Origin of the sequence: Silanimonas sp., from assembly GCF_027530345.1 — a bacterium.
Taxonomy (GTDB): Bacteria; Pseudomonadota; Gammaproteobacteria; order Xanthomonadales; family Xanthomonadaceae; genus Silanimonas.
Genome location: NZ_JAPZQK010000018.1, coordinates 55409 through 282639, shown reverse-complemented (window position 1 = coordinate 282639; position 227231 = coordinate 55409). Strand labels below are relative to the sequence as shown.

At 69.1% G+C, this 227231-nt stretch carries 210 protein-coding genes, 4 tRNA genes, 5 pseudogenes and 1 riboswitch (2 of these 220 running past the window's edge); of the genes and pseudogenes, 123 read left to right on the top strand and 96 right to left on the bottom strand.

All coding sequences use genetic code 11. The features are described 5' to 3' along the window. A protein-coding gene (locus O9255_RS10480; RefSeq protein ID WP_297866793.1) for a Na+/H+ antiporter subunit G crosses the window boundary here: on the top strand, positions 1-295 show its 3' portion. 35 nt of this gene lie to the left of the window's left edge; the window shows 295 of its 330 coding nt (coding positions 36-330); its start codon lies beyond the left edge, outside the window; its stop codon occupies positions 293-295. Positions 296-488: 193 nt separating this feature from the next. Here O9255_RS10480 and O9255_RS10475 read toward each other — a convergent pair. Beyond that, positions 489-1685, bottom strand: a pseudogene (locus tag O9255_RS10475) (ectonucleotide pyrophosphatase/phosphodiesterase); the annotation flags it as partial. Between O9255_RS10475 and hutU the strand changes: the two are divergent. Next, on the top strand, positions 1658-3328 hold the full coding sequence (hutU, locus tag O9255_RS10470; protein WP_297866792.1) for a urocanate hydratase: 1671 nt from the start codon (positions 1658-1660) through the stop codon (positions 3326-3328). The pseudogene O9255_RS10475 and the gene hutU overlap by 28 nt on opposite strands. Before the next feature lie 40 nt (positions 3329-3368). Here hutU and O9255_RS10465 read toward each other — a convergent pair whose 3' ends face one another. The 5 genes and pseudogenes from O9255_RS10465 to O9255_RS10445 form a co-directional block, all read right to left on the bottom strand. Beyond that, positions 3369-3914 carry a response regulator gene (locus O9255_RS10465; RefSeq protein WP_297866791.1) on the bottom strand — a complete coding sequence of 182 codons (546 nt, stop codon included), beginning with the start codon at positions 3912-3914 and terminating at the stop codon, positions 3369-3371. An 89-nt stretch (positions 3915-4003) separates the two neighbouring features. Beyond that, a complete protein-coding gene (locus O9255_RS10460) occupies positions 4004-4660 on the bottom strand; it encodes a peroxiredoxin (protein WP_297866790.1) in 657 nt (218 codons plus the stop codon). A gap of 89 nt (positions 4661-4749) precedes the next feature. Next, positions 4750-5577: pseudogene (locus O9255_RS10455) on the bottom strand (peptidylprolyl isomerase); the annotation flags it as partial. Between the two features lie 124 nt (positions 5578-5701). Then, positions 5702-6670, bottom strand: a complete 969-nt coding sequence (locus O9255_RS10450; RefSeq protein ID WP_297866789.1) for a serine/threonine protein kinase — start codon at positions 6668-6670, stop codon at positions 5702-5704. Further along, the gene (locus O9255_RS10445; RefSeq protein WP_297866788.1) at positions 6667-7272 is read right to left on the bottom strand and encodes a class I SAM-dependent methyltransferase; all 606 of its coding nucleotides are present in this window, start codon (positions 7270-7272) and stop codon (positions 6667-6669) included. Before O9255_RS10445 ends, O9255_RS10450 begins: the two co-directional genes overlap by 4 nt. Before the next feature lie 109 nt (positions 7273-7381). Here O9255_RS10445 and O9255_RS10440 point away from each other — a divergent pair, with 109 nt between their 5' ends. Both O9255_RS10440 and O9255_RS10435 read left to right on the top strand, forming a co-directional pair. Then, the gene (locus O9255_RS10440; RefSeq protein ID WP_297866787.1) at positions 7382-7747 is read left to right on the top strand and encodes a PadR family transcriptional regulator; all 366 of its coding nucleotides are present in this window, start codon (positions 7382-7384) and stop codon (positions 7745-7747) included. Beyond that, a complete protein-coding gene (locus tag O9255_RS10435) occupies positions 7744-8652 on the top strand; it encodes a sensor domain-containing protein (protein WP_297866786.1) in 909 nt (302 codons plus the stop codon). The genes O9255_RS10440 and O9255_RS10435 overlap by 4 nt, the downstream gene beginning before the upstream one ends. Positions 8653-8676: 24 nt before the next feature. Here O9255_RS10435 and O9255_RS10430 read toward each other — a convergent pair whose 3' ends face one another. Continuing rightward, entirely contained in the window at positions 8677-9069 is a 393-nt protein-coding gene (locus O9255_RS10430; protein WP_297866785.1) for an MAPEG family protein, read from the bottom strand. Positions 9070-9138: 69 nt separating this feature from the next. On the opposite strand from O9255_RS10430, the gene O9255_RS10425 reads away from it, so the two are divergent. Both O9255_RS10425 and O9255_RS10420 read left to right on the top strand, forming a co-directional pair. Then, entirely contained in the window at positions 9139-10470 is a 1332-nt protein-coding gene (locus O9255_RS10425; protein WP_297866784.1) for an MFS transporter, read from the top strand. 90 nt (positions 10471-10560) lie between these two features. Further along, positions 10561-10794: a hypothetical protein gene (locus O9255_RS10420; protein ID WP_297866783.1), complete on the top strand. Its 234-nt coding sequence runs from the start codon at positions 10561-10563 to the stop codon at positions 10792-10794. On the opposite strand, the gene O9255_RS10415 is transcribed toward O9255_RS10420, so the two are convergent. After that, complete coding sequence (locus O9255_RS10415) at positions 10784-12616, bottom strand: ABC transporter ATP-binding protein/permease (protein WP_297866782.1); 1833 nt, start codon at positions 12614-12616, stop codon at positions 10784-10786. The genes O9255_RS10420 and O9255_RS10415 overlap by 11 nt on opposite strands. Before the next feature lie 58 nt (positions 12617-12674). On the opposite strand from O9255_RS10415, the gene O9255_RS10410 reads away from it, so the two are divergent. Then, complete coding sequence (locus tag O9255_RS10410) at positions 12675-13892, top strand: multidrug effflux MFS transporter (protein WP_297866781.1); 1218 nt, start codon at positions 12675-12677, stop codon at positions 13890-13892. Positions 13893-14030: 138 nt separating this feature from the next. Beyond that, entirely contained in the window at positions 14031-14267 is a 237-nt protein-coding gene (locus O9255_RS10405; RefSeq protein ID WP_297866780.1) for a DUF465 domain-containing protein, read from the top strand. Positions 14268-14304: 37 nt separating this feature from the next. On the opposite strand, the gene O9255_RS10400 is transcribed toward O9255_RS10405, so the two are convergent. The 8 genes from O9255_RS10400 to O9255_RS10365 form a co-directional block, all read right to left on the bottom strand. After that, a complete protein-coding gene (locus O9255_RS10400) occupies positions 14305-15231 on the bottom strand; it encodes a DMT family transporter (RefSeq protein WP_297866779.1) in 927 nt (308 codons plus the stop codon). Positions 15232-15307: 76 nt separating this feature from the next. Beyond that, positions 15308-15940 (bottom strand): DUF3011 domain-containing protein, encoded by a 633-nt coding sequence (locus O9255_RS10395; RefSeq protein WP_297866778.1) that lies wholly within the window; start codon positions 15938-15940, stop codon positions 15308-15310. Then, entirely contained in the window at positions 15937-16326 is a 390-nt protein-coding gene (locus tag O9255_RS10390) for a hypothetical protein (protein WP_297866777.1), read from the bottom strand. The genes O9255_RS10395 and O9255_RS10390 overlap by 4 nt, the downstream gene beginning before the upstream one ends. Positions 16327-16388: 62 nt before the next feature. Continuing rightward, on the bottom strand, positions 16389-16898 hold the full coding sequence (locus O9255_RS10385) for a hypothetical protein (RefSeq protein ID WP_297866776.1): 510 nt from the start codon (positions 16896-16898) through the stop codon (positions 16389-16391). Between the two features lie 49 nt (positions 16899-16947). Beyond that, positions 16948-17205 carry a cell division topological specificity factor MinE gene (gene minE, locus O9255_RS10380; RefSeq protein WP_297866775.1) on the bottom strand — a complete coding sequence of 86 codons (258 nt, stop codon included), beginning with the start codon at positions 17203-17205 and terminating at the stop codon, positions 16948-16950. Between the two features lies 1 nt (position 17206). Then, positions 17207-18016, bottom strand: a complete 810-nt coding sequence (gene minD, locus O9255_RS10375) for a septum site-determining protein MinD (RefSeq protein WP_297866774.1) — start codon at positions 18014-18016, stop codon at positions 17207-17209. A 27-nt stretch (positions 18017-18043) separates the two neighbouring features. After that, complete coding sequence (gene minC / locus O9255_RS10370; RefSeq protein ID WP_297866773.1) at positions 18044-18841, bottom strand: septum site-determining protein MinC; 798 nt, start codon at positions 18839-18841, stop codon at positions 18044-18046. Between the two features lie 3 nt (positions 18842-18844). Further along, positions 18845-19444: a GNAT family N-acetyltransferase gene (locus O9255_RS10365; protein WP_297866772.1), complete on the bottom strand. Its 600-nt coding sequence runs from the start codon at positions 19442-19444 to the stop codon at positions 18845-18847. 127 nt (positions 19445-19571) lie between these two features. Here O9255_RS10365 and O9255_RS10360 point away from each other — a divergent pair, with 127 nt between their 5' ends. The 8 genes from O9255_RS10360 (at position 19572) to O9255_RS10325 (ending at position 27832) form a co-directional block, all read left to right on the top strand. Continuing rightward, on the top strand, positions 19572-20735 hold the full coding sequence (locus tag O9255_RS10360; RefSeq protein WP_297866771.1) for a sensor histidine kinase: 1164 nt from the start codon (positions 19572-19574) through the stop codon (positions 20733-20735). Beyond that, the gene (locus O9255_RS10355) at positions 20732-21373 is read left to right on the top strand and encodes a response regulator transcription factor (RefSeq protein ID WP_297866770.1); all 642 of its coding nucleotides are present in this window, start codon (positions 20732-20734) and stop codon (positions 21371-21373) included. The genes O9255_RS10360 and O9255_RS10355 overlap by 4 nt, the downstream gene beginning before the upstream one ends. 120 nt (positions 21374-21493) lie before the next feature. After that, positions 21494-22609 carry a hypothetical protein gene (locus O9255_RS10350; RefSeq protein WP_297866769.1) on the top strand — a complete coding sequence of 372 codons (1116 nt, stop codon included), beginning with the start codon at positions 21494-21496 and terminating at the stop codon, positions 22607-22609. 110 nt (positions 22610-22719) lie between these two features. Continuing rightward, the gene (locus O9255_RS10345) at positions 22720-23652 is read left to right on the top strand and encodes an ABC transporter ATP-binding protein (RefSeq protein ID WP_297866768.1); all 933 of its coding nucleotides are present in this window, start codon (positions 22720-22722) and stop codon (positions 23650-23652) included. Continuing rightward, complete coding sequence (locus O9255_RS10340; RefSeq protein WP_297866767.1) at positions 23649-24383, top strand: ABC transporter permease subunit; 735 nt, start codon at positions 23649-23651, stop codon at positions 24381-24383. The genes O9255_RS10345 and O9255_RS10340 overlap by 4 nt, the downstream gene beginning before the upstream one ends. 3 nt (positions 24384-24386) lie before the next feature. Then, on the top strand, positions 24387-26231 hold the full coding sequence (locus O9255_RS10335; RefSeq protein ID WP_297866766.1) for a Gldg family protein: 1845 nt from the start codon (positions 24387-24389) through the stop codon (positions 26229-26231). After that, a complete protein-coding gene (locus O9255_RS10330; RefSeq protein ID WP_297866765.1) occupies positions 26231-27151 on the top strand; it encodes a hypothetical protein in 921 nt (306 codons plus the stop codon). The genes O9255_RS10335 and O9255_RS10330 overlap by 1 nt, the downstream gene beginning before the upstream one ends. A gap of 12 nt (positions 27152-27163) precedes the next feature. Next, complete coding sequence (locus tag O9255_RS10325; RefSeq protein ID WP_297866764.1) at positions 27164-27832, top strand: DNA-3-methyladenine glycosylase 2 family protein; 669 nt, start codon at positions 27164-27166, stop codon at positions 27830-27832. Here O9255_RS10325 and O9255_RS10320 read toward each other — a convergent pair. The 5 genes from O9255_RS10320 to O9255_RS10300 are packed head-to-tail and all read right to left on the bottom strand — an operon-like array spanning position 27813 to position 30996. Continuing rightward, positions 27813-28625, bottom strand: coding sequence for a M15 family metallopeptidase (locus O9255_RS10320; protein ID WP_297866763.1), 813 nt, complete (start codon positions 28623-28625; stop codon positions 27813-27815). The genes O9255_RS10325 and O9255_RS10320 overlap by 20 nt on opposite strands. Positions 28626-28634: 9 nt before the next feature. After that, complete coding sequence (locus tag O9255_RS10315) at positions 28635-28820, bottom strand: Arc family DNA-binding protein (protein ID WP_297866762.1); 186 nt, start codon at positions 28818-28820, stop codon at positions 28635-28637. After that, positions 28817-29137 carry a DUF3784 domain-containing protein gene (locus O9255_RS10310; RefSeq protein WP_297866761.1) on the bottom strand — a complete coding sequence of 107 codons (321 nt, stop codon included), beginning with the start codon at positions 29135-29137 and terminating at the stop codon, positions 28817-28819. The genes O9255_RS10315 and O9255_RS10310 overlap by 4 nt, the downstream gene beginning before the upstream one ends. A gap of 8 nt (positions 29138-29145) precedes the next feature. Next, positions 29146-30027, bottom strand: coding sequence for an SPFH domain-containing protein (locus O9255_RS10305; protein ID WP_297866760.1), 882 nt, complete (start codon positions 30025-30027; stop codon positions 29146-29148). A gap of 51 nt (positions 30028-30078) precedes the next feature. After that, positions 30079-30996 carry a hypothetical protein gene (locus tag O9255_RS10300; protein WP_297866759.1) on the bottom strand — a complete coding sequence of 306 codons (918 nt, stop codon included), beginning with the start codon at positions 30994-30996 and terminating at the stop codon, positions 30079-30081. 94 nt (positions 30997-31090) lie between these two features. Between O9255_RS10300 and purT the strand changes: the two genes are divergently transcribed. Next, on the top strand, positions 31091-32299 hold the full coding sequence (gene purT / locus O9255_RS10295; protein ID WP_297866758.1) for a formate-dependent phosphoribosylglycinamide formyltransferase: 1209 nt from the start codon (positions 31091-31093) through the stop codon (positions 32297-32299). A 1-nt stretch (position 32300) separates the two neighbouring features. Here the strand turns inward: purT and O9255_RS10290 are convergent, their stop codons facing one another. Genes O9255_RS10290 through O9255_RS10280 form a run of 3 tightly spaced genes read right to left on the bottom strand, consistent with a single transcriptional unit; the run spans position 32301 to position 34956 of the window. After that, positions 32301-32999: a hypothetical protein gene (locus O9255_RS10290; protein ID WP_297866757.1), complete on the bottom strand. Its 699-nt coding sequence runs from the start codon at positions 32997-32999 to the stop codon at positions 32301-32303. Further along, the gene (locus O9255_RS10285; protein ID WP_297866820.1) at positions 32996-34189 is read right to left on the bottom strand and encodes an endonuclease/exonuclease/phosphatase family protein; all 1194 of its coding nucleotides are present in this window, start codon (positions 34187-34189) and stop codon (positions 32996-32998) included. The genes O9255_RS10290 and O9255_RS10285 overlap by 4 nt, the downstream gene beginning before the upstream one ends. Positions 34190-34236: 47 nt before the next feature. Then, the gene (locus tag O9255_RS10280; RefSeq protein ID WP_297866756.1) at positions 34237-34956 is read right to left on the bottom strand and encodes an arginyltransferase; all 720 of its coding nucleotides are present in this window, start codon (positions 34954-34956) and stop codon (positions 34237-34239) included. 93 nt (positions 34957-35049) lie between these two features. Here O9255_RS10280 and O9255_RS10275 point away from each other — a divergent pair, with 93 nt between their 5' ends. Further along, positions 35050-36219: an NAD-dependent epimerase/dehydratase family protein gene (locus tag O9255_RS10275; RefSeq protein ID WP_297866755.1), complete on the top strand. Its 1170-nt coding sequence runs from the start codon at positions 35050-35052 to the stop codon at positions 36217-36219. Positions 36220-36260: 41 nt separating this feature from the next. Next, positions 36261-37577, top strand: a complete 1317-nt coding sequence (locus O9255_RS10270) for a metallophosphoesterase (protein WP_297866754.1) — start codon at positions 36261-36263, stop codon at positions 37575-37577. A gap of 18 nt (positions 37578-37595) precedes the next feature. Here O9255_RS10270 and asd read toward each other — a convergent pair whose 3' ends face one another. Next, positions 37596-38438, bottom strand: a complete 843-nt coding sequence (gene asd / locus O9255_RS10265; RefSeq protein ID WP_297866753.1) for an archaetidylserine decarboxylase — start codon at positions 38436-38438, stop codon at positions 37596-37598. Next, on the bottom strand, positions 38435-39106 hold the full coding sequence (locus O9255_RS10260; RefSeq protein ID WP_297866752.1) for an SCO family protein: 672 nt from the start codon (positions 39104-39106) through the stop codon (positions 38435-38437). Before O9255_RS10260 ends, asd begins: the two co-directional genes overlap by 4 nt. Before the next feature lie 102 nt (positions 39107-39208). On the opposite strand from O9255_RS10260, the gene prmB reads away from it, so the two are divergent. The 11 genes from prmB (at position 39209) to O9255_RS10205 (ending at position 51802) form a co-directional block, all read left to right on the top strand. Then, complete coding sequence (gene prmB, locus O9255_RS10255) at positions 39209-40126, top strand: 50S ribosomal protein L3 N(5)-glutamine methyltransferase (protein ID WP_297866751.1); 918 nt, start codon at positions 39209-39211, stop codon at positions 40124-40126. Between the two features lie 19 nt (positions 40127-40145). Beyond that, complete coding sequence (gene aroC / locus O9255_RS10250) at positions 40146-41267, top strand: chorismate synthase (protein WP_297866750.1); 1122 nt, start codon at positions 40146-40148, stop codon at positions 41265-41267. A gap of 133 nt (positions 41268-41400) precedes the next feature. Continuing rightward, complete coding sequence (locus O9255_RS10245; RefSeq protein ID WP_297866749.1) at positions 41401-42420, top strand: aspartate-semialdehyde dehydrogenase; 1020 nt, start codon at positions 41401-41403, stop codon at positions 42418-42420. Between the two features lie 115 nt (positions 42421-42535). Continuing rightward, positions 42536-44971, top strand: coding sequence for a FimV/HubP family polar landmark protein (locus tag O9255_RS10240; protein WP_297866748.1), 2436 nt, complete (start codon positions 42536-42538; stop codon positions 44969-44971). Positions 44972-45008: 37 nt separating this feature from the next. Further along, positions 45009-45839 carry a tRNA pseudouridine(38-40) synthase TruA gene (truA, locus tag O9255_RS10235; protein WP_297866747.1) on the top strand — a complete coding sequence of 277 codons (831 nt, stop codon included), beginning with the start codon at positions 45009-45011 and terminating at the stop codon, positions 45837-45839. 4 nt (positions 45840-45843) lie between these two features. Further along, positions 45844-46497, top strand: coding sequence for a phosphoribosylanthranilate isomerase (locus O9255_RS10230; protein ID WP_297866746.1), 654 nt, complete (start codon positions 45844-45846; stop codon positions 46495-46497). Continuing rightward, on the top strand, positions 46466-47695 hold the full coding sequence (gene trpB / locus O9255_RS10225) for a tryptophan synthase subunit beta (RefSeq protein ID WP_297866745.1): 1230 nt from the start codon (positions 46466-46468) through the stop codon (positions 47693-47695). Before O9255_RS10230 ends, trpB begins: the two co-directional genes overlap by 32 nt. Positions 47696-47700: 5 nt before the next feature. Continuing rightward, on the top strand, positions 47701-48492 hold the full coding sequence (gene trpA, locus O9255_RS10220; protein WP_297866819.1) for a tryptophan synthase subunit alpha: 792 nt from the start codon (positions 47701-47703) through the stop codon (positions 48490-48492). 79 nt (positions 48493-48571) lie between these two features. Continuing rightward, positions 48572-49444 carry an acetyl-CoA carboxylase, carboxyltransferase subunit beta gene (gene accD, locus O9255_RS10215; protein ID WP_297866744.1) on the top strand — a complete coding sequence of 291 codons (873 nt, stop codon included), beginning with the start codon at positions 48572-48574 and terminating at the stop codon, positions 49442-49444. Then, positions 49444-50799: a phosphoglucosamine mutase gene (gene glmM, locus O9255_RS10210; RefSeq protein ID WP_297866743.1), complete on the top strand. Its 1356-nt coding sequence runs from the start codon at positions 49444-49446 to the stop codon at positions 50797-50799. The genes accD and glmM overlap by 1 nt, the downstream gene beginning before the upstream one ends. Positions 50800-50869: 70 nt before the next feature. Further along, positions 50870-51802, top strand: coding sequence for a 2-oxoglutarate and iron-dependent oxygenase domain-containing protein (locus tag O9255_RS10205; RefSeq protein WP_297866742.1), 933 nt, complete (start codon positions 50870-50872; stop codon positions 51800-51802). Positions 51803-51864: 62 nt separating this feature from the next. On the opposite strand, the pseudogene O9255_RS10200 reads toward O9255_RS10205, so the two are convergent. Further along, positions 51865-52675 (bottom strand): annotated as a pseudogene (locus tag O9255_RS10200) (SDR family oxidoreductase). A gap of 73 nt (positions 52676-52748) precedes the next feature. Between O9255_RS10200 and tpiA the strand changes: the two are divergent. From tpiA to pnp, 25 genes are all read left to right on the top strand, one after another. After that, the gene (gene tpiA, locus O9255_RS10195) at positions 52749-53501 is read left to right on the top strand and encodes a triose-phosphate isomerase (RefSeq protein WP_297866741.1); all 753 of its coding nucleotides are present in this window, start codon (positions 52749-52751) and stop codon (positions 53499-53501) included. Between the two features lie 11 nt (positions 53502-53512). Continuing rightward, complete coding sequence (gene secG / locus O9255_RS10190; protein ID WP_297866740.1) at positions 53513-53983, top strand: preprotein translocase subunit SecG; 471 nt, start codon at positions 53513-53515, stop codon at positions 53981-53983. Between the two features lie 52 nt (positions 53984-54035). Continuing rightward, a tRNA-Leu gene (locus tag O9255_RS10185) sits at positions 54036-54120 on the top strand. Between the two features lie 78 nt (positions 54121-54198). Further along, positions 54199-54555 carry an NADH-quinone oxidoreductase subunit A gene (locus tag O9255_RS10180; RefSeq protein WP_297866739.1) on the top strand — a complete coding sequence of 119 codons (357 nt, stop codon included), beginning with the start codon at positions 54199-54201 and terminating at the stop codon, positions 54553-54555. Further along, complete coding sequence (locus O9255_RS10175) at positions 54546-55100, top strand: NADH-quinone oxidoreductase subunit B (protein WP_297866738.1); 555 nt, start codon at positions 54546-54548, stop codon at positions 55098-55100. Before O9255_RS10180 ends, O9255_RS10175 begins: the two co-directional genes overlap by 10 nt. A 42-nt stretch (positions 55101-55142) precedes the next feature. After that, positions 55143-55868: an NADH-quinone oxidoreductase subunit C gene (locus O9255_RS10170; protein ID WP_297866737.1), complete on the top strand. Its 726-nt coding sequence runs from the start codon at positions 55143-55145 to the stop codon at positions 55866-55868. A gap of 3 nt (positions 55869-55871) precedes the next feature. Continuing rightward, positions 55872-57128, top strand: a complete 1257-nt coding sequence (locus O9255_RS10165) for an NADH-quinone oxidoreductase subunit D (RefSeq protein WP_297866736.1) — start codon at positions 55872-55874, stop codon at positions 57126-57128. After that, a complete protein-coding gene (nuoE, locus tag O9255_RS10160) occupies positions 57125-57652 on the top strand; it encodes an NADH-quinone oxidoreductase subunit NuoE (protein WP_297866735.1) in 528 nt (175 codons plus the stop codon). Before O9255_RS10165 ends, nuoE begins: the two co-directional genes overlap by 4 nt. Positions 57653-57660: 8 nt before the next feature. Continuing rightward, positions 57661-59025: an NADH-quinone oxidoreductase subunit NuoF gene (gene nuoF, locus O9255_RS10155; protein ID WP_297866734.1), complete on the top strand. Its 1365-nt coding sequence runs from the start codon at positions 57661-57663 to the stop codon at positions 59023-59025. Then, a complete protein-coding gene (gene nuoG, locus O9255_RS10150; RefSeq protein WP_297866733.1) occupies positions 59022-61328 on the top strand; it encodes an NADH-quinone oxidoreductase subunit NuoG in 2307 nt (768 codons plus the stop codon). Before nuoF ends, nuoG begins: the two co-directional genes overlap by 4 nt. Next, positions 61328-62395: an NADH-quinone oxidoreductase subunit NuoH gene (nuoH, locus tag O9255_RS10145; RefSeq protein WP_297866732.1), complete on the top strand. Its 1068-nt coding sequence runs from the start codon at positions 61328-61330 to the stop codon at positions 62393-62395. Before nuoG ends, nuoH begins: the two co-directional genes overlap by 1 nt. A gap of 21 nt (positions 62396-62416) precedes the next feature. Then, complete coding sequence (gene nuoI / locus O9255_RS10140; RefSeq protein WP_297866731.1) at positions 62417-62905, top strand: NADH-quinone oxidoreductase subunit NuoI; 489 nt, start codon at positions 62417-62419, stop codon at positions 62903-62905. Positions 62906-62914: 9 nt separating this feature from the next. Beyond that, on the top strand, positions 62915-63568 hold the full coding sequence (locus O9255_RS10135) for an NADH-quinone oxidoreductase subunit J (RefSeq protein ID WP_297866730.1): 654 nt from the start codon (positions 62915-62917) through the stop codon (positions 63566-63568). Beyond that, positions 63565-63870, top strand: a complete 306-nt coding sequence (gene nuoK / locus O9255_RS10130) for an NADH-quinone oxidoreductase subunit NuoK (RefSeq protein ID WP_297866729.1) — start codon at positions 63565-63567, stop codon at positions 63868-63870. Before O9255_RS10135 ends, nuoK begins: the two co-directional genes overlap by 4 nt. 1 nt (position 63871) lies before the next feature. After that, the gene (gene nuoL / locus O9255_RS10125) at positions 63872-66127 is read left to right on the top strand and encodes an NADH-quinone oxidoreductase subunit L (RefSeq protein ID WP_297866728.1); all 2256 of its coding nucleotides are present in this window, start codon (positions 63872-63874) and stop codon (positions 66125-66127) included. A 19-nt stretch (positions 66128-66146) separates the two neighbouring features. Continuing rightward, complete coding sequence (locus O9255_RS10120; protein ID WP_297866727.1) at positions 66147-67691, top strand: NADH-quinone oxidoreductase subunit M; 1545 nt, start codon at positions 66147-66149, stop codon at positions 67689-67691. A gap of 16 nt (positions 67692-67707) precedes the next feature. Beyond that, positions 67708-69150 carry an NADH-quinone oxidoreductase subunit NuoN gene (gene nuoN / locus O9255_RS10115; RefSeq protein ID WP_297866726.1) on the top strand — a complete coding sequence of 481 codons (1443 nt, stop codon included), beginning with the start codon at positions 67708-67710 and terminating at the stop codon, positions 69148-69150. Between the two features lie 55 nt (positions 69151-69205). Beyond that, positions 69206-69282: transfer RNA gene (locus tag O9255_RS10110), tRNA-Met, on the top strand. 140 nt (positions 69283-69422) lie between these two features. Beyond that, complete coding sequence (gene rimP, locus O9255_RS10105) at positions 69423-69989, top strand: ribosome maturation factor RimP (RefSeq protein ID WP_297866725.1); 567 nt, start codon at positions 69423-69425, stop codon at positions 69987-69989. Positions 69990-70024: 35 nt separating this feature from the next. Continuing rightward, positions 70025-71512, top strand: a complete 1488-nt coding sequence (nusA, locus tag O9255_RS10100; protein ID WP_297866724.1) for a transcription termination factor NusA — start codon at positions 70025-70027, stop codon at positions 71510-71512. Between the two features lie 70 nt (positions 71513-71582). Further along, positions 71583-74219 (top strand): translation initiation factor IF-2, encoded by a 2637-nt coding sequence (gene infB, locus O9255_RS10095; protein WP_297866723.1) that lies wholly within the window; start codon positions 71583-71585, stop codon positions 74217-74219. Further along, positions 74219-74650 (top strand): 30S ribosome-binding factor RbfA, encoded by a 432-nt coding sequence (gene rbfA, locus O9255_RS10090; protein WP_297866722.1) that lies wholly within the window; start codon positions 74219-74221, stop codon positions 74648-74650. The genes infB and rbfA overlap by 1 nt, the downstream gene beginning before the upstream one ends. A gap of 53 nt (positions 74651-74703) precedes the next feature. After that, entirely contained in the window at positions 74704-75627 is a 924-nt protein-coding gene (truB, locus tag O9255_RS10085; RefSeq protein ID WP_297866721.1) for a tRNA pseudouridine(55) synthase TruB, read from the top strand. A gap of 197 nt (positions 75628-75824) precedes the next feature. Continuing rightward, entirely contained in the window at positions 75825-76085 is a 261-nt protein-coding gene (gene rpsO / locus O9255_RS10080) for a 30S ribosomal protein S15 (protein ID WP_297866720.1), read from the top strand. A gap of 139 nt (positions 76086-76224) precedes the next feature. After that, positions 76225-78327 carry a polyribonucleotide nucleotidyltransferase gene (pnp, locus tag O9255_RS10075; RefSeq protein ID WP_297866719.1) on the top strand — a complete coding sequence of 701 codons (2103 nt, stop codon included), beginning with the start codon at positions 76225-76227 and terminating at the stop codon, positions 78325-78327. A 58-nt stretch (positions 78328-78385) separates the two neighbouring features. Here pnp and O9255_RS10070 read toward each other — a convergent pair whose 3' ends face one another. The 3 genes from O9255_RS10070 to rlmJ all read right to left on the bottom strand — a co-directional run bounded on the left by O9255_RS10070 (position 78386) and on the right by rlmJ (position 81273). Further along, positions 78386-79015, bottom strand: a complete 630-nt coding sequence (locus O9255_RS10070; protein ID WP_297866718.1) for a hypothetical protein — start codon at positions 79013-79015, stop codon at positions 78386-78388. Positions 79016-79077: 62 nt separating this feature from the next. Then, positions 79078-80364 (bottom strand): diguanylate cyclase, encoded by a 1287-nt coding sequence (locus O9255_RS10065; protein ID WP_297866717.1) that lies wholly within the window; start codon positions 80362-80364, stop codon positions 79078-79080. A 66-nt stretch (positions 80365-80430) separates the two neighbouring features. After that, entirely contained in the window at positions 80431-81273 is an 843-nt protein-coding gene (rlmJ, locus tag O9255_RS10060) for a 23S rRNA (adenine(2030)-N(6))-methyltransferase RlmJ (RefSeq protein WP_297866716.1), read from the bottom strand. A gap of 69 nt (positions 81274-81342) precedes the next feature. On the opposite strand from rlmJ, the gene O9255_RS10055 reads away from it, so the two are divergent. Together O9255_RS10055 and O9255_RS10050 are read left to right on the top strand one after the other, a co-directional pair. Next, positions 81343-83184, top strand: a complete 1842-nt coding sequence (locus O9255_RS10055) for a DUF885 domain-containing protein (protein ID WP_297866715.1) — start codon at positions 81343-81345, stop codon at positions 83182-83184. Beyond that, positions 83184-83780 carry a GNAT family N-acetyltransferase gene (locus tag O9255_RS10050; protein WP_297866714.1) on the top strand — a complete coding sequence of 199 codons (597 nt, stop codon included), beginning with the start codon at positions 83184-83186 and terminating at the stop codon, positions 83778-83780. The genes O9255_RS10055 and O9255_RS10050 overlap by 1 nt, the downstream gene beginning before the upstream one ends. Here O9255_RS10050 and O9255_RS10045 read toward each other — a convergent pair. Next, the gene (locus tag O9255_RS10045; protein WP_297866818.1) at positions 83764-84309 is read right to left on the bottom strand and encodes a phosphatase PAP2 family protein; all 546 of its coding nucleotides are present in this window, start codon (positions 84307-84309) and stop codon (positions 83764-83766) included. The genes O9255_RS10050 and O9255_RS10045 overlap by 17 nt on opposite strands. Continuing rightward, on the bottom strand, positions 84306-85463 hold the full coding sequence (locus O9255_RS10040) for a glycosyltransferase family 1 protein (protein ID WP_297866713.1): 1158 nt from the start codon (positions 85461-85463) through the stop codon (positions 84306-84308). The genes O9255_RS10045 and O9255_RS10040 overlap by 4 nt, the downstream gene beginning before the upstream one ends. A 169-nt stretch (positions 85464-85632) precedes the next feature. Here O9255_RS10040 and O9255_RS10035 point away from each other — a divergent pair, with 169 nt between their 5' ends. Together O9255_RS10035 and O9255_RS10030 are read left to right on the top strand one after the other, a co-directional pair. After that, positions 85633-87867: a TonB-dependent receptor gene (locus O9255_RS10035; RefSeq protein ID WP_297866712.1), complete on the top strand. Its 2235-nt coding sequence runs from the start codon at positions 85633-85635 to the stop codon at positions 87865-87867. Beyond that, entirely contained in the window at positions 87867-88979 is a 1113-nt protein-coding gene (locus O9255_RS10030) for an alkaline phosphatase D family protein (RefSeq protein ID WP_297866711.1), read from the top strand. The genes O9255_RS10035 and O9255_RS10030 overlap by 1 nt, the downstream gene beginning before the upstream one ends. A 6-nt stretch (positions 88980-88985) precedes the next feature. Here the strand turns inward: O9255_RS10030 and ppx are convergent, their stop codons facing one another. The 5 genes from ppx to O9255_RS10005 form a co-directional block, all read right to left on the bottom strand. Next, positions 88986-90506 (bottom strand): exopolyphosphatase, encoded by a 1521-nt coding sequence (gene ppx / locus O9255_RS10025; protein ID WP_297866710.1) that lies wholly within the window; start codon positions 90504-90506, stop codon positions 88986-88988. Position 90507: 1 nt separating this feature from the next. Next, entirely contained in the window at positions 90508-92616 is a 2109-nt protein-coding gene (ppk1, locus tag O9255_RS10020) for a polyphosphate kinase 1 (RefSeq protein ID WP_297866709.1), read from the bottom strand. A 77-nt stretch (positions 92617-92693) separates the two neighbouring features. Continuing rightward, positions 92694-94016, bottom strand: coding sequence for a phosphate regulon sensor histidine kinase PhoR (gene phoR, locus O9255_RS10015; RefSeq protein ID WP_297866817.1), 1323 nt, complete (start codon positions 94014-94016; stop codon positions 92694-92696). Positions 94017-94038: 22 nt separating this feature from the next. Further along, positions 94039-94728: a phosphate regulon transcriptional regulator PhoB gene (gene phoB / locus O9255_RS10010; protein WP_297866708.1), complete on the bottom strand. Its 690-nt coding sequence runs from the start codon at positions 94726-94728 to the stop codon at positions 94039-94041. A 140-nt stretch (positions 94729-94868) separates the two neighbouring features. Continuing rightward, positions 94869-96461, bottom strand: coding sequence for a M48 family metalloprotease (locus O9255_RS10005; protein WP_297866707.1), 1593 nt, complete (start codon positions 96459-96461; stop codon positions 94869-94871). Between the two features lie 129 nt (positions 96462-96590). On the opposite strand from O9255_RS10005, the gene grxC reads away from it, so the two are divergent. The 3 genes from grxC (at position 96591) to O9255_RS09990 (ending at position 98400) form a co-directional block, all read left to right on the top strand. Beyond that, the gene (gene grxC, locus O9255_RS10000; protein WP_297866706.1) at positions 96591-96857 is read left to right on the top strand and encodes a glutaredoxin 3; all 267 of its coding nucleotides are present in this window, start codon (positions 96591-96593) and stop codon (positions 96855-96857) included. Positions 96858-96895: 38 nt separating this feature from the next. Next, a complete protein-coding gene (locus O9255_RS09995; protein ID WP_297866816.1) occupies positions 96896-97237 on the top strand; it encodes a carboxymuconolactone decarboxylase family protein in 342 nt (113 codons plus the stop codon). A gap of 152 nt (positions 97238-97389) precedes the next feature. After that, a complete protein-coding gene (locus tag O9255_RS09990) occupies positions 97390-98400 on the top strand; it encodes an isocitrate dehydrogenase (protein WP_297866705.1) in 1011 nt (336 codons plus the stop codon). 97 nt (positions 98401-98497) lie between these two features. On the opposite strand, the gene O9255_RS09985 is transcribed toward O9255_RS09990, so the two are convergent. The 5 genes from O9255_RS09985 to O9255_RS09965 form a co-directional block, all read right to left on the bottom strand. Continuing rightward, complete coding sequence (locus tag O9255_RS09985; RefSeq protein WP_297866704.1) at positions 98498-99256, bottom strand: Bax inhibitor-1/YccA family protein; 759 nt, start codon at positions 99254-99256, stop codon at positions 98498-98500. A gap of 29 nt (positions 99257-99285) precedes the next feature. After that, on the bottom strand, positions 99286-99954 hold the full coding sequence (locus tag O9255_RS09980) for a YoaK family protein (RefSeq protein ID WP_297866703.1): 669 nt from the start codon (positions 99952-99954) through the stop codon (positions 99286-99288). Further along, the gene (gene thiD / locus O9255_RS09975; RefSeq protein ID WP_297866702.1) at positions 99951-100754 is read right to left on the bottom strand and encodes a bifunctional hydroxymethylpyrimidine kinase/phosphomethylpyrimidine kinase; all 804 of its coding nucleotides are present in this window, start codon (positions 100752-100754) and stop codon (positions 99951-99953) included. Before thiD ends, O9255_RS09980 begins: the two co-directional genes overlap by 4 nt. After that, positions 100755-102152, bottom strand: a complete 1398-nt coding sequence (locus tag O9255_RS09970; RefSeq protein ID WP_297866701.1) for a PhoH family protein — start codon at positions 102150-102152, stop codon at positions 100755-100757. Positions 102153-102289: 137 nt separating this feature from the next. After that, positions 102290-102850: a glycine cleavage system protein R gene (locus O9255_RS09965; RefSeq protein ID WP_297866700.1), complete on the bottom strand. Its 561-nt coding sequence runs from the start codon at positions 102848-102850 to the stop codon at positions 102290-102292. Between the two features lie 80 nt (positions 102851-102930). Here O9255_RS09965 and dapA point away from each other — a divergent pair, with 80 nt between their 5' ends. Both dapA and O9255_RS09955 read left to right on the top strand, forming a co-directional pair. Beyond that, positions 102931-103839, top strand: coding sequence for a 4-hydroxy-tetrahydrodipicolinate synthase (gene dapA, locus O9255_RS09960; protein ID WP_297866699.1), 909 nt, complete (start codon positions 102931-102933; stop codon positions 103837-103839). Between the two features lie 16 nt (positions 103840-103855). After that, positions 103856-104365, top strand: coding sequence for a hypothetical protein (locus O9255_RS09955; RefSeq protein ID WP_297866698.1), 510 nt, complete (start codon positions 103856-103858; stop codon positions 104363-104365). Positions 104366-104404: 39 nt separating this feature from the next. Here the strand turns inward: O9255_RS09955 and fdxA are convergent, their stop codons facing one another. Both fdxA and O9255_RS09945 read right to left on the bottom strand, forming a co-directional pair. Then, positions 104405-104728: a ferredoxin FdxA gene (fdxA, locus tag O9255_RS09950; protein WP_297866697.1), complete on the bottom strand. Its 324-nt coding sequence runs from the start codon at positions 104726-104728 to the stop codon at positions 104405-104407. Between the two features lie 102 nt (positions 104729-104830). Beyond that, positions 104831-104906: transfer RNA gene (locus tag O9255_RS09945), tRNA-Glu, on the bottom strand. A gap of 117 nt (positions 104907-105023) precedes the next feature. Here O9255_RS09945 and pcnB point away from each other — a divergent pair. The 6 genes and pseudogenes from pcnB to pgi form a co-directional block, all read left to right on the top strand. Beyond that, positions 105024-106367: pseudogene (gene pcnB / locus O9255_RS09940) on the top strand (polynucleotide adenylyltransferase PcnB); the annotation flags it as partial. Positions 106368-106369: 2 nt separating this feature from the next. Further along, positions 106370-106855: a 2-amino-4-hydroxy-6-hydroxymethyldihydropteridine diphosphokinase gene (gene folK, locus O9255_RS09935; protein WP_297866815.1), complete on the top strand. Its 486-nt coding sequence runs from the start codon at positions 106370-106372 to the stop codon at positions 106853-106855. 31 nt (positions 106856-106886) lie between these two features. Continuing rightward, positions 106887-107711 (top strand): 3-methyl-2-oxobutanoate hydroxymethyltransferase, encoded by an 825-nt coding sequence (panB, locus tag O9255_RS09930; protein WP_297866696.1) that lies wholly within the window; start codon positions 106887-106889, stop codon positions 107709-107711. Continuing rightward, complete coding sequence (panC, locus tag O9255_RS09925; RefSeq protein WP_297866695.1) at positions 107708-108574, top strand: pantoate--beta-alanine ligase; 867 nt, start codon at positions 107708-107710, stop codon at positions 108572-108574. The genes panB and panC overlap by 4 nt, the downstream gene beginning before the upstream one ends. Before the next feature lie 97 nt (positions 108575-108671). Beyond that, positions 108672-109052, top strand: a complete 381-nt coding sequence (gene panD / locus O9255_RS09920) for an aspartate 1-decarboxylase (protein WP_297866694.1) — start codon at positions 108672-108674, stop codon at positions 109050-109052. 14 nt (positions 109053-109066) lie between these two features. Beyond that, entirely contained in the window at positions 109067-110581 is a 1515-nt protein-coding gene (pgi, locus tag O9255_RS09915) for a glucose-6-phosphate isomerase (RefSeq protein ID WP_297866693.1), read from the top strand. On the opposite strand, the gene queG is transcribed toward pgi, so the two are convergent. After that, on the bottom strand, positions 110578-111639 hold the full coding sequence (gene queG, locus O9255_RS09910; RefSeq protein WP_297866692.1) for a tRNA epoxyqueuosine(34) reductase QueG: 1062 nt from the start codon (positions 111637-111639) through the stop codon (positions 110578-110580). The two genes, pgi and queG, sit on opposite strands and share 4 nt — an antisense overlap. A 24-nt stretch (positions 111640-111663) precedes the next feature. Between queG and O9255_RS09905 the strand changes: the two genes are divergently transcribed. From O9255_RS09905 to O9255_RS09880, 6 genes are all read left to right on the top strand, one after another. Beyond that, positions 111664-113139 (top strand): NAD(P)H-hydrate dehydratase, encoded by a 1476-nt coding sequence (locus O9255_RS09905; RefSeq protein ID WP_297866691.1) that lies wholly within the window; start codon positions 111664-111666, stop codon positions 113137-113139. Then, positions 113136-113630 (top strand): tRNA (adenosine(37)-N6)-threonylcarbamoyltransferase complex ATPase subunit type 1 TsaE, encoded by a 495-nt coding sequence (tsaE, locus tag O9255_RS09900; protein ID WP_297866690.1) that lies wholly within the window; start codon positions 113136-113138, stop codon positions 113628-113630. The genes O9255_RS09905 and tsaE overlap by 4 nt, the downstream gene beginning before the upstream one ends. A gap of 101 nt (positions 113631-113731) precedes the next feature. Beyond that, positions 113732-115114 carry an N-acetylmuramoyl-L-alanine amidase gene (locus O9255_RS09895; protein WP_297866689.1) on the top strand — a complete coding sequence of 461 codons (1383 nt, stop codon included), beginning with the start codon at positions 113732-113734 and terminating at the stop codon, positions 115112-115114. A gap of 64 nt (positions 115115-115178) precedes the next feature. Then, positions 115179-117029, top strand: coding sequence for a DNA mismatch repair endonuclease MutL (gene mutL / locus O9255_RS09890; protein WP_297866688.1), 1851 nt, complete (start codon positions 115179-115181; stop codon positions 117027-117029). A gap of 11 nt (positions 117030-117040) precedes the next feature. After that, positions 117041-118048 (top strand): DUF1684 domain-containing protein, encoded by a 1008-nt coding sequence (locus tag O9255_RS09885; RefSeq protein ID WP_297866687.1) that lies wholly within the window; start codon positions 117041-117043, stop codon positions 118046-118048. Between the two features lie 2 nt (positions 118049-118050). Then, a complete protein-coding gene (locus tag O9255_RS09880; protein ID WP_297866686.1) occupies positions 118051-118953 on the top strand; it encodes a TraB/GumN family protein in 903 nt (300 codons plus the stop codon). On the opposite strand, the gene rsxB is transcribed toward O9255_RS09880, so the two are convergent. The 5 genes from rsxB to O9255_RS09855 form a co-directional block, all read right to left on the bottom strand. Then, on the bottom strand, positions 118932-119465 hold the full coding sequence (rsxB, locus tag O9255_RS09875) for an electron transport complex subunit RsxB (RefSeq protein ID WP_297866685.1): 534 nt from the start codon (positions 119463-119465) through the stop codon (positions 118932-118934). The genes O9255_RS09880 and rsxB overlap by 22 nt on opposite strands. A gap of 8 nt (positions 119466-119473) precedes the next feature. Next, positions 119474-120052: an electron transport complex subunit RsxA gene (gene rsxA / locus O9255_RS09870; RefSeq protein ID WP_297866684.1), complete on the bottom strand. Its 579-nt coding sequence runs from the start codon at positions 120050-120052 to the stop codon at positions 119474-119476. Positions 120053-120068: 16 nt separating this feature from the next. Continuing rightward, on the bottom strand, positions 120069-122198 hold the full coding sequence (metG, locus tag O9255_RS09865) for a methionine--tRNA ligase (RefSeq protein WP_297866683.1): 2130 nt from the start codon (positions 122196-122198) through the stop codon (positions 120069-120071). Positions 122199-122306: 108 nt separating this feature from the next. Continuing rightward, entirely contained in the window at positions 122307-124307 is a 2001-nt protein-coding gene (locus O9255_RS09860; protein ID WP_345781374.1) for a prolyl oligopeptidase family serine peptidase, read from the bottom strand. A 211-nt stretch (positions 124308-124518) separates the two neighbouring features. Continuing rightward, the gene (locus tag O9255_RS09855) at positions 124519-127422 is read right to left on the bottom strand and encodes a TonB-dependent receptor (RefSeq protein ID WP_297866682.1); all 2904 of its coding nucleotides are present in this window, start codon (positions 127420-127422) and stop codon (positions 124519-124521) included. A 169-nt stretch (positions 127423-127591) separates the two neighbouring features. Between O9255_RS09855 and apbC the strand changes: the two genes are divergently transcribed. Together apbC and dcd are read left to right on the top strand one after the other, a co-directional pair. After that, positions 127592-128674 carry an iron-sulfur cluster carrier protein ApbC gene (gene apbC / locus O9255_RS09850; RefSeq protein ID WP_297866681.1) on the top strand — a complete coding sequence of 361 codons (1083 nt, stop codon included), beginning with the start codon at positions 127592-127594 and terminating at the stop codon, positions 128672-128674. Positions 128675-128742: 68 nt separating this feature from the next. Next, positions 128743-129330: a dCTP deaminase gene (dcd, locus tag O9255_RS09845; protein WP_297866680.1), complete on the top strand. Its 588-nt coding sequence runs from the start codon at positions 128743-128745 to the stop codon at positions 129328-129330. A 10-nt stretch (positions 129331-129340) separates the two neighbouring features. Here dcd and O9255_RS09840 read toward each other — a convergent pair whose 3' ends face one another. After that, positions 129341-129778 carry an HIT family protein gene (locus O9255_RS09840; RefSeq protein WP_297866679.1) on the bottom strand — a complete coding sequence of 146 codons (438 nt, stop codon included), beginning with the start codon at positions 129776-129778 and terminating at the stop codon, positions 129341-129343. After that, entirely contained in the window at positions 129775-130446 is a 672-nt protein-coding gene (locus tag O9255_RS09835; protein WP_297866678.1) for a dienelactone hydrolase family protein, read from the bottom strand. Before O9255_RS09835 ends, O9255_RS09840 begins: the two co-directional genes overlap by 4 nt. Positions 130447-130538: 92 nt before the next feature. Between O9255_RS09835 and rimO the strand changes: the two genes are divergently transcribed. From rimO to O9255_RS09815, 4 genes are all read left to right on the top strand, one after another. Continuing rightward, positions 130539-131912, top strand: coding sequence for a 30S ribosomal protein S12 methylthiotransferase RimO (gene rimO, locus O9255_RS09830; RefSeq protein WP_297866677.1), 1374 nt, complete (start codon positions 130539-130541; stop codon positions 131910-131912). A gap of 98 nt (positions 131913-132010) precedes the next feature. Beyond that, positions 132011-132535: a hypothetical protein gene (locus tag O9255_RS09825; protein WP_297866676.1), complete on the top strand. Its 525-nt coding sequence runs from the start codon at positions 132011-132013 to the stop codon at positions 132533-132535. A 21-nt stretch (positions 132536-132556) separates the two neighbouring features. Beyond that, entirely contained in the window at positions 132557-133405 is an 849-nt protein-coding gene (locus O9255_RS09820; RefSeq protein ID WP_297866813.1) for a pirin family protein, read from the top strand. Between the two features lie 4 nt (positions 133406-133409). Then, on the top strand, positions 133410-133676 hold the full coding sequence (locus O9255_RS09815) for a hypothetical protein (RefSeq protein ID WP_297866675.1): 267 nt from the start codon (positions 133410-133412) through the stop codon (positions 133674-133676). On the opposite strand, the gene O9255_RS09810 is transcribed toward O9255_RS09815, so the two are convergent. Continuing rightward, on the bottom strand, positions 133669-133800 hold the full coding sequence (locus O9255_RS09810) for a hypothetical protein (RefSeq protein WP_297866674.1): 132 nt from the start codon (positions 133798-133800) through the stop codon (positions 133669-133671). The two genes, O9255_RS09815 and O9255_RS09810, sit on opposite strands and share 8 nt — an antisense overlap. A gap of 46 nt (positions 133801-133846) precedes the next feature. Between O9255_RS09810 and O9255_RS09805 the strand changes: the two genes are divergently transcribed. From O9255_RS09805 to O9255_RS09725, 17 genes are all read left to right on the top strand, one after another. Beyond that, entirely contained in the window at positions 133847-134743 is an 897-nt protein-coding gene (locus tag O9255_RS09805) for a hypothetical protein (protein ID WP_297866673.1), read from the top strand. Further along, positions 134740-135384, top strand: coding sequence for a PilN domain-containing protein (locus O9255_RS09800; protein ID WP_297866672.1), 645 nt, complete (start codon positions 134740-134742; stop codon positions 135382-135384). The genes O9255_RS09805 and O9255_RS09800 overlap by 4 nt, the downstream gene beginning before the upstream one ends. Beyond that, complete coding sequence (gspM, locus tag O9255_RS09795) at positions 135381-136094, top strand: type II secretion system protein GspM (RefSeq protein WP_297866671.1); 714 nt, start codon at positions 135381-135383, stop codon at positions 136092-136094. Before O9255_RS09800 ends, gspM begins: the two co-directional genes overlap by 4 nt. Next, the gene (locus O9255_RS09790) at positions 136087-136416 is read left to right on the top strand and encodes a hypothetical protein (protein WP_297866670.1); all 330 of its coding nucleotides are present in this window, start codon (positions 136087-136089) and stop codon (positions 136414-136416) included. Before gspM ends, O9255_RS09790 begins: the two co-directional genes overlap by 8 nt. Then, positions 136416-138074 carry a pilus (MSHA type) biogenesis protein MshL gene (gene mshL, locus O9255_RS09785; protein WP_297866669.1) on the top strand — a complete coding sequence of 553 codons (1659 nt, stop codon included), beginning with the start codon at positions 136416-136418 and terminating at the stop codon, positions 138072-138074. The genes O9255_RS09790 and mshL overlap by 1 nt, the downstream gene beginning before the upstream one ends. Next, positions 138071-139012, top strand: a complete 942-nt coding sequence (locus O9255_RS09780; protein ID WP_297866668.1) for an AAA family ATPase — start codon at positions 138071-138073, stop codon at positions 139010-139012. Before mshL ends, O9255_RS09780 begins: the two co-directional genes overlap by 4 nt. Further along, positions 139009-139869, top strand: a complete 861-nt coding sequence (locus tag O9255_RS09775; RefSeq protein ID WP_297866667.1) for a tetratricopeptide repeat protein — start codon at positions 139009-139011, stop codon at positions 139867-139869. Before O9255_RS09780 ends, O9255_RS09775 begins: the two co-directional genes overlap by 4 nt. 2 nt (positions 139870-139871) lie before the next feature. Beyond that, positions 139872-141605 (top strand): GspE/PulE family protein, encoded by a 1734-nt coding sequence (locus O9255_RS09770; protein ID WP_297866666.1) that lies wholly within the window; start codon positions 139872-139874, stop codon positions 141603-141605. A gap of 3 nt (positions 141606-141608) precedes the next feature. Beyond that, positions 141609-142832: a type II secretion system F family protein gene (locus O9255_RS09765; protein WP_297866665.1), complete on the top strand. Its 1224-nt coding sequence runs from the start codon at positions 141609-141611 to the stop codon at positions 142830-142832. 10 nt (positions 142833-142842) lie between these two features. After that, positions 142843-143358 (top strand): hypothetical protein, encoded by a 516-nt coding sequence (locus O9255_RS09760; RefSeq protein WP_297866664.1) that lies wholly within the window; start codon positions 142843-142845, stop codon positions 143356-143358. Between the two features lie 139 nt (positions 143359-143497). After that, entirely contained in the window at positions 143498-143965 is a 468-nt protein-coding gene (locus O9255_RS09755; RefSeq protein WP_297866663.1) for a type II secretion system protein, read from the top strand. Between the two features lie 14 nt (positions 143966-143979). Further along, positions 143980-144378, top strand: a complete 399-nt coding sequence (locus O9255_RS09750; RefSeq protein WP_297866662.1) for a type II secretion system protein — start codon at positions 143980-143982, stop codon at positions 144376-144378. A gap of 90 nt (positions 144379-144468) precedes the next feature. Continuing rightward, a complete protein-coding gene (locus tag O9255_RS09745) occupies positions 144469-144951 on the top strand; it encodes a prepilin-type N-terminal cleavage/methylation domain-containing protein (protein ID WP_297866661.1) in 483 nt (160 codons plus the stop codon). Continuing rightward, the gene (locus O9255_RS09740; RefSeq protein WP_297866660.1) at positions 144941-145399 is read left to right on the top strand and encodes a type II secretion system protein; all 459 of its coding nucleotides are present in this window, start codon (positions 144941-144943) and stop codon (positions 145397-145399) included. Before O9255_RS09745 ends, O9255_RS09740 begins: the two co-directional genes overlap by 11 nt. A 1-nt stretch (position 145400) precedes the next feature. After that, positions 145401-146210, top strand: a complete 810-nt coding sequence (locus O9255_RS09735; protein ID WP_297866659.1) for a prepilin-type N-terminal cleavage/methylation domain-containing protein — start codon at positions 145401-145403, stop codon at positions 146208-146210. Beyond that, positions 146207-146596: a hypothetical protein gene (locus O9255_RS09730; RefSeq protein WP_297866658.1), complete on the top strand. Its 390-nt coding sequence runs from the start codon at positions 146207-146209 to the stop codon at positions 146594-146596. Before O9255_RS09735 ends, O9255_RS09730 begins: the two co-directional genes overlap by 4 nt. Further along, positions 146593-150189: a LamG domain-containing protein gene (locus O9255_RS09725; protein ID WP_297866657.1), complete on the top strand. Its 3597-nt coding sequence runs from the start codon at positions 146593-146595 to the stop codon at positions 150187-150189. The genes O9255_RS09730 and O9255_RS09725 overlap by 4 nt, the downstream gene beginning before the upstream one ends. 1 nt (position 150190) lies before the next feature. On the opposite strand, the gene greB is transcribed toward O9255_RS09725, so the two are convergent. The 4 genes from greB to O9255_RS09705 are packed head-to-tail and all read right to left on the bottom strand — an operon-like array spanning position 150191 to position 154894. Then, positions 150191-150694, bottom strand: a complete 504-nt coding sequence (greB, locus tag O9255_RS09720) for a transcription elongation factor GreB (RefSeq protein ID WP_297866656.1) — start codon at positions 150692-150694, stop codon at positions 150191-150193. Then, positions 150694-152253 carry an AbgT family transporter gene (locus O9255_RS09715; RefSeq protein WP_297866655.1) on the bottom strand — a complete coding sequence of 520 codons (1560 nt, stop codon included), beginning with the start codon at positions 152251-152253 and terminating at the stop codon, positions 150694-150696. Before O9255_RS09715 ends, greB begins: the two co-directional genes overlap by 1 nt. Positions 152254-152264: 11 nt before the next feature. After that, positions 152265-153398 (bottom strand): hypothetical protein, encoded by a 1134-nt coding sequence (locus O9255_RS09710; RefSeq protein WP_297866654.1) that lies wholly within the window; start codon positions 153396-153398, stop codon positions 152265-152267. Then, entirely contained in the window at positions 153395-154894 is a 1500-nt protein-coding gene (locus O9255_RS09705) for a helicase HerA-like domain-containing protein (RefSeq protein ID WP_297866812.1), read from the bottom strand. Before O9255_RS09705 ends, O9255_RS09710 begins: the two co-directional genes overlap by 4 nt. Positions 154895-155047: 153 nt before the next feature. On the opposite strand from O9255_RS09705, the gene O9255_RS09700 reads away from it, so the two are divergent. The 5 genes from O9255_RS09700 to O9255_RS09680 all read left to right on the top strand — a co-directional run bounded on the left by O9255_RS09700 (position 155048) and on the right by O9255_RS09680 (position 158938). Further along, a complete protein-coding gene (locus tag O9255_RS09700; protein ID WP_297866653.1) occupies positions 155048-156538 on the top strand; it encodes a lytic transglycosylase domain-containing protein in 1491 nt (496 codons plus the stop codon). Further along, entirely contained in the window at positions 156538-157119 is a 582-nt protein-coding gene (locus O9255_RS09695; protein ID WP_297866652.1) for a DUF2845 domain-containing protein, read from the top strand. The genes O9255_RS09700 and O9255_RS09695 overlap by 1 nt, the downstream gene beginning before the upstream one ends. Then, on the top strand, positions 157116-157892 hold the full coding sequence (locus O9255_RS09690) for an alpha/beta hydrolase (RefSeq protein ID WP_297866651.1): 777 nt from the start codon (positions 157116-157118) through the stop codon (positions 157890-157892). The genes O9255_RS09695 and O9255_RS09690 overlap by 4 nt, the downstream gene beginning before the upstream one ends. Before the next feature lie 4 nt (positions 157893-157896). Beyond that, a complete protein-coding gene (locus O9255_RS09685) occupies positions 157897-158364 on the top strand; it encodes a hypothetical protein (RefSeq protein WP_297866650.1) in 468 nt (155 codons plus the stop codon). A 67-nt stretch (positions 158365-158431) separates the two neighbouring features. After that, positions 158432-158938: an ATP-binding protein gene (locus O9255_RS09680; protein WP_297866649.1), complete on the top strand. Its 507-nt coding sequence runs from the start codon at positions 158432-158434 to the stop codon at positions 158936-158938. Between the two features lie 412 nt (positions 158939-159350). Here O9255_RS09680 and O9255_RS09675 read toward each other — a convergent pair whose 3' ends face one another. From O9255_RS09675 to ccmA, 18 genes are all read right to left on the bottom strand, one after another. Next, on the bottom strand, positions 159351-159545 hold the full coding sequence (locus O9255_RS09675) for a hypothetical protein (RefSeq protein WP_297866648.1): 195 nt from the start codon (positions 159543-159545) through the stop codon (positions 159351-159353). A gap of 14 nt (positions 159546-159559) precedes the next feature. Further along, the gene (locus tag O9255_RS09670) at positions 159560-159958 is read right to left on the bottom strand and encodes a hypothetical protein (protein ID WP_297866647.1); all 399 of its coding nucleotides are present in this window, start codon (positions 159956-159958) and stop codon (positions 159560-159562) included. Next, complete coding sequence (locus tag O9255_RS09665) at positions 159958-160971, bottom strand: hypothetical protein (protein WP_297866646.1); 1014 nt, start codon at positions 160969-160971, stop codon at positions 159958-159960. Before O9255_RS09665 ends, O9255_RS09670 begins: the two co-directional genes overlap by 1 nt. Next, positions 160968-161306, bottom strand: a complete 339-nt coding sequence (locus O9255_RS09660) for a hypothetical protein (RefSeq protein WP_297866645.1) — start codon at positions 161304-161306, stop codon at positions 160968-160970. Before O9255_RS09660 ends, O9255_RS09665 begins: the two co-directional genes overlap by 4 nt. Then, positions 161303-161863 (bottom strand): hypothetical protein, encoded by a 561-nt coding sequence (locus O9255_RS09655; RefSeq protein WP_297866644.1) that lies wholly within the window; start codon positions 161861-161863, stop codon positions 161303-161305. Before O9255_RS09655 ends, O9255_RS09660 begins: the two co-directional genes overlap by 4 nt. Before the next feature lie 119 nt (positions 161864-161982). Then, entirely contained in the window at positions 161983-165444 is a 3462-nt protein-coding gene (locus O9255_RS09650; RefSeq protein ID WP_297866643.1) for a plasmid replication protein, CyRepA1 family, read from the bottom strand. Between the two features lie 981 nt (positions 165445-166425). Then, complete coding sequence (locus O9255_RS09645) at positions 166426-167607, bottom strand: site-specific integrase (protein ID WP_297866642.1); 1182 nt, start codon at positions 167605-167607, stop codon at positions 166426-166428. A gap of 203 nt (positions 167608-167810) precedes the next feature. Next, a tRNA-Leu gene (locus O9255_RS09640) sits at positions 167811-167897 on the bottom strand. A gap of 22 nt (positions 167898-167919) precedes the next feature. Further along, the gene (locus O9255_RS09635) at positions 167920-169062 is read right to left on the bottom strand and encodes a homoserine O-acetyltransferase (protein WP_297866641.1); all 1143 of its coding nucleotides are present in this window, start codon (positions 169060-169062) and stop codon (positions 167920-167922) included. A gap of 30 nt (positions 169063-169092) precedes the next feature. Beyond that, positions 169093-170256, bottom strand: a complete 1164-nt coding sequence (locus tag O9255_RS09630) for a cytochrome C biogenesis protein (RefSeq protein ID WP_297866640.1) — start codon at positions 170254-170256, stop codon at positions 169093-169095. Positions 170257-170263: 7 nt separating this feature from the next. Next, entirely contained in the window at positions 170264-170698 is a 435-nt protein-coding gene (locus O9255_RS09625) for a cytochrome c-type biogenesis protein (RefSeq protein ID WP_297866639.1), read from the bottom strand. Next, a complete protein-coding gene (locus O9255_RS09620; protein ID WP_297866638.1) occupies positions 170695-171234 on the bottom strand; it encodes a DsbE family thiol:disulfide interchange protein in 540 nt (179 codons plus the stop codon). The genes O9255_RS09625 and O9255_RS09620 overlap by 4 nt, the downstream gene beginning before the upstream one ends. Continuing rightward, entirely contained in the window at positions 171234-173186 is a 1953-nt protein-coding gene (locus O9255_RS09615; protein ID WP_297866637.1) for a heme lyase CcmF/NrfE family subunit, read from the bottom strand. Before O9255_RS09615 ends, O9255_RS09620 begins: the two co-directional genes overlap by 1 nt. Beyond that, positions 173186-173713: a cytochrome c maturation protein CcmE gene (locus O9255_RS09610; protein WP_297866636.1), complete on the bottom strand. Its 528-nt coding sequence runs from the start codon at positions 173711-173713 to the stop codon at positions 173186-173188. Before O9255_RS09610 ends, O9255_RS09615 begins: the two co-directional genes overlap by 1 nt. After that, positions 173710-173871, bottom strand: coding sequence for a heme exporter protein CcmD (locus tag O9255_RS09605; protein ID WP_297866635.1), 162 nt, complete (start codon positions 173869-173871; stop codon positions 173710-173712). The genes O9255_RS09610 and O9255_RS09605 overlap by 4 nt, the downstream gene beginning before the upstream one ends. Beyond that, on the bottom strand, positions 173871-174623 hold the full coding sequence (gene ccmC / locus O9255_RS09600) for a heme ABC transporter permease CcmC (protein ID WP_297866634.1): 753 nt from the start codon (positions 174621-174623) through the stop codon (positions 173871-173873). The genes O9255_RS09605 and ccmC overlap by 1 nt, the downstream gene beginning before the upstream one ends. After that, a complete protein-coding gene (ccmB, locus tag O9255_RS09595; protein ID WP_297866633.1) occupies positions 174620-175324 on the bottom strand; it encodes a heme exporter protein CcmB in 705 nt (234 codons plus the stop codon). The genes ccmC and ccmB overlap by 4 nt, the downstream gene beginning before the upstream one ends. Beyond that, positions 175321-175962, bottom strand: coding sequence for a heme ABC exporter ATP-binding protein CcmA (gene ccmA, locus O9255_RS09590; protein ID WP_297866632.1), 642 nt, complete (start codon positions 175960-175962; stop codon positions 175321-175323). Before ccmA ends, ccmB begins: the two co-directional genes overlap by 4 nt. Positions 175963-176156: 194 nt before the next feature. Here ccmA and O9255_RS09585 point away from each other — a divergent pair, with 194 nt between their 5' ends. From O9255_RS09585 to O9255_RS09575, 4 genes are all read left to right on the top strand, one after another. Beyond that, positions 176157-179864, top strand: coding sequence for a S8 family serine peptidase (locus tag O9255_RS09585; RefSeq protein ID WP_297866631.1), 3708 nt, complete (start codon positions 176157-176159; stop codon positions 179862-179864). Between the two features lie 145 nt (positions 179865-180009). After that, positions 180010-180798: a hypothetical protein gene (locus O9255_RS15270; RefSeq protein ID WP_345781373.1), complete on the top strand. Its 789-nt coding sequence runs from the start codon at positions 180010-180012 to the stop codon at positions 180796-180798. Next, entirely contained in the window at positions 180795-184088 is a 3294-nt protein-coding gene (locus O9255_RS09580) for a S8 family serine peptidase (protein ID WP_345781372.1), read from the top strand. Before O9255_RS15270 ends, O9255_RS09580 begins: the two co-directional genes overlap by 4 nt. A gap of 14 nt (positions 184089-184102) precedes the next feature. After that, entirely contained in the window at positions 184103-188203 is a 4101-nt protein-coding gene (locus O9255_RS09575; protein ID WP_297866629.1) for a M64 family metallopeptidase, read from the top strand. Positions 188204-188228: 25 nt separating this feature from the next. On the opposite strand, the gene O9255_RS09570 is transcribed toward O9255_RS09575, so the two are convergent. Genes O9255_RS09570 through O9255_RS09550 form a run of 5 tightly spaced genes read right to left on the bottom strand, consistent with a single transcriptional unit; the run spans position 188229 to position 192612 of the window. Beyond that, on the bottom strand, positions 188229-188840 hold the full coding sequence (locus O9255_RS09570; RefSeq protein ID WP_297866628.1) for an ABC-type transport auxiliary lipoprotein family protein: 612 nt from the start codon (positions 188838-188840) through the stop codon (positions 188229-188231). After that, a complete protein-coding gene (locus tag O9255_RS09565) occupies positions 188837-189796 on the bottom strand; it encodes an MlaD family protein (protein ID WP_297866627.1) in 960 nt (319 codons plus the stop codon). The genes O9255_RS09570 and O9255_RS09565 overlap by 4 nt, the downstream gene beginning before the upstream one ends. A 3-nt stretch (positions 189797-189799) precedes the next feature. Further along, a complete protein-coding gene (locus tag O9255_RS09560) occupies positions 189800-190606 on the bottom strand; it encodes an ATP-binding cassette domain-containing protein (protein WP_297866626.1) in 807 nt (268 codons plus the stop codon). Further along, positions 190603-191718, bottom strand: coding sequence for an ABC transporter permease (locus O9255_RS09555; protein WP_297866625.1), 1116 nt, complete (start codon positions 191716-191718; stop codon positions 190603-190605). The genes O9255_RS09560 and O9255_RS09555 overlap by 4 nt, the downstream gene beginning before the upstream one ends. A 9-nt stretch (positions 191719-191727) precedes the next feature. Further along, the gene (locus tag O9255_RS09550; protein ID WP_297866624.1) at positions 191728-192612 is read right to left on the bottom strand and encodes a DMT family transporter; all 885 of its coding nucleotides are present in this window, start codon (positions 192610-192612) and stop codon (positions 191728-191730) included. A 49-nt stretch (positions 192613-192661) separates the two neighbouring features. Here O9255_RS09550 and O9255_RS09545 point away from each other — a divergent pair, with 49 nt between their 5' ends. Further along, entirely contained in the window at positions 192662-193909 is a 1248-nt protein-coding gene (locus tag O9255_RS09545) for a threonine/serine exporter family protein (RefSeq protein ID WP_297866623.1), read from the top strand. A gap of 58 nt (positions 193910-193967) precedes the next feature. On the opposite strand, the gene O9255_RS09540 is transcribed toward O9255_RS09545, so the two are convergent. The 3 genes from O9255_RS09540 to O9255_RS09530 form a co-directional block, all read right to left on the bottom strand. Continuing rightward, positions 193968-194348, bottom strand: coding sequence for an H-NS histone family protein (locus O9255_RS09540; RefSeq protein ID WP_297866622.1), 381 nt, complete (start codon positions 194346-194348; stop codon positions 193968-193970). 144 nt (positions 194349-194492) lie between these two features. Next, on the bottom strand, positions 194493-196211 hold the full coding sequence (locus O9255_RS09535) for a proline--tRNA ligase (RefSeq protein WP_297866621.1): 1719 nt from the start codon (positions 196209-196211) through the stop codon (positions 194493-194495). Positions 196212-196277: 66 nt separating this feature from the next. Next, positions 196278-196703, bottom strand: a complete 426-nt coding sequence (locus O9255_RS09530) for a DUF4124 domain-containing protein (protein ID WP_297866620.1) — start codon at positions 196701-196703, stop codon at positions 196278-196280. 87 nt (positions 196704-196790) lie between these two features. Between O9255_RS09530 and pssA the strand changes: the two genes are divergently transcribed. Genes pssA through rimI form a run of 3 tightly spaced genes read left to right on the top strand, consistent with a single transcriptional unit; the run spans position 196791 to position 198310 of the window. After that, positions 196791-197570, top strand: a complete 780-nt coding sequence (gene pssA / locus O9255_RS09525) for a CDP-diacylglycerol--serine O-phosphatidyltransferase (protein WP_297866619.1) — start codon at positions 196791-196793, stop codon at positions 197568-197570. Next, the gene (locus O9255_RS09520; protein WP_297866618.1) at positions 197567-197818 is read left to right on the top strand and encodes a hypothetical protein; all 252 of its coding nucleotides are present in this window, start codon (positions 197567-197569) and stop codon (positions 197816-197818) included. The genes pssA and O9255_RS09520 overlap by 4 nt, the downstream gene beginning before the upstream one ends. A 42-nt stretch (positions 197819-197860) precedes the next feature. Next, a complete protein-coding gene (gene rimI / locus O9255_RS09515) occupies positions 197861-198310 on the top strand; it encodes a ribosomal protein S18-alanine N-acetyltransferase (protein WP_297866811.1) in 450 nt (149 codons plus the stop codon). A gap of 2 nt (positions 198311-198312) precedes the next feature. On the opposite strand, the gene O9255_RS09510 is transcribed toward rimI, so the two are convergent. The 6 genes from O9255_RS09510 to cysG form a co-directional block, all read right to left on the bottom strand. After that, positions 198313-198969: a hemolysin III family protein gene (locus O9255_RS09510; protein WP_297866617.1), complete on the bottom strand. Its 657-nt coding sequence runs from the start codon at positions 198967-198969 to the stop codon at positions 198313-198315. Between the two features lie 55 nt (positions 198970-199024). Then, complete coding sequence (locus tag O9255_RS09505) at positions 199025-201928, bottom strand: valine--tRNA ligase (protein ID WP_297866616.1); 2904 nt, start codon at positions 201926-201928, stop codon at positions 199025-199027. 64 nt (positions 201929-201992) lie between these two features. Further along, positions 201993-203189: a cystathionine gamma-synthase gene (metB, locus tag O9255_RS09500; RefSeq protein ID WP_297866615.1), complete on the bottom strand. Its 1197-nt coding sequence runs from the start codon at positions 203187-203189 to the stop codon at positions 201993-201995. After that, on the bottom strand, positions 203186-204256 hold the full coding sequence (locus O9255_RS09495) for a homoserine O-succinyltransferase (protein WP_297866614.1): 1071 nt from the start codon (positions 204254-204256) through the stop codon (positions 203186-203188). Before O9255_RS09495 ends, metB begins: the two co-directional genes overlap by 4 nt. Positions 204257-204331: 75 nt before the next feature. Then, a riboswitch (SAM riboswitch) is annotated at positions 204332-204453 on the bottom strand. 73 nt (positions 204454-204526) lie between these two features. After that, the gene (gene cysK, locus O9255_RS09490; RefSeq protein WP_297866613.1) at positions 204527-205492 is read right to left on the bottom strand and encodes a cysteine synthase A; all 966 of its coding nucleotides are present in this window, start codon (positions 205490-205492) and stop codon (positions 204527-204529) included. An 18-nt stretch (positions 205493-205510) separates the two neighbouring features. After that, positions 205511-206977 carry a siroheme synthase CysG gene (cysG, locus tag O9255_RS09485; protein ID WP_297866612.1) on the bottom strand — a complete coding sequence of 489 codons (1467 nt, stop codon included), beginning with the start codon at positions 206975-206977 and terminating at the stop codon, positions 205511-205513. Positions 206978-207179: 202 nt separating this feature from the next. Here cysG and O9255_RS09480 point away from each other — a divergent pair, with 202 nt between their 5' ends. From O9255_RS09480 to O9255_RS09465, 4 genes are all read left to right on the top strand, one after another. Next, positions 207180-208166 carry a LysR family transcriptional regulator gene (locus tag O9255_RS09480; RefSeq protein ID WP_297866611.1) on the top strand — a complete coding sequence of 329 codons (987 nt, stop codon included), beginning with the start codon at positions 207180-207182 and terminating at the stop codon, positions 208164-208166. Positions 208167-208232: 66 nt separating this feature from the next. After that, complete coding sequence (locus tag O9255_RS09475; RefSeq protein WP_297866610.1) at positions 208233-209384, top strand: pyridoxal phosphate-dependent aminotransferase; 1152 nt, start codon at positions 208233-208235, stop codon at positions 209382-209384. Positions 209385-209394: 10 nt separating this feature from the next. Then, positions 209395-210240 (top strand): amidohydrolase, encoded by an 846-nt coding sequence (locus tag O9255_RS09470; protein WP_297866609.1) that lies wholly within the window; start codon positions 209395-209397, stop codon positions 210238-210240. Further along, positions 210218-211609 carry an alpha/beta hydrolase-fold protein gene (locus tag O9255_RS09465; RefSeq protein ID WP_297866608.1) on the top strand — a complete coding sequence of 464 codons (1392 nt, stop codon included), beginning with the start codon at positions 210218-210220 and terminating at the stop codon, positions 211607-211609. Before O9255_RS09470 ends, O9255_RS09465 begins: the two co-directional genes overlap by 23 nt. Before the next feature lie 27 nt (positions 211610-211636). Here O9255_RS09465 and O9255_RS09460 read toward each other — a convergent pair whose 3' ends face one another. From O9255_RS09460 to O9255_RS09430, 7 genes and pseudogenes are all read right to left on the bottom strand, one after another. After that, a complete protein-coding gene (locus O9255_RS09460) occupies positions 211637-212407 on the bottom strand; it encodes a class I SAM-dependent methyltransferase (protein WP_297866607.1) in 771 nt (256 codons plus the stop codon). A 3-nt stretch (positions 212408-212410) separates the two neighbouring features. Next, positions 212411-214015, bottom strand: coding sequence for a 23S rRNA pseudouridine(2605) synthase RluB (rluB, locus tag O9255_RS09455; protein ID WP_297866606.1), 1605 nt, complete (start codon positions 214013-214015; stop codon positions 212411-212413). Positions 214016-214194: 179 nt separating this feature from the next. After that, positions 214195-214746 (bottom strand): annotated as a pseudogene (gene scpB, locus O9255_RS09450) (SMC-Scp complex subunit ScpB); the annotation flags it as partial. Between the two features lie 83 nt (positions 214747-214829). Further along, a complete protein-coding gene (locus O9255_RS09445; protein ID WP_297866810.1) occupies positions 214830-215732 on the bottom strand; it encodes a ScpA family protein in 903 nt (300 codons plus the stop codon). Between the two features lie 168 nt (positions 215733-215900). Further along, positions 215901-216560 carry an L-threonylcarbamoyladenylate synthase gene (locus O9255_RS09440; protein WP_297866605.1) on the bottom strand — a complete coding sequence of 220 codons (660 nt, stop codon included), beginning with the start codon at positions 216558-216560 and terminating at the stop codon, positions 215901-215903. After that, positions 216557-217381, bottom strand: a complete 825-nt coding sequence (locus O9255_RS09435; RefSeq protein ID WP_297866604.1) for a transporter substrate-binding domain-containing protein — start codon at positions 217379-217381, stop codon at positions 216557-216559. Before O9255_RS09435 ends, O9255_RS09440 begins: the two co-directional genes overlap by 4 nt. Positions 217382-217400: 19 nt before the next feature. Further along, positions 217401-218576 carry a CsgG/HfaB family protein gene (locus tag O9255_RS09430; RefSeq protein ID WP_297866603.1) on the bottom strand — a complete coding sequence of 392 codons (1176 nt, stop codon included), beginning with the start codon at positions 218574-218576 and terminating at the stop codon, positions 217401-217403. A 105-nt stretch (positions 218577-218681) separates the two neighbouring features. Between O9255_RS09430 and O9255_RS09425 the strand changes: the two genes are divergently transcribed. The 7 genes from O9255_RS09425 to O9255_RS09395 all read left to right on the top strand — a co-directional run. Further along, complete coding sequence (locus tag O9255_RS09425) at positions 218682-219005, top strand: YciI family protein (RefSeq protein WP_297866602.1); 324 nt, start codon at positions 218682-218684, stop codon at positions 219003-219005. Continuing rightward, complete coding sequence (locus tag O9255_RS09420; protein ID WP_297866601.1) at positions 219002-219310, top strand: BolA family protein; 309 nt, start codon at positions 219002-219004, stop codon at positions 219308-219310. Before O9255_RS09425 ends, O9255_RS09420 begins: the two co-directional genes overlap by 4 nt. 132 nt (positions 219311-219442) lie before the next feature. After that, a complete protein-coding gene (gene smc / locus O9255_RS09415) occupies positions 219443-222952 on the top strand; it encodes a chromosome segregation protein SMC (protein WP_297866600.1) in 3510 nt (1169 codons plus the stop codon). Between the two features lie 60 nt (positions 222953-223012). Next, positions 223013-223759 (top strand): cell division protein ZipA, encoded by a 747-nt coding sequence (gene zipA / locus O9255_RS09410; protein WP_297866809.1) that lies wholly within the window; start codon positions 223013-223015, stop codon positions 223757-223759. 55 nt (positions 223760-223814) lie between these two features. Then, on the top strand, positions 223815-225911 hold the full coding sequence (gene ligA / locus O9255_RS09405; protein ID WP_297866599.1) for an NAD-dependent DNA ligase LigA: 2097 nt from the start codon (positions 223815-223817) through the stop codon (positions 225909-225911). Further along, positions 225908-226876, top strand: a complete 969-nt coding sequence (gene epmA, locus O9255_RS09400; protein ID WP_297866598.1) for an EF-P lysine aminoacylase EpmA — start codon at positions 225908-225910, stop codon at positions 226874-226876. The genes ligA and epmA overlap by 4 nt, the downstream gene beginning before the upstream one ends. Positions 226877-226984: 108 nt before the next feature. Next, positions 226985-227231: the beginning of a DUF3011 domain-containing protein gene (locus O9255_RS09395; protein WP_345781371.1), read on the top strand. 476 nt of this gene lie beyond the right edge of the window; the window shows 247 of its 723 coding nt (coding positions 1-247); the start codon lies at positions 226985-226987; the stop codon falls past the right edge of the window.

The window sequence follows — 227231 nt, the reverse complement described above, 5'->3', positions numbered from 1 at the left end:
GGCCGCACTGCTCGTGGCGGGTGCGGTTTTCGCGCTGGTCGGGGCCTGGGGCCTCGCGAAGCTCGGCGATTTCATGAAGCGCCTGCATGGCCCAACCAAGGCCAGCACCCTGGGCATCGGCCTGTCGCTGATCGCCTCGATGGCCTGGTTCGCGTGGCATGGCGGCTTCACCGGCCGCGAGTTTCTGGTGACGCTGTTCGTGTTCCTGACGGCCCCGGTCTCGGCGCACCTGCTGGTGAAGGCGGCGATGCGGACGGACCCGCGTTGCGCCCCGCCGCCGAAGCCGGAGCGCTGACACCGCGGCGAGCCGCGGCGGTGGCGGCCGGGTTGCCATCGCCGGCCATCGGCGGCAGGCCGAGCAGGGCGAGCAGGAAGGGATGGACATCGGTCGCCTCGATCGGCGGCAGCACCACGCCTTCGGCCACGCGCGGCCCGCGCGCGAGGAATACCGCGCGCATGCTGGGGAGTTCGGGCGCGTAGCCATGCGCGCCGGGGCTGAAGGTGCCGCCCCGCGCCTGCCGTGCCGCGTGCGTCAGGTACACCCCTTCATCCGCCTGGCACACGATCGGCGGCACGCGTCGATGTGTGCCATACCGCCAGGCCGGCGGAAGATCGGCTTTCCGCCAGCACTGGTAGCCCTCGTGGCGGCCGAGCAGGGCGGCTTCGACCTCGGCCTCGCGGCCCGGTCGCGGTGCGATCCCCGCCGCCTCGCCGCTGCTCACCACCTCATCGTCGTGCAGTACAACGCGCTCGTCGAGCCGCCGGGGGTTGGCCACATCGACCCGGGCCATGCCGTGGTCGGACACCACGACGACATCCACCGCGTCGAACAGGCCGCGTCGCCGCAGCCCGGCTTCGAGGCGCGCCAGCGCGCGATCGATGTCGGCCAGGGCCGCGATGGCCTCCGGGCTGTCCGGGCCCTCGCGGTGGCCTGCCTCGTCGAGCGCGGAGAAGTACAGCGTCATCAGGTGCGGGCGTCGGGCTTCGGGCCGGTCCAGCCAGCGCAGCACGCGACGGACGCGCTCCTCGTGCGGCATGTCGCCGGCATAGGGCAGCCAGTCGTCGGGGCGGATGCCATGGATCCGTGCCTCGCTACCCGGCCAGAACAGGGTCGCGCTGCGCAAGCCTTGGCGACGAAGGGTGACCCACAGAGGCTCGGCTTCGTCCCACCAGCGGCCGTCCGACACGGCGGCCCGTAGCGAGAGCCGGAACGGGCCCAGCTCCGCGTCGCGCATGCGGTTGTGGACCACGCCATGCCGGTCCGGCACCCGGCCCGTCACCAGCGTGTAGTGGTTGGGGAAGGTCAGGGTGGGGTAGACCGGGGTCATCCATTGGGCTCGCGCGCCTGTGGCCTGCCAGCGCTGCAGGGTGGGCGGCGCGTGGCGGACGAGGTCGTCGGGGTGCAGCCCGTCGATGCTGATGAGGATGACGCGCGGGGCGTTCGGCGTCGGTGCCTCGGGCCGGTCCGGCTCGGCGGCCAGCAGGGTCGATGCGCTCAGGAACAGCGCGGTCAGGGTGGCGTGGAGCCGATGGCGCAGGGACAAGCAGTCGCGTTCCGGTCGATGGGGGAGGAACCTTGCGTCACGGCGTGTCTCGGGCGCGTCGGCTGCGCGTGACGAGTCGCCTACAATTCGGTCACCCCGATCGGATCCGCGACATGACCGCCGCCCGCCACGACCCCTCACGCGTCATCCGCGCTCCGCGCGGCGCCCAGAAACGCTGCAAGAGCTGGCTCACCGAAGCCGCCCTGCGCATGCTGATGAACAACCTCGATCCGGACGTGGCCGAGGACCCGACCTCGCTGGTGGTCTACGGCGGCATCGGCCGCGCGGCCCGAGACTGGGCCAGCTTCGACACCATCGTCGAGGTGCTCGAGCGCCTCGAGGATAACCAGACCCTGCTGGTGCAGAGCGGCAAGCCCGTGGGCGTGTTCCCCACGCACCCCGATGCGCCGCGCGTGCTGCTCGCCAATTCCAATCTGGTGCCGCATTGGGCGACGTGGAAACACTTCAACGAACTCGACGCCAAAGGCCTCGCGATGTACGGCCAGATGACGGCCGGCTCGTGGATCTACATCGGCTCGCAGGGCATCGTGCAGGGCACCTACGAGACCTTTGCCGAGATGGGGCGCCAGCACTTCGGCGGCGACCTTACCGGCAAATGGGTGCTCACCGCGGGCCTCGGCGGCATGGGCGGCGCGCAGCCGCTGGCCGCGACCATGGCCGGCGCCAACATGCTCGCGATCGAGTGCCGCCAGAGCAGCATCGACATGCGCCTGCGCACCCGCTACGTCGATGAGCAGGCCACCGACCTCGACGACGCACTCGCGCGCATCGAGCGTTACTGCGCGGAAGGCAAGGCGCGCTCCATCGCACTGCTTGGCAATGCCGCCGAAATCCTTCCGGAACTCGTGCGACGCGGCGTGCGCCCCGACGCCGTGACCGACCAGACCTCGGCCCACGATCCGCTGCACGGCTACCTGCCGGCCGGCTGGACGGTGGAGCGCTGGCTCGACGAGCAGAAGCACGCGCCGGAGCGCGTCGTCGAAGCGGCCAAGCATTCGATGCGGATGCACGTCGAGGCCATGCTGCACTTCGAAGACCAGGGCATCCCCGTCTTCGACTACGGCAACAACATCCGCCAGATGGCCAAGGAAGCCGGCTGCGTCGACGCCTTCGACTTCCCGGGCTTCGTGCCGGCCTACATCCGCCCGCTGTTCTGCCGCGGCGTCGGTCCCTTCCGTTGGGTGGCGCTCTCCGGTGATCCGGAGGACATCGCCAAGACCGATGCCAAGGTGAAGGAACTCATCCCCAACGACCCGCACCTGCACCGTTGGCTCGACATGGCCAAGGAACGCATCGCCTTCCAGGGCCTGCCGGCACGCATCTGCTGGGTGGGTCTCGGCGACCGCCACCGCTTGGCACTCGCGTTCAACGAGATGGTGCGGAACGGTGAACTGAAGGCGCCGATCGTCATCGGTCGCGACCACCTGGATTCCGGCAGCGTGGCCAGCCCGAACCGGGAGACGGAGGCGATGCTCGACGGCTCGGACGCCGTGTCCGACTGGCCGCTGCTCAACGCGTTGCTCAACGTGGCCGGCGGTGCGACCTGGGTGTCGCTGCACCACGGCGGTGGCGTGGGCATGGGCTTCTCGCAGCACAGCGGCGTGGTGATTGTGGCCGATGGCACGGAAGCTGCCGAAAAGCGCCTCGGTCGCGTGCTTTGGAACGACCCCGGTACGGGTGTCATGCGCCATGCCGACGCCGGCTACGACATCGCCAAGGCCTGCGCGAAGGAAAAGGGCCTCGACCTGCCGATGCTGGGTTGAGGGCCCAGGCCCGCCGCGTTCGCGGCGGGCGGCGCGGGGCTCAGGAGCCGCGCTTCGGTGCGGCTTCGCCGTCGAGCAGTTTCTCGACGCGGGCGAACACCTCGAAGCGCGAGAACGGCTTCTTCATGAAGTCGTCGGCGCCGATGCGTTGGGCGTAGAACTGCTCGGTCGCTTGCTCGTTGCCCGACATCATGATCACCGGGATGTCCTTGCTGACCGGGTCGCGGCGGATGCGGCGCAGGGCCTCGAAGCCGTTGATGCCCGGGAGAACAATGTCGAGGAAGATGACCTCGGGCGGGTTCGCCGCGATCTTGGCGAGGCCGCTCTCGGCGTCGCCGGCCGTCTCGAGCTGGTAGCGGTTCTGCAGCAGCATGCGTGCCAGCGCGGCGGTGACGGTCGCCGAATCGTCGATGATCAGCGCGCGGGTGCCTTCGCGCGCGTTGCGGCGGTCCAGCAGCCGGCGCTCGATCCCGTTGGGGGCGTTGCGCGTTTCGTTCTCGAGCTCGGAGCGATTGACGGCGTCTTCCGGGTTGCCGGTCGGCGTGGACTGGGCGAGGAAGCGCTTGAGGCGGTCGATCAGGCTCACTGGAGGCTCCGCAAGATGACGACAGCAGGCTCGCACATGCCGTCGTCGGGGTGAAGCGGGCCGGGGTAGGAAAACGCCCCGGCGGAGCGTCAGCGCTTGGCCTTCTTCGCGGCCTTCTTGGCCGGAGCTGCCTTCTTGGCCGGAGCTGCCTTCTTGGCCGGAGCTGCCTTCTTGGCCGGAGCCGCCTTCTTGGCCGGAGCCGCCTTCTTGGCCGGAGCCGCCTTCTTGGCCGGAGCCGCCTTCTTGGCCGGAGCCGCCTTCTTGGCCGGAGCCGCCTTCTTCGCGGCGGGAGCCCCGAGATAAGCGAGCACCTCGTCGGAATGGCCGTCCGGGCTCACCTTCGGCCACACCTTCTCGATGCGGCCGCCGGCGTCGACGACGACGGTGGCGCGCGCCACGCCCATGTAGGTCTTGCCGTACATGCTCTTCTGCACCCACACGCCGATCGCCTTGAGCAGCGTCAGCTCGGGATCGGCGAGCAGCGGGAAGGTCAGCTGGTACTTGGCGGCGAACTTCTGGTGCGAGGCATCGTTGTCCGCGGACACGCCGAACACCGGCACCTTGATGCCGGTGAAGCGGGGGAGGTTGTCGCGGAAACCGCAGGCTTCCGTAGTGCAGCCCGGGGTGTCGTCCTTCGGGTAGAAGAAGAGCACGAAGCGCTGGCCGCGCAGGCTTTCGGCGCTGACCAGTCGGCCGTCACTGGCCTTGAGCGAGAAATCCGGGATCGAAGCACCAACGTCCAGCATGGTCACACCCTCGGGAGCGGAAACGACTCCCGATTATGCCTTGTCACCCGCCGTTCAGGCACCCGTCCGGGTCGCCGGTCCGGGGCAGGGCGCACCGGGATGGGCACGTTGCAGAGGTCGATGTGGCCGGCCTTGCGCAGGTACCAGGCATCCGCCCGGTTCCGGCGCGCTTCCACGAGGGCGTCGAAGCTCGCGCTGCCGGTCTCCATCACCTGTAGGCGTGGGCGCTGTGCTTCGGGCAAGGCCGAGGCGAGGGCGATCCGGAGGATCGGGGTGCGAAGCGCGGGTTGGGTGTAGAACCCGCCCGGCGCGAGGCTGCGCGGCATGGCGGACAGCCGATGCATGCCGTCGAGCACGCGGCCCACGCTGGTGATGTTGAGATCGAGCTGGCGCGGCGCCTGCCCGGTGACGACGTAGAGCTCGGTACCGTTGCTGGAATCCGGCGCGTTGCCGCGGCCGGCGCCGACGGTGGCATAGCAGTGCGCCAGCCACTGCGTGCCCGCCTGAGGGTCACGGCCCACCGGGAAGCCAGCGCTGAAGCCCACCTGCGGCGCCCAGCCGTCGACGTCGGGCAGGCGGGTGAAGGCCAGACCCTCGCGGATCGTGGTGCTAAACTCGGCCGGCAGTGCCGCCTTTGCGGCACCCAGCGGCTTCGCCTTGGCCGGGTCCTCGCCGTTGGCATCGCCCCACTGCACCACGAAGTTGTCCTGCGAGCGGTTGATCGTCAGGCCGTCGAAGTAGCCTTCGCGCGCCAGCGTGCGAAGGTTCGCGACGTGCTCGGGCGCGTGTTCGGGCGAGAGCTCGATGACGACCGGGCCGGTCTCGAGCGTCATGACCAGCAGGTCGTCCGGATCCGGCGTGCGCCAGTGTTCTGCTGGGGCCGCGGCGAGGATCTCGTCCATGGTGCGAGGCGGCATCGCGGGCGTGGTGGCGGCCGCTGCCGAGGTGGCGAGGGCGAGCAGAGCGAGGGCAGCGATCGGAAGGCGCATGGCGGGCTCGTCGACGGGGATGACCGGATTGGGCCGCACTCCGCCGCCGGCTTCAAGCCTCGCGAAGCACCGACAGCTGCTCGCGCCATTCGGCGAGCACGCGCTCCCAGTGCGTGCGGTCGGCGAACTGCGGGAAGGCGAGGGGAAAGGCCGGGTCCTCCCAGCGCCTTGCGATCCAGGCGTGGAAATGCACGATGCGCAGCGCGCGCAGTGCCTCGACCAGCGCCAGCTCGCCGCGATCGAACTCGCAGAAGCGCTCGTAGCCCACCATCAGGTCGGTGAGCTGGGTTTCGCGTCGGCGCGGCTCGGCATCGAGCAGCATCCACAGGTCCTGCACCGCGGGCCCGGTGCGGGCGTCGTCGAAATCCACGAGGTGCGGGCGGTCGTCGCGCCAGAGCACGTTGCCCGGGTGCAGGTCGCCATGCAGGCGCCGCTGGACGGCGCCCTCGGATTCGGCGAAGCGCTCCTCGACCGCTTCGAGCAGGGCGCTGCCCACGTCCTCGAAGCTGTCGTGCAGCGCGGGTTCGATCCACGAGCCATCGAGCAGGGTGTCGAGCGACGCCCAGCCGAGGGTGTCGATGGCGAGCGCCTCGCGGTGGCGGAAGGGCGTGCGCGCCCCGACGGCGTGCAGGCGGCCGAGCGTTTCGCCCAAAGCCAGACGCACCTCGGGCCGGTCCATCTCCGGTGCGTGGCCGCCCTGCAACGGGAAGAGCGCGAAGCGCAGCGTGCTGTGGGCGTGCAGCGTCTCGCCGGCAAAGGCCAGCGGTGGCACCACCGACAGGCCCTCGTCGTGCAACTCGCGCACGAAGGCATGCTCCTCGCGGATCTGCGCGTCGCTCCAGCGCGCGGGCCGGTAGAACTTCGCGACCACCGGCGCCGAATCCTCGAGGCCGACGCGCAGCACGCGGTTCTCGTAGCTGTTCAGCGCGAGCACCCGGCCATCGGCCTGCAGGCCCAGCGATTCGACGGCGTCGATCACCGCTTCCGGCGTCAGCGTCCGGAAGTCGGCCGGGCCGGTCACGCGCGCTCCAGTGCCGTGGCTTGGCCGCTCAACGCCGGCGACAGCCAGCAGTGCTGGCCGAGGAAGGTGAATCCCACGCGTTGCAGCGCACGGCGGTAGGCCTTGGCCGGGCGGGCGATGAAGCCCTCAAAGTCGCCCTGCACATCGTCGCCGGCGGTGTCATCGGCGGTGTAGGTCTCGATGAAGGCCACGCCGCCGCAGAGCTCGGCGAGGCCGGGCAAGCCCGCCTTCATTTCGGCCTCGGGAACGTAGTGCAGCACGTCGGCGCAGACCAGCAAATCGACGGGCGGGCACGGACGCAGCGCGGCGAGGTCACCGAAGCGTGCCCAATGCAGGTTGCGCGTGCGACCGAAGCGCCGCACCGCGTATTCGCTGCCGTCGAGGCCGAGGTAGTGCAGCCCCGGGCGCATCGCCAGCAGCGGCGCACGCCAATGGCCTTCGCCGCAGCCCACGTCGAGCACCGTGCGCACGCGCCGTCCGAGGAAAACCTCCGCCGAAGCCACGGCCAGCGCGACGGTGCGCTCGAGCTGCGAGCGCGAGGCCTTGCTGCCATCGGACTGGCGATACCAGCGGTCGAAATAGGCGCGGTCGTAAGTCTTCAAGGGGCGCTCCCTGCGCGGCGGGCCGGCAGTGTAGGGCAGGGTGACTACCGGCACATCCACTAGAGCGGAGTTGGCACTAGTGTGGCCTCAACAGTACTGAGGAGGGGCCATGACCGACCTCGACGCCCAACGCCGCAAGTTCGACAAGGAGCTCGCCACCGGCACGGTGGCCCTCGTGCTGCTGGCCATCCTCGGCCGCGACGGCGAGCCGATGTACGGCTACCAGATCGCCAAGCGCTTCGAGCAGGCCGACGAGGCTGCCTTGGCGGGCAAGCAGAGCACGCTGTACCCGGTGCTCCGCAACCTCGCCGCCGCCGGCCTGCTGGACAGCTGGATCGAACCGTCCGATGCCGGCCCGCCGCGCCGGTACTACCGCATCACCGCCAACGGCCGCCTGGTGCTCGACCAGTGGGTGGCGAGTTGGCGCAGCACCCGCCAGATGGTGGACCGCGTTCTTGAAGGGGAAGAGCAATGAGCCTGCCGACCACGATCAACCAGTACCTCGACCAGCTGCGAAGTGAACTGTCCGCCGCCGACCCGGCGCTGCTGCAGGACGCGCTCTACGACGCCGAGGAGTACCTCCGTTCCGAACTCGCGGCGCACCCGCGCGAAGGCGAGGAAGCGCTCATCGCGCGCATCGCCTCCACCTACGGCCGGCCTGCCGAAGTCGCGGACATCTACCGCGACACCGAAGTCACCGTGAGCCGCGCGCTGCGTCCGCCGCCGCCGAAGCCGCGTGAGTCCTCACTGGGCCGCTTCTTCGGCGTGGTCTCCGACCCCCGCGCCTACGCGGCCCTGCTCTACATGCTGCTGTCGGTGCTCACCGGCGTCTTCTACTTCACCTGGGCGTCCGCGGGACTGGCGCTGTCGCTGGGCCTCTCGCTGACCATCATCGGCGTGGCGTTCTTCATCCTGTTCATGGCGACGGTCCGCGTGCTCTCCCTGGTGGAAGGCCGCATCGTCGAGGTGATGCTGGGTGAGCGCATGCCGCGTCGCCCGGCCTACCCGGCGCCCTCGAACGGCATCCTCGAGCGCATCGGCCAGCTGTTCACCGACCCGCGTACCTGGGGCACGCTGATCTACCAGGTGCTGATGTTGCCGCTAGGCATCATCTACTTCACGGTGGCGGCCTCGCTGCTCGCGGTCGGGGTCACGCTCGCAGCCGTCCCGCTGCTGACGGTCTTCAGCGGCGGCCATATCGTGTTCGGACCCATGAGCGGGGAATTCACCCTCTGGAGCGGGGCGATGGGGATCGTTGTGTCGGCTGTCTCGTCAGCCTTCGGCATCCTGCTGCTCTTCGTCACCCTGCACCTCGCGCGCGGCGTGGCCCATGTGCATGGCGCCATCGCCAAGCACCTGCTGGTGAAGTGGGGCGAGTGAACCGCGCCCCGCGACACCCGGAGCTCAGGCCGCCAGCAACGCCTTCGCGATGCCCCAGCCGCCCTGCACCAGCAGGGCGCTGAGGGCGAGGAGGCCGATGGCGAAGCCGGCGCCACGCTTCTGGGCATCGCGGGCATACATCACGGCGTAAAGCACTCGACCGACCAGCCAGAGCGCACCGAAGCCGGCCGCCCAGGCCGGATCGCCGTAAGCGCCGGCCAGCCACAGCGCCGGCAGGAACATCACGCTGGCCTCCAACGTGTTCATCTGCACGCGGAACACGCGTTCGAAATCGGGGTGGCCGGTCGTGGCCGGCGCCTTCACGCCGTAGCGGCCCCGTGCCGCGCCGACGGCGAACGTGCAAGCGCTCATCAGCAGCACGGTGAGCAGCGAAACGAGGGCGATCCAAGGCGACATGGCGGGCTCCGGTAGGGACGCCACAGCCTACGCGAGCTAGAGTGTCGCGCCCCTTTCGAGTGAATCCCGATGGCTGCACTACGCCCGCTCCGACGTCCGTACGCCGATCCCGGCATCGCGCCCGTGCAGCGCCGCGAACTGTGGGCGTGGGCGGGATTCGACTTCGCCAATTCCGGCTACACGACGGTCGTCATCACGGCCGTCTTCAGCGCCTACTTCGTCGGTGTGGTGGCGGGCGATGCCGGCTGGGCGACGTTCGCGTGGACGGCCGCGCTCTCCGTGTCGTACGTGCTGGTGATGGCGATGGCGCCGCTGTTGGGGCTGTATGCCGATGCGCACGCCTGCAAGAAAAAACTGCTGCTGGCCACGACCGCGGTGTGCAGCCTGGGGACGGCGGCGCTTTGGCTCTGCGGGCCGGGCGATGTCGCGCTCGCTTTGGTGCTCATCGTCATCACCAACACCGCGTTCGGCACCGGCGAGAACCTGATCGCGGCCTTCCTGCCGGAGCTGGCCGACGACGAGGGCATGGGCCGCTTGTCCGGCTACGGCTGGGCCTTCGGTTACTTCGGCGCCGTGCTGCTGCTGGCGGCCTGCCTGTGGTGGGTGCAAGGCGCCGAAGGGCGGGGCAGCGACACCGGCACGGCGGTGCGCGACACGATGCTGCTCACCGGGGCCACGGTATTCCTCGCGGCGCTGCCAACCTTCCTGTTGTTGCGTGAACGCATCATGGCGGCACCGCGGGCCTTCGCCACGTTGTGGCGCGAATCGCTGCAGCGCTGGCGCGGCATCCTCGGAGGCGCGAGCGACCTGCCGCAGCTGGGCCGATTCCTCGCCTGCATCGTTGCGTACCAGGCCGGCGTGGGCACCGTGATCGCCGTCGCCGCCATCTACGCCCAGCAGGCCCTCGGCTTCAGCACCGCGGAAAGCATCACGCTGATCCTGGCGGTGAACATCACCGCCGCCTTGGGGGCGATGGCGTTCGGCCAGCTGCAGGACCGTATCGGACACCGCAACGCCCTTGCGCTGTCATTGGTCGGCTGGCTGGTGGCCATCGGCCTCCTCGCGCTTTCGGAAGCCCGCCCGGTGGTCTGGCTGGCTGCGAACCTCGCCGGCGTCTGCATGGGCGCCAGCCAATCGGCCGGCCGCGCCCTCGTGGGCTACCTCTGCCCGCCGCGACGCGAAGCCGAGGTGTTCGGCCTCTGGGGCCTCGCTGTGAAGGCGTCGATGGTGCTCGGCCCGCTGGCCTATGGCGCCATCAGCTGGGCGGCTGGAGGGCGTCACGCCCTGGCCATGCTGGCCACCTCCGGCTTCTTCCTCGTCGGGCTGGTCCTGCTGTATCGGGTCGACGTGGCCCAGGGGCGGCGCGAAGCCCTCGGGACCGGGCCGGCCGCCCCCCGGTGAAAGCTGGGTGACATCGATTGCGTCCGGGGCTGTCAATTCCCGTCAAACGCGCTACATTCGATTCCGTCCATTCGCGAAAGAGGGTAGGCCATGCAGATCACGCTCCGTGGTAGCGCGCTTTCCCTCACATCGACCGCCATGGACGACCGCGAAAACGTCCGCCTGCCCGCGCTGCCCAGCGCACGCGAACTGCGGCGGGCACGCCTGATCCGCCACCTCTCGCGCCGTCAGCTCGGATTCCTCGCGCTGCACGTGGCGCTCGGCGTGTTGGGCTGGTCGGCGTTGGCACTAGTGGGTTGGGGCGCCTACGCACTCATTCGCTGAGCGCGCTGGCCTCACCCTGCTGCTGCAGGGCCCACATCGCCGCGTAGCGGCCCTTCGACGCCAGCAGTTCGGCATGGGTGCCGCGCTCGATGATCCGTCCGCCATCCATCACCAGGATCTGGTCGGCGTCCATGATCGTCGACAGGCGGTGGGCGATCACCAGCGTGGTGCGCCCCACGGCGATGCGGTCGAGCTCCGACTGGATCGCGCGTTCCGACCGTGAATCCAGCGCGGACGTGGCTTCGTCGAAGATCAGGATGGCCGGGTTCTTCAACAGCGCTCGTGCGATGGCGACGCGCTGCTTTTCGCCGCCGCTGAGCTTGAGCCCGCGCTCGCCCACCTCGCTGTCGTAGCCGTCGGGCAGTGACTTGATGAAGGCATCGATGTGCGCGGCCTGCGCGGCCGCTTCCACTTCCCCGTCGCTCGCCTCCGGGCGCCCGTAGCGGATGTTGTAGCCGATGCTGTCGTTGAACAGCACGGTGTCCTGCGGAACGATGCCGATGCTGCCGCGCACCGAGCCCTGCGTGAGCTCGCGTAGGTCGTGGCCGTCGATCTCGATGCGGCCTTCCTGCACGTCATAGAAGCGGTACAGCAGGCGGGCCAGCGTCGATTTGCCGCTGCCCGAATGGCCGACCACGGCGACCGTCTGGCCCGGGGCGATCTCGAAATCCACGCCGTCCAGGATGGTCCGCCGCGGGTCGTAGCCGAAGCGCACGTCGCGGAAGCGCACGCGGGGTTGCGTGGTCACCAGCGGCTTCGCCTCCGGGCGGTCCTGCACGTCGAGGTTCTCTTCGAGCAGGCCGAAGAGTTTCTCGATGTTCGTCAGCGCTTGCTTCACCTCGCGGTACATCATCCCGAGGTAGTTCAGCGGTGCCGACAGTTGCAGCAGGTAGGCATTCACCAGCACGAGGTCGCCGATGGTGAGCTCGCCGGCCACCACGCCAGACGCCGCACGCCACATCAGCGCGGTGACGCCGATCGAGACGATCGCCGCTTGGCCAAGGTTGAGCACGCCCAGCGTCTTCAGGCTCTGGACGGTGGCTTCCTCGACGCGCTGCAGGCTGCCGTCGTAGCGCCGGGCTTCGTGCTCCTCGTTGTTGAAGTACTTGACGGTCTCGTAGTTGATCAGGGCGTCGACCGCACGCGTGCTGCTCGCCGACTCGGCATCGATCGCCGCGCGGTAGTAGCGCGTGCGCCATTCCGTGACGCGGAAGGTCCAGGCGGAATAGACGACCAGCGTCGCCAAGGTGATGACGGCGAAACCCCAGTCGTACAGGTAGACCAGCACGGCCGTGACCAGGACGACCTCGATGATCGTCGGCAGGATGGTGTAGAGCGTCCAGTCGAGCAGGTCGGAGATCGCCGTGCCGCCGCGCTCGACGTCGCGGGCGACGCCGCCGGTCTTGCGTTCGAGGTGGAAGCGGAGGCTCAGCGCGTGCAGGTGCCGGAACACCTTCAGCTGCACGGTGCGCGCGCTGCGCGCCATCACCCGGGCGAAGACGATCTGCCGCAGTTCGGTGAACAGCGTCGAGGCGAGACGGGCGCCGCCGTAGGCGAGCAGCAGGCCGACGGGCAGGGCGATAAGTGTCGCCGGGACATCGAGGCCATCGACGATGCGCTTCATCAGCATCGGGATGCCGAGCAGCGTGACCTTCGCCGCGATCAGGCAGAGCAGGGCGGCCGTGATGCGGCGCCAGTAGGGCTTGAGGAAGGGCAGCAGGTCGGACAGCACCTGCCGCACGGTGCCGTCGCCGCGGCGCGGGGCATCGACCGGTGCGTGGCCTTCGATCGATGGGGCGTTGTCGGATGTGGGGGCGCTCATCCGGGCATTGTCGCGTGCACCGGGGCGTCGTGGCGACGAAGCGCCGTAGAATTGACCGATGACTTCGACCGCCACCGCGTCCCGCGCACGCCTCGCCTTCGTGCTCGGGGCCCTGGCCATGTTCGGCCCCTTCTCGATCGACACGGTGTTCCCGGCCTTCGGGGCGATGGCGGAGGACCTGGACAGCACGCCGGTGGCCGTGCAGCAGACGATCAGCAGCTACCTGCTGGGCTACGGCCTCATGTCGTTGTTCCATGGCGCCATTTCGGATGCCGTGGGGCGGCGTCCGGTAATCCTCTGGGGCATCGCACTGTTCGGCCTGGCGTCGGTGGGCTGTGCGCTGAGCACCGACCTCACGACCCTGCTGTTGTTCCGCTTCATCCAGGGCCTCTGCGCGGGCGTCGGCATGATCGTCGGCCGCGCCGTGATCCGCGACGTCTTCGACGGCGAGGACGCGCAGCGGTTGATGAGCCAGGTCTCGATGATCTTCAGCATTGCGCCGGCCATCGCGCCGATCGTCGGCGGCTGGATCCTCGGTTTCGGCGACTGGCACGCGATCTTCTGGTTCCTCGCCGCCCTGAGCCTGGTGCTGGGGGCGCTGGTGTGGCGCCTGTTGCCGGAGACGCACCCGCCGGAGCGCCGCCTGCCGCTGGACGCGGGCGTGTTGATGGGGAACTACGTCGCCATGCTCCGTCACCGCCGCTTCGTCTGGCTGGTGGCGGTGACGACGATGAATTTCGCGGCGTTGTTCCTCTACATCGCCTCGGCGCCCGTGGTGGTGATGACCCACCTCGGCATGGGCGAGGCGGACTTCGGCTGGTTCTTCGTCCCGGTGATCAGCGGCATGCTGGCGGGCGCTTGGGCGACCGGGCGCGCCGCGGGTCGATTCACGGCACGTTCCATGGTGCGCGCCGGTTTCGCCTGTTGTCTGGTCGCGGCGCTGGCGAACCTCGCCTATGCGGCCTTCGCGCCCGGCTACGTCTATCCGTGGGCGATCCTTCCGCTGATGCTGCTGAGCTTCGGCGTCGCGCTGGTGTTCCCGCAGCTGATGCTGCAGCTGCTCGACCTCTACCCGACGCAGCGCGGGAGTGCCTCCTCGATGCAGGCCTTCCTCTCGCTGATGTTCCAGGCCGGCGTGGCGGGCCTGCTTTCGCCGATGCTCTCGGCCAGTCCGCTGTTGCTCGCGCTCGCGGCGGCGGTGCTGTCGGTGGTGGCCTTCGGCCTGTGGTGGTGGGGGGACGCGCACCTGATGCGGCGCGCAGTCGCCCTCGCCTGATCAGCCCTGCGGCCAACCGCCGGCCAATGCACGGAACCTCAAAAGCCACGAGCTACCCGACGCGGGATTGACGTCCGTCAATCGTCACGGCGAGCCATGGGAGGAACATCGCTCCGAACCCCAATGCAGGAGCTGCCCATGTCCCATACCCCGCACGAGCTCGCGGTCGAATTCCCCGCCCACGTCGTCCGCATGCACGACCTCAAGGGTACGAATGCCCATTTCGCCCGTCTTTGCGACGAGTACCACGAGGTGAATCGCGCCATCCATCGCGCCGAGTCCCGGGCGGAGGTCGTCACCGAGGAGCACGAGTCGATGCTGCGTCGCCAGCGACTCGCGCTGAAGGACCAGATCGCGACGATGCTCGAGGCCTGAGCGGCGCGTTCGCCTTCGCCGTCGGAGCGAGGGCGGTTCAGCCCCGCGCTTTGCGCGCCGCGAGCAGGCTCGCGGCCGCCGAGCCGGCCAGCACCAGCAGGGCGCCGGCCCAGCCCATCGCGCCGAGCTGTTCGGCCTCGATGAGTGTCGGCCAGAAAGCGTGCACACCCGCCACGGCGCCAACGCAGAGGATCGGCGTCGTGGCGAGGATTGCCGACACCCGCGAGGCCTCCCAGTGCGCCAGCGCTTCGGCGAAGGCGCCGTAGGCGACCAGCGTGTTGAGCGCGCAGTACCCGAGCAGCAAAGCGTGCAAGGCGTCGAGCTCCAGCAGCACCGAAGGTGCGGCGAACGGCCACAGCAGCAGCGCGGCCAGCGCGTAGATGGCGCCGAGGATGGCCGGCGAAGAGAGCTGGACCAGCAGCTGCTTCTGCAGCAGGGCGTACACCGCCCAGACCACCGCCGCGAGCACGACGAGGCTCGCGCCCAAGGCATAGTCGCCGCCATGGCTGGCGTTCTGCTCGCCGAAGAACAGGCCGAGGCCAACGACGATCACCGCGAGCCCGAGCCACTGCGCGGCGGCGAAGCGCTCCTTGAAGACGACGATGCCGCCGAGCGCCATCAGCAGTGGCGCCAACTGGATGATCAGCTGCGCGTTCGCCGGCGTCGTGTACTGAACGCCCAGCAGGTAGAAGACGTAGTTCCCAAGAAGCATCAGCCCGGCGAGCAGCAGCATCGCCCAGTGCTTGCCCGAGAGCGTGCGGAACGCCGGGAATCCTCGGCGCGCCGCCAGCCACGCGCCCATGACGCCGGCCGCCACGAGGAAGCGGAACCACGTCAGGGTGATCGCATCGACCTGTTCGAGCGTGAGCTTGAGGGCGACGGGTAACGTCGCCCAGCAGCCGGCGGTGACGAGGGCCAGCAGCAGCCCGAGGCGCCAGCGCCCGGAGGATTCATGAAGGGCCATGGTGGCGTCCGCATCGAGGACCCCGATGATGGCCCGCCGGAGCGGCGCGCGACCAGCGTCGCGCGCCGCTGTCTCGTCAGTAGATGACGAACTCTGCCCGGCAGCCCTGGTCCACCCAGACTTCGCCGCGATCGACGCCCCAAGTGCGCCCGTACTGGCAGTCACCTCGGCTGAGCTGGCGCGTCAGCTCGATGTGCTCGCGGCGGCTGACCGTCTGGCGGCACCAGGTCATCCGCCCGCCCTGCGATTCGCAGGTGAAGTGGCGCTCCGCCCCGCCGCTCCAGCCGCCGCCACCCCAGCCATCGCCGCAGCCGCGCGGGCCGCAGTCCGGTCGCCGATCATCGTCGCGGTCATGGTCGTTGTGGTTGGCGATCACGGCGCCCGCGATGGCCCCCATGATCAGCGCACCGGCGAGGGCCCCATTGTTGTTGCCGGAGGATGAGGAAGGACGGCTTCCGCCAACGCGGAACTCGGCCCGACAGCCGTTCGTCACCCAGATACGGTTGCGGTCGTAGCCCCAGGTGTCGCCTTGCCAGCAGCCGGCGCGGCTCAGCTGGCGGGCCAGCGTGACACCGCCGTAGGTGTCCACGCTGCAGGCTTTCCAGCGCCCGTCGGTGGATTCGCAGCGGATCGTCGTGCTGGCCTCGGCCGACGTCGATCCGAACAGCGCCGCAGCGGCGAGAAGGAGGGCGGGGAACATGCGATTCATCGGGCACCTCCCGCGGCGGCGGCCGCGCGGCCTTGGGTGATTTCCTCGGCGCTCAGGCAGCCGCTGTTGTCCGCGTCGAACGAGGTGAAGCGCGCCGTATAGGCGTCCTGCCAGGCGTCGATGCCGATCGGCCGCGCCGCGCTCGGTTCGCCCGGCAACGGCGGGGCTTCGTTGGCATCGAGCACGTTGTCGCCGTTGCTATCGAGCAGGTGGAAGCGACGGCTGGTGTAGTTCCGCCCCTCCTCGAGGTCGAGGCAACCATTGGTGTTGCGGTCGAGCTGCTGCACCAAGGTTGCGGGCTCGATGCTGCCGATCGCCGGCGGCGCATCGGCCGCGACGACGACTTGGGCCAGCGCGATCGCGGCCCCTCCGATCCAGAATTTCATTGGAGACTCCCCGGACGCCGCCTCGTCGGGGGGACGAGGTCCCTCGGCGTCCGGCGCCAACCCTACGCCGCTCTCGTGTCCGCTGCCATCACGGTGGGCAGCAGGCCGTGGAGGTGCGGGAGCGACGCCAGGTGCGCGGCGGCATCCTCGGCATCGCCCTCGAACCAGGCCTTCGCCGAACCCAGGCGGAAGGTGTAGCCCCAGGCGTCCATGTCGGCGAAGGCGCGCTCCCGGCCGAAGCCTGGCAGGGCGTCGGCCAGCAACAACTGCAGGTAGCACACGGCGTCTTCGTCGCGCTGGGTGTCACCGGCATCGGTGTGCACGGCGGCGCGGCGCTCGGGCGGCATCACCATCAGGTGCCCGGCCTCATGCAGCAGGGAATGCACCGGTGTGTCGTCGCGCGCATGCACGCGGGAACCGATGATCCCGGCCTCGGCGTCACCCCAGTAGCTGCCGGGGATGGGCTCGCCCGGCTCGACCTCGACCAGTTCAAGGCCGAAGCGGGCGAGCAGGGCGGCGGGGCCCACCCAGCCGATGTCGGCGAGGGTGAGCACGCTCGTCGCCTGTCGCATCGTAGCTTCCGACATCGCGCCACCCCGCGGCTGGGCCGCGGGGACCTCCTCAGCCGTTCTTTTCCGGCAGCGAGACGGAGATGTCGAGCACGTCGTGCTCGCCGTCCTTCACCAGATCGACCTTCACCGCGTCGACGTCGACGTTGACGTACTTGCGGATCACCTCGAGCAGCTCGCGCTGCAGCAGGGGCAGGTAGTCGGGGCCGCCGCGGGTGCTGCGCTCCTGCGCGACGATGATGCGCAGGCGCTCCTTCGCGAGGTTGGCGGTTGCGGGCTTCTTGCCCGTCAGGAAATCGAACAGGCCCATGTCAGCCCCCGAAGATCTTGGCGAAGAAGCCTTTCTTCTCGGCCGTGGTGAAACGCATCGGGCGCTCCTCGCCGAGCAGGCGGGCGATGGCGTCGGTATAGGCGATGCCGGCGTTGCTTTGCTCGTCGAGGATGACCGGGTTGCCGGAGTTCGAGGCCTGCAGCACGTCCGGCGATTCCGGGATGACGCCGATCACCTTGAGGCCGAGGATCTCCTCGACGTCGCCGATCGAAAGCATCTCGCCCTTCTCGACGCGTTCCGGGTTGTAGCGGGTCAGCAGCAGGTGCTCCTGGATGCGCTCGCCGGCCTCGGCCTTCTTCGTCTTGCTCTGCAGCAGGCCGAGGATGCGGTCGGAGTCGCGCACCGAGGACACTTCCGGGTTCACGACGACGAGCGCGCGGTCGGCGAAATACATGGCCAGAAACGCGCCTTTCTCGATGCCGGCCGGGGAATCACAGACGATGAAGTCGAAACCGTCGTCGGCGAGGTCCTTCAGCACCTTCTCGACGCCTTCCTTCGTCAGCGCATCCTTGTCTCGGGTCTGCGAGGCGGCGAGCACGTAGAGGTTGTCGAAGCGCTTGTCCTTGATCAGCGCCTGCTTCAGCGAGGCCTCGCCGTGCACGACGTTGACGAAGTCGTACACCACGCGACGCTCGCAGCCCATGATCAGGTCGAGGTTGCGCAGGCCGACGTCGAAGTCGATGACCGCGGTCTTCTTGCCGGCTCGGGCGAGGCCCATCGCGATGCTGGCCGAGGTGGTCGTCTTGCCGACGCCGCCCTTGCCCGAGGTGACTACGAGGATTTCCGCCAAGGTCGTTTCTCCGTCTTTGTGTGGCCGTCAGGCCAGCGGCTGGATTTGCAGGATGTCGTTGTTGTCGAGCCAGATCTGCACGGCCTTGCCGTGCAGGGCCTTGGGCACGTCGTCGAGCACTTTGTACTGCCCGGCGATGGCCACGAGCTCGGCGTGGAACTCGCGGCAGAAGATGCGGGCGCCGGTGAAGCCCGAGGCGCCGGCCAGCGCGCGGCCGCGTAGCGCGCCGTAGACGTGGATGGAGCCGTCGGCCACCACTTCCGCGCCGGCACCGATCGGCGCGAGCACGGTGAGGTCGCGGTGTGCGGCGAAGACCTGCTGGCCGGAGCGGACGGGCAGGGCGTGGACGAGGCCGGGCTCGGCCTCCGCCACCGGTGCCGGTGCCGGTGGCGCTGCGACTTCGCGAGCCGGCGGCGAGGCGGCGGGGCGTTCGGCCGCGCGGGGTTCCGGGGCAGGCGTTTCTCCCGCGCGCTCGTACTGGGAGCGGAACTTGGCCAGCACCGGCAGGCCGAGGCGCTCGGCGAGTGCGTCGTTCTCGGGCGTGCCGTAGGCCAGTGCGACCGCATGCACCCCGGCGCCCTCGAGCGCGGCGACCAGCGCCTTGGCGGTGGCGTCGTCGGGCAACTGCATCAGGCCGCCGAAATCGAGGATCACCGCGGCGCGGGCGAAGAGCTTCGGAGCGCGTTCGACACGCTCGCGCATTTCCGCCGCGAGCTGCGCGACATCGAGGGTGCGGATGCGCAGGTTGGCGATGCCGACCTGGCCGAACTTCAGTTCGCCAGCCTGTTCGTAGTTGGGGAGGTCGGCGGGGTGCGGTGTCGCCATGCGTCAGGTTCCGGTGTTGCGGGCGATGGCGGGGTGCGCCGGGCCGCGGCGTGGGGCCAGCCAGGGTTCGTCGGGAAGCGTGCCGCCGTAGGTTTCGGCGATCCACGCGTGGCTGCCGAGGTCCTTCATCAGCATGCAGGCGCGGAGGCCCGTGCCTTCCATCGTCTGCTGGCCGACCTCGCGGAAGCCGAAGGCGCCGTGGAAGAGCAGGGCCGGGTCATAGCTCACGCCGAGGAACACCTCGCAACAGAGGTGGGCCCAGCGCGGCTCGGCGAAGCTCATCGCGTCGGCGTAGAAGGCACGGCCGCGGCCACCACCGCGGCGGGCGGCGGCGATGACGATGCGGTCGATGTAGAGGAAATTGCGGTGCCGTTCCCGGAACCAGCGGAAGTTCGGGCTGTCATGCGGGGCCAGGTCGCTGAACCCGACGAGGAAGCCGGTGATGGCGTCGTCCTGCTCGATCACGCGGAAGTAGTCGGCGTGTTCCCAGAAGAAGCGGGCCTTTTCCGCGTCCATCGGCAGGATCGAAGGCCCCGCCGAGTTGTTGAGCGCCACCACGAGGTCCAGCTCGTGTTCGCGCACATCGCGGATCTGGAACGGCATTCCTTTCCTCCGGGGCAGGCCGGGTCTCGGTGAAGCCGCCAGTATCGCATGCCCCCCGGCCGCCTTCGCCCCGCGGGGTGACTTTCGGGGGTGCGGAAGGGGGGGGCTGGGCGTTTAGGATGCCTCGATGCTTCCGCGCCTGACCCACGCCACGCTCCTTCGCTATGCCGGCCTGTTCACTTGGGCGATGGTGGGCAGTGGCCTGGTCATGAACGCTTTGTTCGTGATGGACGCCAGCTCCAGCCCCCTGCCGGCCATGGCCTTCGTCGGACCGGTCGGCGCCTACGTGGCCTTCGGCGTCGCGTTCTGGCTCTCCACCCAGTCGCTGGGCCACCAGCGCGGGCGCGTCTGGCCCATCGTGCTGATGCTCGCCATGGCGGCTTCGGCCATCGCGGTCAGTGCGCTCACGAACAGCGCGTTGGGCGCCATCCTGATGATGGTCATGGCCGCCGTGGTGCCCTGGTTGTTGCCGGGCTGGCCGGGGGTGCTCTGGCTGGTGGTGCAGCACCTGCCGCTGACGGCGGTGTTCGTCCGCACCTTCGAGTTCACCCCGCTCGAGGCCGTCCTGCAGTCGATGCTTTACATGGGCATGTCGGGTTTCGTCTACGTGGCTGGCCTGATCGCCAAGCAGCAGGCCGAGGCCCGCGAGGAGCAGCGACGGCTCAACGCCGAACTGCGGGCCACCCGTTCGCTGCTGGCCGATAGCGCACGCGTCGGCGAGCGCCTGCGCATTTCCCGCGAACTTCACGACCTTCTCGGGCACCACCTCACCGCGTTGAGCCTCAACCTCGAGGTCGCTGGCCACCTGACCGACGGCAAGGCCCAGGAGCATGTGCGGCAGGCGCACACGCTGGCGCGCCTGCTGCTCACCGACGTGCGCGAGGCCGTCAGCGCCATGCGTGGCGAGGAGCGCATCGACCTCGAGGCCGCATTGCGCACCTTGGTGGAAGGCGTGCCGGCCCTCGAAGTCACGCTGGACATCGAATCCCCGCTGCCGGTCGACGACGCCGAGTGCGCGCAGGTCGTCGTGCGCTGCGCGCAGGAAATCATCACCAACGCCATACGGCACGCGCAGGCCCAGCGCCTTTGGCTCAAGCTGGCGCGGCAAGGGCGCGAACTGCACCTCGCCGCCCGAGACGACGGCGTCGGCAGCGACGCCTTCACCCCCGGCAACGGGCTTTCAGGCATGCGCGAGCGCCTGAAGACCGTCGGCGGCCGCGTCGAGGTCTCGACCGCGCCGGGCCAAGGCTTCAGCATCGACATCCACCTTCCCCTCGAGGCTTCCGCATGATCCGAGTGATGCTCGTCGACGACCAGACCCTGGTGCGCCAGGGCGTCCGTTCCCTGCTGGAATTGGCCGATACCATCGACGTGGTCGCGGAAGCGGCCGATGGCAAGCAGGCCGTCGAGCAGGTCCCCGTCGTGAAGCCGGACGTCGTGCTGATGGACATGCGCATGCCGGTGATGTCCGGCCTCGAAGCGCTGCGCGCGCTGGCGGCGCAGAACGCCCTGCCACCCACCATCATCCTGACCACGTTCGACGACGACCAGCTGGTCCTGGCGGGCATCAAGGCCGGGGCCAAGGGCTACCTCCTGAAAGACGTATCCCTTGACCAACTGGTGTCGGCCATCCAGACGGTGGCCGAGGGGGGGTCATTGGTGCAGCCGGCGGTGACGGCGCGCCTGCTCTCCGGGCTGGAGGGGCTGCAGAACGACTTCCACAGCCTCGAGCAGCCCGACCCGCTCACCGAGCGCGAGACCGAGATCCTCCGCCTGATGGCCGGTGGCTTCTCCAACAAGGAGATCGCCAATTCCTTGGGCGTGGCCGAGGGCACGATCAAGAACCACGTGTCCAACATCCTCTCCAAGCTCGGCGTCCGAGACCGCACCCGCGCGGTGCTCAAGGCCTTCGAGTTGAAGCTCGTGTGACGGGGGCGGCCGGGCCCTGGGGCGCCCCCGCGCTTACTCCGGCCCCGACGGTGCTGCTATCCTCTGGCGCTCCCCGGGGCGGCGGTGTGCCGACCGGGGCCGATCCCGGAGATTTGATGCATGGCTCGATTCCTTGAATTCGTCGTCGCGTTCGTTCTGGTGGCCATCCTCGGCGTCGCCGTGGGCTTGGTCCTGCCGAAGGCGCGCAGCGTGTCGCACTCGGTGGAAACCAACCGCCCCGTCAATGTCGCCTTCGACATGCTGAACGGCTTCCAGCGCTTCAACGACTGGAACACGCTGCATCTGCGCGACCCGAACGTGAAGTTCACCCTGAGCGGCCCTGCTTCGGGCGTCGGCGCCAAGCTCGAATACACGTCGAACGACCGGACGGTCGGTTCGGGCAGCTGGGAAATCACCGAGAGCGTGCCGGGCGAGAAGATCGTCTTCAACGTGACCGACAACGCCATGGGTGAGAACAAGACCATGCGCTTCACGTTCGAGCGCTCGGGTCGCAGCCAGCGCAACGTGAAGATCACCCAGCGGTACCGCGTCGAGTACGGCTTCAACCTCGTTGGGCGCTACGCCGGCATGTACATGTCGAGCAGCGCCGGCAAGCGCGTCCAGAACGGCTTGAAGGTCCTCTCGAATGCGCTGGCCAGCGTGCCGCGCGTCGACTACACCATCTACAAGCACCCGCTGCAGCTCGTCGACGTTCCGGCCATGAACGCGCTGCGCGTCGACGTCGAAGCCCCGCTCCGCGACGACGGCGTCGCCGTCTCCATGACCAACCAGCTGGCGTGGATGGACCGCGTCATCGAGGCCAGCGGCTTCGCCAAGGACGGTCCGCTGCGCATCGTCACCGTCGACCGCACGTCGGAGGCCTACTCCTTCATCATGCTGCTGCCGGTCCGTGCGAAGGACGCTCCGGAAGGCTCCTCGCGCGCCGCCACGGTCGCCGAGCTGCCGGTCCTCGAAGCCACCATCGCCGGCGACGGCAACAAGGTCGTGCTGTCGCAGGAAGCCCCGCTGAAGGCGGCGAACACCAAGTGGGTCGGCCCGGCGCCGGGCCTGCAGCGGGTTCGTGACACCCTGCGCGCCTGGGCGATCGTCCGCGGCTACCCGCTCGACAATGCCAGCCAAGGCTTCGACGACTACACCGTCGATATCCCGGAGATCCTCAGCCCGGAAGCCGAGTTCCAGGCCTTCCTGCCATTGAAGGCCCCCGAGGCCCAGTAAGCGTAGCGAGGCGGGCCGAGGCCCGCCTCGTCGTTTGCGGGGGCGTGGAACTTGTCGTCGCCCCCGCGCTCCAAGGCGCGCCGAACTGCGGTGCCGAGCCGGAACCCGACATGATCGAAGTGGAAGGACTGACCAAGCGCTTCGCGGCGCTGACGGCCGTCGAGGACCTGCGGTTCTCCGTGCAGCCGGGTGAGGTCGTGGCCCTGCTGGGGCCGAATGGCGCCGGCAAGTCGACGACGATGAAGATGATCGCTGGCTTCCTCGCGCCCGACGCGGGCCGCGTGCGCGTGGCGGGACATGACGTCGTCGCCGACGGCCTTGCCGCACGCCGCGCCTTGGGCTACCTGCCGGAAGGCGCGCCGGGCTACGGCGAAATGGAAGTGGCCGATTTCCTCGGCTTCATCGCCGACGTGCGTGGCCTAGCCGGAGCACACCGCCAGCAGCGCCTCGCCTTCGCCACCGATCGCCTGCAACTGGGCGCCGTGCGCCGGCAGCCGCTCGACACGCTGTCGAAGGGCTTCCGTCGCCGCGTGGGATTCGCCGCGGCCATCCTCCACGACCCGCCGGTGCTGTTGCTCGACGAGCCCACCGACGGCCTCGATCCGAACCAGAAGCACGAGGTCCGCGGCCTCATCAACGAACTGGCGCGCGAGCGCACGATCATGCTTTCCACGCACCTGCTGGAAGAGGTGGAGGCCATCGCCACGCGCGCCGTGGTGATCGCGGCCGGCCGTTTGCGTGCGGACCACACGCCCGCGGAACTGTTGGCGCTCTCGCGTTGGCACGGTGCGCTGTCCTTCGCTGCGCCGGACAGCGTGGCCGCGGTGGCGGCGCTGGATGGCCTGGTGCCGGCCGCGGCGACGACCGTGGACGCCCGCGAGGGGCGGGTGGTGCTGTTCGTCCGTGGCGGCGGCGTGTCTTCCGACGTTGTGACGCGGCGACTCGACGAACGTCGCGTGGCGTGGTCCGACCTCCGCGTCGAGCGGGGTCGCCTCGACGAGGTGTTCCGCAGCCTGACGGCCGATGCCGGAGCCGCCGTATGAACGGCACGCTCGTCATCGCGCGGCGCGAGTTCGCCGCCTATTTCGCCTCGCCGCTTGCGGCGGTGTTCATCGTGCTGTTCCTGGCCCTGTCGTCGGCGCTGGCCTTCTACCTGGGCGGCTTCTTTGAGCGCGGGCAGGCCGACCTGCAGCCGTTCTTCGCCTTCCACCCGTGGCTGTACCTGTTCCTCGTGCCCGCGGTGGGCATGCGGCTTTGGGCTGAGGAGCGCAAGAGCGGCACGCTCGAACTGCTGCTCACCTTGCCGATCACGCCGTGGCAGGCGGTGCTGGGCAAGTTCCTCGCCGGCTGGGCCCTGCTGGGCATCGCCCTGGTGCTCACCGCGCCGATGTGGTGGACGGTCAGCTGGCTGGGCGATCCGGACCACGGTGTCATTGTCGCGAGCTACCTCGGCAGCTGGCTGCTCTCGGGCGCGATGCTCGCCGTCGGTAGCGCCCTCTCGGCACTGACGCGCAACCAGGTCGTGGCCTTCGTGGTCACGGTGGTGGTGTGCTTCGCGCTGATGCTCGCCGGACACCCGCTGGTGCAGGACGCCGTGCAGGGCTGGGCGCCGCGCGACGTGATCGACGCGGTGGCCGCGCTGAGCTTCCTCACCCACGTGCAGTCCATCCAGCGCGGCGTGCTCGACTTGCGCGATGTGCTGTTCTTCCTGCTGTCGATCGCCGCCTGGCTGTGCGCGACGGTGCTGATCCTCGACGCCAAGAAGGCGGGCTGACGCATGGCCATCGCATCCCTCCGCCGCTCCGCCTGGGCGCTTCCGCTGCTGGCCCTGGCCTTCCTCGCCCTGGTCGGGCTGTCGTCCGTGCTGCTGCGCGGTGCCCGCATCGACCTCACGGCGAACCAGGAGCACACGCTCTCGCCGGCCACCATCGCCCTGCTCGAAGGCATCGAGGAGCCGGTGACGCTCCGCCTGTACTTCTCGGAGCGCTCCGCCGACGACTTTCCGCAGGTGCGCGCGTATGCGCAGCGCGTGCGCGAACTGCTGCAGGAGATGGCCGCGCGCTCGAAGGGCCGCCTCGTCGTCGAGGTCATCGACCCGGAGCCGTACTCCGAGCAGGAAGACCTCGCCGTCGCGCAGGGGCTCACCGCGGTGCCGCTGCCGACCGGAGGCAACTTCTTCTTCGGCATCGTCGGCAGCAACAGTACCGATGGCGAACTGCCGATCCCGTTCCTGCAGGCCGAGCGCGAGGCCTTCCTCGAGTACAACCTCGCGAAGCTGGTGTCGGCGCTGACGGTCGAAGAGCGCCCCGTGGTGGCGCTGTTCAGTGGCCTGCCGATGGCCCCCGAGTTCGATCCGGCCACGGGCTCGCCGTCGCCGGGTTGGGTGGTCGACCAGCAGCTGCGCGAACTCTTCGAACTGCGCCGGCTCCAGCCGGATTTCACCGCGATCGATGCGGACGTCGACCTGCTGATGCTGGTGCATCCGGCCGGGTTGTCCGATGACAGCCTCTACGCCATCGACCAGTTCGCCCTGCGCGGCGGCCGAGTGCTGGCGTTCGTCGATCCGGACGCGGAGAACGCCGCCCCCGACGATCCGCTCGGTGGCAATGTCGGTGGCGCGCGTGCCTCCGACCTCGGGCCGCTGCTCGCCGCATGGGGCGTGGATTTCGATCCGACGCAGGTGGTGGCCGACCCCGGCTCCGCGCTGTCGGTGCAGACGAGCGAAGGCGGGGCCAACGAGCCGCTGATCACGCTGCTTGGCCTGGACGCCGAGGCGCTGTCGAGCACCGACATCGTCACCGCGCAGATGGAGCTGATCAATCTCTCCACCGCGGGCGTGCTGCGGCCGCGCGACGCGGCGACGACCCGCTTCGAGCCGCTGCTCTCGAGTTCCGACCAGAGCGGTGAGCTGCCGACCTCGATGCTCGGCACGGTGAGTGCGACGCCGTCGAACCTGCTGCGCGAGTTCCGCGCCAATGGTGGGGCTCGCACGATTGCCGCGCGCGTCAGCGGCCCGGCCGCGACGGCCTTCCCGCAGCGCGGCGGCGATGGGCACCTCGCGGCCAGCGCCAGCGACCTGCAGCTCATCCTGGTCGCCGACACCGACCTGTTGGCTGACCCGTTCTGGGTGAACGTGGCGCCTGGGCCGGGTGGCTTCAGCGAGCCCTTCGCCAACAACGGGGATCTCGTCTACAACGCGGTCGAGAACCTGAGCGGGCAGGCGGGTCTGATCGGTCTCCGTACCCGCGCCGTCGCCAGCCGTCCCTTCCATCGCGTGCAGGCCCTGCGCCGCAGCGCCGAGCAGCAGTTCCTGCAGACCGAGCGTGCGCTGCAGCAGCGGCTCTCGGAGCTCGAACAGCAGCTCGGCGAACTGCAACGCGGCGAGGACGGCGCACCGGCGCTGGGCGCCGAACAGCAGGCCGAGCTTGAGCGCTTCCAGCAGGAGAAGATCGACGTCCGCCTGCAGCTCCGCGAAGTGCAGCGCCAGCTCAATGCCGACATCGACGCGCTGTCGATGACCCTGCGCGTGGTGAACATCGTGCTGGTGCCGGCCTTCGTGGCCTTCCTGTTCCTGATCGGCGGCCTGTGGCGGTTGCAGCGCCGGCGTCGCCCCGCCGCGTGATGCGCGGCCCGGCGCTGTCCGCGCTGGCGCTGCTGGTGCTGTCGGCGTGTTCGCGCGAAGCGCCTCCTCCGGCGCCCCTCGTGCCCGGATTGGCGGAGGCGCTGCCGGCCCTCGCCGAAGTGCGGCTGCAGCAGGGCGACGCCTCGCTGGTGTTCGAACGCGAAGGCGAGGAATGGCGCATCCGCGACGCCGCATGGCGTGCCGATCGCCGCTGGCTGCAACCGCTGCTGCTGGGTCTGGCCAATGCGCGCTGCGACGAGGCGAGGACGGCCGATCCGGCGCGATTCGAGCGCATCGGCGTGGCTTGGCCCGCGGCCGCGGGCGTATCGCCGGATGGCGCCTTCGCGCGGCCGACCGGCGGATTGAGCTTCATCGTCGACGGTCGCGAGATGGCGGTCGTCGTCGGGTACCCGCAGGCCCGCGGTGGCACCTACGTGCGCGTCGAAGGTGCACCGCACAGTTGCCTGAGTGCGGCCACGCTGCGCCTGCCCGCGCGCGTCTCGGAATGGTTCGACCCGCAGCTCTGGCGGATTCCGATCGAACGCGTGACCGCGGTGGTGGTGGAGGATCCGGGCGCGGACGCGCTGCGGCTCGTGCCCGGCGAGGGCGGCTTCCGCCCTGAAGGCGCGATCATCGCCCTGACCCCGGACGCGGATGCGCTGGCCTCGGCGCTTGCTGCCCCGCGGCAGCTTGATCTGCGCGCGGCAGGCAGCGCCGAGCCAACGCGCCTGCTGCGCCTTGAAGGCGAGGGCAGCCTGACGTACGCCTTGGCCGTCTGGCGCGAAGGCGAGGCGACCTGGGCGCGTGTGATCGCGGCGCCGGACGAAGCGTCCGCGTGGTACCAGGGCCGCGAGTTCCGCCTGCCGGAGGACGTTGCCGCCCCGCTCTGGGCGGACCGTGGCACGCTCGGCGCTCCCTGACGGAGGCGCGCCATGGCCCGTGGTTTCGATCTCGAAGAGGCAACCGCCCATCTCGCCAAGCGTGATCGCGCGCTGGGGAAGTGGATGAAGCGCATCGGCCCGCTAGAGATGGAGGGCTGGCGCAAGCCGTTCGACACCGTCGACGCGCTGTCGCGTTCGATCCTTTACCAACAGCTTTCCGGCAAGGCCGCGGCGACGATCGTTTCGCGCGTGGAAGCGGCCGCGGGCTCGCGCAAACTGGTGCCGGTGGCCTTGGCCCGGCTGGATGACGCGGCGCTGCGCGCCTGCGGGGTGTCGGGAAACAAGGTGCTGGCCCTGCGCGACCTCTGCCGTCGCGCCGAGGCCGGCGAGGTGCCGGCCGCTCGCGCTCTGCCCAAGGTGGACGACGCGACCCTGATCGAGCGGCTCACCGCGGTGCGCGGCATTGGCCGCTGGACTGTCGAGATGCTGCTGATCTTCCGCCTTGGCCGTCCCGACGTGCTGCCGGTGGATGACCTCGGCGTGCGCAAGGGCGCCCAGGTGCTTGATGGCCTCGAGGTTGCGCCGACGCCGAAGGCCTTGTTGGCGCGTGGCGCGGACTGGGGGCCTTACCGGACCTTGGCCAGCCTCTACCTGTGGCGCATCGCCGACGGCGAAGGCGTGGTCGAGCCGGCGAAGAAGGTCAAGCGCTCGCAGGGTTGAGCCAGCACCAGTGCCAGGGCTCGTAAGTGATGCCGTGCGGGTTGCCGCGCGGATAGCTCAAGCCGAAACCGAAGCGTCCGGCATGCTGCTGAAGCCAGGCGAAGGCGGGCGTGTGTTCGAAGCTCTCTTCGGCGGGCGGCTCGCCGGTCGTGCCGATGTCGAGCGCACGGCCGCTGTGGTGCTCGGAATGCCCGGGCGCGGCGTTGACCCGCAGCACCTCGTCGAGCGTCAGCCCGCGGGTGAATTTCCTTTCGAAGATGCCGCGCTGGTAGGCGTGGCTGCGGAAGCCGGAAATCGCCTCGAGGACGATGCCGTCCAGCCGCGCCGCGTCGCGCATCGCGATCCACGCCCGCGAAGCGGGAGGGAGCAGCCACAGGGCGCGCTGCCAGCGATCGCGTCCGGCGAAGGCGAGCAGCCGCGGTTCTTCGTGGAAGGGAAGGCCGCTGCTCTCGGCGTAGTCCACTGCGAGCCCCATCGCCGCGTTGTCCTCGTGCACCGCATCGCCGGGCAGCGTGCCCCGCGCGCCGATCGATGCCGCCGGATCGCGCGCATCGAGCACCGCCGTCGCGGCGATGGCGGCTTCGAGGCCCGGTTCGCGCCAAAGGGCAGGCACCAGTGGGACGAGTCCCTCCGGGCCGAGTGCCGCGAGGAAACGACCGTCGCGCTTGCGCCTAAGCACGATGCCGGAGGCGGCGAGGCAGCGCGCAGCCGCGTTCGCCTTGGCCCGGCACAGCGAGGCCGGCCAGAGCTCGATCTCGGGGGTATTGACGAGGAAGCGGGGCAGGGCGCGCATGGGCGCAGTCTATTCGCCGTCCGCGGTGCCGTCGTCCATCGGGGGCTTCGGCAGCCGTCCTGATTTCCTCAGCGCCTCGCGCAGCACGTACTCGATCTGGGCGTTCACCGAGCGCAGCTCATCGTCGGCCCAGCGCTGGACGGCGTCCAGCACCGGGGCGGAGATGCGCAGCGGGTAGGCCTTCTTCTCGCTCACTTCGAAACGAACCGCGACAGCCCGAACACCAGGCGCACGACCACAAGGCCGACGAGGACGACCAGCCCCAGCGTCGCGAGCAGGATTTGCTCCTCGGGCAGGAAGGCGACCGCCGCGGCGAAGGGCAGGTGCAGCAGACCCAGCAGGAGCAGCGACTGGCCGACGAATCGGCCGAGGCCGGCCGGGTCGCGGACCTTTTTCGGGTCAACGCCGGCCAGCAGGTGCGAGGCGCGTCCGCTGCGGAAGTAGAGGCCGATCGCGACCAGTGGCGCGGCGGCGACGAGCACGACCAGGGCGGCAAGCATCTGTTCGTTCATGGCAGGTCTCAGTGGTGCAGGGTGCCGGTGTTCACGACGGGCTGCGTGCCGCGCTCGCCGCAGAGCACGACGAGCAGGTTCGAGACCATGGCCGCCTTGCGCTCCTCGTCGAGCTGGATCTTGCCGGCGTGGTCGAGCTGCTCCAGCGCCATGTGCACCATGCTGACGGCGCCTTCGACGATGCGGCTGCGCGCGGCGATGATCGCCGCCGCCTGCTGGCGCTGCAGCATGGCCTGGGCGATTTCCGGGGCGTAGGCGAGGTGGCTGATGCGGGCTTCCAGCACGGTCACGCCGGCAGCGCCGAGGCGTTCCTGGATCTCTTCCTTGAGGTGCTGGTTGATTTCGGTGGCGTGGCTGCGCAGGGCGATCTGGTCGTTGGCCCCCGCGCCGTCATGGCCGTCGTAGGGGTAGCTGGTGGCCATCTGGCGCAGCGCGGCTTCCGACTGCACGTGCACGAAATTCTCGTAGTCGTCGACCTGGAACACGGCCTCGGCGGTGTCGTGCACCTGCCAGACCACCACCGAGGCGATCTCGATCGGCGAGCCCTCCAGGTCGTTCACCTTGAGCTTGCTGGACTCGAAGTTGCGCACGCGCAGTGAGATGGGCTTCTTCGAGTAGAACGGGTTGGCCCACTTCAGGCCGGCATCGCGCGCGGTGCCGACGTAGCGACCGAAGAGCTGCAGCACGACGCCGTTGTTCGGCTGGACCATGAAGAAGCCGCACCACAGCAGGATGAGCACCAGCGTGCCGAGCCCGTTGAGGGCGATCAGCCCTCCCGGCGCGTCCATCCCGGCCAGGGTCGGGAAGGCGACGAGGTTGGCGAGGCTCAGGGCCAGCAAGGCCAGAAGCATCGGGACGCCGGGGAGGGGGGTATGGACGCGCTCGTTCATGGTCGGGCTCCGGGAAAGGCCCGATCATCTGATATCAAATTGATATCGTCGTCAAGGGGCGTCCAGCGGGAAGTGGATCAGCGGGCTCGGGCGCTGCTCGCCGGCCACCCACAGCTGCCGCCCGTCCAGCGAATAGCCCATCGCCTCGGCTTGGGGCATCCACGCGAAGTCGAGCCGTTGTGGATTCGAAAGGGCGCCCGACCAGCCCGCCCCCGACCCGCGCCGGTACAGGTAGACCGCCTGGTAGTTGAGGACGGCGAGGGTGCGGCCGTCCGGGCTGAGGTCGGCGGCGGTCACCTGCGATCGGTAGCGCCCGTAGACGGGGTTCTGCGTGAGTTCGGCGGCGCTGGGTTGGGCGATGCCCCTCAGGCGGCCGACGCGTCGGGCGGTCTGCAGGCCCTCCCGCACGGGACGGAGGGCGACACGGAACAGCTCAGGGGGCACGCGCTTCTTCGAGACCAGCAGCACCTCGCCCGCGGCGGCATCGACCGCCACCGCTTCGCAATCGCGAGCGCCGTCCGGCCAGCGGAAACGCAGCGTCCATGACGGCGTGACGCGCATGCCATACGTCACCACGGCCGGCTCCTCGATGACCACCAGCTCGAGGGTGCGGCGCAGCCCGCCGTTGTCGCCGGTGTCGGCCACCAGCAGGTAGCGCTTGCCATCGAGATCGAAGGCGGCGAGGTCTTCCCAATCGACGTTGCGCACGCCTTCGAGGGTGATGCTGGCCAACCGTATGCCCGCCGCCGACATCAGGTGCAGCTCGGGCGCGTGGCCGCTGTCGTTGTTGACCCAGAAGCTGCCCGGGCGGGCGCGCGAAGCGGCAAACCCACTGGTTTCGGACAGGCGCGCATCCGCCATGACGCCACTGATCACCGGGGCGGAGGCGGTCGGTGCCGCGGTCGCGGCCCACAGTGGAGCGACGCTGCCGAGCATCGGCAGCAAGAGGGTCAGGATTCGTCGGGACATCGGGTGGTTTTCCAATCACGCCAGCATGCCCAGTGGTGCCCGGGGCGACAAGCCGTGCCGGTAGACTTCGCGCCTCGCCTCACAGGAATCCACGATGTCCCGCGCCCCCGCCATGCCTGCGTCCGTCACCCTCGGCACGCCGCTGTCGCCCACCGCCACCCGCGTGCTGTTCCTCGGCAGCGGCGAGCTCGGCAAGGAAGTGGCCATCGAGCTGCAGCGGCTGGGCGTTGAAGTGATCGCCGCCGACCGTTACGCCGACGCGCCGGCGATGCAGGTCGCGCACCGTTCGCACGTGTTGAACATGCTCGACCCGGCCGCGCTGAAGGCGCTGATCGAGGCCGAGAAGCCGCATCTGGTGGTCCCGGAGATCGAGGCCATCCACACGCCCACGCTGCTCGAGCTGGAAGCCGCGGGGCAGCGCGTCATTCCCACCGCCCGCGCCGCGCGCCTGACGATGGACCGCGAAGGGATTCGCCGGCTGGCCGCGGAGACGCTCGGCCTGCCGACCTCGCCTTACCGCTTCGTCGACACCGAGGCCGAATACCGCGACGCCGTCACCGCGCTCGGGATGCCCTGCGTGGTGAAGCCGCTGATGTCGAGCTCGGGCAAGGGCCAGAGCGTCGTGCGCAGCGAAGCCGACATCGGCAAGGCCTGGGCCTACGCCCAGACCGGCGGCCGCGCCGGCCAGGGCCGCTGCATCGTCGAAGGTTTCATCGACTTCGACTACGAGATCACCCTGCTCACCGTGCGCCATCGCGACGGAACCACGTTCTGCCCGCCCGTGGGCCACCTGCAGGTCGACGGTGACTACCGCGAGAGCTGGATGCCGCAGCCGATGAGTGCGGCGGCACTGGCCGAAGCCGAACGTATCGCGAAGGCCGTCACCGACGACCTCGGCGGCTGGGGCCTGTTCGGCGTCGAGCTTTTTGTGAAGGGCGACGCGGTGTGGTTCTCGGAAGTGAGCCCGCGCCCGCACGACACCGGTCTCGTCACGCTGATGGGACAGGAACTCTCGGAGTTCGCCCTGCATGCCCGCGCCATCCTCGGCCTGCCCATCCCGAACCTGCGCGCGCTGGGCCCCACAGCCTCCTGCGCGATCGTCGCGGAAGGCCACGGCGTGCCGGTGTTCGAGAACGTCGAAGCGGCTTTGGCCGAGCCGGACACGGGATTGCGCCTGTTCGGCAAGCCGCGCGTCGAGGGCAGCCGCCGCGTGGCGGTGACGCTGGCGCGCGACGTCGACGTCGACGCGGCCCGCGCCAAGGCGCGTCGCGCCGCGGCGGCAATGACGGTGCGGCTCGCCTGACTCAGCGCGCCGCCGGCAGGGCGGTGCGCGGGAAGCCCAGCGCAAAGGTCGGCGGGTCGCCTTCGGGGAAACGCAGGCTGAGCTCCACGTCCAGCGCCTTGCCGCAGCCGATCACGTTCCACATCTCCACGCGGTCGGCGATGGCGGCGGCTGAGCTGGCATCACCGCGCAGCACGGCCGGCGGTGCGGCGCGGACGTCGATGCGCTCGGGCGTTTCGCAGGCCATCAGCTTCGTGGCCACCGGCAGCAACTCGTCGATCACTGCGCGACGGGTGTCTTCGTCCAGCGTCGCGCCGCGCACCGGCAGCACGGGCTCGCCACGCAAGGTGAAGCGAAGTTTTTCGCAGGTGTAGGCGAGCGTTTCCGCATCGGCACCGGCGTGCTGGCGCTCGGCCTGCTCGCGGATCGCAGCATCGATGCTCTCGCGGGACTGCGATTGCGCGGCGGCGACGCGTTCCACCAGCGCGGCGGCTTCGGCGAGCGTCCCGGCGCGCCGCTGTCGCCATTGCGCGAGCTCGGCGTCGAACGGCGCCTCCCGGAACTGGGGCAAGGTGCGGCAGCGGTCGATCAGCGCGGGGAAGGCGAGGGCTTCCGCATGACGCTCCACCAGCCGCTGCTGGGCGCGCTCGCCGGCCTGGGCCATCGTAGGCAGGGCAAGCAGGACGGACGCGATGGCTGCGGCCACGAGGCGAGCCCTCATCGGGCGGGCCCTGCGTTCGCCGCCGTCGCGATGTCGGCCATTTCGAGGTCCAGCCACACCATCCGATGGTCGCTGGCACCGACCCAGTCAGCACCGAGCTGTCCCTTCAGCGGCCAGAACACGCCGCTGCCGGTGATCTGCAAGCCCACCGAGGGCAGCACGAAGTCGAGGTGCAGGTTGCCGCTGGCACCGCCGAACTGGCTGGTGTCCTGCGCCGGGTTGCCGCGATGGCGAAGATTGGCACCGCCGCGTTCGCGGGCGCTCTGAGCGGCGCCTTCGCTGGTTGGAAAAGCGTGCCGGAGCACGCGCGGGTGCTCGATCAGTTCGATGATGGCTTCCTGGTGGCCGTCGCCATCGGTGGGGTCGTTGTTGAGGTCGCCGGCGATGACGAAACGCGCTTCGGCCGGCAAGCCGCCGCAGCGGCCCTGGTCGTCGCACAGCCAACCGGCGTCGCGATCATCGAGGTAGTGGCGCCAGAGCGTGAGTTCGTCGGCGTTGCGCAGGCCGTTGCGGTCCTCGGGGCCGTCGAACACCGGCGGCGTCGGATGCGAGACGAGGAAATGCACGACGCCGCTCGGTGTCTGCACGGGCACGTCCCAATGCGATTTCGACGAGAGCCGGAGCTTCGGCCACACCGTGTCGTCGTGCCACCAGCGGCCGGTGCTTGGATGCTTCGGGCGGCGCGCGCCCGGCATCGCTGACCACAAGAGCGTCTGGAAAGTGCGTGCCGAGGCGACATCGATGGGATGGCGCGACAGCACGAGCATCCCGTATTGGCCCGGGTGCAGGCCGTAGCCGAAGGCATCCTCGCCGTGCAGGCGCCCCGGGCCGCCGATGCGCCCGTCGCCGTTGAGGTCCATGCCACTGGGCTCGCCGGTGTTCACCGGCGCGAAGTAGCGGTACGGGTAGCGGATCGGCGATTCGCCGTGCTGGCCGACCTCGAGGTACTCGCGCTGGAACACGTCGGCCAAGGCGCCCTTCGCGTCGTAGTCGAACTCGTTGAGCAGCAGCAGGTCCGGGCGCTGGCGCTGGATCACCGCCGCGATGTGCCGTGCCTTGGCATCGTGGCCTCCGGCCAGACGCGCGCGAACGCCGTCCGCCACTTCGGCGTAGAGCGAAACGTTGTACGTGGCGACGCGCAGCGGAGCCGATTGATCAACCATGGCGGGGGGTGTCGCGCAACCGGCCATCAGTGTCGCCAAACCCAGCGCCGCCAACGCGGCACGGAAGAAAACCCTCATTCACGATCCTCATCGAAAGCAATCCAGTGGCCGTTCCAAAGCCGTTCGAGCGGCTGGAAGCGGCGTTTGTAGTCCATCTTCGGGTGGCCTTTCAGCCAGAACCCGAGGTAGAGGTGCGGGCGCGCCGTCGCGGCGGCCCATGCGATCTGCCCGAGGATCGCCTGCGTGCCGAGGCTGCGGTGCTCCTGCGCGGGATCGAAGAAGGTGTACACCGCGGAAAGCGCGTTCGCCGTGACATCGGTGACCGCAACCGCGACCAGCCGGCCATCCAGCCGCCATTCGAAGAAGCGCGTCGGGCTCCAGTCACCAATAAGGAACTGGTCGAACTCCTCGTGGGTCGGCTCCGCCATCGGGCTGTCGGGGTGGCGGGCGCCGAGGTAACGCGCGTACAGGTCGAACAGCTCGTCACTGCGCCGGGCCGGGCCGACGGTCATGACAAGGTCGGCGTTGCGCTTGGCGATGCGCCGTTGCGTGCGGTCGGGCTGGAAGCGGGCCACCGGCAGGCGGATCGGCAGGCAGGCGCCGCAGCTGCCGCAATGGGGGCGATAGACGTGGCGGCCGGAGCGGCGGAAGCCGAGCGCCAGCGCGGGCTCGTAGACCGCGGCGAGGGCGGGTTCCTGTGGGTCCAGCACGAGGTCGCGGGCCTGCCGGTCGGGCCAATAGCCGCAGGCGTGTGCCTGCGTCAGGTACACCCGGATGTCGGTCAGCGCGCCCATGGGCCGAGTGTAACTTCCGGCACGGGCTTGCCGTTGGGGGAAGGCGGAGGATCGCGGGGTCCCCAACCTGGCGATCCCAACGCGGAGTGAACCATGTCGATCGAACGTCGTGACGTCCTGAAACTCGGTGCCCTTGCCGCCGCGGTGACGCTGGCTGGTGCGGGCCGCGCCCAATCGTCGGGCGCCGCCCCGGGCGAGACCCGCAACGCCACGCGCAAGCTCTCGATCCTGATCCTCGGCGGCACGGGGCTCACGGGCCCGCACCAGGTGGCCTACGCGCTGTCGCGCGGCCATGAGGTGACGATCTTCAACCGCGGCCGTAAGCAGCGTGAATGGCCCGGCCATGTCGAGCAGTTGCTCGGCGATCGCGACGTCAACGACTACAAGAGCCTCGCCGCTGAAGTCGCCAAGGGTCGCCGCTGGGACCTCTGCATCGACAACCCGAGCAGCGTGCCGCACTGGATCCGCGACGCCGCCGCCGTTCTGAAGGGCCATGTGGGCGGCTACATGATGGTGTCGAGCCTCTCGGCTTACGCCGACGACGCCACGCCGGGCCAGGACGAGACGGCGGCCTTGGCGACCTTTGACGGCGATCCGATGGCCGAGACGATGACCAGCCTGCGCGCCGACATGGGCAAGTTCGCTGGCCTCAAGGCCGCGACGGAAGCGGAGACGCTCAAGCACTTCGGCGACGCCGCCACGATCATTCGCCCGGGCCTGATCGTCGGGCCCGGTGACGAGACCGACCGGTTCACCTACTGGCCGATGCGGTTCGCCAAGGGCGGCGAGGTGCTGTGCCCGGGCGACGGACGCGATCCCATCCGCTACATCGATTCGCGCGATCTCGGCGAGTGGATGGTCCGTGTCGCCGAAGCCGGGGCGACGGGCGCCTTCAACGCCTTCGGTCCGGACGAGGCCCTCGACATGGCCGGCCTGCTGTACGGCATCCGTGCCAGCACCACGGCCGGTGCGCGGCTCCATTGGGTACCGACCGAGTTCTTGATGGCGCAGGAGGTCAGCCCGTGGGGCGATATGCCGGTGTGGGTGCCGGGGCAGGGCGAGAGCGCGGGTTTCCACACGCGCAGCCATGCCAAGGCCGTCGCTGCCGGGCTCACGTTCCGCAGCTTGGCCGACACCGTCGAGGCCACGCAGGCGTGGTTCGCGGCCCAACCCGAGGAGCGGCGGAATGCGCCGCTGCGCGCCGGCATCAGCGCCGAGCGCGAGGCGGAAGTGCTGGCGGCGTGGAGAAACCGCGCGTCGTGAATTGCCGCGGCTGACGAATGGACAATCACAAGGAGGTTCGCATGAAAGGAAAGCGCAGAATCTGGCTCTGGGGGCTGGGCATTACCGTGCTCGTGCCGGCGGTACTGACAGGCGGGATGCTCGCCAGTCTGAACGTCGAGATTACCGAGGGCGGTGCGCATTCGCGCATCAACGTGCCCCTGCCGCTGGCCGATAGCCAGGGCATTGCCATCCATGCCTACGGCGGAACGGCAGAGACGGATGCCCGCTTCACCGGGTGGTTGGATGGCCCGATCGTGCGGCGTGGGCCGGAGGGGCGTTGGCGGGCGCACTGGTTCTGCGAGGGGCGGGTGGAGGAACGCGACGGTGCAGGGGAGAGCCTCGACGTTCCCTGCGCTGGCACGACGCACCGAATTGCGCTTCGCGCGCCGCCGATGCTGCCGGATGTCCTGCCGATGCCGGCCAAGGTGGCGGTGCTCAGCGACCTGGAAGGCAATGCGGCCTTCCTCGACGAGGCGCTGCCGCGCATGGGCATCGTGAACGCCGAGGGCCGCTGGGCGTTCGGTAACGGCCATCTCGTGGTTCTCGGTGACGTGGTGGATCGCGCGCGCGACGTGCATGCGGTGCTGTGGACGCTCTACCGCCTTGCGGGCGAGGCGGCGGACGCCGGCGGTGCCCTGAATCTGGTGTTGGGCAACCACGAGCAGTACGTTCTGGCGGCCAACATCTCGCGCGCCCATCCCGATCATCGCCACGCGCTGCAAGCGTTGGGTGGGTACGCCGAACCGTTCGCGCGCGGCACCGTGCTGGGCGATTGGCTGCGCTCCCGCCCGGTCGCCCTGCAGCTGGGCGAGGTGCTCTTCGTGCACGGGGGAATCAGCCCGGCGGTGCTGGATCGCGGACTCAGTGTGAATGCGCTGAACGCGGCCAGCCGCGCTTACTGGAGCGGCGCGAACACCACGCCGACACCGGCCCTGGACAGTGTCTTTCTGCCCGATGGCGTCACCCAGTACCGCGGTCTGCTCCAGGCGGTCGAAGGTCGCTACGCGCAGGCCGATGCCGCGCATGTCGAGCGGGTGCTCGCCCACTTCGGGGTGCGCCAGCTCGTCATCGCCCATACGCCGGTGCCGCGGGCGCAGGCCCGCTATGACGGGGCCGTGATGGCCGTCAATGTCAACGACAACAGCGCGACGCCGAGTGTCCTGCGCTACGAGGGGGAAACGCCGCGCGTCGAGGACATCGGCGTGCCGCGTCGGCTGGTGGACAACCCGTCCGTACACGCCCGTCCGCTGGACCTCACTTCGGACGCTGATCGCGCGCTGCTGAAGCGCACGATGGTGGCCATGCAGGATCTGGCGGCACTGCCGCAGCCGTACTGAGCGGCTGCAGCGTCCGGCTCAGGCCAGCGTGCCGATGCGCTGGCCGAGCACCACCGGGGCTTCCGCGGGGATGGCTTCCATCGAGGCGAGCATCGCCTTCGGGAACAGCAGTACCACGGTGCTGCCGTAGTTGAAGCGCGCCATCTCGGCGAAGCGCTCCAGCGTGATGCCCTTGCCGCGCCAGTCCTTGCGGATCACGCGGTCGGCATAGGCGGGGATCTCCTCGCCGCTCCAGACCGTCTCCACGCCGGAGACGAGGATCGCGCCGACCATCACCGCCACGAAGGGGCCGTGCTCGCCCTCGAAGTGGCAGACGAGGCGCTCGTTGCGCGCGAACAGCCGCGGAATGGCGCGCGCGGCCCACGGTGCCACGCTGAACAGCCGGCCCGGCACGTGCGCGGTTTCGACCAGCGTGCCTTTCAGGCTCATGTGCACGCGGTGGTAGTCGCGCGGGGAGAGGTAGACGTTGGCGAACCAGCCGTCGCGGTAGGCCTCGGCCTTGGCCTCGTCGGCAAGGAACTCGGCGGCGGTGAAGTGCTGGCCCTTGGCCTGGAAGATGCGGCCCTCTTCGATGCGGCCGATCTGCGCGATCTTGCCGTCGGCCGGGCACAACACCGCCTTCGGGTCGGCATCGGCGACGCGCGCACCGGGCTTCAGCGGCCGGGTGAAGAAGGCATTGAAGCTCGCGTAGCTTTCCGGATCGGGGCTCGCCGCCTCGGCGAGGTTGACGTTGAACTTCCGCACCACGGCGGTGATCAGCCAGCGTTTCAGCGGCGCCCACTCCGAGCGCGCCAGCCGGTAGGCGAGGCTCGACAGGAGGCGATGCGGCAACACGTACTGGAGGAAGACCGCCAGGCTCACGGCGCGGCTCCGGCGAGGCGGGCCAGGTCGCGGGCCACGGCCTGCGGGTCGATGGTGGCGACCACGCCGCTGCCGACCGTCGCACCGGCGGGCATCTGCGGACGGATCACGCCGGCCACGCGCACCTCGGGATCGAGCAGCACCATCGAGCCGCTGTGGTCCATGGTGTAGCTGGCGCCGAGCGGCACCTTTCGGAACACGAGGCTGAGGCTGCTGGTGAAGGCTTCCAGCGCCGCGAGGTCAGGCTGCGTGGCCGCCAGCGTGGCCGGGTGGAAGTGGCGGGCGTAGCCAGCCAGCAGTTCCGGGGTGTCGCGCTCCGGGTCGATCGACACGAACAGCAGGCGGGGGCGCGTCGCTTCGGGCAGGGCCTCCCAGGCCTTCTGCGCCTTGGCCATGTCGGTCAGGGTGGTCGGGCAGACGTCCGGGCAGGACACGAAGCCGATGAACACCACGGTCCAGCGGCCGCGCAGGGTGTCCGCGCTGACCGGGCCGTCGGCCGACAGCAATTCGAACGACGGTATCGCGCGCGGCGTGGGGTAGGGGGTGATCGCCTCGAAGGCGGGCAGGTCAGAACCGCCATCGCGCGACAGCCAGCGCTCGCCGGCCAGCAGGCCGAGGCCGGCGAAGACGGCTGCGACGATCACCAGGAGAAAGGTCCGATTGAACATGGAAATGCCGCCAAAACATCAGGATCAAGGCCGCAAAGTATAGGGGCGCTGGCTATACTCGGGCGCTTGTCCCGTGAAGCCCGATGTCGGGTGCCCAGCCGCATGCCTGCCGAACTCCAGACGATCATCGACCTCATCCGCTACGGCGCGAGCCGCTTCGGGGAGGCCGGCCTGACCTTCGGCCACAGCTACGACAACGCGATGGACGAAAGCACCCAGCTGGTGCTCCACGCCCTGCACCTGCCCCACGACCTCAACCCGATCTACGGCCAGTCGCGCGTCACCGCCGACGAGAAGGCCAAGGTGCTGTGCCTGTTCCAGCGCCGCATCGACGAGCGCGTGCCGGCCTGCTACCTCACGGGCGAGGCCTGGTTCGCCGGTCTCTCGTTCAAGAGCGATTCGCGCGCCCTGGTGCCGCGCAGCCCCATCGCCGAGCTCATCCTCAACGGCTTCCAGCCGTGGATCGGCGACGTCGAGGTTCGCGACGCGCTCGACATCTGCACCGGCGGCGGCTGCATCGCCATCGCCATGGGCCACTACAACCCGGATTGGACCGTCGACGCCGTCGACTTGAGCCCCGAGGCATTGTCGCTGGCCCGTGAGAACGTGGAGCGCCTCGACGCCCGCAACGTCAGCCTGCACCACGGCGACCTCTACGGCCCGCTGACCGGCCGTCACTACGACCTGATCGTCACCAACCCGCCCTACGTCACCAACGTGGAGACCGATGCGCTGCCCGCCGAGTACGCGCACGAGCCCGAGATGGCCCTGCGCGCCGGCGACGACGGCCTCGACCTGGTGTTGAAGATCCTCCGCGACGCCCCGCTGCACCTGCGCAAGCACGGCGTGCTCATCTGCGAGGTCGGCGAGAGCCAGCAGCACCTCGAGCGCCTGCTGCCCGACGTCCCCTTCGCTTGGATCGAGTTCAAGGTGGGGCAGATGGGCATCTTCGCCCTGCACCACGACGACCTCGTCGCCCACCACGCCGACATCGCCCGTCTGGCGAACCAACGCCCCTGAGCACGGACGCCTGACGCGCATGGCCAGCAACACCTTCGGGCAGCTCTTCGCGGTCACCACGTTCGGCGAAAGCCACGGCCCGGCCATCGGTTGCGTCATCGACGGCTGCCCGCCCGGCCTCGCGATCGCGCCGGAGGAATTCCGCGCCGACCTCGAACGCCGCGCCACCGGCCGCTCGCGCCACACCTCGCAGCGCCACGAGGCCGACGAGGTCGAGATCCTCTCCGGCGTGTTCGAGGGCAAGACCACGGGCACGCCGATCGCCCTGCTGATCCGTAACACCGATGCGAAGTCGAAGGACTACGCCAAGATCAGCGAGCAGTTCCGCCCGGGCCACGCCGATTATGCCTATTGGCAGAAGTACGGCATCCGCGACCCGCGCGGTGGCGGCCGCAGTTCGGCCCGCGAGACGACGATGCGCGTGGCCGCCGGCGTCATCGCCAAGAAGTGGCTGCGCGAGCGCTTCGGCGTCACGGTGCGCGCCTGTGTCAGTCAGCTGCACACGATCACGCCGAGGGGCTGGGACTGGTCCGCGGTCGAGGACAGCCCGTTCTTCTGGCCGGATGCCGCCCAGGTGCCTGAGCTCGAAGCGTTCATGGACGCGCTGCGCAAGTCCGGCGATTCGGTCGGCGCCCGCGTCCGCGTCGAAGCCCTGGGCGTGCCGCCAGGCTGGGGCGAGCCGATCTACGGCAAGCTCGACGGCGAACTCGCGGCCGCGATGATGTCGATCAATGCGGTGAAGGGCGTCGAGATCGGCGCCGGCTTCGCCAGCGTCGGCCAGCTCGGCACCGAGCACCGCGACCTGATGCACCCTGACGGCTTCGCCAGCAACCACGCGGGCGGCGTGCTCGGCGGTATCAGCAGCGGCCAGCCGGTCACCTGCGAGGTGGCCTTCAAGCCCACCTCCAGCCTGCGCCTGCCGGGTCCGACCGTGGACGTGCACGGCAACGCCGTCGAGGTCATCACCACCGGACGCCACGACCCCTGCGTGGGCCTGCGTGCGCCGCCGATCTGCGAGGCCATGATGGCCCTCGTGCTGATGGACCAGGCCCTGCGCCATCGCGCCCAGTGCGGTGACGTCGGCGAGATCACCCCGCGCGTGGCGGGCGAGGGCGGCGGCAAACTTGAGCGAAAACCCTAGCCTCGGGCGTCACGCTTCCGAGGCCCGGGGCCACTGATTCCGCGACGCGGGCGCCGTGCCCGCGCGCCATGCGCCGGCGCGTCGCGCCGCGCACCCGCAACGCTCAATGCACACGAATCCAAGAGGAAAATCCATGTCGAACCGCTTCAAGGTCGCCGTCGTCGGCGCCACCGGCGCCGTCGGTGAAACCATGCTCTCCATCCTCGCCGAGCGGAAGTTCCCGGCGAGCGAAGTCATCGCCCTCGCCAGCGAGCGTTCCGCCGGCAACAAGGTCGATTTCGGCAACCACAAGCTCACCATCCAGGACCTCGCCACCTTCGATCCGACGGGTGTCGATTTCGCGCTGTTCTCGGCCGGCGGCGACATCTCGCGCGAGTTCGCGCCGAAGTTCGCCGCCGCGGGCGCCATCGTCATCGACAACAGCTCGGCCTTCCGCATGGACGCCGACGTGCCGCTGGTCGTGAGCGAAGTGAACCCGGAGGCGTTGGATTCAATCCCGCGCGGCATCGTCGCCAACCCGAACTGCTCGACCATGCAGATGGTCGTCGCGCTGAAGCCGATCCATGACGCCGTCGGCATCACCCGCATCAACGTCGCCACCTACCAGTCGACGTCGGGCGCCGGCCGCTCGGGCCCGGAGGAGCTCGGCCGGCAGACCGCCGCCCTGCTGCGCTTCGAGGACCCGAACCCGACGCGCTTCCCGGTGCAGATCGCCTACAACCTGATCCCGCAGATCGATGCGTTCACCGACAACGGCTACACCAAGGAAGAGATGAAGCTGGTCCACGAGACCCGCAAGATCCTCGGCGACGCCAGCATCCAGGTGAACCCGACGGCGGTACGCGTGCCGGTGTTCTTCGGCCATTCCGAGGCCGTGCACCTCGAGACCCGTGACAAGCTCACCGCCGCCGAGGCGCGCGCCCTGCTCGAGAAGGCGCCCGGCATCGAGGTGGTCGACAACCCCGCCAACGGCGAGTGGCCGACGCCGGTGACGCACGCCTCCGGCAGCGATCCGGTCTACGTGGGCCGCATCCGCGAGGACATCTCCCACCCGCGCGGCCTCTCGCTGTGGATCGTGGCCGACAACATCCGCAAGGGCGCCGCGCTGAACGCGGTGCAGGTTGCCGAGCTGCTGGCGGCGAAGCGCGGCTGACCGAAATCCTTGGCGGATCAGGGGCATTCGGCTTACTGTTGCGGCGGTTTTCAAGTGTTGACGTTCGGCCGGGACCCCGTCGGCCGCGTCTTGGGAGAAAGGCATGAAACACCCGGTGAAGGTCCTTCCCCTGGCCATGGCGCTCGCGTTCATCGCGAGCGATGCCCATGCGCTGGGCCTTGGCACGCTCGAAGTGAAGTCGCAGCTCAACCAGCCGCTGGTCGCGGAGATCCCGCTGATCGGCGTCGGACCGGGCGAGCTGGACGCCCTGAGCGTGCGCCTCGCGCCGCCGGAGGCCTTCGATCGCGTCGGACTGCCTCGCCCGGCGGGCGTGACCGCCAACCTGCAGTTCAGCGTGGGCCGCAATGCCCGCGGTGAACCGGTGGTGCGCGTGACGACTTCGAACCGCGTGGACGATCCATTCGTCGCCTTCCTGCTCGAAGCCGACTGGGGTCGAGGCAGCGTGGTGCGCGAATTCACGGCGCTGGTCGATCCGCCGCACATTGCCGCTGCGACCGTCACGCCGATGACCGCGCCGACCGTGGCCGCAGCCCCCACGCCTGCGCCGTCCGCGGCGCCTGCGCCCGAGCCGGAGCCCGCCGCCGAGATGCCGCCGCTGTCGGTGCCCGCGCCGCCGGTGGCCGAGGCCGAGCCCGCGCCGGTCGCCGAACCGCTGCCGCCGGAGCCTGTCGCGCCGCTGCCCGAGCCGACGCCGGCCCCGGTCGCCGCCACGCCGCCTCCGGCGGCGCCGGCGCCACAGCCCGAAGCGGCGGCGCAACCGCCGCCGCCCGAGCCCGCACCCCAGCCCGTCGTCGCGGAGGCCCCGCCTCCGCCTCCTCCCGCGCCCACACCGTCGCCCGTGCCGGCCGCCATTCCCGCGGCCACGCCCGGCAGCCACGCCGTGGCCGAGGGCGAGACCCTGTGGCGGATCGCGTCGTCCAACCAGCAGGGCACCTCCGTCGCCCAGATGATGCTGGCCATCCAGCGCGCGAACCCCGACGCCTTCCTGCGCGACAACATCAACCTGCTCCGCAAAGGCGCCGTCCTGCGTATTCCGACGGCCGACGAGGCCCGTGGTCTCGCTGGCGCCGAGGCCGAGGACCGTGTCCGCGAGCAGATGGCCGCATGGCGCGCCCTGTCGCCGACCCCGGCGCCGATGCCGAGCCCGGGCGAGGCGCCGACGGCGGCGTTGCCGCCGGCCGCCACCGCCCAGGTTCCGGCCCGTCCGTCGGCCGCGCCGTCGACGCCGGCCAGCGGTCGACTCGAGATCGCGCCGCCTGCAGGTGCCGGTGCAGTCGGTGCGCAGTCGGGCGCGTCGTCCGGTGGTTCGGGCAGCGAGCTGCGCGCGCAGCTCGAGCAGGCCCGCGAGGACCTGTCGGTACGCGAGGCCGAGCTGCGTGAGCTTCAGTCGCGTCTCACGGAACAGGAGTCGCTTGCCAACGAACAGAAGCGGCTGATCGAGCTCAAGGACAGCCAGCTCAGTGCGATGGAGCAGGCTCTGCGCGAGCAGCGCACGGGTGAGGCTGCGGCGCCGTCGAACGGGAAGGTGCCGGCCGCGTCCGGGGCTGTCGAGCCCGCCGCTGCCGGTGCGGTCGAAGCGGACCCCGTGGACGCCCCCGTGGTCGTTACGCCAGACGCAGCCCCCGCTGCCGAAGCCACCGATCCGGCCAGTCCGGCGCCGGCCTCGCCGACGGCCGCTGCCCCGGCGGATGCGCCGACCGACGCGGCGGCGCCGTGGTACAGCAACCCGATGGTGCTGGGTGCGGGTGGCCTGGTGCTCGTTGGTGGCCTCGTGGGCCTGTTGCTCCGCCGCCGACGCAGCACGGACGCGAAGCGCCCCCTTCCGAACGTGCCACCCGCCGCGAGCTCGCGCTCGCGCCTCTCGGACGACGAGGATTCCCTGTCGAACCTCCCGGCCTCCACCAGCGAGGAGTCGAACGCCGCTGCCGTCGAGGCCGAGGCTGTGCCTGTGGCCGCACCGGCGCCGGAAGCACCGTCGGTCGACAACGACACGGCGCCCACGGCGAATCCGGTGCTGCGCGAGCTCGAGCGGAATATCGACGGGGCGCCTGCGGATCTCGATACGCATGTCGCCCTGCTGCGGCAGCTCTACAACACCGGCGACACCGACGCTTTCCTCAAGGCGGCCGAGCGGATGCGCGTGCACGTCGAGAAGCCCGGTGACCCGCGCTGGCGCGAAGTGGTGGTGATGGGGATGGGCCTGGTCCCGGGCCACGCGCTCTTCCGCGAGCTGCAGTGGAATCCGATCAGCGGCATCGATTTGCGCACGCGTCCTGCTGCCCTCGAGCCCGAGCCGCCGGCGCCGCCGGTCGTGCACGCGTTCGACGAGCGCGAGACGGCCGAGCGCCCGATCGTCGAGTTGCCCACCTCGGACGAGGCCGGCCTCGACGACACCCGCCTCGAGCTGGCCAAGGCCTACATCGAGATCGGTGACGTCGATGGCGCTCGCGGCATGCTCGAGGAAGTGCTGGCCGAGGGCAGCGCGGCCGCCCGTGCGGAAGCCGAGCGCCTGCTGAAGTCGATCGGTTGAGGTTGCGGCCGCAGGGTTCGACCTGCGGCCTTCCGCCATGCGCTACGCACTCGGCATCGAATACGACGGCAGCGGCTTCCTCGGTTGGCAGCGGCTTTCGCACGGTGATTCGGTGCAGGGTGCGGTCGAGGCTGCACTGGCCTCGATCCTCCAGCACGAGGTCGATGCCGTGTGCGCTGGGCGCACCGATGCCGGCGTGCACGCCACCCAGCAGGTCGTCCATCTGGAGACCACGGTCGAAAGGCCGCTGCGCGCCTTCGTCGAGGGGACCAACACGCGCTTGCCGCCATCGGTGCGCGTGCTCTGGGCCCAGCCGGTCGCCGGGGCCTTCCATGCCCGCCACTCCGCGCGGGCGCGCCGCTACCGCTACCGCCTGTTGAATCGCCGCGTGCGCCCCGCGTTGATGCGCGAGCACTTGAGCTGGGAGCCGCGCCCGCTCGACGCCGAAGCCATGCACCGGGCGGCGCAGGCCCTGCTTGGCGAGAACGACTTCAGCGCCTTCCGAACGGCGCAGTGCCAGGCCCGACACCCGATGCGCGACCTGCACGCGATCACCGTGCGCCGCGAGGACGACCAGGTCATCGTCGAGGTGCAGGCCAATGCGTTCCTGCACCACATGGTGCGCAACATCGTCGGCAGCCTGATGGTGGTGGGGCGCGGCGAGCGGCCCGAAGCCTGGATCGGCGAACTGCTCGTTGGACGCGATCGCACCGTCGCCGGTCCGACGGCGCCGGCGGCCGGCTTGGCCTTCCTCGGGCCGCGCTATCCGCGCGCCTGGGCCTTGCCGGAGGCCGTCAGCCTGCCGGAGGGTTGGATCGATCGCCCGCGGCCCCTCGCCGTCCTGCCTTACGCCGACCTCGACGCCTGACGCCATGGCCCATCGCACCCGCATCAAGTTCTGCGGCCTGACCCGACCCGGCGACGTGCGCCTCGCCGGCGAGCTCGGCGTCGACGCCCTCGGGTTCATCTTCGTGCCCGGCAGCCGGCGCGCGCTCGATCCCGCCCAGGCGGAGTCGATGCGCGCCGCCGTGCCGCCGTTGGCGCAGGTCGTCGCGCTCTTCATGGATCCGGAGGAGGCGCTCGTGCGGGCCGCGATCCGTGCGCTGCGCCCGACGCTGCTGCAGTTCCATGGCCGTGAAGAGGCCGCGTTCTGCGAACGTTTCGGCCTGCCGTATGTGAAGACTTTGGCGATGGGCGAGGGCGTGGCCGCTGCGGAATCGCTCGCCAAGCGCTACCCTTCGGTGGACGCCTTTCTGCTCGATGGCCACAAGGCCGGCGAGCAGGGCGGGCAGGGTGCCCGGTTCGACTGGTCCGACCTGCCTGCGCTGCCGAAGCCTTGGCTTCTGGCCGGCGGGCTCACTCCCGACAACGTCTTCGAGGCGGTCCGCCAGTCGCGGCCGTTCGGCGTCGACGTGTCCAGTGGCATCGAGAGCGCTCCCGGCCTGAAGGACGCTGAGCGCATGGTTCGTTTCGTCGAAGAGGTTCGCCGCGCCGATGGCTTCATCGCAGATCCCCCCGTCCGTTGACGATTTCCACCAGTACCCGGACGCCCGCGGGCATTTCGGTCCGTACGGTGGCAGCTTCGTCGCTGAAACGCTGATGCAGCCCCTGGCCGAGCTGGCCGAGGCCTATCGCGTCGCGCAGTCCGATCCCTCGTTCCAGGCCGAACTGGCGGACGACTACAAGCATTACGTCGGCCGCCCGAGCCCGATCTACCACGCGGCCCGCCTGTCGGCGAAGGTCGGCGGAGCGCAGATCCTGCTCAAGCGCGAGGACCTGAACCACACCGGCGCGCACAAGATCAACAACACCATCGGCCAGGCGATGCTCGCCAAGCGGATGGGCAAGACCCGCATCATCGCGGAGACCGGCGCCGGCCAGCACGGCGTGGCCTCGGCCACCGTGGCTGCGCGCCTCGGCCTCGAGTGCGTCGTCTACATGGGCGCCACCGACGTCGAGCGCCAGGCGCCGAACGTGTTCCGCATGAAGTTGCTCGGCGCCACCGTGGTGCCGGTGGAGAGCGGCAGCAAGACCCTGAAGGACGCGCTGAACGAAGCACTGCGCGATTGGGTCACCAACGTTCACGACACCTTCTACATCATCGGCACGGTCGCCGGCCCGCACCCGTACCCGACGCTCGTGCGCGACTTCAACGCCGTGGTCGGCAAGGAATCGCGCGCGCAGATGCTGGCCGAGTACGGTGCGCTGCCCGACGCCGTCGTCGCCTGCGTCGGCGGCGGCAGCAATGCCATCGGCATGTTCCACGCTTTCCTCAACGATCGCGATGTCGCGCTCATCGGCGCCGAAGCCGCGGGCGACGGTGTCGCTACCGGCCGCCATGCCGCCTCGTTGGTGGCTGGCCGCCCGGGTGTGCTGCACGGCAACCGCACTTACCTGATCTGCGACGACGATGGCCAGATCACCGAGACGCACTCGATCTCGGCCGGCCTCGACTACCCGGGTGTCGGTCCGGAGCACGCTTTCCTCAAGGACACCGGCCGCGCGCAGTACGTCGGCGTCACCGACGACGAGTGCATGGAGGCCTTCCACCTGCTGGCGCGCACCGAAGGCATCCTCGCCGCGCTCGAAAGCAGCCACGCCATCGCCCAGGCCATGAAGCTCGCTCGGACGATGCGCAAGGACCAGCGCGTGCTGGTGAACCTGTCCGGCCGTGGCGACAAGGACATCTTCACCATCGCCAAGCGCGAAGGGATCTCGCTGTGAGCGCCGTGAACCGCATCGACGCGCGCCTCGCCGCGCTCAAAGCCGCCGGCCGCAAGGCGCTGGTTCCCTTCGTCACCGCCGGCGATCCGTCGCGCGAATCGACCGTGCCGGTGATGCACTCCCTTGTTGAAGGCGGCGCCGACCTGATCGAACTCGGCGTGCCGTTCTCCGACCCGATGGCCGACGGCCCCGTCATCCAGAAGAGCTCCGAGCGCGCCATCGAGCGCAAGGTGGGCTTGAGCTTCGTGCTGGAGTGCGTGCGCCAGTTCCGCGCGACGGATACCGCCACGCCGGTCGTCCTGATGGGTTACCTGAACCCGATCGAGATGCGCGGTGTCGAGCGCTTCGCCGACGAGGCCGCGGCCGCCGGCGTCGACGGCGTGCTGCTGGTCGACCTGCCGCTCGAGGAGGCAGACCCGGTGCGCGAGGTGTTCACCGCCCGCGGCCTGCACCTGATCGCCCTCGTTGCGCCGACCACCACCGAAGCCCGCCTGGGGCCGCTTCGCATGCACGCGCAGGGCTATCTGTACTACGTCAGCTTCGCGGGCGTCACTGGCGCCAGCAAACTCGACACTGGCGACGTAGCCGCCAAGGCCGCGATCCTGCGCGCGCACAGCCCGGTGCCGGTGCTGATCGGCTTCGGCATCAAGGATGCAGCCTCCGCCAAGGCGCTTGCGGCGCATGGCGACGGCGTCATCGTCGGCAGCGCGCTGGTGCAGGCGCTGGCGGACGCTGCCGACCCGGTGGCGACGGCACGCGCCTTCCTGCAGCCGATCCGCGCCGGCCTCGACAGCTGATCCGGCGCCGGCGGGGGCGTTCCGGCCCCCTGCCGGCCTTCCGCTACACTTTGCGGCCCTGACCACACCCGGGCCCTCCATGAGCTGGTTGAACAAGCTGAAACTCGGCGGCATCCGTACGCAAGGCGGCAACAAGCGCGGCGTGCCGGAAGGCCTGTGGGAGAAGTGCGACAACTGCGGCGCCGCCCTCTACGCGCCGGAAGTCGACCAGCACCTCCACGTCTGCCCGAAGTGCGACCACCACATGCCGATCGGTGCGCGCGAGCGCATCGCCGCCTTCCTCGACGCCGACAGCTTCGTGGAGATCGGCGCCCATCTCGAGCCGGTCGACGCGCTGAAGTTCCGCGACCAGAAGAAATACGCCGATCGCATCAAGGCCACCCAGAAGGCCACCGGCGAGAAAGACGCGCTGATCGCCGGCGCGGGGCGCCTGGTGGGCATGCCGGTGTGCGTGGCGGCCTTCGAATTCCGCTTCATGGGCGGCTCGATGGGCTCGGTGGTCGGCGAGCGCTTCGCCCTCGCCGCCGAGCGTGCGCTGGCCGACCGCAGCGCCCTCGTGTGCTTCTCCGCCACCGGCGGCGCGCGCATGCAGGAAGGCCTGTTCTCGCTGATGCAGATGGCCAAGACCTCGGCGGCCATCGCCCGCATGCGCAAGGCTGGCGTGCCCTACATCTCCGTGCTGACCCACCCGACCACCGGCGGCGTCTCGGCGTCGCTGGGCATGCTCGGTGACATCAACGTCGCCGAGCCGAAGGCGCTGATCGGCTTCGCCGGCCCGCGCGTGATCGAGCAGACGGTCCGCGAGCGCCTGCCGGAAGGCTTCCAGCGCAGCGAATTCCTCGTCGAGCACGGCGCCGTCGACCTGATCGTCGACCGCCGCGAAATGCGCCAGCGCCTCGCCTCGCTGATCGCCCTGCTGGGCCGTCGCCCGGCGCCAGTCGAGGCGGCCTGATGGGTGCGCGGAAGTACTTCGGCACCGACGGCATCCGCGGCCGGGTGGGCGAGGGCGCCATCTCGGCGGATTTCGTCCTGCGCCTCGGCAACGCCTACGGCCACGCGCTGCGTGCTGCGCGTGGCGAGGGCGACTGGCGCAAGCCGCTGGTCGTCATCGGCAAGGACACCCGCATCTCGAACTACATGTTCGAAGCGGCGCTGGAGGCTGGCCTCGTGGCTGCTGGCGTCGACGTCCAGCTGATGGGGCCCATGCCCACGCCGGCCGTCTCGCACCTGACGCGTTCGCTCGGTGCCGACGGTGGCATCGTCATCAGCGCCTCGCACAACCCGCACTACGACAACGGCATCAAGTTCTTCTCGGCCGAAGGCGAGAAGCTCGACGACGCCACCGAGCTGGCCATCGAGGCCGCGCTGGATCATCCGTTCAGCACGGTGTCCTCGGAGAAGCTCGGCAAGGCCGTGCGCACCCGCGACGCGGTCGCGCGCTACGTCGAAGCCTGCAAGGGCTCGGTGCCGCGCCGCTTCAACCTCGGCGGCATGCGGATCGTGGTGGATTGCGCCCATGGTGCGACGTACCAGCTCGGCCCGCTGGTGTTCCGCGAGCTCGGCGCCCGGGTGGACGCCATCGGCGTCGATCCGAACGGCCTGAACATCAACGACGGCGTGGGCTCCACGCACCCGGAATTCCTCGCCGCCCGCGTGCGCGAGACCGGTGCCGAGCTCGGCATCGCCTTCGACGGCGACGGCGACCGTGTGCTGTTCGTCGACAGCGATGGCGTCGTGCGCGACGGCGACGACCTGCTGTGGATCCTCGCGGACGACTGGCAGCAGAGCGGCCGCCTCCGTGGCCCGGTGGTCGGCACGCTGATGACCAACTACGGCCTCGAACGGGCCTTCGCCGAGCGCAGCATCGCGTTCCTGCGCACCAAGGTGGGCGACCGCTACGTGCACCAGGCCCTGATGGAGAACGACGCCGTCCTCGGCGGCGAAACCTCGGGCCACCTGCTGTGCCTCGACCGCGTGAGCTCGGGCGACGGCATCGTCAGCGCGCTTCAGGTCCTCGAGGTCCTGTGCCGTCGCGGCCTGACGTTGAAGCAGGCGCTGTCGGGCATGGCCAAGGTCCCGCAGAAGACGGTCAACGTGAAGGTCGCGCCGGGCGTGAAGCCGGCCGAGGCCGAGAGCGTCAAGGCTGCGTTGGCCGATGCCCAGGCGGCCGTGCAGGGCCGTGGCCGTGCCTTCCTTCGCCCTTCCGGCACCGAGCCGGTGGTGCGCGTCACCGTCGAGGCCGACGATGCGGGCCTGATGCAGCGCGTGCTCGACGCTCTCTCCGCTGCGGTGAAAGCCGCGGCTTGATCCGCGTCATGCCGGCCCGCGAGGGTCGGCATGATGATCTCCCCCCGAATTCCCAAGACGATCCACGACCATGGCCATCCCCACCCTCGACATCCGCCGCTACGACACCGACCGCGAGGCCTTCGTCGCCGAGCTCGGCGCCGCCTACCGCGAGTGGGGCTTCTGCGGCATCCGCGGCCACGGCATCCCGCAGGCGCAGATCGACCGCGCCTACGACGTGTTCCAGCGCTTCTTCGCGCTTCCCGAAGCCGCCAAGAAGGCGTACCACGTGCCGGGCAGCGGCGGTGCGCGCGGTTACACGCCGTTCGGTATCGAAACGGCGAAGGGCGCGAAGCACTTCGACCTCAAGGAGTTCTGGCACGTCGGCCGCGAGATCCCGCGCGACTCGAAGCACGCCGAGGTGATGCCGGCGAACCTGTGGCCGAGCGAGATCCCGGAGTTCAAGGAAGTGGCTTACGGCCTGTTCACTACGCTCGACCAGCTCGGTTCGCGCGTGCTGTCTGCCCTCGCATTGCACATCGGCCTGCCGGAGCAGTTCTTCGCCGACAAGACCAACTTCGGTAACAGCATCCTTCGCCCGATCCACTACCCGCCGATCACCGCCGACGACATCCCCAACGTCCGCGCCGGGGCGCACGAGGACATCAACCTCATCACCCTGCTGGTCGGCGCCAGCGCCGCGGGCCTTGAAGTGCTCTCCCAGAAGGGCAAATGGGTGCCTTTCACCTCGGAAGCCGACACGATCGTCGTGAACATCGGCGACATGCTGCAGCGCCTGACCAACCACGTTTATCCGTCGACGACGCACCGCGTGGTCAACCCGCCGGGCGATGCCTCCCGCCAGCCGCGCTATTCGACGCCGTTCTTCCTGCATCCGAACCCGGATTTCCTGATCGAGACGCTGCCGGGCTGCATCACGCCGGACAACCCCAATCGCTACCCCGAGCCGATCACCGCCCATGGGTATCTGATGGAGCGGCTGCGCGAGATCAAGCTGGCCTGATCGCCGCTTCCGTCCTGCCCACGAAGCCCCGCCCTGCGGGGCTTCGTCGTTTGCGGCGGGGCTCAGCCCTCGTCGCGGAAGTCCTTGGCCTTCGCGGCGATCAGCGCACCAGCGAGCCGGTCGGGGAGGTACTTCGAGAGCGCGGCGATAAGGCGGTTGGCGCGCCCGGTGATGAGCCGCGTCCGTCCCGACTCGACGGCGTCCACGCCGAGCTTCGCCACGGTCGCGGCGTCGAGCCAGATGCCCTTCGGCAGCTTCGATACCGTGGCCCGCATGCCGTTGACGTCGTGGAACTCGGTGTAGGTCATTCCGGGGCACAGCGCGGTCACGTTCACCCCTTTCGGCCCGACTTCCTTGGCCAGCGTCTCGCTGAAACGGATGACGAAGGCCTTGGTCGGGCCGTACAGCGTGTGCCCGCCCGTCGGCGGCACGAGGCCGGCCAGCGAGGCGACATTGAGGATGCGCCCGCGCCCCTCGGCCTCCATCGCCGGCAGGAAGCGGTGCGAGAGTTCGCAGACCGCCACCAGCAGCACCTGCAGCGAGGCCTGGTGGGTGGCCCAGTCCTTGGCCAGGTAGCGTCCCGGCACGCCGAAGCCGGCGTTGTTCACCAGCGTGTCGACGCGCAGCCCCCGCGCCTCGCAGTCCGCCACGAGCCGGGCCGGCGCGGCCGGATCGGCGAGGTCGGCGGCGATCACCTCCACCCGCACCTGCGGCCGCAGTTCGGGCGGCGAGGGCCTCGAGCCGGTCTGCGCGGCGCGCGACCAGCACCAGCGGTTTGCCGCGCCGCGCGTACTCGCGGGCGATCTCCGCGCCGATGCCGCTGGAGGCGCCGGTGACGAGGGCGAAGCGGTCGGTGCGAAGCGGAGTGGGCATGTCAGGAATCCATCGAGGCCCGGGTGGGCGGCCTGCTATCCTTCCGCGCCTCGGAACCTTGGAGCAAGCCCGCATGCGTCCCCGCATCGTCGCCGGCAACTGGAAGCTCAACGGCACGCGCGCCTCGGCAAAGGCACTGCTGCAGGCCATCGTCGACGCGCCGCGCCCGGAAGGCGTGCAATGCCTCGTGATGCCGCCGATCGCCTATCTCGCCGAGTCCATCGCGGGCTTCGCGGGCCAGGGCATCGGTTTCGGCGCGCAAGACCTCGATGCCCACGAAGCGGGCGCGTTCACCGGGGAGACCTCGGGCGCCATGCTGAGGGACGTCGGTGCCACCCACGTGCTGGTCGGCCATTCCGAGCGCCGCCAGTTCCACGAAGAATCGAGCGACCTCGTCGCCGAAAAAATGCTCGCGGCGCGCCGGGCGGGCCTGGTGCCCGTGCTGTGCGTCGGCGAGAGCCTGCACCAGCGCGAGGCCGGCCAGACCGAGTGGGCGCTTTCGGGGCAGGTGGCTGCCGTGCTGAAGCGAGGTGGCATCGAGGCCTTCCGCGGCGCCGTGCTGGCGTACGAGCCGGTCTGGGCGATCGGTACGGGCCGCACCGCCACGCCGGAGCAGGCGCAGGAGGCGCATGCGTTCCTGCGTAGCGAACTTCGAGCGCACGATGCTACAATCGCCGACTCGCTCCCGATCCTTTACGGCGGCAGCGTGAAGGCCGCCAACGCCGCCGAGCTGTTCTCGCAGCCCGACGTCGATGGGGGACTGATCGGCGGAGCATCGCTGGTCGCCAACGACTTCCTCGCCATCGTCGCAGCCGCGGCGCGGTGAACTGAAAAGACATGAACCTGATCGTTCTCGCCACCGTCATCTACGTCCTCGTCGCCGTCGCGATGGTCGTGCTGATCCTCATGCAGCGCGGTGCCGGCGCCCAAGCGGGTAGCGGCTTCGGTGCCGGTGCCTCGGCGACCGTGTTCGGCGCCTCGGGTTCGGCCAACTTCCTTTCGAGCACGACGAAGTGGCTGGCCGTGGTGTTCTTCGCAATGAGCCTCGGCATGGCGTGGTACGCCAGCAAGCACGGCGGTCGCCTGATGCCGTCGGATACCGATGACGTTGGCCTGATGGCGGAAGCGGCTCCGGCCGCCGACGCGGCAGCGCCGGCCCCGGTCTCGGCGGATGCCCCGGCGGTCGAGGTCCCGGTTGCTCCGGCGCCGGAGGCGGCGGTACCCGCCGCGGCTGATGTTGCGGCACCGGCCGCGGAAACCGCGACGCCGACGGCAGAAAATCCGCCGGAAGGCGAGTCAGGCGGCTGATGGCCTGATATAATCTCGTCGCTCCGCGAGTCGTACGGAGCATGCATTAAAAGCCCAGATGGCGGAATTGGTAGACGCACTACCTTGAGGTGGTAGCGACTTAGGTCGTGGGGGTTCGAGTCCCCCTTTGGGCACCAAACAATCGAAGTCTTGTATCGCGTCCCAGCCCGGGGCGCGGTCGCAATGCGCCACCGGGGCGCTAGCCGAGGGCCTGCATGCTGGGCGAGTACCTGCCGATCCTGCTGTTCCTGATCGTCTCCACCGGCCTAGGCTTGGTGCTTCTCGTCGCCGGCTGGCTGCTCGGCCCCAAGCGTCCCGACGCTGAAAAGCTCTCGCCCTACGAGTGCGGCTTCGAGGCCTTCGAGGACGCGCGCATGCCTTTCGACGTGCGCTATTACCTCGTCGCGATCCTCTTCATCGTCTTCGATCTCGAAATCGCCTTCGTGTTTCCGTGGGCGCTCGTTTACCGCGACATCGGCGAGCCCGCGCTGTGGGCCATGGCCGGCTTCCTCGGCATCCTGGTGTTCGCTTTCATCTACGAATGGAAGAAGGGGGCGCTCGAATGGGAGTGATCCAGACCGTCTCGCGCGTGATGCACAACCCGGAGCCCTTGGGCCGGGTCGATGACCTGCTGCGTCCCGAGTCCGACAATCCGCTGTTCGAGCGCGGCTTCGTCACCACCTCGGTCGACTCGCTTGTCAATTGGGCGCGCACCGGCTCGCTGTGGCCGATGACCTTCGGTCTTGCCTGCTGCGCGGTCGAAATGATGCACGCGGGTGCCTCGCGACTCGACCTCGACCGCTACGGCGTGGTGTTCCGCCCGTCGCCGCGCCAGTCCGACGTGATGATTGTCGCTGGCACGCTGGTCAACAAGATGGCCCCGGCGCTGCGCAAGGTCTACGACCAGATGCCCGAGCCGAAGTGGGTCATCTCGATGGGTAGCTGCGCGAACGGCGGCGGCTACTACCACTACAGCTACTCCGTGGTGCGCGGCTGCGACCGCGTGGTGCCGGTCGACGTCTACGTGCCGGGCTGCCCGCCGACGGCCGAGGCGCTGGTCTACGGCATCCTGCAGTTGATGAAGAAGATCCGCCGCACCAACACGATCGCGCGCTGACGCGCGCGCCGCTGCAGAACGCAACGCACGCAGAATTCGACCATGGCCGAAGCCAAGCCGCGTCTCGCCGAACGTCTCCGCGCCCGCTTCGGTGAGCGCGCCCTCGCCATTGTCGAAGCGCATGGCGAAACCACGCTCGAAGTCGCTCCCTCCTGCTTCGTCGACGTCGCCCGCGCGCTGCGCGACGAGCCGGAATTCCACTTCGAGCAGGCCGTCGACGTCTCGGGCATCGACTTCCTCGGCTACGGCGAAGGCGAGTGGGAAACCACCGACGTCAGCAGCGAGGGCTTCTCGCGCGGCGTCGAGGGCGATGGCCCGGGACGCTTCCGCTGGGAGAATCGTCCGCAGGGCGTCGGCCCCGCGAAGCGCTTCGCCTCGGTCGTGCACCTGCTGTCGATCCGCAACAACGAGCGCCTGCGCCTGCGCACCTTTGCCGCCGACAACGCGCTCCCCGTCATTCCGTCGCTGGTTGATGTCTGGCCGGGCCTGGACTGGTTCGAGCGCGAAGCTTTCGATCTCTACGGCATCGTCTACGAAGGCCACCCGGACTTGCGCCGCATCCTCACCGACTACGGTTTCGTGGGCCACCCGTTCCGCAAGGATTTCCCGCTGATCGGCAACGTCGAAGTCCGCTACGACGCCGAGAAGCAGCGCGTGGTCTACGAGCCCGTCACGTCGGTCGAGCCCCGCGTGGGCGTGCCGAAGGTGGTGCGCGAGGACTCGCGTTGGCACCAGGCGGCGTCGGAAGCCGCGGCGAAGAAGGCCTGAGCCATGACCCAGGAAATCCGCAACTACACGATGAACTTCGGGCCGCAGCATCCGGCGGCCCACGGCGTGCTCCGCCTCGTGCTAGAGATGGACGGCGAGACCGTCCGCCGCGCCGATCCGCACATCGGCCTGCTGCATCGCGGCACCGAGAAGCTCGCCGAATCGAAGCCGTACAACCAGTCGATCGGCTACATGGATCGCCTCGACTACGTCTCGATGATGTGCAACGAGCACGCGTACGTCATGGCTATCGAGCGTTTGGCCGGCATCGAGCCGACGCCGCGCGCCAAGATGATCCGTACGCTGTTCGACGAGATCACCCGCATCCTGAACCACTTGATGTGGGTCGGTACCAACGGCCTCGACCTCGGCGCGATGGCGATGTTCCTCTACGCCTTCCGCGAGCGCGAGGAACTGATGGACTGCTACGAGGCGGTGTCGGGCGCGCGCATGCACGCGGCCTACTACCGTCCGGGCGGCGTGTACCGCGACCTGCCGGACGCGATGCCGAAGTACGCCGAGTCGCCTTGGCGCAAGGGCAAGGAGCTCAAGCGCATCAACGAGTGGCGCGAAGGCTCGATGCTCGATTTCCTCGATGCCTTCGCCGACGACTTCCCGAAGCGCGTCGACGAATACGAGACCCTGCTCACCGACAACCGCATCTGGAAGCAGCGCACCGTCAACATCGGCATCGTGACTCCGGAGCAGGCGCTGGCTTGGGGCATGACCGGCCCGATGCTTCGCGGCTCGGGCATTGCCTGGGACCTGCGCAAGAAGCAGCCCTACGCCTGCTATGCGGACGTCGATTTCGACATCCCGGTGGGCGTCAACGGCGACTGCTACGACCGCTACCTGGTGCGAGTCGAGGAAATGCGCCAGTCGGCTCGGATCATCAAGCAGGCGGTCGCGTGGCTGCGCGCCAACCCCGGTCCGGTGATGGTCGACAACTACAAGGTCGCGCCGCCGAAGCGCGAGCTGATGAAGGGCGACATGGAAGCCCTCATCCACCACTTCAAGCTGTTCACCGAGGGCTATTCGCTGCCCGCGGGCGAGGTGTACGCCGCCGTCGAGGCCCCGAAGGGCGAGTTCGGCGCCTACCTCGTCTCGGACGGCGCCAACAAGCCGTTCCGCCTCAAGCTGCGCGCCCCGGGCTTCGCCCACCTGAGCTCGATGGACGCCATCGTCAAGGGCCACATGCTGTCGGACGTCGTCGCCATGATCGGCACCTACGACGTCGTGTTCGGAGAGATCGACCGATGAAAGCCACGGGCAATTTCGAGGCCTGCCAGCACGTCGACCCGATGGTCGCGCTGTCGGACGCCACCCGCGCCCGCATCGAGGAGTGGCTGGCGCGCTTCCCCGCCGACCGCCGCCGCAGCGCGGTGATCCAGGCGCTCATTGCCGCGCAGGAGCAGAACCAAGGCTACCTGACCGACGAGCTCATCGCCGCCGTCGCCAAGTACATCGGCATCCCGCCGGTCTGGGCCTACGAAGTCGCGAGCTTCTACTCGATGTTCGCGCTCGAGCCGGTCGGCCGCAACGTCGTCGCCGTCTGCACCAACATCAGCTGCTGGCTCAACGGGGGCGAGGACATCGTCCGCCATTGCGAGAAGAAGCTCGGCATCAAGAACGGCGAGTCGACCGCCGACGGTCGCGTCTGGCTGAAGGTGGAAGAGGAATGCCTCGCCGCCTGCGCCGGCGCCCCGATGATGGTCGTCAACGGCCATTACCACGAGAAGCTGACGCCGGCCTCGGTCGACGCCATCCTCGACGAGTTGAAGTGAGGCCACAGATGGCACACCACGGTTCGCACGCTTCGCACGCCACCGGCCCCGTCGGCCCCGCGCCGCAGGAGCACCAGGTCGTCTACACCACGCTGCATTTCGACAAGCCGTGGTCGTACGAGAACTACCTGAAGGTGGGTGGCTACGCCGCCTGGCGCAAGATCCTCGCCGAGAAGATCCCGCCCGAGCAGATCATCGACCAGGTGAAGCAGAGCTCGCTGCGCGGCCGCGGCGGCGCCGGCTTCCCGACCGGCCTCAAGTGGAGCTTCATGCCGCGCAACGCGCCGGGGCAGAAGTACATCCTCTGCAACTCGGATGAATCCGAGCCGGGCACCTGCAAGGATCGCGACATCCTGCGCTACAACCCGCACGCGGTGATCGAAGGCATGGCCATCGCCTGCTACGCCACCGGTTCGACGGCCGCCTACAACTACATGCGCGGCGAGTTCCACCACGAGCCCTTCGAGCACTTCGAGGAAGCGCTCAAGGAGGCCTACGCGAACGGCTGGCTGGGCAAGAACATCCAGGGCAGCGGCGTCGACGTGGACATGTACTCGGCGCTGGGCGCCGGCGCCTACATCTGCGGCGAAGAAACCGCGCTGATGGAGTCGCTCGAAGGCAAGAAGGGCCAGCCGCGCTACAAGCCGCCGTTCCCGGCCAACTTCGGCCTCTACGGCCGTCCGACCACGATCAACAACACCGAGACCTACGCCTCGGTGCCGGCGATCATCCGCAACGGCGCGGAGTGGTTCCTCAACCTCGGCAAGCCGAACAACGGCGGCCCGAAGATCTTCTCGGTCTCCGGCCACGTGGCCAAGCCGGGCAATTTCGAGATCCGCCTCGGCACGCCCTTCAAGGACCTGCTGGAAATGGCCGGCGGTGTGCGTGGTGGCCGCAAGCTCAAGGCCGTGATCCCGGGCGGTTCGTCGATGCCGGTGCTGCCCGGCGACGTCATGCTCGGCCTCACCATGGACTACGACAGCATCCAGAAAGCCGGCTCCGGTCTGGGCTCGGGAGCGGTCGTGGTGATGGACGACACCACCTGCATGGTGCGAGCCTGCCATCGCATCGCGCGCTTCTACTTCAAGGAGAGCTGCGGGCAGTGCACGCCCTGCCGCGAGGGCACGGGCTGGATGTACCGCATGCTCACGCGCATCGTCGAACACAAGGCGACGCTGGACGACCTGCAGATGCTGAAGGCCGCCGCCGGCCAGATCGAAGGCCACACCATCTGCGCTTTCGGCGAGGCCGCCGCGTGGCCGGTGCAGGGCTTCCTGCGCCAGTTCTGGAGCGAGTTCGAGTACGCCATCGTCAACAAGCGTTTCCTGGTCGACGACCAGGCCGCCGGCGTCGTCACGGAGAAGGCCGCATGAGCGCCGCCACCCCCACCGCCCCCGCCATCGACGTGGTGAACATCGAGATCGACGGCGTGCCGATGCAGGCGCCGAAGGGCTCGATGATCATCCAGGCGGCCGACAACGCCGGCATCGCGATCCCGCGCTTCTGCTACCACAAGAAGCTGCCGATCGCTGCCAACTGCCGCATGTGCCTCGTCGACGTCGAAAAGATGCCGAAGCCCGCTCCGGCCTGCGCCACGCCGGTGATGGAAGGCATGAAGGTCACCACCCAGACGAAGCGCGCGCTCGACGCGCAGCGCAACGTCATGGAGTTCCTGCTGGTCAACCACCCGCTGGATTGCCCGATCTGCGACCAGGGCGGCGAGTGCGAGCTGCAGGATGTCTCGATGGGCTACGGCCGATCGGTCAGCCGCTATGCCGAGCGCAAGCGCGTCGTCGCCGACGAGGACCTGGGCCCGCTGGTGGCCACCGAGATGACGCGCTGCATCCACTGCACGCGTTGCGTCCGCTTCACCGCCGACGTCGCCGGCACCTACGAACTCGGCGGCATGTACCGCGGCGAGAACCTGCAGATCGGCACCTACGACGGCAAGCCGCTGATGAGCGAGCTGTCGGGCAACGTCATCGACGTCTGCCCGGTCGGCGCGCTGACCAACAAGGTCTACCGCTTCAAGGCCCGGCCGTGGGAGCTGGTGGCTCGCGAGTCGATCGGCCTGCACGATGCGCTGGGTTCGAACCTCTTCCTGCACGTCCGCCGCAACGAAGTGCTGCGCATCGTCCCGCGCGAGAACGAAGCGGTGAACGAATGCTGGCTCTCGGACCGCGACCGCTATTCGCATGAGGGCCTGTACAGCGACGACCGCGCCACGTCGCCGCTCGCCAAGCAGGCCGACGGCAGCTGGAAGGCGATCGGCTGGGACGAGGCGCTCGGCCTCGCCGCCTCGATGCTCAAGGCCAGCGGCGCCGACACCGGCGTGCTGGTGCATGCCTCCACCTCGAACGAGGAAGGCGCGTCGCTCGCGCGCCTCGCGAAGGGTCTCGGCACGACGCACCTCGATCACCGCCTGACCCTCGTCGATTTCGCCGACGCCCCGGTGGCGGAAGCGTTTGGCCGCAGCGCCGCCGACCTCGAGAAGGCCGACGTGGTGCTGCTGGTCGGCACGAACCTCCGCCACGAAGTGCCCCTGCTGCACCAGCGCTTGCTGAAGGCGACCAAGAAGGGCGCCAAGGTCTTCGCGATCAACCCCGTCGACTTCCCCGTCGCGCACGCGCTCGCCGGCAAGGCGATCGTGGCCCCGTCGAAGCTGCCGGGCGTGCTCGCGGCCCTCGCGGCCAAGCTCGGTGCATCGCTGCCAGGCGGTGTCGCGGCGGCCATCGACGATCCGGCGCTCGCCGGCATTGCCGAAGCCCTGAAGAACGCCAAGGCCGGTGCGATCGTCCTCGGCGAGATCGCCGAGACCCACGCCAACGCCTCGCACCTGCGTGCAGCGGCGCGTGCCATCGCGCAAGCGACGGGCGTCGCGGTGAACCGCGTCCCGCAGGGCGCCAACGCCCTCGGTCTCACGCAGCACGGCGTGCTGCCGGTCGGTGGCCATGACGCCGGTGCACAGCTCGCGAAGGCCAAGGCGGGCTACGTGCTCTACAACGTCGAGCCGGCCTACGACTTCGCCGATGCGACGGCCGCGCTCAAGGCCCTGTCGGCCGCCAAGGTCGTCGCGTTCTCCGTGTATGCCAGCGAATCGCTGAAGCAGGTCGCCGACCTGATCCTGCCGATCGCTGCCGGTGCGGAGACGGAAGGCAGCTACACCAACCTCGACGGTCGCGTGCACTTCACCAGCGCGGGCGGCAAGCCGCGCGGTGAGGCCCGTCCGGGCTGGCGCGTGCTGCGCGCCCTCGGTGATTCGATGGGCATTGCTGGTTTCGGCCACATGGACCTCGGCGCGCTGCGCGAATCGATGGCCCCTCAGGCCATTGGCTCGGGAACCGGGTTGTCGTCGCTTGCGTCCGCCTCCGGTATCGAACGGCTCGCGACCGCGCCGGTCTACCGCATCGATGCCCAGCTCCGTCGTTCGACGTCCCTCAACGATCATCCGCTCACGAAGGGGCAGGGCGTTGAACTGCATCCCGAGGACGCGGCGGCTCTCGGCCTCGCCGAAGGCGCCATCGCCAAGGTCGCCGACGCCAACGGCCATGCCGCCCTGCCGGTCCGCCTGAACGCTCGCATCGCCAAGGGCACGGCGTGGGTCGAGTCGGGCTATCCGGCCACCGCGCCGCTGGCCGCGCATGGTGCGCTGACGATCACCAAGGCGGGTGCCTGATGGAACTCTTCGCTCCGCTTCGCGACTTCCTGCTCGAGTTCGGCGCCGCCGGTTCGGTGGCGTGGATGCTCGTCAAGATCGTCCCGCTGATGATCTCGCTGACCGTCGCCGTGGCGTTCTACACGTTGCTCGAGCGCAAGGTCATCGGCTGGATGCACGTGCGCCACGGGCCGGTGTTCATCGGCCAGCTGGTGCCGGGTTTGGGCGTCATCCAGGCCTTCGCCGACGTCTTCAAGATGCTGTTCAAGGAAAGCATCGTGCCTTCGAGCGCGAACGCCTTCCTGCATCGCCTCGCGCCGCTGATTGCGCTGGCGCCTTCCTTCGCGGCCTGGTCGGTGATGCCCTTCGGCGAGGGCCTCGTCATCGCCGACGTCGACGCCGGCCTGCTGGTGCTGCTCGCGCTCACGTCGATGGGCGTCTACGGCGTGATCATCGGCGGCTGGGCCTCGAACTCGAAGTACGCCTTCCTCGGCGCGCTTCGCTCGGCGGCGCAGGTCGTCAGCTACGAGATTGCGATGGGCTTTGCGCTCGTCGGCGTGCTGGTCGCCGCCGGTACCATGAACCTCACCGAGATCGTGCACGCCCAGAAGGGCGACGCCGGCCTGTTCGAGTGGTTCTGGCTGCCGCTGCTTCCGCTGTTCGTCATCTATTTCATCTCGGGCGTGGCCGAAACCAACCGCGCGCCCTTCGACGTCGCCGAAGGCGAGTCGGAGATCGTGGCCGGTTTCCACGTGGAGTATTCGGGGTCCGCGTTCGCGATCTTCTTCCTCGCCGAATACGCGAACATGATCCTGATCAGCTTCCTCGCGGCGCTGTTCTTCCTCGGCGGCTGGCTTTCGCCGTTCCCGGAATCGGTGCCGGTCCTCGGCGTCGCCGGGCCGTGGTGGCTGTTCATCAAGGCTTTCCTGTTCGCCTTCAGCTTCGTGTGGTTCCGCGCGACGTTCCCGCGCTACCGCTATGACCAGATCATGCGTCTGGGCTGGAAGGTCTTCATTCCCATCACCATCGTCTGGACCTTCGTCGTGGCCGCCATGGCCTACGCCGGCTGGTTCGAGATCGGCCAGTAAGGGCAGGGCAGAGGCCACTCCATGAATCGCGCGATCGCCTACCTGAAGAGCCTGCTGCTCCTGGAACTCCTCCAGGGCCTATGGCTGACCCTCGTGTACATGTTCAAGCCGAAGTACACGATCAACTACCCGTACGAGAAGTTCCCGCAGTCGCCGCGCTTCCGCGGCCTGCACGCGCTTCGCCGCTACCCGAATGGCGAAGAGCGCTGCATCGCCTGCAAGCTCTGCGAGGCGGTCTGCCCGGCGCTGGCCATCACCATCGACTCCGACGTCCGCGCCGACGGCACCCGCCGCACGACGCGCTACGACATCGACCTCTTCAAGTGCATCTTCTGCGGCTTCTGCGAGGAGAGCTGCCCGGTCGATTCGATCGTCGAGACGCATATCCACGAATACCACTTCGAGAAGCGCGGCGAAAACGTGGTGACGAAACCCCAACTGCTGGCGATCGGCGACCGGTTCGAGGCGGAAATCGCCGAGCGCCGTGCCGCCGATTCGGCCTTCCGCTGAGGACAGACGATGGAACTGATCGCGTTCTACCTCTTCGCGGCGATGGCGGTGGCTTCGGCCCTCGGCGTCATCCTGTTCAAGAACCCCGTGCACGCGGTGCTCTGCCTCGTGCTGACGTTCTTCTCAACCGCCTGCCTGTTCCTGCTGCTGCAGGCCGAGTTCCTCGGCGTTGCCCTGGTGCTCGTGTACGTGGGCGCCGTGATGGTGCTGTTCCTGTTCGTGGTGATGATGCTCGACATCAACACGGCGCCGCTCCGCGAGGGCTTCGCGCGCTACCTGCCCGTGGCGGCGACCGTCGCGGGCCTGATGTTCATCCAGATGCTGGTGCTTCTCGGTGTCACGACCGGCAAGCGCAACATCGCGTTCCCCTCCGCTGATCCCGCGGCCGCGGTGAACTGCGCGTCGGCGGGCGTCGCCGCGTTCGAGCCCTGCTCCAACCTGGAGTGGATCGGACGGGCTTTGTTCTCGGGTTACCTCTTCCCGTTCGAAGTCGCCGCCGTCCTGCTCACCGTGGCCATCCTGGCCGCCGTGATGCTGACGTTGCGTCGTCGTCCGGGCGCCCGCCACCAGGACCCGGCCAAGCAGTCGGCGGTCCGCAAGGAGGATCGCGTGCGCGTGATCAAGATGGCGGCGGAAGTCCGCCGCGAGGAGGGCGACGCATGATCACCCTCGGCCACTTCCTGACCCTGGGCGCGATCCTGTTCGCGCTGTCGGTCGCCGGCATCATCATCAATCGCAAGAACGTCATCGTCCTGCTGATGTGCATCGAGTTGATGCTGCTGGCGGTGAACATCAACTTCGTGGCGTTCTCGCGCTTCCTCGGCGACGTTCACGGGCAGGTGTTCGTGTTCTTCATCCTGACGGTTGCCGCGGCCGAAGCCGCCATCGGCCTCGCCATCCTCGTCACGCTGTTCCGCAACACGCGGACGATCAACGTGGCTGAACTCGACGCGATGAAGGGCTGACATGGAACACACCCTTTCCACGAACGTCCTGCTGCTGATCGCCCTCGCGCCGCTGTTCGGTTCGATCGTGGCCGGCCTGTTCGGCCGTCAGGTCGGCCGCGCCGGCGCGCACACCGTCACCATCGCCGGCGTCGCGCTGAGCTGCGCGCTCTCCATCCAGGTGCTGTGGCAGCTCTGGTTCGGCGGTGCCGACCCCTACAACCAGAACCTCTACACCTTCTTCGACATCGGCGGCTATTCGGCGCATATCGGCTTCATGGTCGACCGCCTGACGGCCATGATGATGGTGGTCGTCACCTTCGTGTCGCTGCTGGTGCACATCTACACCATCGGCTACATGGCGGAGGACGAGGGCTACCAGCGCTTCTTCAGCTACATCTCGCTGTTCACCTTCTCGATGTTGATGCTCGTGATGAGCAACAACTTCCTGCAGCTGTTCTTCGGTTGGGAAGCGGTGGGCCTCGTGTCCTACCTGCTGATCGGCTTCTGGTACAAGCGCCCGACCGCCGTCTTCGCCAACATGAAGGCGTTCATCGTCAACCGCGTGGGTGACTTCGGCTTCCTGCTCGGCATCGCGGCGGTCCTGTACTACTACGGCTCGCTCGACTACGCGACGGTGTTCGCTCAGGTCACCAGCGGCCCCGGCCAGGTGCTGACCTTCTGGAACGAGTTCAGCTTGCTCGGCCTGCAGGTGCCGGCGTGGAACATCGACGCCATGACCTTCATCGGCATCTGCCTGTTCATCGGCGCGATGGGCAAGTCGGCGCAGGTGCCGCTGCATGTCTGGCTGCCGGACTCGATGGAAGGCCCGACCCCGATCTCGGCGCTGATCCACGCGGCGACGATGGTGACCGCCGGCATCTTCATGGTGAGCCGCATGTCGCCGGTGTTCGAGCTGTCACCTTCGGCGCTCCAGTTCATCCTGTTCATCGGCGCCACGACGGCGCTGTTCACCGGCCTGATCGGCATGGTGCAGAACGACATCAAGCGCGTGGTCGCGTACTCGACGCTGTCGCAGCTCGGCTACATGACGGTGGCGCTCGGTGTGTCGGCCTACGGCGCGGCGGTGTTCCACCTGATGACGCACGCCTTCTTCAAGGCCCTGCTGTTCCTCGCGGCCGGCAGCGTGATCATCGGCATGCACCACGAGCAGGACATGCGGAAGATGGGCGGCCTGCGCAAGTACATGCCGATCACCTACTGGACCTCGTTGATCGGAACCCTGGCCCTGGTCGGCTTCCCGTTCTTCTCGGGCTTCTACTCGAAGGACAGCATCATCGAAGCGGTCCGCGCGGCGGGCGAGGGCGGCAGCTGGGTCAATCAGTACGCCATCTTCGCTGTGCTGGCGGGCGTCTTCGTCACCAGCTTCTACAGCTTCCGCCTGTTCTACCTGACCTTCCACGGCGAAGAGCGCTTCCGCCACGCCCACGCCGATGAGGGCCATGGCGCGCACCACGACCACCACGACCACCACGACGCGCACGACGACCATGGCCACCACGGTCCGGTCGAGCCGCACGAGTCCCCGTGGGTCGTCACTGTGCCGCTGGTTCTGCTGGCGATTCCGTCGGTGCTGGCGGGCTTCTTCACCGTGGGGCCGATGCTGTTCGGCAAGGACCTCTCAGGCCAAAAGGACGTCACGCCGTTCTTCGAGGGCGCGATCTACCAGTACGTGCCGCGCACGCCGGACCCGCTCGCGGGCATGCCGTCGAGCGTCACCTTCGAGCCCGCCGTCTCGGCGCCGGCCGATTGCGAGGCCATCAACGCCGCGGACGAGGCCGACCACGGTTCGGGCGTCGCGCTCACGCCGGACGTGCTCGGCTACATCGGCTGCAAGTACTTCGGCCACGGCGCCGTCGGCTTCGGCTCGCACGGCTTCGTCGCCTTGCCGTTCTGGCTGATGCTTGGCGGCTTCGCGCTCGCGACCTTCCTTTACCTGCTGCGTCCGGGACTCAGCGGCAAGATCCGCCACGCCCTGTCGCCGCTGGTCAAGGTGCTGGAGGCCAAGTATTGGATGGATCATCTTTGGATCAACGGCTTCGCCGATGGCGGCATCAAGCTCGGCCAGTTCGCTTGGAAGCGCGGTGACCGCGGCCTGATCGATGGTGCGATGGTCAACGGCTCGGCGTGGATCGTCGACCGCGTTGCCGCCGTCAGCCGCCACGTGCAGTCGGGTTACCTCTACCACTACGCCTTCGCGATGATCGTCGGCCTGATCGCCCTGATGTGGCTGGTCGGTCGATGGACCGCCGCCTGAACCGACCAAGGACGCCCTGATGGATGGTTTTCCCCTGCTGAGCGCCCTGATCTGGCTGCCCCTCCTGGGCGGTCTGGCCACGCTCTATTTCGGTGAGTCGCGCGGCACGCAGGCGAAGTGGTTCGCGCTGTTGGTCGCGCTGGCGACGCTTGCGCTGAGCATCCCGCTCTACACCGGCTTCGATGCGTCGTCGGCCTCGATGCAGTTCGTCGAGAAGCGCGAGTGGATCCCGGCCTTCGACATCTTCTACCACCTCGGGGTCGACGGCATCGCGGTGGCGCTGATCCTGCTCACCACGATCACCAGCGTGCTGGTGCTGATGGGGGCTTGGGGTTCGGTCGAGCGCCGCGTGCACCAGTACTACGCGGCGTTCCTGGTGCTCGAAAGCCTGATGATCGGCGTGTTCGCCGCGCAGGACGCCATCTTGTTCTACGTGTTCTTCGAGGCGATGCTGATCCCGATGTTCATCGTGATCGGCGTCTGGGGCGGTGCGAACCGCGTCTACGCCAGCCTCAAGTTCTTCCTGTACACCTTCCTCGGCTCGGTATTCATGCTCGTGGGGCTGGTTTACCTGTACATCGTGAGTGGCGAGCGGTTGGATGGCGGCGCCAGCTTCCAGCTGGCGGACCTCTACACGCTGCAGCTCACGGCCACCGAGCAGACCTGGTTGTTCTTCGCCTTCTTCGCCGCCTTCGCGGTGAAGATCCCGATGTTCCCGGTGCACACCTGGCTGCCGGATGCCCACGTCGAAGCGCCGACCGCCGGCTCCGTGGTGCTGGCGGCGATCATGCTGAAGATCGGCGGCTACGGCTTCATCCGCTTCACGCTGCCAATCGTCCCCGACGCGGGCGCCGAGTGGGCGTGGCTGGTCATCGCCTTCTCGCTGGTCGCCGTGGCCTACATCGGCCTCGTGGCGCTGGTGCAGGAGGACATGAAGAAGCTGATCGCGTATTCGTCGATCGCCCACATGGGTTTCGTGACGCTGGGCATCTTCATCGCCTTCGGCCTGATGCGCGGTGGCGACGTCCGCCAGGACGCCGCGGAGCTCGGCCTGCAGGGCGCGATGGTGCAGATGATTTCGCACGGCTTCGTGTCCGGCGCGATGTTCAGCTGCGTCGGCGTGCTCTACGACCGCATGCACACCCGAATGATCAAGGACTACGGCGGCGTGATGAACGTCATGCCTTGGTTCGGCGGCTTCTTCGTGCTGTTCGCGATGGCCAACGCCGGCCTGCCGGGCACGTCGGGCTTCGTGGGTGAGTTCATGGTCATCCTGGCCGCCTTCCAGGCCAAGCCTTGGATCGGCTTCATCGCCGCCACGACCTTGATTCTCGGTGCCGCCTACACGCTGTGGATGGTGAAGCGCATCCTGTTCGGTGAGGTCGCCAACAGCCATGTGGCCGAGCTCACCGAGATCAATGCCCGGGAAGCCTGGGTGCTGGGCCTGTTCGCCGTCGGCGTGCTGCTGCTTGGCGTCTATCCGAAGCCCTTGACCGACCTGATGGACGCGTCCGTGGTTCAGCTGGTTTCGCAGCTGTCGGCCACCAAACTCGTGACGCCGTGACGGAGACCTGATCGCGATGATGCCCCTGCCCACCGCCGCGGACCTGGTCCCCGTCCTTCCCGAGATTGTGCTCTGCGGCGCCGCGTTCGGCCTGCTGCTTGCCGATCTCTTCGTCGATGCCAAACGACGCGGCCTGATCCACTTTCTCGCGCTGCTGTCGCTGCTGGTGACTGCCCTGCTGGTCGGCCGCGGCCTCGCCGGCGACCCGATCTCGGCCTTCGGCGGCATGTTCGTCCGCGACACCTTGGCCGACGTGCTGAAGATCGCGATGTGCATCACCACCGGTCTCGCGCTGGCCTATGCCCGCCCGTATCTGACCGAGCGAGGCCTGATGGCCGGCGAGTTCTACGCGATCGTGCTGTTCGCGCTGCTCGGCATGATGGTCATGGTGTCGGCCGGCAACATGGTCACGCTGTACCTCGGCCTCGAGATGCTGGCCCTCAGCTCCTACGGCCTCGTCGCCATGGATCGCGACAACAAGGTCTCGTCCGAAGCCGCCATGAAGTACTTCGTGCTCGGTGCGCTGGCCTCCGGCCTGCTCCTGTACGGCATGTCCATGATCTACGGCGCCACCGGAAGCCTCGACCTCGAGGCCGTGCACCAGGCGGCTGCTAGCCTCGGCGACCGCAGCCTGCTGCTGTTCGGCGTCGTGTTCGTGCTGGTTGGTGTGTCGTTCAAGTTCGGCGCCGCGCCGTTCCACATGTGGGTTCCGGACGTCTACCAGGGCGCCCCGACGGCCATCACGCTGTTCATCGGCTCGGTGCCGAAGATCGCGGCCTTCGGCTTCGCCTACCGCTTGCTGGAGTCGGGCCTTGGTGCCACTTCGGCGGAATGGTCGCAGATGGTGGCGTGGCTGGCCCTGCTGTCGCTCGTGATCGGCAACCTGCTGGCGCTGGCGCAGACGAACCTCAAGCGCATGCTCGCGTACTCGACGATTTCGCACGTCGGCTTCCTGTTCATGGCGCTCGCCAACGCCGGTCCCACCGGTTATTCGGCCGCGATGTTCTATGCCATCAGCTATGCGATCTCGGCGGCCGCCGCCTTCGGCGCGATCATCCTGATGTCGCGACAGGGCTTCGAGGCCGAGTCGATCGCGGACTACAAGGGCTTGTGGCAGAAGAGCCCGTTCCACGCCACGCTAATTCTGATCGTCATGGCGTCGCTGGCTGGCCTTCCGCCGCTGCTCGGCTTCTGGGCCAAGCTGGAAGCCATCCGCGCCGCCGTCCAGGCCGACCTGCTGTGGCTCGCCATCGCCGGCGTCGTGATGGCCGTGATCGGTGCGTTCTACTACCTGCGCGTCATCAAGGTCATGTTCTTCGACGAACCGGAGCGCGACCTTGCGGTCGTCCACGGCGACGCGACGCTGCGCTTCGTGTTCGCCACGAACGCGATCGCGTTGCTGGTTCTCGGCGTGTTCGCCAACCTGATCATGGCCTGGACGCGCGCCGCATTCGCATGATCGAACATGGTGCTTGCGTGGGACGCAGGTAACCCCGTATACTCGCGGTCTCTGCTGCGGGGTGGAGCAGTCTGGCAGCTCGTCGGGCTCATAACCCGAAGGTCGCAGGTTCAAATCCTGCCCCCGCTACCAGTTTCGCGTCGTATCCTCTGCTCCGGATCGACGTCAGGCTGGGTTGGAAGTCCCTCTCGAGGGGTTCCGGCCCCCGGAAATTGGATGTACCGGAAAGGGCCTCTCGGCCCTTTTTTGTTTCCGTTTTTTCGCGCAGGCCCATGAGCACCAAGACCGAAGAACTCACCGCCATGCTCGCCCCCGTCGTCGAAGGCCTTGGCCTCGGCCTCGAGCTGCAGGGCATCGAGTTCGCGCCCTCGCGCAGCCACGGCCTGCTGCGCCTGTATATCGACGTCGCCTCGGGAGAGCGCCACGTCACCGTCGAAGATTGCGAAGCGGTCAGCCGCGAGGTGTCGGCGGTGATGGACGTGAACGATCCGATCGCCAGCGCTTACACGCTCGAAGTCTCGTCGCCGGGCCTTGATCGCCTGATCTTCAACGCCGCGCAGGCGACCCGCTTCGCCGGCCAACAGGTCAAGGTGGCGCTGGCGCTGCCGCAGGACGGTCGTCGCCGGGTGCAGGGTGCGATCCTGCGCGCCGAAGGCGAACTCCTGGTCATCGGCCTCGAGAACGGCGGCGAGTTCGCCGTCTCGTTCGACAACATCGACAAGGCGAGGCTGGTGCCGGATTACGCGGCGCTGGGCCTCGAGACGGCGGCGCCGAAAGCACCCCGTCCGCGCCGCAAGCGCGCCGAAACCCCGAATTCGAAATCACCCGGAACCCACTGAAGCCGGCCCCAGGTCGCGCTGTCGCGGAGTCAAGCATGAGCAAGGAACTGTTGCTGGTCATCGAAGCGGTCGCCAATGAAAAGGGCGTGCCGCGCCAGGTCATCCTCGAGGCGATGGAGGCCGCGTTGGCGTCCGCCGCCAAGAAGCGTTACCCGGAGCAGGACGTCGCCTGCCGCGTCGCGATCAACCCGAAGGACGGCAACTACGAGACGTTCCGTCGCTGGGAAGTCGTGGCCGACGACGTGGTGATGGAATCGCCGGACCGGATGATCCGCTTGATGGACGCGGTCGACGAGCGCGAAGGCGCCGAGGTCGGCGAGTTCATCGAAGAGCAGATCGAGAACCCGGAGTTCGGCCGCATCAGCGCGCAGGCCGCCAAGCAGGTCATCGTGCAGCGCGTCCGTGAGGCCGAGCGCCAGCAGGTGGTCGATGCGTGGAGCGACCGCGTGGGCGAGCTCGTCACCGGCGTCGTCAAGCGCGCCGAGCGCGGCAACATCTACGTGGACCTCGGCGGCAACGCCGAAGCCTTCATCCCGAAGGACAAGTCGATCCCGCGCGACGCCCTGCGTCCGGGTGATCGCGTGCGCGGCTTCCTCTACGAGGTGCGCTCGGAATCGCGCGGCCCGCAGCTCTTCATCAGCCGCACGGCGCCGGAATTCATGATCGAGCTGTTCAAGCTCGAAGTGCCGGAAGTGGGCCAGGGCCTGGTCGAAATCAAGGCCGCCGCGCGCGACGCCGGCGACCGCGCCAAGATCGCCGTGCTCGCGCATGACCATCGCACCGATCCGATCGGCGCCTGCATCGGCATGCGCGGTTCGCGCGTGCAGGCCGTCAGCAACGAGTTGAACGGCGAGCGCATCGACATCGTGCTGTGGTCGGACAACTCCGCGCAGTTCGTCATCAACGCGATGGCGCCGGCGGAAGTGCAGTCGATCATCGTCGACGAAGAGCGCCACGCGATGGACCTCGCTGTCGCCGAGGAGAAGCTCGCGCAGGCGATCGGCAAGGGCGGTCAGAACGTCCGCCTCGCCAGCCGCCTCACGGGCTGGCAGCTCAACGTGATGACGCAGGACCAGATCTCGGCGAAGTCGGAGGCCGAGCAGGCCAATTCGCGCAAGCTGTTCATGGACAAGCTCGAAGTCGACGAGGAAATCGCCGGCATCCTGGTGGGCGAGGGCTTCAACACCGTCGAGGAAATCGCCTACGTGCCGGTCGCCGAGCTGCTGGCCGTCGAAGGCTTCGACGAGGACATCGTCGAGGAACTGCGTGCCCGCGCCCGCGACGCGCTGCTCACCGAGGCGCTGGCCGTCGAGGAGAACCTCGAGGAGCACAAGCCGGCGGAAGACCTGCTGTCGCTCGAAGGCATGGACGAAGCCACCGCCTACGCGCTGTCCTCGCGCGGCATCGTCACGCGCGACGACCTCGCCGAGATGGCCGTCGACGAGATCGCCGACATCGAAGGCATGGACGACGCCCGCGCCGCCGCTCTCATCATGGAAGCGCGCAAGCACTGGTTCGCCTGAGCCCGTCCTGCACGCACCGTACGTTTAATCCAGCGCCCCGCGCGCAAAGCATCCAAGGAAGCCCTTCCGAATGTCCGAGGTCACCGTCCGCTCCCTGGCCAAGGTGCTGAACCTGCCCGTCGAGAAGCTGCTTGAGCAGCTCTCCGGCGCAGGCATGCAGTTCACCGGGCCGGACCAGGTGGTCAGCAGCACCGAGAAGATGAAGCTGCTCGGCTTCCTGCGCCGCACCCATGGCAAGGATGAAAAACCCGCCGAGGAAGCCGGCCCCAGCCGCATCACGCTCCAGCGCCGCAAGGTCGAAGAGCTGACGGTCGGTGGCGGCAAGACCAAGGCCACCGTCGCCGTCGAAGTCCGTCAGAAGCGCACCTACGTGAAGCGCGCCGATGTCGCCCCGAGCGGCCCGGACGCCGAGCGCGAGGAAGCCGCCCGCAAGCTGGCCGAGTCGCAGGCCCGCTCGGACGCCGAGCGCAAGGCGCTGGACGAGGCCGATCGTCGCCGCCGTGACCAGGAAGCCGCCGACAAGGCCGCTCGTGCGCCCTCGGCAACGCCGGCCGCCGCGACCGATCCGGTCGCCGACGAGCGCCCGGTCGAGCGAGCTGCGGAGCCGGCAGCGGCCCCCGCCGCCGAGAATCCGGCCGATGCGCGTCCGACGACGCGTCCCGTCATCCAGATGCCGAGCCGCGCCGACGCCGAACTGGCGGCGCGTGCCCGCGAGGCCGCCAACCGCCGCGGCAAGCCCGGCGGCAAGGTCGAGGGTGCTCCGGAAGATGATCGCAGTGGCCGTTTCGTCGGTGGCCAGCTGCACCTTAGCGAAGGCGCGCATGCGCGTCGCAACACGGGCAACAACAAGCGCAAGCCGGGTGGTCGTGGCCGCCAGGAACCTTCGCGCCACAGCAACAGCAGCAACAACAACGCCGGTCCGCACGCGTTCTCGCGCCCGACCGCGCCGGTGATGCGTGAAGTGGCCGTCGGTGAAGCCATCAGCGTCGGCGATCTCGCCAACAAGCTGGCGATGAAGGGCGGCGAGGTGGTGAAGGCGCTGTTCAAGATGGGCGTCATGGCCACCTTGAACCAGACCATCGACCACGACACCGCGGTGCTCGTCGTCGAGGAATTGGGCCACAAGGCCGTCCGTGCCACCGAGGATGACGCCGAGCTGGCGCTGGCCGCGCACATCGAAGCCGACCAGGGCGAGCGCAGCACGCGTCCGCCGGTCGTCACGATCATGGGCCACGTCGACCACGGCAAGACCTCGCTGCTCGACTACATCCGTCGCACCAAGGTGGCTTCCGGCGAAGCCGGCGGCATCACCCAGCACATCGGCGCCTACCACGTCGAAACCGGCAAGGGCGTCGTCACCTTCCTCGACACCCCGGGCCACTCGGCGTTCACCGCCATGCGTGCGCGCGGCGCCAAGCTCACCGACCTGGTGGTGCTGGTGGTCGCGGCGGACGACGGCGTCATGCCGCAGACCATCGAAGCGATCAAGCACGCGCGCGCCGCCCAGGTGCCGCTGGTGGTCGCGATGAACAAGATGGACAAGCCGAACATCAACATCGACAACCTGCGCAACGGCCTCGCCCAGCACGAAGTGACGCCGGAAGAGTGGGGCGGCGACACGCCGTTCATCGGCGTCTCGGCGAAGACGGGCATGGGCATCGACGCGCTGCTCGACGCGATCCTGGTCCAGGCCGAGGTGATGGAACTCTCCGCGCCGGTCGACGGCAAGGCGGCGGGTACCGTCATCGAGTCCTCGCTCGACAAGGGCCGCGGCCCGGTCGCCACGGTGCTGGTGCAGCAGGGCACGCTGTCGAAGGGCGACTACCTGGTCTGCGGCACGCAGTACGGCCGAGTGCGCGCGCTGTTCGACGAAGGCGGCAAGCAGGTCGATTCGGCCGGCCCGTCGATCCCGGTGGTGCTGCTCGGCCTCTCCGGCGTGCCGAACTCGGGTGACGACTTCGTGGTCGTGGCCGACGAGCGCCTCGCCAAGGACGTCGCCCAGCAGCGCGAGGCCAAGGTTCGCGAGGCGAAGCTGGTCAAGCAGGCCGGCCGCATGGAAGACATCATGGCCCAGATGGGCAAGGGCGAAGGCCAGCAGCAGCTCAACCTGCTGATCAAGGCCGACGTGCAGGGTTCGGTGGAAGCGCTGCGTGACTCGCTGGTCGCGCTGTCCAACGACCTGATCAAGATCAATGTGATCCAGTCGGGCGTCGGTGGCATCACCGAGTCCGAGGCCGTCATGGCCGCCGCGGCCAAGGCCGTCGTCATCGGCTTCAACGTCCGTGCCGACGCGGCCGCGCGCAAGGTCATCGAGGGCAATGGCCTCGACCTGCGCTACTTCTCGATCATCTACGACGTCATCGACCAGGTGAAGCAGGTCGCGTCGGGTCTGCTCGGCAAGGAAATCCGCGAAGAGATCATCGGCGTGGCCGAAGTCCGCGACGTGTTCCGCAGCTCGAAGTTCGGCGCCGTCGCCGGTTCGCTGGTCGTCGAGGGCACGGTCAAGAAGTCGAAGCCGATCCGCGTGCTGCGCAACCAGACCGTCATCTTCCAGGGCGAACTGGAGTCGCTGCGCCGCTTCAAGGACAACGTCGAGGAAGTGCGTTCCGGCACCGAGTGCGGCATCGCGGTGAAGGCGTACAACGACGTCAAGCCGGGTGACATGATCGAATGCTTCGAGCGCATCGAAGTGGCGCGGTCGCTCTGATGCCGAAGCGTTCCTTCTCGCGCACCGATCGTCTCTCGGCCCAGTTCCGCCGGGAGCTGGGCGTCATGGTGCACGAGGCCGTGCGCGAGCATTCGCTGCCCTCCGCGAGCGTCTCCGACGTGGAGGTCACGCGTGACCTGTCGCACGCGAAGGTCTGGGTGACCGCACTGAAGCCGGAGCGCTCGCTCGAGGTCGTGAAGGCCCTGAACGAGCTCTCGAAGGGCTTCCGCCAGCAGTTGGGCAAGATGTTGCGCATCCGCCAGGTGCCCGAGCTGCATTTCCATTACGACGAATCCGTCGATCGCGGCGAGAAGATCGAGCTTCTGCTGCGCGAAGCCGCCAAGCAGGATGCCGTGATCCGCGAGGCAAACGGCGAAGCCTCGAGCGACGACGCCCCCGGCGATACGCCGTCGTCCCGCGGCGCCCACTGACGCCGCGCCCCTCGGGGCGCCGCGGCGGCCGATCCTCATCGAGGACTCCCCCCATGCACCGTCTTCCTTTCCGTTCCCTCGATGGCCTGCTGCTGCTGGACAAGCCGGCTGGCCTGAGTTCGAACGCCGCGCTGCAGCGCGTCCGCAAGCATTTCCGTGCGGAGAAGGCCGGCCACACCGGCAGCCTCGATCCGCTCGCGACCGGCCTGCTGCCGATCTGCTTCGGCGAAGCCACCAAGGTGGCGGGACTGATGCTCGGCGCGCGCAAGTCCTACGAAACCGAGGCGCGGCTTGGCGTCGTCACCGACACCGATGATGCGGACGGCCAGGTGCTGCGTGAGCGCCCCGTGCCGCTGCTCGATGCGCATGCGGTCGAACGCGTGTTGAAGCGCTACATCGGCCGCATCGCCCAGCGTCCGCCCATCTATTCCGCCCTGAAGCAGGGTGGCGAGCCGCTCTACGCCAAGGCGCGCCGCGGCGAGATCGTCGAGGTCGCCGAGCGCGAGGTCGACGTCCATGCGCTCGAGCTGCTCTCGATCAACGGCGCGTCGCTGCGCCTGCGCATCACTTGCGGCTCGGGCACCTACGTGCGAAGCCTCGTGCGCGACATCGGCGAGGACCTCGGCTGCGGCGCGCATGTGGTCGCCCTGCGGCGCCTGTGGGCCGAGCCCTTCCGCACCCCGACGATGATCACGCTCGACGAGATCGAGGCCATCGACCGCAACAGCGAGCCGGGCCTTGCCGCCTTGGACAGCCTGCTGATGCCGGTGGAGTCCGCCCTCACGGACTGGCCGCGCCTGAACCTCAGCGACGCCGAAGTGCTGAAACTGGGTCACGGCCAGAGCCTGGCCGGCCTCGACGCCGCGAATGGCCTGATGGCTGCGTTCGCCCCGAGCGGGCGGGCGGTGGGGCTGGTCGAGGGCCGCGACGGCGTAGTGCACCCGCAGCGGCTGTTCCGCTGGGCCGCGGCCTCCTGAGCCTCGCACCGCGGGCGGATCGCCCCGGTGAGGCTTGAGCCTGAACGCGATTCGGGCGCTGCTGTGAAAACCTTGTTCAGAAGCCCGGTCGGGCTTACAATCCGCGCGCCTCATTCGAGGCATCCCCATGAAACCGGCGAAGACCGCGGTGCGTCCACGAGTGACGTTCCTGCGCCTTCCGCATCACGAGAACGTCCATGAGCATCGATTCCAACCAGATCATTTCCCAGTTCGCGCGCGGCGCCAACGACACCGGTTCGCCGGAAGTCCAGGTCGCCCTGCTGTCGGCCCGCATCGAGCAGCTGACGGAACACTTCAAGGCCCACAAGCAGGACCACCACAGCCGTCGCGGCCTGCTCAAGATGGTGAATACCCGCCGTCGCCTGCTGGCCTACCTGAAGGACAAGGACGTTGAGCGCTACAAGACGCTCATCGAGCGCCTCGGCCTCCGTCGTTAAGTGATACCCCGCGCGGCGCAGAAATGCGCCGCGCTGCTTTTCGGGGTTTGAAAACCCCACGCCGCGGCAACGCGGCAACCGAGCCAGGGGGCAGGGGCCCCCGGCCGGACTGAAACGAAAGACAACCAGAGAGCAGAACGTGGCGAAATATTCGAAGACCTTCCAGTACGGCCAGCACGAAGTGACGCTGGAAACGGGCGAGATCGCCCGCCAGGCCGGTGGCGCCGTCCTCGTCAAGATGGCGGACACCGTCGTCCTCGTGACCGTCGTCGGCAACAAGAACCTCCGTGAAGGCATGGACTTCTTCCCGCTGACCGTCGACTACCAGGAGAAGTTCTACGCCGGTGGCCGCATCCCGGGTGGCTTCTTCAAGCGCGAAGGCCGCCAGACCGAGCGTGAGACGCTGACCTCACGCCTGATCGACCGTCCGATCCGCCCCCTGTTCCCGGAAGGCTTCCGCCACGAAGTGCAGGTCATCGCGACCGTCGTCTCGCTGAACCCGGAAGTCGAGGGTGACATCCCGGCGATGATCGGCGCCTCGGCCGCGCTGGCCCTGTCGGGCATCCCGTTCTCGGGCCCGATCGGCGCCGCCAAGGTCGGTTACGCCAACGGCCAGTACATCCTCAACCCGACCACCACCCAGCTGAAGACCTCGGAGCTCGAGCTCGTCGTCGCCGGCACGGCCAACGCCGTGCTGATGGTGGAGTCGGAAGCCAAGCTGCTCTCCGAAGAAGTGATGCTCGGCGCCGTGACCTTCGGCCACAACGCCGGCCGCACGGTCATCAACGCCATCAACGAACTGGTCAAGGAAGCCGGCCAGAAGGATTGGGGCACCTGGGCCGCCCCGGCCCGCAACGAGGCCCTCGTGGCCGCGCTGAAGGCCGCCGTCGGCACGCGCCTTGCCGACGCCTTCAAGGTGACGGACAAGCTGCAGCGCCGCGACGCCATCGGCGCCCTGAAGAAGGACGTGATGGCCGCCCTCGCCCCGCAGATCGAAGCCAACGGCTGGTCGGCCGGTGAAGCCTCGAAGGAGTTCGGCGAGCTCGAGTACCAGACCATGCGCGACTCCGTGCTGACCACCAAGGTCCGCATCGACGGCCGTGCGCTCGACACCGTCCGCCCGATCACCGTCCGCGTCGGCGTGCTGCCGCGCGTCCACGGCTCGGCCCTGTTCACCCGCGGCGAGACGCAGGCCCTCGTGGTCGCCACCCTCGGCACCGCGCGCGACGGCCAGATCATCGACGCCGCCGAAGGCGAGTCGAAGGAACACTTCCTGTTCCACTACAACTTCCCGCCGTACTCGGTCGGTGAAGCCGGCCGCATGATGGGCCCGAAGCGTCGCGAGATCGGCCACGGCCGCCTCGCCAAGCGCGGCGTGCTCGCCGTCATGCCGGACATGGAGAGCTTCCCGTACACGATCCGCGCCGTCTCGGAGATCACCGAGTCGAACGGTTCGTCGTCGATGGCCTCGGTCTGCGGCTCGTCGCTCGCGATGATGGACGCCGGCATCCCGGTGAAGGCGCCGGTCGCGGGCATCGCGATGGGCCTGGTGAAGGAAGGCGACAACTTCGTCGTGCTGTCCGACATCCTCGGTGACGAGGACCACCTCGGCGACATGGACTTCAAGGTGGCCGGTTCGCAGACGGGTATTTCCGCCCTGCAGATGGACATCAAGATCGAAGGCATCACCGAGGAGATCATGAAGATCGCGCTGACGCAGGCCAAGGCCGGTCGTCTGCACATCCTCGGCGAGATGGCGAAGGGCCTCTCGGCCCCGCGCGCCGAGCTCTCGGACTACGCGCCGCGCCTGCTGACGATGAAGGTCCACCCGGACAAGATCCGCGAAGTGATCGGCAAGGGTGGCTCGACCATCCAGGCCATCACCAAGGAAACCGGCACGCAGATCGACATCAAGGACGACGGCACCATCGTCATCGCGTCGGTGAATGCCGCTGCCGCGCAGGCCGCGAAGGCGCGCATCGAGCAGATCACGTCGGACGTCGAGCCGGGCCGCATCTACGAAGGCAAGGTCGCCAAGATCATGGACTTCGGTGCGTTCGTGACGATCGCCCCCGGCAAGGACGGCCTGGTGCACATCTCGCAGATCTCGGACGAGCGCGTCGAGAAGGTCAGCGACAAGCTGAAGGAAGGCGACGTGGTGCAGGTCAAGGTGCTGGAAGTCGACAAGCAGGGCCGCATCCGCCTGTCGATCAAGGCCGTGGCCGAGGGCGAGGGCGTCTAAGCCTTCGCCTCACTGCCGAGCTGGAACGAAAAAACCCGCCGGAAGGCGGGTTTTTTCGTTATCGCGTCAGAAGGCGAGCTTCGCGGGCGACGCGCTTGAGTTCGGCCGCATCGATGGTGTTGTTTGCCTGAGAGGCCGCGAGTAGCAACGACGCCAGCTCGTCCAGCACGGCCACGATGCGGTCGCCGCGTGTGCCGGCGCCGTGCAAATGCAGCTGTGCGCAGCGGCCCATGCGATCACGGACGTGCAGCATCGTGCCATCGAGGTGATGGTACTGGTACGGTTCCAAGGATGCCGTGCGCAGCGCGCTGTCGAAGAGCTTCACGAAAACGTCGTTTTCGTTGGGTGGTAGCGTTGCCGAGCCGTTCCACGTCGGTCGCCCGAGAACGCTTTCCGTGGACGTGCGGTCCTGATGGTCGTACGTGCTGACGGTCCATCGTCGTCCATCGACCCCGAGCACGATCCTGTCGAAAAAGCTCGGGAAGATGAGAATCTCCCAAGTCGACGTGGGCGGCGGCATCAACTCATGCGTGAACTTGGGGAGCCCTGGTTCGGATACGTGGCAACTAAACATGCCCGACGCGTCGGCCTGCTCGCGCGCGATCCGGGCAGCAGCGTTCCTTTCACCAATCTGCCTCGCCCACTCGTTGGAAATCGGGCTGAGCGCGGGTACCGAGGCCAGCAGCATAGCCCCGAGTGCAATGCGCCGCGCATTGCCCCACGCGAATGGCAGAGGCTTCGCCACCCGAATCAGGCCGACGTCGACGCCGTCATCTCCACGCGATTCCGCCCACCCGCCTTGGCGATGTACAGCATGCGGTCCGACTCGTTGAGCGCGGCATGCATCGGCACCTTGGCGCTGCTGGCAGGCAGGCGGCAGACGCCGATGCTGGTGGTCAGCGAGAAGGTGCGGCCGTCGGGCAGCTCCACCGAGAGGGCGGCGATGCGCTCGCGAAGCGCCTCGAAGTAAGCGCGGCTGGAATCGGCATCGAGATCGCCCGCCAGCACCACGAACTCCTCGCCGCCGAAGCGGGCGACGACGTCCTCGGCACGCATGTGCGCCTGCAGTGCGCGAGCGACGGACTTGAGGGCGAGGTCGCCGCCGTCGTGGCCCCAGGTGTCATTGATCTTCTTGAAGTGATCGATGTCGAGCGTGGCCACGGCGCACTCGCGGCCCGCGGCATGCAGCGCATCGATGCGGCGCTCGGCGAGCTCGAAGAAATGGCGGCGGTTGGACAGGCCGGTGAGGAAATCCTTCGTCGCGAGATCTTGCAGCGTGCCGATGAGGTCGAGGTTGTCGACGTTCTGCGAGACGCGGCAGAAGAATTCCTCGCGCGAGAACGGCTTGTGCAGGAAGTCGTTGGCGCCGTTCTTCAGGAAGCGCGCCACGAGCTCCGGCTTGTTGGCGCCCGACACGCCGATGATCGCCATGCGGTCGCGCGCGTAACGTTCGCGCAGCTTGGCGCTGAGGTCGACGCCGGTGAGGCCGGGCATTTCGTGGTCGGTGATGACGAGGCGGATGCCCGGGTCCTGATCCACCGCAAGCAGGCCGTCCTCGCCACTGCTGGCCAGCAGCACGCGGAAGCCGTAGGACGACAGCAGCTCGGCGACCATCAATCGTGCCGACGGTGAGTCGTCGACGACGAGTGCGGCGATGCGGCGGTTGCGGTCCAGGCGCTGGGCCAGCCAAGCCAGGTACTCGAGGTGTCCGGGTGCGCTCTTGATGACGTAATCGACGACGCTGCGGCCGAGGATACGGTCACGCAATGCCTCGTCGTACTTGCTCGACACGACGACGATCGGCAGGCCGGTCTCGGCGAAGCGGTCGATGATGGCGTCCTGCGCGGCGTCGGGAAGGACCAGCCCGCTCAGCACGAGGAAGATGTCCGGGTTCGCGGCGAGTGCCGTTTCGGCTTCGGCCATCGTGCGCGCGAGGACGACCGGCAGCCCGGCGCGTTCCTCCATCGCTTCAGCCAGCATGCCGGCGTAACTGCGGGAGTTCTCGACGATGAGGACGCGTTGGGGCAGGGCGGCCATGGCGGGGGCTCCGTGATGTTGGGCCGAGCATCGCCCTTGGCCGGGCCTGCGGCAAGCCAAACGGTGTCAAGGCGCCGGGCGCAGCCACTCCAGCCGGTGCGAGGCGTGGTGCTCCCCAAGCATCCGGGCCAGCACCGGCAGGGCCGGGGCGAGCGCGGCGTCGAGCTTCCACGGCGGGTGGAACATCAGCATGCCGCTGCCGTTGAGCCGCAGCGGCGAATCGTCGGGGCGGACGAGGACCTCCGCGCACAGCAGGCCGCGCGGGGCGAGCAGGGTGGCCTGGCGGAAGAAGCCGTGCAGCGCCCGCCGCTGCTTGATCGGATACCAGACCGCCACGCCGCCGGTGGGCCAGCGTTCGAGCGCCGTGCCAACGGCCTCGAGGACGCGCGGGTACTCCGCTTCCTGGGCTTCGTAAGGCGGGTCGATGAGCACCAGGCCGCGCTTCTCCTTCGGCGGCAGCAGGGGCCGGGTGGCTTCGTAGCCGTCGCGCGCATGGGCGGCGGCGCGCGGATCGCCGGCGAGGTTCGCCTTCAGGGTCGCGGCTTCTTCCGGCTGGAGTTCGCAGGCGGCGAGGCGATCCTGTGGGCGCAGGGCGGCGAGGGCGATCCGCGGCGAACCGGGGTAGGCGCGGAGCCGTCCGTCGGGGTTCGAGCGGCCGACGACCTCGCACAGGCGCTGCACCGCCGCGGGCAGACCATGCCGGCCCCAGAGCCGACCGATGCCCGCCTGGCCTTCGCCCGTGCGTTCCGCCGCTTCGGCATCCAGGGCGTAGTGCCCGCGGCCGCCGTGGGTGTCGAGTACGAACACCGGGCTGTCCTTGGCGGTGAGCGCGTCGAGCCAGGCGAGCAGGGTGACGTGCTTCAGGACATCGGCGTGGTTGCCGGCGTGGAAGGCGTGGCGGTAGTTCATGGCGCGCAGTCTAGCGCTGTGCACCCGTGGCCCGCGCTAGCATGCGGACTTCCACACGGAGGGGGTTCCATGGCCAAGTTGTTCCGCTGGACGTTCCGCGGCGCGCTCCTGCTGCTGCTCGCAGTGACGTTGTTCGTTCTGCACAGCCTCTATTTCAAGCCGGTCAGCATCCGCATCTTCTACGAGCGGGTGTTCGCGGAATTCGCGCTCGAGAGCCCGCAGATCATCTCGAGCCTCGGCATGCTGCCGCCGTCCATCGACTGGACCGCCGACGAGCTGGACGACTATTCCCTCGCGAAGGGCGAGGAACAGATGGCCAAGCTGAAGGCCGACCTCGCCACTTTGCGCAGCTACGACCGCGCGGCGCTGGACGACGCCCTCAGCTACGACGTCCTCGAGGTGTTCCTGCAGACGCAGGCCGACGGCGAGCGCTTCCGCTTCCATGACTACCCGCTCAACCAGTTGTTCGGCATCCAGAGCAGCCTGCCGAGCTTCATGGCCTCGCAGCACCGCGTGGCCGGGCTCGCCGGCGCCGAGGCCTACGTGGCCCGCCTGCGCGAGATCCCGCGGGTGGCGGCGCAGGTGCGTGAGGGCATGGCCCAGCGCGAGCAGCTCGGCATCATTCCGCCCACCTTCGTGGTGGAGAAAGTGACGGCGGAAATGCAGGCCTTCGTCGCCACCGAGCCGAAGCAGAACATCCTCTATACCGCGCTGGCCGACAAGATGGCCAAGGCCGACGAGGCCATCGCCGAGGCCGAACAGCAGCGCCTGCTGGCGGACGCGGAAGCGGTGATCCGCGAGCAGGTTTACCCGGCCTACCAGGGCTGGATCGACGACTACGTGGCCCTGTTGCCGAAGACCACCGGCAACCACGGCGTCTGGGCCCTGCCGGACGGCGAGGCGTTCTACCAGCACCAGATCCGCGTGCACACCACCATCGACATGACGCCGGAACAGGTCCACGAACTCGGCCTGCGCGAGGTGGCGCGCATCGAAGGCGAGATGGACGCCATCCTCCAGGGCGAAGGCCTCGCCGTGGGCACGATCGGTGAGCGTGTGCGCACGATCGCTGCGCGCCCGGACCAGCTCTATCCCGACACCGACGAGGGACGCGCGCAGATCCTCGCTGACTACCAAGCGATGATCGACACCATCGACGCTGGTCTCGGCCCGCACTTCAACGTGCGCCCGACGCAGCCGGTGAAGGTGGAGCGCATCCCCGAGTTCAAGGAGAAAACCTCGCCGGGCGCCTACTACCAGCCGCCGGCGCTGGACGGTTCGCGTCCTGGCGTGTTCTACGCCAACTTGCGCAGCGTGCAGGAGATCCCGCGCTTCAGCATGCGCACGCTGGCCTATCACGAGGGTATTCCCGGGCATCACTTCCAGCTCGCGATCCAGCAGAAAATCCAGGGCGTGCCGACCTTCCGCAAGCTGCTGCCGTTCACCGCCTACTCGGAAGGCTGGGCGCTGTATTCCGAGAAGCTCGCTTCGGAGATCGGCTTCCAACCGACGCCGCTGGACGACCTCGGCCGCCTGCAGGCCGAGATGTTCCGCGCCGTCCGCCTCGTGGTCGATTCCGGCCTGCACCACAAGCGCTGGACGCGCGAGCAGGCGATCGACTACATGGTCGAGAAGACCGGTATGCCGCAGACGGATGTCGTCGCCGAGATCGAGCGCTACCTCGTGATGCCGGGGCAGGCGCTGGCCTACAAGGTCGGCATGAACACCATCGTCGAACTGCGCGACGAAGCGAAGCGCGAACTCGGCGAGGGCTTCGACCTCGCGGCCTTCCACGACGTGGTGCTGACGAACGGGTCGCTGCCGATGACCCTGCTGCAGCAGCAGGTTCGGGCCTGGATCGCGGCGGAGAAGGCGAAGGCCGGTGGCGTCGAGGCCGTGGCAGCGGGCTGATGGCGGTTCGCATCGTCCGCGGTGCGGAGGTCGGGCCGTTCCTCCCCGACCTCGCGCGCCTGCGCATCGGCGTGTTCCGCGAATGGCCCTACCTGTACGCGGGCAACGAGGCGTACGAGCGGGCCTACCTCGAGGTGTACGTCCGTTCGCCCGACAGCCTGTTCGTGCTGGCCATGGATGGCGGACGCATCGTTGGCGCGTCGAGCGGCCTGCCGCTGGCCGACGATGCCGAGGCCTTCCGCGCGCCGTTCGAGGCGGCAGGGATCGACATCGCGCGGGTGTTCTACTTCGGGGAATCGGTGTTGCTGCCCGAGTATCGCGGCCGCGGGCTCGGACACGCCTTCTTCGACGCGCGCGAAGCCCACGCGGCGGCGCTGGGGCGTTTCGACTGGACGGCGTTCTGCGCGGTGGACCGCGATACCTCCGATCCACGACGTACGCCGGACTATCGCGGCAACGAGGCGCTGTGGGGCAAGCGCGGCTACGTGCGTCGCGACGACCTGCGCTGCACGCTGGGCTGGCCGGAAGCCGAGGGTGGCCTCGACGTGGCGCACACGCTGACGTTCCGCTTGCGGCCGATCAGCCGAGCAAGCTGACGCCCGGCACCACCCACAGCGCGATCCCGGCGAGGGTGGCGCCGATGCTGGTGGCGGCGAGCACATCGCTCGGGTAATGCACGCCGAGGAACACGCGCGACACCGCGATGCTGGCGGTGAACGGAATCAGCCAAACGGCGAAGCCAGGATAGTGGGCCAGCGCGACGAGCGTGAAGCTGACGGCATGCAGCGTGTGCCCCGACGGGAAACTGAATTCGTCCAGCGGCGCCACCCAGGCCCGCACCGCCGGGTCGCGGTGGCAGGGGCGGGCGCGACGGAAGAAGCCCTTCATGCGCCGATAGAGGATGGCCGCGATGCCGCCGACCACGGCCATGTGCGCGGCGGCGTGCAGGCCTTCCTCGCCGCCGAAGACCGCCAGCACCGCCATCATCGCGTACCAGAACACGCCGTCGCCCAAGCGGCTGACGGCCTTGAAGTAGAGGCGCACGGCGCGGTACGTGCACCAGCCATTCAACTGCAGGCACCAGTGGTGTTCGCGTTGGACCAGGGCGGAGCGCGTCATCATCAGGCAGCCCTCTCGAGTGGGTTGGCGAGTTGGATGAGCAGATCGGCGAAGTCGCGCGAGACGCGGTCCGGCGACAGGCCCTCGACGGCCTCGCGGGCGGCTTGGCCCATCCCGATCCGCTGCGGGGAGAGGGCGACATCGAGGAAGCGCGCGAGGAAGGCCGTCTCGTCACCGAAGGCAAGCGCCGCGCCGTGCACACCGTTGCGGAGGTGCTCGCGCGCTGCACCGTAATCGAACGCGACCGTCGGCAGGCCCGAGGCCATGGCTTCAATCGTGACGTTGCCGAAGGTTTCCGAGAGGCTCGGGAAGCAGAACAGGTCGGCGGAGGCGAAGTGCGCGGCCAAGGCGTCGCCGCGCAAGGTGCCGGCGAAGATCACCTCGGGATGCTGTGCGGCGAGCGCCGGCCGTTCCGGACCGTCGCCGACCAGCACGAGCTTTGTCGTTGGCTTCTCGACCTTGAGGGCCTCGTAGCAGCGCATCAGCAGCGGCAGGTTCTTCTCCGGCGCGAGACGGCCGACGTGCACGATGGCGAGGTCATCCGGGCCGACGCCCCACTGTTCGCGGAGCGCGTCGGCGCGGAAGGCCGGGTGGAATCGCACGGTATCCACCGCCCGGCCGAGGCGGCGGGCGTGGCGGAAACCCTGCGCCGTCAGCTGTTCCACCAGCTCGCCCGTCGGCACGAGGGTGGCGTCGGCGCGGTTGTGGAAGCGGCGCAGCCAAGCGAACACCCAAGGCGCGAGGAATCCGGCGCCGTAGCGGCCCACGTAGTCGTCGAAGCGCGTGTGGAAGCCGGTGGCCACGGGGATGCGCAGCCGCTTCGCCGCGCGCAACGCCGACCAGCCCAACGGCCCTTCGGTGGCGATGTAGATCGCGTCCGGCCGTTGGCGCATCCAGCGCGCCGCCAGCTTCCGGCCGGCCGGCAGGCCGAAGCGCATGCCGGGATAGCGCGGGATCGGTGCGCCGTCCACGCGGAGCAATTCAGGGGAGCCATCGCAGAGCTCGCCCGGGCGGGCGGGGCGCACGAGGCCCACGTCGTGCCCGAGCGCCTTCAGCCCATCGTGCAGGGCCTGCACGGTGAGCGCCACGCCGTTGATCTCCGGCGGGTAGGTCTCGGTGACGAGTTCGAAGCGGCGGGCGGGGGCGGCAGTCGTGTCCATGCCGCGAGCCTGAAGGCGATGCGCGGCACGGCGGTGACATCGCGATGACGCTGGCGTGACGCGGCACCGGCAATCGGGTGTCACGTGAATTCAACGATGCGGTCACGCTTTTCCGCCAGTGTGCGCGCCCACTGCTCCGATCGGAGGTTGGCCCCCAATGGAGTTCCAGATGTCGTCGATCACCCCCTGCCGTCGCCCTCGCCACCTGCTCGCGCTCGCGGTCGCCGCTGCGCTCGCCCCGATGGCCGCTTCCGCCAATCCCGAGGTGCGCGATGACGCCGCCGTCCTCGACGCAGTGAACGTGGTCGGCACCGGCGAAACCCGCCAGGTGCAGGCGCTGGGTCGCGAGGAAATCGCCCGCCAGCCCGCCGGCAGCAGCGCGCTCAAGCTGCTCGGCAAGCTTCCCGGCGTGCACTTCACCTCGGCTGACCCGTGGGGCAACTACGAGTGGTCGACGCGCCTGAACATCCGCGGCTTCAACCAGAACCAGCTGGGCTTCACGTTGGATGGCATCCCGCTCGGCGACATGAGCTACGGCAACCACAACGGTCTGCACATCAGCCGCGCGCTGATCGCCGAGAACCTCGGTTTCGCCGAAGTCTCGCAGGGCAGCGGCGCGCTCGACACCGCGTCCTCGTCGAACCTCGGCGGCACGGTGCGCTTCGCGTCGCGTGGTCCGCAGGCCGAGCGCGGTGCGACGCTCGCGCAGACCGTCGGCAGCGACGACACGCTGCGCACCTTCGCGCGCTACGACACCGGTGACCTCGACGGCTTCTCGGCCTTCCTCTCGGGCGCCAAGCACGATGCCGAGAAATGGAAGGGCTACGGCGCGCAGGATTCGCGCCAGGTCAACGCGCAGGCCCGCTACGCCGACGAGGCCTGGAGCCTCGGCGCGCTCATCAACACCTCGCGTCGCAACGAGACCGACTACGCGGATCTGTCGCTGGAGTCGGCGCGCCGCCTCGGCATGGATTGGGACAACTACGCGCGTGACTGGACGCGCGCCATCCGCGCCGGCTTCGGCCAGTTCTCGGGCGGTGTGAACAGCCTGGACGACGCCTACTACCTGGGCCGTGGCCTCCGCGACGACAACCTCTATGCGCTGAACACCGACATCGCCATCGGCGACGGCGGCAGCTTCAAGGCGCAGGTCTATCGCCACACGAACGAAGGCCAGGGCCACTGGGTGACCCCGTACTCGCCGAGCTCGTCCACCCTGCCGCTGAGCCTTCGCACCACCGAGTACACCATCGATCGCGGCGGCCTCACGGCCGGCTTCGAGCTGCCGTTCGGCGTGCACACGCTGAGCTTCGGCCTGTGGCACGAGGACAGCGACCACAACCTGCAGCGCAACTTCTACTTCCTCAACGCCGACACCCCGCCGAACCGCGGCTACTTCTACCGCAGCCCGGACGTGCGGGTGTTCGAGCAGGATTTCGACAGCCGCACGCAGGTCTGGTACCTCAACGACCGCATCGCGCTGATGGATGGCCGCTTTACGATCGACGCCGGCTTCAAGGCGCTGGACGCCGAGATCGAAGCCGTGAGCCGTCGCGGCACGCGCGCGCAGGGTCGCATCGAAGCCAAGGACAGCTTCCTGCCGCAGCTGGGCCTGCGTTTCGAAGTGGCGCCGGGCTTCGAGCTGTTCGGCTCGTACGCGGAGAACATGGCGGCCTTCCGCGCTGGCGTGAATGGTCCGTTCTCGGCCAGCCAGACGGGCTTCAACGCCATCCGCGGCACGCTGCGCCCGGAGACCTCGACCACGTTCGAAGGCGGCCTGCGCTACGGCAATGAGGGCTTCCAGAGCTCGCTCACGCTGTATCGCGTGGACTTCGAAGACCGCCTGCTGACCATCTCGCAATGCGCCGGCATCGTCGGTTGCCCAAGCGTGCTGGCCAACGTCGGCGACGTCGAGACCTCGGGCGCCGAGGCGGCGATGGACTGGCGCCTCGGCGGTGGCTTCTCGCTGTTTGGTTCGCTGTCGTGGAATTCGTCGGAGTACGCCTCGAACTACCTCGACGGCACGACCCTGGTGCCGACCGACGGCAAGACCGTGGTCGACACGCCGGAGATGCTCGCCAACGTCGAACTGCGCTACGCCGCGGACGCCGTCGAGGCCCGCATCGGCATGAAGTACACCGACGAGCGCTTCATCACCTTCGTCAATGACTCGCGCGTGCCGGACTACTGGGTCACCGACGCGTCGGTGTCGTACCGCTTCGGCGACCTCGGCCTCGCCAAGGACCTGAAGGCCACGCTCAACGTCACCAACCTGTTCGACGAGGACTACTTCGCCAGCGTCGGCACCAACGGTTTCGTCGCTCGTGACCCGCAGGGCCTGAACTACACGCTGGTCACCGGCGCGCCGCGCCAGGTGTTCCTGACGCTCGAGGCCTCGTTCTGATGCGGCGCCTGCCGTCGGTGGCCCTGCGCCACCTCGGCTTGGCGCTCGCGCTCTGCCTTCCTCCGGTGGCCCTCGCGGCCCCGGAGGCAGGCAGCGCCAGCGCGCCCGCCCTGACCCGCATCGCCTTTGGTTCCTGCGCCGAGCAGCACAAACCGCAGCCGATCTGGACGGCGGTGCAGGCCGCCGACCCCGACCTCTTCCTGTTCCTCGGCGACAACGTCTACGGCGACACGCGGGATCGTGGCGAACTCGAGCAGGCTTACGCGGCGCTGGCCGCGCAGCCGGGCTTCCAGCGCCTGCGCGCGTCGACGCCGTTGATGGCGACGTGGGACGACCACGACTACGGCGAGAACGACGCGGGGGCCGAGTACCCGATGAAGGACGCCTCGCGCGAGGTCTTCTTCGACTTCTGGGGCGAACCGGCCGATTCACCCCGTCGAACGCACGAGGGCGTGTACACCAGTGCGATGTTCGGCCCACCGGGGCAGCGCGTGCAGGTGATCCTGCTCGACCTGCGCTGGAACCGCACGCCGATCGCACGCAACACGGCGTTCCCGGACGACGGAGCGCACGAACGCTGGGGCCGGCGCGAGGCGAGGGCAGGGCGTCCGGTACCGGGGCCTTACGCACGCGACCCGTCGCCGGAAGCGACCATGCTCGGCGAGGCGCAGTGGGCGTGGCTGGAGCGCCAGCTTCGCGAGCCGGCTGAGGTCCGACTGATCGGCTCCAGCCTTCAGGTGCTGGCGGACTTCCCGGGCTGGGAGGCGTGGGTGAACTACCCGCGCGACCAGGCGCGGCTGTTCCAGCTCATTCGCGACACCCGTGCCGAGGGCGTGGTGTTCCTCTCAGGGGACACGCACTACGGCGAACTCACGCGCCTCGATGCGAACGTGCCTTACCCGATGGTCGACCTGACCTCGAGCGGGCTCACCGAGGAATGGCACGTGCCGGTGCCCAACGCGCTCCGCGTCGGCGAGGCCTACCACCGGGCGAACTTCGGCCTCGTGGAGATCGAATGGGCCCGCCGCGAACTGCGACTGGGCCTTCGGGATGCCGACGGTGCGGTGCTGATCGACCAGCGCGTGCCGCTCTCGTCCTTGCGGGTTCGCTGAGGAGGCTCAGCCGCCGTCCAGCTCAAGACGCAGGCCGATGTCGCGCAGGTGCTCGCGCTCGGTGTCGAGGTCGGCGCGCGTCAACGGATGGGCGTCGAGCCAGCGCTTCGAGAGCTTCAACTGCAGTTCGCCGCTGCCCACCCGCAGGCGCAGGCCGGGGATCTTCCCGGCCTCGTGGGCGCGGTGCAGCAGCACCGCGAGCCGCAGCAGCATCGCGCAGCGCTGGGCCGCCGGTGCCAAGCGGTCGGGCAAGCCCTCGAAACTGGTGAGCCGCAGGGCGCGGCGCTGGTTGCGCACCAGCGTGGCCAGGAATTGCTGCTCGGTACGCGAGAAACCGGCGATGTCGGAGTTCTCGAGGATGTAGGCGCCGTGCACGTGGTACTGGCTGTGCGCGATGGCGAGGCCGAGCTCATGCAGGCGCGCGGCCCAGGCCAGCATCTGGCGGTCCGGCGCCTCGAGGCCCCAGTCCATCTCGACCTCGTCGAACAGCGCCAGCGCCGTCGCTTCCACGCGTTCCGCCTGCGCGGTATCGATCGCGTAGCGGGTCATCAGTGCCGCGACCGACTCTTCGCGCGGGTCGGCCTTTCCGCCACGGCCGACCATGTCGTGCAGCACGCCTTCGCGCATCGCCGCTTCGCTGACGTGCAGCTTGCGGATGTCGAGCGCTTCGAAGGCGGTGGCCAACACCAGCACGCCACCCGCGATCACCGGCTGGCGCTCCGCGCTGAGGCCGGGAAGCTTCAGGGTTTCGAGGGTGTCGAAGGCGAGCACGCGGTCGGTCAGGCCGGCCAGCGCGGTGTCGGTGATCAGGCCACCCTTCGAGAGCTTGAGCGCTTCGCAGATCTCGCCGATGGCCTTGATCGTGCCCGACGAGCCGAACGTTTCCTTCCAGCCCAATTGGCGATACAGCGCCGCGAACTGCTGGAACTCCGCGGCCATTTCGATCTGGGCGTCCTTCCAACGCTTGCGGCTCAGCTTGCCGTTGGCGAAGAAGCGCTTGGTGGTGGCCACGCAGCCCATCTGCAGGCTTTCGCGCTCGATCGGGGCCATGCCGTCGCCGATGATGAACTCGGTGGAGCCGCCGCCGATGTCGATGACGAGGCGTCGCGACTTGCCCGGCGGGTGGCCGTGCGCCACGCCGAGGTAGACGAGGCGTGCTTCCTCGCGGCCGGCCACCACTTCGATGCCGTGCCCGAGCGCGGTTTCGGCCGGCAGCAGGAAGCTCTGCGGATTGCGCATCTGCCGCACGGTGTTGGTGGCGATGGCGCGCACCTGCGCCGGCGGCACGCTGCGCAGCTTCTGGCCGAAGCGGGCGAGGCAATCCAACGCGCGGGCCACGACGTCCGGACGCAGGCCGCCGTTGACGTCGAGGCCTTCCGCGAGGCGCACCGTCTCCTTGATGCGGTCGACGATGCGCAGTTGGCCCAGCGTGTAGCGGGCGACGACGAGGTGGAAGCTGTTGGAGCCGAGGTCGACCGCTGCGAGGAGGTCGCCGTCCTGCAGGCTGCGGCGCGAGCTGTTCGGCATGTCAGTGGCAGAGCTTGGCGAGGAGGGACTGCTGGGCCGAGTGCGGCATGTCGTCGCCTTCCACCGCCACGCGCACGTAGCGGCCATCAGCCTGCAGCTGCCAGCTCTGCGTGTTGTCGGCCAGGTAGTTGGCGAGTTCCTCGTCGAACACGCGCTTCGAGAGCTTCGGATCGAGGATGGGGAAGCAGGTCTCGACGCGACGCAGCAGGTTGCGCTCCATCCAGTCGGCGCTCGAGCAGTAGAGCTGCGGCGATTCGTCGTTCTGGAACCAGTAGACGCGGCTGTGCTCGAGGAAGCGGCCGACCACCGAGCGCACGCGGATGTTCTCGGAGAGCCCCTTGACCCCGGGGCGCAGCGCGCAGGCGCCGCGGACGATGAGATCGATCTGCACCCCGGCCTGCGAGGCGGCGTAGAGCGCGCGGATGACGCCGGCCTCGTTGAGCGCGTTCATCTTGGCGATGATGCGCGCCGGCTTGCCCTCGCGGGCGTGCTGGGCTTCTCGCGCGATCTTCGCCAGCAGGCCACCGTGCAGGGTGAAGGGCGAGGTGAGCAGCTGCTTCAGCTTGAACGAGGGCGCAAGGCCGGAGAGTTGCTGGAACAGCGCGTGGACGTCGGCGCCGATCTCCTCGTTGGCCGTCATCAGGCCGATGTCGGTGTACGTGCGCGCGGTGCCGGCGTGGTAGTTGCCGGTGCCGAGGTGCACGTAGCGGCGCAGGCGCTGCCCTTCGCGACGGACGATCAGCATCATCTTGGCGTGCGTCTTGTAGCCGACCACGCCGTACAGCACCTGCACGCCGGCTTCCTGCAGCCGGTCGGCGAGGCGGAGGTTGGCCTCCTCGTCGAAGCGGGCGCGAAGCTCGACGACCACCGTCACGTCCTTGCCGTTGCGCGCGGCGGTGATCAGATGCTCGATCAGCGGGGAATCCTTGCCCACGCGGTACAGCGTCTGCTTGATGGCGAGTACGTCGGGGTCGTGCGCCGCGTGCGCCACCAGGTCGAGCACCGCGTTGAAGGTCTCGTACGGGTGGTGCATCAGGATGTCGCGTTCGCGCAGCTGGTCGAAGGGCGCATCGACGTCGAGCCGGGTGGGCCGCGGCGTGAACGGCGGCCACTTCAACTCCGGTCGGTCGACGAGGTCGATGACCTGGATGACGCGGTTGAGGTTCACCGGCCCGTTGATCCGGTAGACCGCATTCTCCGGCAGGGAGAAGTTCTGCAGCAGCACCTGCACGATCGTGGTCGGGCAGTTTTCGGCGATCTCCAGCCGCACCGCCGGCCGGAAGCCGCGTCCCACGAGTTCCTCGCGAACGGCATGCGCGATGTTCTCGACTTCCTCCTCGTCCACCACCAGTTCGGAGTTTCGCGTCACGCGGAACTGCCAGGCGCCCTTGACCTTCATGCCGGGGAAGATCTCGTCGACGAAGGCGGTCAGCACCGCGGAGAGCAGCACGAAGTCGTGGGGCGCGCCGGAGATCTCCGTCGGGATGTGGATGATGCGCGGCAGCGAGCGCGGCGCACGGACGATGGCCATGCCGCCGGCGCGGCCGAACGCGTCCTTGCCCTCGAGCACCACGACCACGTTGAGCGACTTGTTGAGGATGCGCGGGAAGGGATGTGCCGGATCGAGCCCCAGCGGCGACAGCACCGGCATGATCTCGTGCTCGAAGTATTCCTTCAGCCAGCGCTTCTGCTTCGCGCTCCAGGCGTCGCGCGGCAGGATGCGCACGCCTGCCTCGTTCAGGGCGGGGCGCAGCGTGTCGTTCCAGAACTCGTATTGCGCGTTGACCAGCGCGCTGGCCTCGTCGTGGATCTGGTTCAGCAGGGCGATGGGCGCCACGCCGTCAACGGTGGCCGTTGAACCGAACTGCACCGTCGTGCGCAGCGACGCGACGCGGATCTCGAAGAACTCGTCGAGGTTGGTACAGCTGATGCACAGGTAACGCAGGCGCTCCAGCAGCGGAATCGACGGATCTTCCGCTTGGGCGAGCACGCGACGGTTGAAGGCCAGCTGCGACAGCTCGCGGCTCAGGAACAGCTCTTGGTCGGGGAGGCCCGAGGTGCCGGTGGCGGCAACCGCGGCGGCGGGCTTTCGGGGCGACTTGGTGGGCACGGGGCGGCCTTGCGTGAACCAGACTCTGGATTGGAAACGACGCAGCCGCGGCTGGCAAGCCGTGGTGCGCGGCGGGCTCAGGCCTCGTCGGTGCCGCGCGCGCGCTCGACCACGGCTTCCGGCCCGAACACGCAGGCGAAGACGCTGCCTTTACCGACCTCGCTGCGGATGTCGAGCCGCCCCTGGTGCAGGTTCAGCACGTGCTTGACGATGGACAGGCCGAGGCCGGTGCCGCCGGTTTCGCGCGCCCGGCTGGTGGAAACGCGGTAGAAGCGTTCGGTCAGGCGCGGCAGGTGCTGCGCGGGGATGCCGTAGCCGCTGTCCTGCACGGCCAACATGACGCCGCCGTCGGCACTGCGTTCGAAGCGGACGTCGATGCGGCCGTCGACCGGGGTGTAGCGGACGGCGTTCGACACGAGGTTCGAAAAGGCGCTGTGCAGCTCGCGCGTCGATCCGAGCAGGTCGACGTTCGCGCTGTCCTCGACGTGGATGTGGTGCCGGCCCGCGGAGATCGCCTGGGCTTCGCGCTTCAGTGTCAGCAGCAGCGGCGCCATGGCGACCACCTCGCGGTGGGCCAGGGCCTCCTGGGCCTCCAGCCTCGAGAGCGTCAGGAGGTCTTCGACCAGCTGCGACATGCGCGCGGACTGCTTGCGCATCTCGTCGAGCATCGGGCCCAGCTCGGGGTAGTCGTCGGCGTCGAGGATGTCGAGGTAGCCGTGCACCACCGTCAGCGGCGTGCGCAACTCGTGCGAGACGTTGGCGACGAAGTCGCGGCGCAACTGCTCCAGCCGCAGCAGCTTGGTGACATCACGCACCACCAGCAGCCACTGCGAGGGGGAGTAGGGCAGCAGGCGCAGGCTCAGCCGCACGTTGGCGTCGAGCGGCGAGGCCTGGTCGAGCAAAGGCTCATCGGTCTGCCCGACATCAAGCCATGCCCGCACGGTCGCATCGGGGAACACTGCGCCCACGGTGCCCTCGCTGCCCTGCGGGCCGAGGCCCAGAAGCTCCCGAGCCTGCCGGTTGCACCAGTCGATGCGGCCGCTGTCGCGGTCGACGAGCAGCACCGCATCGGGCATGAGCGTGGCGGCGCGCCGGTAGCCGCGCACCAGCCCCAGCAGTCGCTTGGTGCGGGCGCGGCCTTCGTTCTGGCGGCGGTGGAGGAGCATTTCGAGGTCGTCCCAGAGGCCGCGGCCGTCGATGTCGCGCAGGCGGCGGCGTTGGTAGAGGCGGGCGAGCAGGCGGTGCAGGCGCCAGTAATGCCAGCCGAGGATGGCGAAGGCGGACAGCGCGACCGGGGGCCAGAAGGCGTCCAGCCACCAGCCCAGCAGGGCCGCGGCCGCGACGATCGCTACGAGGCGGGCGACCGACGCGCGCCAAGCGCGGCGCAGCAGGGCCCCGATGGTCATGCTGCGCGCGCGTCCGTCACGTCGTTTCCGAGAACCGGTAGCCGCTGCCACGGACGGTCTGGACCATGCCGTCCAGCTGGTTCGGCTCCAGCGCCTTGCGGAGCCGGCGGATGTGCACGTCCACGGTGCGCTCTTCGACGTACACGTTCCCGCCCCACACATGGTCCAGGAGCTGCGCACGGGTGTACACGCGGTCGGCGTGGGTCATGAAGAAGTGCAGAAGCCGGTATTCCGTCGGGCCAACGTGGATGGATTCGTCGCCGGCGTAGACGCGGTGCGCCGCGCCGTCGATGCGCAGGCGGCCGATCTGCACGCTGCCGTCGGCCTCGTCCTCGCGCGAACGGCGCATCACGGCCTTGATGCGAGCCAGGAGTTCGCGGGCCGAGAAGGGCTTCACCACGTAGTCGTCGACACCCGACTCGAGGCCGGAGACGCGGTCGTTCTCTTCGCCGCGGGCGGTGAGCATGATGATCGGCACGTCGCGGGTGAGCTCGTCCTTGCGCCAGCGGCGGGCGAGGTCGAGTCCCGAGGTGCCCGGCAGCATCCAGTCCAGCAGGATCAGGTCGGGCACGCGCTCGACGATGGCGGTCTGCGCCTCGCGGGCGTCACCGGCGTGCACCGGTTCGTATTCGCCCTTGCGGAGGGCGAAGGCCACCATGTCACGGATGGCGGGCTCGTCGTCGACGATGAGGATGCGCTTCTGCACGGGATGTCCAGGCCATGGGGTCAGGGCGCCAGTAGATAAAACTTTTGTGACGCGACCATGACGACTGAAAGGGAATCGTCACAGCGCCGGCGCGGCTTGTCGAGCCCTCGCGGCCCGGGCGGGCGGGCCTCGGCGTCCGGTCAGGACCGCTCGCGGGCCTGGTCTTCGGGCCGCAGCCCCGCGCGGCGCATCTCCAGCACCACCGGCATGATCTCGGCCATGCGGGCTTCGACGCGGGCGCGCTGCACGTAGTCGACGTCGTCGCGTTGCTTGAGGCTGTCGAACTGCTTGAGGGCGTCCTCTGCGCGGCCGGCGAGGAATGCGGCCTCGGCGTGCGCCTCGACGGCCCGGTTGGCGTCGCCGGCGAGCTCGCTGGCCCGGGCGAAGCTGCGTTGCAGCAGCAGGTCGCCGCTGGCGGCGGCCAGCAGCGGGCGAAGCAGGGCCTGGGCGCGTCGGGCGGAGCCGGCATCCCCGCGCTCATTCAGGGTCTCGGCATAGCTCAGGGTGATCGCCCGGTGCTGCGGGTTATCCGCCAGCAGTCCCTCGTAGTGGCGGGTGGCCTCGACCGGCCGGCCCGCCTTGTGCAGGGCCTCCGCGCTGGCGAGCCGCAACCAGAGGTTGGTCGGGTCGACGGCCAACAGCCGCTCAAGGCGGGTGACGGCGTCGCTCGCGTGGCCTGCGCGAAGCATCGCCAAGGCGTGGCCGTAGGCAACCTCGGGGCGGGGCGCGGTGACGGGATTCTTCTCGTACTCGGCGACGGCGTCGCGCGCGGTGGGGGCCGTCAGCACGCGCAGGCGCTCACGGGCCCAATGGAACTCGCTGGGCCGCGCGTTCGCGGCACTCGGCAAGGGGCGCAGGGCGGCCGGCAGCAGCAGGTGGCCTTCGTCACGGACGGCGGCGTCCCGCCAGGGGGCCTGTTTGGCCATGGCCGCCGCGCGGTCGCGCGCCTCGGCGATACGCGTGGTCGTCACGGGGTGGGTGCGCAGGTATTCCGGGGCCTGCCAGCCCCCCGTGTTGCCTCGCGAGGCGCGTTCCATCCGGCCGAAGAAATCGGCGATGCCCAGCGGATCGAAGCCGGCACGCGACAGCGTCTCGATGCCGATGCGGTCGGCTTCCGATTCGTTGCTGCGGGTGTAGTTGATCTGCATCTGCGCCATCAGCGCCTGTGCGCCGACCACGGCGGCTTGCATGGCGTCGTCGGAAGAGCGCGAGTTGCTCTGCGACGCCGCCGCCAGCGCGCCGATCATCGCCAGCATGGTCGGCAGCTGCATCTGCTGCGACTTTTCGGCGGACCGCAGCACGTGCCGCTGGGTGACGTGCGCCACTTCGTGGGCGAGCACGCCGGCCACCTCGTCCTCGCGCTCGGCCGTGAGCACGAGGCCGGCATTCATGCCAATCAGGCCGCCGAGGGTGGCGAAGGCGTTGATGCGGCGGTCGCGCATCATGAAGAAGGTGTAGCCATGGTCTGGCTCGCCGCTCGATGCCGCCACGCGGAAGCCCAAGCCCTGCAGCCAGCCTTCGATCAGGGGATCGGCGACGAGCAGGTCCTGCCGGCGCAACTCGCGCATCAGCATCGCGCCGTAGCGCGCCTCGTCGGCCGGCGTGATCAGGCTGGCGGCGGAGGAGCCCATCTGCGGGAGTGCCTCCGGCCGCGACTGCGCGTCGGCGGCAGGGCCGGGGAACAGCGCGAGGGCGAGGGCGGCGGGGAGGGCGAGCAGGGGCGTGATGCGCATCGTCGGAGCATGCCGAAAGGGGGGCGGCGGCTGGTGAACCCGTCGTTAAGTGGGGCACTGTCGCGCTGGAAAAGACCGCGGGTCGCCCGCATAGTTCCATGCTTCCTGCGCCGAATTGGAGCCGCCGAGATGTCCCGCGCCGAGGTCGTGATGTATTCGTCCGCGATCTGCCCCTATTGCGTCGCCGCCAAGAATTTCCTGAAACAGCGCGGCGTCGAGTGGCGCGAGGTGCGCGTCGACCTCGACCCGGTGGCGCGCACCGAGATGCTCGAGCGGGCCAGGCGCACTTCGGTGCCGCAGATCTTCATCAATGGCACCCACGTCGGCGGTTTCGACGACATGGTGGCCCTCGACCGCGCCGGTGGCCTGGCGCCCCTTCTGGAGTCCGCCCCGTGAGTGACCGCGTCGCCGAATTCACCGCCTTCCGCAAGCGCATGAACGAGCGCATCCTCGCCGAGGACAATCAGGTCGTGCGCCGCTTCTTCGCCCTCGACACGCAGACCTACAAGGCCGGCGCGCTCGACCTCAAGACCAAGGAAATGCTCGGCCTCGTGGCCTCGATGGTGTTGCGCTGCGACGACTGCATCGCCTACCACGTCGCCCAGTGCCAGCAGGCCGGCGTCACCCGCGAGGAGTTCTTCGAGGTGTTCTCGGTCGGCCTGGTCGTCGGTGGCTCGATCGTCATCCCGCACCTGCGTCGCGCGGTGGATTTCCTCGACCAATTGGAAGCCGGCGCCGCCGAGGCCCCCGGCGCCCACGACGCGGCCCACGGCTGAGCCCGGCCCGGGCTTTGCCTCCCGGCGCCCGTCGCGATGGACCCGCCTGAACCAAGCCCCGGTTCCTTGACCGCCGTCAGAGGCCGGTCCGGCGCCGCTGCGGCATAATCCGCGCGCTGCCCGCGCTGGATCGGGCGAGAAAAGGAAAAGACATGTCTCAGACGATTGCGGTGATCCGCGGGGACGGCATCGGTCCCGAAATCATGGATGCCTCGCTGGGCGTGCTGGATGCGATGAGGCTCGGGCTGCAGTACGAGTTCGTCGAAGCCGGCATGTCGGCGATGGAGAAGACCGGCGAACTGCTGCCCGCCGCCACCTTGGACGCGATCCGCAAGCACCGCATCGCCTTCAAGAGTCCGCTGACCACGCCGGTCGGCGAGGGCTTCACCTCGATCAACGTCGCGTTGCGAAAGACCTTCGACCTGTACGCCAACGTGCGTCCGGCGATCAGCTTCCCGGGCACCAAGGCGCGCTACGAGAACATCGACATCATCACGGTGCGCGAGAACACCGAGGGCGCCTACATCGGCGAGGGCCAGTCGGTGTCGCCGGACGGCGAGACCGCCCTGCTGACGCAGAAGGTGACCCGCAAGGGCTCGGAGCGCATCGTCCGCTACGCCTTCGACCTGGCACGCCGCGTCGGCCGCAAGAAGGTCACGGTGGTGCACAAGGCGAACATCCTGAAGTCCACCTCGGGCCTGTTCCTCAAGGTCGCCCGCGAAGTGGCGCAGCAGTACCCCGACATCCAGTGCAACGAGATGATCGTGGACAACACCTGCATGCAGCTGGTGATGCGCCCGGAGCAGTTCGACGTCATCGTGACGACGAACCTGTTCGGCGACATCGTCTCCGACCTTTGCGCCGGCCTGGTGGGTGGCCTCGGCCTCGCCCCGGGTGCGAACATCGGCGAGCACGCGGCCATCTTCGAGGCCGTGCACGGTTCGGCCCCGGACATCGCCGGCAAGAACATCGCCAATCCCTGCGCGTTGCTGTTGGCCGCTGGCCAGATGCTCGACCACCTCGGTCACGTCGACCATGCCAACCGCCTGCGCCAGGCCATCCGCGACACGCTCACCGCGAAGGACGGCGTTACCCCGGACGTCGGCGGCACGGGCACGACGCAGAGCTTCGCCAAGGCCGTCGCCGCGCGCGTCACCGGCTGATCGCAGGTTCGAAGCAGCAAAAGGAAAGGGCGCCGCAAGGCGCCCTTTTCCGTTGTTGGGACGATGGCCGGTCCCGCGGGGGACGGGCCCGGTGCGATCAATCGTCGCCGCGCAGTTTCGAGAGCAGGCGCAGGATCTCGAGGTACAGCCAGATCAGCGTCACCATCAGGCCGAAGGCGCCGTACCACTCCATTGACTTCGGGGCGCCGGCTTCGACGCCGCTTTCGATGAAATCGAAGTCGAGCACGAGGTTCAGCGCGGCGATCACGACCACGAAGGCCGAGAAACCGATGCCCAGCCAGCCGCTGTCGTGGATGAAGCCCATCCCTTCGAAGCCCATCAGGCGTATGCCGATGTTGACGAGGTAGAGCAGGGCGATGCCGCCGGTGGCGGCGACCACGCCGAGCTTGAAGTTCTCGGTGGCGCGGATCAGGCCGGACTTGTAGGCCAGCAGCAGCGACGCGAGGGTGCCGAAGGTGAGGCCGACGGCCTGCATCACGATGCCCGGGAACTGCGCTTCGAACATCGCCGAGACCGCACCGAGGAACAGGCCTTCGACCAGCGCATACAGCGGTGCCGTGACGGGCGCCCATTCCTTCTTGAAGACGGTGACCAAGGCCAGCACGAGACCGCCGATGGCGCCGCCCCAGACGTAGGGCATCAGGCCGGGGACGCTCTCCGGGCCGCTGTAGAGGTTCCAGGTGTAGGTCGCGGTGATCAGCACCATCGCGAGCAGCAGGGCGGTCTTGTTGACCGTGCCGCCGATCGTCATCGTCTGGCCATCGCGGGTGACGACGCGGCCCGAGCCGACGTCGAGGAAGGTGTTCTCGCCGAGAACGGGGTTGCCGCTGCGCATGTGTTGCTCCTTGCCGGGGGAAATCCCGGTCAAACCTTGCCCGCGTGCGGTGCCGGGCGCAAGGCGTGGGCGATGGCGAGGCCCGCAGCGATGGTCGCTGCCACGAGCAGCACGCCCGGACCGATCGAGCGCATGCCCCAGGCGCCCACGAGCGCCCCGCTGGAGAATCCGCCGATCACCAGCAGGCAGACGGCGATGCGCTTCTTCGCGACGGGCAGGCCACGCAGCGCGTGGCCGAGGTAGATGGCGAGGTCGGTGAACATGCCGCTCAGGTGCGAGGTGCGCATCACCGCGCCGCTGAAGGTGGTGGCCATCGCGTTCTGCAGGCCGACGGCGCTGGCCAGCAGGTAATAGGCCGCGGGTTCGCGCCAGAAAAAGGCCTGCGTGGCGGCGAGCACGAGTAGCGCTTCGATCCCCAGCGCCACGGTGTAGCGGCGTCCCAGCCGGAGATGCTCGTCGCGGATCAGCCAGCCGCTGAACACCGCGCCGAGGCAGAAGGCGCCGAGGATGCCCAACAGGTGGAGCGCGCTGTCCCAACGGCCGAAGCCAAGATGGCCGGCGATCAGCGTCGTCGTGCCGGTGAGATGGGTCACGGCCTCCGCACCGAAGGCCAGCAGACCGACCGCGTTCATCAGCCCGGCCGCGAAGCTCAGGGCGCCACCGGCCACCCAGACCCAGCGCGGCAGCTGGTCGATCATCGTTCGCGGAAGCGCCAAAAGTGGTCGAGCACGACGATCTCGCCGAGACCGGGGCGGTACCCGGCCGCCAGAGCGCCGGCGATGTACTCCGTACCGAGGCGGCAGGCCTGCGGCGCCGTCTCGCCGAGGGCGAGGTTCGCCGCGATCGCCGAGGCCAACGTGCAGCCCGTCCCATGGCCCTCCAGCGGCAGACGACGGCTGCGGAAGCTCGCGCGCAGCACGCCGCTGCCGAAGCGGTCGATCACCTCGGTTTCGGCGAGGTGGCCACCCTTCAGCAAGACGCCGTCGGCGCCGAGGTCGAGCAGTTCGACGAGTGCGGCATCGGCGTCTGCGCCCGGGGCGATCCGGCGCCCGAGCAGCAGCTCGGCCTCCGGCAGGTTCGGTGTCAGCACGGTCGCCATCGGGAGCAGGCGCGTGCGCAGGGCATCGAGTGCGTCGTCGGCCAGCAGCTTGGCGCCGCTGGTCGCCACCATTACCGGGTCCACCACGAGCGCCGTTGGCTTCCAATGCAAGAGCGCATCGGCCACGGCGTGGATGATGTCAGCCGTGGCGAGCATGCCGAGTTTCACCGCGCGCACGTCGAAGTCCTCGATGCAGGCGTCGATCTGCGCCCGTAGGAAGCCCACGTCCGGTGCGTGCACGGCGGTGACGCCGCGCGTGTGCTGGGCGGTCAGCGCGGCGAGGGCGGAAAGCCCGTGCACGCCGTGGGCGGCGAAAGCCTTGAGGTCGGCTTGGATGCCCGCGCCACCGCCGCTGTCCGAGCCGGCGATGGTCAGGGCCGAGATGACGCGCTCTTGCACTCAGAGCACCTCGGAGGCGTAGTCGGCCAGGCGCGAGCGCTCGCCGCGACGCAGGGTGACGTGCGCGCTGTGCGCCCAGCTCTTGAAGCGATCCACCGCGTAGGTGAGGCCGGACGTCGTCTCGGTGAGGTAGGGCGTATCGATCTGCTCGACGTTGCCCATGCAGATGATCTTGGTGCCCGGGCCGGCGCGGGTGATCAGGGTCTTGATCTGCTTCGGCGTCAGGTTCTGCGCCTCGTCGACGATCACCCAGCGGTTGAGGAAGGTGCGGCCACGCATGAAGTTCATCGAGCGGATCTTGATGCGCGAAGCGAGCAGGTCGTTGGTGGCGCCGCGGCCCCAGCTGCCGTGGTCCTCGGCGTGCGTGAGCACTTCGAGGTTATCGGTGAGCGCGCCCATCCACGGCGTCATCTTCTCTTCCTCGGTGCCGGGCAGGAAGCCGATGTCCTCGCCCACGCTCACCGTGGCGCGGGTCATGATGATCTCGCGGTAGCGCTGCACGTCCATGGTCTGCGCGAGGCCCGCGGCCAGCGCCAGCAGGGTCTTGCCCGTGCCCGCGGTGCCCAGCAGGGTGACGAAGTCGATCTCCGGGTCCATCAGGGCATTCAGCGCGAAGTTCTGCTCGCGGTTGCGGGCGTTGATGCCCCAGACTTGCCGGTTGGGCGAGCGGAAGTCCTCGACGATCTGCAGCACGGCGCGGTCGCCGTCGAGCTTCGCCACCTTCAGTTCGACGTCGTCTTCGCCCGGCAGGTAGAGGTACTGGTTGGCGTACCAGCCGTCCTCGGGAGCGGCCTTGATCTCGTAGAAGGTGCGGCCGCGCTCGGTCCAGCTGCGCAGGCTGTCGCCATGACGCTTCCAGAAGTCTTCGGGCAGCTGGGTCGCGCCGGTGTAGAGCAGGTTGAAATCGTCGAGCGCGCGGTCGTTCTCGTAGTCTTCGGCCTGCACGCCGACGATGCTGGCCTTGATGCGCAGGTTGATGTCCTTCGACACCAGCACCACCGGCGTGCTCGGGTTCTCCATCCGCAGTTGCAGGATCGAGCCGAGGATCTGGTTGTCCGGCAGCACGGTGCCGAAGCCCTTGCTGATGTCGACCGGCTTGGTCTGGAACAGCAGCCGACCGAGCATGTCCGCCGCCCGCAACTGCAGCTCCTTCGGACGCAGCAGGCTGATGCCGCCTTCGATGCCGCGGTTGCCGTGGGCCACGACCAGTTCGTTGAGGAAGCGGCTGACCTGGCGGGCATTGCGGGCCGATTCCGTTTGCCCCTTCTTGTTGTTGTCGAGTTCCTCCAGAACCATCATCGGCAGGAACACGTCGTGCTCCTCGAACTTGAACAGCGCCGTCGGGTCGTGCATCAGCACGTTGGTGTCGAGCACGTAGATGCGCTTGCTCTGCGTCATGGAAGCTCCTCGTGGCGGGGCAGGGATGCGGCAAAGAAAAAGCCGCCATCACGCGGGGGCGTCATGGCGGCTGGGTGTCGGCGTGCGATGGTCACGCGGCGCGGCGGCGAATCAATGGAGGCATGGGGTCATCGGCGTCAGAACTTCATCGGGTCCATAATGGCGTCGAGGTTCAGGTCGTCGCAGAAGGCGAGGAAGTCGTCGCGCAGCGCGGCGATATGCATGCTGGCCGGCACGCCGATGGTGACGTGGGCCGAGAACATGTCGGCGCCGGTCTGCATGGCGCGGTAGCGCGAGCACTGCAGGTTCTCGACCGTGATGCCCTGGCGGTCGAAGAAATCGGCGAGCTGGTAGAGGATTCCCGGCCGATCGGAGGCGACCACCTCGACGATGTAGGGAATCAGGTTGGACTGCACGGGTTTCGGGCCGGTGCGGTACCAGTGGATCTTCATCCCGTCGTCGCGCTCCATCCGCCCGAGCATGGCTTCCAGCTTGGCGACGGCGTCCCATGAGCCCACCGCGAGCGCCGTGACCGACACATCCCGGCCCACGGTGGAGAGGCGGGCGTCGGCGAGGTTGCAGCCCGAGTCGGCTATGCGGCGGCTGACGGCGAGGAGCGGAGAGTCCGGATGGGTCGAATACGCGCTGATCAGCAGCAGGTTTTCGTTCGACGGCGGACGGGGCGTGGATTCACTCATTGCCGCCAGCATACTTGCCGCGTTCTTCGCGCCGCAAGTAACATCAAGACTCATTTCTCCCCCACCGAACGAGCCCTGCCTTGCGACTTTCCGGCAGCATCACCGCGCTTGCCACCCCGTTTTCCATCGACGGGACCCTGGACCTCCGTGCCTGGGCGCAGATGCTGGAAAAACAGATCGCCTCGGGCGCGTCCGCCGTCGTGGTCGCCGGCTCCACCGGCGAAGCAGCGGCGCTCACGGACGATGAATACGACACGCTGCTGGTCGAAGCCGTTCGGGTCGTCGCCGGTCGTATCGGCGTGATCGCCGGCACCGGGCTCTCGAACACCGCCAAAACCATCGCCCAGACCCGGCGCGCCGCCGAACTCGGCGCGCAGGCCGCGCTGGTCGTGACGCCGCCCTACGTGCGTCCGACGCAGGCCGGCCTCGTGGCTCACTACCGCGCCGTGGCAGCGCAGGGTGGCCTGCCCGTCATCCTCTACAACGTGCCGGGACGCACCGGCGTCGACATGGCCCCGGAGACCGTCGCGCAACTCGTCGGCGTGGAGGGCATCGTCGGCCTGAAGGAAGCCCGCGGCGATGCCGAACGCTGGGCGGCCCTCGCGCCGCTCGCTTCGCCGGGCTTCGCCCTGCTGTCGGGCGACGACCCCACCTTCGTCGAAGCGATGCGCGCCGGTGCCGTGGGCGTGATCTCGGTCGCTTCCAACGTGGTGCCGGCCAGCATGGCGACCATCGCCGCCACGGCGGGCGAGGGCGCGTTCGGCGAGGCCGGAGCCCGCGACGCGCTGCTGGGGCCGCTCTACGATTTCCTCGGCTGCGCGCCGAACCCGATACCGCTGAAGGCCCTGCTCAAGGCCCAAGGCCTCGGTGCCGACCTGCGCCTGCCGTTGCTCCCGCTCGAGGCGCCGCACACTGCGTCGCTGGCGGCCATGCTGTCCCTCGTTGACCGCGTCGAAGCCGAAGCCTCGGCCGCGCGTCGCGCCGCCTGATTCCCTGGAGATGTCCATGCACCTGTCCACCCTGAAGCGCCCCCTGATCCTCGGCCTCCTCGCCACCTCGGCGGTCGTCGCCCTGTCCGGATGCTCGCTCTTCCGCGGCAAGGACGCCCCGTACCTCGAGAGCCGCGAGAGCCGTCCGCTCGAAGTGCCGCCGGATCTCGTCCTGCCGTCGTCGAGTGCGGCGCTGCAGATCCCGCCGGCCGCCGCCGGCGCGGCGTCGCCCGGCGAGGCGCCGCCCGCCGCCCTTGGCGTGGCCACCAGTTTCGAGATCAGCGATACGGCCGAGAACGCGTTCCGCCGCGTTGGGCTGGCGCTCGGCCGCGTCGATGGCGCCACGGCGACGCCCGTCGCCGCGCTGAGCAGCTACGAAGTCAGTTTCCGCGGCGAGAGCTTCCTCGTGCGGCTGGCCGCGCGCGGCGAGTCGGTGCGCGTCGATGCCATCAGCCCGGAGGGCGCGGCGATCAGTGGCGGCGCGGCCGGCGAATTGCTCGGCCTGCTGCAGTCGCGCCTGCAGTAACGCGCATCGAGGGGCGTCGCGCCCAAGGGCGCGCGCCGCTCAGCGCTGCAGCAGCGGGAGCTTGTCCGACTTGCCGTCCCATTCGGCGGCGTCGGGCAGCGGTTCCTTCCGCGTGGTGATCACCGGCCACTGCGCGGCCAGCTCCTTGTTCAGGGCAATCAGCCCTTCCTGGCCAGCCGGCACGTCGTCTTCCGGAAAGATCGCCTTGGCCGGGCACTCCGGCTCGCAGAGCGTGCAGTCGATGCACTCGTCCGGATCGATGACGAGGAAGTTCGGGCCTTCATGGAAGCAATCGACCGGGCAGACCTCGACACAGTCGGTGTACTTGCACTTGATGCAGTTCTCGGTAACGACGAAGGGCATGGCGTTGGCGACGTGAGGTAGGCGGTTAGGGTAGCGCCGCGGCGTGGCCGATGGCGTGGGCCCGGAAAAGACGAGGCCCGGCATTGCCGGGCCTCGTGGAATTGGCGCTCCCTACGGGATTCGAACCCGTGTTTTAGCCTTGAGAGGGCCACGTCCTAGGCCTCTAGACGAAGGGAGCATTGGTTGGTCGCTTCCTGCGAGTCCGGTAGGATAACGGAATCGTTCCACATTCTCTAGCCTCTTCGGCGCCATCCTGGATACCCACCACCCCATGTCCGAAACCGTCGCGCCCCTGGTGATTCCCCGCGAGGCCCATCCGATCTCGCGCAGGAACATCAGCTCTGCCGCCCTGAAGGTGCTTTACGGGCTCCGCGACGCCGGTTTCAAGGGCTATCTGGTGGGTGGTGCGGTCCGCGACCTGCTGGCCGGCCGCCAGCCGAAGGATTTCGACATCGCCACCGACGCCACGCCGGAACAGGTGCGCGAGGTGTTCCGCAACTGCCGCTTGATCGGCCGCCGGTTCCGCCTGGCGCATGTGGTCTATGGCCGCGAGATCATCGAGGTCGCGACGTTCCGCGCCAACGACGACGATGGCAGTGGCGACCGGGAAACGCAGGACGATGGCCGCGTGCTGCGCGACAACGTCTACGGCAGCATCGAAGACGACGCGGTGCGGCGCGACTTCACGGCGAACGCGCTCTATTACGCCATCGAGGATTTCTCGGTGCGCGACTACGTCGGTGGCTACGAGGACGTCCTCGCGCGCAAGCTCAAGTTGATCGGCGACCCCGAGAAGCGCTACCGCGAAGACCCGGTCCGGATGCTGCGAGCGGTCCGCCTCGCCGCGAAGCTCGAATTCACCATCGACGAGAGCGCCGCGGCGCCGATGCCCGCGCTGGCGCCCCTGCTCGCCGGTGCGGCGCCTGCGCGCTTGTTCGACGAATCCCTGAAGCTGTTCCTTGCCGGGCATGGCGAGGCGAGTTTCCTTGGCCTGGAGGCCCACCAGCTGTTGCCGGCCGTGTTGCCGGAAACGGCGGAGGCACTGCGCACCAACCGTAGCGGCCTGCTGCGCTCGATGGTGCTCGATGGCTTGCGCAATACCGACAAGCGGATCGCCGAGGACAAGCCGGTCACGCCCGCCTTCCTCTATGCCGTGCTGCTGTGGCCGGCCTACTGCCGCGAGCTGGCGCGCCTGCAGGCGCAGGGCCTCGAGCCGGCGGTGGCCCAGCAGCGTGCGGCCGACCGCGTGACGCTCCATCAGGCGCATCGCATCGTGCTGCCCCGGCGGTTCTCGCTGCCGATGCAGGAGATCTGGATGCTGCAGCCGCGCTTCGCGCTGCGGCAGAAGAAGCGCGTGTTCCGCACGCTGGCCCATCCGCGCTTCCGCGCTGCGTTCGATTTCCTCGAGCTCCGCGCCAAGGTGGCGCCGGAACTCGCCGCCGACCTGCTGTTCTGGCGCGATGCGCAGTTGCAGGCCCCGGCCGCGCTGTCCGAATCGCTGGACCAGGGAGGCCTGGGTCTCGACGAGGCGGGCGAGGGCGATGCGCTGGCCGAAGGCGCGACGGGTGAAGCCGGTCCGCGCCGTCGCCGCCGCCGCCGTCCTCGTCGTGGCGGCCCGGGAGCTGGCGCTCCGGCATGACTGTGCGGCGGGCTTGGGTGGGGCTGGGCGGCAATGTCGGCGACGTGTCCGCGTGCTTCACCTCCGCCCTGGCGATGCTGGGGGCGGCCAATGGCGTCGATGTCGTCCGCGTCTCGCGCCGCTACCGCACGCCGGCCTGGGGCGTGACCGAGCAGGCCGACTTCATCAATGCCGTGGCGGAACTCGCCACGACGCTGCCGCCCCTCGATGTGCTGGCCGCACTCCAGACCACCGAGCGTGCCCATGGTCGCGACCGGGCCCGCGAGCAGCGCTGGGGGCCACGCACCCTGGACCTCGACCTGCTGGCGATGGAGGGGGTCCACCTCGACACGCCGGCGCTGCAGTTGCCGCATCCGCGCTTCGCCGAGCGGGCCTTCGTGCTGGTGCCCTGGGCCGAGATCGCCGCCGAACTCGACGTGCCCGGCGTCGGACGCATCACGGATCTGGCCCTTGCGCTGGATCGCTCGGGTATCGAGGCGATACCTTAGGCGCCCAATCGCGACCGGCTTCCGCCCCCGCATGTACGCCTCCGACGCGCCCCCGCCGCGCCCGCCCGTCACCGTCCCCGAGCTGCGCCGGTTGAAGTCCGCCGGCACGCCGATCGTGGCGATGACCGCCTATGACGCCGGCTTTGCTGCGGTGCTGGACGCCGAGGGCGTGGATTTCGTGCTCGTGGGCGATTCGCTCGGCATGGTGGTGCAGGGCGAGGCCAGCACGCTGCCGGTCACCGTCGACCAGATCGTCTACCACTGCCGTGCCGTGGCGCGTGGCTTGCGCGGCGCGCTGCTCGTTGCCGACATGCCCTTCGGCGCCGATGCAACACCCGAGAGGGCGTTCGACGCTGGCGTGCGGATGCTCAAGGAGGGCAACGCCGGGATGGTGAAGATCGAGGGCGCGGGCGTGAAGCTCGACGCCATCCGCTTCCTCGTCGAGCGCGAGATCCCGGTCTGTGCCCATCTCGGCCTGACGCCGCAATCGGTGCTGCGCCTCGGTGGCTACAAGGTGCAGGGCCGCGAGGCCGCGGCCGCCGAACAGCTCAAGCGCGATGCGCGGGCGGTGGAAGCCGCAGGCGCCACGGCGCTGGTGCTCGAGTGCGTGCCCTCCGCTTTGGCCGAGAGCATCACCCGTGAGCTGTCGATTCCCACCATCGGCATCGGCGCAGGCGCGGGTTGCGACGGCCAGATCCTCGTGCTGCACGACCTGCTGGGCGTCAGTGGCGGCCACCGACCGCGCTTCGTGAAGAATTTCCTCGCCGACGGCGGCTCGGTGCAGGGCGCCGTCCGCGCCTATGCCGAGGCCGTGCGTTCGCGCACTTTCCCCGCGCCCGAGCACGCCTACGCATGATCCGCACCGTCCGCACCGTCGCCGAACTGCGCGCCCACCTCGCTGGCTGGCGCGACCAGGGGCATCGCATCGCGCTGGTGCCCACCATGGGCAACTTGCACGCCGGGCACCATTCGCTCATCGAATTGGCCAAGCAGAACGCCGACAAGGTCGTGGCCAGCGTGTTCGTGAATCCGACGCAGTTCGGGCCGAGCGAGGACTTCTCGCGCTATCCGCGCACGCCCGAGGCCGACGCCGAGGGGCTCGCGCAGGCCGGCTGCGACCTGCTGTTCCTGCCGTCGGTGGAAACCATGTATCCGCTGGGGGCCGAGGCCGCGGTGCGCATCCGCGTCCCCGGCGTGGCTGATGTGCTGGAAGGCGCCCACCGTCCGGGCCACTTCGACGGTGTCGCGACCGTCGTGGCTCGCCTGTTCAACATGGTGCACCCGGACGTCGCCATCTTCGGCCGCAAGGACTACCAGCAACTGCAGGTGATCCGGCACATGACGAAGGACCTCGCCTTCGCCTTCGCCATCGACATCGTGCCCGGCCCGACCGTGCGCGAGCCGGACGGCCTCGCCATGAGTTCGCGCAACCAGTACCTGTCGCCGGACGAGCGCCGCGTGGCGGTCGAGATCATCCGCAACTTGCGCACGCTGCGTGATCAGACCGCGCTGGGCCTGCCACCGGCGGGCCTGGAGCAGGAAGCCGTCGAGCGCCTGACGGCGGCGGGCTTCGACGTCGACTACGTGGCGATCCGCCGCGCCGACCTTTCCATTCCTGATGGCGGCAGCGAGCCGGGCCTTCTGGGGCTGGTCGCTGCGCGCCTTGGCCGCACGCGCCTGATCGACAACCTCGACTTCGACGGCGTCGACGCCCGCTGAACGCCGCTTCGGCGACGCTGTGCGCAAGGGTGGGTTCGATTGCGGGCTCCACCCCTCGCCCCTACACTCCGCGCCTTCACGCCTCCGGACCGCCCCCATGCAGCTCACCCTGCTGAAAGCCAAGATCCACCGCGCCTCCGTCACCCACGCCGAGCTTCACTATGAGGGCTCGTGCGCCATCGACGGCCGCCTGCTCGACGTGTCGGGCATCCGCGAGTACGAGCAGGTGCACATCTTCAACATCAACAACGGCGCGCGCTTCGTCACCTACGCCATCCGTGGCGAAGAGGGCAGCGGCGTGATCTCGGTGAACGGCGCCGCGGCGCACCTCGCCGGCCCGGGCGATCTGGTGATCATCTGCGCCTACGGCCAGCTCGACGAGGCGGAAGCGGCGAAGTTCAAGCCGACGCTGGTCTACGTCGACCGCCAGAACCGCCTCACCCATACCAACCACAGCATCCCGGCGCAGGCCGCCTGACCCCAGGACAACGAATGCACTCGATCGCGGCGCGTCTGGCACACCTGAAGTCCCACGGCGCTCGCCTCGCGGGCCATTCGTTGAAGCAGCTCATCGCGCGCGAGCCGGATCGTGCGGCGTGCATGGCCTTGAAGGTCGACGGCCTGTACGCGAACTTCGCGCGCCAGCATGTCGATGCCGAAGCCCTCGACGCCCTGCTGGCGGTGGCGCAGGCCAGCGGCATGGGCGCGGCGATCCGTGAACTCCTGCACGGTGCCTCGGTGAATCGCTCCGAAGGCCGTCCCGCCTTGCACAGCGCGCTGCGCACCGCGTTCGAGGCCCCGGTGGCCTCCGGCGCAGCCCTCGAAGCCCACGCCGCCCGCCAGCGCATGGCCGACATGGCACAAGCCCTTCGCGCCAGCGGCGTGACCGACATCATCAACGTCGGCATCGGCGGCTCCGACCTCGGTCCGCGCTTGGCGCTAGACGCGCTGAAGGACTTCGGCGACGGCCGCTTCACCATCCATTTCCTCAGCAACGTCGATGCCCATGCGGCGACGCGCCTGCTGGCGGGCCTCGATCCGGCGAAGACTGCCGCGATCCTCGTTTCGAAGAGCTTCGGCACGCAGGAAACCCTGCTCAACGGCCAACTCATCCGCGACTGGCTCGGCGGCGGTGAGCGCCTGTACGCGGTGAGTGCGAACGTGCCCAAGGCCGAGGCTTTCGGCATCGATCCTTCGCGCGTGCTGCCGATGTGGGATTGGGTCGGCGGCCGCTACTCGCTGTGGTCGGCGGTCGGTTTCTCGGTGCTGCTGGCGCTCGGCGAGGACGGTTTCGCCCAGATGCTCGCCGGCGCCGAGGCGATGGACCGGCATTTCCTCGAGGCGCCGGCGGAATCGAACCTGCCGTTGTGGCATGCGCTGTTCGCGGTGTGGAATCGCAACGCCGAGGGCCATGCCGCCCAGGCGGTGCTGCCCTATGACGAGCGCCTGCGCTTGCTGCCGGCCTACCTGCAGCAGCTGGTCATGGAATCGCTGGGCAAGCGCGTCGACCACGACGGCGCGGCCATCGAGCACGACACCGTGCCGGTGCTGTGGGGCGGGGCGGGTACCGACAGCCAGCACAGCTTCTTCCAGGCTCTGCATCAGGGCACGCAGGTGGTGCCGGCGGACTTCATTGGCGTCGTCCAGCCGGACCACGCGCATGCTGCGCAGCATCGCGTGCTGCTCTCGCATTTGCTGGCGCAGGTCGAAGCACTGGCGAACGGTGACGAGGGCGATCGTCCGCAGCGGCACTTCCCGGGCAATCGACCGAGCACCCTGATCCTGCTCGACCGCCTGACACCGCGCAGCTTCGGTGCGCTGATCGCGCTCTACGAGCACAGCGTCTATGCGCAGTCGGTGCTCTGGGGCATCAACGCCTTCGACCAGTTCGGCGTCGAGCTCGGCAAGACGCTGGCCGGCGGCCTGCTGCCGGTGCTGGAAGGCCAGGCGCACGCGCAGGACCCGATCAGCGCTGCCTTGGCTGCGGAGATCCTCGCTCGCGGTTAGGTTGGCGCTTTCGCAGCCTGTTCCGAGAGCGCCCACTCGACGTGCTCGCGCACGACCTCGGAGGGGTGCGACGCGCGTGAGCGCAGCGCCTCGATCACGGCGTCCGAATGCGGGGCGTTGCCCAGCGCGACGGCGATGTTCCGCAACCAGCCCTGGTGCCCGGTGCGGCGGATCGCAGAGCCTTCGGTGCGCTTGAGGAACGCGTCCTCGTCCCACGCGAACAATTCCACCAGCGAAGCGATGTCCAGCCCATGGCGCGGCTCGAAGTCGGGCAGGGCATGGCGCTGGGCGAACTTGTTCCACGGGCAGACCAGCTGGCAGTCGTCGCAGCCGAAGATGCGGTTGCCCATGGGGCGGCGGAACTCGAGCGGGATCGTCCCGGCGTTCTCGATCGTCAGGTAGCTGATGCAGCGCCGCGCGTCGAGCACGTTCGGCGCGACGATGGCCTGCGTGGGGCAGATGTCGATGCAGCGCGTGCAGGTGCCGCAGTGCTCGGTGGCGGGCTCGTCGACGGGTAGCGGAAGGTCGGTGTAGAGCTCGCCGAGGAAGAACCAACTGCCGGCCTTGGTATTGATCACGCAGGTGTTCTTGCCGATCCAGCCGAGGCCGGCGTCGCGGGCCAGTGCGCGTTCCAGCACGGGGGCGGAATCGACGAAGGCGCGGTAGCCGAACGGGCCGACCACCTCGGCGATGCGGTCCGCGAGCTTCTGCAGCCGCGCGCGCAGCACCTTGTGGTAATCGCGGCCCAGGGCGTAGCGCGCGACATAAGCGCGGGTGCCATCGGCCAGCGTGTCCCAGCAGGCCGCGTCGTCGTCGACGCCGTAATCCATGCGAACGCTGATGACGCGCACCGTGCCCGGCACCAGCTCGTCGGGGCGGCTGCGCTTCGTGCCATGCGTGGCCATCCAGTCCATCGAACCGTGGTGGCCTTCGGCGAGCCAGCGCGCGAGGTGCGCTTCGTCACTCGCCAGCGTGCCGGCGCTGATTCCGGCCTGCTGGAAGCCGAGCGCTTCGGCCCAGCGCTTGATGTCGGCGGCGAGCGCGGCCCAGTCGTGCATGGTGCGAAGTATAGAATCCGCGGCATGTCCCATGCCATGCCGCTGTACTGCGCCGATGCCGTGCGTGCCATTGAGCGCGCGGCCTTCGCGCGCGGCGTCGATGCCTTCGGGCTGATGACGCAGGCCGGCGAGGCCGCCGCAGCGCTGCTGCGCGAACGCTGGCCGCAGGTGCGGCGGGTCGGCGTGCTGTGCGGGACGGGCAACAACGGTGGCGACGGCTATGTCGCGGCCTTGGCCCTGCACCGCAGCGGGCTTCAGGTCGATGCGGTGGCCAGCGGCGAACCGCGCACCCCCGAGGCTCGGGCCGCCGCGGCCCGGTGGCGCGCGGCGGGGCACGACGTGCGTACCTTGGCGTCTGGCGTTCCCGACGCGGACGCGTGGATCGACGCCTTGTTCGGCATCGGGCTCTCCCGCGCCCCGGAAGCGCCCGTGGCGGCCCTGATGCAGGCGGTGGCCGCGCAGCGGCGTCCGGTGCTGGCGCTGGATGTGCCCTCGGGCATCGATGCCGACCGCGGTAGCGCCCCTGGCGCGTTCCTTCCCGCCGCGATGACCCTGTGCTTCGTCGCCGCGAAACGCGGCCTTTTCACCGCTCTGGGCCGCGAGGCTGCGGGTGAAGTGCACGTCGATCCGCTGGGCCTCGACGTCGATGCGCTGGCCGCCGCGGCCTCGGAGGGTGCGCCGTCAGCGTGGGCGGTCCGAGCGTCGGACTTGGCCGACGCTCTTCCCGTGCGGCGCCTCGACAGCCACAAAGGCCATCACGGTCGGGTGCTCTGCCTGGGCGGCGACCACGGCATGGCCGGGGCCCTCGTGCTCTGCGCGGAGGCCGCCGCCCGTGGCGGCGCCGGCTGGGTGGAGGCCCTCTCGCGCCCGGAGACGGTGTTTGCGCTGAATGTCCGTCGGCCGGAAGTGATGGCTGGTGTTGTACCCGCGGAGGACGCCCTCGCTTCGCGACTCGTCGCCGCCGGCGTCGTGGCAGTGGGCCCGGGTCTGGGGCAGGGCGAGTGGGGACGCGGCCTGTTCGAGGCGGCGTTGGCTTCGGGCCGCCCGCTCGTGCTGGATGCCGATGCCCTGAACCTGCTGGCCGAGGCGCCGCGCGCGCTGCCAGGCGCCGTGCTGACGCCCCATCCTGGCGAGGCGGCGCGTCTGCTCGGATGCCGTACCGAAGAGGTGCAGTCGGATCGTTTCGCCGCGCTCGACGCGCTGGTCGCGCGCTTCGGGGCGGCCGTGGTGCTCAAGGGGGCCGGCACTGTGGTGGCGGCGCCCGGCGAAACCCCGCGCCTGATCGATGCCGGGCATCCCGGCATGGCCTCGGCCGGCATGGGGGATGCGCTGACCGGGCTCGTCGCGGCCCTGCGGGCGCAGGGCCTGTCACCCTTTGACGCGGCGTGGGTCGGTGCGTTGGCGCATTCGGCCGCTGCCGATGCCGTGGGGCGCGGCCGTGGCCGTGGCCTGCTCGCCAACGACGTCATCGGGGCCTTCGGTCCGGTGTTGAACCCATGAGTGCGCCCTTTCTTCCCGACGCCGAGGCCACGGCGGCCTTGGGCGCCCGCCTCGCCGCAACCCGGCCCGCACGGGCCGTGGTCCACCTGCAGGGCGACTTGGGGGCCGGCAAGTCCACGCTAGCGCGAGCCCTGCTGCGGGCGCTGGGGGTGACGGGCACGATCCGCAGCCCGACCTACACGCTGATCGAGCGCTACGCGCTTCCCGACGGGGAGGCGGCGCACCTCGATCTTTACCGCCTCGGCGATGCGGGTGAGCTGGATTTCCTGGGCATGGACGAACTGCAGGATGCCGCCGCGTTGTGGCTGGTGGAGTGGCCGGAGCGCGGCGGGGCCACGCTGCCCGCGCCAGACCTGGTGGTCCGCCTCGCCCTGGAGGCCGAAGGGCGGCGCGCCATGCTCGAGCCGCGGAGCGACGCTGGCCGGGAGTGGATCCGACGGCTCGACGGCGCCTCCGACAGGGCTGCGACCGGCATTTCCGCCCCCACTTAGGGTCGGTTCATCAGGAAGATTCGCAGGAACAGGCTGCAGGCTACGGATTGCAAAGGAAAAAGTGCTTGCATTGCGCCGGGGGCGGTGCTTGAATCGCGCTCATGCCGCGCGCCTCCGCCCTCAACCTGACCCGCTGGTTGCACTTGGCCGTCCTGGTCGCGGGCTTGGCGTATGCCGCGTTTGCCCACGCCGAGGTCCAGCTGGGGCAGCTCCGTCTCAGCGCCGGCGAGGAAAGCACCCGCGCCGAGCTGCAGCTCGATGCCGCCCCGGGCGATTACCGTCTTTTCAGCCTCGCCAATCCTGACCGGCTCGTGCTCGATCTGCCGGGCGCTGCCTTGGCCGAGGGCTTCCGACCGCCGGCCCCGAATGGCCGCGTGATCGGCGTCCGCACGGGTTCGCCCGAGGCCGGCAAGCTCCGCATCGTGTTCGACCTCGCCGGGGCGGTGCGTCCGCGGACCCGCGTCGAGGGCAGCGGGCGCGCCTCGCGCCTCGTGCTTGAAATGTTCCGCGACGAGGCCGCCATGGCGGCGAACACCGCGCCCGCGGCCGCGCCGGCGGCGAATGCCGCGGCATCGTCCTCGACGGCAGCGCCAGCGCCGGTGTCCGGTGCGCGCGAGCTGCTGATCGCCATCGACGCCGGCCACGGTGGCCGCGATCCCGGCGCCATCGGCGGCGGCGGCACCTACGAGAAGACCGTCACGCTGAAGGTGGCGCGCGAGCTCGCCGCGGAGATCGACCGCCATCCCGGCATGCGCGCGCTCCTGATCCGCGACGGCGACGTGTTCATCCCGCTCGGTGACCGCTACCAGAAGGCGCGCGATGCGCAGGCCGACCTGTTCATCTCGATCCACGCCGATGCCGCGCAGAGCCGCCAGGCCAACGGCGCCTCGGTCTTCGTACTCTCGACGCGCGGCGCTTCCAGCGAAGCAGCGCGCTTCCTCGCCGACCGCGAGAACAATGCCGACCTCGTCGGCGGCGTGAGCCTCGAGGACAAGGACCGCAGCCTCGCCGCGGTGCTGCTCGATCTCTCGCAGAGCGCGACGATGCGCGTCTCCGACGAGGCCGCGAACCACGTGCTCGATGAGCTGCGCAGCGTCGGCAAGACGCACAAGCCGCAGGTCGAACGCGCCAATTTCTGGGTGCTGCGCTCGCCCGACGTCCCCTCCATGTTGGTGGAGACGGGTTTCATCACCAATGCCGCCGACGAGCGCAAGCTCAACGATGCGGGCTTCCGTCGCCGCCTCGCCGAAGTGGTCGCGCGCGGCGTGGGTGATTACTTCGGCTCGCAGCCGCCGCCGGGCACGTGGTTCGCCGCGAATCCCTCGCGCGGCAGCCGCCAGCACGTCGTTGCCCGCGGCGAAACCCTCGGCCTGATCGCTGCACGGCACGGCATTTCGCTGAGCCAGCTGCGCAACGCCAACGACAAGCGCGACGACGTCGTGCGCGTGGGCGAGCGCCTGCGCATCCCCGCGGCGCCGGAGTAATCCGCACGCGCGGCGCGGCGTGCCCGCCCGGTATCATCGCGGCCTGTCCCCGTGCGATGCCGGCATGCCGATCCAGCTGCTCCCCGAAGTCCTGATCAACCAGATCGCCGCCGGCGAAGTCGTCGAGCGGCCGGCGTCGGTCGTGAAGGAACTGGTCGAGAACGCCCTGGATGCCGGTGCGCAGCGCGTCGAGATCGATCTCGAGGAAGGCGGGGCTCGGCTCATCCGTATCCGCGACGACGGCGTCGGCATGGCGCCCACCGAATTGCCCATGGCGGTTTCGCGGCACGCCACCAGCAAGATCGCCAGCCTCGACGATCTCGAAGCCGTGGCGACCCTCGGTTTCCGCGGTGAGGCCCTGCCTTCGATCGCGTCGGTGAGCCGGTTCTCGATGGCCTCGCGCACGGCCACGCAGGAGCGCGGCGCGAAGCTCGATGTGGACGGTGGGCGGCTCGGCGAGGTCATCCCGCATCCGCACGCGCAAGGCACGACCGTCGAGGCGCGCGACCTGTTCTTCAACGTGCCGGCGCGACGCAAGTTCCTGAAGGCCGAACGCACGGAGCTCGGCCACGTCGAGGACTGGCTGCGCCAACTCGCGCTGGCCCGCCCGACGATCGAACTCAAGCTCAACCACAACGGGCGGCTGCTCCGGCATTACCGGCCCAACGGCGGTGACGCGCCGAAGCGCTTGGCCGAAGCGCTGGGGCCGGAGTTCCACGAACGTGCGCTCGGCCTTGACCACGCCCAGGCGGGGCTTCGCCTGCATGGCTGGATCGGCCTGCCCACGGCCTCGCGCAGCAGCGCCGACCAGCAGTTCTTCTACGTCAACGGCCGCGCCGTGCGCGATCGCATCGTCGCGCACGCCGTGCGGCAAGCCTATGCGGACGTGCTCTACCACGGCCGGCATCCGAGCTTCGTGCTGTTCCTCGAGCTCGACCCGCGCCGCGTCGACGTCAATGTCCATCCAGCCAAGCACGAAGTGCGTTTTCGCGACGGCCGGCTGGTGCACGACTTCATCTTCCGAACGCTGCACGAAGCGCTGGCCGACGCCCGACCCGCCGATGGCGCGGGCGCACCGTCGAGCCCGGTGGGCCCCACGCCGAGCCCGGTGGCGGGGCTTCCGCAGTGGGCACCGGCGGACCAGTCGCGGCTTGGGCTCTCGGTGGGCGACACCATGGCCGCCTACCGCACGCTGTATGCGGCGTCGGGTGGCCTCGAGGCCAGCACATCCGGCATGCCGGCTTCGATGGCGTCGATGCCGTTCCCCAGCGCCGGTGCCGTGCATCAGATGCCGGCGGCCGCGGTGCCGGCGGGGATCGACGACACCGTGGCCCCGCCGCTCGGCTTCGCGCTCGCGCAGCTGCATGGCGTCTACGTGCTGGCGCAGAACGCACAGGGCCTCGTCCTTGTCGACATGCATGCCGCGCACGAGCGCATCACCTACGAGCGCATGAAGGCCGCCTTCGCCGCGCAGGACCTGCGCGCGCAGCCGCTGCTGGTGCCCGAAGCTCTCGCGGTGAGCGAGCGCGAAGCGGACGCTGCCGAGCAGCACGCGGTGCTGCTGTCGTCGCTGGGTTTCGAGGTGCGCCGCACTGGGCCGCAGTCGCTGTCGCTGCGCAGCGTGCCCGCGCTGCTGGCCGACCTCGACGCCAAGCCCCTCCTGCTCGATGCCTTGGCCGAGCTGCGTGAACACGGCAACACGCGCAAGGTCGAAGAGGCCGTCCACGGGCTGATGGGGGGCTGGGCCTGCCGCAGCTCCGTGCGTGCCAACCGCCGGCTCACGGTGCCGGAAATGAACGCTCTGTTGCGCGACATGGAGGCGACGGAACGTGCGGCACAGTGCAACCATGGTCGCCCGACCTACGTACAGTTGGAGCTCGCGGAACTGGATCGACTGTTCCTCCGCGGCCGATGAAGGAGTCCCGCATGCGTCGCAACGCCTCTTCCCGAAACGACTCGCCTTGGCGCGTCGGCCTTCCCACCTTGCTTGCCGCGCTGCTTGCCGTGGGCTGCAGCGGTGATTCCGGCCCGTCGCAGGCGGAAATCGACGCCCAGGCGAAGCGCGAGGCAGCGGCCGCTGCCGCAGCGGCCGTCCACGCCCGCGGCGTCAACGAAGTGCGCGAGACGCGCCTGGCGAACCTGCAGAAGCCGGACGGCTGGCTGTCGCTCGTCGGCCTGCACTGGCTGAAGCCCGGCAACAGCTACGTCGGCAGCGGCGCCACCAAGGGCGTGCGTCTTGCCGCGGGGCCCGAGGAGGTCGGCATGATCCGGCTCGATCGCGATGGCACGGTCACGTTTCGGGCCACCCGCGGCGCGGGCGTCATGTACGACGGCCAGCCTGCGGATGGCGGCACGCGCCGGCTTGTCACCGATGCGGATGACGGCACGCCGACGGTCGTCGGCTTCAACCAGGGCGATGCCAGCTTCATCGTCATCAAGCGCGGCGAGAACTACGGGTTGCGCGTCCGCGATGCCTTGGCGCCGACGCGCACGCGTTTCCCCGGCCTCGACTATTTCGACATCGATTCGGCGTTCCGCTTCGACGCGCGTTTCGAAGCCCATCCGCCGGGCCAGACGATCTCCATCGTCAACGTCCTCGGCATCGAAGAAGCGATGGCCAACCCGGGCGTCGTGGTGTTCCAGAAGGACGGCGTCGAGTACCGGCTGGAGGCGGTGGACGAAGGCGACGGGCGCCTGTTCCTGATCTTCGCCGACCGCACCAGCGGGCACGAAAGCTACGCCGCGTCGCGCTTCCTCTATGCGGAGCAGCCGGCCGACGGCGGAACGACCGTGGTCGACTTCAACCGCGCGTACAACCCGCCCTGCGCATTCACCGAGTTCTCCACCTGCCCGATGCCGCCGCCGTCGAACCGACTCGACCTCCGCATCGAAGCCGGTGAGAAGAAGCCGCTTCCCTTGCTGGCGTCGCCCTGAGCATGGCGAATCGCGGCGGTTGGAGGGCGTTCGCGTTCGCCGCGGCGGTGGCGATGGCGTCGAGCGCGACAGCCGCCGCGGACAGCGCGCCCCCGCGGCCGCTGCTCTGGAAGGCCAGCGATGGCGACAACGTGGTGTACCTGCTGGGCACCTTCCACCTGCTGGAGGCCGGCGATTACCCGCTTGATCCGATGGTGTACGCCGCGCTCGATGACGCGGAGCAGGTGTTTTTCGAGCTTTCGCCGGAAGCCCTGGCCGACCCGAGCCTCGGTCTGAAGTTCGCGCAAGCGGGCATCCGTGCGGACGGCCGGACCCTGCAGCAGACGATGGATGCCCCGACCTGGGCGGCCACCGTGCAACTGGCGTCGGAGGCCGACCTCCCGCTCGACGCCCTGCAGCGGATGGAGCCGTGGTTCGCCGCGTTGACGCTCACGATGGCGGAAATGACCGCCGCCGGCCTCGATCCGGCGCTCGGGCTCGACAAGCACTTGGCGCAGCACGCGACGCGCGACGGCAAGCGCACGGCAGGGCTGGAGACGCCCGCGGACCAGATTCGCCTGTTCGATGGCATGAAGTACGGTGTGCAGGTCGCGCAGCTGCGCGACGTGGTCGAGCGCTCCGACGAGATCCGCAGCGAGACCGAGTGGCTGCACCGGCAATGGCGCGAGGGCGACGTGGATGCGCTGTACTGGGGCATGGCCGCGGCCATGAAGGCGCGGGACCCGGCGCTTTACGAGCGCATCAACACCCAGCGAAATGCAGCCTGGGTGTCACGCGTGAAGGCCCTGCTGGACGCGCCCGGCGAGGACGATGCGCTGGTCGCGGTCGGCACTCTGCACCTGCTCGGTGCGGAAGGCCTGGTGCAGCAGCTGGCCGCCGCGGGCTACACCGTCGAGCGGCTGTAGCGCGACGGCGGCGGCGCGGCGACGAGGTCGATGCAGTCGACCGGGCAGGGCGCGATGCAGAGTTCGCAGCCCGTGCAGAGGTCCTCGACGACCACATGCAGGAACTTCGGCGCGCCGATGATGGCATCGACCGGGCAAGCGGCGATGCACTTGAAGCAGCCGATGCATTCGTCCTCGCGGATGCGTGCAATCTGCGGTGGCTTCTCGACGCCGTGTTCGGTCGACAGCGGCTTCGGCTCGCGGCCGAGCAGCGTCGCCAGTGCGCGGATGCCGGCTTCGCCGCCGGGCGGGCACTGGTTCATGTCGGCTTCGCCCTTGGCGATGGCTTCGGCATAGGGCCGGCAGCCGGGGTACTTGCACTGCCCGCACTGCGTCTGCGGCAGCACGGCGTTGATCTGCTCGACGAGGGGATCGCCCTCGACCGCGAAGCGTTTCGCCGCCCAGCCGAGCAGCGCGCCGAGAGCGGCGCACAGCGCCACCAGCGCCAGCAGGGGAAGCCAGAGATCCGCCACGACGCGGCCTAGCGATCCATGCCGGTGAAGCCGGCGAAGGCCAGGGCCATCAAGCCAGCCGTCACCAGCGCGATCGGCGCGCCCTTGAACGCCGACGGCACCTCGGCCGATTCCAGGCGCTCGCGGAGGGCGGCGAACAGCACCAGCACCAGGCCGAAGCCCACGGCAGCGCCGAAGCCGTAGAGCACGGATTCGAGCAGCGAATGCTTCGCCTGCACGTTCAGCAGGGCCACGCCGAGCACCGCGCAGTTGGTGGTGATCAGCGGCAGGTAGAGTCCGAGTACCTGGTAAAGGCGCGGGCTCTGCCGGTGCAGCAGCAGCTCGGTGAACTGCACCGTGGCGGCGATGACGAGGATGAAGGCGGGCGTTCGCAAGTCGCCGATGCCGAGTGGATCCAGCAGCCAGTGCTGCAGCGCCCACGAGAGGCCCGCCGCCAGCGTCAGCACGAAGCCCGTCGCCAGCGCCATGCCGACGGCGGCATCGAGCTGCCTCGACACGCCCATGAACGGGCACAGGCCGAGGAACTTCACCAGCACGAAGTTGTTGACCAGCACCGCGCCGACGAGGATCAGCAGGATGTCGGTCACGGCGCGGAATCCGTGCTCAGCGCACCGGCATGCCGGGCAGGGCGCCGCTGTCGGCGTCCAGCAGGGCGAGCGCGCCGCCATCGAAGCCGGCGGAGAGGATCATCCCCTCGCTCATCCCGAAGCGCATCTTGCGCGGGGCGAGGTTGGCGATGAACACGACGTGGCGGCCGACCAGTTTCTCCGGCTCGCCGTAGCTGGCGCGGATGCCCGAGAAGATCTGCCGCTCGCCGAGCTCACCGGCATCCAGCTTGAAGCGCAGCAGCTTGTCCGAGCCCTCGACGAAGCCACACTCCAGCACCTTGCCGATGCGCAGGTCGAGCTTGGCGAAGTCCTCGATGCCGATGAAGGCCGACGCCGCCGTTTCGGTGGGGGCCGCGGCGGACGGCTTGGGCGTTTCCGATTTCGCGGGCTTCGCCGCTTTGTCGGCGGAAGCAGCGGCCTTGGCGGCTTCGGCCGCGGCGGCGAGGGAGTCCTTGGAGGCGTCGATCATGGTGTCGATCTGCTTTTGTTCGATGCGGGTGAGCAGGGGCTCGTAGGGGCGGATGGCGCGACCGAGCAGCGGCGTGGAGGCGTCGCCCCAGCCCTGCACCGGCGCGTCGAGGAAAGCTTCGGCGCGCGCGCACAGCGTCGGCAGGATCGGCTTCAGGCCGATGGCCAGCAGCCGGAACAGGTTGAGGCCCTGCGTGCAGACGCGCTGCAATTCGGCCTCGCGGCCGGCTTCCTTGGCGATGACCCAGGGCTTCTTCTCGTCGACATAGCGGTTGGCTTCGTCGGCCAGCGCCATCACCGCGCGCACGGCGGCGGCCGCGTCGTCGTCGAGGTAGTGGCCGCGCACCGCGTCCAATGCCTCGACGAAGCGGGCGACCATCGCCGGATCATCCAGCTCGGCGGCGAGCTGGCCACCGAAGCGCTTCTCGATGAAGCCGGCACAGCGGCTGGCGATGTTGACGAACTTGCCGACGAGGTCGGAGTTCACCCGCGCCATGAAGTCGGGCAGGTTGAGGTCGAGGTCGGTGACACCGCCCGAGCTCTTCAGCGCGTAGTAGTAGCGCAGCGCTTCCGGCGGCAGGCCGGCCTCGAGGTAGGTGCGGGCCTGGATGAAGGTGCCGCGCGACTTGCTCATCTTGTCGCCGTTCACGGTCAGGTAGCCGTTGACGTGCAGGCGCGTCGGCGTGCGGTGGCCCGAGCCGTGCAGCACCGCCGGCCAGAACAGGCCGTGGAAGTTGACGATGTCCTTGCCGAGGAAGTGGTGAAGTTCCGTTTCGCCCTTCGCGTTGCGGGCGGCGTCGAGGAAAGCGCCGAAGTCGAGGCCCTTCGCCTCGCACAGGGCCTTGAAGCTCGACAGATAGCCGATGGGCGCATCCAGCCAGACGTAGAAGTACTTGCCCGGCGCGCCGGGGATCTCGAAGCCGAAATAGGGCGCGTCGCGCGAGATGTCCCAGGCGCGCAAGCCCGAATCGACCCACTCCATCAGCTTGGCGCGCACGCCCGGATGGGCGACGTCGCTCGCCAGCCAGTCGCGCAGGAAGGTCTCGAAGCGGCCGAGCTCGAAGAAGTGGTGCTCGCTCTCTCGCAATTCCGGCGTGGCACCGGAGACGACCGAGCGCGGGTTCTTCAGTTCGGTGGGCGAGTAGGTCGCGCCACAGTTCTCGCAGTTGTCGCCGTACTGGTCGGCCGTGCCGCAGTTGGGGCATTCGCCCTTGATGTAGCGGTCGGGCAGGAACATTTCCCGCACCGGGTCGAACAACTGCTGGATCGGCCGTGCGCCGATGTGGCCGTTCGCCTTCAGCGCGAGGTAGATCGCTTCCGTCAGCGCGCGGTTGCCCGCGCTGTTGGTGGAATCGTAGTGGTCGAAGCCGACGAGGAAATCGGCGAAGTCGCGCTCGTGGCGGGCCTGCACGCCGGCCACGAAGGTTTCGGGCGTGGTGCTGGCCTTCTCGGCGGCCAGCATGATCGGCGTGCCGTGGGTGTCGTCGGCGCAGACGAAGTGGGTGATGCCGCCGGCCATGCGCCGCGCGCGCACACAGACGTCGGCCTGGATGTAGCCGACCAGGTGGCCGAGGTGGATCTCGCCATTGGCGTAGGGCAGGGCGGTGGTGACGAGGGCGGGCGCGGGACGCGCCGCAGGGGCAGCGGAGGTGGTCATCGGCATCGCGGTGAAGGCAGGCCGCGATTATCGCAGATGGCGTCCAACTGCCGGAGAAACGAAGCCCGGCGCGAGGCCGGGCTTCGTCCACAGTTTCCCCGACTGGGGTCAGTGTGTCGCGGCCGTGGCCGCTGCGCGGGAGGCGCCACCCGGCGCCATACGGCAGTCGTTCGCCAGGAAGTTCTCAATCAGCGCGAGACCGCGGGCCGCGTGGCGCGGGTACCACGGGAAGCTGTGGGGCTGGTCGGGGATCAACTCGAACCTCGCCGGCACCTTGTCCTTCACGGCGTTGTAGAAGTTCTCCGCATGCCACGACGGCGTGCGCACATCGCGGTCGCCCACGTACAAGAGCACCGGGATGTTGGCCTTCTCGGTGTTCTGCATCGGGTCCATGCCCTTGACGGTCACGCCCTGCACGATGCGCTGCAGGCGGTTTTCACTCCAGTTGTTGCCCAGCCGGGCTAGGTCGGTCACCGGCGCACCGGAAATCGCACAGGCGTAGGGGCTGTTCTCGCGGACCACCGCCGCGGCGGCCGCGAAACCACCGTAGGAGTAGCCGAAGATGGCCATGCGCTCAGGATCGGCGATGCCCTGCTGCACCAGCCAAGCGGCGCCGTCGTCCTTGTCGTCCTGCATCTTCTGGCCCCACTCTGCGTCGCCTGAGAGCCACAGCTTGCGACCGAGGCCCTCCGAACCGCGGTACTGCGGGCGCAGCACGGCGTAGCCGCGCGATGTCAGGAACGGCACCCAGCCCGACGCGTCCCAGCCGCCGAAATCACGCGACCAGGGGCCGCCATGCGGATGGATGATGGTCGGCAACGGGCCCTGTTCCGGGGTCCAGCCAGCGGGAAGGTCGAGGATGCCGGGGATCGTCATGCCGTCGCGGGCGGTCCAGGTCACCCAACGCTGGTCGCCGATGTCGTTCGGGTCGATGCCCGAGCGCTCCGCGCCGAGCGGCAGCACCTGCTTGCCGTCCACCAGAAGGTGGTAGCGCGTCGGGTGACGATGGCTCTCCGTGCTGAACATGATCTTCTTGCGATCGTCCGTGTAGTTCATCACGTTGACCAGCTGGCCCGGAAACGCCTGCTTCAGCCCCTCGTGAATGGCGGCGAGCTGGGGATCGACCCACGTGGTCTCCATGTTCATGCCGGCCACGGTGTAGCCAAGGACCTTGTTGAAGTCGCTGGGACGCGTGCCGAGGATGATGTTGGCGATCGAAAACTCCGGATGCGCAACCAGCGGTTCATCGTCGAACTTTCGCGTCTTCGGGTCGTACATGCGGGCCTGAACCAGATCCGAGAACAGGTCCGTCAGCACGTAAAACTTGCCGCTGGTTTCGTCGCGACCGACGAAATTGAACTCGAAACGGTCGTTGATACGGCGAGTCAGGTTGTCATGCACCTCGAACTCGCCCGTCTCGCCGTTCTTGATCAGCACGCGCTGCTCGAAGGAGCCATCCACCGGTTCCAACTGGGTGCGCGTGAGCAGATCGCCCGTGCGGGGATCGAACAGGCCCGGCGAGGTGCGGCCGCCCGCACGGAACAGGAGTTCCGTCTGCTTCGTGCGCAGGTTGTAGCGGTAGTAGCGGTCCTGGAAGGATGCCATGTCGGTCTGCGAGACGATGACGTTTTCCGGGTCTAGCGGTAGGCCGTTCACCAGCTGCGCGCTGCCCGCGATCTCTAGGCAGCGCTGGGTGGCTTCACCGACGCCCGTCGCGCGGACGTTGGCAGCAAATGCCTCCTCGAAATTCGACTGGTCGGCGTTGGTCAGGTATGCCTTGATCACGAAGGTCTTGGTGGAGCCGATCGATTTGCCTTCACCGCAGCCCGCAAGCGGGCCGGTGAATTCCTGGCGCCCAACCACAAAGATGTGGTCTGACTTCAGCGCCGACGCCTGGATGAATTTCATCTTGTCGCCCGACGCGGTGACCGTGGGACCTCGCTCGAGGTTCTCGAGGTCCCAGCTAGCCAGAGACGTTTCGAACTCTTCGGCGCCGGCCCTGCCGATCAGGGCGACGATTCGCTTGCCGTCGCTGCTCATCGAGATGGACTGGATCTCCTGCATGCGCGAGAGCGCATCGGCGGGAATCGGGTCGCGGGCATCGGCCACGCCACCACAGGCCAGTGCCGAGAGGGCGAGGCCGGAAAGTAGTATCGATCGCATAGGGGGCTCCCAGAAAAGTCTGAAGGATTGCTGAAGCGTTCCGCACGCGCGAGTTTGCCGCATGCGCGTGCAGAGGGAATGTGCACAAAGGCAGGGGGCGCCACAAAAAAACGGCCGGGCGAGGCGCCCGGCCGTTTTCGTCTGCAGCGAATGACGCTTAGAACTGGTAGCTGAAGCGCGCGAAGAGCTCGCGGCCGAACCAGTCGTACTGAGTGGCGAACGCCGGGACGTTGCCGTAGCGCGTCGCAGCAGCCGTCGAGACGGTCGGCGGCGCCTTGTCGAAGGCGTTGTTCACACCGACGACCAGGTTCCACGAGTCAGCGGCATAGCGCACCGAGAAGCTGTGGTACAGCACGTTCTCGGCGACGATGTCGTAGACCGCATTGGCCGTACCGCGGTACGGAGCAACCGGGTTGCCCGTGCCGTTGAAGAACAGCTCCTCGGTCTGGTCGACGTAGCGCATGCCCCAGGTGTAGGTGAAGTCACCCCGGTTCAGCGCCGTGCGGACGTTGCCGACCAGCTTCGGGTTGGAGATCGTGCCGAGCACGTCGTCCGTCGCGAAGCCGCTGGCTTCCGCCGTGTCAAACAGCAGGAAGGTCTGCTCGGTGGTGTAGGTCACCTGCGTCTCGACCTCGACAGTGCCGAACGTGAAGTCGCCGTCCCAACGCACGTTCAGATCGTAGCCACGGGTGATCTGACGGTTGATGTTGATGTACGGATCACGCAGCTGCGTGATGTTGTACGAGCCCGTCGGCAGGCCGCCCGGGTTGCGATCGAACAGGCTGCAGAAGTTGTTCGGGAACACCGGCAGGGCGTAGCAGCCCGCCACGGCGTTGGCACCCAACTGCGAGATCTGGTCGTTGACTTCGATCTGGAAGTAGTCGAGCGAGGCGCTGATGTTCGCGAACTCCGGCGTGAACACGAGGCCGGTGGTGAACGACTTCGACGTCTCGGGCTTCACAACGCCCGCACCGCCGCCGCTGACGACCTCAGCAGACGGGCCGTTGCCGTCGTAATCCGCCGGGATGCCCGCCGCCTGGCAGTTGCGGCGGATGTTCAGATCGGTCGCGTCGGTGCCCCAGTCGATGCACGGGTCAATCGCCAACTGGCCGAGGAAGCTGGTCTGGTTGCCCAGGAACAGCTCATACAGGCCCGGCGCGCGGTATGACGTGCCGTTGGTGGCGCGCAGGCGGATCGACGGGATGATCTGCCAGCCCATGCCGACCTTCCAGACGTAATCCGAATCGGCAATCGAGTCGTACTTGAAGGTACGCGCCGAGCCGTTGACGAGCAGCTGCTCGACACCCGGGAGGCCGGCCAGCAGCGGCACTTCCACTTCGCCGAACAGCTCGGAGATGTAGTCCTTGCCGACGGTGCCCGTCGCCGAGCTCTGGCCCCACAGGCCGCCCGTGCGCTCGATCTCGCTCGGGGTATCGTTGATGGAGATGCGGCGGAATTCCGTGCCGAACGCGGCGGCGGCGGTACCGGCCGGCGTCTCGAACAGGTCGCCGTTGATGGTGGCGTTCGCGACCATCTGCGTGTAGACCGTATTGCCCGTGTGGCGCACGCCGATGGCATCACGCAGGGCGTCCATGCCGATGCCGTTGAGCACGGCCGGGCTCAGGTAGTTGATCGGCGGCAGGCCGCCATTGCGGTCCGGGCTCGTCCCGATGTCGCCGGTCAGGTCGCGCGCGATGCTGTCGACCGTGTAGTCGCCGCTCGAACGCGAGTAGGTCGTGTCGACGCGCCAGCCCCAGCTGCTGTCGGCGCCGAAGCCGCCGTTGAAGCCCGAGGCGAGGTACCAGTAGTCGACGTTGATGTCGGCGTCGGAGCGGTACGGCATCAGCGGACGGACCAGGCCAGCGAAGCCGGCATAGCGGCCGTCGATGATCGGGAAGAACTGGCGGAAACCGCGCGACGAGGTCTCACGGCCCGTGTACAGCAGCTGGCCGTTCCAGTTGATGTCGCCGAAGGTGAAGTCGGCCGACGAGAACAGGCTGATGCGGTTGGCCGCCGCGATGACGTGGCGCTCCTGCAGGAACGGCGCGGCGAACTGCTGCTCGCGGAACGCCGGGGTGGTGGCCGTCGCCGGCACCACGCGGCCCAGCACGTAGCCCGGGATCGGGCCGCCGGTTAGGCCGGTCGGCGACTGCACGAAGCGGCGGTTCGAGGCCGGACGGCTCAGGTCGTCGACGGCGTTGAAGATGCCAAAGTTGTTGCAGCCTTCGAGCTCGGTGCCACGGGTGACCGAGCGGTCTTCGTACGGCAGGATGTTGCCGTTAGCGTCGCGCACGAGATCGTTCTGGCAGGCGAAGAAGTCGCGGTCGCCGAACTGCAGCGGCTGCTGTTCGAAGTACTGGAAGGCAGCGACAACGCTACCGTTGTCGAAGTTCCAGCCCGTCGCGCCGGACAGGTTGAAGCGGGAGCCGCCGGATTCGAACGGCAGGTTGGCGTCGACCGTCAAGGTCGGGCGGTCGACGGCCTTGCGGGTGATCAGGTTGGCCACGCCGGCGACGGCGTCCGAACCGTAGACCGAACCGCCACCGTCCTTCAGCAGCTCGACGCGCTGCAGGATGGCCGACGGGATGACGTTGAGGTCGAACGCACCGACTTGGCCGCGGGTACCGGCCGGGCCCGGACGACGGCCGTCGAGCAGGACGAGGGTGCGGTTCGCACCGAGGCCGCGCAGCGACAGGGTCTGGACGCCGTTACCACCCTCGACCACGAAGCCCGAGAACTGATTATTGATCTGGGTCGAGCCGGCGGCAACGTTCGTCGTTTGCAGGATCGAGGCGGTGTCGAGCTGGCCGAGGGTGATGCTGGTGTCGGCGGTGATGATCTGCACCGGCGAGACGCTGTCGAAGCCGAGGCGGCTGATCAGCGAGCCGGTGACGGTGACTTTTTCGAGCTGCTTGGGCTGCTCGCCGTCCTGCGTCGATTCTTCGGTGGTTTCGTCAGCCTGCTGGGCCTGTTGGGCGAACAGGTAGGGGCCGTAGAGGCTGGTCATGACGGCCAGGGCGAGCGGGAGGCGCGCGAGGCTCTTGTGACGCTTGGTGGACATGCGAGGAGTCTCCGGTTTGGGATTCGGCATCGGTTCAGACGCCTGAGCGATTTAGTAACACCGGATCGCGATTAATGCAAATGAAACAAATGCCCCGGAATGCAAATTCTTGATGCCCCGGACCGGGCCGGTGGCAAGATGCCGGCCGATTTCCCGCCGGCGTTTCCCCGTGATCCCGAACGAGCTCCTGACCGCGGCCCTGACCGCGATTCCCGACCCCCATACCGGGGAGACCCTGTCCCCCGCCGTCATCCGCTCGGTGGGCGAGGACGTCGGCCGGGTCATGGCTGTCCTCCAGCTGCCTTACGCCGCCGGGTCCTGGCACGACGAGCTGACCGCCCGGGCCGAAGCGGCCCTCCGGGCGGTGCCCGGGGTGGTTTCGGCCCAGGTCGAGGTCGGCGCCCGGGTGCTGGCCCACAAGGTCCAGAAGGACCTGACGCCACTACCGGGCGTGAAGAACGTCATCGCGGTCGCCTCGGGCAAGGGCGGGGTGGGCAAATCGACCACCGCGGTGAACCTGGCCCTGGCCCTGGCGGCCGAAGGGGTGCGGGTCGGGGTGCTGGATGCCGACATCCACGGTCCTTCGATCCCGATGATGCTCGGCCTGTCCGGCAAGCCGGACAGCCCCGACGGCCAGATGATCCTGCCCAAGCGCGCCCATGGCCTGCAGGCGATGTCGATCGGCTTCTTCCTCGGCGAGGACCAGCCGGCCATCTGGCGCGGCCCGATGACCACCCAGTACCTGCAGCAGCTGCTGACGGGCACGGCCTGGGAGGACCTCGACTACCTGGTGATCGACCTGCCGCCCGGCACGGGCGACATCCAGCTGACTCTCGCGCAGCGGGTTCCGGTCTCGGGGGCGGTGATCGTGACCACGCCGCAGGACATCGCGCTTCTGGACGCGAAGAAGGCCCTGAAGATGTTCGAGAAGGTCGAGGTGCCGGTGCTCGGCATCATCGAGAACATGGCCATGCACTGCTGTTCGAAGTGTGGCCACGTCGAGCACATCTTCGGCGAGGGCGGCGGGCAGGCGATGTCCGACCGGTACGGTGTGCCGCTGCTCGGTTCGCTGCCGCTGGACATCCGCATCCGCGAGCAGGCGGACGGGGGAGCGCCCACGGTCGTCGCCGAACCCGGTGGCGCGATCGCCCAGGCCTACCGCCTGATCGCCCGGAAGACCGCGGCGCGCTTGTCCATGCAGGCGAAGAACAAGCAGATCGCGTTCCCCAGCATCGTGATCCAGGACACCTGAGCCGACCGGGGTGCGCGGCCCGCCGCGGCTTCACGCTAAGCTTTCGCTCCCCTACACGCAGGCCGCGCATGAGCATCAAGAGCGACAAGTGGATCCGCCGGATGTCCGAAGTTCCGAACGGCATGATCGAGCCCTTCGAGCCCGGGCAGGTCAGGTTTTCCGGTGGGAGCGGCGGCGTCGACGGCCACCGCATCGTCAGCTACGGCACCAGCAGCTATGGCTACGACGTGCGCTGCGCGCGCGAGTTCAAGATCTTCACCAACATCAACTCGACGATCGTCGACCCGAAGGCCTTCGATCCCTCGAGCTTTGTCGACGTCGAGTCGGACGTCTGCATCATCCCGCCCAACAGCTTCGCGCTGGCGCGCACGGTCGAGTACTTCCGCATCCCGCGCGACGTGCTGGTGGTCTGCCTGGGCAAGAGCACCTACGCGCGCTGCGGGATCATCGTCAACGTGACGCCACTCGAGCCCGAGTGGGAGGGCCACGTGACCCTCGAGTTCAGCAACACGACGCCGCTGCCGGCCAAGATCTACGCGGGCGAAGGCGTGGCCCAGATGCTGTTCTTCCAGTCGGATGAAGTCTGCGCCACCAGCTACCGCGACCGCGGCGGCAAGTATCAGGGCCAGACCGGTGTGACGCTGCCGAAGACCTGATCCTCCGGGCTCAGCGCGGGCCCGGTAGCAACGCCCCGGGGAGGTCGTCGAAAGCGCGGGCGAGCTGCGCGGCCAAGTCTGGAGTGTCCGCGCCGTAGGTGCGCCGCGTTCCCGCGCCCCACACGGGGCCCGGCCACGCGGCATCGCCTTCGCGACGGCCGACGACGTGCACGTGCAGCTGCCGCACGATGTTGCCGAGCGCTCCGATGTTGAGCTTCTCGACCGGCGCGAAGTGCACCCGCAGCAGAGCGCCAGCCTGGTTGATCTCTGCCAGCAACAGGCGCTGCGAAGCGCCGTCCAGGTCGATCCACTCCGTCGCGCCCGGCACGCGTGGCACCAGCACGAGCCATGGGAAGCGGGCGTCGTCCATGAGTCGGAGTTGCGAGAGCGGACCGTCGGCGATGAAGACCGAATCAGCCTCGAGCCGGGGGTCGAGCGTGAAACTCATCGCAGCGTCCGGGTGAAGAAGGCGAGGGTGCGCTGCAGCGCCGCCTGCGCCGAGGGCTCGTGGTAGTCGGCGCGCTGATCGCAGTTGAAGCCGTGCCCCGCGGGCCAGACCTCGATATGGGCTTGCGGCAGGTGTTCGCGGTGCAGAGCCACGTGGTCCGGCGGGATGAGCGGGTCGGTTTCGCCGAAATGCATCAGCAAAGGCGCTTTGGGGTGTTCATGGCCGAGGAAGGGCACCGTGCGACCGCCGTAGTAGCTCACCGCGGGGAGGCCCAACCGGCAGTTGGCGAGGAAGGCCGCCGTGCCGCCCCAGCAGTAGCCGACGACGCCCACCTTGCCGCTGTCCGTGGTGGTCTCGATCTCCCGCGCTGCCGCCTCGATGTCGCCCATCACCCGGTCGAAGCCGACCTGCGCGGCCAACTCCCGTCCGCGGGCGACGCCGGCCTCGTCGTAGGCCAGTTCGACGTGCGATTCCACGTGGTCGAAGAAGGCCGGGGCGATGGCCACCCAGCCGTGGGCGGCGAAGCGGTCGACCACATGGCGGATGTGCGTGTTGACGCCGAAGATCTCCTGCACGACCACGATCGCGCCATGAGGCGGAATGGGCGGGTCGGCACGCCATGCGCTGATCCGCCCCGTGGGCGTCGAAAGCGAAACGGGATGGCCCATATGAACGTGTCCTCAGGGTCGGGGCGGGGTGCCCGGTATACTTGCCGCCTGTTCCCAGCCCGCGCAACCGGCCCCGTCGCCGGCGCCCCGCCATGTCCGCCAAGAACCCCAAAGTCGGTTTCGTCAGCCTCGGCTGCCCGAAGGCCCTCGTCGATTCCGAACGCATCCTCACCCAGTTGAAGGTCGAGGGCTACGACATCGTCGGCAGCTACGACAAGGCCGACGTGGTGGTGGTGAACACCTGCGGCTTCATCGAATCGGCGGTCAACGAGTCGCTGGATGCCATCGGTGAGGCCATCGCCGAAAACGGCAAGGTCATCGTCACCGGCTGCTTGGGCAAGCGCCCGGAGGAGATCCGCGCGGCCCATCCGGGCGTGCTCTCGATCAGCGGCCCGCAGGACTACACCAGCGTGATGAGCGCGGTGCACGCCGCCCTGCCACCGAAGCACGACCCCTTCACCGACCTGCTGCCGGCCCCGCGCAAGCGCGGCAAGAAGGACGACGGCATGATCGAAGGCGTCGGCTTGAAGCTGACGCCCAAGCACTACGCGTACCTGAAGATTTCCGAAGGCTGCAACCACCGCTGCAGCTTCTGCATCATCCCCTCGATGCGCGGCGATTTGGTGTCGCGTCCCGTCGACGAGGTGCTGCGCGAAGCCGAGAAGCTCGCGATGGGCGGCGTCAAGGAGCTGCTGGTGATCTCGCAGGACACCAGCGCCTACGGCGTCGACGTGAAGTACGCCGCCAAGACCTGGCGCGACCGCGAGTACCAGACCCGCATGACCGATCTTGCCCGCGGCTTGGGCGAACTCGGGCTGTGGACGCGCCTGCACTACGTCTACCCGTACCCGCACGTCGACGACGTCATCCCGCTGATGGCGGAAGGCAAGATCCTTCCCTACCTCGACGTGCCGCTGCAGCACGCCAGCCCGCGCATCTTGAAGCTGATGAAGCGCCCGGCCGCCGCCGAGAAGCAGCTCGAGCGGATCCTCCGCTGGCGCGAGATCTGCCCGGAGCTGACCATCCGCAGCACCTTCATCGTCGGTTTCCCCGGCGAAACCGAAGACGACTTCGAGCAGCTGCTGGACTTCATCGACGCCGCCGAACTCGACCGCGTCGGTGCCTTCCCGTATTCGCCGGTGACCGGCGCCAAGGCCAACGACCTGCCCGACGCGGTGCCCGAGGACGTGAAGCAGGAGCGCCTCGCGCGCTTCATGGAGCTGCAGGCGCAGATCAGCGCCGAGAAGCTCGAGCGCAAGGTCGGCACCGTGCAGCAGGTGATCATCGACGCCATCGATGGTGATCTGGCCATCGGCCGTTCGAAGGGCGACGCGCCCGAAATCGACGGCACGGTGCAGATCCAGGACGGCGCGGCCCACAAGCTGAAGCCCGGCCAGTTCGTCGATGTCCGCATCATGGGCGCCGACGAACACGACCTGTTCGGCCTGGTCGCCGGCAAGGACTGATCGCCGGGGCCGTCGGGCCTGCCCGGCCGAGACGGGACGCGACGGGACGCTACGGGGTGCTGCGGTATCCTCGGGCTTCCTTTCAGGAGCCCGCCGACATGACCGAGTCCACGAGCACCGCGCCGCTGTCACGCCACCCCGTCGTCACCGGAATCGTCGGCTTCTGCGCCGGCCTGGTCATCGCCTATGGCATCGGCCTGTGGCAGCGCAGCAATGCCCTGTCCACGCAGGCCGAGGCGAACGCCGCCGTGGTCGCCGCCAAGGACGCCGAGATCGCCGCCAGCGCGGAGCGCTTGGTCGAAGCCCAGCAGGCCGCCACCGCTGCCGAGAGCCGCAACGCCCTCAGCAAGACCCGATTGGCCATCTTCCAGGCGCTCAACGACCTCGACCAGCGCAACTTCGGGGTTGCTGGCGATCGCTTGCGCGATGCCGCCGCGCAGCTCGACGCGGTTGATGCCGCCAGCCTCGGCCTCGATCCGGCGCTGCTCTCGACCCTGAAGGCGGAGATCGCGGGCACCCAGGTGCTGGTCGCCACGGATTTCGAACAGCAGCGCCTGCAGCTTCTGGAACTGGCCGCCCGCATCGACGCGCAGACCGCTGCGGCCGGCGCCGCTGCGCCCTGAGCCAAGCCGGACGTCCTCTCCATCGCCGGGCGCGAGCATGACCTCGGCGACGGCTTCGTCGTCCGCCGCCTGTTGCCCGACGTGAAGCGGCGCTCCGTCGGCCCCTTCATCTTCCTCGACCACATGGGCCCGCACGCGTTCCCGCCGGGGCAGGGCATCGACGTCCGCCCACACCCGCACATCGGCCTGTCGACCCTGACCTGGCTGTGGGACGGCGCCTTGATGCATCGCGACAGCGTCGGTTCCGTGCAGGTGATCCGTCCCGGCGACGTGAACTGGATGACCGCGGGGCGAGGCATCGTGCATTCCGAGCGCACGCCGGACGCCGAGCGAGCGAGCGGACAACGCGTCGAAGGGCTGCAGACGTGGTTGGCGATGCCCGAGTCCGAGGCCGAAGCGGCACCGTCCTTCCAACACGTGCCCGCCTCCGATGTGCCGACCCAGAATCGAGAGGGTGTCGAGATCACCATCGTTGCCGGCCACGCCTTCGGCCAGCGCTCGCCGGTCCGCACCTGCGTCGACACGCTGTACGCCAGTGCCCGATTCGCGCCTGGCACGTTCCTCGATCTGGGCGACGAGCACGAAGAGCGCGCGGTGTACCCGTTGGAGGACGGGCTGGTGTTGGACGGCAAACCCCTCGCCGCGCATCAGTTGCACGTGCTGCCGGCCCATGGCTCGGTGCGTCTCGCATCGACGGCGGCCGTGCGCGCCATGCTGCTCGGCGGCGCGCCCGTGGGCCCGCGCGTGCTGTGGTGGAGTTTCGTCGCGACTTCGCGTGAGCGAATCGATCAGGCGAAGGCCGACTGGGCGGCGCAGGCGCTTGGCACCGTGCCGGGCGAATCCGAATTCATCCCGCTTCCGGAGCGTTGATCCGATGGTTGAATGGTGGACGAAGGTGGCCGGATGGCTTCCGTGGTGGGCTTGGGTCATCGCCAGTGGACTCGCGCTGATCGGGTTTACGCTGTCGTGGGCGTCGGCCTTGGCCGTGATCTCCGCCGCGGGCGCGAACCATGGCGTGCTGACGCCGCGCCAACGCCGAATGGCGCGATACGCCTCGATGGCGTCGCTGGCCGCCATCCCTCTGACGGCAGCGCTCGGGCTGTTCGCCATCCTCTCGGCCGCGTGGGCGCTCTTCACCTGATGCCGAAGTGAAAATCGGTGAGGCTGGGATCGTTTTCGTTGACCGTCCCGGCCTGCTGTGAAAGGCTGCGGCCAATTCGACAGTCAGCGCGCTCGCGGCGCGCGGGGGCAGTACGGTCGTCCATGGCAAAGACTGGATGGGGTTTCTTCTCGAAGCGTCGCCGCTGCCCCATGGGGCACGTGGCCCTGTCCCTGTCGATGGATCGTCTCGCGCTCGTTGTCCGACCGGCCGACGGTCGCCCGGTGCGGGCCTACGAGCGCGCCGCCGGCGCCGACGTTGGAGCCACCCTGCAATCGCTCGTGCGTGAAGCCGACGCGCTTGGCATGGCGTGCGAGTGGGTGCTCGAGCCCGGTGCCTACAGCCTGCAGCAGGTGGACAAGCCGGCGGTTCCGCCCGCCGAGTGGCTGCAGGCGCTGCGCTGGAAGGTGCGCGATCTGATCGGTTTCCCCATCGATGACGCGGTGATGGATGCCTTCGAGGTGCCCGGCCTCGACAGCCGCGGCCGCCCGCCGACCCTCTACCTCGCCGTCGCCCGCAAGGACGAATTGCGCCCCCGCATTGCCCAGATCGAGGCGTCAGGCCTGCAGCTTTCGAGCATCGGCATCAGCGACTTGGCGTGGGCCGAGGCAGTGCGGACGCTCTCGCCGGGCGACGACAGCCAGGCAGCACTGGTCATCGATGCCCGCGGCGGCTCCATGCTGGCGATGCGCGAGAACACGCTGTTCGTCGCCCGCCGTTTCGAGTTCGATGGCGACGAACAGCGCGTGCTGCTCGAGCCGCAAGCCGGGCGCACGGAGCGCCTGTTCGAGCGTATCGCCCTCGAACTGCAGCGCACGCTCGACTACTTCGACCGCACGCACCAGCGCCCGCCGCCGCGTCGCCTGCTGCTGCTGTCCGGCCTTGAGGGCCTTGAGGGCCTGGGAGCATCGTTGCGCAACAGCCTCGGGTTGGACGTGCAGAGCGTTTCGCCGGAATCCGCGTGGCCCGAATTGTCCGCGCTGCCCGAGGCCGCCCGCGTCCGCGTCGCTGCCCTGTCCGCCGTCGCCATGGGGGCGGGCCGCGCATGAGCACGCAGCGCATCGATCTCTACCGCGACGACCTCCGTCCGCTGGAGCCCAGCGAGGAGCTGCCGCGCAACCTCGCCCTGATTGGCCTCGCCGCGTTCGCGATGCTGGTTTGGGGCGGCGTCGCCCAATGGCGGGCTTCGGATTCGGCGGAGCGCCTCGCGGCGCTGAACACCGAACAGGCGTCGCTGCAGGCGCAGATGACCACCGCCTCGGAGCAGCTCGCTGCCCGCAAGCCCGATGCGGCACTCACCGTGGCCCTCGTCGAGGCGCAGTTCGGCGTCGATGGCCGCCGCTGGCTGGTCGACGAATTGGCCCGCGCCGGCGACGAGGTGGTGACGTTCAGCCACGTGCTCGAGGGCCTGGGGCGCCAGCGGCCCGCGCCGCTCTGGCTGACCCGCATCCGCGTGGCCCAAGCCGGCGCGGAGCTCGGTCTGGGTGGCCGCACCTTGGATGCGGACGCGGTCCCGGCCTTCCTGCAGGGGCTGTCCACGGAAGACGGCTTGAAGGATCGCGATTTCACGCACTTCGCCATCGAGCGGCCGAAGGACGCCGGTGAGCCGCTGCAGTTCGACATGGCCACCGATTGCGTCGCGCTGGCCGCGGGCTGCGCGACGAAGACGGAAGCGGAGGACGCCCGATGAGCCGGTTCGCCGCGCTCCATCAGCGCTTCGATGCCATGCAGCCGCGCGAACGCCTGCTGATCAGCCTCGCCGCCGGTGTGCTGCTCGTGCTCGGGCTCTACGTGCTGTGGATCGAGCCGGCCAGCAAGGCGGCCGCCTCGAACGCCACGCAGATCGAATCCCTGGCGCCGCAAGTGGAAAGCGCGCGGGCCGCGCTGGCCCTCGTGCAGGAGGAGCTGGCCCGGGACCCCGAGGCGGAGCGCCGCCTCGCGCTGGATCGCCTGAAGCAGGAATCCGGCGAACTGGATGCCCGGCTGCGCGCCGACGAGGCCGCCGTGATCCCGCCGGGCCGGATGCCCGCGGTGTTGCGAGATCTCCTGGGGCGCGATGCCCGGCTGACCGTGCTCGGCGTCCGTTCGTTGCCGCCCGAGGTGCTGCGCTGGTCGCCCGCGCCGGCCCCCGCGCCCCCCCCGGGCAGTGCCCCGCCCGCGCCCACCGCGGAGGCAACGGTGCCGTCCACCGAGGGCATTCCCGCGCTCTACCGCCACCGCGTGGTGCTGCGGTTCGAAGGCGATTACGCGGCCGCGCTGGACTACGTCCGCGCCGTCGAGGCCCTGCCATTCCGCGTGCGCCTGCACGACCTGAATGTCGATGCGGAGCGCTGGCCGGCCCTGACGATCACGCTGACGGTGGAAACCCTGGGCCTGCAGGAGGGCTGGATCGGTGTCTGAGCGCCTTCGCCTCCTGCTGGTCGCCGCCGCTCTGGGTGGGCTGGTCGGTGCCGGCGTTCCCGACCCGACGCGGCCGGCCATCGCGCCTCGCGTGGAGGCAAGCGCCGCCGCGCCCGCCGCGGCCTTGGTCCTGCAATCCACCCTGGTGTCGCCGAGCCAGCGCAGCGCCATCATCAACGGGCAGCGATACCGCCTCGGCGATGCCATCGGCGACGCCCGCCTGGAGGCCATCGGCCCCGGGTGGGTGCGCCTGCGCAGCCCCACGGGCAGCACCGAACTGCGTCTGTCCTTTTCGAACTCCACCCGACCGGTGAACCGCTGATGTTCCGACTCCTGCCGATCCCGCTGGCCCTGCTCCTGGTCGCGCCGCTGGCCGCCCAGACGCCGGCGCCCGCCACGCCCGCGCAGGCCGCGACGCCGCCGCCTGCCGTCACCCGCGCCCTCGTCGCGCCGCCGCCGCGCCCGGCCGCGGCGCCGCGCTTCAACGTCGACGTCGATGAAGTGCCGGCCCGCGCCTTCTTCATGAGCCTTGTGCAGGACACGGCCATCAACATGGTGGTGCACCCGGACGTGGCCGGGAACATCAGCCTGAGCCTGAAGAGCGTCACGGTGCCCGAGGTGCTCGAGGTGGTCCGCGAGGTCTACGGCTACGAGTACGAGCCGCGCGGCAACGGCTACATCGTGCTGCCGGCCCGGCTGCAGTCGCGCGTGTTCGAGGTTGATTACCTGCACCTGCAGCGCGTCGGCGAGTCGCGCACGCGCGTGAATGCCGGCGACCTGACCAGCAGCGAGAACAGCAACGGGCAGGCGACGAATGCCTCCGGGGGCGACGGCGGTGGCGAGGACGGCGAATCGGGGGGCGGTAGCAGCGGGCGCAGCGAGGCCTTCACCAGCCGCGTTCGCACGCGCAGCGAATCCGACTACTGGACGGAGCTGGACCGCGCCCTGCAGGCCATCGTCGGCGACGGCCCGGGCCGTTCGGTGATCGTCAGTCCGCAGTCGAGCACGGTGGTTGTCCGCGCCCTTCCGTCGGAGATGCGCGACGTGCAGCGCTACCTCGAGGCCGTGCAGGGCGCGGTGACGCGCCAGGTGATCCTCGAGGCACGGATCATCGAAGTGACGCTCAACGACAAGTTCCAGGCCGGCATCAACTGGGCGCAAGTGGTGGACAGCGGCGCCGGCATCATCGGCCAGACCGGTGGTGGCGCCATCTTCGGCCCCGATGGCCGTTCGGAAATCGGCGGCAACACCGGCAGCCTCGATCCCAACAACCCCTCGCTGCCGGACGGTACGGCGACCTCGGCCTTCGGCGGCGTGTTCACGATCGGTTGGCAGCGCGGCGATTTCAGCGCCTTCGTCGAACTGCTGAAGCAGCAGGGCGACGTCCGCGTGATGTCGAGCCCGCGGGTGTCGGCCACCAACAACCAGAAGGCCGTCATCAAGGTCGGCAGCGACGAGTTCTTCGTCACCGGCATCAGTGGTGCGCAGAACCAGAGCGTCGGCAACCAGACCCAGCAGACCGACCCGTCGTTGGAGCTGACCCCGTTCTTCTCCGGCATCTCGCTCGACGTGACCCCGCAGATCTCCGAGGACGGCAACGTGCTCCTGCACGTGCAGCCGACCATCTCGGAGGTCGAGGACCAGACCAAGCTCATCGTCGTGGGCGACCGCGACTACCGCCTGCCGCTGGCCGTCAGCGCCGTGCGACAGAGCGATTCCATCGTCCGCGCAGGCAACGGGCAGCTGATCGTGATCGGCGGCCTGATGCAGGACAGCGAGACGCGTCAGAACGCACGCACTCCCTTCCTCGGCGCCATCCCGGTGCTTGGCCACCTGTTCCGCCAGACGCGAAACACCGGCCGCAAGACGGAGCTGGTGATCCTGCTTCGCCCGACCGTGGTCGAAGGTAGTGAGACCTGGGACCGCGCCGCGCAGCCGCGCCTCGACGAGACGCGCGCGCTGCAGTCGGAAACCCCTTGACCGGTGGCCTGGCCACGGCGATGTACGAAGACCACTTCGGCCTCCGCCAGGCGCCGTTCTCGCTGACGCCGGACACCGGCTTCTTCTTTCGCAACGACGCGCATGTCGAAGCCTTGCAGGTGCTTCGGGTCGCTCTCGACGCTGGCGAAGGCTTCATCAAGGTCACCGGCGAAGTCGGCACCGGCAAGACGCTGCTCTGCCGCCTGCTGCTGAACAGCCTCGACGAGCAGTGGGTGACGGCCTGGGTGCCGAACCCCTACCTCGACCCGGACGCCTTGCGTCGCGCCATCGCCGACGAGCTCCGCGTGGCGCTCGGCCCGACGCCGCGGCAGCACACGCTGGTCAAGAAGCTGCAGGAGCGCCTGATCGAACTCGCCGCCAACGGCAAGCGCGTGGCCGTCATCATCGACGAGGCCCAGGCCCTCTCGGACGAAAGCCTCGAGGCGCTGCGGCTGCTGTCGAATCTCGAGACCGAGACCCGCAAGCTCCTGCATGTCGTTCTGTTCGGGCAGCCTGAACTCGACGAACGTCTCGCCCAGCCCCAGCTGCGGCAACTCCGGCAGCGGATCGGCTTCGGCTACCGCTTGCAGCCGCTCGACGCCGACGGCGTGGCGCTCTACCTGCAACACCGGCTCTCGGTGGCCGGATACAACGGGCGGTCGCTGTTCGCGCCGCGCGCCTTGCGCCGCCTGCACCGCGCCAGCGGCGGGATTCCACGATTGGTGAACGTGCTCGCGCACAAAGCCCTGCTGTTGGCTTACGGCCGCGGCCTGCGCGAGGTTTCGGAAGCTGAAGTGGCGCTGGCCGTGCGCGACACCGATGGTGCTGCGGCGCCCGCGCGCGCTGGTTGGGGCAAGGCCGCGGCGTGGTTTGCGGCCTTTGCCGCCGCGATCACCGGAGCCGCCGTGGCTTGGCGTTTCGCCGGGGGCGCGGCATGAGCGTGATCAACCAGATGCTGCGCGACCTCGATGCGCGCGGGCAGGGCGATGCCGCATCTCGCCGTGCCGCGATGGCTTCGGCGGGCCAGCCCGTGGGCCATCAGTTGTCGTCATGGCGCTCGCGACGTCGCTGGTGGTGGGTGGCGGCCTTGACCGTCGGGCTCGCGGTGACCGCGGTGCTGCTGGTGGCGAACCGGTGGCAGGCCATCGAGCGCGTTGCCGAGGCCGGAACCCCCAGTGATGCCCCGGCCCCGGCGCTGGCCGAACCTGTCGCCGAGATCGAGGCCGTGGTTGCAGCGGACGCCGTGGCTGTCGCTTCACCGGCGCCGCAGGCGGCGAACGTCGTCCCGGTACCAACTCCGGCCCCGGTTCCGGCCCCGCCTGTTGCCTCGCCGGAACGTCCGGCGGCGGTCGAAGCGGACCTGCAACCCGAGCCCTTGCCGCCGCCGGCACCAGCACCTGCCGCTCGCGCCACGATCGAGCGCGTCGCGACGGCGGTTGATCCGCTCGATGCCGCGCGAAGCGCGCTGGCCGAAGGCCGCGCCGAAGCGGCCCTCGCGGCGTTGGCTGCACAACCCGAGGCGGGTGCCGAACGCGACGCCCTCGAGGCTGCCGCGCTGCAGCAGCTCGGACGCCACGCCGAGGCCGAGCGGGCCTATCGACGCGCCCTGCAGGGCGAGCCCGATGTCGGGGCCTGGTGGGCGGGGCTGGGCATCTCGCTGGACGCGAGCGGACGCGGCGACGAAGCGCTGGCGGCGTTCCGCGAGGCCCAGCGTCGCGGCCCGCTCGATCCGGCTTTGGCAGACTATCTTGGCGAGCGGGTCGAGGCTCTCTCCGCCGGCGAACCATCGAGGTGACCATGTCCACGCTACCCAGTGCCGCTGTGAGGAAGATCCGCATCGGCGACCTGCTGGTCGAGAACGGCCTCATCACGGCCGAGCAGCTGCAGCACGCGCTTTCCGAGCAGCGGAAGCTCGGCTCGAAGCTCGGTCGCACGCTGATCGACCTCGGGATGGTCAGCGAGAACGACATGCTGCAGCTGCTCTCGCGGCAACTCGCCATTCCGCTGATCGACCTGCGCAGCTACCGCTTCGAGCCGGCCCTCGTGCGCAAGCTGCCGGAGACGCTCGCACGCCGCTTCCGCAGCATCGTGTTGAAGGAGGAGGGCGGTGGGTACGTCGTCGGCATGGCGGACCCCACGGACCTGTTCGCCTACGACGAGCTGGCGCGCGTGCTGGGCGGCAAGGAGATCCGCCTCGCGCTGGTGCGCGAAGACGATGTGTTGCGCACCTTCGACACGGTCTACCGGCGCACCGAGGAGATCAGCTCGCTCGCGCAGGAGCTCTCCGAGGAGGTCAGCAACGATGCCGCGCTCGACGTTTCGCAGCTGGGCCTCGGCGAGGACACGGCCGACGCGCCCGTGGTCAAGCTGCTGCAGTCGCTGTTCGTCGACGCCGTACAGGCGGGCGCCTCGGACATCCACATCGAACCCGACACCGATTGTCTCCGTCTGCGCCAGCGCGTCGACGGCGTACTGAACGAGCAGATCATCCGCGAGCGGCAGATCGCCTCGGCGCTGGTGTTGCGGCTGAAGCTGATGGCCGGCCTGAACATCTCCGAGAAGCGCATGCCGCAGGACGGCCGCTTCCAGATCAGCGTCCGCGGCAAAGGCATCGACGTGCGCGTCTCGACGATGCCGGTGCAGCACGGCGAGTCGGTGGTCATGCGTTTGCTCGACCAGAATGGCGCGATGCTCGACCTCGATTACCTCGGCATGCCGGCGCCGATGCTGGCGCGCTTCCGCAACGTGCTGCATTCGCCCAGCGGCATCATCCTCGTCACCGGCCCCACGGGCTCCGGCAAGACCACCTCGCTGTACGCCGCACTCAACTCGCTGAACCGGCCCGAGAAGAAGGTCATCACCGTCGAGGACCCGGTGGAATACCGGCTGCCTCGCATCAGCCAGGTGCAGGTCAACGCCAAGATCGGCCTCGACTTCGCTGCCGTGCTGCGCTCGGCCCTGCGCCAGGACCCGGACATCATCCTCGTCGGCGAGATGCGCGACCAGGAGACGGCCGAGATCGGCCTGCGCGCCGCCATGACCGGCCACCTCGTGCTCTCGACGCTGCACACCAACGACGCCGTGGGCACGGCCGACCGCCTGCTCGACATGGGGGCGCCGGGTTACCTGCTCGCCGCCTCGCTGCGCGTGATCATCGCCCAGCGCCTCGTTCGCCGCGTCTGCGAGAGCTGCGGCGAACGCTATCTCCCGGACGCGCACGACCAGGCCTGGTTGGCCGAGATGCGCCCCGGCACTCCCACCGATAACCTGCGCCGCGGTCGGGGCTGCCAGCACTGCAACGGCACGGGCTACCGCGGGCGCATCGGCGTCTACGAATACCTCGAGCCCACGCTCGACATGCTCAACGCGCTGCGACGCGGGCAGCACGACGGCTTCGTGAGCGCCGCCTCGCGCGCGCCGCTGTACCGCCCGCTGGCCCAGGCCGCGCTGGACTACGCGCTCGACGGCTTGAGCACCCTCGAAGAGGCGAAGCGCATCGGTGGCGAGATCTCGCCCTCGGGCGCGCACTGACGCATGCCCAACTTCAGGTACAAGGCGCGCGATGCCCAAGGCCGGCCGGTCAGTGGTTCGATCGATGGCCTGTCGAGCGATGCGGTCGCCCGCCAGCTGGGGAGCGGCGGCATGGTGCCGCTGGAGATCGTCGAGACCGGCAACCAGGAGCCGCTCGGCGAGCAATTCATGGCGTCGCTCGGCTTCAACCTGCCGAGCCGGGTCGATCTGATCCTCTTCACCCGGCAGATGTACGCGCTGGCCCGCGCCGGCGTGCCGATCACGCAGGCGCTGCGCCGACTGTCCACGACCTCGCGCAACGCCACGTTGGGGAAGGCGCTGCTGTCGATGCTCGAGGAGCTCGAGGCCGGTCGCGACATGGCGACGGCGATGTCCCGTCACCCGAAGATCTTCGGCCCGCTACTGACGGCCATTGTCCGCGTCGGCGAGGAGAGCGGCCGCATCGACGAGGCCTTCCTGCGCCTGAACCAGCACCTCGAGCGCGAGCAGAAAGTGGTGGAGCAGGTGAAGACCGCCGTCCGCTACCCGGTGATCGTTCTGGTTTTCGTGGCGCTCGCGGTGTTCGTGATCATGGCCTTCGTGATTCCGGAATTCGCCAAGTTGTACGGCTCCTTCAACGTCGAACTTCCGCTGCCGACGCGCATCATCATCGGCACGTCGAACTTCTTCGCGGCGTGGTGGTGGCTGGTGCTTGGTGGCATGGCGGGCGCGTCCTGGTGGCTGCGCCGCTACGTCCAGACCGACGAGGGGCGGCTGCGATGGCACGGGCTGCTGCTGAAGATGCCGATCATCGGCAACATCGTGCTGCGCGCCACGCTGGCCCGCTTCGCGCGGGCGTTCGCGATGGCCACGCGCTCCGGCGTGCCGGTGCTGCAGGCCTTGGCCGTGGTTTCGCTGGCCGTGGAGAACGATGTCATCGCCAAGCAGCTGCTCGGCATGCGTTCAGCGATCGAGCGTGGCGAAAGCCTGACGCGCGCGGCGGCGATGCAGCAGTGCTTCACGCCGCTCGTCCTGCAGATGCTCACCGTCGGCGAGGAGACCGGCCAGATCGACGAGATGCTCGTCGAGGTGGCGGACTTCTATGAGCGCGAAGTCGACTACGACGTGCGCAACCTGAACGACCTTCTGCAGCCGATCCTCACGGTGGTCGTCGCCGGCATCGTCTTCGTCCTCGCCCTCGGCGTGCTGCTGCCGATGTGGGACCTCGTCAAGCTGGCCCGGCAGTGAGGCGGATGGCGTGAAGCGCGCGGAATGGCCGGCCCTCGCCACGACCAACGCGGGCTGGCTGCGTCACGTGAACCGCGCCGTGAGCCTGCTGATCGTCGTGGTGCTGCTGACCCTGCTGTTCCGTGCCGGTCGCGACATCCTCGCCGAGGGCGAGCGCATGGCGCTCGACCTCGCGGAACAGAACCTCGAGAACCTCGTCTGGCTCGAGGGCAAGCGGGTGGTGGCCGAGGAGGGCATGGGCGGGCTGGAGCGCCGCGCTGGCAGCGATCCCCGCGGTTGGGCCCAGGACCGGCTCTCGGCGATACCGCTCGCGGATCGGCCGGGAGGGCCTCTGCCTGAGTGGGCGGACGATCGCTGGAGCTTCGACGGCGCGCGCGGCGAACTGGTGTATCGCGTCACCTGGCTGGAGGGCGGCGACCGGCGCTGGCGAGTCGAGGTCTACCGGGACAACGCCGGAAGTACGACGCCGGGGCTCGCCCGCGATTTGCTGCTGGTTCGCACGGCGCCGTCGGGGCCGCCCCCGTGAGCGGAGGGCGCGCGCTGGAATCGTTTACCGCAATTCACCGAACCTTGCATTCTTCCAAGCAAATCAAGGGCGTATAGTCCCTTTATGACGAAGCGTTCAGGCTGAGTCGTATCCCTCCACCAACGACAGGGTTCCGTCCATGCGTCGCCAGTCCGGCTTCACCCTCATCGAGCTCGTCATCGTCATCGTCGTGCTGGGCATCCTGGCGGCGTTGGCCGTGCCCCGCTTCATTTCGTTGCAGCGCGAGGCACGGATTGCCGTCATCGATTCCCTGTTCAACTCGGTGCGCTCGGGTTCGAACATCATCTACGCCAAGTCGGCGGCCATCGGTGAATCCGACAACGCGACCGATTCCGTGGATATCGACGGCACCGGCCCCGGCGGCGCCATCGACACCAATTTCGGTTACCCGCAGGCCGAACAGGCCGATCTCGGACTACTGTTCGACAACCTCTCGCTCCGCTACAACTTCACGGGTGGCGCCGCCGCGGGTGGGTCCACGGTGTCGATCCGCCTCGATGGCATCCCCACCTGTTCTGTGACGTACGTGTCTCCCAACGCGGCGGGTGTTTCGCCTACGATCACGCGTGACATCACCGGCTGTTGAGCCTGGAGCACCCCATGAAGAACCAGAGCGGCTTCACCCTGATTGAACTCGTCATCGTCATCGTGCTCCTCGGCGTGCTCGCGGCCATCGCGGTGCCGCGCTTCGTCAACCTCGAGGACGACGCGCAGGAGGCGGCCCTGACCGCTTCGGCGTCCGCGATCACCTCGGCGATGAACATCAACTACGCCGGCTGCGCGGTGAACAACCACAATGCGGCGGACGCGGACTGCGAGCCGGTGGACAGCTGCGGTGACGCCTCGCGGGTCATCAACGGCGGCCTCGGGAATTTCCAGGTGGTGGCGGATACCGCGATCGCGGCGAACAACGGCAGCACACTGACGACCTGCACGTTGCGTCGTACCGGCACCACCACGCCGACCCGCACGTTCACCGCGGTCCGCGCGGGCACCTGATCGCGTTCCGCCCCCGGCTGAACGCGTCCGAGCACGGGGGCGGCAGGGTAACCTGCCGCCCTTTGTCGTTCAGGGCCGAAGCCTGACCGCATGAAGCGCACCTTGCCCCCCCGCCCAAGCCAAGCTGGCTTCACGCTGGTGGAGCTGGTGATCGTCATCGTGATCCTCGGCGCTCTGGCTGTGGTGGTGCTGCCCCGCCTGGGCGAAGGCAGCTTCCGCAGCGCGGCGTTCGCGGAGCAGGTGGCGACCGCCTTTCGCTACGGGCAGCGGCTGGCCGTCGCGACGGGTTGCGAGATCCAGGTGGACGTCAGCAGCGCGACAAGCAGCTATGCGGTGCGTCGGCGCAGCGACGGGACGGACACGAGCTGCGGCACCGCGGGCGGCTTCTCGCTGGACGTGCCGAACCCCGGCGGCTCCGGCGCCTTCGGTGGCACGGCGACCGCGGGCGTCACCGTGACGCAAGGCCTGGTCATCACATTCAACGCGCAGGGACTGCCGAGTCCGAACGGCGGGACGGCGATCGTCGGTGGGCGCAGCATCATCGTGGAGGCGGACACCGGCCATGTGCGCTGATCGCCAACGCGGATTCACGCTGCTCGAACTGGTGGTGACCCTCGTCATCCTCGGCGTCGCGTTTGCCGCGATCGCCGGCCTCGTCGGCACGCTCGGCGGCGGCAGCGCGTCACCGGTGCTGCAGACACAGGCGCTCTACATCGCCGAGGGCTACCTCGAGGAAGCGATGCTGAAGGCGTATGCGGACCCGGACGGCGTCAACGAGGGCTGTGGCGCGAGCCGCGATCTGTGGGATGACATCGGGGATTACGCCTGCCTTGCCACCGAGGCATCGCCGACCGATTCCGCCGGCGTGGCCATTGCCGGGCTCTCGCGTTACCGGGTGACGATGAACGTCGGAAACGCCGCGACGGTGGGCGGTGCCACGACCCGGCGGGTGGAAGTGCGCGTCACGAACATCGATGGCGATTTCGACGTTCGCCTCGCGGCTCTGAAGGCACAGTACTGACATGCGGACCCGCCTCGCCGCCGGATTCAGCCTGATCGAACTGGTCGTCGTGATCGTGTTGATCGGCGTGCTCGCGACGGTGTCGGTGGCGCTGATCCGCCAACCCATCGATGCCAGCGCCGACGTGCAGCGTCGTGCACGGTTGGCCGATGCGGCCGACCAGGCCATGGCGCGCATCAGCCGCGATCTGCGGCTTGCCTTGCCGAACAGCATTCGCACCAGCGTCGACGGGCGGGCGATCGAGATGCTGGTCGCGCCGATGGCGGGACGATATCGCGGGACGCTCCGGGGCACGCCGACGGCCGAAGGCGTGGGCGACGTGCTCGATTTCGCCGCGGCGGACGCCTCCTTCGACCTGCTGGCGCCGCTGCCGGCGATACCCGCCGCGGGCCAGTGGGCGGTGGTCTACAACCTCACCGCCAACGGCACGCAGGCGAATGCCTGGGCCGGGGACAATCGCGCGACCATCGGCAGCGGCAGCACGGCGACGCGCATCAATCTCGCGGCGCCCTTCCAGTTTCCGTTCCCGTCGCCCTCGCAGCGCGTCTACGTGGTCGACCAAGCGGTGCAGTACCGCTGCGCCAGCGATGGGCAATTGCGCCGGCATGCCGGTTATGCGCCTGCGACGACCATGGTGGTCCCGCCGGTCGGCAGCTCGGCCCTGCTGGCCGAGGGCGTGAGCCTGTGCAGCTTCCGCTTCGAGGCGGGCAATGCCAGCCGACAGGGCCTCGCCGCGTTGTCCTTGGCCATCACCCGCGATGGCGAATCGGTGAGCCTCCTGAAGTCCGTCCACCTGCCGAACCTGCCATGAGAGCCGCACGCCACCAACGGGGCTTCAGCCTGGTCGCCGCGGTCTTCGTGATCGCGATCGCGCTGCTGATCGTGCTCGCGGCGGTGCTCACCCTGAGCGCGCGCAACCGCAGCACCGTGCAGGCGCTCGACGCGAGTCGCGCGCTGTTCGCGGCGCAGAGCGGCGTCGACATCGCCATCGCCCGAAGCCTCGGCGGCGGCTGCGGCGCATTTCCACTGACCGTCGAAATCGAAGGCTTCGCCGTCGCATTGAGCTGCACCGAGACGGACGTCGACGAAGCGCCCGACACCTACCGCATCTACACGCTGACGGCCGTCGCCCAGCGCGGCAGCTTCGCCTCGAACACCTTCATTTCCCGGCGCGTGCGCGCCACGGTGACGGAATGATCCGACGCTTCGTCCGAATCGCCCTGGTGGCCCTCGCGCTGTTGGCGAGCGTCCCGGCGTTCGCGCAGATTTCGACCCGGGCCACCTCGCAGGGGGGCGTCGCGACCGGCACGCTGAGCCTTCCCAAGCCCGCGGGCACCAATACCGGCGACGTGCTCGTCGCCGCCGTGACGGTGGTGCCGTCCACGGTGACCGTCAATACGCCGACGGGCTGGGTCCTTCAGTTCAGCGACAGCGCCAGCGCCAATGCGCGCCTTGCGCTGTTCACGCGCGTCGTGCCGGCAGGTGACAGCGCCGTCACCACCTACGCTTTCACTTTCAGTGGTGGCACCCACTCGGGCGCGGCGGGTGGCATCGTGGGCTTCATCGGCGTCGACAACACCGCGCCGGTCGATGTGTCGGCCCGCCAGGCCACGACGGCGGCTTTCGCCCACGCGGCACCGTCCGTGACCACGACGGCCCGCGGCGACGTGTTGGTGGCGGCCTTCGCCATGCCGGGCTCGACCGACAACTGGTTCCCGCCGAGTGGCATGGTCGAAGCCGTGGACGCGACGTCGAGCGCGGTGCAGCCTTCGGCGAGCGGCGTCTCGCTGACGATGGCGGTCGAATCGCGCCCGGTGCCCGGCGCGACCGGCACCCGCACCGCCATCGCCGACAGCAATGGCTTGTTGGCCGCGGCCGGCCGCACGGCGAGCATCGCGTTGCGTCCCGCGCTGGCACCGGCGAGCACGCACTACCGGCTCGATGGTGCCGTCGGTTCGCTTGCCGGCACGGCCGGCGAAGTGTTCGACAGCGGCGGCACCGGCTTGCACGGGTTCCGCAGCACCATCAATGCCCCGACCACGACCAACCTGGTTGCCCCGAACCCCACCATCCACAGCCAGTTTGCCGCGGTGAGCGGCCAGTTCTGCAACGCCGCGCAGTTCGATGGCCGCTCGGTGCTGCAGGTGCCGGCCAGTGCCTTGTTCGACTACACCAGCGAGTTCTCGGCCTCGGCGTGGATCTACCCGACGGCGGCGCCCGGTGGCAGTGGCCTTTACTCGGTGCTCTCGAACGACCAGAACTACGAGTTTCATCTGAATGCGAACCGGCGCCTCAACTGGTGGTGGGGCGGCGGTGCGCGGGCATTGACTTCGAACTCCGTGATTCCGCTCAACCAGTGGACCCACGTGGCCATCACCTTCCGCTCGGTGGCCGGCAGCGCGCGGCAGCGCATCTACATCAATGGCGTTCTCGATACCGCCACCAACAACTGGCAGGGCACCCTCAACGCCAATGGCTGCAACTTCTACATCGGCGGCGATGTCGCCACCGGTGCCGGCTGCGGCCTGATTGCCGACCGCGCATTCCGCGGCAGCATCGATGAGGTGAAGCTCTACAACTACGAGCTCACGCAGGCGGAGGTGCAGGGCGACATGACCATCGGCCGCAACTGCGCCACGGCGGTCTCGCGCTACCGCATCGAGCACGACGGCAACGCGAACTCCTGCGCGGCCGAGACGGTCACCATCCGGGCCTGCGCCACGGCCGACTGCAGTTCTCTGTCCAGTGCCGGGGCCACCGGCACGCTGTCCGCCGGCGGCAATTCGGTGCCCTTCAGCATCCCGGTGGGGCAGACCAGCACCTCGGTGTCGATGCTGGTGCCCACCACAAGCGGCCCTCCCGATCCGGAAGCCGTGCGCTTCGCGATCAGCGAGGTGTCGCCGGCCCCGGCGCTGGTGACCTCGTGTCGCAACGGCGTGGGGACGGTCGACAGCGCGGGCGCCTGCGACATCAGCGTGTCGGATTCGGGCTTCGTCATCAGCGTGCCCGACCATGTGTCGGACACCCCGCAGACAGCGACCATCAGCGCGGTGCAGCGCTCCAACAACAATGCCTGCACGCCGCTGTTCGCCAACGTGACGCGCAGCGTGGGCTTCTGGGCCACCTACCTCGACCCCGCCACCGGTACGCGCGGCGTCAACCTCGGCGGCAGCAATCTGGTGACCGCCTCGCCCGGCACGGCGCTGTCGCTCGCCTTCAACGCCAGCGGCGTGGCGACGACCAGCCTGCGCTACGCCGACGTCGGGCAGATGCAATTGCAGGCCCGCTATGTCGGCAGCAGCGCCACCGGGGATGCCGGCCTCACGGTCACGGGCGTCGGCAGCACGGGCACGTTCATCGCCAAGCCGGCGCGCTTCCTGCTGACGATCCCGGGCCACAACGCGAGCGTCGCGGTGCCCGGGGACGCTACGCGACCGGTGTTCGGCGTGGCGGGCGTGCCGTTCAACGTCTCGGTCGAAGCGCAGAACGCATCGAATGTCGCGACGCCGAACTTCGGCCGCGAGAGCACGGCAGAGGGCGTCACCTTCGACGCGATCCTGACTTCGCCGGTTGGCGGCGTCCTGCCTGCCCCTCCCGCGCCGTCAGTGACCATCGCGAGCGGCTTCAGCACATGGACGAACGGGGCTTCGAGCGGCACGGTGCGCTTCGACGAGGTGGGCGTCATCACGCTGCGGCCGCGGCTGGCCAGTCGGCCTTATCTCAACTACAGCCCGTCGTCCGATGACAACGTGGTGGGCGCCGATGTTGATCGGGTGGGGCGTTTCCGTCCCGCGCGCCTCGCCGTGGTGCCGAACACGCCGGTGCTGGCCAATGCCTGCGCGGCGGGAACCTTCGGCTATGTCGGGCAGGACCTCGGCTTCAGCACCCTGCCGGAGCTCACGGTGAGCGGCGTCAATGCGCTGGGCAACACCACCCGCAACTACGTCAATGGCGGCGGGGCGGCGAATGCGTTCTGGCGCTATGCCGGCACGCTGGCCAGCCGCAGCTACACCAGCACCGTTTCCCCCGCGACGGCGGCGACGCTCTCGCGGACCACGGATGGCGGTGCGGCCATTGTCAGCGACAACACGGCGGCGCCCTTCGATGGCACAGGCAGGGTCAGCATCAACGGCGATCGCCTCACCTGGGCCAAGCCCGCCGCCCCCGAGCGGCCGTTCACGCCGCAACTGTCGCTGGCGCTGACGGCGTCCGACCTGACGGACAGCGACGGCGTGTGCTTCGACACGGCGGCGGTCGATGGCTGCGACCCGCTGACGATCACGGGCATCACCGGTCTGATGGGCAGCCAACAGCGCTGGGGCCGCATCGCGGTGACCAATGCGTTTGGCCCCGAGGTGCTCGACCTGCAGGTGCCGATGCGCGCGGAGTTCTTCAACGGCACGGCCTTCGTGGCGAACACGGACGACGTCTGCACGGGCGTGACGCTGGCGCCGCTGGTGGATGCGAACGTGGGTGACACGCTGCTGCTGTCGGAAACCTGCGTGCAGGACAGCGGCAGTCCCGGGGCAAGCGGCCAAGGCTGCAGCGTGGCAGGGCCAGTGGATCGGCGCTACTCGCTGACACCGCCCACCGGCAACGGCGGCAACTTCACGCTGTGGCTTCGCGCGCCCGGCGCGGGCAACGTCGGCATCCTCGACCTGACGCCCACCGTGCCTGCATGGCTGCAGTTCAACTGGCGTGGTGCGGGCGCCACTGCGCCGACGGCGCGGGTGGGGTTCGGTGTCTACCAGGGCGATCGTCGCGCCATCCACAAGCGCGAGGTGTACTGATTCAAGGCGCGTAGCGGACGTCGACGACGATGAAGCGCGCGGGCCCTGCGGGCAGTGCGGCCTCGAATTCGTCGTCGATGCGCTTCTTCAACGCGGCCCGCGCCAGCGGGGAATCGATGCTGATCCAGCCCTTGGCCGCATCGATCTCGTCCGGGCCGACGATGCGATAGGTGCTTTCCGCGCCGCTGTCTTCGCGTTCCACCGTGAGCCACGCACCGAAGAACACCGCCCGCGGATCGGCGGGGTGGGCCTCGACAACCTTCAACACCTCGATCCGCTTCGACAGGTAACGCACCCGGCGATCGATCTCGCCGAGCTGCTTCTTGCGGTAGGTGTACTCCGCGTTCTCCGAGCGGTCGCCTTCGGCCGCGGCGGCGGCCAGGGCCTTGACCACCTCCGGCCGGCGGACCCGCCACAGCTCGTCGAGTTCGGCCTTGAGCCGCTCGAAGCCCTCGCGCGTGATCAGCGCGGTCGAGGGCCCCTGTGGTGGACGCCAGCGCGGCATCAGCCGCCGGTCGGTACGTAGACGAGGGGGGCGTTGGGCCCAAGCTCCCAGCCGAATCCGATCCAAAGCGCGAACAGCGCCGACCAGCCGATCAGGAAGGTGATCGAATAGGGGATCATCGTGGCGACCACGGTGCCGATGCCGGCCTTGGGCTCGTAGCGCTGCAGGAAGGCAATGACGATGGCGAAGTAGCTCATCATCGGCGAGATGATGTTGGTGACCGAATCGCCCACGCGGTAGGCCGTTTGCGTCACTTCCGGCGAGTAGCCCAGCAGCATGAACATCGGGATGAACACCGGCGCCATCAGGGCCCACTTGGCCGAGGCCGAGCCCATCGCCAGATTCACGGTCGCCGTGAGCAGGATGAAGCCGAGCAGCAGTGGGATCTTCGCTAGGCCCAGCGACTTCAGTGTCTCGGCGCCTTCCACCGCGAAAATCAGGCCGAGGTTCGTCCAGTTGAATAGGGCGACGAACTGCGCGGCGAAGAACACCAGCACGAGGTAGCTCGCCAAGGTGCCCATGGACGTCGACATGCCCTTGATGACGTCGGCATCGCTCTTGATGGTGCCTGCGCCGACGCCGTAGGCGATGCCGATCAGCGCGCCGCCGATGAAGATCAGCGCGACGATGCCGCCCAGGAACGGCGCGAGGGCCTTCAGCGTGTCGGGCTCGCCCGGGATGCGCAGCCAGCCCCCTTCGGGAACCGTCGCTGCGAGCAGTGCGGCAGTGAAAATCACCGTGGCGATGCCCGCCCACGCGAGGCCGCGCTTCTCGGCCCCGGAGATCGGCTCGATCTTCTCGTCGCCCTTGCCGTAGCTGCCGTCGGGGAAGCGGCGCGCGACGATTTTCTCGGTGACCCACCATCCGAGAAGCGTGATGACTGGCGTCGAGGCCTGCATGAAGTACATGTTCGCCGCGGCGCTGACCGTGTAGGTCGGATCGACGATGCGGGCGGCCTCCTGCGAGAGGCCGGAAAGCAGCGGGTCGATCGTGCCGAGCAGCAGGTTGGCGGAATAGCCGCCGGAGACGCCGGCGAAGGCCGCGGCGATGCCAAGGATCGGGTGGCGACCGGCGGCCACGTAGAGCAGGCCGGCCAGCGGCACCAGCAGCACGTAGCCGATCTCGCTGGCCATGTTCGACATCACGCCCGCGAACACCACGATCGGCGTGAGCAGGAAGCGCGGCGCGTTCAGCACGACGATGCGCAGGCAGGCCCCGATGAAGCCGCTGTGCTCGGCCACGCCGATGCCGATCAGGGCCACCAACACGGTGCCGAGCGGGGCGAAGCCGGTGAAGTTGGTAACCAACCCACCCATGATGCGCTGTAGGCCGTCGACGCTGAGCAGGTTGACGGGCACCACCGGTTCGCCGGTCTTCGGGTGGGCGACGCTGAGGTCGAACTGCGCGGCGATCGCACTGGCGATCACCACGAAGACCGTGAGCAGGAAGAACAGCGTGGCCGGGTGCGGCAGCAGGTTGCCGGCGCGCTCGACGATGGCGAGGAAGCGGTCGACGGCGGTGCGTGGCGCCGCGGCGGGAAGGGCGTCGGAGGCGGACATCGGAGAGGGTTTCAGGAGGAGGCGCCCGATTGTGCCGGAGGCCGGCCCAACTGTGCGCTGCGCGCGGCGTCCGCCAAGCGCTGGAGGCCGGCGCGCTCAGCGGCGGCGATGACCGGGGGCCAGTCGGTGGCCTCGAGTGGCTTGAAGGAAGGGTCAAGATCGAGGCATTCCTGCACGAGGGACAGTGCCCCCCGCGCATCGCCCTCGACGATCTTCTGGTGCAGCCATTGCCGGCCGTGCGCGAGTAGCGCGGGGGTGTCGCGGGCGTCGCGAATCAGCTGCCGGTACTGGCGATGCAGGGGCGTCGACACGGCGCGCTCGCGAAGTTCTTCCTCCAGCGCCTTCCTCGCCTCGGCGGTCTTCCCATCACGGAGCATCGCCGTGATGTGGTCCTCGAGACGATGGTCGCGGCTGAAGCGCAGCTTTTCCGGTTCTTCCGGACCCGATGGCGTGAAGCCCAAGGCATCGCGGTATTGGAACACCAGCCGGCCACACACGTGCGCGGCCATGAACAGCACCCACAGGGCGATGGCGGTGGAGACCATCGCACCGAAGAACGGGGGCAGCACGCGGTCGAGCCAGGCCGCCCCCTGCAATCCGAAGCCGAGCCCCAACCAGACCAGCGCGATCGCGCCGAGGTAGGGCAGGCCCACGCGCGCCAGCACCTCGGCCCAGTACACCGGGTTGATCGCACGGCTGATGTGCTCGTCGATGGCGAGCGACATCGCGATCAAGGGCAGCACCGTCGCCATCAGCAACCGCCACGCGGCGGGCCAGGGGCCGGGCGCGAAGATCGTCAGCGCGAGGTGCACGACGGCGAAGGCGAGGAGCAGTGCCAGGAACGCGAACACCGCGCTGTCGCCGACATCGAGGCCGAAGCGCGGAGGTTCGCGGTGGCCATGGGCGGAATCGCGCAGGACTTCCAACGCGTGCTTCGGCACCGCGAGGAGCAGGAACAGCGAGGCGAACGCGCCGATCACCGGCACGATCTGCACGCTGGCGATCATCGACAGCACGCCAATGACCATGCCATTGCTCCCCAGCCAGGGGTAGCGGATGACGCGCCCGGCATCCCGCCAGTACGGGGGCTGGTCGGCAATGCCGCGGTCGTGCAACTGCCCGCGGGTCCGCCAATCCGGGTTCACCGGCGCCCGCCCAAGAGGCCCCCAAGCAAGCCGCGAAGCAGCGAGCGGCCCAACTGGTTGCCGACCGTGCGTGCCGCGGACTTCGTCATGGCTTCGACGGCGCCTTGGCGACGGCCCGTGCCCCAGAGGAAGTCATTGAGGCGGCTGCTGGGTTTGGCCTCGGTCGCTGTGCCGGCGTTGCCGCGTGTCGGTGCCGGCGCACCGGTACGCCGGCCTGCGTCCGGTGCTGCCTGCGTCGCCCGGCGTTCGAGCATTTCCGAGGCCGAATCGCGATCCAACGGTGTGTCGTACTTGCCCGCCAGACCGCTCTGCGCACGCAGGGCCGCGCGTTCGTCCGAAGTGATCGCACCGAGCCGGCAGCCGGGCGGCGCCATCATCGTGCGTTCGACCATCGACGGCTGGCCACCGCCCTGCAGCGTCGACACGAGGGCCTCGCCGACACCGAGTTCCGAGATCGCGCGGGCGGTATCGAGGGCCGGATTCGGCACGAAGGTTTCTGCAGCGACGCGCACGGCTTTCTGGTCGCGCGGGGTGAAGGCGCGCAGCGCGTGTTGGATGCGATGGCCGAGCTGGGCCAGCACGACGTCCGGAATATCCGAGGGGCTCTGCGTGCAGAAGTACACGCCCACGCCCTTCGAGCGGATCAGGCGCACGACCTGCTCGATGCGTTGCTGCAGGGAGGGCGGGCAGTCGGCGAAGAGCAGGTGGGCCTCGTCGAACACGAACACCAGCTTCGGCTTGTCGAGATCACCCACCTCGGGAAGCGTCTCGAACAGCTCGGAGAGCAGCCAGAGCAGGAAGCTCGCGTACAGGCGCGGCTTCAGCACCAGGGCCTCGGCGGCGATCACGTTCACCGTGCCGCGGCCGTCGGGGGCCGTGCGCATCAGGTCGCCGAGCTGCAGGGCCGGTTCGCCGAGCAGGCTGCGTGCACCTTCCTGTTCGAACTTCAGCAACGCACGCTGCAGCGCGGCGAGGCTTTGCGGTGAGACGAGGCCATAGGTCTTCGAAACGACGTCGCGGTTCTCGCCGATGAAGCCCAGCAAGGCGCGCAGGTCGTCCATGTCGAGCAACAGCAAGCCTTCGGCATCCGCAAGGGCGAAAGCGATGTCGAGCACGCTGCCCTGCGCTTCGGACAGCTCGAGGATCCGCGAGAGCAGGGTCGGGCCGATCTCGCTCACCGTCGTGCGCAGCGGATGGCCGTTCACGCCGAACAGGTCCCAGAACGCGACGGGCAGCGCGGCGAAGCCGAAATCCGCGAGCTTCAGGGCGTCCAAGCGCGCCTGCAGTCTCGGGTTCATCGCGCCGGCCATGCCGAGCCCTGCGACGTCGCCCTTCACGTCGGCGATCACCACCGGCACGCCAGCCTTGCTGAAGCCTTCGACGAGGCGAAGCACCGAGACGGTCTTGCCCGTGCCCGTCGCGCCAGCGATCAGGCCGTGGCGATTGCCGAACTTCAGCGGCAGCGTGATGGGGCGGTCTTCGGCATGGCCGAGCAGGAGGGCATCGGGGGCTGGCGTCGTCACGGTTCCGTTCCGCATGGGGTCCGCGCGAGTGTAGCGGTCGTCGTTCCGCCGTCGGATTCCGGTTGAGCGGGGGGCGGGGCGCCGGTAGGCTGCGCACCTTGTTTTCGAGCGTTCCTGCGAGTGTCCATGCGTCGTTTGCTGCGTTGTGTCCCGGGGCTCCCGTCCGCGTTGGCGGTGGTGGCCTTGGCCTGTGTCCCCGCGGTGATGGCGGCGCCGTCGTCGGCGGATCCCGGCACGGAGGCCGAGCAGGAATCCTTGTACGTCGATTTTGAGGCGGCGGCGAAGGCCTACCGCGACGGTGTGGCGCAAGCGGCCGGCGGCGAGCGTCGCCCGGGCAAGCGCTCGGCGCAGCGCGCCATGGATCGGATGTTCGACCTGATGGAGCGCTGTCGGCGTACCGAGGGTTGCGAGGCCGAACGCCTGGTGTCCCGCTTCGACGCCTTGCTCGGCGCGCGCACGCGCGTAGCGGGCGAGGGCGATGACGAGGCGGAAGCGAGTCCGGCGGAGGCCACGGCCGCGAATCAGGCCGAGGGTTCGCCGGTTGTCGAGGCCTTCCCGAACGCCGCCGACACGCTGAACCAGCTCAACGGCCGCGACCTTCGCGAGTTGATCGTGCAGAACGAAGCCGTGCGCGCCGCGATGGCGGAATGGCTCACGGCGCTGCGCCCGCAGCTCATCAACGCCCATGAGCAGTACCAGTACCTGCGCTTCCTGATGTGGCCGGAGTACGAGCGCGCCGGCCTTCCGGAGGCCCTGCTGTTCGCCATCATGGCCCGTGAATCCGGCGGCCGCGTGCATGCGATTTCCCCCGCGGGTGCGGCGGGCCTGATGCAGTTCATGCCGGCAACCGGGCGGCGTTTCGGCCTCGGCTGGCAGGACGGCTACGACACCCGCTTCGAACCCCAGCTCGCCTCGCGGGCCAGTACGCAGTACCTCAACGAGCGCTTCGCCGAGCTGGGCCACAACCTCGAGCTGGCCCTCGCGGCCTACAACGGCGGCGAAGGCCGGGTGGGCCGGCTGGCGCGGCAGAACCCCGGCAGGTCGTTCTGGGACCCGGCGGTCTACAACGCGCTGCCGAAGGAAACCCGCGACTACGTGCCCTACATCCTTTCGGCGGCGTGGCTGTTCCTGCATCCCGAGGACTACGGTCTCGAGTTCCCGTCGGTGAACGGGGCGGCGACCGTGCTGGCCTTGAAGCAGCCCGCCTCGATCAACCAGCTCACCATCTGCATCGGCAACGGCGAATCGCGCTACGGCTACTTCCGCGCGCTGCGCAACCTCAACCCGCGCTGGCTGCCGGAAACCGTCTTGCCCGCCGGCACCGAACTCCGGGTGCCGGTCGTCGTGAGGCCGCTGTACGACGCCGGTTGCGTGCAAGGCACGCGCGCCGAGCGGGCGCTGGCCCTCGTGAATGCGCGCAAGCCGGACGCGGGGCCGGCGCCGCGTGAGGCCGTGGCCACGGGCTCGCGCTACACGGTGCGCCGTGGCGACACGCTCAGCGCCATCGCGCGCAGGCATGGCTGCAGCGCGCAAACCGTCGCCCGCGTGAACGGGCTGCGCTCGCCCTACGCGTTGCGTCCGGGCCAGCGCCTCAGCCTCTCCGGTTGCCGCGGCTGATGTCGTTGCGCCGCGCGCCGCTGCTCGTGCTGCTCGGCGCTGCGGCCTTCTCCGCCGCGATGCCGGTCAGCGCGCTGCGCTGCGGCTCGCGCGTGGTCGACCGTGGCGCTCTGGACGTGCAGGTCCTCTCGCGCTGTGGCGACCCCTACTGGCGCGCGCCACGCGGCGAATTCCTCATCCGCGGCGAGGGCGGCCTGATCGAGCAGCGCGTTGAGCGCCGCATCGAGGACTGGTACTACAACTTCGGCCCCAGTCGGCTCACGGTGCGCCTGCGTTTCGTCGACGGCGTGCTGGAGGCTGAGGAAACCCTCGGCTACGGCCAGCCCGGTGTGGGCGGACGCTGCACGGCCACGGCCTTGCAGCGCGGATTGAGCGAAGGGGAACTGGTGCTTCGCTGCGGTGCGCCGTTGCGCCGGCGGACGACCTATGCGGACCAAATCCTTCGAGATGGTTTCGGCCAAGCCCGCGTCCAGCCGAGGCCGCGCGAGGAATGGTGGTTCCGGCGCGATGATTCGCGCTTCCTCGCCCGCGTGATGCTCAGCGACGGCCGGGTGGAATCGGTCGAGTCGGTGCGCCCATGAGCGGCTGGCGCACCCTCGGTCTCTTCATCGGCGTGGCGGCCTGCCTCTACGCGGCCCTGGTCGCCCTGATGTACAGCAAGCAGCGCAGCCTGCTGTTCTATCCGCAATTGACGCGCAATCCGCCGCTGGCGCCGGAGTTCCAGTTCGAGGTCAACGGCGCGACGCTGCGCGGCTGGGTGGTGAACCCGGGCCAGCCGCGGGCCTTGCTGTACTTCGGAGGCAATGGCGAGGACATCTCCCTGAGCCGCGACGACGTCGCGACCTGGGCGCCCGACCACTCCGTCTATCTGGTGTCGTACCGGGGCTATGGGCACAGCAGCGGCGAACCCAGCGAGGCCGCATTGGCTGCCGATGCCATCGCGCTGTTCGACCATGTGGCGCGTTCGCATGCGGCGGTCGATGTGTTTGGTCGCAGCCTCGGCAGCGGCGTTGCCGTGCATGTGGCCGCGGTGCGCCCGGTGCGTCGGCTTGCCCTGGTCACGCCGTTCGACAGCGTTCTGCGCGTGGGGCAGGGGCATTACCCGTGGGTGCCCCTTGCGTGGCTGCTCAAGGATCCGTTCGAAAGTTGGCGCCGTGCGCCGAAGCTCGGCATGCCGACCTTCGTCGTCATCGCTGGACAGGACAACGTGACGCCGCCCGCCCATGCGGAGGCCCTGATCGGCGCGATGCCCCGTCCGCCGGAAGTGCTCCGCCTCGCCCAAGCGCAGCACAGCAATGTGCAGGTGTTCCCCGATTACGACGCGGCGTTGCGTCGCTTCTTCGCCGCGGATTGAAGCGATGGCCGCGTCGGCCCGGCGCCTCGCACGCGCGATTTCCGGCGTCGCCGGCGCGCTCTGGGCCCTGCCGCTGACCGTGCCGATGCTGGTGATGGCCCTCATGGCGTGGCCGTTCGGCGCGCGGTTCTCGACCCTCGGCCCCATGCTGGTGGTCACGCGGTTTCCGTTCGGCCCGATGGGCGCACTCGCGCTGGGGCAGGTGGTGCTCAGCCGCCTGCCGACGCTCGATCTCCGCGTGCCGAGCTACCGGGCCCGCGAGGCCGCGCGTCGCGATTCGCTGGCCCCGTTCCGGACCGAGCGCGTGCATCTCGGCCGCCACGAATTGGCGCATGTGCGGCAGGCGCTGGTGCTGGGTCCGCTGTTTCCCTTCGCTTACTTGATCTCGGGTGGCGTCAGCGCCCGCAACCGCTTCGAGCGCGCCGCCGATCGCTATGCGCGAAGCGGACGGGGCTGGTGGCCGGCATGGTGACGGCGTCTCGTAAACGGCATCGCGGTCGGGCTATGGTTCGACGCACACCGCTACGATCCGACGCCACATGCTGATCGCCCTCGCCGGTTTGCCCGGCGCCGGAAAATCCACGCTCGCGAAAGGCCTGCAGGCGCGCCTGCATGCCGAGATCGTCTCGCGCGACACGATCCGCATGGCCGAATTCCCGGAGTGGGACGATCGCGCTGCGAAACGGGCGGCCTTCGAGATCGTGCGTCTGGACGTGAGCCTGCTGCTGCGCACCGGGGCCAAGGTGGTCGTGGACGGTGCCACGCTGGCGACCCGTGCCGAGCGCCACGAGCTGCACGAATTGGCGGCGTCGCTCGGTGCGCTCTTCGTGCTGCTCTGGCTCGACCTGCCGCCCGACGTCGCGGCGAAACGAATCGCCACCGACCACCACGATGCGCCACGCGATCGCCAGCCCGGCCTGGCGCATGCCGTGGCGGGGCGATTCGACCCCCCCGTGGACGAGGACGGCGTGGTGCATCTCGATGCGACGGTGTCGGCGCCTGCGCTGCTCGAGGCGGCACTGCGCGCCATTCGCGGCGACGTCTGAGGCAGCTCGGCCGGAAAACGACGAACCCCGCGCGAGGCGGGGTTCGTTGTCGGATCTGGTGCCGGGCGTGGGACTCGAACTGAAGGCTGAAGCGCCCTTAGATCATGCCCAACAATCTCGGTACTACTCGGGCGATACCGCACCGTTACCCGCGCCGCAAAGGTTACACAGGAACTTGCTGCTGCGGAACAACGGAATGAAGAAGCCCCCGGGAGCGGTGGGCGCTACCGGGGGCCAGGTTACCGCGTGCTTCCACTCGCGGCGGCGTGTCCGCATTTCCCATGCGACCGGGGAGGAAACGGCAGGCGCGCGGCCTGCTAGCGCCAGACTCCGGGAGGCGCGGGGCCATGCCAGGCCCGCCGCCCATCGTCTGCCGGCGCCCCCCATGCCAAGGGCGCGCCGGGCTTTTCGGTTACGCGGCCCGGCTCACGGTCCGGTCGCGATCTGCAATGCCACGGCGCACCAGGGCGGCCACCGTCTGCGAAAGGCTCAGCTCGGCGCCGGCCTGCGTGGTGAGGCGTTCGCGCTCGGCCTCCAGCTCGCGCCACAGCGTCGGCGGCAGGCACACGGATAGCTTCCGGGCGCGGCGTTCGGTTCGGTCGGTCATGGTGCGGTCTCGGATCAGTAGTCGGCGACCCACGGGCGGGCCGGACGGTGGCCGAACCCCCGGGCGACCTGCGATGGCGTGGCATGCGTTCGGGTGGCGTTCTCGGCCAGCACTTCCAGCGCGCGAGCCGCGGCGGCGTATTCGGTGACGGCGAAGCCCGGTAGGGCCTGCGCGAGGCGCTTGGCGGTGGCCTCGCGGTCGCGCCACTGCCACATGCCGGCCGGCTCAGCGATCAACACCACGCGGGGCGGGGCGTCGTCGTGGCCGGGCTCGCGCACAGTCACGTGAGCGCCGTCGACCAACTCGCGCAGCGGCCGGGGCAACTCCGCGAGGCGCCGCGCGTGCTTTTCCTCTGCGCGGTTGGCGGCCTTGCCGGAGCGGCCGGTGAGCAACTCGATTGCCCGCGCGAGCATTACGAAGCCGTCCAGAAGTGAGCGGTGCCAGTCGGCACAAGCGGGGCCATCGCTGCCCAGGCGGTGACGCGCTGGCGGCCCGCCACGTCGCGGCGTTCGATGAGCACTTCGATTCGGTCGCGGATCAGCAGCGCGGAGCGATCGAAGGCGCCGACGATGGTTCCGGCAGCTTCGCCCGTCAGCTCGGCCGCGATGCCGTTGGCGCGGAGCTGGCCATCCTGCCCGACGGCGGCGCCGGCGCCCGACGTGCCAACCAGGGCGCGCAGCTCTTCGAAGCGGACGCGAGCCGCGGCAGCCTTCGCTAGGGTGAAAGCGGTCGGCGACGCGGCGGCGATCTGCGCGAGCAACAGGCGATCCGCGGCGTTTGCGAGGCCCAGCACAAGCGAGGTCAGGAGCTCGCCCACGAGGTCATCACCGCCCGGCTCGGTGTCTTTCAGGCGGCGACGCGGGATGACGACTTGGGCGCCGATGATCGGGGCCGTGCCCCAATTCGCGCGGGCGTCCTGAACCACGTTCGCCCACGGCGTCGCGGTGATGTCGGAATCGTCCGGGGTGATGGTGGCGAGCGGCATCGGGTTCACGATGCGATAGCCCGCGGTGTCCTGGTACATGGCCGGCGCGCCGTCGGCGGGCCCGTTGGGCACGGCCGCGGTGCGGTCCTCGGAAATCAGCAGGGCGGCGCCGGCCTGCACCACGCGCGAGGCCCGGGCAATGGCGGTGTCCAGGCGGATGCTGGATGCGCCGGCGACGGCTTCCGGGGTGCGGCGAAGGCGGCCGTTCGCGTCCAACAGCTCGGGCAGCATGGCGCGCAGCGACAGCCCGCCACCGGCCACCGGGTCGCGCTTCAGGATCGTTTGGAAGCGCTGCGAACCGTCGGAGTAGTCGGTGACTTTCACCAGGTCGCCGGGCGCGTTCTCGGCGGCCTCGATCAAGCGGGCCAGTTCAACGGCGGCGGAGAGAGGGCGCGCCGACAGGGCGGCGCCGCGGGTGCTTCGGGTCGGGATCGTGCTCAAGGGCAAGGCCTCGCTTTGCGTTGTGTGGGCGCATGGTTCCGCCCCGTCGCTGGGGCGTCCACTTGCGCGTTTTCCGCATTGTTCGGACTTGCTCCGCGTTCCGCCTCCTGCAGGTTTTCCAGCGTGGCGCGAGCTCGCTTCGCGGCGTCGAGGTCGCCGGCCTGCATGTAGAGCAGCGCGGCGCGGCGCAGCGAATTGGCAGCGCCCTCGAGCAACTCGTCGGCGCGCGCGCGGCGGGCGGCGATCTCAGGATCGTGGACCAGGTAGAGGCGGGCGCGGCGCATCGCGCGGCGGATGCCTTCGGGGTTGCTGTAATTGTGCAGGGGCGTGGTCATTCGTCGTCGCCCTCCTGGGCGATGTTGGTGAGGTCGAGGGGATCGTCGGCGGCGCCATCGCCGGCCCATGCGTCGATCGAATTGGCGCCAGACTCGAGGGCGGCGTGGATCTCCTCGCGGAGCACCGACTTGATCCGGCTTTCGTTCGTCTCGCCGACGATGCGCACGGCGGCCCGCTGGGCCACGCCCATCACGTTCACCTGAATCATCTTCGCGGCCCTCAGCCACGCGGCGGTCATGTGCGCTACTGGCGCAACGTCGCCCCGTTCCTTGGCGAGCTGAAGCTCGGACCGCGCCGCGTCGGCGTTCATCTTGCGGGTGCGCGCGGCCTCGAAGCCCTCGCCCCGGCCGGCCTCGCGGTCCATGTACCAGGCGAGGAACTCGTGAGCGGTGAACCGGGTCTCGTTGCCCTTGCCGCCTCGAACGCAGCCGGGCGGGTTGTCGCGGGCGATCCTGTCTAGGGCCGAAACGGACAGGTCGAGGGCGTCGGCCATCTCGATGCGGCTCAGGGTGAGGCGCTCGCGCCTCGGGGTCATCTTGGTGGCGGCGTTGGTCATGGGGTCACCTGGGGTAGAAGCGCGATCGGTTGCGGGCTCTGACACGTTGAAGGTTGCGGGCCTTATCCCCCGCGATGGGGAGGCCGGTCCGGAAGGACCCGCGATAGGGGGGGAGGGGGTCATGCGTTGGCGCCTCCACGCGTCGACCGGGACGCGATGCGTCGACGGTTCGCGCCCTGCAGCCAGCGTGCTGCCGTCGATCCGATCGCAGGAAGGGCAGCGAGCGCGGAGCCGATGACGGGCAGCGAGCGAACCCACAGCGACGACAGCGAACCCAGAAGCGACGGAACAGCGCGCACGGAGTGACGCGCTGCGTTCCTTCTTTCGGCCAAGGCAGCCGTGGTCTTCCAGCTCTCTGCCGTCAGCTCATAGGCGAGGTGGCGGGCCCGGGCGCCCACAGATGGGGTCATAACCTCTAACGGGTTATGGGGGCATCTGTGGGCAGAACGGAACTCGCGCCGACGGATCAGCAGGCCAAGGCGCTCGAACACCTCGGCGACCTCGCGCATGGGGTACTTCGCCGGGGGCGGATCGGATGCTCGGCCCCACTTCGCGGGCACGATGCCGAGAAAGGCCAACAGGTAGCGGCGGGCCTCGAAGCGCTCTAGGAGCCGTCGGGCGTCCGCATCGGTGAGGCGCATGCCGGCGCCCAGGACGAAACCGTCGAACAGCTGGCGATACGCCAGCACGCGGGCTCGCTGGAACCTCCGTTCGGACAGGTGGCCGGCTTCGGGCCGGTGATCCGCCTTTCCCAATGCCGCGGTGAAGCGATCCCAGCGCCTCGGCCCGCGTCCGTCATCCCATGCGTCCAATTCATCCCGGGTCAGGTCGACGTGGGCAATCCCTAGGTCAGTCACGATGCGATGGCGCAGCAGCGCGAAGGTGTCGGCCTCGCTTGGGTTCGGCCGGTCGCGAAGTCGGCGGGCCTCGTCGTCGTGCAGCTCGCGTGCGGCCAGGACGGCCACGATGCGACGTTCCCGCACCTCGGCGCGCGCCTTGGCGACCTCGCCGGCGATTCCATCGGCCTCGGGCTCGGCGTTCAAGCGCTCGAGCGCGAAACCTTGCGCCTCAAGCGTCCACCAGAAACCCGAAGCGAAGTCAGCGCGGGCGCGGGCGTCGTCGGCCTTGATCGAGGCCACGAAAGCATCGAAGTCGGAAACGGTGGCCTCCAACCCCTCCGACTCGGCGGCTTCCTCCATGCCGGCCAGCATGGCGTCGGCGTTGTCCAGGTCGTGGGCGTTGTTGGGGGTTACTGCCACCGTCCACGCGCGCAGGTATCGGACTCGGCCCAGCTGCTGCAGGGCATCGGCAGGCGTGACGGTTGCGCCGCTGCCAAGCCAGAACCCATGATCGAAGTGCGGCGCGCCGCGATGCTCGATGCTCAGGCCCGAGGAAATGATCGGGGACGCGATGACGGCATCGTATTGGCGGGCGACGCCTTCGGGGTCGCGCCAGAATGCGGCCGGGCCGGCGTTCTCGCGGTTGTCGGCCGTCAGCAGCAGCACGCGCCGGCCTGAGCCTGTGAGCACCTGGGCGGCAATCTCGGCCCCTCGCTTCTCGCCGCAGGCAATCCACAGCCTTTGCCCCTCTGCGAGCCGCGCCAAGGCTTCGCCGTAGGCGATAGCGAGCGCGTCCGGGCCGAACCCGAAGCGGACTCGGCGGCCGTCATCGGTCGGGGCCATGCGGATGATGCGCACGCGCTCTCCGGGCCTGCAGGACGCGAGGAATCGCAAGGTGCGGTCATCCGCGCAGGCGTCTGCGGCGATGACGCAGCGGGCAGCGGCTACGCGATCGCGCAGCTTTGCGAACACCTCGGGCCAGGTCTTGCGGTCGCCGACGGTGACGCCCACAGCGCCAATGCTGCGCAGCGTCTGGGCGATCTCGTCAACGAACAGGTATTCGGCGCGGTCGATGATTGGGGCATGGTCGGCCTTCACCAGCGACGGCAGGCAGGTGGCGAAACCGTGCACCCATGGCGCGGCCTCGGCCGGCGTCTCCTGGTAGTGCTCGCATCCCAGGCGTTGCGAAAGCTCGCGCACGAGGCTTTGCCGATGGGCCATTCCCACGAACGTGCCTTCGGACTGGGCCCAGCGCGCGAAGGGCGCCCCGACGTGCTGCGTCTTGCCGCTGCCCATCGGCGTGGCAAGGATGATCGCCCCGCGGTAGTCGACGGGCGCCAGGCCGGGCAGGTGGTCGACATTTTCCACGCGATGCCGTGCTAAGGCTGCGCGGCTCATGCCAGTGAAGCCCAGGGCGCGGCGGTGGCGGGCGTCGATGCGTCGGCCGATCGCCTCGCCGATCGCCGCGAGCGTCGCGGGATGCATCGTCCCGGGACGTGCTCCGGCGCGGAGCTGGGCCAGCAGGTCGCCTAGGTCAATGGAAACCGGCACGCGCAGCTGCAGGCGGCGCGCGATGGCCCATGCGATCCGCGCTGCCGTGGCCGCATCGGGCGCTGCCGAGAGCTTGTTCCACCACGTCGGGGCGTTGCCCTTCAATTCGAAGTCCGGGAGGGTCCAAGGCTCCGGCACCGGCTCGGCGTTGTCGTTCGCAACGTGCCTGGTGATCGCCTCCGGCCCCTCGCGCAGGAACACGTCGTTCCAGTCGTCGCCGATGCGCGCGGGCAGGTGGTAGGGCAGCCCGATGGCGAGGGCAGCGCGCTCGCCGGCCCCGCCTTTGTCGTGGTCCGCGGCGATCGCGTCGGCCTGCACGGTTTGGGCGACGTGCTGCAGGTTGCCGGCGCTGAAACAGACAATGACGCGCTCGCCGGTCGCGGCGTTCCAGCTTTCACCGGTCGCCCAGCCTTCCGCGAGGACGGTACGGCCCGCGCCCGGGATCTCTGCACGGCCGCCGACGACACGGCCGCCCAGGATGAACAGCTTCCGCCCCGTGGCGTCGATCCGCTGCAGGTTCAGCAGTTCGCCGGCAGCGTTTCGGATCGGAACCAACAGTTCGCCGGCGCGGACGGCTGCGCGATCCTGCCAGGCGCCTTCGTCGTCATTCCACAGGCGCGCCCGATGGTTGCCTGAGGCGATCCGTAGGCCTGCCCCGGCGATGCCCTTGCGCTGCAGGTAGGCGTGCCCCTCAGCAGGCGACGCAGCGGCCCACGCAGCGGCAGCCGCAACCGCGGCAGCTCGCTGCCCTTGGGCCTTAGTCGCGTCGCGCTCTGCAGCGCGCTGCGCGCGATCTGCGGCGGCTTTGGCGGCCTGCTCGGCTCGGGCCTGCTCGGCCGCGTTCTCGTTTGCGGCCGGGCCGAGGCCTCGATCGGCTCGGAAGGCCTTCCAGGCGCTAGCGCGAGGCGACCAGAACACGGTCGACCCACCGTGCCGGAAGGTGCCGAACGTGAGTGCAGGCCAGGCGATGCCGTCGCGGTCCGTTTGCACGCTGGCGCGGACGTACTGTCGGCGATCGCGCTTCCCTGCAAGGCTCGGCAGGTACTGCCGGCGCCCGTCGAGTGCCGGCGCGTCAGGAAGCGTCGCCTCGACGCTGGCGGCGACCACGGCGGCCTCGCTGAAAAAGAAGCTCAGCAGGGCTTCGGGGGTGGGCCAGCGGTCGGCGACGTATGCGCGAAAGGCGCGGCTCACACCACAGCCCGGCGGTGCTCAGCAGCAGCGGCACGCCATGCTGCCTTGCCGATCTCGACGGCTTCGAGGAAGGGGACGCGGCCCCGGTGGTTCACTGCGAACAGTTCGCAAGGAACGCGAGCCCAGCGGATCGGGAAACCGCGATGGGCGCAACCGTCGGCAATGGAGCGGGCGAGTTTGTAGAGGTCGCGGCGCGCGAGGGCGTCAGGGTGCGGGCGAGCGAATCGAGACGCCAAAGGCAGCGGCATAGCGCTACACTTCAACGGCGAGCCCTGCCCGGAATCGCCTTCCGCCCCGTTCAGCGTTGCCGCGCTGGCGGGGCGTTTCATTTCTGGCGTCATCGGTTCATGCCTCCGATTTCGCGAAGTGGAAGGCTCGCGCTAAGTGCATGCGGTCGGGCGCATTGGCTGCGGAAGCGTGGCCGCGCCGCCTGTCGAGCTGTTTCAGGGTCGGCAGGCGATTCATCGCGATGGCTCCTGCGCGTCGCGCCGAGCATCGCGCTCTGCGATTCGAGCCTGTGCCCAATCGTCGATCTCAGCTCGGACCCAGAGACTGGCGGCGCCGACCTTCACGGGCTGCGGAAACGCGCCAGCCCGTACCAGCTTGTAGATCGTCGGGCGCTGAAGATTCACGCGGCCGATAACGTCAGGGAGCCTGACGAACTGCGGCTCAGGGCCGCGGGTTGGTGTGGAGGCAGTCATGGTGTCGCCTTTCAATCGCGTTGCCCGGTCGCTGCTGCGGCGGGCGCTCCGATGCGAGAGCGACAATCAAGATATGCGTCTAGAAGTACCTGTAAAGCCACACACGGCTCCCCCTCGGGGAGCCGAATGCACGCGCGGTCATGCTCGATCACGGCGCTAAACGACGCATCACGCGCGATCACGAAGGCGATTCAGTCTCCGTTTAGCCCTCCCCCCGCTGAGGGGACTAGAGGCGGCACCTGAAGCTGACGAATGCGCAGGTGCCGCTGTGCTGCGGATGCTATGCCGTCAGCGCGTCGAGCCAATCGGCCCAACGCTGCACAGCTTCGCGACGCTCGTTGAAGAACTGCGCGCGATCGTAGGCCTTGGCAACGGCGTTGCCTTTGGAGTGAGCGAGCTGCGCCTCGAGAACGTCAGCGGCGATCCCAAGTCGCTCGCGGGCGAGCGTTCGGAACATGGCTCGGAACCCGTGGGTCGCATGTTCATCCTTGAGCCCCATCCGCCGTAGCGCGCCGCTCAGCGCGTCGCGATGAAGGTGGGGTGTCCGTTGCCTTGCCAGCGGTGGGAAGACGTACTCGCGGCCGGCAGTGAAGGGCAGCATGTCGCGCAGCGCCTCCACTGCTTGAAGCGAAAGCGGCACCAGGTGCGCGCGCCTGGTCTTCATTCGTTCGGCGGGGATCAGCCACTCGCCCGCCTCGAGGTTGAACTCGCACCAGCGCGCGGCGGCGACGTTTCCGGGCCGTTGTGCAGTGAGCATGCACAGCCGGAGCGCGGACCGTGTCACCGGCGAGTCGTAAGAGGTCACAGCGCGAGCGACTCGGCCCGCATCGTCGGGTGTGACTGCGGCCGGCACGTGCCCCTTCGGTCGCCGTGGAACTGCGCCCTTCAGCAGAAGGAGCCGGCCCTCCTCGCGAAGCCCAGCATGGATCGCAAACTCGACGATGCCCGCCAGGTAGCCGCGCGCTTTCTCCGCCAGCGCCGGAGCTCGGGCGGCTACCGCAGCGATGGCGCGGCGCGCATCGGGCGTCGACAACGTCGCAATGTCCAAGCCGCCCAGCGACTTCGACAGGTATTCGTCGACGACGTACCGCGCTTTTCGGGCCGTCGCTGGCGCCCAGCCTGTGCACTGCTGCGTGAGCCAGGCGGCGGCCGTCGCTTCAAAGGTCCGCAGTGCGGACAGCTCCGCGGCGCGCGCCCGTTCCCGGCGTTCCTCTGCGGGGCTCACGCCGTCGCGCAGGGATCGGCGGGCCGCGATGGTGCGGTCTCGGGCCTCTGCGAGCGACACTTCAGGCCATTGGCCGAGCGCCAGCATTCCTTCCCGCCCGCCGTGTCGAAAGCGGAACCGCCAGCATTTCGCGCCACTCGCTCGCACCTCGAGCGCTAGCCCTTGACCATCAGAGACGCGGTAAACGCGCCCCCGCGGCTTCAATGATTCGATCTTTTTCGCACTCAACTCGCCCATCGCTTCACCCTCCAAGGTTGGCGGACGGAGCGGAAGCTAGCGGACTTGCGTCGCCACTGTTACCCGCACCGTTACCGCAGAGTTACCCACGCCTTGCGGTAGCTACCGGCGAACGTCCGTAGACGCCAGTAAGCAAAAAGCCCCTGAATTCAGGGGCTTTGGTGCGATACATAGACTTCTGTAGCCTTCTGAAGTCTTCCGAATGGTGCCGGGCGTGGGACTCGAACCCACACGCTTTTAAGGGCGGCGGATTTTGAGTCCGCTGCGTCTACCGATTCCGCCAGCCCGGCAGGGCCCGGGGAGTATAGCCGCTCAGGCCTCGAGGAAGTCGCGTACCGCCGGCCCGAATCGCGCGAGGTCGACGAGGAAGGCGTCATGGCCCTGCGGCGAGGGCAGCGGCAGGAAACGGCTGTCGACCCCGCCGGCGCGGAAACCCTCGGCGATCTGCTCCTGCTGCTGCAGCGGGAACAGGATGTCCGTATGGACGCCGATGGCGAGGGCCTTCTCGAGCCTCACCGTCGCGAGGGCGGCGATGACCTTGGCATCTTCGTCGGCCCCGTCGCCACGCGAAGCGCCTGGCGCGTAGTCGGCGGCGTCGAACCAGTCCATCGAGCGCGAGAGGTAGAGGTAGGCGTTCGGGTCGAACTGGCGCACGAAGCGCTGGGCGTGGCCTTCGAGGTAACGCTCCACCTCGAACTCCGGGCCAAAGGGGTCGTCCTCGCGGCACTCGGCGTCGAACTTCACGCGGCCGAAGCGGCCGTCCCACTCCATCGCCGAGCGGTAGGTCACCACGCCAAGCTTGCGCGCCATGCGCATGCCGCTCTCGGGGTAGCTGGCTTCGGTGTACTGGCCGTCGGCCCAGCGTGGATCGAGGCGGATGGCCTCGCGCTGCAGCGAGCGGATCGCGATCGAGAACGGCAGCGAGCGGGCGCTGCCGCTGATGTTGACGTGGCGGCGCGCGATGCCCGGATGGCGCAGGAGCAGGGCCAGCGCGCTCATGCCGCCCATCGAGTTGCCGACCACGGTGTCGAGGCGCTCGATGTTCAGGGCGCGAACGAGGTGCGCCGCCGCATCGGCGCCGTCCTCGACGCTGAGGTCGGGAAAGCGCAGGCGGTACGGCTCGCCGTCGTCCGCATGCACCGAGGCCGCTCCCGTCGATCCCTTGCAACTGCCGAGCGGGTTCACGCAGATGACGAACCAGCGTGTCGTGTCGATGGCCTTGCCCGGGCCGAGCATGCCCTCCCACCATCCTTCCGCGGCGTTGCCGCCGTTGCTCGCGGCATGGGCGTTCGGTGACAGGCCCGGCAGGATCAGCACGGCGTTGTCGCGCTCGGCGTTCAATTCGCCCCAGGTCTCGAAGGCGAGCCGCGCACCGAGCAGCGCGCCGCCGCGCTTCATCGAGAAGGGCGAGGGCAGTGCGATGAATCGCGTGCCGGGGGGAATGAATTCGGTCATTCGGTAGAGGACGCGCCGGGGCCGGCCAGCTTACGGTCCGAAGGTCGGCGCGCGTGCGGCGTCGGTGGGGGCGTCGCTTGGCGCCAGCGCCAGCGAGATCGGCGCGGCCTCCGCCAGCTCGACCACGACGGGGGGGGCGACGAGATCGCCGGCCTCCGGTTGCACCGAGCCCGAGCGCGCGAAACGGGCCGAGACCTCGACGCGCGATGTGGCGGAAAGCGTCGCCGTCGGCATCAGCCGGTCGGCGTCGCTGAGCGTGATCGTGATCGGCAGGCGCGCGGCCGTCACGCGACGTGCCGCCACCGGCGGGCCGGCGGCGTCGGCGTTGCGGGCGAACACGAACAGCACGGCCTGTGGCGGCAGCGCCGCGAGGGCAGAAGCCTCGGCGCTGATCGTGACCGTGAGCGTGCCCGGCGTGCCCGGCGCTGGTTCGTTCGCCATTGGCGCAGCGGTCTGGGGGGCGTCCGCTGCCGCTGGCGCGCTGGCACGCGCGGCCGTGGCCGCGGCGATCAGGGCGGTGTCCATCGGCGGCAGGCCAGCGGCTTCGCGGGCGCCACCGATCTGCTCGACAAGCGCTTCGGCCGTCGCCGCATCCACCATCGGCAGCAGTGCCTCCCAGCGGGCCACGGCGCCGGCACCGTCACCGGCTTGCAGGGCGGCGATGCCGCGGAACCACAGGGCGCGCTGGTGGTTCGGCACCTTCGCCAGCGCCTCGTCGAGCAGGGACGTACCCTCGGGGCCAAAGGCGCGCTCGGCGTTCGACAGCGAGATCGCTTCCGCGGTTTCCACCAGCAGGTCGGGCTCGTGGGGCGCGAGGTCGCGCGCCTTGCGGAAGGCGGCGGCGGCGGCGGCGAAATGCGGCATGGCGGCGGCGAGATCGCCCGCCGACGCGGTCTCGCGGCCTTGGTTCTTGCGGGTGCGGCCGAGCAGCACCCAGCCCTCGAGACTCTCCGGCTCGCGCTCGAGGCGGCGTTCGAGTTGGACGACGGCCTGCTCGATCGATTCCGGCACCTCGCGGTTCGCCGGGTCGAGGGCGTCCGGCGTGCCGAATCCGGCGTACAGCGCCGCGGCACCCAGCGGCACCGCGACCAGCAGGGCGATGGCGCTGCGACGGGCGCCGTTCCACAGCGTCGGCAGCACGAAGGCAAGGGCGAGGGCGACGAGCGCGATGGCGCCCAGGACGAAAGCGAACATCAGCGGGTCACCATTCCTGGCGGTCTTCGGCCGGCGGTGCGGCCGGGGCATCGGTCTTCTGGCGGCGCACGATCGAGACCACCACGCCGGCGCCGACGAGAAGGAGCAGGGCCGGGCCGAACCACAGCGCCCAGGTCACCGGCTTCACTTCCGGGCGATAGAGGATGAAATCGCCGTAGCGCGCCTGGAAGAACGCGGTGATCTCCGCATCATTCTTGCCTTCGCGGATGAGCGTGAGCACTTGGCGGCGCATGTCGTCGGCGACGCCTGCCGGCGAATCGGCCAACGACTGGTTCTGGCACATCACGCAGCGCAGCTCTTTGGCGATCGCGCGATAGCGGGCTTCTTCCTCCGGGCTCTGGAAGTCCTTCGGATGGAGCGCAGCGACGGTGCCGGCGAGCAGCAGCGCGAGCGCGACAACGACGTGGCGTAGCGTGTTCATCCTTCGCTCTCCAGCGTGGTGAGCAGCGGCCACAGCTGCGTTTCGACCACCTCGGGCGTCACCGGCCCGACGTGCTTCCAGCGCACGATGCCCTTCGCATCCACCAGGAAGGTCTCGGGCGCGCCATAGATGCCCCAGTCGATCGCGGCGGCACCCTCGACGTCGGCGATGATCCGATGGAATGGATTGCCGAACTGCTGCAGCCAGCGCGCGGCGTCTTCCGGCGCGTCCTTGTAGTTGTAGCCGACCACATGCAGGCGACCGCTGTTCGCGATGTCGGTGATCACCGGATGCTCGACCCGGCAGCTCGCGCACCAGCTCGCCCAGATGTTGACGAGATACGGCTTGCCGAGCAGATCGGCCTTGCGGACCGTCGTCGACGGGTCGTTGAAATCCGGTAGCGCGAAGTCCGGCGCGGGCTGGCCGATCAACGGCGACTCGATGTCTGTCTGCGTTTTGCCGGCATTCATGAGGACGCCCGCACCCAGCAGCACGGCCAGCGCGAGGAACAGGCCCAGCGGCAGCCAGCGGCCCATCACAGCGCCTCGGCCGGTGCGGTGGCGGCCGGGGCGTTCACCGGTTTGCGGAAGCGACGGTCGAAGGCGACGACGAAGCCGCCGATGGCCATCATCAAGGCGCCGAACCAGATCCAGCGGATGTAGGGCTTCACGTACAGGCGCACGGCCCACTCGGTCTTCTGCGCATCGAGCGGATCACCGAGGGCCACGTACACGTCGCGGAACAAGCCGGCTTCGTAGTAGGCCTCCGTCATCATCTGGCCGGACACCGGGTAGAAGCGCTTCTCGGGGCGCAGTGTGGCGATGAACTCGCCGTCCTTGAACAGCCGCACCGTGCCCACGTCGGCTTCGAAGTTCGGGCCCTGCTGCGGAACGACCCCGTCGAAGGCGAAGGTGTATTCGCGCACTTCGAAGCTCATGCCCGGCTTGGCCGCCACGTCGCGCTCGATCATCGTGCTTTCCAGCACGAGCACGCCGATGACGAACACGCCGATGCCGGCATGCGCCAGCACCATGCCGGCCATTTCGGCGGTCAGCTTCTGTCGCTGGGTCTTCAGGCGTCGCCACAGGAACACCGCGGTGCCGGCGATCACCCACACACCGCCGCCGATGCCCGCCGCCGTCTTGAAGGTGCCTTCGGGCCAGGTGAAGAACACGAGGAACATGGCCGCGAGGCCCAGCACCAGCCAAGGGGCCATCATGCGTCCAACGGCACCGGCATCCTCCCGGCCCCAGCGCGTCACCGGGCCGAAGGGCACCAGCAGAACGACCGGCGCCATCAGCAGGGTGAACAGCAGGCCGAAGTACGGCGGGCCGACCGAGATCTGGCCGAGCTTCAGGGCATCGACGAGCAGCGGAAAGAGCGTGCCGAGCAGCACCATCGCTGCCGCGGCGGTGAGCAGCAGGTTGTTCACCAGCAGCAGCGTCTCGCGCGAACTGCCGGCGAATGCTTGTGCCGTTTCCGACTTCGGTGCGCGCTTCGCGTAGAGCGCGAGCGAGCCACCGACGACCACCAGCAGGAAGCCGAGGATGTAGAGGCCGCGCTCAGGATCGCTGGCGAAGGCGTGCACCGAGGTCAGCACGCCCGAGCGCACGAGGAAGGTGCCGAGCAAGGAGAGCGAGAAGGCGGCGATGGCGAGCAGCAGGGTCCAGCCATGGAAGCTGCCGCGCTTCTCCGAGACCGCCTGCGAGTGCAGCAGGGCCGTGCCCACCAGCCAAGGCATGAAGCTGGCGTTCTCGACCGGATCCCAGAACCACCAGCCGCCCCAGCCCAGTTCGTAGTACGCCCAGTAGCTGCCGAGGCCGATGCCCAGCGTCAGGAAGGCCCAGGCCACGTTCGTCCACGGTCGCGACCATCGCACCCACTGGGCGTCCAGACGCCCGTCCAGCAGCGCGGCGACCGCGAACGCGAAAGCCACCGCGAAGCCCACGTAGCCGACGTAGAGCAACGGCGGATGGAAGATCAGCCCAGGGTCCTGGAGCAGCGGGTTCAGGTCACGCCCTTCCGTCGCCGCCGGCAGCAGGCGTTCGAACGGGTTGGAGGTGAACGCCGTGAAACTCAGGAAGCCCACCGCGATCAGGCCCATCACGGCCAGCACGCGGGCGATCACCGGCAGCGGCAGCGAGCGGGAGAACCGTGCCACCGCGGCGATCCAGATCGCGAGGATCAGCACCCAGAGCAGCAGCGAGCCTTCATGCCCGCCCCAAACCGCGCTGATCTGGTAAAGCATCGGCAGCTTGATGTGCGAGTTGTTGGCGACGTAGGCCACCGAAAGATCGTGGTCGATGAAGGCCCATGTCAGCGCGGCGTAGGACACCGAGAGCAGCGCCAGTTGCCCGTAGGCGAGCGGGCGCGCGAGGTTCATCCAAGCGACGTTGCCCTTGTGGGCGCCGGCGAGCGGCAGCGTCGACATCGCCACCGCCAGCAGCAGGGCCAACAGCAGGGCGAGGTTGCCGAGTTCGGGGAGCATCAGTAGGTGCCGCCCGAGGTCGTCGCTTCAGCCGGCGGTGTCGCAGCGTCTGGCGGCGCATCGCCATAAGTGGGCGCATCGGCGGCGGCCTTGGCCTCGCCCTGTTCCTTCGCCGCGGCGATGGCGTCCGCCACTTCCTTCGGCATGTACTGCTCGTCGTGCTTGGCCAGCACCTCATCGGCCACCAGCTGCCCGTCGTGGATGCGGCCCGTGGCGATCACGCTGGTGCCCTCGCGGAACATGTCCGGGAGGATGCCGTCGTAGACCACCGGGTAGTTGTTGAAGCGGTCGGTCACTTCGAAGGCGACGCGCAGCGAACCCGGCTCGCGCTTCACGCTGCCCTCGAGCAGCACGCCACCCAGCCGGAAGCGTGCGTCCTCCGGGACTTGGCCATCACGAACGGCGGTCGGGGAGTGCAGGAAGGTGACGTTGCGCTGCAGGGCCCAGACGATGAGCCCGCCACCGACAGCGGCGGCAAGCAGGACCAGCAGGGCCATCCAGAGGCGGCGTTGGCGGGTGGGGTTCATGGGGACTCGTTCTTCGAAGCGGAGGCGCGGCGTTCGCGCAGCAGGATGCCGCGCAGCAGCGATTTGAACTTGATCCGTGGCAAGAAGGCGTCGGCGAGCAGGATCACCAGGGCGATCGCGTAGGCCGCGGCGACGAACCAGCCGTGAAGATGCTCCATCAGCGTGCCTCCATGGCCAGGGCCTTGGCCCAGGGCTGGGCGGACTCGTTCTCGAGGTTCAGCACGCGGGCCCGCTGCAGCAGGGAGCCGACGAACCAGAACTTCGTGGCCAGCGTGGTGAGGATCAGCGGCCACAGCATCGAGGTGTGCATCTGCGATTCGCCGCGCGTCAGGTTGATGGTGTCGCCCTGGTGCAGGCTGTTCCACCAGTCCACGGAGAAATGCACGATCGGCACGTTGATCACGCCGATGAGCGCAAGGAAGCACGCGGCGCGGGCCGCGGCCCGGCGGTCCTCGATGGCGTTGTGGAGTGCGATGACGCCGATGTAGAGGAAGAACATCACCAGCATCGAGGTGAGGCGCGGGTCCCACTCCCACCACGTGCCCCAGGTGGGGCGGCCCCAGATCGAGCCGGTGATGAGTGTGATGGCCGCGAAGGCGGCCCCGACGGGAGCGGCGGCCACGGCCAGGGTCTCGCAGGCCTTGATGCGCCAGACCAGCGCAATGAACGCCTGCACGGCCATCGCGACGAAGATGAACATCGCCGACCATGCCGCCGGCACGTGGATGTAGAGGATGCGGAAGCTGTCGCCCTGCTTGTAATCGGTCGGCACGGCGAACAGCGCGCCGTAGAGACCCGGCAGCAGCAGGATGACGGCCGCCGCGAAACACCACGGAACCCAGCGGGCGCAGAAGCGGTCGAAGTTGGGCGGCGAGCCGGTGCGATGGAACCAGAGCAGCAGGGCATTCATGTGTGCGCGATCCGAAGGGCCGCCGCCGCCGCGAGCGGCGCGAGAACGAGCGCCAGCACCAGCGCCCCGGCCAGAAGCAGCAGGGCGCCGAGCGCGTCGTAGCCCTCGGCCGCGGCCGCAACGCTGCCTGCGCCGAAGACGAGCACCGGCACATAGAGCGGCAGGGCGAGCAGAGGCAGCAGGATACCAGAGCGCTTCACCCCGACCGTGAGCGCCGCGACCACGGCACCGATCAGGCTGAGCAGGGGCGTGCCGAGCGCGAGCGAGGCCATCAGGATGGGCAGCAGCGACATCGGCAACTGCAGCATCGAGGCCAGCAGCGGCGCGACCACCAGCAAGGGCAGGGCGGTCGTCAGCCAGTGCACCAGCACGCGCACGCCGACCAACAGGGCCAGAGGCGCCGGCGAGAGCAGCATCTGCTCAAGCCCGCCATCCTCCGTGTCGGAGCGGAACAGCGCATCGAGCCCGAGCAGCCCGGACAGCAGTACGCAGACCCACAGCACGCCGGCGGCGAGCGGCGCGAGCTTCCCCGGCTCGGCGCCTAGGGCGAGCGGGAACAGGCTGGCGGTCATCAGGGCGAACAGCAGGGGTTGCAGGGCATCCCCGCGACGGGCCCAGACGAGGGTGAGGTCACGGCGGAGCTGGGCGCGGGCCACCGCGGCCCAGCTCACTGGGGATGCCGGGGGTGATCCGCCGCTCATGCCCGGCCGCCATGGAGTTCGATCACGCGCACCCGGCCCGGCGGGGCTGCGTAGGCCCCGTGGGTGGTGATGAAGGCCGCCCCGCCCGCCGCCGTGTGGGCGCCGACCATGCGGTCGACGAGGGCAATGCCGTCGAGGTCGAGGTTCGCGTAGGGCTCGTCCATCAGCCAGAGCTTGGCGGGATGCAAGGAGAGGCGCGCGAGCGCCAGCCGCTTGTTCTGGCCGGCGCTCATCCGCCCCGCAGGGGTGTCTTCGTAGCCGGCCAGGCCGACGGCGGCGAGTGCGGCTTCGAGATCGGCGTCGGTCCGCGGTCGGCCTTGCAGCGTCGCGGCGTAGCGCAGGTTGTCGAGGCCGCCGAGCTCGGCCTTGTGACCGAGCCGATGGCCGAGGTAGGCGCAATGGCGGGCGAGGTGGTCGGTATCGACAGGGGCACCCAGCAGGGTCGCGCTGCCGCCGGTGGCCTCCAGGAGGCCGGCGAGCACCTTGAGCAGGGTGGTTTTCCCGGCGCCATTGCCGCCCCGGACCAGCACGGCTTCCCCGGCGTCGACGTGAAGGTCGAGGGGCCCGAAGATCGGGTCCTGATTGCGGTGGTAGGTGAGGCCCCGCGCGACGAGCAGGGCCGCGGGCGCGGAGTCCATCGGCGCGGATGCTAGCGGCCGCCGCGGTCGGGTGTCCACGCGGCGCGTGTCATCCCGCCGGTCGCTGGCGCGTTTCCGCACTGTGACCCGCTTGGCGGTCGGCGATGACGCCGGGCGCAATGATGGATTCGTGTCAACCGGCCGGTACACTCGGACCGGCCTTCGCCCCAGCAACCTTCCCGCAGGACCCCCCAATGCGATTGCTCACCCTCGCCGCCGCGATCACTCTGGCGCTTCCCCTGGCCGCGCCCATCGACGCGCGCAGCGACCGCCCGACGGTTGCCGCCTCCGCCGCGACGGCCCACGTCCGCGGCTCGTACATCGTCAGTTTCGACGAGCCCGCCGCCCCGCTGTTCCGTGGCTTCCAGGCCAAGGACGGGCGTCGCCCGGCGCTGGCACCGGTCGCGATCGCGCTGACCGGCCAGTCCAAGTACGACCCGGAGCGTCCCGAAGCCGAGGCCTATCTGGCCTACATCGGCACCCTGCGCGAGCAGCGCCTCGACGCGGCCTCCGCCGCCTTCGGTCGAGAGCTCGTGCCGAAGTTCGTTTACGAGCACGCCCTCAACGGTGTCGCGCTCGACTTGACGCCGGCCGAGGCCGAGACTCTGGCGGGTATGCCCGGCATCCGCGCGGTCACGCCGGATTTCGAACGTCGTGCAATGACGGAACGGGGGCCGACTTGGATCAAGGCGCCGACGATCTGGACCGGCAGCGCCGGCGTCACCAGCCGCGGCGAGGGCGTGGTCGTCGGCGTCATCGATTCGGGCATCAATCCGACCCACGTTTCCTTCGCCGCCACGGCAGGTGGCTACACGCACACCAACCCGAAGGGCGCGCTGCTCGGCTGGTGCGCCACCCCGGCCAATGCCGGCGTCTGCAACAACAAGTTGATCGGCGTCTATGACTTCCTCGCCGGTGGCGCCAATGGCACTTCGGCCTTCGAGCCCGACCCGGATGGGCACGGCACCCATGTCGCCGCAACGGCAGCGGGCAACCCGATCACCAGTACGATCAATGGCGCGGTCGTCGACCTCAGTGGCGTTGCGCCGCGGGCCAACCTCATTTCCTACCGGGGCTGCGGCTCCACCCCGGACAACCGCTCCTGCGGTCCCAACTCCGGCAGCGCGCTCATCGCGTCCATCAATCGTGCCGTCGCCGACCAGGTGGACGTCATCAACTACTCGATCGGCGGCGGGCAGTCGGATCCGTGGCTGACTGTCGGCGGCGCGGTGAATTCCGACGAGGAGGCCTTCCTCGCGGCCCGCGAGGCCGGCATCGTGGTGGCGGTGTCGGCCGGCAACGACGGCCCCAACCCGGGCACCGTGGGTTCGCCGTCGAACTCGCCGTGGGTCATCAGCGTCGCCGCCGTGACCCATGATCGGAACGGCCTCGGCGATCGTCTCGCGACCTTCAGCAGTCGCGGCCCCGTGTCGCCGCTGGGCGTGCTGAAGCCGGACGTCGCGGCGCCGGGCGTCTCGATCCGCGCCGCCGGCCGCCTCGGCAACGAGATCACCACACTCAGCGGCACGTCGATGGCCTCGCCGCACGTCGCGGGTGCCGCGGCGCTGCTCGCCGGCGCGCGCCCCGCCTGGAACGCCGACCACATCGTCTCGGCGCTCTCCCTCACGGCGCGAGCCTCGAACATCGTGGAATTCGCCGACGGCCGTGCCACCACGCCGCATGATCGCGGCGCGGGCACCGTGGATCTCGAGCGGGCCGCCAATGCCTCTCTGGCCTTCAACCTGCCCGCGGGTGCCTTCCGGGGCGCCAGCCTGGGTGCGGCGTCCGCGCTGAACCTGCCCTCGCTCGCCTCGGGCGATTGCATTGAGACCTGCACGCTCCAGCGCACCGTCTCGCTGATGCCGGGGGCCGCCGGCGGGCAGTACCAGGTCATCGTTGATCTGCCGACCGGCCTGTCGCTGACGACCACGCCGAGCACGTTCACATTGACCGGCGGCGGTTCGCAGGCGCTGTCATTCCTCTTCAGCACGAACGCGCAGAGCGCCCTCAACACCTGGGCGTACGGGTCGGTGACGCTCCGTCGCGTTGGGGGCGGTACGCCGGACCTGACCTTGCCGGTGGCGATCTACCTGTCCTCGGGTACCGTGCCCCCGTTGCAGGCCCGCACGGTCAGCGGCGACCGCGGTTTCGTCGACTTCAACCTCGGCGAAATCATCAGCCTCGGCAATGCGCGCTTCGCCGCCACCGACCTGGTGGTGCCGGTGACGAAGCAGGAGGGGCTGCTGCAGGACAGCACCAACCGCGACCCCTACGACAACCTCACCGATGGCGTGTTCTTCCAGAACGTGCCGATCAACTTCAACGATGGCCGCACGCACACCGTGCAGGTCAACGTGACGCTGGCCCCGGCCTCGTCACCCGCCGCGCAGGACTTCGACCTGTTCGTTGGTGTGGATACCGACGCCGATGGCCGGCCGGACAGCGCCGAAGAGCGATGCAGCAGCGAGTCCTCCGGTGCGAGCGAGGCCTGCTCGATCACGGTGACCCATACCGGCAACAACGTGCCGATCACCGTCTGGGGACTGGCACAGAACTGGACCGCCAGCAGCGCCGGGGCGCGCAACGAGGCGCTGCTGGAAATGGCGGCCATCGACGCCGTCGCCTCGACGAGCCAGAGGGCCACGGGACCGGGCAACGTCCCCTCGAGAACGAACTTCGTCGCGCGCCTCGTCTACGACGATCCGACCTTCCTCAACGGCCAGTCGCGCTTCGGCTTTCTGATGGTTGATCGCGGCCCCGGCGTCAACGCGATCCGCGTGCCGTTCAAGCTCACGCGCAGTTCGGCCACGCCGTCGCCGTTCGCCCTGTCGGCGGGCGTCGATCGCCCGATGGTGCTGCCGGCCGGTGCCGCACAGGAGTACGCCTACATCGACGTTCCGGCCGGGGCGACCCAGCTCACCGTCACCACGACGAGCAGCGCGAACGTCGATCTCTACCTCGCCCGCGTCGCGCCGATCGTGCCGGCCGCGGCCATCCCGACGATCGCCGCGGCGCCGGCACGCAACACCGCCACGGCGAGCGCCACGACGACCAGCGGCAATGAAACGGTGACCGTGGCGAACCCGGCGGCGGGCCGCTGGTACCTGACCCCGGTGAATGCCTCGGGCACCACGGCCAGCCTCACGCTCCGCGCCACGATTGCCGGCACGGCGCCGAGCGTCCGTCCGGGCGGTTACTTCAACCCGGAACGCAGTGGCCACGGGTTCTTCCTGTACCCGGCGGGCAACCAGCTCGCGGGCCTCTGGTACACGTTCCTCGCCGATGGCACTCCGACCTGGTACTACCTGCAGGGCGCCGCGCCGGGAGCGAATGGCTTCTGGTCGGGGCAGCTGTTCCGCAGTGCGTGGAACGGCAGCGCGAACACGCTGGTGGAAGTGGGCAACGCGACCGTCAGCCCGACGGCCACGAACGAGTTCACCTTCTCGTACAACCTGGACGGCGAAACCGGTTCCGAGGCCTTCCGCAACTTCGGCGGCGGTTGCCCCGCGCTCTCCGGCAGCCCCCTGAACGTGAGCTCGCACTGGTTCAATCCGGCGACCGCGGGCTCCGGGTACAGCGTGCAGATGTTCCCGAACTACGAGTTCTACACGGTATTTGCCTACGACGGCCTGGGCATCCCGCGCTACCTGATCGCCGAGCGCACGAGCTTCGGTGGATCGACCGCGACGGCCAACCTCGAGCAGATCAACGGCTTCTGCCCGCTCTGCACCCGAACCGGCACGCCGACGCGCAGCACCATCGGCTCGTTCTCGCGCAGCTTCTCGGGCGGCACGTTCTCGAACATCACCCTGAACGGTTCGTTCGTGAACGGCGTGCAGGGCACTTGGACGGCGAACGAGCCGCTCAGCGCCCTCGGCAGCCTCCAGGGGTGCACGCCCTGAGGGCGAACCTTCGGCTTCGGGTTTTTCCCGACACCCCGGCTTTGGCCGGGGTGTTGTTTTTTGTGACGGACGCCGTGAACCGTTGACCAGCCGGAGAACGCGCTTGGTTAACATCGGACGGTCTGCGAAGGATGCCGCCCCCGTGATGCCCGTTCGTCGTTCCCTGCTCGCACTCTCCCTGTCCCTGGCGGTCGCCTCCGCCTCCGAAGCCCCGGCCGCTTCCAGTGCCGATGATGCGGCGCAACGCTCGATGTGGATCGTGCGTTTCGCCGAGCCGGCGCTGGCGTCCTACACCGGTGTCCAGGTGAAGCGGGGTGGCAAGACGCTCGCTGCGACCTCGCCTTCCGTGACCGGCGCGCCGCGCCTCGACATGGCCTCGAGCGCGGTGCAGTCCTACCGCCAGGAACTGGCGGATCGACGCGAAGCCCGCCTCGACGCCGCCGCCGCTCAGCTGGGGCGTCCGCTCGAGCCGGCCTTCGTCTACGACGCCGTGTTGAATGGCGTCGCGCTCCGGTTGAGTGCCGAGGAAGCCGCGGTGATGGCCACGCTGCCCGGCGTCGCCGGCGTCGAACGCGAACGGATCGAGCAGTTGCAAGATGACGTCTCGACGACGCTGGTCCGGGCTCCGGACGTCTGGACCGGCGTCGCCGGTATCGCCTCGCGGGGCGAGGGCGTGATCGTCGGCATCATCGATTCCGGCATCAACCCGACGCATCCGCAGTTCGCGGCGGTGTCGCCCGTCGACGGCTACACGCACGCGAACCCGAGGGGCACTTTCCTCGGCCTGTGCGCCACTGCCGCGGCGACTTGCAACAACAAGCTGATCGGCATCTACGACATGACGACGGGCAGCGGCGACGAGGAGGCCAATACCGGCTCGACCTCGACGGCCATGGCACCCACGTTGCGGGCACTGCTGTCGGCAACGCGGTGAAAATCGTCAAGAGTTACGCCAACGGCTCGCAGCTGAACTATCAGATCCGCGGCGTGGCCCCGCGCGCCAACCTCATCAGCTACAAGGCCTGCGAGGACGGCTGCGCTGGCAGTTGGACGTTGGCCGCGCTCAACCAAGCGGTGATCGATGGCGTCGACGTCATCAATTATTCGATCGGTGGCAGCAACGTGAGTCCCTGGTCGAACAGCGGTTCGCTGGCCATGCTCGACGCCCGCACTGCCGGCATCGTCGTCGCCGTTTCTGCCGGCAACAGCGGTCCGGACGTCGCCACGGTGCGCAGCCCCAGCGATTCGCCTTGGGTGCTTTCGGTGGCCAATACCACGCACGGCCGCCGTTACATCAACCGCTTGCGGCTCAGCGGCGGTGGCACGGCCGCGCCGAGCGGAGGCGTGATGGTCGGCCAAGGTCTCACGCTCGGCGTGGGTCCGGCGCCGTTGGTGCGCGATCCCGCGCACCCGCTGTGCAGCCAGGGCAGCGGCGACCTCAGCCTGCCGGTGAATGGCGCCAGCAACCCCTGGCCGGCCAACCGCTGGAACGGTCAGATCGTGGTCTGCAACCGCGGCGTGCAGGCCCGCGTGGCGAAGAGCAACAACGTCCGTCTGTCCGGCGGCGCGGGCACCGTCCTGCTCAATACCGCGGCGGAGGGTGAATCGACCATCGCTGACGAGCACAGCATCCCGACCACGCACCTTGGCTGGGCCGATGCGCAGGCCCTGCTGCAGTGGCTGGGCAATGGCGTCGGCCACACCGCACGCATCGACGGCGCGGAAATCGAAATCCTCGAGGCCAATGCCGATGTACTGAGCACGAGCAGCGCTCGCGGTCCGTCGCCCGTGCTGCCCGGGGTCATCAAGCCCGACATCGCGGCACCGGGTTCCAGCATCCTGTCGGCCTCCCACCAGGGCAATGGCGACGCCACGCTCTCCGGCACCTCGATGGCCTCGCCGCACGTCGCCGGCGCTGCAGCGCTGCTGCGCGGCGCGAAGCCCTCCTGGCGCGCCGACCAGATCATCTCCGCCCTGATGGGCACGGCCCGGACAACGGTGACGCGCCGCGCCGGCGGTGCCGCGGTGCCGGCCAATGAGCAGGGTGCCGGCCGCATCGATGTGGCTCGCGCGGTGCGCGCGCCGCTGGCCCTCGTGGTGCCGCCCGGGCAGTTCCTGTCGGGCAGTGGCGCCCAGGCCAACCTCAATCTTCCGTCGATGGTGTTTGGTGCGTGCAGTCCCACCTGTTCGCCACTCACGCGCACGGTGACCGACCTCATCGGCGGCGCCAGCTACCGGACGACCTTCACTGTGCCGGCGGGCGTCACGCTGACGCCGTCGGAGACGGACTTCACCGTCGGCTCGGGCGCCAGTCGGGCGCTGCAGTTCAGTGCCCGTATCGATGATCCCGGCCTCTATGGACGCTGGTTGTACGGCAGCGTCCGCATCGCTCGCGTGGGCGGCAGCGCCGACGAAGCCCTGACCCTGCCGGTGGCGCTGCGTGCCCCGGTGACGGGCCTGCCGGCCGCGCAGACGCGCAACGTCGACAGCGATCGCGGCTTCTTCGATCTGGCCGTGCCGGGCCTCAACCTGGCCTCGCCCAATGCCCGTTTCGCCGGCACGCGCCTGGTCGGCCTCACCACCACCCGCTACACGCTCACCGCCGATCCCACGCCGACCGACCGTTACGACAACTTGACCAATGGTGTCGGCTGGCACGCGATCAGCGTGCCTGCACCGGCTGGCAGCGAGCGCACGCGTGTTCGCATCGAGGTCGAACTGCAGGTGCCGGACGGCACGCAGACCTCGCTGATCGTCGGGAATGGCGGCAGCCCCGGTTCGCGCAACCAGATTTGCGAATCGGCCACCCGCTGCGTGCTCGACGTCGAGCACTATGGCGATCCGGGGTCTCAGGCTTACTGGGCGATGGTGTGGAACCGCTCGGGTACAGGTGATTTCGTGGTGCGCCACAGCGTGCTGCCGCTGAGCGCTGCGGCCACTGGCGAGAACGCCCGCCTCACCGCGACTGGCCCCGGCAATGCCTCGGTCGGGCAGGGCTCGACGGTGCGCGTTGGCTGGAACGATCCAACTTGGGCCGTGGGCGAAGTCCGCCGTGGCGCGGTGCTCGTGTCCGCGGCACCGGGCCAGCAGCCCATGGGCGTGATCCCCTACAGCCTGACGCGCGTCGCCGGCCCGCGCAGCGCGCTCTCGTTGGCGCATGCGCGCGCGGAAACCGTCGGCCTCGCGGCCGGGGAGGCACATGACGCGATGTTCATCGACGTGCCTACCGGTGCAACCCAGCTCACCGTCACCACGGCGAGCAGCGCGAACGTCGATGTCTACCTCGCGCGCCGCCCGCCCAACAGCGGCTCGGGCGTGCCGTCCATTCCCGTCGCCCCGGCGCGTGGCGAGGCCTCGCACGTGGGCAATGGTGCGACCGGCAACGAGTCGGTCACGGTGGCGTCCCCGGCCGCCGGCCGCTGGTACGTCACCCCGGTGAACGCCTCCGGCGCGGCGGCCAATACGACCGTCACGGCGTCGATCACCGCCACGCCGCCAACGGTCCGTCCGGGCGGCTACTTCAACGGCGACCGCTCCGGCCACGGCGTGTTCGTGTACCCCGCCGGGCCCGATTGGGCGGCGCTCTGGTACACCTACCTCGAGGACGGCACCAGCACCTGGTACTACCTGCAGGGGCCGCGCCCCGGCGCCAACGGCGTGTGGCGGGGCACGATGTTCCGCAGCGCCTGGAACGGAAGCGCCAACAGCCTGACCGCGGTGGGCGAGGCCACGGCCACGCCGACCGGGCCGGACGCCTTCACTTGGACCTGGACGCTGGACGGACAGACCGGTTCCGAGCCCCTGAGCGCTTTCGGTCGCGGCTGCCCGACCATCGGCGGCCAGCAGGTCAATGCCAGTGGACACTGGTTCGACCCGGCGCGGGCAGGCAGCGGCTACAGCGTGCAGCTGTTCCAGAACTACGAGTTCTATACGGTGTTCGGCTATGACGCGCGCGGTGTGCCGCGTTACCTGCTGGCCGAGCGCAACAGCGCCGGCGGCGCGACGGAGAGCCTGCCGCTCGGGCAGAACGCCGGTTTCTGCCCGCTCTGCGCCCGCAGTGGCAACCCCACCCGGACCCAGGTCGGCACGATCGAGCGGCGCTTTGCCAATGGCGCGCTCAGCGGCTTCACGTTGAACGCGAGCTACGTGGGCGGCGTGCCCGGCACGTGGGCGGCGAACGACAGCGTCAGCGCGCTCGGCGAGCGCCAGGGCTGCACGCCGTGAGCGGCGGCGCAAGGGTGCGCGGCGTCCTCCGGGGCGGCTTGGTCATCGCCGCAGCAGGGGTGCTGGCCCCCGCCGTCGCCCTGCCGGCCCAGGAGGATCTTGCGGGGCATTACCTCGTCGTGCGCCTCGACGCCGAAGGCCGACCCGAGACCGTCTTCCATCGGCGCGTGGCGCTGGAGGGTGATCGCGCGGTGGACAGCGCCGGTGCGCTGGCGCTGGCCCGCGCGAACCCCGACCAGCTCGTCGTCGAGGCCGAAGGTTGGCGCACCGTCGTCGAGGTGCCGCGCTTCATCCGCGGCGAGTTCGCCGCCAATGGTGTCGACGGCGCCATCGAAAGCCGCGTGGCGCCCGACGCCGAGCGCGCCTTCGTGGTGCGCGTCCCGGCGGGTGTCGGCGGCGAGCTGACGCTGTCGAATCTCGGCCGCGAGAGCACGCTCGATCTCGGCATCGTGGAGCGCGAAGCCGCCTCGCTGCCGATTCCTTCGGTGCCCGAGGCCCAGCCGCAGAGCGCCTCGGGCGGCGACCGCGGCACCGCCAGCGGCCCCTCGTCGAACCGCGTCGATGTGCTGGTGATGGGCGACGGCTACACCGCCGCCGAGGCGTCGACCTTCGCCACCGACGTCGAGAACATGCGCGTGTCGATGTTCGGCTTCTCGCCCTACCGCGAGTACGCGAGCTTCGTGAACTGGACCTCGCTGTTCACCGCCTCGGCGCAGAGCGGCGCCGACCATCCGCCTTACCAGGCCGGCTGCACGACCACGAGCTGCTGCGCCGAGACGGCCGCGCAGACCGACCCGCGCGCCAACACCTTCGTCGACACCGCCTTCGACGGGCGCTTTTGCACCAGCCAGATCCACCGCTTGGTCACGGTAAACAACAGCAAGGTGCTGGCGGCCGCCAGCGCCAGCCCGAACTGGGACGAGATCATCGTCCTGGTCAACGACCCGGTCTACGGCGGCGCGGGCGGCAGCATCTCGGTCACGACCACCAACACCAGCGCGCGGTTGATCGTGGTGCACGAGTATGGCCACACCTTCCATCGACTGGCCGACGAATACACCACCGCTTATCCCGGCTTCCCGGCCTGCAGCGATGTCAGCGGCACGCGCGCCTGCGAAGCGAACGTCACCGACCAGACCATTGCCGGAAGCATCAAGTGGGCCTCGTGGATCACGCCCGGCAACGCGATCCCCACGCCAGCTGGGACGCCGGGCATCGGACTGTTCGTCGGTGCGCGCTACCAGACCACCGGCATGCACCGACCCGCGAACAACTGCGCGATGCGCAGCCTCGGCGGGCAGTTCTGCTCCGTGTGCTCGCAGGAGTACGTGTTGCGCTTGTATCGCGGTGGCTGGGGCACGCCATCGGCCGGCATCGACCTTATCGAACCGGGCAGCGAAAGCCCGTCCACGGCGACCACCGTCAATGTCGCGACTGGTGGCTCCCAAGTGTTCTCCGCGAGCGTGCTGCGCCCGCAGCCCGATTCGGTGAGCCTTCAGTGGTACGTCGACGGCGTGGCCGTGAACGGCGCGAACGGAACCAGTTTCACCTTCCAGCCCGGCACCGGTGGCCCGGCGACGCGGCAGGTCGAATTGCGCGCCACTGACACGACGGCGCTCGTCCGTGCGGCGATGGCGGGTTCGGATCTCGTGCATCGGCGAATCTGGAACGTCAACGTGTCGAACAGCGGACTCGCGACGGCCAGCGTGGGTGATGCCAGCGTCACCGAAGGCAACAGCGGCACACGCAGCGTGGACGTGTCCCTGCAACTCTCCGCGCCCGCACCTGCCGGAGGGGTCTCGGTCACCCTGTCCACGGCCGACGACTCCGCCGCGCAGCCGGGGGACTACGTGGCGCGCACTGCGGCCGTCACCGTGCCCGCGGGGCAGACCTCGGCGGTGTTCACGGTGGTCGTCAACGGCGATTCGATGCCGGAATCCGATGAACGATTCCGCGTCGTCGCGAGCGCTCCAGTCAATGCATTGATCGGCGATGGCGAAGGCTTGGTGACCATCCTCGATGACGATGGCGGCATCCCGGCGTTCGCTGCCCGCGCCGATCGCGTTTCGATCGGCAGGGCCAGCACGCAGGCGACGGTGCAGGTCTTGGACAACGACGTGGTTACCGCTGCCCGCCTCGTCGGGGGAAGCCTCAGCGTGGTGGTTCCCCCAAGCCGAGGATCGGCCTCTGTGTCGACCAACGGCACTCCGCAGGACGTGTCGGATGATCGGGTGCTCTATACGCCGGGATCCACGCTGGGGGAGGACAACCTGCGCTATCGCCTTTGTGAGGTGGGCGGACGTTGCAGCGAGGCAAACGTGCAATTCCTCCGACTACCGGTGGAGGAGAACAATGTGTCGCTCTCGGTGAGCCGTGACCGTGGCCACCAGATCGTGTCGATGTCGGGACTTTCGGCGCTGCCTGCCGCCCGCTTCGACGCGCATGGTCTGGTGGCGCCGGTGGTGGTGTCGTCGTCGCTGACGGTGGATTCGACGCCGGAGACGCCCTTCGATGCGGGCGGTGCCGAGACGACACTGCGCACGTTCGCCGCCTCGACCTCGGCTCGCGCCTGGCGGGTGTTCGTCGACGCGCGTTCGGTGTCCGGCGGCGATGTCGACGTCTACCTCGGGCTGGACGCCAACAACAACGGCCAGGCCGACAGCAGCGAAGTCGCGTGCGCGGCAGCGATGTCGTCGGTGGCGGAGCGCTGCGAGCTGGTGGTGAACCAGGCGGCCAATGCGACGGCTCGCTATTGGGTGCGACTGCACTCGCGCAGCGGGGCTCAGAGCGCGCGGGCGGAACTGTTCGAGGTGCCGGTGGATCGTCCGCTGGCCCAGCGGCAGCTGGTTGCCACGGGCCCCGGTTCTGTGGCGGTCAATGCGGGGTTCCCGATGCGCCTGGTCTGGAACGACGCCACGCTGGCGCCGGGCCAGGTGCGCGGCGGCTGGCTGGAAGTGAGGTCGGACGCGAACACCTCGCTGGGCTGGGTGCCGGTGCGGATCGAGCGTTCGGCGGGCGCAGCGGTGCCCTTTGCCTTGCAGAGCGGCATCGACCACGCGATGGCCTTGGCCGGTTCGGCGGCGAACGAGGGGCTGTACATCGACGTTCCGCCGGGCTTGGCGCGCCTCGATGTCACCACGAGCAGCGCGGCGAACGTCGACCTGCACCTCGCGCGGGTGGACACCCTCGTGGCCAGCAGCGCGACGCCGACGGTGCCGAACGCGCCGGCCCGCAACCTTGCGACCGCGAGTGCCACCACGCCCTCGGGCAATGAATCGCTCACGGTCAACAATCCCGCCGCCGGACGCTGGTACGTGACGCCGGTGAACGCCACCGGCGCCACGGCTGACCTGACGGTGCGCGCGACGCTCACGGGCAACGGACCCGCGCTTCGCCCCGGTGGCTTTTTCAACCCGCAGCGCTCGGGCAACGGGCTGTTCCTGTACCCCGCGGGCAGCCAGTGGGCGGGCCTCTGGTACACCTACCTGCAGGACGGGACGACCACCTGGTACTACCTGCAGGGCGCGGCGCCAGGCGCCACCGGCCTCTGGCGCGGCACGATCTTCCGCAGCGCATGGAATGGCAGCAGCAACTTCTTGACGCCGGTGGGCGAAGCGACGGTGACGCCGCGTTCGACGAGTGCCTTCACCTTCAGTTACACGCTCGACGGTGAGACCGGCAGCGAGGCCTACGAGAACTTCGGTGGCGGTTGCCCGGCCTTCGCGGGGGCGCCACTGAATGCCAGCGGCCACTGGTTCGATCCGGCACGGGCGGGTTCGGGCTACAGCGTGCAGTTGTTCCCAAACTACGAGTTCTACACGGTGTTCGGCTACGACGCCCAGGGCGTGCCCCGCTACCTGATCGCGGAGCGGAGTGGCATTGGCGCGGCGACCGAGACGCTGACGCTGGCGCAGAACACCGGTGCCTGCCCGCTCTGCAACCGCACGGGCAACCCGGTGCGCAGCACGGTGGGCACGCTGACACGCACGGTGGGCAGCGGCACGCTGCAGCGCATCCAGCTCAGCGGCACCTACACGGCCGGCGTGCCGGGTACGTGGGTGGCGAACGACACGGTGACGCCGCTCGGTACTCTGCAGGGCTGCGCGGGGAACTGAAGGCGCGAGCCCGCGCAACGCGGGCTCAGTCGCCCTTCGCGGTCTCGAGGACCCAGGGCAGCATCGCCGTGGCCACCTCGCCGAGGGCGGCTTCGAACGCAGGCACCACCGAGGGAAGCTTCTCGCGCTCGGTGGACTGCTCCGCGCGGAACCGACGGCTGCCGATCACCTGGTGCGTTCGCTGGTCGACAAGCGTGGCCTGCAGCTCCACGACGACGGTCGGCGTCTTCGCGTCCTCGGCGTAGGCCGCCTCGAAGTGGCGCAGGTCGAGGCGCAGCAGCAGGTCGGCGCCCAGCCCGTCGGTGGGCCGCACCACGGCGCGGAAGTGCCCGTGGTCCGCGAAGCTGTCGACCAGCGCCGATTGCACGAGGTCGGGTGCGCTGTCGGCCCAGATCGCGCCGCCGTAGACCTGCAGCGTCGCCGGCTTGGGCCGCACGGCGATGCGGTTGCTATCGAGCAGGGTGCTCGCATTCGGCTCGGCGATCGCCAGCGTGCGGTCGAGCGTCGGCCACGATTCGTCCGGCACCACCGAAACCTGCGGGGCGTAGACCACGAGATCGGCTTTGTCGCCGATGGAGAGGCAGCCCGCGAGCGAGGCCGCGAGAGCGAGGGGCAGGGCGGTGCGGCGCAGGCTCACGGCGTGAACTCCTCGGGCGTGGAGCTGCCCAGCACGAGGCTGGACGGGCGTTCTTCGATCTTGGCTGCGGCGCGGTTCAACTGCCGCAGCACGCTACGCAATTCGGCAAGCGTCGGCCCGACCTGGGTGAGGCCGTCGCGGCTGAACTGCTGCACGGCGCCGCGGTTCTCGGCGACCAAGGCATTCGCGTTGCCCGACAGCGCCTCGAACTCGGTGAGCGTCCGGTCGAGCTTGGTGAGGATCTGCGGCAGGTCCTTGTCGAGCGCGGCGACGCTGCGGTCGAGCCCGCCCATCGTGCTTTCGGCGGTGGCCAGCACGCGATCGAGACGTTCGGCCGAGGAGCGTGCATCGCGCAGCAGCTGGGCGATCTCGCCGCGCTCGGCCGCGAGCGTCCCGGTGACCTGCTCGAGGTTGGCCATCGTCTTCGAGACGTTCTCCACCGTCTCGTCGTTCAACATCCGGTTGATGCGGATGAGCACGTCGCTGGCGGTCGTGGTGATGTCTTCGGAAGAGTTCAGCAGCTTCGCGAAGGCCGACTCCTGAGCGGCGATCCGCGGCAGGCCGTCCTCGCCCTCGCGAGCGTCCTTGAGCATCGGGCTCTGCGGGCTGCCGCCGCTGAGCTGGATCTGCACCAGGCCCGTCAGGCCGACGAAGGCGAGCTTCGCCGTCGTGTCGGTCTTTACCGGCGTGCCGGCGCCGACGCGGATGCGGGCGACCACCTTGCTCGGGTCGGCGGCGTCGAGTTTCAGTTCGGTGACGTCACCCACGGCGATGCCGTTGTACTGCACCACGCCGCCGCGCGTGAGGCCAGTGACGGCTTCGGTGAAGACGACTTCGTACTCGTCCCATTGGCGGTCGGAGACCGTTTTCGCCGCCCAGAGGGCGAACAGCATCGCCAGCACCGCCACCGCGAGGGTGAAGGCGCCGATCAACACGTGGTGGGCTTTGGTTTCCATGGTTCAGGCCTCGCGTCGCGCGGCGCGGCCGCGCGGTCCGTGGAAGTACTCCTGCACCCAGGGGTGCTCGAAGCGTTCGATCTCGGCGATCGGCGCACAGGCGACGACCTTGCGGTCGGCCAGCACGGCCACGCGGTCGCAGATGGCGTACAGCGTGTCGAGATCGTGGGTGATGAGGAACACCGTCAAGCCCAGCGAGCGCTTGAGGTTGAGGATGAGGTCGTCGAAGGCGGCGGCGCCGATGGGATCGAGGCCGGCGGTGGGTTCGTCGAGGAAGAGCAGGGGCGGGTCGAGGGCGAGCGCTCGTGCCAAGCCCGCGCGCTTCTTCATGCCGCCGGAGAGCTGGGCGGGGAGCTTCTCGGCCGCCGAGGAGGGTAGGCCGGCGAGGCGCATCTTCATCCAGCACAGCGCGTGCATCAGGTCGTCGGAGAGTTCGTGGTGCTCCTTGAGCGGCACCATGATGTTCTCGAGCACGCTCAGCGAGGAGAACAGCGCGCCGCCCTGGAACAGCACGCCGGTCTGCGTCTCGATGGCCAGTCGGCTGGCTTCGTCGTCGGCCAGCGCGTCGATGCCGAACACCCGCACCGAGCCGGCTTGTGGGCGCCGCAGACCGAGGATGGCGCGCATCAGTACCGACTTGCCCGAACCCGAACCGCCGACCACCCCGACGATCTCGCCACGGTTCACCGTCAGGTCGACGCCGTCGTGCACGACCTGCGAGCCGAAGGCGTTCACGAGGCCGCGCACTTCGATCGCCGGCGTGGAGAAATCGCAGGGGCGGGGCTTCACAGGGACCTTGGCGGCGCTCACCAGCCCATCTCCATGAACCACAGCGCGGCGAAGGCATCGATGACGATGACCAGCGAGATCGTCTGCACGACGCTGGAGGTCGTGCGTTCGCCCACCGACTGCGCGGTGCCCTGCACCTGCATGCCTTCGAGGCAGCCGATCAGGCCGATGACTAGGGCGAACACCGGGGCCTTCGCCATGCCGGTGAAGAAATGCCGGACTTCGATGGTTTCGTGCAGCCGGGCGATGAACATCTCCGGCGAGATGCCGAGCATCGTCGTTCCGATGGTCACGCCGCCGGCGATGCCCGCCATCATGGCGAGGAAGGTGAGCAGCGGCAGCATCAGCACAAGCGCGACGACGCGCGGCAAGACCAGCAGTTCCATCGGGTCGAGACCGAGGGTGCGGATGGCGTCGATTTCCTCGCCCGATTGCATCGCGCCGATCTGGGCAGTGAAGGCGCTCGCGGTTCGGCCGGCGAGCAGCACGGCGGTGAGCAGCACGCCGAACTCGCGGAGGAAGCTGATGCCGATCAGTTCGACGACGTAGATCTCGGCACCGAACTCCGCCAGCACCTCGGCGCCGAGGAAGGCCACGACGGCGCCGACCATGAAGCTGAGCAGCAGCACCAGTGGCACGGCATCCAGCCCGACCGACTCCATGTGGGCGATCGTCGAGGTGATGCGCCATCGCCGCGGGTTCCAGCCGATGCGCAGCGCCGTCAACAGCGCTTCGCCGCCAAAGGCGACCAGCGCGATCACCTCACGGGTGTAGTCCTCCACCGTCGCGCCGATGCGCGAGAGCATGGCGCGAACGCCGTAGTCCTTGACCACGGCGCGTGGTGGGTTCAGGCAGATGCCTTGCACCGCGGAGAACAGCGGGGCGTGCTCTTCGCGGAGTCGCAGCGCGTCCCCGCCGTCAAGCCCCGCGTCGCGCGAGAGCCGCCAAAGCAGCATCGCGCCGCTGGCATCCATCTGGCCGATGCCGCGGGCGTCGATCAGCGCGGTTTCGGGGCCGCCGCGAGGTGCAGGCAGGGCCTCCAGACGGGCCGCATGCGCCAGCGTCCAATCGCCGCCGGCACGCCAGCACCCGGTCTGATCGGGGTCTTCGCGCAGGTGCGGCGTCTCGGCCATTCGGCTCCTTCAGGCGGGCAGCAGCATGCAACTCACGCCGGCGACCGTGAGCGCCACGCCGGCGAGCGCGCGACGGCTCAGAGGTTCCTTCAGCCAGGCCCAAGCCAGCAGCAGGATGAAGACCGACGCGCTCTCGTTGAGGATAGCCGCCACCGAGGCCGAGGTGAACTTGTAGCCGCCGAGCCAGAAGACCATCGAAAGGAACTGCCCGACGAAGGCCGCGATCAGCAGTTTCCGCCACGGCACGCCGGCGAGCGGCGGCAAGGCCGGCCCGAGCCGACGGCGGAAGACAAGGGCCAGTACCCAGAGGCCGACCACGGCGCCGGTCATGCGCACCGCGGTCACCCACATCAGCGGCTGGGCTTCGAGCGTGCGCTTCACGAGGACGATGGCCACGGCCATCAGCAGGATGGCGCAGAAGCCGATCGCCAATCCCTTGAGCAGAGCCCGGCCGCCGCCCGCATCGTCGGGGCGTCGCTCGGCGACCAGATACACACCGAGGCTGACGAGGCCGAAGCCGATCATCTGCACGACGCTCAGGCGCTCGTCGAGGAAGACCACGCTGAGCAGGATCACCGCCGGGCTGTAGAAGTTGCCCAGCACGCCCATGCGTCCGGCGCCCAACTGGTTCAGGGCGCGGAAGTACAGGGTGTCGGCGATGGCGATGCCGATGAAGCCGCTCAGCAGGGCCAGCCCCAGCTGGCTCGCGCTGAAATCGGGCAAGGCGAAGCCGTGCACCAGTGGCAGGCTCACCAGCACCATGCCGAGCACCAGGCTGTTCTTCAGCAGGTTCAACTGCAGCGGCGGCAGCGTCGCGCCAAGCTGGCGGTACAGGATCACGCCCACGGCCCAGACGGCCGCGGACAGCAAGGAAAGCAGTTCACCGAGGCCCATGCGCGACATTGTCGTTGATGGGCATGGCTTTCTGCCATGCTTTCGCGCCATGAGTGCCGCCACCAGCCCCTTCCGCCAGCGCTGCAATTTCATCATCGACCTGGCGCGCCGTCTGCACGCCTGCGGGATGTCGACCGACCGCCTTGAAGGCGCGGTGCTGACGGTGTCGAAGCGCCTCGGCGTGCGGACCGAGATATGGTGTAACCCGACAGGCATCATCCTGTCGTTCTCGAGCCCGCAGAAGAACGATGGCGCCGAGATCACCCGCGTGCTCCGACTCGCGCCCGGGGATATCAACCTCAAGGCGCTGGCGATGGTGGACGACATCGCCGAGCGGGTCACCGACGGCCGCATGGAGGTGGACGAAGGCCTTCAGGCGCTCACGGCGCTCGACCGTCCGATGGGGCGGGAGAAGCTGGCGATCACCGTGCTGGCGTTCGGCTTGGCCTCGGGCTCGGTCGCGGCCCTGCTGCGCACCAGTTGGGCGGATGTCGCCGCGTCCGCGGTGATCGGGCTGATGATCGGCCTGCTCTGCGTGGCCTCGTCGAGCCGTCCGCGACTGCACGAGGCCTCCGACGCCATCGCCGCACTGCTCGCCACCCTGACGGCCTCGGCGATCGCTGCCTTCCTCACCCCGCTGTCGTTGCAGACGGTCGTCATCGCCTCGCTGATCGTGCTGATGCCCGGCCTGATGCTCACCACCGCGGTGGCCGAACTCAGCAGCCAGAACTGGGCCTCGGGCACGGCGCGCTTCGCCGGGGCCACGGTGGCCCTGTTGAAACTGACCTTCGGCACCATCGTCGCCACGCAAGTGGCGCATGCCCTCGGGTGGCAACCGCAGTTGATCAGTGCGCCCCAGCTCCCGGCTTGGGCCGAATGGGTAGGCTTGCTCGTCGGTTCGGCGGCCTTCGCCGTGCTGTTCGGCGCGGCGCGCCGGGATTTCCTCGTGGTGATGGCCGGGGCGTGGATCGGCTACGGGCTGACGCGCCTCGGCGGCCAGATTCCGGGCCTGTCGTCGGAAGCGTTCGCCGGTGGCGTGTTCCTTGCGGGGCTCGGCGTGGCGATGGTCTCGAACGCGTTCGGGCGGATCTTCCGCCGGCCGGGGGCGCTGCTGCGGGTGTCCGGCATCATCCTGCTGGTGCCGGGCAGCGTCGGTTTCCGCAGCCTGAACTTCGTGATGGAGCGTGACGTGGTGCTGGGGCTCGACACCGCCGTCGCGGTGTTGAGCGCCCTGATCGCCCTCGTCGCGGGCTTGCTGTTCGGCAACCTGCTGGTGCCGCCGCGCCGTTACCTCTGAAAACGGCGACGCCGGCGCGAGGCCGGCGTCGACGGGTGGAGCGGGCGAGGGGCCGCACTCAGATCGCGAAATCCTCGCGCTTGCGGCCCTTGGCGATCTCCTCGGTCATCCACTTCGGCAGGATGCCGCGGCCCGACCAGGTCTGGCCGGTTTCCGGATGGCGGTACTTCGCCGCGACCTTGGTGCCCTTCGTCGCCGACTTGCGCGATTTCGGTGCGGCGGCCGGCTTGGCGGCCTTCGCCACCTTGGGAGCACCCGTGCCGCGGCTGGCGCCGAAAAGCTCGGAAAGCGTCCAGCCGTGCTTCCGGGCCGTGGCCTCCAGCGCCTTGCTCACCTCGGCCTGCGAGGAGCGCTTCGCCAGCGTCTGCTTGCGCTGCTTGGCTTTCGAAATCAGGGCGTCCAGTTCCTTGGGCGACAGTCCATCCAGATCAACGGCCATTCGGGGCTCCTTGCGGGGTGTGGGTAGGGGTTATCCGGATTATCGGAACCGATAATCCGGAGGAATCCCGATGGTAATCAGCCGCGACGGAAATGAAAACGCCGCGACGGGCGCGGCGTTTTCGTGGAACGGTTTTCGAGGGGATTACAGGCCGAGGCGCTCGAACACCTGCTCGCGGCTGAGGTTCTCCGATTCAGCCGCCGAGCGGGCGCGGTACTCGAAGGTGCCCGCCGCCAGTCCGCGTTCGGACACGACGACGCGGTGCGGGAGGCCGATGAGTTCGATGTCGGCGAACATCTGGCCGGGGCGCAGGCCGCGATCGTCGAGCACCACCTCGACGCCGCGGGCGGCGAGGTCGTTGTACAGCGCCTCGGCGGCGGCGGTGACCGTCGCGTCGGCCTTCGGGTTGATCATGCAGACCGCGACGCGCCAGGGCGCCATCGCCTCCGGCCAGCGGATGCCGCTGGCGTCGAAGTTCTGCTCGATGCCCGCGGCGACGATGCGCGAGACGCCGATGCCGTAGCAGCCCATGTACATGACCTGGGCCTTGCCTTCGGCGTTCAACACCGTGGCCTTCATCGCCTCGGCGTACTTCTGGCCGAGCTGGAACACGTGGCCGACCTCGATGCCGCGGGCCAGCTTGATCGTGCCGTGGCCGTCCGGCGAAGGGTCGCCTTCGACCACGTTGCGGATGTCGGCGACGAGCGTCGGCTCGGTCAGGTCGCGGCCGAAGTTCACGCCGGCGAGGTGGAAGCCGTCCTCGTTGGCGCCGACCACGAAGTCGGCCATTGCGGCGACCGTGCGATCAGCGACGACGGTGATCGGCTGCTTCGGCGCGACCGGGCCCAGGAAGCCCGGCGAGGCGCCGAGGTGGGCGCGGATTTCCTCTTCGGTGGCCAGCCGGTGCTCGGCGAGACCGGCGATCTTCGACAGCTTGATCTCGTTGACGACGTGGTCGCCGCGGACGAGAGCCAGCACGAAGCCCGTGCCGCCCAGCACCTTCGCATCACCGACCACGGCCACCGACTTCACGGCGCGCGTCAGCGGCAGGCCCAGCAGCTCGGCCACAGCTTCGCAGGTCCTCTGCGTCGGCGTGGCCACCTTGGTCATGGTTTCCGAAGCGGCAGTGCGCGGCGCGGCGGGAGCCACCGCCTCAGCCAACTCCACGTTCGCGGCGTACTGCGAGGTGTCGGAGAACGCGATGGCGTCCTCGCCCGAATCAGCCAGAACATGGAACTCGTGCGAGGCCGAACCGCCGATGGCGCCGGTGTCGGCGTTCACGGCGCGGAACATCAAGCCCAGGCGCGTGAAGATGCGCGTGTAGGCGTCATACATGTTCTGGTACTCGCGCGCCATGCAGTCGGGCGTGACGTGGAACGAGTACGCGTCCTTCATCAGGAACTCGCGGGCGCGCATCACGCCGAAGCGCGGGCGGATCTCGTCGCGGAACTTGGTCTGGATCTGGAAGAAGTTCTTCGGCAGCTGCTTGTAGCTGGCCAGCTCCTGGCGCGCGAAGTCGGTGATGACTTCCTCGTGCGTCGGGCCGAAGCAGTATTCCTGCTGCTTGCGATCAGTGATCTTCAGCAGCTGGCCGCCGAACTTGGCCCAGCGGCCGGTTTCTTCCCACAGCTCCTTGGGCTGCACGGCCGGCATCAGCACTTCGATCGCGCCGGCGCGCTCCATTTCCTCGCGCACCACGGATTCCACTTTGCGCAGGGCGCGCAAGCCGAGCGGGGTCCAGGTGTAGAGACCGGCGCCGAGCTTCTTGATCATCCCCGCCCGCAGCATCAGCTGGTGGCTGATGACTTCGGCGTCGGCGGGGGTTTCCTTGGTGGTGCTGAGGTGGAACTGCGAAAGGCGCATGCGGGCTCGTTCTGAAGACGCAAAGCCCGCATTCTAGCGCCCGGCGCGAGCCTTGGCCCGCAGAACTCAGCCCTGCGGCGAGGCGGCCGGGGCGTCCTCTCCCTCGCGCGGGCAGTAGGCTGCGACGGCCTGCTCGCTCAGGCGACGCTGCTGGGCCTTCTCTTCCGGCGTCAGCGGCTCGGGCTTGCCGTCGCCGTCCTTGTCCATTTCCACGAGCGCCGAGCCACTGAGCTGCTGCAACGCCACCCGGGCGCGGTCGCAGGCGATCACTTCCTCGGTGGTGCGCGTCGGGGCCGCGGGAGCGCGCCCCGCTTCAGTGCCCACCGTCCGGTCGCGGATGCCACGGGTTTCGTACTGCACCCCGTCTGGCGGGGTCTGGGCGTAATGGCGCACGCCATTGGCGTCCACCCACGTGTACACCGGATCCTGGGCATTCAGGGCAGGGGTGGCAGCGAAAAGGGCGACGGTGATCAGGCCGGCAAGCAAACGCATGGGGACCGCTCCAACAGGACTCCCCGCATGGTAGCGCCATCGGGCCGGATGGGGCAGGGCAGGCGGCCCACCGGCTACACTCGCGCCATGGACCCCAAGCCCGACGATCTCGCCCCCGCCGCGCCGCCGCGACCGCGCAGCCGCCACATCTACCTGCTGCCCAACCTGCTGACCACGGCGAACATGTTCGCGGGCTTCTACGCGATCCTGGCCGCGGCAAATGGCCGCTTCGAGGCGGCGTGCATCGCGGTGATCGTCGCGGGCGTGTTCGACGGCCTCGACGGCCGCGTGGCGCGCATGACCGGCACGACCAGCGAGTTCGGCGTGCAGTACGACTCGCTGTCCGATCTGCTCAGCTTCGGCATGGCGCCCGCTCTGGTGATGTACCACTGGGCCCTGGCCCAGCTCGCGCTTGATGGCGGTGTCTGGGGCAAGGTGGGCTGGGCGGCGGCCTTCCTGTACGTGGCCTGCGCCGCGCTTCGCCTGGCCCGCTTCAACGTCTCGGCGGGCAGCACGGACAAGCGCTGGTTCATCGGCCTCGCCAGCCCGGCGTCGGCCGGCACGATGATCAGCGTGGTCTGGTGCTTCACCGAGCTGGGCTGGAGCGGCGACGAGATGCGCTGGGTGGCCCTGGCCGTCACGACCGCGTGCGCGCTGCTGATGGTGAGCCGGATCCGCTTCTTCAGCTTCAAGGGCTGGCCCGGCGACCGCGTGCCGTTCTGGTTCATGGTGCTGGTGGTCGCCGTGCTGGTGGCGCTGCTCATCGACGCGCCGAAGGTCATCTTCGCCGTCGCGATCGTCTACATCCTCAGTGGCCCGATCGGCTGGCTGTGGCAGCGTCGTCGCTCGGCAGCGGCCTCGGCGTGACCTGGTCGCCGCTGCAGCGCCGCGTGCTGGAGGCCTTGGGCCATGCGCCGGTGCAACGGCGCTCAGCCAGTGCCGGAATGGCCGAGCCCTTGGCCGCCATGGCGCTGCCGCCTCGCTTGCGCGGTGGGCTGGAGCGCTGGGTCGGCGCGCTGTGGGCCGAATGGCCGTCGCCGCAGGGCCGGCCCGGCGATGCCGCCTTCAAGCGCGCCCTCTGGCGGCGCGTGCGCGACTGGCGCCGCGGGGGCTGAGCCTTGGCGGCGCAGCTGCAGCAGGCGGTGCAATTCCGTCCGATGCGGCAGGTCGACGTGCCCCTGGTGGCGGCCATGGAGGAGCGGGCCTATGCCTTCCCCTGGACGGCCGGGATCTTCCGCGACTGCCTCGGCGCGGGCTATGCCTGCTGGGTGGCGGAATCGCCTGAGGGCCTCATGGGCTATGGCGTGCTCAGCGTCGGTGCCGATGAAGCGCATCTGCTGAACCTCTGCGTCGATCCAGCTTGGCAGGGGCATGGCCTCGGCCGTCGCCTGTTGCGGCGGATGATCGATCTCGCGCGTTGGCACATGGCCGACCGCGTGTTCCTCGAGGTGCGGCCTTCGAACCCGAATGCGATCGCGCTCTACGCGAGCGAGGGATTCCTGAAGATCGGGCAGCGGCCGCGCTACTACCCGGCGAAGGACGGTCGCGAGGACGCGATCGTCATGGCCTTGGAACTGGTGGCGCCGGGCTCGGCACCGCCGGCCTGAGCTCAGGCCCAGACCTGGGTGGCGACGGCGGCGAAGTGGAGTGCGCTGCCCGCCAGCACAAAGCCGTGCCAGATCGTGTGCGTGTAGCGGATGCGGCGGCTCATGTAGAACAGGGTTCCGAGCGTGTAGGCCACGCCGCCGGAGAAGATCCAGACCAGCGCCCAGGTGCTGAGCTGTTCGGTCATCGGCTTGATCGCCACGATGGCCAGCCAACCCATGGCGATGTAGATCAGCGTCGACAGCAGCTTGAAGCGGCCGCGAGTGAGAAGCTTGAACACCACGCCGCCGACCGCGAGCGTCCAGATCGCACCGAACAGCCACCAGCCGCCGTGCTCGCGCAGACCGACCAGCGAGATCGGGGTGTACGTGCCGGCGATCAGCAGGTAGATCGCGCAATGGTCGAGCACCTTCAGGCGCGCTTTCAGCGCCGTCTTGAAGGGAGCTGCGTGGTAGAACGCCGAGGCTGTGTAGAGCAGGATCAGCGTGACGCTGAAGACGATCGCGCTGGCGAGCTGCCAGCCGTCGCCCCAAAGCGCCGCCAACGTGATCAGTACGATGCCTCCGACCGCGCCGAGAACGGCGCCGGCGCCGTGCGTGATGGCGCTCCAGCGTTCGTCACGCAGGGCATGGGCGAGGCCGTGGAGGCTGAGGTCGGTCATGCGGCGCACCCTGCCCGAAAGCGGTGGAGCCTGCCAGTGCGCGGCAGGCGCCGGTTCACAGTCGGCTGCGGTTGGCCTTGAGGCCGTCCAGCATCGTCGTCCACTCGGCGAGGCGCTTGCGCTCCTGCTCGACGACCGCGGCCGGCGCGTTGGCCACGAAGGTCTCCGAGCCGAGCTTGGCGTTGCACTTGGCGATCTCGCCCTCGACGCGCTTGATCTCCTTGTCGAGACGGACGCGTTCGGCGTCGAGGTCGACGAGGCCGGCCAGCGGCACCAGCAGGGTGAGTTCGCCGAGCACCGCGGCCGCGGCGGCCGGCGGTTCGCCCTGCACCCAGTCGATTGACTCGAGCTTGGCGAGGAACTTCAGGCCACCGGCGTGGCGTTCGATCTGCGCGGCATCGCCCTTGCCGGCGAGCAGCAGGGGCACGGCCTTGCCCGGCGGCACGCCGAGCTGGCTTCGCACCGAGCGCAGTGCGGTGATCGCGGCCTTCAGCCACTCGATGTCGGCAGCGGCGCGGGCGTCGGTGAGTGCGGCATCGAACTGCGGATAGGCCTGCACGCTGATCGAGCCGCCGGCCAGACCGAGCTTCGGCGCGATGTGCGACCAGATCTCCTCGGTGACGAACGGGATCAGCGGGTGCAGCACGCGCAGGCTCTGCTCGATCACGTAGAGCAGGGTGTGGCGCGTGGACGCGATCGCAGCGTCGTCGCTGCCCTGCAAGGCCGGCTTGCTGAGTTCGAGGAACCAGTCGCAGACCTCGTTCCAGACGAACTCGTACATCGCCTGGGAGGCGAGATCGAAGCGGTAGGCGGCGAACTGCGTTTCGACTTCGCGCAGCAGCTGCTGGAGGCGGTCGAGGATCCAGCGCTCGGCGTCGGTCGTCGGCACCGGCACGCCCGAGGCGCTGAAGCCCTCGGTGTTCATCAGCACGAAGCGCGCGGCGTTCCACAGCTTGTTGCAGAAGTTCTTGTAGCCCTCGCAGCGGGCGAGGTCGAACTTGATGTCGCGGCCGTGCGTGGCCAGCGAGGCGAAGGTGAAGCGCAGCGCATCGGCACCGAAGGCCGGGATGCCTTCCGGGAATTCCTTGCGCGTGGCCTTCTCGATTTTCGGCGCGTCCGTGGGCTTCATCAGGCCGCTGGTGCGCTTGGCGACGAGCGCCTCGATGCTGATGCCGTCGATCAGGTCGATCGGATCGAGCACGTTGCCCTTCGACTTCGACATCTTTTGGCCGTCCTTGTCGCGGACGAGGCCGGTGATGTAGACGTCCTTGAAGGGGACGTCGCCGGTGAAGTGCTCGGTCATCATGATCATCCGGGCGACCCAGAAGAAGATGATGTCGAAGCCGGTGACCAGCACCGACGAGGGCAGGTAGCGGTCGAAGCCGCGCTCCGCCATCGCGTCCGCGTCCGGCCAGCCCATGGTCGAATGCGGCCAGATCGCCGAGCTGAACCACGTCTCCAGCACGTCGCTGTCCTGCCGCAGCGCGATGTCGGCGGCGAGGCCATGCGTGGCGCGCACCGCGGCCTCGTCGCGACCGACGTAGACCTTGCCCGAATCGTCGTACCACGCCGGGATGCGGTGGCCCCACCAGAGCTGGCGGCTGATGCACCAGTCCTGGATGTTCTCCAGCCAGTGCCGGTAGGTGTTGATCCAGTTCTCCGGCACGAAGCGCACGCGGCCGCTCTCGACGGCATCAAGGCCCTTCTTGGCGAACTCGTCCATCTTCACGAACCACTGGTCCGTGAGGTAGGGCTCGATGACCTGGCCGGTGCGGTCGCCGCGCGGCACCATCAGCTTGTGCGGCTTGGCTTCGACGAGAAGACCCTGGGTGTCGAGGTCTTCCACGACCAACTTGCGAGCATCGAAGCGATCCAAGCCCCAGTACTTCTCAGGGATGCCGATGTCGCCCGAAACATCGACGACGCCAGAAACTCGGTTGCGGTTCTCTGCCGGGTTGGTGGTGGTCTGGTTCATGTGCCAGTCGGCAGATGAATTGCTGACGATCTTCGCTTCTTTCGAAAGGATGTTGATCATCGGCAGGCCGTGGCGCTGGCCGACCGCGTAGTCGTTGAAGTCGTGCGCCGGGGTGACCTTCACCACGCCGGTGCCGAAGGCGCGGTCGACGTAGTCGTCGGCGATCACCGGGATCGTGCGGTCGCAGAGCGGCAGGCGCACCTGCTGGCCGACGAGGTGGGCGTAGCGTTCGTCCTCCGGGTGCACCATCACGGCGACGTCGCCGAGCAGGGTCTCCGGGCGGGTCGTAGCGACGACCAGGTAGTCGCGCGTTTCGCGCGTTTCCACGCCGTCGGCATCGGTTTCGACGTGCTCGTAGGTGGCGTCGACGAGCGGGTAGCGGATCGACCACAGGTGGCCGCTCTCTTCCTCGCTCACCACTTCGAGGTCGGAGATCGCGGTCTTCAGCACCGGGTCCCAGTTGACCAGCTTCTGGCCGCGGTAGATCAGGCCCTGCTCATACAGCTTCACGAAGGTCTCGACGACGGCCTTGGACGGCATCGGGTCCATGGTGAAGACGCTGCGCGACCAGTCGCCGGAGCTGCCCATGCGCCGCATCTGGCGCTCGATGGTGTCGCCGGATTCCTTCTTCCACTCCCAGACCTTTCCGACGAAGGCCTCGCGGCCGAGGCTGTCGCGGGTCTCGCCCTGGCCGGCCAGATGGAGGTTGCGCGAGACCACCATCTCGGTGGCGATGCCGGCGTGGTCGGTGCCGAGCTGCCACAGGGTGTCGAAGCCGCGCATGCGGTGGTAGCGCACCAGCGTGTCCATCAGCGTGTGCTGGAACGCGTGGCCCATGTGCAGCGTGCCGGTGACGTTCGGCGGCGGCAGCAGAATGCTGTAGGCCGGCTTGGCGGCGTCGCCCGAGGGCTTGAACAGGCCGGTGCCCTCCCAGTGGGCATACCAGCGGGATTCGAAGGTGCTCGGCTCGAAGCTCTTGTCCATGCGGCGCGCGACCGGCGTTTCGGGCCGGTCCAAAGGTCGAAAAAGGGCGCCAAGCCTAGCAAATTCAGGCGATTACGGCCTCGCGAACGGCGCGGCTCTCCGCGATCTGCGCAGCGCGCTCCAGCCCGCCGGCCAGATCCGCGCGCAAGTCGCGCACGTGCTCGATGCCGACCGAGAGCCGCAGTAGGCCGTCGCGGATGCCGGCGGCGGCGCGGGCTTCGGCGGTCATTGCCGCGTGGGTCATGGTCGGCGGGTGGGCAACGAGGCTTTCGACGCCGCCGAGCGATTCGGCCAGGGTGAAGCAGTCCAGCCCGTCGCAGAAGGCGCGGGCGGCCGCTTCGCCGCCGCGAAGCTCGAAGCTCAGCATCGCGCCGAAGCCCTTCTGCTGGCGCGCGGCCAGCGCATGGCCCGTGTGCGAGGCCAGCCCCGGGTAGTGCACCGCGGCAACGGCTTCATGGCCGACCAGCAGGTCGAGCAGTCCGTGGGCGTTCTCTTCGTGCACGCGCAGGCGGGCGTCGAGCGTGCGCAGGCCGCGCAGGGTCAGGAAGGCATCGAAGGGCGAGCCGGTGAGGCCCAGCGCGTTCGCCCACCAGGTGAGGCGCTCGTGCAGTTCGGGCGTCTTCGCGACGACGGCGCCGCCCACCACGTCGCTGTGGCCGTTGATGTACTTCGTCGTGGAATGCACGACGAGGTCGGCGCCGAAGTCGATCGGCGTCTGAAGGGCCGGGGAGAGGAAGGTGTTGTCGACCACGACGAGGGCGCCCACGCGCTTCGCGGCCTCGGCGACGAAGCGCAGGTCGGTGATGCGCAGCAGCGGGTTCGAGGGCGTCTCGATCCAGACGATGGCGGGTGCCGGGTCGAGCGCGGCAGCGAGCTGGCGCGGACAGGTGAAGTCGATGGTGACGAGTTCGAACGCGCCCTTCTTTGCCAGCGCGTTGAACAGGCGCCAGCTGCCGCCGTAGGCATCGTGCGGCACGACCAGGCGCTGGCCGGGCTCGAGCAGGCTCAGCACCAAAGTGATCGCCGCCATGCCGGTCGCCGTGACCACGCCGCCGGCGCCGCCCTCGAGCTCGGCGAGCGCCTCGCCCAGCAGGTCGCGCGTGGGGTTGCCGCTGCGCGTGTAGTCGTAACGGCGCTTCTTGCCGAAGCCCTCGAAGCTGAAGTTCGACGACAGCACGATCGGCGGCACGACGGCGCCGTGGGCGGTGTCGCGGTCGATGCCGGCGCGGACGGCGCGGGTGGCGGATTCGAAGCTGCTCATGCGTGGGCCTGCGGGGACGAAGCGATGGGAGAGGAAGCGGGAACGCGCGACGACGGGCCGGCCTCGGCTGTCGGCTCGAGCGCCAGCGCTAAGAGGCGGCCGATTTGCTCAGGCTCCTTCAGGAAGGCGTCGTGGCCATAGATGGAGCGGATCACCTTCAGGCGCGCCGTGCCGGCGAGCTGGCGGGACAGGCGGCGCAGGTCATCGAGCGGCACCAGGCGGTCCTGCTCGACGGCGATGACGGTGGTCGGCGTGGTGATGCGCGACGGATCGACGCGGTGCTGGTCGATTGACTCGGACAGCCGGCGGAAGGCGATGGGGCTGAACACCGCGGCGAAGCGTGAGCCGGCGGCGTCGAGGTAGTCCTGCGCGGCGCAGCGCAGGCGGTCGCCGTCCCAGGTCGGTTCGGCATCGAAGCGCGCCGCGAACTCCTCCGGGGTGCGGTAGCTGAGCATCGCGAACTGGCGGGCGAGGGCCACGGCCTCCGGGCCGTCGCGGCCGAGTTCCAGCACTCGGCGCTGCAGTGCGCGCCAGGCCGCCGCATACGGGTCGGCGCGATCCGCACCGCTGATCACGACAAGACGCTCGACCAGTGCCGGATAGCGTTCGGCGAAAGCGAGGCCCACCATGGCGCCATAGCTGCTGCCGACGATCGAGGCGAGGCGGGCGATGCCGAGGTGGTCGAGCAGCACGGCCAGCGCATCGGCCTGGTCGGCGCTGCTGATCGGCGCGTCGAGCGTGCCGTCGCGGCCGACCCAGTCGAAGCTCAGCACGCGGCAGCGCGAAGGATCGAAGCTCCGGCCCGGACCCACCTGTACTTGCCACCAGCCCTCGGGCTCGTCGGCGCGCAGCGCAGCGACATGGCGCGTCGCGGAAATGCCGCCCAGCACGGCGTGTACCGGGGTTCCCGCGGCGCCGACGAGGCGCCAGCGCAGGTTCACGCGCTGCAGTCCGGCGTGGCGCAGCGAAAGGGTGCTGGCGAGGACGCCGTCGGTAGCGGGCAGGGAAGCCGTGCGACAGAAGGGCTCGTCGCGGGCGGCGGATTCAGCGAGGGCGATGGCGGACATGGCGGGCTCCGGTGCCCATCCCCTGCGGCGGCCGGCGACGGCCGCTGGGAACGCCTGCTTGCAGGCTCCCTGACGACCCATCGACCGGCTTTGGCCCGAAGGCCTCGCCGCAGGCGTTGGCAGCGCGCCGCCGCGGGATGCGGTCGGTGCTTGCCCCGGCGTCTTCGGGCCTGTCCCTCAGCCGGTCTGGATGGTGTGTGACGCCATCTTGGACCGGCTTGCGGCGCTTGTCATCCCTTTATCGCGATGAAGAGATATGAATTTTCGGCATCACGCCGCGTCGAGCGAGGCCAGCCATTCGTCGTCGGAACCCTCGCTGACGCCCTCGAACAGGATCGTGCTGAGGTAGCGCTCGCCGGTGTCGGGCAGCATGGCGAGGATCACCGAGCCGGCCGGGGCCTCGTTCGCGACCTGCAGCGCCGCGGCCAGCGTGGCGCCGGCGGACAGACCGACGAACACCCCTTCCTCGGCCGCGAGGCGCCGAGCTGTGTCACGCGCGACGAGGTCCTCGATGGGCTTGATGTCGTCGACGACGCTGCGGTCGAGCACCGCGGGAATGAAGTCCGGGGTCCAGCCCTGGATCTTGTGCGGCTGCCATTCCTTGCCGCCGAGCAGCTGCGCGCCGGCCGGTTCGGTGCTGACGATCTTCACGTCGGGACGGGCGAGCTTGAGGGTCTGGCCAACGCCGGTGAGCGTGCCGCCGGTGCCCCAGCCGCTGACGAAGTAGTCGAGCTGCTTGCCGACGAAGTCCTGCAGGATTTCCGGGCCCGTGGTGTTGCGATGCCACGCGGGATTCGCCTCGTTCTCGAACTGGCGGGCGAGGAACCAGCCGTGCTTCTCCGCGAGTTCCTTCGCCTTGCGCACCATGCCGCTGCCGCGCTCGGCGGCCGGTGTGAGGATCACCTTGGCGCCGTAAGCGCGCATCAGCTTGCGGCGCTCGACCGAGAAGGTTTCCGTCATCACGGCGACGAACTTGTAGCCGCGCGCCGCGGCCACCATGGCCAGCGCGACGCCGGTGTTGCCCGAGGTGGCTTCCACGATGGTATCGCCGGGCTTCAGCAGTCCCTTCTTCTCGGCGTCGAGGACGATGGCGAGGGCGAGGCGGTCCTTCACCGACCCGCCGGGGTTGAAGGCTTCGACCTTGACGTAGAGCTCGACGTGCTTCGGCGCGATGCGCGAGAGCTTGACGATGGGCGTGCGGCCGATGGTGTCGAGGATGGAATCAAAAAGGGCCATGTCAGGATCCGTAGGAGGCTAAGCGGCGAGGGTGAGCGCGGCAGTTGTAGGGAAGGGTGAGGAAAGGGTTGCGGCGAGTGTCGGCGAAACCACCCCGATGGGTGGATCGCCGAACCAGTGCAGGTCGCTGGCAAGCGCCGCAACCTCGCCGAGGATCAGCAGGGCCGGCGAACGCACGTTTTCGGCGATGGCGCGTTCGGGCAGGTCGGCGAGCGTCCCGAGCACGACGCGCTGGTTCGCGCGGCTGCCGTTTTCGACCAATGCGAAGGGCGTGGTTGGCGCTCGGCCGTGGGCGATGAGGCGGTCGCGGATGGTGTCGAGGCCTTGCACACCCATGTAGACCGCCAGCGTCTGGCGCTCCTGTGCGAGCGCAGCCCAATCCAGCGTGTCGATGGAATTGCGGCAGTGTGCGGTGACGAGTCGAACCGACTGCGCGTGGTCGCGGTGCGTGAGCGGGATGCCGGCGTAGGCGCCGCAGGCGACGGCCGCGGTGATGCCCGGTACGACCTCGTACGGGATGCCTTCGGCGCGCAGCGCTTCCAGTTCTTCGCCGCCGCGTCCAAACACGAAGGGATCGCCGCCCTTGAGCCGGACGACCGTCTTGCCGGCCTTGGCGTGCTCGATGAGCAATTCGTGGATGCGCTGCTGGGTGGTGTGGTGCGTGCCGGCTTCCTTGGCAACCTCGATGGTCTCGGCATCGCGGCGGGCGAGGGCGAGGACGTCGGCGCTGACGAGCCGGTCGTGCAGGACCACATCGGCCTGGTTGAGCGCACGCAATCCGCGAAGTGTCAGCAGGCTGGGGTCTCCCGGGCCGGCGCCCACGAGGATCACGCGGCCGCGGGGTGTCGTCTTTTCCTCGAGCGCCGCCGCGAATGCGGCTTCGGCTTCGGCGAGATCACCGTTCCGCAGCGCGTCGGCGGCCGGGCCGCGGATCAGCGCTTCGATCACCTGGCGGCGGCGCGCGGTTTGCGGGAATCGTGAACGAAGGACCTCACGCTTCGATCCCAGCCACTCGGCGAGGTCGCCCAGCGCCGGATCCAATTCGGTTTCGAGGCGTTCCCGCAACCAACGTGCGAGCATGGGCGCTTCGCCGCGGCTGCTGATCGCGATCTGCAGCGGGCCGCGCTCGACGCGCGCGGGCACTTGGAAGCTGCAACGCGGCGCATCGTCGACGACGTTGACCCAGACGCGCCGGGCTTCGGCCTCGCGAGCCACGGCGGCATTGACCTCGGGATCGTCGGTGGCGGCGATGACCAGCCACGCACCCTCGAGCCAACCGGGATCGAAGGGGCCCGGGCGGTGGGCAAGGCGTCCCTCGGCCACCGCCCGGGCCAGCTCGGGCTCCAACTCAGGGGCGCCGACCACCACGTCGGCGCCGGCCTCCATCAGGGCCTCGGCCTTGCGCTTCGCGACCACGCCCCCGCCGACCAGCAGCACGCGGCGGCCGGCAAGGTCGAGGAAGACGGGGAACAGCGGGGAGGGCATGAGCAGAGGCGGTCGGTGGTGTCCGGTCTGGGCACGCTAGTCCGCACAGGCCGAGGGCTGGAAATGCCACTCGGCGCGGTGCATATGCCTTGCGGTTATCAGCCGGGACTGGACGTCTCGAAATATTTATCGTTTCATCGCGATGAATGGATGGACTACCGGCGCGACCACGCCGCCGGCCCCGCCCGATGCCTTTGCTCCCATGACCCTCACCCAGCTCCGCTACCTCATCGCCATCGTCGATGCCGGCCTGAACATCACCACGGCCGCCGACAAGGTGCATGCCACCCAGCCCGGCATCTCCAAGCAGCTCAAGCAGCTCGAGGACGAGCTCGGCTTCCTGCTGTTCCAGCGCAAGGGCCGCAGCCTCGAATCGATCACCGAGGCCGGGCAGGTGGTGTTGGCGCACGCGCGTCGCGCCGTCGCCGAGGCCGCGAACATCCGCGCTTTCGCCGCCAACCAGCGCGGCGAAGCGGCCGGAACGCTGCACATCGCCACGACCCACACGCAGGCCCGCTTCGTGCTGCCGGCCGCGATTGGCGCGCTGAATCGCGAATACCCCCAGGTGGGCGTGCAACTGCAGTCGCTGGCCGACAACGACGTGCTGCCGCATCTCGCCAAGGGCAATGCCGACATCGCCATTGTCAGCAGCGTCGGCAGCGTGCCGGCGGGCGGCCATGCGATCCCGCTGTATCGCTGGCGTCGCATCGTCGTGGTCCCGAAGGGCCACGCGCTGGCGAAGCTCGGCCGCGCGCCCACGCTCGAGGACCTCGCCGCGCATCCGCTCGTCAGTTACCACAGCACCAGCCAGCCCGAGAGCTCGCTACGCCGGGCCTTCAGCGATGTCGGCCTGAATCCGACCGTGGCGATGACCGCGCACGACGCCGACCTGATCAAGACCTATGTGCGCGCCGGGCTGGGTGTGGGCATCCTCGCCGAGATGGCCGTCAGCGCGATCGCCGACGGCGACCTCGCCGTGCTGCCGGCCCCCGCCGTGCTGCCGGAATGCACGGCCTGGGCCGTGGTGCCCAAGGAACGTGTGCTCCGGCGCTATGCCTTCGACCTGTTCCGGCACGTGGCCCCGCAACTGGACCGCCACGATCTGCAGCGCGTGCTCGGTGGGCACCAGGAATCCGTGTGGCCGACGCCGCCGAGTTGGGTGGAGCTGAGTCAGGCGATCACGAACTGAGTCTGCGGCCAGCGTTTATCATTCCGGGCCGGCTGATCGCCGGCCCTTTCATTTCAAGGCGTTGCGATGCGGATCGACACCAAGCTGCCGAAGGTCGGCACCACCATCTTCACTGTGATGAGCGTACTCGCGGCCGAGCACGGCGCGGTCAACCTCGGGCAGGGCTTCCCCGATTTCGAGGTGCCGGTGCCGCTGCGCGACGCGCTCGCCCGCGCCATGGCCGAGGGCAAGAATCAGTACGCGCACATGGCCGGCGTGCCGCCGCTGCGGAAGGCCATCGCCGACAAGACCCTGCGCTGCTACGGGCATCGCCCGGACCCGGAAACCGAGATCACGGTGACCTCCGGCGCCAGCGAGGCGATTTTCGATGCGATCGCCGCCGTGGTTCGACCGGGTGAGGAAGTGATCGTCCTCGACCCCTGCTACGACTGCTACGAACCGGCCATCGACCTCGCCGGTGGCCGTGCGGTGCACGTGCCGCTGGATCCCGCCACGTTCGCCGTCGACTGGGCAGCGGTGCGCGCCGCGGTGACGCTGAAGACGCGTCTCTTCATGTTCAACACGCCGCACAATCCGTCGGGCGCGATGTTCGGCGCGAGCGATATCGCTGAGCTGAAGCGCTTCGTGGCGGATTTCCCCCACGTGCTGCTGCTCTCGGACGAGGTGTATGAGCACATCGTGTTCGACGGCCGCGTCCATGAGAGCGTGCTGCGCTATCCGGAGCTGGCGGCGCGCGCGTTCGTCATCAGCAGCTTCGGCAAGACCTACCACTGCACCGGCTGGAAGGTGGGCTACTGCGTCGCGCCGGCTGCGCTCACTGCCGAGTTCCGCAAGGTCCACCAGTACAACACCTTCTGCACCTTCGCCCCGGCGCAGTGGGCGTTCGCCGAGATGATCGAGCAGCACCCCGAGCACTACGACGAGCTCGGCGCCTTCTACCAGGCCAAGCGCGACCGCTTCGCGGCGCAGCTCGCGACGACCAAGCTCAAGGCCCTGCCGGTGCCGGGCGGCTACTTCCAGCTCGTCGACTACTCCGCGGTGAGCGACCTCGACGACCTCGCGTTCTGCCGCTGGCTCACCATCGAGAAGGGCGTCACTGCGATTCCGCTTTCGCCGTTCTACGAGACGCCGCCGAAGGGCCAGCGCCTCGCGCGCCTGTGCTTCGCCAAGAACGAGGCCACGCTGGATGCCGCCATCGAGCGGCTGGCGAAGCTTTGAGGATTCGCGCATGAGCATCGGCCCTGATCGCGATCTCCGCGTCGCCCTCGTGCAGGGCGACACCCGCTGGCACGACCCGGCCGGCAACCGTGCCTACTACGGCGGGCTGATCGCGCCACTGGCGGGTCGCACTGACCTCGTTGTCCTACCGGAGACCTTCACCTCCGGCTTCAGCAACGAGGCGCTCGCCAGCGCCGAGGACATGCAGGGCCCGACGGTCGCGTGGATCATCGAGCAGGCGAGGGCGCTCGACGCCGCCGTCTGCGGCAGCGTGCAGCTGCGCGTTGAAGGCGCGCAGGCGGCATTGGAAGGCATCGCGCCGGGCGTCTACAACCGCCTGCTGTTCGCCACGCCCGACGGCGCGCTCGTGCACTACGACAAGCGACATCTGTTCCGGATGGCCAAGGAGCACGAGCGATACGCCGCGGGCGACAAGCGTGTGTTCGTCGAATGGCGCGGCTGGCGGATCTTCCTGCAGGTCTGCTACGACCTGCGCTTCCCCGTGTACATCCGCAACCGCTTCGACGCGACGCGCCCCGGCGCCTTCGACTACGAACTCGCCCTGTTCGTCGCCAACTGGCCTGCGGCCCGCGCCTACCCGTGGAAGACCCTGCTGCGCGCCCGCGCCATCGAGAACCTCGCGGGCGTGATCGGCGTGAACCGCGTGGGCACCGACGGCAATGGCATCGCCTACAGTGGTGATTCGGCCGCGCTCGACCCGCTCGGCCAGCCGCTGGTCGAAGGCGATGCCGAGGTCCGCGTTCTGGAAGCGACCTTCAGCGCCGAGCAGCTCCGGGGGCATCGCGAGCGCTTCCCGGCGCAGCTGGATGCGGATGCCTTCGACCTGGGGCCATGAGACGGCCCTTGCCGTAGCGGCATGTCAACGCCATGTGCCCCGCCGCGTTTCTCTTGTATTGCCATCGCTTTCCGGAGCCCATCTGATGCGATCCTTCCTTGCGATCGTGGTGACGTTCGCCCTAACCGCTGGGCTTCTCCTTCCCGCATCCGGCCGGGCGCAAGGCCGGCCGGCCTGGGTGACGCCCCCCGTCGTCTCGCCCTTGGTGGAGTACCGGCAGTTCGACAGCGCCTTGGCGGGCGGCCCGGTCAGCTACCACGTGTACCTGCCCGCCGCGTATGCGGCGCAACCAGAGCGCCTTTTCCCCGTCGTGTACTGGTTGCACGGCAGTGTGACACCGACGGAGGGCATCCCCACGGTGGCGTCGCGTTTCCACGAGGCCATCGCCGAGGGACGGATTCCCCCCCTCATCGTGGTGTTTCCGAACGGCTTGCCCTACGGGATGTGGTGCGATGCGAGGAGTGGGACGCAGCCCGTCGAATCCATCCTCGTCCATGAACTGGTCCCCGAGGTCGACGCCACCTTCCGGACCTTTCCAGAGCGTCGTGGGCGCCTGCTCGACGGTTTCAGCATGGGCGGATACGGCGCCGCTCGCTTGGGTGTCCGCTTTCAAGGCGTTTTCGCCGGCTTCTCGATGCTGGGTGCGGGGCCGCTCCAGCGCGATCTGCTCGAGGACCGGCCGGGCTTGCAACCGATCGAACTGCGCCGGCGCCTCCTCGAAGAGGTGTATGGCGGCGATCCCGCGTACTTCGAGGCGCAGAGCCCGTCTACGCTCGCCGCGGCCAGCGTGACGTCACTGGAGCGGCATCCACCACGCATCCGGCAAGTGATCGGGACCCAGGATTCCATCCTGCAGGGCAACCGGGACTTCCACGCGCGCCTCACCCAGCTCGGTATCGCCCACGAGTACATCGAGGTGCCGGGTGTCGGTCACGTCGTTCCCGGCCTGATGGATGCGCTCGGCGACCGGTTCTGGGCGTTCTACCGTGACGCTTTCCGGTCACTCGATCCGCAGGGTTTCGCGGGCCATGACTACAGCGGGAACTGGTACGCCCCGGCCAACAGCGGCTGGGGTTTGGCGATCCAGTCCTACGGCGACCAGGTGCTGGTGCTGGGCTTCGTCTACGACGGCGGCGATCCCACCTGGTTTTTCCTGCAGGAACGGTGGTCGGCCCCCGACGTGCTGCAGGGCGCTGCGTGGCGCCGCACGAATCCGGGGGGCTGGGGCACGCCGCAGTTCACTCCCGCCGACCAGCGCGATGCCTTGATCGGCACCCTGCGGCTCGAGTTCACCGCGAGGAACGCGCTTGAGATGTCCGGGACGGTCGGGGGGCGCCCGGTACGCGCTAGCCTTGTCCGTCTGGAGTGATCCTTCTCCGGCAGGCGTGGAGCCGCGCTACACCCAGGCCGCCAAGACCACGCGCTTGCCGTACTTCAGCTGCTCGTAGCCCCCTTCCGGTACGGGCAGTACCTCGATCTTCGAGAAGCCGACCTTGCGCAGGATGAAGTGCAGCGCCTCCAAGCTGGGGATCAGGCTGATGCCCAGCGTCGAGGCCTCCGGCCCATGCGTTTCGTCGGTCTCGTCGACGATGACGAAGCTGCCCTCGATGGGTTTCACGAAACGGTAGCTGCCGTAGTCGACGACACCGGTCTGGCCGGGGGCCACCTGCGTCTCGATCAGGCACAGGCGCTTGCACAGCGCCCGGGCTACTCGCAGCGCACCGACCGGGTTCTCGAGGTGGTAGAGCAGGCCGAAGCAGAGCACGAGGTCGTGCGTGCCGACGATCGCCGCCGACAGTCCATGGACATCGCCGCGCGAGAACGCCACGTGCTCCATTCCAGTAGCCGCAGCAATCAACCGCGCGTCCTCGACGTGCTGCTGCCTCGCGTCGATGCCGTGCACGGACCCGAAGCCGAACTCGCGAAGCTTGAGCGAGAACCAGCCCTGGTGGCAGGCGAGGTCGACCGCGCTGGCGCGTGCCGCGCCTTCGGGGAACGCGCCCTGCAAGGCCGCTTCGGCCATGGCCCAGCGCGTGTCGTGGATCGCGAGGATGTCGGGTGCGTGCGCGCTGCCGGTCACCGCGCCCGAGGGCAGGGTGAAGCGGTAGAACCAGTCACGCGCGAGGACGTCGGCCTCGAGGCCGCGGGGGTCGGAGGCCGTCGTCATGGATCAATCGATGTCGGGCGCGCCTTCGGGAATGCGCGGGCCGTGGCCACCGCGGCCGGGCTTGCGCTGGCCGCCGCGGGGCGCACCGCCACCGGGGCCGCTCGGACCGCGCGGGCCACCGCCGCCCGGACCACGCGGGCCGCGGGCGGGACCGCCCTCACCGCGCGGGCCACGGCTTGGGCCGCCACCTTCGGGGCGCGGGCCACGGGCAAAGCCGCCGTCACCGGCCGGCTTGCCGAACGGACGATCACCGCGCGGTTTGCGCGGCGGGGCCACCTTGGAGCCGGTCTCGACGCCTTCCGGCACGTACCAGCTGCGGAACGCGCCCGAAGCGCTGTCCACGCCGCCGGCCACGGCCTTCGGGCCGCGCGGCTTGCCTGCGTAGGGCTTGCTCTGGCTCGGCTTGGCCGGGCGGTCGCCCCAGGGCTTGCCGGCACCGGCCGCGCGCTCGCCGAAAGGCTTGGTGCCCGGGGCGTCATCCGGCTTCTTGCCGAACGGCTTCTTGCCGAACGGCTTGCCGGCCGGCCGCGGGCCGCGGCTCTCGACCGGGGCATCACTGCCCATCGGGCCGACGAAGGCCTTGGCGCCCCTCTTGCCGTACACCTTGCCGCCGGGCTTGCCGCGGCCACGGGCCGGGCGCTCCTCGCGGATATGGTCGAAGCGGCGCAGCTCGCGCTCTTCCTGGTCCAGTGCGCCGTTCACGTAGGACGGACCGCGCTGGTCGCGGCGCACTTCGATGGCCTGCTTGCTGGCGCGGCGCTGGCCGATGACCGGCTGCAGCGTGAGCACGGCGTTCTGGTTCTCGAGCTTGAACTCGCGGCGCAGGGCATCGACCTGGTCGGCCGACATTTCCGTGCTGTGGCCGCGTAGCAGCTCGCGCGGCAGCACGACGTTGCCGTAGCGCACGCGCTTCAGGCGGCTGACCTGGAAGCCCTGGCTGTCCCACAGGCGGCGCACTTCGCGGTTGCGGCCTTCCTTGATGACCACGCGGAACCACGCGTGCGAATCGCTGCTGCCGATGGCCTCGATCTCGTCGAACTTGGCCGGGCCGTCGTCCAGCTGCACGCCGCGCTTCAAGCGTTCGATGACCGCTTCCGGCACCTCGCCGTGGATGCGGCAGACGTACTCGCGCTCGACTTCGCTCGAGGGGTGCATCAAGGCATTGGCCAGCTCGCCGTCGGTGGTGAGCAGCAGCAGGCCGGTGGTGTTGATGTCGAGGCGGCCCACGGCGATCCAGCGGGCGCCCTTCAGGCGCGGCAGCGCTTCGAAGATCGTCGGGCGGCCTTCGGGGTCTTCGCGCGTCGTGACCTGGCCTTCGGGCTTGTTGTAGAGCAGCACGGCCGCGGGCTCGGTGAGCGCGGTGGCCATGAAGGTCTTGCCGTCGAGTTCAATGCGGTCGCCGCCCTTGACGATGCGGCCGAGCTCGGCCACTTCGCCGTTGACGCGGACTTCGCCGCGCGAGATGCGTTCTTCGAGCGAGCGGCGCGAGCCGAGTCCGGCCTGGGCCAGCACCTTGTGCAGGCGCTCTTCGATGGCGGGGGCGGCCGGGTCGGCCGCGGAGGCCTCGCGCTTCAGCGAGAGGGTCTTGCGTTGGGTGTCTTTGCTCATCGGGCTCAAGGCGTGCGGTCGGAAACCGCGTCGTCGCTCTCGTCAGGGGTGGGGTAGGACGTCGTCACGACGTCATCAATGGCGCCCGCGTCATCGGCGACGGGGGCGAGGTAATCCGCGGATTCCGCCGCGTCGGGCATCGCGGCCGCGAGGGCTTGCACGGGCAAGGGATCCTCGAAAGGCAGCTGCGGTTCGAGCTCGCCGAGGTCGCGGATTTCCGACAGCGGCGGCAGTTCATCCAGCGACTTCAGGTTGAAGTAGTCGAGGAAGCCCTTGGTGGTGCCGAACAGGGCGGGACGGCCCGGCACGTCACGGTGCCCGACTACGCGGATCCACTCGCGCTCCTCGAGCATCTTGATGATGTTCGCGTTCACCGCCACGCCGCGGATCGCCTCGATCTCGCCACGGGTGATCGGCTGGCGGTAGGCGATCAGGGCCAGCGTTTCGAGCGTCGCGCGCGTGTAGCGCTGCGGGCGCTCGGCGAACATGCGCGCGACCCAGGGCTGCACGTCGCGCTGGACTTGGAAGCGGAAGCCCGAGGCCACTTCGACCAGCATCACGCCGCGGGAGGCGCAGGCGGCCTGCAAGGCCTCGATGGCCTGCTCGATGCTGCCGCGCGGCGCGGGCTGGTCCTCGGGGAACAGCGCGTAGAGCTGCGCAACCGTCATCGGGTGCGTCGCGGCCAGCACGGCGGCCTCGACGATGCGCTCGACGAGGCGGTTGTCCGACAGCGGCGCCTCTTTGGGCGGCGACTGCAGTTCGAATTCGACCGGGGTGTCTTCGGTGCTCATCAGGATAGGAATGAGTGGCGGGATCAGGCCGGCTCGAGGCCGCTGTCGCCGTCGGTGGGCAGGGCGGAGGGGGATTCCACTCCGGCGTCGCTGCGGGGTTCGTTGTCGTCGGAGCTGCCGTCGCCGCCGCTGGCCGGGCCACCGTCCTTGTCGAGGCGCTCCGACATCGCCCGCACGTAGATGGCGGCGAGAGGGTCTTCCTGCACGATCTCGATCAGGCGTTCCTTGGCCAGTTCGAGGATGGCGAGGAAGTTCACCACCACGCCCAGCCGGCCTTCCTCGGCGACGAACAGGGTGCTGAATTCGGTGAACGTGGTGGCCGAGAGCTTGCCCAGCACCTCGCCCATCCGCTGGCGGACGCTGAGCGCCTCGCGCTTGATGGCGTGGTGGCTGAACAGCTCGGCGCGCTTCATCACGTCGCGCAGGGCCAGCAGCATCTCGCGCAGGTCCACCGAGGGCGGCTCGACGCGGGTCTGCTTCTCGCCCGGGTCGGCGTGCACCACCACGGTGTCGCGCTCGAGGCGGGGCAGGGTGTCGATGTCCTCGGCGGCCTTCTTGAAGCGCTCGTATTCCTGCAGGCGGCGCACCAGTTCGGCGCGCGGGTCGGATTCGACGCCTTCCTCGCTCGGCGGGCGCGGCAGCAGCATGCGCGACTTGATCTCGGCGAGGATCGCGGCCATCACCAGGTATTCGGCGGCGAGCTCGAAGCGAAGCTCCTGCATCACGTCGATGTAGCCGATGTACTGGCGGGTGATCTCGGCGACGGGGATGTCGAGGATGTCGAGGTTCTGGCGGCGGATCAGGTACAGCAGCAGGTCGAGCGGGCCCTCGAAGGCTTCGAGGATGACCTCGAGGGCGTCCGGCGGGATGTAGAGGTCCTGCGGCATCTGCAGGATCGGCTGGCCGTGCACGATCGCCAACGGCATTTCCTGCTGCTGCGGCGGGGTCGGGAAGACGCCCGGCGCGACAGTCGTCGCGTCGGCCAGCAGGTCTGCGCTGTGGCCCGGTGCCGGTGTGCCGGTCACGGGTTGGGTGCTGCGGTGTGGACCACGGAGTCTCCGGGGTGCGGTAACGGCGTCCGGTAGGACGTGGCCTCAGGCCAGGTCCACCGGTTGGAAGCCCTGACGCACCACGTCGGGGGCGGGCAGGGTGCAGTCGATGATGCTCGTGGGGCCGGGAGCGCAATGGCCCGCATCCAGCATCACATCGACCGCGTGCAGCCAGAGGTCGGCCACCTCGTCGGCCTCGTTGCCGAGGAAGGGCGCCTCGTCGGCGTCCATGTCGGGCGACCGCAGCGTGGTCGACAGCAGCACGTCGCCACAGGCTTCCAGCAGCGCTTGCGCCACCGGGTGCTCGGGGATACGAATGCCGATATCGCGCCGCTTGCTTCGGGCGCCCTGCTTCAAACGGTTCGGGAGCTGCCCGGAGGCCGGCAGGATGAACGTGACGGGTCCGGGGCTCAGGCGACGCAACAGGCGGAAGGCCGGGTCATCGAGCCGGGCAAAGCGGCTGGCGTCGCTGATTGAGCGGCAGAATAGGGTGAAGGGGTGCCGGCTGTCCAGTTGGCGGAGGCGTCGGACGCGTTCCTCGGCCCCGGTCCCGTTCAGACTCCAGACGAGGGCGTAGCCGGCATCCGTCGGGCACAGCGCGAGTCCGTCACGGTTGATCCGCTGTGCAGCGCGTTCCACGAGGCGGGCTTGGGGCGTCTCGGGATGGACATCCAGACGAACCGACTCGCCCGCGGCGATGCTCACTGCGACGAGCCCATCGGGCCGTAGGTCTGCTCAAGGGCGCTGCGTCCTCCACGCTCCGACCGCGCGAGCATCGCCCGATCGAAGTGCTGCGCCAGCAATCGGCCCGTCGGTGTATCCGCGAAAGCAATGAAGATCGGGTTCTCGACGCCCGCGTCGATCAACCGCACCGCGGGAAAGAAACCGCCCCGGTCGATCTCGTGGCGAAGCACGTGGCCGTTGTCGAGCACCGTGTCGATCCTCGCATCCACGAGCTTGCGGAGATTCGTCCATGTCGGGCGATCGCTCGAGAGCGTTTCCAGCGTGGGCCCGCCGCGTTCCCCGGGGAACAGCGCGCCGTCCAGCGTCGGCCCGAAGCGGTACCCGTCGGCCAGCCCGATACGACGGTCGGCGAGGACCTCGACGCCGGTGAAGGTCCAAGGGTCGTCGGCGCGAACCGCGAAGGCCGGGCGGTCGCTGGCGGCGGCGAGTTTCGGGTAAACCAGCGCGGCCGATTCGCCCCGCACCGCGCCGAGCACGCCATCGATGCGGCCGGTCTCGGCTTCACGGACGGCTCGTGCCCAGCTCATACGGCGGATTTCCACCGGGCGGGCCGGGGATTCGAAGACCTCGCGGGCCAGTTCCACCAGGTAACCGGGACGCGTGGATTCGAAACAGACGTAGGGGCACCACTCGTCGGAGGCGAAGACCAGCGACCGGCCCTCGGGCAGAGAGCCGGACGCCGTGTCGGCCAAAGCGGTGTCACGCCCCGAAACGGGCGCGGCGAGGGCCATCAGCAGAACGGCGAGTCGTCCGAACGCCCCGCGGCAGGGTCGCGTGGTCATCTGCATGGACGATCGCCGCTCAGCGACGTGCCGCCCTCGGCTTCGAAGCGAGTTCATCGACCATCGCGCCGAACTCGATCGGCGTCGGCGGGGCCAGCGACTTCACGCGATCGCGGGCTTCCAGGCGCGCGCCGCCCTGGATGGTCGCGATGCTGAACTGCTCTTGCACCTGGGCCACCTGGATCTCGCCTACTGGCGTTTCGGTCGAGCCGAGCGAGATGCCGGTGTCCGGGTCGATGAGGGCTTCGCCGGGACGGACCACGGCGAGGCGGTCGCCGGCGCTGACCACGCCGGCGCCGAGGTTGATGTAAGCCTGCGTGCCCTCGACCTTGACGACGGCACCGGTGGCAGGCTGAGCACCAATCTGCTTGGCGAGTTCATAGACGGCTTCGTTGATCGAAGCGAGCACCGCCTGGCCGATGGGCGTCCGCGAGTAGGCGCCGACGAAGCCGCCAAGTGCGCCGCTGCCGCCGATGCCGAGGCCCCCGAAATCGATGCCCGATTCCTTGATTTCGCGCTCGATCTGCCGGGTGAAGACGACTTCGCTGGTCGTCGCGTTGATCAGGCGGATGTTCATGCCTAGCGAAGACGACGACGAGTTGACGTTCACGCTGCCGGCCAAGGCGCCGAGGCCGCCGAGCCGTCCTCCGAGCGCGTTGGCGATGCCGCCGACGTTGGTCGACCTGGCGTTGGTGCCCGGGTCGTAGGAGGTGATGACGGCTTCGACGAGGTACTCGGCGCCGAGGATCTGGCCCATGCCGGCCGCCGAAGGCGTGGCTACTCGGCCGCTGGCGCCGAAGTCCTGCTCCTGCATCACGTTGCCGATGGCCTGGCGCTCGACCAGACGGAAGCGACCGCTCTGGTTCAGTGCATCGGTGATCATCGCCTCGATGCCGTTGACCGGCACCGTCTGGAAGGCCCACTCGACGTTGGTCGAGCCGTACTGGTCGTTGGCGGTATAGCTGGACACGCTGGAGGTGTTGTCGATCTTGCTCACCGCCACGCGCGCCTTGCGCCCGGCGTAGGGCGACCAGCGCATCTGCACGAGGCGCAGCGTGTTGACCGGAGTCAGGTCCTGCGGAAGGGCGATCTCGTTGCCTTCGGCGAGCGAGTAGGCGAGGGGCTCGGCGGCCACCGGCAGCGCGCTGGCGGCGGCGATGGCGAAGGCGGCGGTCAAGGCGCGGAACGGAAGCATGGCTTCTCCTGGGAAGCGGAAACGGGGGATTTCCATAGGCATTCCGCCCGAGGCGGGCGGCGCGTTCGAGTCTAGCCCAAGGCTCCGCACGGCTACACTGGGCGGATGACGAATCCGAATTCTCCGACCCGCTGGTACGTGATTCTCGGACACGATGCCGACGGTACCGGCCCGGCCCGCGCCGCGGCGCGACCGGCGCACCTAGCGCGCCTAGAGACGCTGGCCTCCGCTGGCCGATTGAAGCTCGCCGGCCCACTGCCGCGTCAGGATGGCGTGCCACCTGCCGATGGGGGTGTCTCCGGAAGCCTGATCGTTGCCGCCTTCGGCGATCTCGCCGCCGCACAAGCCTGGGCGGCCGACGATCCTTACGTCGCCGCCGGCGTCTATGCGCGCGTCGACGTACAGCCCTTCCTTCCGGTGCTGCCATGAGCGACCCCGCCATCGAGGGCGGTCTCCCCCGGGAGGCCCGTGGCGCCGAGATCGAAGCGCGGTTGAGGACGGCCCTGCAGCCGCAGTCCCTGGAGGTGGTCGACGACAGCCACAAGCACCGTGGCCATGCCGGCGCGGCTGATGGCCGCAGCCATTTCTCGGTTCGGGTCGTGGCGGAGGCCTTCGCCGGCCTCCGTCCGATCGCCCGTCATCGCCTCATCTACGAAGCGCTCGGGACCCTGATGGCGACCGACATCCATGCCTTGGCCATCGAGGCCCGTGCCCCGGGCGAGGCCGCCCCGTAGTCGTTACACTGGCAGGCCGCCCGGGGTGCAATTTCCTTCGAATCAAGGACTTGCATCGCCGAGCATCCCGAATTCAACGCTCCCGGAGCCGGTGCTTTCCCGCCCGCTTCGAGCCACCGGATCGCCCTGCGCATGCGTCTGTCCACCATCAAGCTCGCCGGCTTCAAGAGCTTCGTCGACCCGACCACCCTGCACCTGCCCACCAACATGACCGGTGTCGTCGGTCCGAACGGCTGCGGCAAGTCGAACATCATCGACGCGGTGCGCTGGGTGATGGGCGAGAGTTCGGCGAGCCGCCTGCGCGGTGATTCCTTCACCGACGTGATCTTCTCCGGTTCGTCGTCGCGCAAGCCGGTCTCGCAGGCCACGGTGGAACTGGTGTTTGACAACAGCGACCAGGCCATCGGTGGCGAATTCGCGAAGTACAACGAGATCTCGGTGAAGCGCCTGGTCTCGCGCGACGGGCAGAGCAGCTATTTCCTCAACGGCGCGCGCTGCCGCCGCCGCGACATCACTGACCTGTTCCTCGGCACCGGCCTCGGCCCGCGCAGCTACTCGATCATCGAGCAGGGCATGATCTCGCAGGTCATCGATTCCAAGCCCGAAGAGTTGCGCCTGTTCCTCGAGGAAGCCGCCGGCATCTCCAAGTACAAGGAGCGCCGCAAGGAGACCGAAAGCCGCATCAAGGGTACGCGCGACAACCTCGACCGCCTCAACGACCTGCGCGAGGAGATCGACAAGCAGCTCGAGCACCTCAGGCGCCAGGCCCGTGCCGCCGAGCAGTACCAGGCCCTGCAGGCCGAACACCGCGAAAAGGACGCCCAGCTCAAGGCGCTCGAGTACCGTCGCCTGCAGGCCCAGTCGGAAGCGCTGAATGCCGCGCTGTTGGACGACGAGACGAAGCTCCAGGAACTGCTCGCCGAGCAGCGCACCGCCGAAGAGCAGGGCGAATTGACCCGTGAGCAGCACGCCGAGGCCAGCCAGCACCTTGGCCGCGCGCAGGCCGAGAGCTACCGCATCGGCGGCGAGATCGCACGCATCGAACAGCAGATCCAGCACCAGCGGGAACTGAAGCGGCGCATCGAGACCGCCCGCGCCGAAGCCGACGAGGCGCTGGCCGAGGTGATGCACCACATCGAGGCCGATGCTGCCCAGCTGATGCAGCTGGAAGAACAGGTGGCCGAAGCCGAGCCGCGCCTCGAGACCCTGCGCGGCGGTGACGAGGATCGCCAGGACGCCCTGCGTGAGGCGGAAACCAAGCTCGCCGACTGGCAGCGCCGCTGGGACGACTATGCGCGTTCGTACGCCGAGTCCTCGCGGGCGGCCGAGGTGGAGCGCACCAAGATCGAATTCCTCGAACGCCAGTCGATGGAGGCCAACCGCCGCCGCGAGACGCTGGCCACCGAGCGGGCCGGCCTCGACCTCACAACGCTCAGCGAAGCGATGGAGACGTTGGCGCTCGAACACGAAACCAAGCGTGCCGGGCTCGATGCGCTGGCCGAGATTCTCGACGCCAAGAAGGCCGCACTGCTCGAGATCCAGGAGCAGCAGCGCCAGCAGCAGACCGAGCTTGCCGAAACGCGCAAGGCCACGCAGGCCGCCAAGGGCCGCATGGCCTCGCTCGAGGCCTTGCAGCACGCCGCGCTGGGACAGGAGAAGAGCGGCGCGCTCGAGTGGCTGAAGTCACAGGGTCTGGCTGAACTGCCGCGTCTCGGCGAGGTGCTGACGGTTGAGCCGGGCTGGGAAACCGCCGTCGAGACGGTGCTCGGCCACCTGCTCGAAGCGGTTGTCCACGACGACGCCGGCAGCGTGCGCGACGCGGTGGCCCGCCTGGCGCAGGGTCGGGTGGCCTTGGTCGACGGTGCGACGGGCGGCATCGACGTGCCGGCCAGCAGCCTCGCCGCCAAGGTGCAAGGGCCGCGGGCCATCCGCGCGCTGTTGGCGCCTATCCATGCCGTCGAGGCGCTGGCCTCCGGCGAAGCCGAGGCGCACCGGGCTGGCCTGCGCACGGGCGAGGCCATCATCGATCGCACCGGCGTCTGGGAAGGCCCGGGCTGGCTGCGCTTCAACAAGAGCGGCGAGGCGCAGCAGGGCGCCTTGGCCCGCGAGCGCGAGATCAACGAACTCAAGCAGCAGATCGTGGCCCTCGCGGCGCGCGAGCAGGCGCTGGTCGAAGGCCAGCACGCCCACCGCGATGCCTTGCTGGTGGCCGAGCAGGCCCGCGAAGACGCGCAGCGCACGCTGTACCTCGCGCATCGCAGCGTTTCCGAGATGGGCGGCCAGCTGCAGAGCCAGAAGGGCCGGCTGGAAACCGCGCAGGGCCGCATGGCCGCGTTGGATCGCGAGCTGGCGCAGATCGCCACGTCGATGGAATCGGCGCAGGTCGAAGTGCGCGAGGCCCGTGGGCGCCTCGAAGTCGCCACCGAGCGCATGGGCGACCTCGAGACGCAGCGAATCACGCTGGAGAACGAGCGCCGCCTCTTCACCGAGCAGCGCGAGATGGCGCGGATGTCGGCGCGTGAGGCCCGCGATTCGGCCCACCAGCTGGCGCTGGCGCTCGAGGCGCAGCGCACCCGTGTCAATGCACTCAACCAGTCGCTGTCGCGCCTGCGCGGCCAGCAAGCCCAGCTCGCCAGCCGCCGCGACGAGCTTGCGGCCCAGCTGCAGGACGGCGACAGCCCGATCCACACGCTCGATGGCGAGCGCCAACTGCTGCTCGAGCAGCGCGTGATCGCCGAGAAAGACCTCGCGACGGCGCGCGCGAACCTCGACGGCATCGAGCAGGAACTGCGCGGCTACGAGCACAAGCGCCAGCAACGCGACCAGGCCGCCATTGCGCAGCGCGAGCGCATCGCCCAGCGACGGATGGAAGCGCAGGCGCTGGAGATCAAGGCGCAGCAGCAGGTGGAAGCGATCGCCACCGCCGGCCTCGAACTCGAGGCGGTCGTGGCTGGCCTGCCGGAGCAGGCGGACGCGGCCAGTTGGGCGCGCAGCATCGGCGAGCTGGAAGGCAAGATGCGCCGGCTGGAGCCAGTCAACCTGGCGGCCATCCAGGAGTTCGCCGAGCAGAGCGAGCGCAAGGCCTACCTCGACACCCAGAACGCCGACCTCGTTGCCGCGCTGGAGCAGCTCGAAGACGCCATCCGCAAGATCGACCGCGAGACCCGCGGCCGATTCAAGGAAACCTTCGATCGCGTCAATGCCGGCGTGCAGGAACTCTTCCCGCGCCTGTTCGGTGGCGGCCACGCCTACCTCGAACTCACCGGCGAGGACCTTCTCGACACCGGCGTCGCCATCATGGCGCGCCCGCCGGGCAAGCGTGTCTCCAACATCAGCTTGCTGTCCGGCGGCGAGAAGGCGCTGACGGCGGTCTCGCTGGTGTTCGCGATCTTCCGTCTGAATCCCGCACCGTTCTGCCTGCTCGACGAGGTCGACGCACCGCTCGATGAGGCCAACGTCGGCCGCTTCTGCACGATGGTCAGCGAGATGAGCGAGAAGGTGCAGTTCCTCTTCGTCAGCCACAACAAGGCGACGATGGAGGCGGCCAAGCAGCTCGCCGGCGTCACCATGCGCGAGCCGGGCGTGTCGCGACTCGTCTCGGTCGATCTCGCCGAGGCCACGCGCCTCGCTGGTGCGGCATAATCGCGCGGTCTCAACCACGCCAAGACCGCGTCTGGAGCCTGTTGGATGGAATTGTCCGGCCTGAGTGAAGCCAACATCCTGCGGATCGCCATCGGCGCCGCAGTGGTGGTGCTGATGGTGGTGATCTGGTTGACCGGCCGGAAGAAGCCCGAGCAGGGCGTGCGTCGCGATAGCGCCGATACCGAGCGCCTTGCTGCTGCGTTCCCGAGTTTCGGCGCAGGCGGCCGCCGGGAGCCGACCTTGGGCGACGCGGTGGCCGAGACCGACAACGACGGCCCCGAACTCGATGCCGAGCGCGGCATCGCCGTGGACGATGCTGCCCCGGTGGCGCCCACGCGCTCCCAGCTGGGTGCCCGTCCGGACGCCAGCTTCGACCGCATCGTCACCCTTTACCTCGCGGCCCGCGCCGGCGAAGTGCTGCAGGGCCCCGATATCGTCGTCGCCTGCGAGAAGGCCGGCCTGGCCTACGGCCACATGGGCATCTTCCATCGCCTCGACGACAACCACCCCGAGCGCGGCCCCATCTTCAGCCTCGCGAACCTGGTGAGGCCGGGTTCCTTCGATATGGCCCGCCTCGGCGAGATTCGCACGCCCGGCGTCAGTCTGTTCATGACCCTTCCGGGCCCGCTGAACGCCCTGGACGCTTGGGAAACCCTGCTGCCCGCCGCTCAGCGCATGGCCGAGCTGCTCGATGCCGTGCTGCTCGACGAAGAGCGCAACGCGCTTGGCCGCCAGCGCATCGCGCACCTGCGCGAGGAAATGCGCGCCTACGACCGCAAGCGCGACGCGCAGAACGTCCGCTTCTGAGGCCACGGGCCGGCGCCGGTCGCCGGCCGCCACGCGACACCGACGCGAGGTCCGCATGAGCGCCCCCGATCGAATCGACGAACTCCGGCGGCTGATCGCCGACGCCGACCACGCCTATTACCAGCTCGACGCGCCGTCCGTCCCCGACGCCGAGTACGACCGCTGGATGCGCGAGCTTCGCGAGCTCGAGGCGACGCATCCGGAGTTCGTGACGACCGACTCGCCGACGCAGCGCGTGGCCGGGAAGCCCTCCTCGGCCTTCGCCGAAGTGCGCCATGCGGTGCCGATGCTCAGCCTCAACAACGCCTTCGCCGACGACGAGGTCGCCGATTTCGTGCGGCGCATCGTCGAGGCCACGGGCGAGAGCGAGCCGGCGTTCTCGGTCGAGCCGAAGATCGACGGCCTCGCGATCACGTTGCGCTACGAGCATGGCGTGCTCGTGCAGGGTGCGACGCGCGGCGACGGCACCACGGGCGAGGACGTGATCGCCAACCTGAGGACGATCCGTGCGATTCCTCTGGCACTCCGTGTTCCGGCCGGGTTGCCCGTTCCGGAAGTCCTCGAGGTGCGCGGCGAGGTCTACATGCCGAAGGCGGCCTTCGAGCGGTTCAACGAGCGCGCGCATGCGGCCGGCGAGAAGCCTTTGGCCAATCCGCGCAATGGTGCAGCGGGTTCGCTGCGCCAACTGGATTCGCGCATCACTGCCAAGCGTCCGCTGGCGTTCTTCGCCTATGGCATCGGTGAGGTGCAGGGCTTCGGGCTGCCGGCGACGCATTCGGTCTTGTTGAAGTCCCTCGCCGGATTCGGGCTTCCCTTGGCGCCGGAAGTCGACGTCGCGTCCGGTCTCGATGGCGTGCTGGCCTACTATCGACGCATCGGTGTTGCCCGCGAGACGCTGCCGTACGACATCGACGGCGTGGTCTACAAGCTCGACCGCCGCGACCTGCAGGAGCAGATGGGTTTCGTGGCTCGCGCTCCGCGCTGGGCCATCGCCCACAAGTTCCCGGCGCAGGAAGAAGTGACGTCGCTGGAAGGCATCGATGTGCAGGTGGGCCGCACCGGCGCGATCACACCGGTGGCACGGTTGAAGGCGGTCCGCGTGGCCGGTGTCGTCGTCACCAATGCCACGCTGCACAACGCCGACCAGATCGCCCGGCTGGACGTCCGCGTCGGCGACACCGTCGTCGTGCGGCGCGCCGGCGACGTGATTCCCGAGGTGGCTCGCATCGTCCCGGAGCGTCGGCCGCTCGCCGCCGACGGGTCGCCGCTGCATCCGGCCTTCGTCATGCCCACGACCTGCCCGGAGTGCGGCTCGGCGGTGGAACGCGCGGAGGGCGAGTCGGTGATGCGCTGCACCGGCGGCCTGTATTGCCCGGCGCAGCGCAAGCAGGCGCTGATCCACTTCGCCTCGCGCCGCGCGATGGACATCGAGGGCCTCGGCGAACGCTTCGTCGAGGATCTGGTCGATTTCGGCTACGTGCAGACCGTTGCCGACCTGTACCGATTGACGCTGGACGACCTGCTGGCCATGAAGCGCCGCGCCGACGCGCGTGACGGCGTGACGCCGGAGACGGTGAAGCAAGGGAAGATCGCGACGCGCTGGGCCGAGAACCTGCTGGGCGGTATCGACCAGAGCCGCAACACCGCGTTGGAGCGCCTGCTGTTCGCGCTGGGCATCCGTGATGTCGGCGAGGCCACGGCGAAGCAGCTCGCCCGCTGGTTCGGCGGGCTCGACGCACTCATCGCCGCCAGCGTGGACGAACTTCTCGCCGTGCCGGACGTCGGCCCCGTGGTGTCCGCACGCATCCACGGGTTCTTCGCCGAGGCCCACAACCGCGAGGTGATCGCGGCGCTGCGCGAGCGCGGCGTGCAGTGGCTGGAAGGCCCGCCGCAGCGCACTGCCGAAGGGCCGCTCGCCGGGAAGACCGTCGTGCTGACGGGCGGCCTCTCGGCCTTCAGTCGCGACGAGGCCGGCGCGCATCTGGAAGCGCTGGGCGCGAAGGTCGCGGGCAGCGTTTCGAAGAAGACGTCCCTCGTGGTCGCGGGTGAGGCGGCCGGCTCGAAGCTCGACAAGGCGCGAGAGCTCGGCATCGAGGTCTGGGACGAAGCGGGACTGCTCGACTTCCTCCGTGCCCAAGGTCGCATCGCGTGAACCCGCGCCACGAAGCCTTGCATCTCCGCGCCCGGCTGAACGCGCTGTTCCGCGACTTCTTCGCCACGCGCGGCGTGGTCGAGGTCGAGACCCCCGTGCTCAGCCGCGCCGGCAACACCGATCCGAACATCCGCAGCTTCACGCTGGAGTTCAGTGGCCCGGCCAGCGGTGGCCCCCGCCAGCGCTGGCTGCGCACCTCGCCCGAGTTCCCGCTGAAGCGGCTGCTCGCCGAGGGCTTCGGTGATTGCTACGAACTGGGGCGTGTGTTCCGCGACGGCGAAGCGGGTGGGCGGCACAACCCCGAATTCACGATGCTCGAGTGGTATCGCGTCGGTTGGGACCACCGTCGCCTCGCCGACGAGACCGTGGCCCTCGTCACCGCCGCGATGGCACTGGTGCAACGGCCGCCGGTCGCGTTGCGTTCGCTGGACTTCGCGACCTTGTATCGCGAAGCGTTCGGTCTGGACCCGCACACGGCCTCCATCGACGCCTTGAGGGCCGCGCTGGGTGAGATCCGCATCGATCCGGAAGGACTGACGCGGGAGGATTGGCTCGACCTGCTGATGACGCATCGGCTGCAGCCGTCCTTCGCCGCCGATGCGATCACCGTGGTCCACGATTGGCCGGCGACGCAGGCGGCTCTCGCACGACTCCGTCCCGGCGATGCGCCGGGTGAGCCCACCGTGGCCGAGCGCTTCGAGCTCTATCTCGGCCCACTTGAAGTGGCGAACGGCTACAACGAATTGAACGACGCGTCGGAGCAGCGCGGCCGCTTCCAGCGTGACCATGCCGTGCGTTCGGCGCGCGGTGATGCCTTGCCGCCGATCGATGACGCGCTGATCGCTGCGTTGCCGGCCATGCCGGACTGCGCCGGGGTGGCGCTGGGCGTCGACCGGCTGTTGATGGGGCTGGTCGGGACTACCCGGATCGCGGACGTGCTGGCCTACGACTTCGCGAGCGCCTGAACGGCCGGCATCGACGGCCGCGGTGTGGCGCACGTTTGCTGCGGAATTTCCCGGCCATTCATCGATCGCTGATGATGCTCATCGTCGCGATCCAGACCGAGGCCGCCCATGTCCGCACGCCACTCGTTCTTCGCCCTCGTCGCCCTCTTCGGGGCGTCGTCGTTCTCCATGCCTGCAGCCGCCCAGTACGGCTACGCGCCCGCCGAGCGCTTCCGTTGCGAAAGCCACGACGGCCGAACCAACCAATGCCGGGTTGACACCCGTGGCGGCGTTGTCCTGGTTCGCCAGCTGTCGCGTGGCGCCTGCATCGAAGGCCGCACCTGGGGTTGGGATCGGCGCGGTGTCTGGGTGAGTG

Coding starts and splice junctions, on each gene's coding strand:
- O9255_RS10280 (WP_297866756.1), bottom strand. CDS start 34,956: ATGGGCGCGCTGACCGACATCCGGGTGTACCTGACGCAGGCACACGCC.
- O9255_RS10300 (WP_297866759.1), bottom strand. CDS start 30,996: ATGTCCCGACGAATCCTGACCCTCTTGCTGCCGATGCTCGGCAGCGTC.
- panB (WP_297866696.1), top strand. CDS start 106,887: ATGTACGCCTCCGACGCGCCCCCGCCGCGCCCGCCCGTCACCGTCCCC.
- O9255_RS10230 (WP_297866746.1), top strand. CDS start 45,844: ATGGCCCATCGCACCCGCATCAAGTTCTGCGGCCTGACCCGACCCGGC.
- O9255_RS09545 (WP_297866623.1), top strand. CDS start 192,662: ATGAGTGCCGCCACCAGCCCCTTCCGCCAGCGCTGCAATTTCATCATC.
- rimO (WP_297866677.1), top strand. CDS start 130,539: ATGTCCGCCAAGAACCCCAAAGTCGGTTTCGTCAGCCTCGGCTGCCCG.
- cysK (WP_297866613.1), bottom strand. CDS start 205,492: ATGGCCCTTTTTGATTCCATCCTCGACACCATCGGCCGCACGCCCATC.
- trpB (WP_297866745.1), top strand. CDS start 46,466: ATGGCTTCATCGCAGATCCCCCCGTCCGTTGACGATTTCCACCAGTAC.
- O9255_RS09585 (WP_297866631.1), top strand. CDS start 176,157: ATGCGATTGCTCACCCTCGCCGCCGCGATCACTCTGGCGCTTCCCCTG.
- rimP (WP_297866725.1), top strand. CDS start 69,423: ATGAGCACCAAGACCGAAGAACTCACCGCCATGCTCGCCCCCGTCGTC.
- O9255_RS09810 (WP_297866674.1), bottom strand. CDS start 133,800: ATGGACGACCGTACTGCCCCCGCGCGCCGCGAGCGCGCTGACTGTCGA.
- truB (WP_297866721.1), top strand. CDS start 74,704: ATGCACCGTCTTCCTTTCCGTTCCCTCGATGGCCTGCTGCTGCTGGAC.
- O9255_RS10385 (WP_297866776.1), bottom strand. CDS start 16,898: ATGCGACAGGCGACGAGCGTGCTCACCCTCGCCGACATCGGCTGGGTG.
- O9255_RS09510 (WP_297866617.1), bottom strand. CDS start 198,969: ATGACCGACCTCAGCCTCCACGGCCTCGCCCATGCCCTGCGTGACGAA.
- mutL (WP_297866688.1), top strand. CDS start 115,179: ATGCCGATCCAGCTGCTCCCCGAAGTCCTGATCAACCAGATCGCCGCC.
- O9255_RS09645 (WP_297866642.1), bottom strand. CDS start 167,607: ATGGGCGAGTTGAGTGCGAAAAAGATCGAATCATTGAAGCCGCGGGGG.
- dcd (WP_297866680.1), top strand. CDS start 128,743: ATGAGCATCAAGAGCGACAAGTGGATCCGCCGGATGTCCGAAGTTCCG.
- O9255_RS09970 (WP_297866701.1), bottom strand. CDS start 102,152: ATGACGCAGAGCAAGCGCATCTACGTGCTCGACACCAACGTGCTGATG.
- O9255_RS10050 (WP_297866714.1), top strand. CDS start 83,184: ATGGCGGTTCGCATCGTCCGCGGTGCGGAGGTCGGGCCGTTCCTCCCC.
- prmB (WP_297866751.1), top strand. CDS start 39,209: ATGCCTGCCGAACTCCAGACGATCATCGACCTCATCCGCTACGGCGCG.
- O9255_RS09965 (WP_297866700.1), bottom strand. CDS start 102,850: ATGAGTGAATCCACGCCCCGTCCGCCGTCGAACGAAAACCTGCTGCTG.
- greB (WP_297866656.1), bottom strand. CDS start 150,694: ATGCCGCGCTGGCGTCCACCACAGGGGCCCTCGACCGCGCTGATCACG.
- panD (WP_297866694.1), top strand. CDS start 108,672: ATGCAGCTCACCCTGCTGAAAGCCAAGATCCACCGCGCCTCCGTCACC.
- truA (WP_297866747.1), top strand. CDS start 45,009: ATGCGCTACGCACTCGGCATCGAATACGACGGCAGCGGCTTCCTCGGT.
- O9255_RS09770 (WP_297866666.1), top strand. CDS start 139,872: ATGTCCACGCTACCCAGTGCCGCTGTGAGGAAGATCCGCATCGGCGAC.
- O9255_RS10135 (WP_297866730.1), top strand. CDS start 62,915: ATGGAACTGATCGCGTTCTACCTCTTCGCGGCGATGGCGGTGGCTTCG.
- O9255_RS09990 (WP_297866705.1), top strand. CDS start 97,390: ATGTCTCAGACGATTGCGGTGATCCGCGGGGACGGCATCGGTCCCGAA.
- ccmC (WP_297866634.1), bottom strand. CDS start 174,623: ATGAATGCCCTGCTGCTCTGGTTCCATCGCACCGGCTCGCCGCCCAAC.
- hutU (WP_297866792.1), top strand. CDS start 1,658: ATGACCGCCGCCCGCCACGACCCCTCACGCGTCATCCGCGCTCCGCGC.
- O9255_RS10335 (WP_297866766.1), top strand. CDS start 24,387: ATGGCCATCGCATCCCTCCGCCGCTCCGCCTGGGCGCTTCCGCTGCTG.
- O9255_RS10180 (WP_297866739.1), top strand. CDS start 54,199: ATGCTGGGCGAGTACCTGCCGATCCTGCTGTTCCTGATCGTCTCCACC.
- O9255_RS09660 (WP_297866645.1), bottom strand. CDS start 161,306: ATGACCACGCCCCTGCACAATTACAGCAACCCCGAAGGCATCCGCCGC.
- O9255_RS09615 (WP_297866637.1), bottom strand. CDS start 173,186: ATGCTCCCCGAACTCGGCAACCTCGCCCTGCTGTTGGCCCTGCTGCTG.
- O9255_RS09855 (WP_297866682.1), bottom strand. CDS start 127,422: ATGTCCACCAAGCGTCACAAGAGCCTCGCGCGCCTCCCGCTCGCCCTG.
- O9255_RS09565 (WP_297866627.1), bottom strand. CDS start 189,796: ATGGAAACCAAAGCCCACCACGTGTTGATCGGCGCCTTCACCCTCGCG.
- O9255_RS10305 (WP_297866760.1), bottom strand. CDS start 30,027: ATGAACGAGCGCGTCCATACCCCCCTCCCCGGCGTCCCGATGCTTCTG.
- O9255_RS09745 (WP_297866661.1), top strand. CDS start 144,469: ATGAAGCGCACCTTGCCCCCCCGCCCAAGCCAAGCTGGCTTCACGCTG.
- O9255_RS09695 (WP_297866652.1), top strand. CDS start 156,538: ATGTCGTTGCGCCGCGCGCCGCTGCTCGTGCTGCTCGGCGCTGCGGCC.
- nusA (WP_297866724.1), top strand. CDS start 70,025: ATGAGCAAGGAACTGTTGCTGGTCATCGAAGCGGTCGCCAATGAAAAG.
- O9255_RS10260 (WP_297866752.1), bottom strand. CDS start 39,106: ATGTTCAATCGGACCTTTCTCCTGGTGATCGTCGCAGCCGTCTTCGCC.
- nuoK (WP_297866729.1), top strand. CDS start 63,565: ATGATCACCCTCGGCCACTTCCTGACCCTGGGCGCGATCCTGTTCGCG.
- purT (WP_297866758.1), top strand. CDS start 31,091: ATGTCCCGCGCCCCCGCCATGCCTGCGTCCGTCACCCTCGGCACGCCG.
- O9255_RS09835 (WP_297866678.1), bottom strand. CDS start 130,446: ATGGGCCATCCCGTTTCGCTTTCGACGCCCACGGGGCGGATCAGCGCA.
- tsaE (WP_297866690.1), top strand. CDS start 113,136: ATGAGTGCGCCCTTTCTTCCCGACGCCGAGGCCACGGCGGCCTTGGGC.
- O9255_RS10400 (WP_297866779.1), bottom strand. CDS start 15,231: ATGGCCCTTCATGAATCCTCCGGGCGCTGGCGCCTCGGGCTGCTGCTG.
- O9255_RS09670 (WP_297866647.1), bottom strand. CDS start 159,958: ATGCTCGCGCGGGCAATCGAGTTGCTCACCGGCCGCTCCGGCAAGGCC.
- O9255_RS09435 (WP_297866604.1), bottom strand. CDS start 217,381: ATGACCACGCGACCCTGCCGCGGGGCGTTCGGACGACTCGCCGTTCTG.
- metB (WP_297866615.1), bottom strand. CDS start 203,189: ATGAGCAGCTTCGAATCCGCCACCCGCGCCGTCCGCGCCGGCATCGAC.
- O9255_RS10340 (WP_297866767.1), top strand. CDS start 23,649: ATGAACGGCACGCTCGTCATCGCGCGGCGCGAGTTCGCCGCCTATTTC.
- O9255_RS09530 (WP_297866620.1), bottom strand. CDS start 196,703: ATGCGTTTGCTTGCCGGCCTGATCACCGTCGCCCTTTTCGCTGCCACC.
- O9255_RS10245 (WP_297866749.1), top strand. CDS start 41,401: ATGTCGAACCGCTTCAAGGTCGCCGTCGTCGGCGCCACCGGCGCCGTC.
- O9255_RS09420 (WP_297866601.1), top strand. CDS start 219,002: ATGAGCGACCCCGCCATCGAGGGCGGTCTCCCCCGGGAGGCCCGTGGC.
- O9255_RS09675 (WP_297866648.1), bottom strand. CDS start 159,545: ATGACCGACCGAACCGAACGCCGCGCCCGGAAGCTATCCGTGTGCCTG.
- rpsO (WP_297866720.1), top strand. CDS start 75,825: ATGAGCATCGATTCCAACCAGATCATTTCCCAGTTCGCGCGCGGCGCC.
- O9255_RS09730 (WP_297866658.1), top strand. CDS start 146,207: ATGAGAGCCGCACGCCACCAACGGGGCTTCAGCCTGGTCGCCGCGGTC.
- O9255_RS09825 (WP_297866676.1), top strand. CDS start 132,011: ATGACCGAGTCCACGAGCACCGCGCCGCTGTCACGCCACCCCGTCGTC.
- O9255_RS09800 (WP_297866672.1), top strand. CDS start 134,740: ATGAGCACGCAGCGCATCGATCTCTACCGCGACGACCTCCGTCCGCTG.
- O9255_RS09495 (WP_297866614.1), bottom strand. CDS start 204,256: ATGTCCGCCATCGCCCTCGCTGAATCCGCCGCCCGCGACGAGCCCTTC.
- O9255_RS10435 (WP_297866786.1), top strand. CDS start 7,744: ATGAGCCTGCCGACCACGATCAACCAGTACCTCGACCAGCTGCGAAGT.
- O9255_RS09885 (WP_297866687.1), top strand. CDS start 117,041: ATGCGTCGCAACGCCTCTTCCCGAAACGACTCGCCTTGGCGCGTCGGC.
- O9255_RS09430 (WP_297866603.1), bottom strand. CDS start 218,576: ATGCTTCCGTTCCGCGCCTTGACCGCCGCCTTCGCCATCGCCGCCGCC.
- O9255_RS10165 (WP_297866736.1), top strand. CDS start 55,872: ATGACCCAGGAAATCCGCAACTACACGATGAACTTCGGGCCGCAGCAT.
- rimI (WP_297866811.1), top strand. CDS start 197,861: ATGCGGCAGGTCGACGTGCCCCTGGTGGCGGCCATGGAGGAGCGGGCC.
- O9255_RS10270 (WP_297866754.1), top strand. CDS start 36,261: ATGAAAGGAAAGCGCAGAATCTGGCTCTGGGGGCTGGGCATTACCGTG.
- smc (WP_297866600.1), top strand. CDS start 219,443: ATGCGTCTGTCCACCATCAAGCTCGCCGGCTTCAAGAGCTTCGTCGAC.
- O9255_RS09815 (WP_297866675.1), top strand. CDS start 133,410: ATGGTTGAATGGTGGACGAAGGTGGCCGGATGGCTTCCGTGGTGGGCT.
- fdxA (WP_297866697.1), bottom strand. CDS start 104,728: ATGCCCTTCGTCGTTACCGAGAACTGCATCAAGTGCAAGTACACCGAC.
- O9255_RS09540 (WP_297866622.1), bottom strand. CDS start 194,348: ATGGCCGTTGATCTGGATGGACTGTCGCCCAAGGAACTGGACGCCCTG.
- secG (WP_297866740.1), top strand. CDS start 53,513: ATGAACCTGATCGTTCTCGCCACCGTCATCTACGTCCTCGTCGCCGTC.
- O9255_RS09880 (WP_297866686.1), top strand. CDS start 118,051: ATGGCGAATCGCGGCGGTTGGAGGGCGTTCGCGTTCGCCGCGGCGGTG.
- gspM (WP_297866671.1), top strand. CDS start 135,381: ATGAGCCGGTTCGCCGCGCTCCATCAGCGCTTCGATGCCATGCAGCCG.
- O9255_RS09980 (WP_297866703.1), bottom strand. CDS start 99,954: ATGATCGACCAGCTGCCGCGCTGGGTCTGGGTGGCCGGTGGCGCCCTG.
- O9255_RS15270 (WP_345781373.1), top strand. CDS start 180,010: ATGCCCGTTCGTCGTTCCCTGCTCGCACTCTCCCTGTCCCTGGCGGTC.
- O9255_RS10290 (WP_297866757.1), bottom strand. CDS start 32,999: ATGAGGGCTCGCCTCGTGGCCGCAGCCATCGCGTCCGTCCTGCTTGCC.
- ccmB (WP_297866633.1), bottom strand. CDS start 175,324: ATGAGCGGCGGATCACCCCCGGCATCCCCAGTGAGCTGGGCCGCGGTG.
- O9255_RS09895 (WP_297866689.1), top strand. CDS start 113,732: ATGCCGCGCGCCTCCGCCCTCAACCTGACCCGCTGGTTGCACTTGGCC.
- O9255_RS09620 (WP_297866638.1), bottom strand. CDS start 171,234: ATGGGCCGCTGGCTGCCGCTGGGCCTGTTCCTCGCGCTGGCCGTGCTG.
- O9255_RS10205 (WP_297866742.1), top strand. CDS start 50,870: ATGGCCATCCCCACCCTCGACATCCGCCGCTACGACACCGACCGCGAG.
- metG (WP_297866683.1), bottom strand. CDS start 122,198: ATGACCACCTCCGCTGCCCCTGCGGCGCGTCCCGCGCCCGCCCTCGTC.
- O9255_RS10070 (WP_297866718.1), bottom strand. CDS start 79,015: ATGCTGCTGGCCTCGGTACCCGCGCTCAGCCCGATTTCCAACGAGTGG.
- accD (WP_297866744.1), top strand. CDS start 48,572: ATGAGCTGGTTGAACAAGCTGAAACTCGGCGGCATCCGTACGCAAGGC.
- tpiA (WP_297866741.1), top strand. CDS start 52,749: ATGCGTCCCCGCATCGTCGCCGGCAACTGGAAGCTCAACGGCACGCGC.
- O9255_RS10420 (WP_297866783.1), top strand. CDS start 10,561: ATGCAGATCACGCTCCGTGGTAGCGCGCTTTCCCTCACATCGACCGCC.
- mshL (WP_297866669.1), top strand. CDS start 136,416: ATGTTCCGACTCCTGCCGATCCCGCTGGCCCTGCTCCTGGTCGCGCCG.
- O9255_RS09840 (WP_297866679.1), bottom strand. CDS start 129,778: ATGAGTTTCACGCTCGACCCCCGGCTCGAGGCTGATTCGGTCTTCATC.
- cysG (WP_297866612.1), bottom strand. CDS start 206,977: ATGCCCTCCCCGCTGTTCCCCGTCTTCCTCGACCTTGCCGGCCGCCGC.
- O9255_RS10425 (WP_297866784.1), top strand. CDS start 9,139: ATGGCTGCACTACGCCCGCTCCGACGTCCGTACGCCGATCCCGGCATC.
- rbfA (WP_297866722.1), top strand. CDS start 74,219: ATGCCGAAGCGTTCCTTCTCGCGCACCGATCGTCTCTCGGCCCAGTTC.
- O9255_RS09465 (WP_297866608.1), top strand. CDS start 210,218: ATGCCTTCGACCTGGGGCCATGAGACGGCCCTTGCCGTAGCGGCATGT.
- O9255_RS10345 (WP_297866768.1), top strand. CDS start 22,720: ATGATCGAAGTGGAAGGACTGACCAAGCGCTTCGCGGCGCTGACGGCC.
- ppx (WP_297866710.1), bottom strand. CDS start 90,506: ATGCCGAACAGCTCGCGCCGCAGCCTGCAGGACGGCGACCTCCTCGCA.
- O9255_RS10440 (WP_297866787.1), top strand. CDS start 7,382: ATGACCGACCTCGACGCCCAACGCCGCAAGTTCGACAAGGAGCTCGCC.
- aroC (WP_297866750.1), top strand. CDS start 40,146: ATGGCCAGCAACACCTTCGGGCAGCTCTTCGCGGTCACCACGTTCGGC.
- O9255_RS09775 (WP_297866667.1), top strand. CDS start 139,009: ATGAGCGTGATCAACCAGATGCTGCGCGACCTCGATGCGCGCGGGCAG.
- O9255_RS10365 (WP_297866772.1), bottom strand. CDS start 19,444: ATGCCGTTCCAGATCCGCGATGTGCGCGAACACGAGCTGGACCTCGTG.
- O9255_RS09505 (WP_297866616.1), bottom strand. CDS start 201,928: ATGGACAAGAGCTTCGAGCCGAGCACCTTCGAATCCCGCTGGTATGCC.
- O9255_RS10065 (WP_297866717.1), bottom strand. CDS start 80,364: ATGGCCGCCCTGCCCCAACGCGTCCTCATCGTCGAGAACTCCCGCAGT.
- O9255_RS09685 (WP_297866650.1), top strand. CDS start 157,897: ATGGCCGCGTCGGCCCGGCGCCTCGCACGCGCGATTTCCGGCGTCGCC.
- O9255_RS10330 (WP_297866765.1), top strand. CDS start 26,231: ATGCGCGGCCCGGCGCTGTCCGCGCTGGCGCTGCTGGTGCTGTCGGCG.
- nuoG (WP_297866733.1), top strand. CDS start 59,022: ATGAGCGCCGCCACCCCCACCGCCCCCGCCATCGACGTGGTGAACATC.
- O9255_RS09715 (WP_297866655.1), bottom strand. CDS start 152,253: ATGTCCGCCTCCGACGCCCTTCCCGCCGCGGCGCCACGCACCGCCGTC.
- O9255_RS10030 (WP_297866711.1), top strand. CDS start 87,867: ATGCGGCGCCTGCCGTCGGTGGCCCTGCGCCACCTCGGCTTGGCGCTC.
- O9255_RS09445 (WP_297866810.1), bottom strand. CDS start 215,732: ATGCCGTTGGCGATCGTGCACGGCCAGCCGATCCTGCAGATGCCGCAG.
- O9255_RS09535 (WP_297866621.1), bottom strand. CDS start 196,211: ATGCGCCTTTCGCAGTTCCACCTCAGCACCACCAAGGAAACCCCCGCC.
- O9255_RS09985 (WP_297866704.1), bottom strand. CDS start 99,256: ATGCGCAGCGGCAACCCCGTTCTCGGCGAGAACACCTTCCTCGACGTC.
- O9255_RS09625 (WP_297866639.1), bottom strand. CDS start 170,698: ATGAACACGCTACGCCACGTCGTTGTCGCGCTCGCGCTGCTGCTCGCC.
- O9255_RS10175 (WP_297866738.1), top strand. CDS start 54,546: ATGGGAGTGATCCAGACCGTCTCGCGCGTGATGCACAACCCGGAGCCC.
- O9255_RS10170 (WP_297866737.1), top strand. CDS start 55,143: ATGGCCGAAGCCAAGCCGCGTCTCGCCGAACGTCTCCGCGCCCGCTTC.
- rlmJ (WP_297866716.1), bottom strand. CDS start 81,273: ATGAACTACCGCCACGCCTTCCACGCCGGCAACCACGCCGATGTCCTG.
- nuoI (WP_297866731.1), top strand. CDS start 62,417: ATGAATCGCGCGATCGCCTACCTGAAGAGCCTGCTGCTCCTGGAACTC.
- O9255_RS09740 (WP_297866660.1), top strand. CDS start 144,941: ATGTGCGCTGATCGCCAACGCGGATTCACGCTGCTCGAACTGGTGGTG.
- O9255_RS10005 (WP_297866707.1), bottom strand. CDS start 96,461: ATGCGCATCACGCCCCTGCTCGCCCTCCCCGCCGCCCTCGCCCTCGCG.
- nuoL (WP_297866728.1), top strand. CDS start 63,872: ATGGAACACACCCTTTCCACGAACGTCCTGCTGCTGATCGCCCTCGCG.
- O9255_RS09610 (WP_297866636.1), bottom strand. CDS start 173,713: ATGAACCCCACCCGCCAACGCCGCCTCTGGATGGCCCTGCTGGTCCTG.
- O9255_RS10355 (WP_297866770.1), top strand. CDS start 20,732: ATGATCCGAGTGATGCTCGTCGACGACCAGACCCTGGTGCGCCAGGGC.
- O9255_RS09680 (WP_297866649.1), top strand. CDS start 158,432: ATGCTGATCGCCCTCGCCGGTTTGCCCGGCGCCGGAAAATCCACGCTC.
- O9255_RS10120 (WP_297866727.1), top strand. CDS start 66,147: ATGGATGGTTTTCCCCTGCTGAGCGCCCTGATCTGGCTGCCCCTCCTG.
- O9255_RS09805 (WP_297866673.1), top strand. CDS start 133,847: ATGGGGCACGTGGCCCTGTCCCTGTCGATGGATCGTCTCGCGCTCGTT.
- ccmA (WP_297866632.1), bottom strand. CDS start 175,962: ATGGACTCCGCGCCCGCGGCCCTGCTCGTCGCGCGGGGCCTCACCTAC.
- rluB (WP_297866606.1), bottom strand. CDS start 214,015: ATGAGCAAAGACACCCAACGCAAGACCCTCTCGCTGAAGCGCGAGGCC.
- O9255_RS09725 (WP_297866657.1), top strand. CDS start 146,593: ATGATCCGACGCTTCGTCCGAATCGCCCTGGTGGCCCTCGCGCTGTTG.
- O9255_RS09475 (WP_297866610.1), top strand. CDS start 208,233: ATGCGGATCGACACCAAGCTGCCGAAGGTCGGCACCACCATCTTCACT.
- O9255_RS10415 (WP_297866782.1), bottom strand. CDS start 12,616: ATGAGCGCCCCCACATCCGACAACGCCCCATCGATCGAAGGCCACGCA.
- O9255_RS09550 (WP_297866624.1), bottom strand. CDS start 192,612: ATGGGCCTCGGTGAACTGCTTTCCTTGCTGTCCGCGGCCGTCTGGGCC.
- O9255_RS09425 (WP_297866602.1), top strand. CDS start 218,682: ATGACGAATCCGAATTCTCCGACCCGCTGGTACGTGATTCTCGGACAC.
- O9255_RS09995 (WP_297866816.1), top strand. CDS start 96,896: ATGAACGAGCGCATCCTCGCCGAGGACAATCAGGTCGTGCGCCGCTTC.
- O9255_RS10320 (WP_297866763.1), bottom strand. CDS start 28,625: ATGCGCGCCCTGCCCCGCTTCCTCGTCAATACCCCCGAGATCGAGCTC.
- O9255_RS09480 (WP_297866611.1), top strand. CDS start 207,180: ATGACCCTCACCCAGCTCCGCTACCTCATCGCCATCGTCGATGCCGGC.
- pgi (WP_297866693.1), top strand. CDS start 109,067: ATGCACTCGATCGCGGCGCGTCTGGCACACCTGAAGTCCCACGGCGCT.
- minE (WP_297866775.1), bottom strand. CDS start 17,205: ATGGGCCTGTTCGATTTCCTGACGGGCAAGAAGCCCGCAACCGCCAAC.
- nuoH (WP_297866732.1), top strand. CDS start 61,328: ATGGAACTCTTCGCTCCGCTTCGCGACTTCCTGCTCGAGTTCGGCGCC.
- minC (WP_297866773.1), bottom strand. CDS start 18,841: ATGGCGACACCGCACCCCGCCGACCTCCCCAACTACGAACAGGCTGGC.
- O9255_RS09460 (WP_297866607.1), bottom strand. CDS start 212,407: ATGACGACGGCCTCCGACCCCCGCGGCCTCGAGGCCGACGTCCTCGCG.
- glmM (WP_297866743.1), top strand. CDS start 49,444: ATGGGTGCGCGGAAGTACTTCGGCACCGACGGCATCCGCGGCCGGGTG.
- O9255_RS10390 (WP_297866777.1), bottom strand. CDS start 16,326: ATGAAATTCTGGATCGGAGGGGCCGCGATCGCGCTGGCCCAAGTCGTC.
- ligA (WP_297866599.1), top strand. CDS start 223,815: ATGAGCGCCCCCGATCGAATCGACGAACTCCGGCGGCTGATCGCCGAC.
- grxC (WP_297866706.1), top strand. CDS start 96,591: ATGTCCCGCGCCGAGGTCGTGATGTATTCGTCCGCGATCTGCCCCTAT.
- O9255_RS09630 (WP_297866640.1), bottom strand. CDS start 170,256: ATGTTCGCTTTCGTCCTGGGCGCCATCGCGCTCGTCGCCCTCGCCCTT.
- O9255_RS10285 (WP_297866820.1), bottom strand. CDS start 34,189: ATGGCCGGTTGCGCGACACCCCCCGCCATGGTTGATCAATCGGCTCCG.
- O9255_RS09605 (WP_297866635.1), bottom strand. CDS start 173,871: ATGGAGCATCTTCACGGCTGGTTCGTCGCCGCGGCCTACGCGATCGCC.
- O9255_RS10395 (WP_297866778.1), bottom strand. CDS start 15,940: ATGAATCGCATGTTCCCCGCCCTCCTTCTCGCCGCTGCGGCGCTGTTC.
- O9255_RS10275 (WP_297866755.1), top strand. CDS start 35,050: ATGTCGATCGAACGTCGTGACGTCCTGAAACTCGGTGCCCTTGCCGCC.
- O9255_RS10430 (WP_297866785.1), bottom strand. CDS start 9,069: ATGTCGCCTTGGATCGCCCTCGTTTCGCTGCTCACCGTGCTGCTGATG.
- O9255_RS09700 (WP_297866653.1), top strand. CDS start 155,048: ATGCGTCGTTTGCTGCGTTGTGTCCCGGGGCTCCCGTCCGCGTTGGCG.
- pssA (WP_297866619.1), top strand. CDS start 196,791: ATGGACCCCAAGCCCGACGATCTCGCCCCCGCCGCGCCGCCGCGACCG.
- O9255_RS09635 (WP_297866641.1), bottom strand. CDS start 169,062: ATGACCGAATTCATTCCCCCCGGCACGCGATTCATCGCACTGCCCTCG.
- O9255_RS09905 (WP_297866691.1), top strand. CDS start 111,664: ATGTCCCATGCCATGCCGCTGTACTGCGCCGATGCCGTGCGTGCCATT.
- O9255_RS10325 (WP_297866764.1), top strand. CDS start 27,164: ATGGCCCGTGGTTTCGATCTCGAAGAGGCAACCGCCCATCTCGCCAAG.
- O9255_RS10460 (WP_297866790.1), bottom strand. CDS start 4,660: ATGCTGGACGTTGGTGCTTCGATCCCGGATTTCTCGCTCAAGGCCAGT.
- O9255_RS10405 (WP_297866780.1), top strand. CDS start 14,031: ATGTCCCATACCCCGCACGAGCTCGCGGTCGAATTCCCCGCCCACGTC.
- O9255_RS09765 (WP_297866665.1), top strand. CDS start 141,609: ATGCCCAACTTCAGGTACAAGGCGCGCGATGCCCAAGGCCGGCCGGTC.
- O9255_RS09755 (WP_297866663.1), top strand. CDS start 143,498: ATGCGTCGCCAGTCCGGCTTCACCCTCATCGAGCTCGTCATCGTCATC.
- O9255_RS09655 (WP_297866644.1), bottom strand. CDS start 161,863: ATGACCAACGCCGCCACCAAGATGACCCCGAGGCGCGAGCGCCTCACC.
- O9255_RS09955 (WP_297866698.1), top strand. CDS start 103,856: ATGCACCTGTCCACCCTGAAGCGCCCCCTGATCCTCGGCCTCCTCGCC.
- O9255_RS10350 (WP_297866769.1), top strand. CDS start 21,494: ATGGCTCGATTCCTTGAATTCGTCGTCGCGTTCGTTCTGGTGGCCATC.
- queG (WP_297866692.1), bottom strand. CDS start 111,639: ATGCACGACTGGGCCGCGCTCGCCGCCGACATCAAGCGCTGGGCCGAA.
- panC (WP_297866695.1), top strand. CDS start 107,708: ATGATCCGCACCGTCCGCACCGTCGCCGAACTGCGCGCCCACCTCGCT.
- infB (WP_297866723.1), top strand. CDS start 71,583: ATGTCCGAGGTCACCGTCCGCTCCCTGGCCAAGGTGCTGAACCTGCCC.
- O9255_RS10040 (WP_297866713.1), bottom strand. CDS start 85,463: ATGGACACGACTGCCGCCCCCGCCCGCCGCTTCGAACTCGTCACCGAG.
- nuoF (WP_297866734.1), top strand. CDS start 57,661: ATGGCACACCACGGTTCGCACGCTTCGCACGCCACCGGCCCCGTCGGC.
- O9255_RS09735 (WP_297866659.1), top strand. CDS start 145,401: ATGCGGACCCGCCTCGCCGCCGGATTCAGCCTGATCGAACTGGTCGTC.
- O9255_RS10360 (WP_297866771.1), top strand. CDS start 19,572: ATGCTTCCGCGCCTGACCCACGCCACGCTCCTTCGCTATGCCGGCCTG.
- O9255_RS09690 (WP_297866651.1), top strand. CDS start 157,116: ATGAGCGGCTGGCGCACCCTCGGTCTCTTCATCGGCGTGGCGGCCTGC.
- nuoE (WP_297866735.1), top strand. CDS start 57,125: ATGAAAGCCACGGGCAATTTCGAGGCCTGCCAGCACGTCGACCCGATG.
- O9255_RS10035 (WP_297866712.1), top strand. CDS start 85,633: ATGTCGTCGATCACCCCCTGCCGTCGCCCTCGCCACCTGCTCGCGCTC.
- O9255_RS10055 (WP_297866715.1), top strand. CDS start 81,343: ATGGCCAAGTTGTTCCGCTGGACGTTCCGCGGCGCGCTCCTGCTGCTG.
- O9255_RS09470 (WP_297866609.1), top strand. CDS start 209,395: ATGAGCATCGGCCCTGATCGCGATCTCCGCGTCGCCCTCGTGCAGGGC.
- O9255_RS09555 (WP_297866625.1), bottom strand. CDS start 191,718: ATGGCCGAGACGCCGCACCTGCGCGAAGACCCCGATCAGACCGGGTGC.
- nuoN (WP_297866726.1), top strand. CDS start 67,708: ATGATGCCCCTGCCCACCGCCGCGGACCTGGTCCCCGTCCTTCCCGAG.
- O9255_RS10310 (WP_297866761.1), bottom strand. CDS start 29,137: ATGAACGAACAGATGCTTGCCGCCCTGGTCGTGCTCGTCGCCGCCGCG.
- O9255_RS09750 (WP_297866662.1), top strand. CDS start 143,980: ATGAAGAACCAGAGCGGCTTCACCCTGATTGAACTCGTCATCGTCATC.
- O9255_RS10410 (WP_297866781.1), top strand. CDS start 12,675: ATGACTTCGACCGCCACCGCGTCCCGCGCACGCCTCGCCTTCGTGCTC.